The following is a 214,589-nucleotide window of genomic DNA, read 5'->3' as shown; positions in this document are numbered from 1 at the left end:
AAAGGCATTGCCGAACCCGGCGATCATGTCATCCTGACCCGAGGCGACCACATGAACGCCCATGGCGGTACCAACACCCTGAAGATCCTCGAGGTCGGGTAGGGGCCGTCGGTCGAGCCCGACAGGCTCCCAAGCAGGGCTATCGCAGATAGCAGCATTGCTCGGGGCTGATCCGCCGGCAGGCCGGCGAGGAGGCGCTGTAACCCCTTCCTTGGGCACCGATTCCCTGCGGCGCTCTCACATCCTGCTCCGCTTGCAGGGCCGGGATTGGCCGTCCATGGCCAACCCGTTCGGCGGGAAGAACATCCAGTGAATGTTCTTCTGATTCCGCCTCACCCCTGGAATCGGACCTCCTCTTCGGCCTGCCCCCGGCGCCCCTCGCTACAGTCAACTGCAATAGCCCTGGGCTCCCAAGGGGGCGCCGATAACGCCCGTCTGGCCTACGCTTAGGCTAACGGGACCCGCCCGGGGGTGTCGGGCTCCGGGCGGGATTCAGGATGTGCTGGCCGAGCTCGGCTCACCGCGAGGGCTTCGATCATGTCCGCCACCCCCATACACCTGCTGCTGATCGAGGACAATGCGCTGCATCGCCGCCTGATCCAGCAGCTGCTCAAGGCCGATGTCCAGTTACGGTGCGACGTCGAGGCGGTGGAACGTCTCGACACCGGCCTGAAACGCCTCGCCCAGGGCAACGTGGATCTCGTGCTGCTGGACCTGGTGCTGCCGGACAGCCAGGAGCTGGAGACCCTGTGGCGAGTCCGCCTGGTGGCACCCCAGGTGCCGGTGGTGATCCTCACCAGCCTCGACGACGTCAAGCTGGCGGCTCGGGCGGTGGAGTCGGGGGCCTACGACTACCTGGTCAAGTCGCATCTCAAGGGTGCCTCTCTGGGGCGTGCGGTTCGCTACACCCTGGCCCGAGCCCGGGCCAGGGGCGGCGAATGGGACTCGCCGATGTTCCGCCTGGCCCAGCAGCAATTCCTCAAGGCCGCCCAGTACATGAACCTGGACGACAACGTGCGCCAGCGGTTGCTGTTCCCGCAGCGTGCCCAGATGGTCTCCTTCCCCTTCCTGCGCGACGATCACAGCCAGGTGGAGACGGTGTTCGGCTACCGGGTCCAGCACGTCCTCACCATGGGGCCGACCAAGGGCGGCATCCGCTACCATCAGGACGTGACCCTGGGCGAGGTGGCGGCCCTGGCCACCTGGATGACCTGGAAGTGCGCCCTGATGCGGCTGCCCTTCGGTGGCGCCAAGGGCGGCGTGCGGGTCGATCCCACCGCGCTCAGCAGTTCGGAGCTGCAGCGCCTGACGCGACGCTATACCACCGAGATCATCGACATGATCGGCCCGGACAAGGATATTCCGGCGCCGGACCTGGGGACCGACGAGCAGGTGATGGCCTGGGTGATGGACACCTACAGCCAGCAGGTGGGGCATGCGGTGCCGACGGTGGTCACCGGTAAGCCGGTGGTGCTGGGTGGTTCGCTGGGGCGCAAGGAGGCCACCGGGCGTGGCCTGGTTTACCTGATCGAGGCCTCGGCGGCGCACCTGGGGCTCGAGCTCGCCGGGTCGACCGCGGTGGTCCAGGGCTTCGGCAATGTGGGCAGCCATGCGGCGCGCTTTCTCGCCGAGCTGGGCGTGAAGATCATTGCGGTGGGTGATGTCTCCTCCGCGCTCCATCGCCCCGATGGACTGTCGGTGGAGGCGCTGCAGGCCCATATCGACGAACACCGGGTGCTGGCCGGCTATGGGGATGCCGAGGCGCTCGACAATGACGAGCTGCTCGAGCTCGACTGCGACATCCTGGTGCTGGCGGCCATGCAGAACCAGGTCACGGTGGAGAACGCCGCCGACATCAACTGCCGGCTGCTGGCCGAGGGCGCCAACGGGCCGACCATGCTCGAGGCCGACGATATCCTCCACGAGCGCGGCATCTTCGTGCTGCCCGATATCCTCGGCAACGCCGGGGGGGTGACGGTGTCCTATTTCGAGTGGGTGCAGGGCATACAGAACCTGACCTGGACCCTCGACGAGATCAACGGTCGGCTCAAGGCGATCCTGCTGGATGCCTTCCAGCGTACGCTGCGTCGGGCCCGGCAGGACAAGCTCGACATGCGCACGGCGGCGCTGGTCGAGGGCGCCTCGCGGGTGACCGAAGCCAAGCTGCTGCGCGGCGTCTTTCCCTAGGAGCCTGTCGGGTTTGACCGATCGTCGCGAGAGACACGGGTTTCGAGACAAGTTTATCGATCTGATGAGGCGCATAGCGGGCTCTTTAACGAAGCAGCTCCTAGCCGCGCGGCGGTTGATCCGCCTGGAATGAGGGGGACGTCGCATGACCACCGAGCCCGAACGGCCACGAGAGATGGCACCCTGCTGCCTGCTGCGTCAGCAGCTGATCGAGGCGCTCGAGTCGATCTCCGAGGGCTTCACCCTCTACGACGCCGATGACATCCTGGTGATCTGCAACTCGCGGTTCCGGGATGAGTACTCGGGGGTGCCTGACCTGGTCAAGCCGGGCATGCATTTCGAGGAGCTGATCCGCACGGTGGTCTACCAGAAGATCATCTCCATCGGCGACCGGGAGCCGGAGGAGTGGATCGCCTGGCGCCTCGCCCAGCGCCGCAATCCGGGCCCACCCTTCACGGTCTGCACCGCCACCGGCCGACAGCTGCGCATCAGCGAGCGGCGGACCGGCGATGGCGGTGTGGTGGCCATCTATACCGATATCACCGAGCTGGAGACCCAGCGCGCCCATCTCGAGGCCCAGGTCATGCTGACCGAGGAGGCCCAGGCTCGTGCCGAGGCGGCGCGCGACCAGCTCACCGAAGCCCTCGAATCCATCGCCGAGGGCTTCGCCCTGTTCGATGCCGACGACCGGCTGGTGCTCTACAACTCCCGCTTCAAGGAGCACTTCGTCACGCCGGGCGATGTGGTCGAGCTGGGGGTGAACTTCGAAGACCTGCTGCGCGCCGTGGCCGAGCGTGGCCTCACTCCCCGGGGCTATGCGTCGAGCGAGGCGTGGATCGCCGAGCGACTCGAACAGCATCGCCATCCCAGCGGGCCCTATCATATGGTGCGCAGCGACGGCGCATGCATCCAGATCAGCGAACATCGTACCGGCGATGGCGGCTATGTCGCCGTCTATTCGGACATCACCGAGCTCGAGCAGCACCGTCACCGCCTGGAAGAGCGGGTCGACGAGCGCACCGCCGAGCTCCAGGCCACTGCCGTGGAGCTGCGCCGCTCTCAGGACGAGCTGCGCCGCGCCCGGGATGCGGCGGAGCAGGCCAGCCTGGCCAAGAGCGAATTCCTGGCCAACATGAGCCACGAGATCCGCACGCCCATGAACGGCGTGATCGGCGTGGCCGAACTGCTCGAGCGTACCGAGCTCACCGAGCAGCAGGCGGAGTACGTGGCGATCATCCAGAAATCGGCGGACACGCTGCTGGGGCTGATCAACGACATCCTCGACTTCTCCAAGATCGAGGCAGGGCGGCTGGAGCTCGAGACGGTGGCTTTCCACCTGCGCGACACCCTGGGCGATACCCTGCAGACCATGGCGCTGCGCGCCGACGAGAAGGGACTGGAGCTGGCGGTGCATATCCCGCCGGAGATTCCCGACTGGTTGCTCGGTGACCCGGTGCGCCTGCGCCAGGTGGTGGTCAACCTGGTGGGCAACGCCATCAAGTTCACCGACACCGGCGAGGTGGTGGTGGACCTGGGGCTCGAGACACTCGACGAGGACCGCGCGCGGATCGCCTTCGAGGTGCGCGATACCGGCGTCGGCATTCCCGAGGCGCAGCGCCAGCGGGTCTTCGAGGCCTTCGGCCAGGCGGATACCTCCACCACCCGGGTGAGCGGCGGCACTGGATTGGGACTGTCCATCGCCGCCCAGCTGATCGAGATGATGGGGGGGCGGATCCGGCTCGCCAGCGGCCCGGGCGGGCATGGCAGCAGCTTCTCGTTCAGCGTCGACTTCCGCCTGCCGGTGGAGCGCGACGAGGCCTTCCGGCAGCCGCTGGGGCTGCATGGCCAGCGCGTGCTGGTGGTGGATGACAATCGCACCAACCGCATGATTATCGAGGAGATCCTGGCCAGTTGGGGGATGCGGCCCACCGCGGTGGCCAATGGTGAAAAGGCCCTAGAGGTCGTCGAGCGTGCCGTGGAGTCTCCCTTCCCGCTCGCCCTGCTCGACGTGATGATGCCGGGCATGGACGGCTACGAGCTCGCCGACAGGCTGCGCCAACGCCCCGAACTGGCCGGGATGCGGATCCTGATGCTCTCCTCGGGCATGCGTGCCGGCGATGCGGCACTGCGCCGGCGGTTGCAGATCTCGCGTCTGCTGATGAAGCCGGTCAAGCAGTCGGAGCTGCTGAATGCCGTCGCCGAGGCGCTCGGCGTCGCCATCGCGAACGGCCAGGCGGTGCCCGTTTCCCACGAGCTCCCCGGCGACTGGATCGCCCGGCGGGTGCTGCTGGTGGAGGATGGCCTCACCAACCAGCGGGTGGCCATCGATCTGCTGACCCAGCGCGGCCACGAGGTCGAGTTGGCCTGCAACGGTGCCGAAGCCCTGGACGCCGTCGAGCGGCAAGCGTTCGATGTGGTATTGATGGACATCCATATGCCGGTGATGGATGGCCTCGCCGCCTCCCGGGCGATCCGCGAGCGAGAGCGCGAGAGCGGTGAGCATGTGCCGATCGTGGCCATGACCGCCAGTGCTACCAAGCAGGATCGGGAGCGCTGCCTGGCCGCGGGCATGGATGACTATGTCACCAAGCCGTTCCGGGCCGCCGAACTGTTCCGGGCCGTCGAGGAGCCGGCGGCCGGCGGGACATCGCACGAGCCTCCGGCGCCGACGGACGGTGCGCCGAGTGGTGATGGCGAGGCTGTCCCCTGCCTGGATCGAGAGGAAGCGCTGCGGCGTCTCGAGGGCAACCGCGAGCTGCTGGACGAGATGGTCGAGCTGTTCCTGGACGAGTGCCCCAGGCTGATGCAGGAGATCGAGGAGGCCATCGCCCGGGACGACGCCGCGACCCTGCGCCGGGCGGCGCATACCCTCAAGGGGTCGGCCCAGGTCGTTGGTGGCCAGGCGCTCGGGGCTGCGGCGCTGCAGCTCGAGGCCCTGGCGCGGTCGGGTGACCTCGTGGGTGCCGCCGAGGCCTTCGGTATCCTGGAGAGCCGCGCAAGCGAACTACGGACGGCCCTCGATGGCCTTTCAGGAGCGACATGATGAGCGAGATGCCGACAGCGCCGACGACCTGGCGCTGCGATAAGGGAACCGTCGAGACGGCCCCCGATCTGCTGAGTGGGGTCAGCCTGCCGGCGGCGGTGGTGTTCGAGGCGCCCCTGGCACACAACCTGGCGTGGATGCAGCGCTTCGCTACCGAGCACGGGGCGCGACTGGCGCCGCACGGCAAGACCACCATGACGCCGGCGCTGTTCCGGCGACAGCTCGAGGCCGGCGCCTGGGGCATCACCCTGGCCACGGCGGCCCAGTGCCGGGCGGCCTTCGTGCATGGTGTCGGGCGGCTGCTGATGGCCAACCAATTGGTCGGTGAAGCCAACATGGCGATCGTCGCCGACCTGATCGAGGCGGGGGCCGACTTCTACTGCGTCGTCGACGGTGCCGACAACGTACGCCAACTGGGGCGCTACTTCGCCGCCCAGGACCTGCGCCTGCAGGTGCTGATCGAACTGGGCGTGGGGGGAGGCCGTTGCGGCTGCCGTGATCACGACCAGGTGATGGCGCTGGGCGAGCTGATCGACGCCGAGCCGGCCCTGGTGCTGGCCGGGCTCGAGGGCTACGAAGGGGTAGTCTACGGTCGCGACCCGGAGCATGCCGTCCGCGACTACGCCTGGCAACTGGTGGAGGCGGCCCAGGCGCTGGACCACGATGGCTTGATCGAGCTGCATGAGCCGCTGATCACCGCCTCGGGGTCGGCCTGGTACGACCTGATCGCCCAGGTGTTCCGCGAGGCGCACCTGAGCTCCCACTTCGTGCCGGTGCTACGACCAGGCTGCTATGTGGTGCACGACCACGGCCTCTATCGCGAGGCCCAGCAAGAGGTGCTGGGCCGCCGCCCGGAGCTGGAGCGGGGCCTCGAGCCGGCCCTGGAGGTGTTCGCCCAGGTGCAGTCGCTGCCCGAGCCGGGGCTGGCCATCGTCGCCATGGGGCGTCGCGACGTCGGCGGCGATCGATTGCCCGAGCCGCTGCGGCGTTACCGCGAGGGCGGCTCCCCCCGCAGGCCGCTGTCGGTGGCCGGCATGGAGGTGGTCAAGCTGATGGACCAGCACGCCTTCCTGCGACTGCCCGGTGAGCCGGAGGAGGACGGTGAGCCGGTCGGCAACGGCGTGCGCGTGGGCGATATCATCGCCTTCGGTGTCTCGCACCCTTGCCTGACCTTCGACAAGTGGCGGCGCATCTGCCTGGCGGACGAACGCCTGGAGGTGATCGAGGAGATGATCACCTGCTTCTGAGCATCCCGGGCGGGCCCCGTCCCCCGGTCTGTGCGGTGACGAGGCCAGTATTGTTGTATACAATAAATCGACAAGATGTGGTCAGCAGAGGGGAAACATGCGAAGGTGTCGGCGAGGTGAGACGAGAGAGAGGGCATCATGAGCAACGCCTGGCAGGAAGACGTGCAGGCCGCCGTGGCGGCGGGGGTACGCATCAGCGACCAGCATATCGTCGACAAGGTCCGCAGGGCGGTGCTGACCCAGCGTCTGCCCCCCGGCACCCGCCTGCCCGAGGTGACCCTCGGCGAGGTCTTCGGCGTGAGCCGTTCGGTGGTCCGCAAGGCGTTGACCCGGCTCGCCGCCGACCACGTGGTCGACCAGCGCCCGAACCAGGTGGCCCGGGTGCGTGCCCCCAGCATCGAGGAGACCCGGGAAACCTTCGCCGCCCGGCGCCTGGTGGAGGGCGAAGTGGTGGCACTGCTCGCCGGCCAGCTCGACGACGGGGCACTGTCGGCACTGGAGCAGGAGGCGCATCGCGAGATCGAGGCTCACCAGTGCGGCGACGAACCGGCGCGCATCGAGCACTCCTTGGCCATCCACCACCAGGTGGCCGAGCTGTCGCCCAATCGCGTGCTCGGCGCCATGCTCACCGACCTGATCCTGCGCACCTCGATCGTCATCGCGCTCTACAAGCGGCCATCGCTTGCCTCCTGTTACCTGGACGGTGACCATCCCCGGTTGCTGGCACGGCTGCGCGCCGGCGAGCCGGAGAAGGCGCGTGGGGTGATCGACGAGCACCTGCGGGCGCTCGAGGACCTGCTCGATCTCGGTCCCCGGGAGACCGAGACCGACCTGATGGCGATCCTCGGCCGGCCGAGTCCGGCCGAGGCCTGAGCCGGGCTTGATCGGGGTCAGGGCCAGGCACCCTGTTGGCGGCTCCGCCTTGTCCGCGTCGCCTCCGTGGCCGACAATGCCGTCGTCGGCGGCCCGGGAGCCGCCTTGCGAGCGGATCACCGGGGGGCGCGATGAAAGCGGGATGTCAGGCACTGCTGTTCGGGCTGCTGTCGCTGCTGCCGCTATCGGCAAAGGCGGACGTGCCCACGGTGGCGGCGGCATCGGATCTGCAGTTCGCCCTCACCGAGGCGGCCGAGCGCTTTCGGCAAGAGACCGGGCGCGGTCTGCGCCTCAACTTCGGTTCCTCCGGCAACTTCCGCCGCCAGATCAGTCAGGGCGCTCCCTTCGAGCTCTACCTCTCCGCGGACGAGGCCTATGTGCTGGCATTGCACGAGGAGGGCCGCACCGAGGACGCGGGGGTGGTCTATGCCATCGGCCGCCTGGCCTGGCTGCAGCGGGCCGATCATGACGACCTGCCGGCCGCCGACGACCCACTCGGCGGCGTGCGCCAGGCCATCGCCGCCCACGCTGCCGGTGTGGGCAGGCCGCGGCTGGCCCTCGCCAATCCCGAGCATGCGCCCTATGGCGTGGCGGCGCGCCAGGTGCTGGAACACGCCGGGCTCTGGGCACAGAGCGCCGACCTGCGCGTGCTGGGCGAGAATGTGTCCCAGGCGGCCCAGTTCGCCCTCTCCGCCGATGCCCGTGGCGGCCTGGTGGCCTACTCCCTGGTGCTGGCGCCGACGCTGGCCGAGCGCGGCGAGCACGTGCTGATCCCCGAAAGCTGGCACGAGCCCCTGGTACAGCGCATGGTGCTGGTCGACGGCGCCGGCGAGACGGCCCGAGCCTTCTACGCCTGGCTGCAGGAGGCAGAGGCTCGTGAGCTCCTCGCACAGTACGGGTTCCTGTTGCCCGGCGAGGCCGACATGGATACGGAAACACGACCCTGATGGACTGGACGGCACTCTCGGTCTCGCTGCGCCTGGCGGTCGGCACCTGCCTGCTGTTGATCCCGTTCGGCCTCTGGCTGGGGCGTGCCCTGGCCACCACTCGAGCCCGCGGCAAACCCCTGTTCGAGGCCCTCGTCGCCCTGCCGCTGGTGATGCCGCCCACGGTGCTGGGCTTCTACCTGATGCAGTCGTTCGGCGCCGATGCCCCCTTCGGCGCCTTCTGGCAACGCCTGGCCGGTAGCGGGCTCAATTTCACCTTCGGCGGCATCCTGCTCGCCTCGCTGGTGGCCAACCTGCCGTTCGCCGTGCAGCCGATCCAACGCGCCTTCGAGACGGTCCCCCCCAACCTGCGCGAAGCGGCCTGGTGCAGTGGCCTCTCGCCCTGGCAGACCTTCGTGCGCATCGAGCTGCCGCTGGTCTGGCCGGGGATCGTCTCGGCGCTGGCGCTGACCTTCGCTCATACCCTGGGCGAGTTCGGCGTGGTCCTGATGGTCGGTGGCTCCATCGATGGCGAGACCCGCACCCTGGCCATCGCCATCTACGACCGCGTCCAGGCCTTCGACGAGGCCGGTGCCGGCATCATGTCGGCCATGCTGCTGCTGGTCTCCTTCCTGGCCATCGGCGTGGTCTACGGTCTCGCCGGGCGACGGAGGTGGCGCCGTGTCTGAGCCGTCGCTCGCCATGCCTGAGGCGAGGCTGGAAGTCAGCCTGCACCAGCCCGGGCCGATTCCCCTGGCCGCGGACTTCGACTGTCGGCCCGGCGAGCTGCTGGCCCTGGTGGGTCCCTCCGGCAGCGGCAAGACCACCCTGCTGCGGGCCATCGCCGGCCTCTACCGGCCGGCCGGCGGGCGGGTGCGCTGTGCCGGCGAGACCTGGTTCGACGCCGCCAGCGGTCGTTCGTTGCGTCCCCAGCAGCGCCGGGTGGGGCTGGTGTTCCAGGACTATGCGCTCTTCCCCCACCTGAGCGCCCTGGCCAATGTCATGGTGGCGCTTGACCACCTGCCGAACGCCGAGCGCCGCGACCAGGCCCAGGCCTGGCTCACCCGGGTGCGCCTGGAGGGGCTGGCCGAGCGTCATCCCGCCGAGCTTTCCGGCGGCCAGCGCCAGCGGGTCGCCCTGGCCCGGGCCCTGGCCAGAAGCCCACGGGTGCTGCTGCTCGACGAACCCTTCTCGGCGGTGGACCAGGTCACCCGGCGCCGCCTGCAGCGGGAGCTCGCGCTGCTGCGCGAGCAGATCCACATCCCCATCGTGCTGGTCACCCATGACCTGGATGAGGCCTCCGCCCTGGCCGACCGGCTCTGCGTGCTGCATGCCGGCCGCAGCCTGCAGCAGGATGTCCCGGAGGCACTGTTCCGGCGCCCGGCCAGCCCCGAGGTGGCCCGGCTGCTGGACCGTCACAACGTCTTCGAGGGCGAGGTGGTGGAGGCAGACGGGCACCGTCGCCTGCGGTGGGGGCCCTGGGCGCTGGAGGTTGCCCGGGGGCTGGAGGCGCTGGCGCCGGGCCAGCGGGTCGCCTGGTACCTGCCGCACTCCGACGTGGTGCTGCACCGCCGCGGGCGCCCCTCGCTGGGCGAGCGCGAGAACCCGGTATCCGGGCAGGTGGTCGAGATGGTGGTGCTGGGAGGCATCACCTCGGTATCGCTTGCCTTCGCGCACGGGTCGGAGACCCTGCGCTTCGAGATATCCACCCATGCCGCGCGCCGCAACGGCCTGGCGCGTGGCGAGACCGTTCAGGTGTCGCTTCTGGCCACAGGCATCCACCTGATGCCCCTCGGCGGCACCATCGATACCCATGCGAGGACTCCGACATGAACCCGACCCGACGCCGACTGCTGCTGGGCCTCGCCGCCCTGGTGCCGACCGCCGCCCTGCTCCCGCGGTCCCTGCTGGCCGAGGGCCCCGGCCCGCTGGACACCGTGACCCTGGTGCTGCACAGCGAGCAGGGCCCCCATCGCCTGCGGGTCGAGGTCGCCCGTACTCTGCCCCAGCGTGGCCAGGGACTGAGAGACCGGGATCACCTCGATGCCGAGGCCGGCATGCTGTTCCTCTATCGTGACGAGCAGTCGCCGCGCAACGGCTTCTGGATGTACCGCACGCGGATTCCCCTGGATATCGCCTTCATCGACGCAGACGGGCGAATCGTGGCGATCCGCCAGATGCAGCCCTGCGACTCGGAGCGTCCCGGCGAGTGTCCGGTCACCTATCCCGGGGTGCCCTACCGAGCGGCCCTCGAGGTCAACGCCGGCTACTTCGCGGAGCAGGGCGTCGCCGAGGGCGATTGCGTCAGTTGGCCGGGCAGCGGCAGCCAGTGCCTGGTCGACGTGACTGAGGACCCCGCCTAGGGATTCACGCCTCGATTCGCCTCGGCCGGAAGCGCAGCACGATCAGGGCGATGCCCGCTACCACCAGGCCGCCGCCGGCGAGCTTGTGGATGCCCAGGGTATCGCCCAGCAACAGTACCCCCAGCAGCACCGCCAGCACCGGCACCAGCAGGGTCATGGGCACGACGCGGTTGACCGGGTGGCGGCGCAGCAGGCCGTACCAGAGCCCGTAGGCGAGAATGGAAGACATCACCGCGGTGTAGACCACGGCCCCCCAGCCGGCCCAGCCCGCCCGACGCATGGCCTCGAGGTGGTCATGCTCGAAGAGCAGCGAGCCCAGCGCCACCTGGGGCACGGCGAACAGCGCCACCCAGCCGGCCAGTGCCATGGGGGCGATATTCGGCCCGCGCTTGATCAGCAACTGTGAGACTGCCCAGCCCAGGGCGCTGAGCAGCAACAAGGCCAGCGGGAGCGGCGAGGGCAGGGTGGGGCCGCCGGCCAGGACCACGATGCCCGCGAACGACAGTATCAAGCCGACCAGGCGCTTGGGTCCCAGGCGCTCCCTGAGGAAGATCACCGCCAGCAGCGTGGCGAAGGGCGTGCCCATCTGCACCAGCAGCGCGCCGGTTCCCGCTTCCGCCTGGCCCAGGCCAATGAACAGCATCGCGAAATGCAGGGTGCCGAAGGTTACCGAGAGCAGCAACAGGAAGGGCAACTGGTGGCGCGCCACCGGATGGAAGGGTACCAGTAGGGCGGCCACCAGCATGAAGCGCAGGGTGGTCATCAGCAGCGGCGGCATCTCCGCCACCCCCACCTTGATGACGATGATGTTCAGGGCCCAGATGGCGATGACGGAGAGGCCCAGCAGCAGATCCCGGAGTGGCACGTTTCGTCCTTGATGTCGGTTAGCACAGGCTCCAGCATATCAGCTCGGCAGCGGCGGCCGCTTCGGCTCGCGCGCCATGGCCATATCCGCATCGGCCTGCCCGATGCCCCGGAGAGGGCGTCGATCGCCTTCCAATGGCTCTGCGCCTGGCCCCGAGATCGCCCCTGGCCGCCAAGGGGGGTTCTACCCTCACCCTTTCTGCAAGGCCTCCAGGGTGCGCTGGTGCAGCTCGGCGCTGGCGGCGTCGAACAGCACGAAGCGTACCCGCTCGATGCCGGGGCACTCGGGCAGCGTCCGGATCACCGTGGAGAGGGCGATGCGTGCGGCCTCGGTCGCGGGGTAGCCGAAGGCGCCGGCGGAGATCGCCGGGAAGGCGACCGAGGCGATGCCTTCCCGCTCGGCCAGCAGCAGGGCATGGCGGTAGCAGGCGGCGAGCAACTCGTCGGAGGGTTCGTCGATGCCGTAGACCGGCCCCAGGCAGTGGATCACATGGCGATTGGGTAGCCCGTGGGCGCCGGTGATCACCGCCTGGCCGGGCTGGATGGGCGCCAGGGGGCGACACTCTTCCTCGAGCCCCGGGCCCGCGGCCCGATGCAGGGCCCCGGCCACGCCACCACCGATGCGCAACTCGGCGTTGGCGGCATTGACCACGGCGTCGATATCCGGCTGGTGGGCGATATCGCCCCGGATACACTCGATGGTCGCGCTCATTGTCTCCTTCCTCCTGGTAGGGACTGCGTCTTCAGTCTGGTGCCCACCGTAGCGGGGCATCAAGGCCGGGGCTCCTCCCGTGAGTGCCTGCCATGAATGGTTCGTTGCGTTTTGTGTTTTGTTTCGCGACATTCGTTGCAAATCGGCGCAGAAACTTGCAAGTCACCCGCCAGGTCTGTACCAATGGCCTCCCCCCGAACAACTCACGGTGCGCCGGTCCTCGACCGGCGCACCGGCTGTGATCAGTTGTCGCGCAGGGCGCTTCCCCGAGCCGTGCGAGACTACAGAGGAGGAGGTGGCATGAACCAACGCGTGAACATCGAGCTCGGCGATTCCCAGGCCGACGTCTTCGCGGCCCGTCAGTTCAAGGTCTATACCCATCGCCAGCTCGACAAGATCGAGGCGATCCAGAGCCTGCCTGACGACCTGCGTTTCGACATGCGGGTCGTCAGCCAGGTGCTGCCGTTTCGCGTCAACGAATACGTGATCGAGGAGCTGATCGACTGGAACAACATCCCCGAGGATCCGGTCTTCCAGCTCACCTTCCCCCAGCGAGGCATGCTCAGGCCCGAGCACTTCGACGAGGTCGCCGCGCTGATGCGCCGCGAGGCGACCACGGCCGAGATGAAGCCGGTGATCGAGCGCATCCGCAGCGAGCTCAACCCTCACCCGGCAGGGCAGATGGACCTCAACCTGCCGCTGCTCGATGGCGAGCCGCTGCCCGGCATGCAGCACAAGTACCGCGAGACGGTGCTGTTCTTCCCCAGCCAGGGCCAGGTCTGTCACAGCTACTGCACCTTCTGTTTCCGCTGGGCGCAGTTCGTCGGCGACAAGGACCTCAAGTTCGCCTCCAGCGAGGCGGATTCGCTGCATCGCTACCTGGCCGAGCACACCGAGGTCACGGACCTGCTGATGACCGGCGGCGACCCCATGGTGATGAAGGCCAAGCACCTGCGCCAGTACCTGGAGGGGCTGATGGCGCCCGAGCTGGACCACGTCCAGGACATCCGCATCGGCACCAAGAGCCTGACCTTCTGGCCCTACCGCTTCGTCACCGACACGGACGCCGAGGATGTCCTCGAGCTGTTCCGCGAGCTGACGGCGGCAGGCAAGCACGTCGCCTTCATGGCGCACTTCAACCACTGGAAGGAGATGGACACCCCCATCTGCCGCGAGGCGATCCGCCGCATCCGCGCCACCGGAGCCGAGATCCGCACCCAGGCGCCCTTGCTCCGCCACATCAACGACGACGCCGACCAGTGGGCGCGCATGTGGACCACCCAGGTGCGCCTGGGGATGATTCCCTACTACATGTTCGTCGAGCGCGACACCGGTGCCCGCCACTACTTCGAGGTGCCGCTGGTGCGCGCCTGGGAGATCTACCGCGAGGCCATGAAACAGGTGCCGGGCCTGGCGCGTACCGCCCGGGGGCCGTCGATGTCCGCCGATCCGGGCAAGGTGGAGATCCAGGGGGTGGCGGAGATCCACGGCGAGAAGGTCTTCGTGCTGCGCTTCATCCAGGGGCGCGACAGCGACTGGGTGCAGCGGCCCTTCTTCGCCAAGTACGACGAGGCCGCCACCTGGCTCAATCATCTCGAGCCCGCCCTGGGCGAGGAGCGCTTCTTCTACGAGGCCGAGTTCGCGGCCATGAAGGACGAGAAGCAGGCGCTGATCATGAAGGCGTCCTGAGGGACGCGGGGAGGCGGTGTCTCCCCGTGATTGCGACTCTCGGAAGCCGTGAAAATTAACGTTCCCTAAACGTTGGTGGAGACTAGACTGCGAACATGCCGTAAAAAGGTCGCATCAAGCAGGCGTTTTTTTCGCTAAAGTAGAAGAGTACGGTCTAACCGTCGGCGGTCATCGGTTACCAGGCCGCCAATCAGCAACGCTTGTCCACAACGTCAAGAGGTGTGTTCATGAAACGCCATGCTTTCTCCGCTGCTGCCTTTACCGGCGCACTGCTGGGTGCCGCGATGTTCTCCGCGCCGGCAGTGGCTCAGGAGCGCTTCATCACCATCGGTACCGGTGGCCAGACCGGCGTCTACTACGTGGTCGGTCAGTCGATCTGTCGCTTGATCAATCGTGGCAGCGATGAGCACAACATCCGCTGCAACGCGCCGTCCACCGGTGGCTCGGTGGCCAACATCAATGGTATCAAGTCCGGAGAGCTGGACATGGGGGTTGCCCAGTCTGACGTCCAGTACCAGGCCTACCACGGCACCGGCAACTTCGAGGGCGACGCCTACGAGGATCTGCGTGCGGTCTTCCGAGTCCATGGCGAGCCACTGACCCTGCTGGCCCGCGCCGACTCCGGCATCGAGAGCCTCGACGACCTGGAAGGCAAGCGCGTCAATATCGGCAACCCGGGGTCCGGTCAGCGCAATACCATGGAAGTGGTGATGGATGCCAAGGGCTGGACGGAGGACACCTTCTCGCTGGCATCACAGCTCGATGCCGCCGAACAGGCCGCTGCACTGGCCGACAACAATGTCGATGCCATGGTCTATGTGGTGGGTCACCCCAACGGTTCCATTCAGGAGGCCACCACTACCGTCGACTCACGCCTGATTCCGCTGGATGGCCCGGCCATCGAAGGCCTGGTCGAGGAGTATCCCTACTACTCCAAATCGGTGATTCCCGGCGGGCTCTACAGGGGCAACGACGAGGATGTCCCGACCTTCGGCGTGGCCGCCACCTTCGTGACCACCGCCCAGGCCGACGAGGAAATCGTCTACGAGGCCGTCAAGGCGGTGTTCGAAAACTTCGATCGCTTCAAGCGCCTGCATCCGGCCTTCGAGAACCTGGAGCCGGAAGAGATGATCTCTTCGGGGCTCTCCGCACCGCTGCACGAGGGTGCTGCACGCTACTATCGCGAACAGGGCTGGATCGAGTGATCCCGTCATGAGCAGGCTTCACCTTCGATGATCGGTGCGCGGACCCCTGCGGGGGTCCGCGCATCTCGTTGGTGGCGCCGAAAGCGGGGTCGGCGAGAGCGATACCCGAGATGGGAGACACGTCAATCGACTGTGGGCAGGGCTAGCTAGCTATGACTGACGACAAGAAAGCATCCGACACGGCGGATGTCGACCTGGAGGACATGGTCGCCTCGAGCGACACGGGAGCCCGCAGGCCGGCCGGTACACCGGGCAAGCTGCTGCTGGGCATTGCGGCGGCCTGGTCGCTGTTCCAGCTGTGGATCGCCTCCCCGTTGCCGTTCGTGTTGCGATTCGGTGTCTTCAGCGCCACCGAGGCTCGCTCGATTCACCTGGCCTTCGCCCTCTTCCTGGCCTACATGGCCTATCCGGCACTCAAGCGCTCGCCCCGTGATCGCATTCCCGTCCAGGACTGGGTCCTCGCGGCGGCTGCGGCCTTCTGCGGTGCCTACATGTTCATGTTCTACGAACAACTGTCCCAGCGTCCGGGCGCGCCGATCCTGCAGGACGTCATCATCGGCGTGGCAGGTATCCTGCTGCTGCTCGAGGCGACGCGACGGGCCCTGGGGCCGCCGCTGATGATCATCGCCTCGATCTTCATCATCTACTCCCTGGCCGGCCCCTATATGCCGGGAGTGCTGGCCCACCGGGGGGTCAGCCTCTTTGGCCTGATCAATCACCAGTGGCTGACTACCCAGGGCGTGTTCGGCATCGCCCTGGGGGTCTCGACCAGCTTCGTGTTCCTCTTCGTGCTGTTCGGCGCCCTCCTCGACAAGGCAGGGGCAGGCAACTATTTCATCCAGGTCGCCTTCTCGATGCTGGGGCACTACAAGGGCGGGCCGGCAAAGGCCGCCGTGGTGGCCTCGGGGATGACCGGCCTGATCTCGGGGTCGTCGATTGCCAACGTGGTGACTACGGGCACCTTCACCGTGCCGATGATGAAGCGGGTCGGGTTCTCCGCCGAGAAGGCCGGCGCGGTGGAGGTTGCGTCCTCCGTCAATGGCCAGATCATGCCGCCGGTGATGGGGGCGGCGGCCTTCCTGATGGTCGAGTACGTCGGGATCTCCTACGTCGAAGTGATCAAGCACGCCTTCCTGCCCGCCTTGATCTCCTACATCGCGCTGATCTACATCGTCCATCTCGAGGCCCTCAAGGCCGGGCTGCAGGGGTTGCAGAGCAGCAACCCGCCCAAGCCACTGATTCGCAAGGTGGTCGGCTTCCTCGGCGGCCTGTTGATGATGATGGTCGTGGCCCTGGTGGTCTACTACGGCCTGGGCTGGCTCAAGCCCCTGCTGGGGGACGCCACCCCCTGGGTGGTGGCGGTGGTGCTGACGGCCGTCTATGTCGGTCTGCTCAAGGTGGCCTCGGGCTATCCCGAACTGGAGCTCGATGACCCCAACGAGCCCATCTTCAAGCTGCCACAGACCAAGCCCACGGTGATGGTCGGCCTGCAGTACATCCTGCCGGTGATCTTGCTCATCTGGTGCCTGATGGTCGAGCGCCTCTCGCCGGGGTTGTCCGCCTTCTGGGCCACGATGTTCATGATCGCCATCATCGTCACCCAGCGTCCCGTCACGGCACTCTTCCGTGGTCGCAGCGACCTGGCGGCGGACATCCGCGAGGGCCTGATGGACCTGTGGAACGGCCTGGTGACCGGTGCGCGGAACATGATCGGCATCGGTATCGCCACGGCCACCGCCGGCATCATCGTCGGCGCGGTCTCCCAGACCGGGGTCGGCCTGGTGCTGGCCGACGTCGTGGAGATCCTCTCCATGGGCAACCTGATGCTGATCCTGCTGTTCACCGCGGTGCTCAGCCTGATCCTCGGCATGGGCCTGCCCACCACAGCCAACTACATCGTGGTGTCGGCGCTACTGGCACCGGTGATCGTCCAACTGGGCGAACAGAACGGCCTGCTGGTGCCGTTGATCGCCGTGCACCTCTTTGTCTTCTATTTCGGCATCATGGCCGATGTCACGCCACCGGTGGGCCTGGCGTCCTTCGCCGCGGCGGCCGTCTCCGGCGGTGACCCGATCCGCACCGGCTTCCAGGCCTTCTACTACAGCCTGCGCACCGCGGCGCTGCCATTCCTGTTCATCTTCAACACCGATCTGCTGCTCATCGAGGTCACCGTCCTGCAGGGCATCGTTGTCTTCGTCGTGGCGACCATCGCCATGCTGATCTTCGCCGCGGCCACCCAGGGCTTCATGATCACCCGCAGCCGCTGGTACGAGTCCATCCTGCTGCTGGTTGTGGCCTTTGCCCTGTTCCGGCCGGGATTCTGGATGGACATGATCCATGATCCCTACCAGTCCATACCGCCCGGGCAGATCGTCGAGGCGCTGGGCGATGTCGACGAGGAGAGCACGCTGCGCCTGCAGATCCGGGGCGAGGATGCCTTCGGCGATCCCGTGACCAGCTACATGCAGTTGCCGGTGCCGGCCGGCGAGTCGGGCGAGGAGCGTCTGGAGAATCTGGGGATGGAGCTGATCATCGAGGACGGGCGTGCGATGGTCGACATGGTCGCTTATGGCAGCCAGGCCGCCGATCTCGGCTTCGACTTCGACCAGGAGATCCTCGAGGTGCTGGCGCCGGTGGACCGCTGGACCAAGGAGTGGATATGGATACCGGCCTTCGTGCTGTTCGGGCTGGTGGTGTTGATGCAGCGCCGGCGGCGTGATCACAGCGCCGCCGAGGCGACAGTCTGAAGGAGACCGCGCCATGTACAGCAAGATCCTGTTGCCGGTGGACCTCAACGAGGAGAGCTCCTGGAAGAAGGCGCTGCCCACGGCACTGGCACTGTGTCGCAGTTTCGGCGCTTCGCTGCACGTAGTGACGGTGCTGCCGGACTACCGCATGCCGCTGGTGGGCTCCTACTTCCCGGAGGGCTTCGCCGAGAAAGCTCACGAGGCGTTGTCGGAGGCGCAACACAAGTTCATCGAGGAGCATGTGCCGGATGACATCAAGGTGCAGAGCGTGATCGTCGATGGCTCGCCCTGGGAGGCGATCATCAAGGCGGCGAAGAAGCTCGATGTCGACCTGATCGTCATGGCGTCCCACAGCAAGCGCAAGTTCGCCGATTACTTGCTCGGCCCCAATGCCGAGCATGTGGTGCATCACACCAGGATCTCGGTGATGATCGTCAGGTAGACGCTGATGCCTGACGGGGGCGCCTCGCTGCGTTGGCCAGCGAGACGGCAGGAATAACCGCGGTCAACTACATTGAAGCTGTACCAATGGAGACGGACGGTGGCATCAGGGCGCATGCCGGATGTCGCCATACCAGGCCCGGCCTCGACGGGCTGTACTCGGCGGAAGCTGTTTTGGCGGAATACTGTTCTGGCGGAATACAGGGGTGAACCATGAAGGCGGCACCAACAAAAGCGCACGACAAGGCTGCAGCGCCCAGGGTCAAGATCACCATCAACCCGGTGGGCATGGACAGGCCGCGGGCCTGGCTGGCGGCGGGATTCGAGGATTTCCGCCGGGCCACGGCCGTCAGCCTGGCCTACGGGATGTTCTGGGTGGGGCTGAGTATCGCCATCACCGCCGGTGCCATCACCCTCGACCTCTGGCACTGGCTACTACCGCTGGTGGCCGGCTTCATGTTCCTGGGGCCACTGGTGGCCGTGGGGTCCTACGGCATCAGCCGGGCCCTGGAGGCCAGTCGCGCCCCGCACCTGGGTGACGCCTTCGGTGCCTGGCGTCCCCACGCCAGTCAGCTGGCGATGATGGGCGTGATGATGATGATCTTCTTCCTCGCCTGGATCCGTCTGGCAACCCTGCTGTTCGCCCTCTTCTTCGGCTTCGAGGTGCCCAGTCCGGCAACCCTCTACGCTTCGCTGCTGACCACCCCGGAAGGGTTGGGCATGATCGCGGTGGGCACCGTGATCGGTGGCATCCTGGCCTTCGGGGCCTTCTCCATCAGCGTGGTGGCGATTCCGACCCTGATGGACCAGGACCTGACCTTCATGGAGGGGATCGAGGCCAGCGTGCGTTCGGTGGCACGCAACTTCCGCCCCATGCTGCTGTGGGCCGTCATTCTCACCGGTTGCGTGCTGGTCGGGGTGATGACCTTCTACATCGGCCTGGCCCTGATTCTGCCGGTGCTCGGGCACGCCAGCTGGCATGCCTATGAGGACCTGGTGCGTATCGATCCGGTGGAGGGCGCCGAGGAACTGTCCGGCTAACGGGCCACGAGCAACCTCGGGGGACGTTCGCGCTCCCTGTCGGGCAGGGCTATGCTGGGGGCGTTCATCGCCCCCTTCGTTCTGGGCCGTCGGATGCCACCATGCTACAGCCGCTTTCCAACCCGCTTTCCGTTCTCCGTTTCTCCGGCCTGCTGGCGCTCTGCCTGCTGGCCGTGCCGGCGCTTGCCGAGCGCGTCAAGGCGCCACCGGCACCGGCCAGTCATCCCATCGCGCATCGGATCGATGGCTGCATGGAGGAGGGCGACTGGCTGCCCGAGTCGATGCTGGCCTGCGCCGAAGCCGCCGAGCCGCAGTGGCAGGACGAGGTCGAGCGTCTCACGGCGCGCCTGGCCAGTGTGCTCGGCGGCGAGGCGCGGGAGGCGCTGGAAGCGAGTGATCTGGCCTGGCAGGCCAGCCGCGACGCCGATCTGGCGTTCATCGAGGCCTACCACGCCCAGCTCGAGGAGGCCGAGCTGGGCGACCCCGAGCTCATCCCGCTGGCGCGTCAGTTGCATCGCAATGCCGTGTTCGAGGTACGGGTCGATCGTCTGCAGCGTCTTCTGGACGGCCTGGAGGCGGTCCACGAGACGGCGCCCGGGGACGATGAGCCCTCGTCCTGAGCGCCTGCATATCGCGTACGGCCCCTGACCTTTGCCCGCGAATCGCGTAGTCTTGGCGGCATCCATTAGCTCTTACAGGATCGATTTCATGTGCCAGAGAGCCACGTCGCGTGTTCTGCTCGGTTTGATCGTTGCCGTCCTGCTGGCCTCCGTATCGGCCGCAGCTTCCGCGTTGCCGCCGCCCACCGGAGAGATCATCCTGACCGTCAGCGGCGACATCGACCACCCCAATGTGGGAGACGAGGCCCGCTTCGACCGCGACATGCTCATGACCCTCTCGCCGATGGTGATAGAGACGCACACGCCCTGGCACAGTGGGCCGGGACGCTACGAAGGGCCGCTGTTCAGGGCCGTGCTGGCGGCCGTCGGCGCCAATGGCGATCGCGTGCGGGTACGGGCGTTGAACGACTACGAAGCCGAGATTCCCGTCTCCGACCTGCATGACTATGACGTCATCCTGGCCATGACGCGCAACGGCGAGGAGATGGCGATCCGCGACTTCGGGCCGCTGTTCGTGCTCTACCCCTTCGATGATCATCCCGAACTGCTCACCGAGACGATCCGTTTCCGCTCGGTCTGGCAGGTGGAGCGCCTGCATGTGCCCTGAGCCCCGGGTGGGCTGATCCCCGGATGTTGTCATCGATGCTCTACCCCCTGCGCCTGAAGCTGGGTGCCATGGCGGCGCTGCTGTTCTTTGCCGCTGCCCTGGTAGTGGTCGGACTGGTCTCCTGGCGACAGGACAGCCTGGCCCAGAGCGTGGGCGGCGATACCACCTGGCATGCCTACAAGCTCGACCGCGACACGGTGCAGCTGCGCAACTACCTGGGGCAGAGGGACCGCAACCTCGAGGAGCTGAGGCTGCGCTTCGAGCTGCTCTACAGCCGTCTCACCCTGCTGCGGGGAGGCGATATCACCGAGCTGATCGATACCATCCCCGTGGCCATCGGGCTGATGGACGAGATCGAGGAGCGGATCGAGGCGCTGGATGCCGGTATCGAACGGCTGGAGAGCCTGGACAGCGACGTCCGGCTCGCCCTGGACCGGCAGCTCGAGGCCCTGGGGGTGAGCACCGAGCGGCTGATCATCGCCCTCAACGGCCACCTGGCCGACACGAGCACCCGTGAGCGTGAGCAGCTGCAGACGCTCTACGCGCTACTGCTGGTGTTGATCCTGGCCATGAGCGTGGCGGCGCTGCTGGTGGTGGTCTTCCTGTTCCGCGAGGCCCGCGACAATGCTGCCGCCCGGCGTACCCTCGAGGCGCTCAGTCGTGAACTCGAGGTCACGGCGCGCAGCGCCGAATCGGCCAGCCAGGCCAAGTCGGAGTTCCTCGCCACGGTCAGCCACGAGATCCGGACGCCGCTCAACGGGGTGATCGGGATGAGTGACCTGCTCCTCGACCAGCCGCTGGAGGGGCGCGCCCGCCATTACGCCGACACCATCCACGACAGTGCCGGCCTGCTGCTGGAACTGATCAATGACCTGCTCGATTTCTCGAAGATCGAGGCCGGTCGCCTGGAGCTGGAGTCGCGCCCGCTGGAGCTCGCCGAGCTGGCCGACGGAGCCATGGCGCTGTTCACCCACCGTGCCGAGGCCCGCGGCGTGCAACTGGTCAGCCGCCTGGATCCCGAGCTGCCGGCCCGGGTGGTCAGCGATCCCGGCCGCCTGCGCCAGGTACTGCTGAACCTGCTCTCCAATGCCATCAAGTTCACCACCGAGGGCGAGATCCGCCTCGAAGTGTCGGCCGGCGGGACGGACCGGATCCGCTTCGAGGTGATCGATTCCGGCTGTGGCATCGAGCCCGCCCAGCTGTCCCGGCTGTTCGAGCCCTTCCAGCAGGGCGAGGCCTCCACCGCGCGTCGCTTCGGCGGCACCGGCCTCGGCCTGGCGATCTGCCGCCGCCTGGTGGAGGCCATGGGCGGGCAGATCGGCGTGGAGAGCGAGCCCGGCCTGGGCAGCCGCTTCTGGTTCACGCTGCCGCTGGTGGCGGCTCCGCTCGAGCCCCTGCTGACGGCAGGCGAGGAGCCGGCGCCGCGCCCGGTGCATCTCGACGAAGCGAGCCTGCTGGTGGTCGAGGACAACCCTGTCAACCAGCAGGTGGCGGTGGCGATGCTGGAGCGCCTCGGCTGCAAGGTGAGCCTCGTGGAGCGCGGCGGCGATGCCCTGGAGCGGGTGACCCGGGAGCGTTTCGACCTGATCTTCATGGACGTTCAGATGCCCGACCTGGACGGCCTGGAAGTGACCCGTCGCCTGCGCCAGCGCGACGGCTGGTCGGCCGAAGTGCCGATCGTGGCGATGACCGCCGGAGGCCCCGGTGGCGAGCAGGCCCGCTGCCTGGCGGCCGGCATGAGCGGCTATCTGACCAAGCCGTTGTTCCAGGATGCGCTGGTGGCGACCCTGCATCGCCACCTGAAGCATGTCGGCACGCTGCCCGTCAGGCCGAAAGGGCCGGTCGCCGCCGATCAGCCGCTGGACCCGGCCGCGCTGGCGGCCCTCCAGGAGAGCCTCGGGGACGCGAGCCTGGCAGCGCTGATCGCGCTCTACCGCCGCCAGGCCACCGACCGCCTGGCGGAGCTGGAGCGGGCCGTGGCGGAGGAGGACGCGGAGCGCGTCAGGGGACTGGCTCACCAGCTCAAGGGAGAGTCCTCGAGCCTGGGAGCGGTGAAGGTGGCCGGTCTGGCCCTGCGTCTGGAACACATTGGCAGGGATGGGCGACTGGCGGAGGCCGCCGCCGTCCTGGGGGCCCTGCGCGGCTGCCTGACGACCACCTGTTCGGACCTGGAGGCCTGGTCACCGACTCGTTAAGGGGGCAGGCGCGCGAGGCGTGCGTTCCGGCAGTCGCCACCTCAGGGTACGGGCGATCACCTGCTGGCCCGGGCGGTACTCGCCCCGGGCTGCGGCCAGGGCACTGACCAGGGCCGCGGCGGCGATGCGCTCGTGATCCTGTACCGCCGAGTTGACCGGCAGCGGCAGGAAGTCGAGCAGGCGATTGTCGCCGAAGGTGGCCAGGCGCAGCGCCTGGGGCAGGCCTCCATCCTCCAGCAGCACATCGAAGACCCCGTCGAGCAGGGTGTAGGACGCGATGACCAGCGCATCGGGCAGGCCATGGCGGTCGAGCAGTTCGCGCATCAGGCGCGCGCCCTCGGTACGGTCGTAGCGCTCGGCCGCTGCGCTGATCACCTCGGCATGGCTGCCGGCCAGCGCCTGCTGGAAGCCGGCGCGACGCTCCTGGCTGATCGACAGGTGCGGCACGGCATCGAGCCAGGCAATGCGTTTCACGTCATCGTCGAGCACTGAGCGGGTCAGCCGTTCGGCGGCCTCCCGGTCGTTGCTGACCACGCTGGCGAAGTGCCGCGGATCGAAGCCGCGGTCCATCGCCACCACCGGCAGGCCATCGGCCATCAGCTCGCGATAGAAGGGATCCTCCATCGGCAGGCAGCTGGCGGTGATCAGCACCTCGCAACGCTGGGCACGCAGCGCCAGGGCCAGCTCCCGCTCCCTCTCGGGCTGATCGTCGGAGCCGACGATCAGCAGCTGATAGCCCCGCTCCCGGGCGCCGCGCTCCAGGCGCTTGGCCAGTCGCGCATAGCTGACGTTCTCCAGATCCGGAATGATCAGCCCCAGGATCCGGCTGGAGCCGCGGCGCAGCGCGGCGGCCTGGGCGTCGACCCGGTAGCGGTGCTCGCGCACCACCGCCATCACCCGGTCGACGGTCTCCTGGCTGATACGCCGTTCCTGGGCCTTGCCGTTGATCACATAACTGGCCGTGGTGCGCGAGACCCCGGCCAGGCGGGCTACTTCAGCGAGTGTCATGGGAACCTCTGTCGGGAATGGGGACATTCTATGCCAAGTCGGGACCTGGTGCCCCCTGCCAAAGTCGTAGAAAAAGGGGCTTGCCAAACAGATCGAATCGATCCAGCATTTACATCATTGTAGGTGACACGATTCAGCCGGCAAGATTCCCGGGGCTGAGCGACAGGCGATCACCGCCGCGTCACCCGAGCGTACAGGAGATCCCCATGTTGACCCTACGCCAGGAAGACATCCTGCTCGATTGCCGGGCCGATGACTGGCGGGCGGCACTGAACAGTGCCGCCGACGCCCTGCACCAGGCCGGCCTGGTCGCGCCCGGCTACCGTGATGGCCTGCTCGACCGCGAGGCCCAGTCCTCGACCTTCCTGGGCAACGCCATCGCCATTCCCCACGGCACGCCCGAGAGCCGCGAGCACGTGCGCCGCACCGGTGTTCGGGTGCTGCAGTTTCCGGCCGGTGTGGAGTGGCACGACGGCAACCGCGTCCATGTCCTGGTGACCATCGCCGCCCAGAGCGACGAGCACCTGGATATCCTGCGCCAGCTGACCCATGTGCTGGACCGCGAGGGGGTGGCCGAACGGTTGGCCGCCGCCGACTCCTGCGGCGAGATCGCCGGGCTGCTGTCGAAGGCGGTGGTCGAGGCGCGCCTCGATGCCGACACCCTCTGCCTGGGCTTTCCCGCCCGTGACCGCCAGGAACTGGCGCTGGCCGGCGCCGCCCGTCTGCGACAGGCCGGCTGCGTGGGCAGCGACTTCGTCGCCGCCGTGACCGAACGCGCGCCGCGGGACCTCGGCCAGGGGCTGTGGCTGGTCAGCAGCGATCGTGGTGTCGCGGCGCCGGCACTGTCGCTGGCCACGCCCGAGTCGCTCCTGAAGCAGGACGACGAGGCGGTGGCCGGGGTCTTCTGCCTGGCCACCCGGGAAGATACCCATCGTGGCCTGCTGGAGCGCATCCTCGCCCTGCTGGAGAATGGCGCGGCGAACGAGTTGCGCGAGGCCGATGCCGCCACCGTCCTGGCGCGGCTCGCCGGGGAGTCCGCCGTGGCCACCACCCGGCAGGCCAGGGTACTCAACGCCCACGGCCTGCACGCCCGCCCGGCCAAGCAGCTGATCCAGGTGGCGCGCGAGCAGGGCCTGCCGATCCGCGTGCGCCTGGCCGAGGGCGGCGGCGAAGCGGTCTCGGCGACCAGCTTGACCAAGGTGATCAATCTCGGCGCCCGGCGCGGGCAGCCGCTGGTGTTCTCCGCCGAGGGGGAGGGCGCCGACCGGGCGCTGGAGGCAGTCTGCAACGCCGTGGCCGAGGGCCTCGGCGAGCAGGTGCTGCCCTTCGACGAGAGTCGCGAGCGGATCGAGCCGCGCGAGGAGGATACCCCGCCGCCGGAGCCGCTGCCCGCCGATGAACCCCACGCCGCGGTGGCCGCCTCGCCGGGCCTGGCCATCGCCCCGGTCTTCGTGCTGCGCACGCCACGCTTCGACTATCCCGAGCGGGCCTCGGATCCCGGTGTCGAGCTGCGTCGCCTCGAACAGGCGATCCGCGAAGGGGCCGAGCAGCTCGAGGCCCTGGTCCAGCAGGCCCGCGGTGGCGAGGTGGCGCAGATCCTCTCCATGCACGAGGAGATGCTCAACGACCCCGAGCTCCTGCAGGCCGCCCGCGAGAGCATCGAAGAGGGGGGCTCCGCCGAGGCCGCCTGGTGGAACGCCATCGAGACCTCCGCCCACGCCCAGGAGATGCTCGCCGACCGTCTGCTGGCCGAGCGCGCCGCCGACCTGCGTGACGTCGGCCGGCGGGTGCTGGGCATCCTCTGTCGGGTCGAGCTGCCCGAGCCGCCCGATAACCCCTATATTCTGGTCATGGACGACATCGGTCCCTCCGATGTGGCGCGTCTCGACACCAGCCGGGTGCGCGGCCTGCTCACCGCCCGGGGGGGCGCCACCGCGCACAGCGCCATCCTCGCCCGGGCACTCGGCATTCCCGCCGTGGTCGGTGCCGGCAAGCGGGTGCTGACCCTGGAGAACGGCGTGGAGCTGATCCTCGACGGCGAGCGCGGGCGGGTCACCCCGGCACCCTCCGCCGAGCGCCGCCAGGCCGCCGAGCAGCGCCTGGCCGAGCGAGAGCGCCGCGAGGCCGAAGCCTGGGAAGCACGCCACCGGGAGGCATACACCCGCGATGGCCACCGGGTCGAGGTCGCCGCCAACCTGGGCAACACCACCCATGCCGCGGATGCCGTGGAACGCGGCGCCGAGGGCATCGGCCTGCTGCGCACCGAGTTCCTGTTCATGGCCCATGCCCAGGTGCCGGATCTCGACACCCAGATCGGCGAGTACCGCGAGGCCCTGGATGCCCTGGACGGCCGCCCGCTGGTGGCCCGTACCCTGGACGTGGGCGGCGACAAGCCGCTGCCCTACTGGCCGGTGCCCCACGAGGACAATCCCTTCCTCGGCCTGCGCGGCATCCGCCTGGCGCTGACCCGCCCCGAGGTGCTCGAGACCCAGCTGCGCGCCCTGCTGATGGCGGCAGTGGGCAGGCCGCTGCGCATCATGCTGCCGATGGTCAAGGACCTCGCCGAGTTCCGTCAGGCCAAGGCGATCCACGACCGTCTGCTGGCCGAGATCCCCGAGACCGAGCGCACCACCGATGTGCAGCTCGGGGTGATGATCGAGGTGCCTTCGGCGGCGCTGCTGGCGCCGAGCCTGGCCGCCGAGGTGGACTTCTTCTCGGTGGGCACCAACGACCTGACCCAGTACACCCTGGCGATCGACCGCGACCATCCCGAGCTCTCTGCCCAGGCCGACGGCCTGCATCCGGCGGTACTCAGGCTGATCGAGATGACCGTCGCGGCCGCCCATGCCCAGGGCAAGTGGGTGGGGGTGTGTGGCGAGCTGGCCAGTGACGCCATCGCCGTGCCGGTGCTGGTGGGGCTCGGCGTCGACGAGCTCTCGGTCAGCGCCCGCCAGGTGCCGCTGGTCAAGGCGCGGCTGCGCGAGTTCGACCTGGCCGACGCCCGGGCCCAGGCCGAGCTGGCCCTGGCCCAGGCCACCAGCGAGGCGGTACGCGACGCCCTGGAGGTGCGCTGATGGCCAGGATCCTGACCCTGACCCTCAACCCCGCCCTGGACCTGTCGGTGAGCCTGGAGCGGCTGGTGCCCGGAGAGGTCAATCGCACCCGCGAGAGCCACCTGACGGCAGCCGGCAAGGGGGTCAACGTGGCCCGGGTGCTGGTCGGCCTCGGCCACGAGGTCACCGTCTCGGGGTTCCTCGGGGCCGACAACGACGGCCCCTTCCTGCGCGCCTTCGAGGCCATGGGGGTGGAAGACGCCTTCATCCGGGTGCCCGGCGAGACCCGCATCAATGCCAAGGTCGCCGAGGCCGATGGCCGGGTCACCGACATCAACGGCCCCGGTGCGGCCATCGGTGCCGAGGCCTGGCAGCGGTTGCTCGACTGGCTCGACGGTTGCGCGGAAGATCCCGTGCGCCGGCCCCAGGCGGTGGTGATCGCCGGCAGCCTGCCGCCGGGGGGGGCCCCCGCGGGCCTCGCCGATCTGATCGGCCGCCTGCGCTCGGTCGACCTGCCGGTGTGGGTCGATACCAGCGGCGAGGCATTGATGGCCGCCATCGGGGCTCGACCCGCCGCGGTCAAGCCCAACGAGCACGAACTCGCCAGCTGGGCCGGTATGCCCCTGACGACGCCGGATGCCCGGCTCCGGGCGGCGCTCCGGCTCTATGCCGAGGGGGTCGAGGAGGCGCTGATCTCCGCCGGCCCCGAGGGCGTGCTCTGGGTCAGCCGGCGCGGCGCCTGGCAGGCGCTGCCGCCGCGGCTCGACGTGGCCAGCACCGTGGGTGCCGGCGATACCCTGGTCGCCGCCATGCTGCACGGGGTGCTCTCGGGGCACCCGCCCGACCAGGCCCTGCGGCTGGCCACGGCACTCTCCGCCGAAGCCGTTCGCCATGTGGGTGTGGGAGACCCTCGCGCCCCTGATTTTCCTCAACTCCAACAACAGACCCGCGTTCGCCGTCTCAACGATGTCGATGCAGGGGGAGCACTCGTATGAAGACCATCATCATCACCGCCTGCCCCAGCGGCATGGCCACCACCTTCCTCGCCGCCCGCCGCCTCGAACAGGCCGCCGAGCGACTCGGCTGGCAGACCCATGTGGAGATGCACGGTGAGCTCGAGCCGCTCACGCCGGTCACTGCCGAGGCCATCGCCGATGCCGACCTGGTGGTGGTGGCCGCCGACCATGTGCCTGCGCCCCAGCGCTTTGCCGGCAAGCGGCTCTATCGCGCGGCCATCGACCAGGCGTTGCCCGATCCGCGCGCCTTCCTCGAGCGGGCCAGCCGCGAGGCCTCCGAGTTCCAGCCGCCCGCCGAGGACGAGGCCGCCGCACCGCAGGCCGCTTCGGGCGGCCGACGGATCGTCGCCGTGACCGCCTGCCCGACGGGGGTGGCGCATACCTTTATGGCCGCGGAAGCCCTGAGTGAAGCCGGGAAATCACTCGGCCATGCGATCCGCGTGGAGACCCAGGGCTCGGTAGGTGCCCAGGACCAGTTGACCGAAGAAGAGATCGCGGAAGCCGACGTGGTGGTCCTGGCCTGCGACATCGAGGTGGATCCCACCCGCTTCGCCGGCAAGCGCATCTACCGCACCTCCACCGGCAACGCCCTGAAGAAGGCCAAGCCGACCATCGAGGCGGCCCTCGAGCAGGCCGAGGTGGAAAACACCGGCACCGCCTCCTCCGGCAAGGGCGAGGCCCAGAAGAGCGTCAAGGAAAAGGGGGTCTACAAGCACCTGCTCACCGGGGTCTCCTTCATGCTGCCCATGGTGGTGGCCGGGGGCCTGCTGATCGCGCTCTCCTTCGTGTTCGGCATCGAGGCCTTCAAGGAAGAGGGCACGCTGGCCGCGGCCCTGATGCAGATCGGCGGCGGTACCGCCTTCACCCTGATGATCCCGGTGCTGGCCGGTTACATCGCCTACTCCATCGCCGACCGCCCCGGCATCGCCCCGGGCATGATCGGCGGCATGCTGGCGGCCAATATCGGCGCCGGTTTCATCGGCGGTATCCTGGCCGGCTTCCTGGCCGGCTACGTGGCCAAGGCGGTGGCCCAGCGCGTCAAGCTGCCGTCCAGCGTCGAGTCGCTCAAGCCGATCCTGATCATTCCCCTGGTGGCGAGCCTGGTGACCGGCCTGGTGATGATCTACATCGTCGGCGAGCCGGTGGCGGGAATCCTCTCGGCGCTGACCGCCTTCCTCGAGAACATGGGCTCCGCCAACGCCGTGCTGCTGGGCATCCTGCTCGGCTCCATGATGTGCTTCGACCTGGGCGGGCCGGTCAACAAGGCCGCCTACACCTTCGGCGTGGGCCTGCTGGCCTCCGAGACCTACGCGCCCATGGCGGCGATCATGGCCGCCGGCATGGTCCCGGCCATCGGCATGGGCATCGCCAGCTTCGTCGCCAAGTCGAAGTTCTCCGAGCCCGAGCGTGAGGCGGGCAAGGCATCCTTCGTCCTCGGCCTGTGCTTCATCAGCGAGGGCGCCATTCCCTTCGCCGCCAAGGATCCGCTGCGGGTGATCCCGGCCTGCATCGCCGGCGGCGCGATCACCGGTGCCCTCTCCATGCTGGTCGGCGCCAAGCTGATGGCGCCCCACGGCGGCATCTTCGTGCTGCTGATCCCCAACGCCATCACCCCGGTGCTGCTCTACCTGGCGGCCATCGTGATCGGCTCCCTGGTCACCGGCCTGGGCTACGCGGCGATCAAGCGTGGTGAGCAGGCGGTGGCCATCCAGGCCAGCCAGGCCAACGCCTGACAGCCTGGCGGTGCAACGAGACGCCCCCGGGTCGCCAGGATCCGGGGGCGTTCTGCGTTCGATGCCCGTGAATCGCCATGATGCGGCGGCAGCGGCGACTGGACCATCATGGTGCTCGAGCAGCGGGTGCGTACGTCGTGATCAGGCCCAGGCGGAGGCAGCGTAGGCGGAGTCCTGGGCCTCTTCCAGCAGACGGCACTCGTTGCGCTTCTGTTCGACGAAGCGCTCGAGCAGGGCCTCGAGTTCCGGCGTGTGGCAGAACTTCACCAGCAGCTCGCTGAACTGGCGCGAGTGGTGGGCGGCGGCCAGGGCATAGCCCAGGGCCTGGCAGGCCATGGCGTCGTTGGCGATGAAGAGATGGAGACGGTGGGCTTCCGGCAACCGAAAGCGGCGGGGACGGGCGACCGGCAGGCAGTGGCGCAGTTGCAGGTGGTCGGCCAGGACCTCCAGCGCGGCGAGTCGCTGCTCGCATTCGACGCCGATGGCGGCCATCAGCCGGCTGACCCGGGGGCGCGTGGGCAGAAAGCTCAGCGCGAGGCCGCGATAGCGCTGCATCTCGCGGTGCTCGTGGTCGTGGGCGAGGCGAAGTTGTTCATCTGTCGGGCAGGCGTGGGTGGTGTCGTTTGAAGTGAGCGGTGGCACGGGTTTCTCTCCTTTTGTCACTCGGGCCTCTTCCGGGCTCCGTCAGCACAGGGTAGGCCCCCCGGGCCGTCCCTGCCCTTGATACCTGTCAACTTCACCGTCATGTCGCCCAAAGTACCAGAGGGGTTCATGCTCGCCGGAATGGCGACGCTCGCCCGGTGGGGCGAGTCGCCGGGGCGCGCGACCCTTGCCCGGGCACCAAGGGACGAGCCCGATTCCTTCCAAAGTACCGGGTCGCCGGGGCGGCGAGGATGCTTAACTGTACCTGGCAGTTGCCAACGACAAACCGCCCATCAGAGGAGCATTCCCATGTGGACCAAGCCTAGCTATACCGACCTGCGTCTCGGCTTCGAGGTCACCCTCTATATCGCCAACCGCTGAAGGCCACGACCCGGCCCGGCGCTGTGGAACAGCGCCGGGCCACCGGGGGCATCGAGCACGAGCCAACGAGGAGATCACGCATGCAGATTCTGGTACTGGGGTCCGGAGCGGGCGGCGGCTTGCCGCAGTGGAACTGCAACTGCCCGAACTGTCGGGGGGCACGGCAGGGCGAGCCGACCGTCACGCCGCGTACCCAGTCGTCGATCGCCATCAGCAGCGATGGCCAGCGCTGGTTGCTGTGCAACGCCTCGCCGGACATCCGTGCCCAGCTGGCCGCCACGCCCGAATTGCATCCGCGCCGCGGGCTGCGCGACAGCGGCATCGCCGAGGTGCTGCTGGTGGATGCCCAGATCGATCACGTCACCGGCCTGCTGTCGCTGCGCGAGGGTTGCCCGCTGGATGTATGGTGCACGCCCGGCGTGCATCACGACCTGAGCACCGGTTTCCCGCTGTTCCCGATGCTGGATCACTGGCAAGGGGGACTGCGCTGGCAGCCGATCCTGCTCGACGGCGAGCATCGCCAGGCGACGTTCACCGTGCCGAGCTGCCCCGGGCTGCGCTTCACCGCGGTGGCACTGGACAGCAATGCGCCGCCCTATTCGCCGCGTCGCGGCTCGCCCACTCCGGGCGATAACCTCGGACTGTTCATCGAGGACGACGCCGGCGGTGCCACGCTGTTCTACGCCCCGGGGCTGGGCCGGTTGACCGACGAGGTCCGCGGCTTCATGCGTCGGGCCGACTGTGTACTGATCGATGGCACCCTGTGGCACGACGACGAGATGCAGCGCCTGGGGGTCGGGCAGTCGACGGGGGCGGAGATGGGCCATCTGGCGCTGGCCGGCGAAGGGGGCATGATCGCCGAGCTCGATGCCCTGCCCGAGACCACCCGCCGCCTCCTCATCCATATCAACAATACCAATCCGATTCTCGACGCGACCTCTGCCGAGCGGGCCACGCTCGATGCCCACGGCATCGAGGTCGCCTACGACGGCATGCGACTGACGCTGTGAATCGGCATTGCCGGGAGCCTGCCATGACTGCAACCCCCGCCACCTCACCCGCCGCCACCGCGCCGCTGTCGCCCGAGGCCTTCCGCGCCGCGCTGCTGGCCAAGGGCGACTATTACCATATCCACCACCCCTATCAGGTCGACATGGCCGAGGGCCGCGCCACGCCCGAGCAGATCCGCGGCTGGGTGGCCAACCGCTTCTACTACCAGGTGATGATTCCGCAGAAGGACGCCGCGCTGCTGGCCAACTGCCCGGATGCCGCGACGCGCCGGCGCTGGATCCAGCGGCTGCTCGACCATGATGGTCACGGCGACGACGCCGGCGGCATCGAGGCCTGGCTGGCGCTCGGCGAGGCGGTGGGCCTGTCGCGCGAGGAGCTGTGGGCCCAGGAGCATGTGCTGCCCGGCGTGCGCTTCGCGGTGGATGCCTACGTCAACTTCGTGCGTCGCGCCAGTTGGCAGGAGGGGGCGATCTCCTCGCTGACCGAGCTGTTCGCTCCCCTGGCCCACCAGAGCCGGCTCGATACCTGGCCGGGGCACTATCCGTGGATCGACGCGGCCGGCTACGCCTACTTCCGCAAGCGGCTCAAGGAGGCGCGTCGCGACGTCGAGCACGGCCTGGAGGTGGCGCTGGCGGTGTGCACGACGGTCGAGACCCAGCAACGGGCGCTGGAGATCCTGCAGTTCAAGCTCGATGTGCTGTGGTCGATGCTCGACGCCATGACGCTGGCCTACCAGCTCGACCGGGCGCCCTATCACAGCGTCACCGACCGGCGCGTCCATCATCGGGGGCTGTCATGAACGTCGCGACCGTCTATCGCCTGAAACCCGGCTGGCGCCTGCAGTGGGAGGAGGCCCAGGGGCGCCATGTGCTGCTCTATCCCGAGGGCATGGTGCAGCTCAACGACAGTGCCGGCGCCGTGCTCGGCCTGCTCGACGGCGAGCGTGACCTGGCCGCGGTGCTCGCGGCGCTGCGCCAACGCTACCCCGAGGCCGACGAGGGGCTGGAGCGCGACGTTCACGACTTCGTCGCCGACGCCCTGCACCAGGGCTGGATCCGCGAGACGGAGGCGACATGAGCGACCCCCGCATGACGCCTCGCGATCACTCGGTCGGCGCCCCCTTGTGGCTGCTCGCCGAACTCACCTATCGCTGCCCGCTGCAGTGCCCCTACTGCTCGAACCCGCTGGACTTCGCCGCGCACCGCGACGAACTCTCCACCGACGAGTGGATCGAGACGATGCGCCAGGCGCGTGCCATGGGCGCCGTACAGCTGGGTTTCTCCGGTGGCGAGCCCCTGGTGCGTGACGACCTCGAGGCGCTGGTCGCCGAGGCACGCCAGCTGGGTTTCTACACCAACCTGATCACCTCGGGGCTGGGCCTCGACGAGGCACGCATCGTCGCGCTGCGTGAGGCCGGCCTCGACCATATCCAGATCAGCCTGCAGGCCGGCGATGCCGAGGTCGCCGCGGCGGTGGCCGGCTCGCCCAAGGCGCATGCCAAGAAGCTGGCCATGGCGCGGGCGGTCAAGTCCGCCGGCTACCCGATGGTGCTCAACGTGGTGCTGCACCGCCACAACATCGATGACCTCGATGCCATCATTGCGCTGTGCGACGACCTCGGCGCCGATGCCGTGGAACTGGCCAACTGCCAGATGTACGGTTGGGCGCAGCTCAACCGCGCCGGCCTGCTGCCCAGCCGCGCCCAGATCGAGGCCGCGGAGGCCACCACCGCACGCTGGCGCGAGACACTCGCGGCCCGCGGCCGGGACATGCGCCTGCTGTTCGTGGTGCCCGACTATCATGAGGATCGCCCCAAGGCCTGCATGGGCGGCTGGGGAGCGATCTTCATGACCGTGGCCCCCGACGGCACGGTATTGCCCTGCCATAGCGCCCGCGACCTGCCGATGCGTTTCCCCCGTGTGCCTGAGCACTCGCTGGCGGCGATCTGGTACGAGAGTGCCGCCTTCAACCGCTTCCGCGGCGATGCCTGGATGCCGGCTCCCTGTCGCGACTGCGACGAACGCCACCAGGACCATGGCGGCTGCCGCTGCCAGGCCTACCTGCTGACCGGCGACCTCTCCGCCACCGACCCGGTCTGCGACCGGTCGCCGGATCACCACCTGATCGAGGCTGCCCGCGCGGAGGCCGACGGCGAGGCCCGAAGCCTCGGCGAGCTGGTGTCACGCAATGCCCGGGAGTCGCGGGTCTTCTGTCGTGGCTGAGGCGCTGGGGCCTTCCCCCGCAGTCTGGTGGCACGACTACTACCTTGGTAGTGGCACCGGGGGGCCTGGGACGGCACCCAAGTGGCATATCCAGTGAGTCGGGGGCTTTCTATACTTCGAGTCAGCCCTTCTACGCCGAGAGCCGCCCATGGACATCGACCTTCCGACACCGCCAGCCGGTATCGCCGCTCGACAGGATGCCGTACTGATCGCCCAGTCGCGGTCCCGGGACCCGGACATGGCCGCCCAGGACCTGGCGAGCCGCCTGTTGCACCCCTGGCTGGGGGGCGTGCTGTTCTTCTGCTCGGCGGAATACGACCTCGCGGCCCTGGGGCAGGCGCTGGAGCAGCATTTCGGTGGCGTGAGGCTGTGTGGCTGCACCACCGCGGGCGAGATCACCAATGAGGGCTATGGCCGAGGCGGTATCACCGCCATCGGTTTCGACCAGCGCGCCTTCGCGCTGGACTACGCGGTGATCGATGACCTCGACGAGGTCTCGCTGCTGGCCGCCCAGCAGTTGACCGACCGCCTGCTCGACCACTGCCGGCAGGCGGGCATCGCGCCGATCAAGGAGCATACCTTCGCCCTGACGCTGCTCGACGGCCTGTCGGCCAGCGAGGAGCGGGTGCTGGCGACCCTCAATGCGGCGCTCGGCGGCATTCCCCATTTCGGCGGTAGCGCCGGCGACGACAACCGCCTGGCCGGTACCCATGTCTACGGCAACGGCGGTTTCCGTACCGGCGCCGCGGTGGTGGTGATGCTCAATACAGCGCTCGACTTCGAGGTCTTCACCACCCACCACCTGCGGCCGCTGGCCGACAAGCTGGTGGTCACCGCGGCCGACCGCGAGAACCGCCGGGTCATCGAACTCAATGCCGAGCCCGCCGCCGAGGAGTACGCCCGGCTGGTGGGACGGCGGGTCGAGGAGCTCGACGAGGAGACCTTCGCCCGCCATCCGCTGGCGGTACGTCTGCACGACCAGACCTATGTGCGCTCGATCCAGCGGGTCAACGAGGATCTCAGCCTGAGTTTCTACTGTGCGGTGGAGAACGGCATCGTGCTGACCGCCATGCGCGCCGCACCGATCCTCGATGACCTGCGGGAGGTCCTCGACGGCATCGTCGCGCGACTGGGGCCACCACGGCTGGTGATCGGCTGCGACTGTTTCCTGCGTCGCCTGGAGATCGAATCGGACGGCGAGAGTGAGGCTGCCTCGTCACTGCTGCGTGCCTATCGCGTGGTGGGCTTCAACACCTATGGAGAGCAGTGCAATGGCATGCACCTCAACCAGACCTTCACCGGAGTCGTCATTGGCCAGTCACGTCGCGGCGGCTGACGGCAGCGAGCGCGAGCGCGAGCGGCAACTCGAGCGCGAGATCGCCAAGCTCAAGCGCATCAACGCCGCCCTGATCGAGCGTGTCGAGGCCAGCAACCTGCCGCGCAGTGGGCCGTATGCCGCCTTCGAGCACTCGGTGCTGCTCGCCGAGCAGGTGCGCGAGCGCACCCAGGCGCTCAACCAGACCACCCATGAGCTGCGCGCCAGCAATCGCCTGCTGGCGGAGGCTCGCGAGCGGGCGGAGACCGCCGGCCAGCACCTCATCGATGCCATCGAGAGCATCACCGACGCCTTCGTGCTGTTCGATGCCAATCAGCGCATCCAGCGGTTCAACAGCCGCTTCGCCGAATTCTGGCGACCGGCGGGTATTCGTATCCGCCAGGGCATGCGCCTGGACGACCTGCGCCGGCTGGCGCTGAGCTCGGGGCTGGTGATCAGCGAGCAGCTGGGGCGCCGCGACGGGCGCACCGTCTACCGCCTGCACGACAATCGCTGGGTCCAGGTGCATCAGCGGCCCACCCGCGGCGGTGGCCGCGTGATCCTGTACGTCGACATCACCGAGCTCAAGCGTCACGAGCATGCCCAGCGCGAGCATGCCCTGGCGCAGAAGACGCGGTTGCTGCAGGCCACCGTGGACAGCCTTTCCCAGGGGGTGGCGGTGGTCACCGCCAGCGGCATGCTGGAGATGTGCAACCAGCGCTTTCGCGACCTGACCGGACTCGAGTCACTCGAGGTGCCACATCCGCTCGCCGCGCTGTGTCATTCCAGCCAACTGGTCGACGCCATGGATGCCGAGGGCGTGACCGCGGCCTGCGAGCGTCGGCTCGAGGATGGCCGGGTGGTGGAGGTGCGCGGGCACGCCATGCCCGGCGGTGGTCAGGTGTTGACCTATACCGATGTCACCGAGCGTATCCGTCACGCCGAGACCCTGCGTGAACGCGAACACTGGATCCGCACCATCACCGACGAACTGCCGGCGATGATCGCCTACCTCGACCACGACCTGCGCTATGTGTTTACCAACCGCGTCTATGAAGAGTGGTACGGCTGGCCGCGCGACCTGCTGCTGGGCGGCGAGATGGAGGCCCTGCACAGTCAGGAGCATTGTGCCCGGCTGCGCCCCTATCTGACCCGGGCCCTGGCCGGGGAGAGCGTCTCCTTCGAGTTCCCGGAGCAGAGCGCCAGTGGCGAACACCGGGTGCTGCTGCGCGCCTATGTGCCGCACTACGACAGTGAGGGCGGGGTGATCGGACTGTTCGTGCTGATCCGCGATATCACCGAGCGCCGGCGTACCGCCGAGGCCCTGCATCAGGCCTACCAGAACCTGGAACAACGGGTGCGCGAGCGCACCGCCGAGCTGACCCAGGTCAACGGCCAGTTGCGCGAGGAGATCGCCGAGCGTGCCGCCGCGGAACAGCGCCTGCGCGAGGCCAAGGCCGAGGCCGAGGCGGCCAACCTGTCGAAGAGCAAGTTCCTGGCCGCGGTCAGTCACGACCTGCTGCAGCCGCTCAATGCCGCGCGGCTGTTTACCGGCGCCCTGTGCGAGCAGGACGTGGCGCCGGGCGGCCGTGAGCTGATCGACCAGATCGGCCGCTCGCTGAAGGATGTCGAGACCCTGCTCGGGACCCTGGTCGACATCTCCAAGCTCGATGCCGGGGTGGTGACCCCGGATGTCGATGCCTTTCCGGTGGCCGAACTGCTCGATGGCCTGGCCCGCGAGTACCGGCAGGTCGCGGCCAGCGAGGGACTGGGATTCGACTATGTGCCCAGCAGTGCGGTGGTGCGCAGTGATGCCCAGCTGCTGACCCGCGTGGTGCGCAACTTTCTCACCAATGCCGTTCGCTATACCGGCGAGGGGCGTATCCTGCTGGGCTGCCGGCGGCGTGCCGACGGCCTGGAGATCATGGTCGGCGACACCGGTATGGGCATCGCCACCGAGGAGCTGGGGGTGATCTTCCAGGAGTTCCGCCGTTCGCAGGCGGCCGGCAAGCGCCAGGACCGTGGCCTGGGGCTGGGCCTGGCGATCGCCGACAAGATCTCGCGCATGCTCGAGCATCCGCTTGCGGTGTCCTCGATCGCCGGGCGTGGTTCGCTGTTCAGTGTGCGCCTGCCCTACGGTGAACTGGCGCCACGCAGCCAGCTTTCCCAGGCGCCGGCGGCGGCGATGGGCGAGACCGTGCTGGAGGGGCGACGGATCTGGGTGGTCGACAATGATGCCGATATCTGCGAGGCCATGCGCGTGCTGTTGACGCGTTGGGGCTGCGAGGTCTGGGTGGCCGATGGCGAGGCGGCGCTGGCGGAGCAGGTGGCCCTGGCCACGGCCCCCGCCGATGTGCTGATCGTCGACTACCATCTCGACGATGGCGATACCGGGCTGGCGGTCGCCGAGCGTATCAATGCCCGGCGCCAGGTGCCGCTGCCGGTGATGACGATCACCGCCAACCACAGCGTGGATCTCAAGCAGCGTATGCGCGAGCTGGGCTATGCGCTGCTGCACAAGCCGGTCAAGCCGCTCAAGCTGCGCATGGCGCTCAGTCGCCTGGTCGCGGGCCGCGCTTGAGGTAGGCGCTGAAGTCGATATCGCTGGCCGAGAGGATCGCCTGGACCCGGTTGTGCACGCCGAGCTTGCGCAGGATCGCCGAGACATGGGCCTTGACCGTAGTCTCGGCGATATCGAGGTGGTAGGCGATCATCTTGTTGGATTCGCCGCGGGTCATGTGCTCGAGCACCTGCAGCTGCTTGCGGGTCAGGGCCTCGAGTTGCTGGGTGGTGATGGCGTGTTCGTCACGTGGCGAATTGCGCCGGGCGGTGCCGCTGGCGCGGATGATGTCCGAAGGCAGGTAGATGTTGCCATCGAGAATCTGGGCGATAGCGTGGGTCATCTGCTCCCGGGGCGACGACTTGGTGATGAAACCCACTGCGCCGTAGGTCACCGCCTGCAGGATCACCTGTTTCTCCTCCTCGGCGGAAATGATCACCACCGGGATGGTCGGCGCCTCGTTGCGCAACTGGAGCAGCCCCGATAGCCCGTGCATACCCGGCATGTTGAGATCGAGCAGGATCAGGTCGAGGTCCTCGTGCTGCTGCGTCAGCGCCAGGGTCGACTCGAGATCCTGGGTCTCGAGGATCTCGCTATCCTCGAAGCCATCGCGGATGACGCGACCGATGGCCTCGCGAAAGAGGGGATGATCGTCGGCGATCAGTAGTTTGTACATGGCAGGGCCCTGATGGTCGTCGTTGTTATCGGGGTCGTTATTATCAGGAGTATGGGCCAGGTTATCCATCGCGGCCTCTCCCGGGGGCGATCAGCGCCGGCGTGGGGCGGCGATAGCGGTCGATACGATAGCCATCTTCGGAAAACAGTGGGTCGGCTTGAGTGCGGCGCTGGCCGGCATCGGCGGCGAGGGATGTGGCGGGCCCGGCGAAGCATGAAGCGGACAGCAAAATCAGGGGGGCTGAGGATGATCCTGGCCACCATGGATGCACCTCAAGTCGTTGTTATGGTGCCATCCATTGAACGATATGAGTTGCGCATTTGGGAATGCCACCATTGTCTCAACAAAAGAGGCACCAAAGTACTATTCTGGCGTATAAACACCCTCCGTATCGTGCAAGACATGAGCCGATATTTCTGCAAGTCATGGCGCGACCTGCGCCGTTTTCTGCGCTGCCGATTGCTGGCGGTCCTAGTGGTGAGCCTGGGCGTCATCAACCTGTGGAGCGCCCCGGTGCTGGGGGAGGAACTCCCGGTGCTGAAGCTGAGTGTCCTGCAGTTCGGTACCGCCCACTGGGAACTGGATCATATCCAGCGCCTGGGGCTGGACAGGCAGGCAGGCTATGATCTGGAGGTGCGTCTGGTGCCCCATTTACCGGCCTCTCGGATTGCCGTTTCCAGTGGGGATGTCCAGGGCGCCGTTGCCGACCTGCTGTGGGTTCAGGCCCGCTATGATCAGGGCGAACCCTACCTGTACCTGCCCTTTTCATCGCAGATTGGCGATATCCTGGTGGCCGAGGACGCGCGCTTCGAGTCGATTGACGACCTGCGGGGCAAGCGGATCGGCGTGGCCGGTGGCCCGGACAGCAAGGGCTGGATCCTGTTGCGCAGGGTCGCGGCCGAGCAGGGCCTGGACCTGGAGCGGGAGGCCGAGGTGAGCTATGCGGCCCCGCCGCTGCTCAATGAAGCCATGCGGCGGGGCAGGGTCGACGTGCTGGTCACCTACTGGCATTTCGCCGCCAAGCTCAAGGCGGCGGGGGGCGTCCGCACGGCATTGCAGATGGCGGACCTGCTCGATGCCCTGTCGCTGGATCGGGACCTGCCGGTGTTGGGCTATGTGTTTCGCGAGTCGTGGGCACGCGAGCATCGCGACCTGCTGGATCGCTTCGCCGGCTCGCTGGTCGAGGCCAAGCGGCAACTGGCTGAGCAGGCGTCACGCTGGGAGGCCATCCGGCCGCTGATGCGAGTGGAGGGCGATGCCGACTTCGAGGCGCTGCGCCAGGGCTTCGTTGCCGGCACCCCGGCAGCGCTGGACGATCAGCGCATCAGCGATCTGCAGCGGTTGCTCGTGTTGACCGGTGCCGAGGCGGATGAGGTGCTGCCCGATCGGTTGTTCTACCGGGCTGATGCGTCGCGGAGAGCACCATGAAAACCGCGCCCTGGGCGTGCTGGATCGCCCTGCCGGCGGCGCTGCTTATCTGGGGGCTGGTGGCCGCGCTGCTGGATTCCGCCCTGCTGCCCAGCCCCCTGGCCGTGCTCCAGACCCTGTGGGGAGAAGTAAGGGCGGGTGAACTGCAGCATCATCTGGGGGTGACGCTACGCCGGGTCATGCTCAGCTTCGCGCTGGCCATGGCGCTGGGCACGCTGCTTGGCGTGTGGATGGGGCGCGCGCCGCTGGTCAATGCCCTGCTGGACCCGTTGCTGGTGTTGTTCCTCAATCTGCCCGCCCTGGTCACCATCATCCTGCTCTATGTCTGGGTGGGCCTGGTGGAAGCCGCGGCGGTGCTGGCGGTAGTGATCAACAAGGTGCCCAATGTGGCCGTGACCGTGCGCGAGGGGGCCCGCAGCCTGGACAACCGGCTGGAGCAGATGGCCGAGGTGTATCATTTCACCCGCTGGCAGCGCCTGGCCCATGTGTGGACCCCGCAGCTGTTTCCTTACCTGATGGCGGCGACCCGGGGCGGGCTGGCGCTGATCTGGAAGATTGTCCTGGTGGTGGAGTTGCTGGGCCGTTCCGACGGCATCGGCTTTCAGCTGCATATGGCGTTTCAGGTATTCGATGTGGCCAGCATTCTGGCCTATAGCCTGGCGTTCATTGCCGTGGTGCAGGTGATCGAGCTGGCCGTGCTGCAACCCCTGGAGCGTCGGGCATCGCGCTGGCGGACGGCCGGGGTGCGTCATGCTTGAACTCTGCATCGAGGCGCGCATGTCCCGCCAACCCGTGCTGGGCGATATCGCCACGCGCATTGCCGAGGGGGATCGCATCTGCCTGCTGGGACCCTCGGGGATCGGCAAGACCACCCTGCTCAATGTCATCGCCGGCTTGGAACAGCAATTCCCCGCCGCGGCGGTGAGGAGGAGGGCAGGTCTGCGGATCGGCTACCTGTTCCAGGAGCACCGCCTGCTGCCGTGGCGAACGTTGCGCCAGAACCTGAGGCTGGTGGGGGTACCCGCGCACGAGGTAGAGCCGTTGCTGGCCCAGGTGGGCCTGGCCGGGTGCGCGGAGCACTTGCCGGATCAGCTGTCGCTGGGCATGGCGCGCCGCGCGGCGCTGGCGCGCTGCCTGGCGATCCAGCCGGATTTGCTATTGCTCGATGAGCCCTTCGCGTCGCTCGATCCTCCCCGGGCGCAGGCGTTGCAGAACCTCGTAGGCACGCTGCTGGACGCGCGCCCGCACATGGCGATGATCTGCGTCACCCACGATGCCCGGGACGCTGGGCGACTCGCCAACCGGATCTGGTACCTCAATGGTCAGCCGGCCCGGTTGCAGTGGGATGAGCGGTTGGCGAGCGGCGGTGACGTGGCAGGCATTACCCGGAAGTTGCGCAGCCTGGAGAGCAAGGTGGTCTGACTTCCAGCGCCTCGCCCTCTGCAGGATCTGCCATGCCGGCGATGGGGCCGCCACCACCGGTCTTCGGGTCGAGGGACCCGAGGCCGGTGTCGTCCTGTCGGGTGCCGTCGTCTGCGGCGGTGCCGTTGCCGAACATGCACCGTGCCAGCATGGCGGCCCGGGCCGGAGTGCTAGTGAGGGGGAATCGGGACATGACCAGGAACTCCTCTCGGTGGGTTCATCCCCGGCGGCCAGCAGCCGTAACGGAGGGAACGGAGACTGGCGGATGGGTGGATGGACGGACAGGCATTGCGGTTCTCCTCGGGTGATGTACCTGGCGTGATCGCACTGCCGTTGTCGGGAAGTCGCGTCACGCACGGAGCCATGGGAGAAGCCTAGCCGGTCCGGGCCTGGCGCCGATATATGCCGATGGTCGCGATTGACCGGTACTTAGGGCGCATGCCGCTGGTAGGATCTCTCTCGGGCACGGGCACGGGCACGGGCACGGGCTTGGCGCTACGAGCCTGCGCACACGCCATGGTCGGGCCGGTGGCGTGAGCCAGGCGGCGACGGCATTTCACGACACACCAACATTCACCGCCTGGATCCGGGCGCGACGCTGCCGTTTCTGCTGGATCAGGCTGTCCACGCACCGGGTGTCGTCCCGCAGGATCACCACACACTCCAGGCACTGGATGCACTCGTTGTAATCGATCCGGCCATCGGTGCGGATGGCGTTGATCTCACACTGGTTCTTGCAAGTCTGACAGGGCTGGCCGCAGAGCTTGACCCGTTCCAGCCAGCTGAACAGACGGAACTTGCCCAGCACCGCCAACCCTGCCCCCAGCGGGCATAGGTAACGGCAGAAGAACTTGTGCACGAACATGCCCGCCACCAGCAGCCCCACGGCGTAGACCACGAATGGCCAGTAGCGCCAGAAGTAGAGGGTCAGACTGGTCTTGAAGGGCTCCACTTCCGACAACTGTTCGGCCAGGGTAAGGGAGTGGAAGGAGGTGCCGACCAGGCCGACGAGGATCAGGTACTTGAGGTGGATCAGTCGCCGGTGCCAGGCTTCGGGCACCTTGCGCTGGCGGACCCGCAGTGTCTTGCCCAGCCAGGATGCCATCTCCTGCATTGCCCCGAACGGGCACAGCCAGCCGCAGAAGAGCCCGCGGCCCCAGATGAACAGGGTAATGAAGGTGAAGGTCCAGAGGATGAAGATCACCGGGTCCAACAGGAAGGTGCCAATCTCGAAGCCGTCGTAGAGGGACAGCAGCAAGGTGAAGATATTCACGACGGAGAGCTGGCCCTGGGCGTAGAAACCGATGAAGAACAAAGTGAAGAACAAGAATCCCCAGCGAAACCGGTGCAGCAGTTTCGGGTAGCGGCTGTAATGGTGCTGGCGGGCGAAGAACACCGTCAACACCACCAGACTGGCCACCAGGATGGTCACCTGCGGCCAGCGCTCCTGCCACAGGCTCACCCAGGCCGGCAGGGACGTCGGTCAGAGGCCCTGCCCGCGCTGCAGGTTGAAGGTCGTCACCGCGACCAGCCCGAACAGGCCGGTCAATCCCAGGCACCACAGCAGGGGGGCCATCGCCAGTTGCTCGTAGAGGGCAAAGCGCACCAGCTCGACCCCATGGGTGAAGGGGTTGTAGGCACTCAGCCGGTACAGCCAAGGCCCGGCTTCCTGCATCTTCCACAAGGGGTAGAGTGCCGAGGAGAGGAAGAACAGCGGGAAGATCACGAAGTTCATCACCCCGGCGAAGTTCTCCAACTGGCGGATGGCATTGGCCAGCACCAATCCCAGCGTGCTGAGCATCAGCGCCACCAGCAGCAGCGCCGGCATGGCCGTGGCCAGGCCCCAGGCCGGCGGCCGGATGCCGTACCACCAGGCGATGGCGAGAAAGGCGTAGACCTGTACCAGCGACACCAGCGAGATCGCCAGCACCTTGGAGAGCAGCAGGAAGGGGCGTGACAGCGGGCTCATCAGCAGCACCTTCATGCTGCCCATCTCGCGGTCGTAGACCATCGACAGCGACCCCTGCATGCCGTTGAACAGCAGGATCATGCAGCACAGCCCGGGAGTGATATAGACCTCGTAGGGGATGTAGGTGTCGTAGGGTGCCATGATCGAGATGCCCAGCACGGCGCGAAATCCGGCGGCGAACACCACCAGCCACAAGAGTGGGCGGACCAGGGCGCTGAAGAAGCGCGTGCGCTGCTGGACGAAGCGACGCCATTCGCGACCGCTCACGCCCAGGAAGCAGTGCAGGTAGGCGATGGCGCTCATGGTGGGTCCTCCGTCACGACAGGGCGGGTGGTGAGGCGGCTGAAGGCATCCTGCAGCGAATGGGTGCCGGTATGGGTACACAGGGCCTGGGCGCGGCTGTCGGCGATCACCCGGCCGCTGCACAGCACCACTACCGGGTCTTCCGGGGCGATCTCGTCGAGCAGGTGGGTCGTCCACAGGACCGTCATGCCGCGCTCCCGGCATAGAGCGCGGACATGGTCGTTGAGGGCCTGGCGACTGGCGGTGTCCAGGCCAACACTGGCCTCGTCGAGGATCAGCAGGGTAGGGTCGTGGAGCAGGGCACGGGCGATCTCCAGGCGCCGGCGATGGCCGCCATTGAGCCGGCGCACCTTGTCGTCGGCACGTGCCTCGAGGTGCTGGCGGGCGAGCTCGCGGTCGCTGCGTTCCTGCGCCACGCGCCGGCCCAGGCCGTGCAGCGCGGCATGGTAGAGCAGGTTCTGGCGCACGCTGAGATCCAGGTCCAGGGTCGGCTGCTGGAAAACCACGCCCAGCTGTCGGCGCGCTTCACACGCACGCCGCGACAGTGAACGACCGGCGACGCGGATCTCGCCACTCCGGCAGCGCAGCAGGCCGGTGATCAGGGCGATGAGGGTGCTCTTGCCGGCGCCGTTGGGGCCGAGCAGGGCGTGAAAGCCGCCCTGCTCCAGAGAGAAACCCACCCGATCGAGCGCTTGGTGAGCCCCATAGCGATGGCTGATGTCGTCAACCTCGAGCATGGGGTGAGCCCGCTTCGTGCGATCGGCGGCGGTGGTCATGGCGCAACGACCACGCCCCAGGGGTAGCGGCCAACCTCGATGGACTTGGTGACCTTGAGGCTGTCGACATCGATCACCGAGACATCCCCGCTGACGCCATTGGTAGTCAACAGCTGGCTCTCGTCCTCGGTCAGCTCCAGCTGCCATACGCGCCGGCCGACCAGCAGGTAATCGAGGACCTCGTAGCTCTGGGCGTCGACGACCGCCACATGGTTGGCCGGCCCGAGCGCCACGAAGGCATAGCGGCCGTCCGAGGTCAGCTCGATGCCCACCGGCTGTACCTTGTCCTGGTTGACGCCGCGGATCTTGAAGTCCAGCGTCTGGATCTCCTCCAGCTCGTCCACGTCGATGATGTGAACGGTGCCGCCGATTTCCGCAGAGGCCCAGGCAATCTTGCCGTCCTGGCTGAATTCGACGTGGCGGGGGCGCTGGCCGACCACCATGTTCTTCTTGATCTCGAAACTTTCGGTATCGATCCAGTGCAGCATGCTGGAGGTTTCACTGGTATTGACCGCCCACTTGCCGTCCGGGCTGACCGCCATGCCTTCCGGTTCGACGCCGACGTCGATCTGCGCCAATACTTCCTTGGTCGCGACATCCACCACGGTCACGATGGCGTCGTCCTCGTTGGCAATGAACAGCCAGCGATCGTTGGGATGCAGGGCGAACTGCTCGGGGTCTTCACCCGACGGAAGGGTATCGACGATCTGGCGGGTTTCCAGGTCCATGATCTGCACGGTGTCGTCGTCGCTGGCGCAGATATAGAGCTTGGTATGATCCTTGGACAGCAGGATGCCTCGGGGGCGCTGGCCGACCGGGATCGTCTCGACCACTTCCAGGGAGTCGATATCGATCACCGAGATGCTGTTGTCCTTCTCGTTGGAGACATAGGCCAGGCTGGCGAGGGCCGGAGCCGAGAGTCCGAACAGGGCGACCAGGGCAGTCGCACGGAGAATATTCTTCATGTGAGTTTTCCTTGGGTTGTTCATGCCGTAATGGGAGGTCACTGGCTGCCTATGAGTTGATGCGGCAGTCGCTCTCCGCTTCGTCGTAGCCGAGGGAGTCCAGGTCGGTGACCGGGTGCAGGAAGCCTTCGAACGGCGCGGTGGCAACCAGCCCCTGGGGGTGGACCAGCGGGATCGGCTGGCGGAGCTGGCCGTTCCACGGGCGATAACTGAGCTTGCGGCCCTTGAAGGCGGCCAGTTGGAAGTCGTCGGAGAACAGGAAGTCGCGGATCGGGCCGGCATCCGCGGCATCGAGCTGCGTCACGGCGGTCCCCACGGAGCGCACGCCGGCCCAGGCGGCATAGTCGTTACCGTTCATGTGACGGCCGGCCAGCTCGCGGAAGCGGTTCTGCAGCTGGGCGGCCCCCCAGCTCTCGATGACCCGGTGCCAGGCCACCGGCGACATGCCCTGCGTGCCCACCACCGGACGCGGCAGCCAGGTATTGAACGGCACGTACTCGCCGAAGTCGCCCCGCACATCAGCCACCACCACGGCATCGTAGTCGTCCGCCTGGGTGAACAGGGGCAGCTCCTGCGATGCCGTACGCCGCAGATCGGCGTCGAAGGTCCAGGGCTTGTCGGTCACGATCTCCACGCCGAAACGCCGCGTCGAGCGGCGGAAGGCCTCGGCCCAGGCCGTGTCGCTGTCGGTCGGGCCGGTGATCAGGAAGACCTGCTTCCAGCGCCGCAGGTTGAGCCATTGTGCCAGGCCATCCGTGAGCATCGCGTAGCTCGGCTGGGTGTGTACGACGTGCGGGTGGCACGTTGAAATGCGCAACGCATCGTCCTTGGCGCCGGCATTGAAGAGCAGCGCTTCACCCGCCGTCTTTTCCGCCATGCTGCCCAGCGTGTCGGCCGGAACGCGCAGCACGAACAGGGTGATTCCCTCATCCAGCATCTGCTCGAGGGCTTCCTGTGCCTGGTCCTCGGAATCCACCACCCGCGACGTCAGGGCGTAGTGATGCTCCAGGAATCGGCCGGTGGTGTTGTTGTCCTCGATGGCCAGCTCGGCACCCCGCAGACCCGCGTCTTCCGGTTCCGGGGTGACGTTGGACAGCACCGGGCCCTGGTCCGGCACCCACTGGATATAGCCGATGGGAATATCCAGTCCGAATGCTGCCAGCGGCGCCGACAGCCACAACGCGAGTAGCATGGCCAGGGGAACTTTCAGGGGAGTGCACATGGGGAGCCTCGCTATTTGTCGTTATGCTTCGAGCTTAGGGAAGGCGGGAGAAAGCGGAAATATTCAGAAAGTAGCAATACGCCTGTACTAAGGAACTATTTCCTGCGTTCGAGGACCGCCAGCAGGAATAGCGCTGCCATCAACGATGAGGTGAAGGGGGCTACTACCAAGGAACAGGGTTGAAGGCCCGAAAGTGGTATTCAGAGGGCGGGGAAGGGTTTCTAGACTGGGAACAGATCGCCGACCCCCACTATCGACAGCGGTGGATCGGCCCACAGCTATCCAACAGAGGTATTCGGTATGGCAGTTCCTTCTCCACTCAAAGCATGTGTTGCCGCTGGCCTGTTCGGGTGGGCGGCGCTGGTGATGGGCCATGGTAATGTGACCCCACAGGAGGTCGATACCGGCAGTCTCCCCGAGTTGAGTTCCGAGCCATTGATGGAAAACCCGTTCCGGGCCGGCAACGAGCATGGCGACTACAACGAGGAGGCGATCAAGATCGGTGAAAGCGGGTACTCCGGAAACTGCGCCGCTTGTCATGGTATTCAGGCCCAGTCGGGTGGGCTGACGCCGGACTTGCGCGAACTCGAAGAGTGGGATGACGAATACTTCATCGGTCGTGTGCTGAACGGCACCGACCGGGGAATGCCCTCCTTCAAGAGCAACCTGGACCAGAATGCCATCTGGGCGATCAAGACGTATGTCGAGTCCGTCAAGGAGTGAATTGGCAGTCACTGAAAACGAGGGGGGAGGTGTCATGTTGCTGACTCGGTGGTTCACTGTCTTGGCGCTGGTGCTGAGCGTATCGGCACAGGCCGGCGAGTCGGTCCTCGATCGGGCACCCGAGCGGCCCTATGACATCGTCATCGAGTCGGGGTACTTGAACGTCGGGGTCTATCGGGACTTCCCCCCCTACTCCTATGAAAAGGAGGGAGAAGCGGTCGGTGTCGACATCGACATCGGCAAGCGGATAGCGGAAGAGTTGGAGGTGGAGTTCCGGGTGCACTGGATCACCCCCGACGAAACCCTGGAAGACGACCTGCGCAACAATATCTGGAAAGGGCATTACCTGGCCAAGCGGCGTATCGCCGATGTCATGCTGCGCGTGCCGTATGACAAGCAATACGCCTATATGCGCGATTCCACCGGCGAGGTGATCAATGATCAGGTCGTGATGTTCGGCCCCTACCAGCAGGAGCGGTGGCAGATCGCCTATGATCCCGGCGATATCGACTCCGTGGGGACGCTGGCCGTATTCCAGTATCACCCCATCGGCGTCGAGATCGACACCCTGCCGGCCACCTACCTGACGTCAGCCTTCGGCGGCCGGTTGCGCGACAATACGCACCACTTCAGCAGCGTCCGCCAGGCCTTCCGGGCCATGGCCGACGGTGACGTGAGCGCGGTCATGGGCATGCGTGCCGAGATCGACCACGAGTTGGGAGCCCATGCCGGCCAGGGGTTTGCGGCGGCAGAGAATGGCTTCCCGGGGATGGGCAAGCAGGCCTGGGATGTCGGCATGGCGGTCAAGCACACGCACCGGCAGCTGGGGTATGCGATCGAAGCGATCGTGGATCGCATGGTGCGTGAGGGCGAGATGGCAGACATCTTCGAGCGTCATGGACTGCGCTACGGCATGCCCGCGTTCTACGAGGAGATCCTGGGTGTCGGCGATGAGGAACCATAGCGATGAGACCCTGAAAGCGGCGCTGCTCCTGATTCCCGAATAAGTGCCTGAATACAGGTTTTCAAATGTTGGGGGTTTATCAACCATTTGAAAAGAGTGAGTTTCTCACACATGGAATACGCGAAAACTTTTCATTAGGCACTTAGCGGCGGCAACTCCTCGATCTGCTGGCGATCAATAACCGCAGGTTACTCCTGCGGTTTTTTTATGCCCTTGAGGGTCTTACTACCAAGTGATGAGGGATGTTGTGCGAGAGTTCGATTGTTGCATGAGGGCTTGCCGCCAAGAATTACCCAAGAGGCGGGAAGAGTTCCCGGTTCGTTGCGGAAACGTGAAAACAAGAGAAGTGGGAGCGCAACAATGAGATCGAGTCCAATCAGTAAGCAGTTTGTCGTCAGCGCCCTGGCGCTGGCCGTTTCCTCCGGTGCCTATGCGGTCACCGATGAGGACATCCTGAACGATCACACCACGGCCGATGACGTGGTGAGCTACGGCATGGGGCTGCAGGGCCAGCGCTACAGTGCCATCGATACTCTGAACACCGACAACGTCAAGTCCCTGCAGCCGGTCTGGGCGTTCTCCTTCGGCGGCGAGAAGATGCGGGGCCAGGAATCCCAGCCCCTGGTCAAGGATGGGGTGATGTACATGACCGCCTCCTATTCGCGCGCCTATGCCATCGATGCCAGGACCGGCGAGGAGATCTGGCAATACGATGCCCGTCTGCCGGATGGCATCATGCCGTGCTGTGACGTGGTCAACCGTGGTGGCGCCTTGTATGGCGATCTGTTCTTCTTCGCCACCCTCGATGCCAAGCTGGTCGCCCTGAACAAGGATACGGGCAAGGTGGTATGGATCAAGAAAGTGGCGGATTACCAGGAAGGGTACTCCATCACCGCTGCCCCGATCATCGTCAAGGGCAAGCTGATCACCGGTGTCTCCGGTGGCGAGTTCGGCATCGTCGGCAAGATCGAGGCGTATGATCCGAACACCGGTGACAAGCTCTGGACCCGCCCCACCGTTGAAGGGCACATGGGCTATGTCTACCAGGATGGCGAAGCCGTCGAGAACGGCATCTCCGGCGGTGAGGCCGGCAAGACCTGGCCGGGCGATATGTGGAAGACCGGTGGTGCGGCAACCTGGCTGGGGGGCACCTACGACCCCGACACCGACACGCTCTTCTTCGGTACCGGTAACCCGGCGCCCTGGAACTCGCACCTGCGCCCGGGGGACAACCTGTTCTCGTCTTCGCGGCTGGCCATCGATCCGGACGACGGCAGCATCAAGTGGCACTTCCAGACCACGCCCAACGACGGCTGGGACTATGACGGCGTCAACGAGCTGATTTCCTTCGACTATGAAGAGAATGGCGGGATCGTCAAGGCGGCCGCCACCGCCGATCGCAACGGCTTCTTCTACGTCCTCGACCGCACCGACGGCAGTTACCTCCGTGGTTTCCCGTTCGTCGACGAGATCACCTGGGCCGAGGGACTCGATGAGAATGGGCGGCCGATCTATGCCGAGGGCGGCCGGCCTGGCAACCCGGCTGATACGGAAGGCGACAAGGGCGAGCCCGTGCTGGCCCAGCCGGCCTTCCTCGGTGGCAAGAACTGGATGCCCATGGCCTATAGCCAGGATACCGGCCTGTTCTATGTGCCCTCCAACGAGTGGGCCATGGATATCTGGAACGAGCCGGTCTCCTACAAGAAGGGCGCGGCCTATCTCGGCGCCGGTTTCACCATCAAGCCGGTCAACGATGACTACATCGGCGTCCTCCGCGCCATCGATCCCAGGACCGGCGAGGAAGTCTGGCGCTATGAAAACACGGCTCCGCTGTGGGGCGGTGTGATGACCACGGCGGGCAACCTGGTGTTTACCGGCACGCCCGAGGGCTACCTGAAGGCATTCGATGCGCAGACCGGTGAGGAGCTGTATCGCTTCAACACCGGCTCCGGCGTCGTCGGCACGCCTATCACCTGGACCATGGACGGGGAGCAGTACATCTCCGTGGCATCGGGCTGGGGTGGTGCGGTGCCGCTATGGGGTGGCGAGGTGGCCAGGGTCGTCAAGGACTTCAACCAGGGCGGCATGTTGTGGACCTTCAAGCTGCCCAGCGAGCAGTAAGGTAACCCAAGGGGGCCCGGTGACTCGGCAAGCCATCGGGCACTTCCTGAAGACTACGACCAAAGGCCCTGTCGTTACCCCCCATTGCAGCATGGGCCGCCAACCAGATTTCGCTAGGCTCTTACACAGGTTCGGTCAACGACTACGACGCATCGCCGACCGCCGAATCACCAGAGATCTCCCAACAGAGCAGGAGTGCACATCATGATCTACGCCAACCCCGGTAGTGCAGGATCGGTCGTTTCCTTCGAGAAACGCTACGGCAACTATATCGGCGGCGAGTTCGTCGCCCCGGTGAAGGGCCAGTATTTCGACAACATCAGTCCGGTCAACGGCGGGGTGATCTGCGAGATCCCGCGCTCCACCGCCGAGGATATCGAGCTGGCGCTGGACGCCGCACACGCCGCCGCTCCCGCCTGGGGCAAGACCTCCGCCACCGAGCGCTCCAACCTCCTGCTGAAGATCGCCGATCGCATCGAGGCCAACCTCGAGGCGCTCGCCGTGGCCGAGACCTGGGACAACGGCAAGGCGGTGCGCGAGACGCTCAACGCCGACATCCCGCTGGCGGTCGATCACTTCCGCTACTTCGCCGGCTGCATTCGCGCCCAGGAGGGCACGGCCGCCGATATCGACGCCAACACCGTGGCCTACCACTTCCACGAGCCGCTGGGGGTGGTGGGGCAGATCATTCCCTGGAACTTCCCGCTGCTGATGGCCGTCTGGAAGCTGGCCCCGGCGCTGGCCGCCGGCAACTGTGTGGTGCTCAAACCCGCCGAACAGACCCCGGCGTCGATCCTCAAGCTGATGGAACTGGTCGGCGACCTGCTGCCGCCCGGGGTGGTCAATGTCGTCAACGGCTATGGCGCCGAGGCGGGCCAGGCCCTGGCCACCAGCCAGCGTATCGCCAAGATCGCCTTCACCGGCTCCACCCCGGTGGGCGCGCACATCCTCAAGTGCGCCGCCGAGAACATCATCCCCTCCACCGTGGAACTGGGCGGCAAGTCGCCGAACATCTACTTCGCCGACATCATGAACGCCGAGCCGGAGTTCATCGACAAGGCGGTGGAAGGCCTGGTGCTGGCCTTCTTCAACCAGGGTGAGGTGTGCACCTGCCCGTCGCGGGCGCTGATCCAGGAGAGCATGTACGACGTCTTCATGGCCAAGGTCATGGAGCGCACCCTGGCGATCAAGCGCGGCAACCCGCTGGATACCGACGTCCAGGTCGGCGCCCAGGCCTCCCAGGAACAGTTCGACAAGATCATGTCCTACATGGACATCGCCCGCGAGGAGGGTGCGGAATTCCTGGCCGGCGGCGACAAGGAGAGCTTCGACCCGGCCTTCGAGAAGGGCTTCTACATCCAGCCGACCCTGCTCAAGGGCCACAACCAGATGCGCGTCTTCCAGGAGGAGATCTTCGGTCCGGTGGTCGCCGTGACCACCTTCAAGGACGAGGCCGAGGCGCTGGCCATCGCCAACGACACCGAGTTCGGCCTCGGCGCCGGGGTGTGGAGCCGCGACATGAACGTTGCCTTTCGCATGGGGCGTGGCATCCAGGCCGGCCGCGTCTGGACCAACTGCTACCACCAGTATCCGGCGCACGCCGCCTTCGGTGGCTACAAGAAGTCCGGTGTCGGCCGCGAGACCCACAAGGTGGCCCTCGAGCACTACCAGCAGACCAAGAACCTGCTGGTCAGCTACGACATCAATCCGCTGGGCTTCTTCTGAGGCCGTGGCCATGACGCCGTGAAGGCTCTCTCGTAAGGCAAGCGTGGGTTGTAAGCGGTGAGAAGCTTGGGCGCGACGCGAGTCGCGCCCCTTTTTTGATTTGAGCCTGCTAGCCCAGCCCCAGCACCCTGGCCTCCTGGCGTCGCCGCTGGCGCAGGTCCCACAGGGCGGCGGCGGCCAGCAGTACGAAGCCGGCCAGTTCGACCGAGGCGCGATAGTCGACGAACAGCGCGTAGAGGATGGTGGCGCTGCCCGCCGTCGCCAGCAGCGTCGGACCGAAGGCGTGATGGCGCCGGATGCCGGCGGCCAGCGTCGCCAGGGTCAGCAGCACGAAGGCGGCGATGGCGAGGGCCCAGGCTCCCTCGTCGAGGGCCAGGCCGATGCCCAGCAACGGCAGCAGGCCGACCAGCGCCAGGGTGCCATAGCAGCTCACCAGCGCCAGGCACAGGGCCGCGATGCCGAGCAGCCCGCGGCGGCGCAGCAGCAGCAACCAGCGCCTGGGGTCGAGCCGCCGCCACCACTGCCGCAGGCGCGAAGGTGCCGAGTCCCCGCGGCGCATGCCGACTTCGATGGCGTGCGCACCGAAGCTCGCCGCGACCTCCCGGGTCTGGGCGCTGGGGCTCAGGGCGAAGTAGTCGTGGCTGCCCACCACCTCGATCTCCTCGAAGCCGGCCTCCGCGAACAGCGCCAGCAGCTCCTCCCTGACGGTGGCCCCCACCACGCACTCGACCCACAGGCGTGGATCCTCGTGACAGTCCACCGAGACCGGACGATGGATCACCACGTCGGCGAGCTGCAGGCGCCCACCGGGCTTGAGCACCCGAAACATCTCGGCCACGGCGCGACGCTTGTCCGGCACCAGGTTGAGGGCGCCGTTGCTGGTGATGCTGTCGACGCTGGCATCGGCCAGCGGTAGCCATTCCGCCGAGCCCTGGACCACGTGAAGGTTGTCGGTATCCTCGGCCGTGCGCTTGAGCTTGCGGGTCATGGCCGCGGTGAGATCCAGGGCGATGATCCGGCCATCGCGCCCGGCGAGCCGGCCGGCGATCAGCGAATCGTTGCCGGCGCCGGCACCGAGGTCGAGCACCCGGTCGCCGGGGCGAATGGCTCCGGCCCGGAAGGGGTAGCCGACGCCGGCGAAGGAAGCCAGTAGTGGCGGCGGAAGACCGGCCAGCTGCTCCTCGGGGTAGCCCAGCGCCCGGCAGGCCGAGCCACCGACCGGGAAGTGGAAGGGAGAGTCCGGCGTGTCGGCCACTGCACTGTACATGCCCTGGACGGCATCGCTGATCTGCCGGGGTGAGTACCCGAGTATGGCTACCATGAGGGCTCTCCTCACGGGTCAGGGACATCCGCCTGGTCGTCGAACCGGTCGAGCAGATCGCGGATACGGTGGCGCAGGCGCGGCGGGGCCTTCACCGTGCCGGCGGCTTCCACCCTGGCCCGGAGTCGTTTCTCGAATTCGGCGCGTGTGAAGCAGTCGCGGCACCGACTCAGGTGTCGCTCGATATCGGCCGCCTGCAGGTGATCCAGCTCCCGGTCGAGATAGTCGAAGAGCCGCTCGATGACCTCCTCGCAGCTCGGCTCTCTGGTGCTCATGATCGCTGCCCTCCCTGTCCCGGGTGGCAGGAGGTCACGCCGGCTTCCCTGGCCTGCTCCCAGAGCGCCTTCTGCAGCAGGGAGCGTGCCCGGCTCAGCCGCGAACGGACCGTGCCCAGCGGAATCCCGAGCAGGCGCGACACCTCCTCATACGTATAGCCCTGCACCTCGACCAGCACAATCGCCACCCGGAAGGGGGCGGGGAGGGCATCCAGGGCGCGTTGCAGGTCTTCCTGCAGCAGGCTGTTGAAGAACTGCTCCTCCAGGCTGCCCCACCAGAGCAGGAAGGGCTGATGCAGTTGTTGGAAGAGGGTGAAGTCGCCGGCGTCGAGGTCGTCCGGGGACGGCGGCTCGGTGCCGCTCGGGGGCCGGGGGCGGCTCTGCCGCCGACGCCACTCGCTGATGAAGGTGTTGGTGAGGATATGGAATAGCCAGGCGTCGAAGCGCGACGGGTCGCGCAGCTCGTCGAGGCGCCGCCAGGCCTTGCCCACCGCATCGGCGACGATGTCCTCGGCGTCATCCGGGTCGCGGGTCAGGCGCAGGGCCGTGCCGTAGAGCCGGTCGAGGAGCGGCTCCAGGCGAGCTTCGAACCACTGCCGCGGATCGGCATGGCGATCGCTCATGGTCGGCCTCGTCTCCTCCGCGGCCTGGGTGGGGCACCATGGCAGCGAGGGCAGGGTGACTGGATGGGCGAGGGGCATAAGGGGCTCCTTCGAGCATGGGCCGCCCGGCTGGCGTAGGCAAGCGGTACGGCAGGGACGCGGCAAGCGGCGCGATGGTTCCCAGCGGATGCCACCGGTGGGGATGGGAACAATTGCAGTGGTGCCCGCGTCCTCGGCGAACACGGCACCCGTGCCGTGCCCCTCACATGCACACTCGAGAGGAGCATGATCATGCACAACACGCTCACTACCACTGCCATCACCCTGGGGCTCATCCTGGCCGCCGCCGGCGGCGCCCTGCAGGCCGACACCTACCAGGGCGACGGGCACCTGATCGGCACCCCCGACGCGCTCGAGTGGGGGCCGGTGGGTTCCATGGGCGAGGGCGCGGAAATTGCCATCATCGAGGGCAACCTGGCTGAGGAGGAGCCCTTCACCCTGCGTATCCGTCTCGATGACGGCTACGAGATCAAGCCCCACGTCCACCCGGCCTATGAGCGGGTCACGGTGCTCGAGGGCACCCTGCACTTCGCCCATGGCGAGAGCTTCGATCCCGACGCCACCCAGGCGCTGCCGGTGGGCGGCTACGCCATCATGTCGCCGGGGGATCCCATGTTCGGCTACGCCGAGGGCGAGACCGTCATCCAGCTCCACGGCACGGGGCCCTGGGGCATCGAGTACCTAGACCCGGCGGATGACCCACGCAACTGACCGACCCGTTGCCATGATCCCTCTTGTGCCGCACGTCGCGTCGACGTTGCGGCACTCTCTGCCAGACTTCCGGCCTGTTAGGATGGCGATACAGGCTGTCCGAACGGGAGGAGTCCGCCATGTGGATGCAGCAGGAACTGCGACTGACGCCGCGCTCGCGCGGCTTTCACCTGATCACCGACGAGGTCGTCGACGGTCTGCCCGGGTTGCGGGAGGTGTCGACGGGGCTGCTGCACCTGCAGCTGCTGCACACCTCGGCGTCGCTGACGCTCAACGAGAATGCCGACCCGGACGTGCGCCACGACCTGGATGCCTTCCTGCGCGAGCGGATTCCCGGCGACCTGCCGTATTTTCGCCATACCCTGGAGGGCCCCGACGACATGCCGGCCCATATCTGCGCCAGCCTGCTCGGTACCCAGTTGACCCTGGCGGTGCGCGGCGGCCGCCTGGCGCTGGGGACCTGGCAGGGCCTCTGGCTCGGCGAGCATCGCGACCGTGGCGGTGCGCGGCGGCTGATCGCCACCTTGCAAGGCAAATGATCGGCGAGGCCTGAACGACAAGAGGGGGCGACGCGCGCGTCGCCCCCTCTTGTCGCTGTGACGTCAGGTAGAGGGCAGGCCCCTCGTGTGACGAGGAATAATCCTTCCCCTGTGCTTGCGGCGGCTCAGCAGCGGGCAGTGTGCGGATCCGGGCCATGGGCTAAGGTAATCGATAGAGCGTGTAAGCGATTATCATCACCACCTTTTCATGTATAGGGCAGGCACGATGGACAAGCGAAAGATCCTCATTCCGATGGACGGTTCGGACGTCAGCCGCAAGATTCTTCTGCCGGTGTGTGAATTCTTCAGCCCCGATAGCTATGAGATTCTCCTGTTGCGGGCCGCCCCGGTGCCCTCCAGCCAGTTCGACTTGAGCAACGTCACCTCTCGGCCGATGATCCTGGGGCCCTATGGTGTCGTGACGACATTGGACCAGGAAGCGGATCCTCATCCCATCTTCCGGGACACGGAATGGAGCTCCTTCGAGGAGAAGCTTCGTCGTGAATTGGAGGATGACATCACTGACCTGAGATCGAAGGGGTACGACGTCTCGGTCGCCATCCACTTCGGCAAGCCGGCCGAGGAAATCGTGGAACTCGCCAAACTGCAGCATGTGGCGCTGGTGGCCATGGCGAGCCACGGACGTGCTGGCGTGAAGCGGTTGCTTGAAGGCAGCGTGACCGAGGATGTCCTGCACCACCTTTCGATCCCCATGATGATCATCAATGTCGCCGAGGCTTGAGATCAGCAAGGGTGGATGAGGGCCTGCTGCCTGTACACGGCGACGCCTGAGCGTCGCCGTGGGGCGTCATGCACCCAAGCGGTGCGGGGGCCGGAGAGGACGCCCGCTCACCGGCAATTGCCTTGTTCATGGCGATAGCCGGTGAGCCCCCGCTGCGCTTGTTGGAGATAGGGCGTCAGGCCACAGGGGCGAGCGCTCAGGGCCGCATCACCATCTTCGCCTCGGAGAGCCGCTTGACCACACTCTTGAAGCTGTTCTTGAGGATCACCATCTCGCCGCTGGTCAGGGTGACCACGGCCACCGGCTCGTGGCGCGGCTCGTTTTCCGCCTCGATCTCGGGACGAATCTGCGCGATCTGGTCGAGATGCAGCAGCAGGACGTACTCTTCCTCGGTGGTGGGATAGTCGGTGATGACCTCGATGAATCGGTTACTCATAGTCGTTTCGCTCCATGAGCGGTAGATGGCTCTCAGTCTAGTCGAGGCCTGGCAGTGTCTCGTGCGATGCTGCCAATCAGTCGCCGATGAAGATACCCTACTGTGTCCCAGCCAGATCACGCCCTGGGTGTGGTCGGAGAGGACGCCTGGTCACAGGCAGTTGCCGCGTCCCTGACGACAGACGGCGACGCCCGGGGGCGTCGCCGTTATCGCAGGAGGGAACGAGCCGCGGCTCAGGCCTGGGTGGCCTCGACGGGTGGTTCGCCCACGGCGCCGGGCATGGCCTGGACGTTGCCGCCCTCGTCGGTCAGCGCCAGGAAGTGCAGGTGGCGCTCGTACTCCGAGAGCACGTCACCGATCACCTGGCCGCGGGTATAACCGTTGAGGTCCTGGCCGGTGCCGCCCTCGGCCAGGTAGACGTCCAGCCGCACATAGTAGTCGTCATCCACCGGCAGGAAGCTCGGCGTACGCATGCGGTGCGGGCAGACCTGATAGACGAAGCTGGCGGCATTCTCCAGTTGCACCTGCAGGGTCAGGCTCGGCAGGGGCTCGCCCTCGAGCGGCTCCTCGGTCACCGTGGCCTCCTGGCCGCGGCTCTCCAGCTCCTGGGCGAACTGCGTCAGCGCCGGGTGGATGGCGTGCTCGATGGTGGCGGCGGCGCCGGCCCGGGTCGAGGTGTCCAGGGCGCGGTCGAGGCGCTCGCGCCAGTCGCCGCCCGGGGCGGTGCCGGAGACGCGACGACGGGCATCGGCCTTTCGACCCTCCAGCTTCAGTGCCTTGTACATGCCGACCATGATCGCGAAGATCACCAGCGAGAAGGGCAGGGCGGTGATCACCACGGCGCTCTGCAGGGCGGCCAGGCCGCCGGCCATCAGCAGGGCGACGGTGATCAGGCCGATCACCACCGACCAGAAGATGCGCAGGCGCACCGGGGCGTCGTGGTTCACGTCGGACAGGATCGAGGTGAAGTTGGCCAGCACCAGGGCGCCGGAGTCCGCCGAGGTGACGAAGAAGACGATGCCCAGCACCGTGACCACGGCGGCGGTGAGTCCGACCCAGGGGTAGTGCTCGAGCAGGGTGTACATGGTGGTCTGCGGCGTGTTCAGCGCCTGTTCGCCGAGCTCGACGATACCCTGATTGGCGACCAGGTCGATGCCGCTGTTACCGAACACCGACATCCACACCATCATGAAGGCCAGCGGAATGAACAGGGCACCGGCGACGAACTCGCGGATGGTACGCCCACGGGATATGCGCGCCAGGAACAGGCCGACGAAGGGCGTCCAGGCGATCCACCAGCCCCAGAAGAAGATCGTCCACCACATCTTCCACTCGTTGGCCGCGTCGCCGGCGAAGGCGTAGGTGTCGAAGCTCTTGGCCACGAAGCCCGAGAAGTAGTCGCCGGCATTGTTCACCACCATGTCGAGCAGCTTCAGGGTGTGGCCCTGGAAGAGCACGAACAGCAGCAGCGCCAGTGCCAGCAGCATGTTGAACTCGGAGAGGCGGCGGATGCCCTTCTCCACGCCGCTGACCACCGAGATCGTCGCCAGCACTACCACCAGGGCGATCAGGATGACCTGCACCGAGAGGCTTTCCGGCACGTCGAACATGTAGGCGAGGCCGTAGTTGAGCTGCATCACGCCGATGCCCAGGCTGGTGGCGATGCCGAATACCGTGGAGATCACCGCGGTGATGTCCACGGCATTGCCGATGGGGCCGTGGATGCGCTTGCCGAGCAGGGGATAGAGGGCGCTGCGGATGGCCAGCGGCAGGCGATGACGATAGCTGAAGTAGGCCAGGGCCATGCCCATCAGCACGTAGAGTCCCCAGCCGGAGAGCCCCCAGTGCATGAAGGTCTGGACCACGGCGGCGCGCATCGCCTCCTGGCTCTCCGGGGTCATGTCCGGCGGCGCCAGGTAGTGGGCCACCGGCTCGGCGACGCTGAAGAACAGCAGGTCGATGCCGATGCCGGCGGCGAACAGCATCGCCGACCAGGAGAGCAGCGAGAATTCCGGCCGCGAGTGGTCGGGGCCGAGGCGGATGCTGCCGAAGCGCGAGGCGCCGATGGCGATCACGAAGACCAGGTAGGCCACGACCGCCAGCATGTAGTACCAGCCGAAGGTCTCGCTGACCCAGGCCAGGCCGGCATCGAAGAAGGCACCGGCCTGCTCGGTGAAGAGCATGGTCAGTACGAGGAAGACCAGGATGCCGGCAACCGAACCGTGGAACACGGCCGGATTGAGACGATCCCGTCGTTCGGGGTGGGTAATGTCATGCGCCATGGGGCTGACTCCCTGAATGTTGTTGATGTCGAGTCTCACGCCGTCGGGCAACGGGTGGGCAGGGCTGTCGTGCGGGCGTTCGAAGGTGCTGGAACGTTATTTTGATTGAACGCACAATCAAAATAACGTCAATCGGTACGCCTTGGCTAGCCCCGGACCCTCGAATGTCGCCGCTGGACATGAGACGGGATGAATGGTCGGCATAATGATTTTTATTGATTGATCGTTCAAATAAAATACGCGCTTCTGCTGTCGGCTGCAACCCTGGGTTGGAGGCAGGGTGGCAGCCGGCCCGGGGAGTGCCAGGCTGCTGGTGGTCGTGGCGATCCTCTACAACACAATTTCCCCGGCATCGTCTTCTGGCTGCCGGGCGTGTCATACAACTGGCGGCGTCGGCACACGAAAAGGCCCGACACGGAGGTCGGGCCGGGGCGAACGCAGGAAGCGCCGGGCAGGTCAGTCGTTGCGGTCCTCATCCTTTTCAGCGTGCTTGTCGTCACCCCAGTGATGGTCGTGGTGGTAATGGCCGTGGCGCTTGCCATGGGCCTTTCCGCCGTGCGGCTTCAAGGCGGCCTTGAGCTCCTCGAGCTGCTCATCGCTGAGCAGTTCGGCCAGACTGGCCTGGTGCTGTTCACGCATTTCCCGCATGGCGGTGCGACGCTCTTCCCGGGAGTCGAAGTCCCGGCCACGTAGCGCCTCGAGGTCGGCGTAGATCGACTCGCGGGCCTCGCGCAGGGCCTCGCGCTCCTCGTCGCTGAGCTCCCAGCCGTCGACCAGCGCCTCGAGGCGCTCCTGCATGGCGGCGCGACGGCTCTCGCGCCACTCGCTGCGATGCTCCTCGTGCATCTCGCGGCGCGCCTCCGCGAGGGCCTCGCGCTGCTCCTCGTCGAGGATTCCATCGAGGCGCTCACGGTGCTCCCGGTGCAGCTCGCGCATGGCCTGACGGTGTTCGTTGTGGGCTTCTTCCAGGGCCTCGCGGGTGGCCTCGTCGAGGCCGGCGCGCTCGAACAGCGCCTGGCGCTTGGCCTCGCGCTGTTCCTGGTACTGCTCGTACCCGGCCGGGCGCCCTTCACCTTGGGGGCCGGCGGTGGCGGAAAGCGCCAGCGGGGCGATGGCGACGGCGAGCAGGGCGGGCAGCAGCAGCTTGCGGGAGAGGGAGATGTTCATGGTGGCACTCCTGGAAGGGCTTGAGTTGACAATGGCAGTCTCGCCCGCCGCCGTGCAAGGGGCATGCAGCGAAGGTGCAAAGGCCGTGCATCGGCCGCCCGGGGCCGGGCGGCCGGCTACTCCTCCGGCTGGTACTTGTAGCCCACGCCATAGACCGAGCGAATGATCTCCCGCTCCGGCCATACCTCGCCGATCTTCTTGCGCAGCTTCTTGATGTGGCTGTCCACGGTGCGCTCGGAGACGATGCGGTGGTCGCGGTACATGTGATCCATCAACTGGTCGCGGGAGAAGATCCGGCCGGGGGCGTGCATCATCACCCGCAGCAGCTGGAACTCCACCGCGGTCAGGCCCAGGTCCTGGCCGTCGGCCAGTGCCCGCCAGCCATCGTCGTCAAGCACCAGGTCACTGCCGGTCGTGGTGGCGGGGGCCAGGGCCGCCCGGCTGCGGCGCAGCACCGCCTTGACCCTGGCCACGACTTCCCGCGGGCTGAAGGGCTTGCAGATGTAGTCGTCGGCGCCGAGTTCGAGGCCCAGCAGGCGGTCCACCTCCTCGACCCGTGCGGTGAGCATGATCACCGGCAGCCGCGGCCAGCGCTGGCGGATCTCGCGGCACAGGGTCAGGCCGTCGGTGCCCGGCAGCATCAGGTCGAGCAACACCAGGTCGGGTGCTGCGTTGTCCTCCCTGGCGTGTTCGAGCCAGGGCAGCACCGCATCGCCATGGTCGAGGTGCCGGGTGGCGAAGCCGTTGCCCTCCAGGTAGTCGGCCACCAGCCGGGCGATCTTGGGCTCGTCCTCGACGATCAGGATGGTGTCCGGTGGGGTGTCGTGGTGGTTCATGCATGTTTCTCCCTGAATCCCGGGGCGTCGAGTGCCGGAAACTCCAGTATCCAGCATAACCCACCGAGCGACGATGGCGAGGCCATCATGCGTCCGCCATGGGCCTTGACCAGCGCGGTGGCGATGGAGAGCCCCAGACCGCTGCCGCCGCTGGCGCGGCTGCGCGAGCCTTCGACCCGGTAGAGTCGCTCGGTCAGCCGCGGCAGTTCCGGTGGCGGTACGCCCGGTGCGCTGTCCTCCCAGGTCACCCGGACCCTGTCCGTCAGTGGCTGCACGCTCACCCGGAGCCGGCCGGGGGCGTGCGTGTAGGCGCAGGTGTTGTCGAGCAGGTTGTTCCACAATTGGCGCAGGCGCTGGATGTCGCCGCGGATCCAGGCCTTGCCGGAGATCTCGGTCTCGAGGGTGATGCCGCTGTCGTCGAGCCAGCCGTGGGCTTCCTCCAGCCGGCTTGCGAGGCTCTCGGCCAGATCCAGGGGGGCGAGCTGGACCTCGAGGGCGCCGGCGTCGCTCTGGGAGAGCAGCCGCAGGTCGGCCACCAGGCGCTCGAGCTGGCCCACCTCCTGGGAGAGGGAGTGGAGGTTGTCCTGGTCCAGGGCTCGGATGCCGTCCTGCATCGCCTCGATCTCGCCACGCAGCACGGCGAGCGGGGTGCGCAGCTCGTGGGCGATGTCGGAGACCCAGCGGGAGCGCGCCGCTCGGCTGGCCTCCAGGGTGCCGGCCAGGACGTTGAAGTCGTGGGCCAGCCGCGAGAGCTCGTCGCGGCCCCGCTCGGGCAGGCGGATGCTGTAGTCGCCCTCGGTGAGGCGCCGGGTGGCCAGCGCCATGCTGCGGGTGCGCCGGCCGAGCCACCAGGAGAGACCACCGGCCAGCAGCAGCGAGGCGATGCCCAGGGAGCCGACAATGATCGTCAGGTTGCGCTGCTGACGCGCCAGGAAGATGCGGTCCATGCGCGCCATCAGCTGCTCGGGGGGACGATAGCCCAGGGTGCCGACCCGCTCGCCGTCGTATTCGATGGGCAGCCAGCGTAGTTCGGGGGGTGGGGCATGCTCGTCGGGCGGCGCCGGGGGCAGGCCGATCACCGGCAGGCCGCGGGCGTCGTGGAGCACGAAGTTACTGGCATCGCCCAGGCGGCGCTCGAAGCCCTGGGGCGGCGGCCCTTCGCCCGGCCATAGCTGCTGACGGACCAGCCGGTGCCAGGCGGAGGGAGATGCGCGCAACCACTGCCAGTCGCCGCGCCGGGCCCACTCCTCACCGAGGCCCTCGGCCAGGGTCTCGGCGCGGTTGGTCTGGGTGGTGTCGAGGTATTCGATGAAGCCGCGGTCGAGGCTGCGTGACACCGCCAGGAAGACCAGCACCGAGATGACCACGTTGACCACCAGGATGATCACGAACAGCTTGATGCCCAGGCGGGACACGGCGGGACGGGGGAGGCGGGGGCTCATGGGCGACTCGAGACGGAAGAACGGAGACCACAGCATCGCCGAAGGCGATGCAGCCATTGGTCAGGCACTGTGCAAGCAAGGTGCAAGCGCCGGCAAGCAGGGGCCGGCCAACCTCAGGGCGCGGTGTCGCCGACGATCAGCGTGGTGGGCAGCAGGGTCGACTCGGAGGGCGCCAGGCCGAGGATCATGCGCGCGGCGATGCGGCCCTTCTCGACGCTGTCCTGGCGCACCGTGGTCAACCGCGGGGCCCGGTACTGGCCCTCGGCAATGCCGTCGAAGCCGGTGAGGCGCAGGTCCTCGGGGATGCGCAGGCCGCGCTGCTCGGCCAGGGTGAGGGCGGTGAGGGCGATGCGATCCGACATGCACAGCAGCAGGTCGGGTCGCTCGTCGTCGGGCAGGTCGAGGATCTCCTCGAGCACCGGGGCGCATACCTCGAAGGTATTCTCCTCGATATTCCACATGGGCGCGTCCGAGGGTGTGAAACCCCGTTCCTCGAGGGCCCGATGGAAACCTGCCAATCGTGAACGGGTGATGCTGCTCTCGGGAGGGAGCAGGGTGTGCTCCTCGGTGATGCGGCCATTGCAGGGCTCGGCGGTGAGCCGGAGACTGACGAGCGCCGGCCGGCGCGCCGGGGTGCGCAGGGCATACCGGGCGATCATGTAGCTGGCCGGTTCGTTGTCGATATGCACGGTGGGGTAGCCTGCAGGGCTGAAGTCGATGGCCACCAGGGGGCGCTGGGCGGGCAGGTCGGCCGAGACCATCAGGCTTGGCGGCATCAGGCCGTAGGCGATGAAGCCGTCGGCGATGCTCGCCGAGCCGGGCACTTGGGAGACGTGCTGGCGACCCGAGAGCAGCAGCAGGGTATGGCCATGGGCATCCAGCACCTCGGCGATGCCGGACAGCAGTTCGCTGGCCACTGGATCGTTGATGCTGTAGGTGAGGCTCTCGGCGAGCACCACCGCGATGATCCGTGAGCGGCCGGTACGCAGGCTGCGCGCCTTGGCATCGGGACCCCGGTAGCCCAGCCGCTTTGCCTCGCCGAGGATGCGCTCGCGCAGGGCCGGCGAGAGCTGGTCGGGGCGATTGAAGGCGTTGGAGATGGTCGCCGTGGAGACACCGAGCTCGCGCGCCAGGTCCTTGAGGGTGGTACGGCGTGGGGGGGACACAGGACGACTCGGCTCCGGGTGGTTAGCTTTAACGATTTAGTTAGCAGCCTAGCATAGCGTATCGAGGGGCGAGGGGCCAGTCGGTCGGACGGCGCCGAGGCAGCCGCCGACCGCTGGTGGCTCAGGTGATGGCCAGCCAGGTCGCCTGGCCGGGTTCGAGGCCCAGCTCGCGGCCCTCCAGCTGCGGCGTGGCCATGCCCGGCAGCGCCAGGCTCGACCAGCCATTGGCGCCGGGCACCAGGTCGTCGAGTCGCACCCGTGCCGCACCCTCTTGGCCGAGATGGGCCAGGCACAGCAGGCGTTGTCCGCCCGACTGGCGTACCACCCCGAAGACGTCCTCGGGCAGCGCCTCGGGGGCGATCAATTGCTGCTCGCCCTGGCGCAGGGTATCGCTGTCGGCGCGCAGCTTCAGCAGCTGGCGTACCCGATTCAGCAGGCTGTCGGGCGCCTGGTCCTGGCGTTCCACGGCCAGGGGCCGGTGGCGCGCGAAGACCGGTAGCCAGGGGGGCACGCCCTCCGGGCAGAAGCCGCCGTTCGGTGCATCCTCCCAGACCATCGGCGTCCGGCAGCCATCGCGGCCCTTGACCTCGGGCCAGAGGTTGATGCCGAAGGGGTCCTGGAGGTCCTCATAGGCCAGTTCGGCCTCGGGCAGGCCGAGCTCCTCGCCCTGGTAGAGGCACAGGCTACCGCGCAGCGAGCAGAGCACGGTCAGTGCCAGCAGGGCGCGCTCCTCGCCCCAGCTGGTGGCGCTGCGCTCGACGTCGTGGTTGGAGAGTGCCCAGCACGGCCAGGTGTCCTCGCCGAGCTCCCGGAAGCGCGCCAGCACGTCGTGCAGCTCGGCGGCGTCGCCCGTGGAGCCCAGCAGGTCGAAGGTGTAGGCCATATGCAATCGCGACTCACCCTGAGTATAGGCGGCCATGGTCGGCAGCTGGTCGTTGCCGGCGATCTCGCCCACGGTGGTGGAGCCCGGGTACTCGTCGAGCAGGGCACGGATGCGCTCCAGGTAGGGCAGGTTCTCCGGCTGCTCGATGTTGTGCTGCTGGAACTGGTAGCTCTGGGGGTTGCCGGGCTGTACCCGTTCGCGGGGCATGGGCGGGTTGTCGGTCAGCGCGGGGTCGTGGAAGTAGTAGTTGACCACGTCGAAGCGGAAGCCGTCGACGCCGAGCTCCAGCCAGAAGCGCAGGTTGTCGAGCTGGGCCTGCTGCACCTCGGGGTTATGGAAGTTGAGGTCCGGCTGGCTGGGCAGGAAGTTGTGCAGGTAGTACTGGCGGCGCCGGGCGTCGAAGGTCCAGGCGCGGCCGCTGAAGGCGGCCATCCAGTTGTTGGGCGGGGTGCCGTCGGGCCTGGGGTCGGCCCAGACGTACCAGTCGGCCTTGGGGTTGGTGCGGTCCTGGCGGCTCTCCTGAAACCAGGGGTGCTGGTCGGAGCTGTGGGAGAGCACCTGGTCGATGATCACCCGCAGGCCCAGTTCATGGGCGCGCTCGACCAGCGCACGGAAGTCGTCCAGGGTGCCGAACATGGGGTCGACATCGCAATAGTCGGCCACGTCGTAGCCGAAGTCGTCCATCGGCGAGGTGAAGAAGGGCGACAGCCAGATGGCATCGACATTGAGGCTCGCCACATGGTCGAGCCGTGCGGTGATGCCCTTGAGATCGCCGATGCCGTCACCGTTGGCATCCAGGAAGCTGCGCGGGTAGATCTGGTAGATAGTGGCGCCGCGCCACCAGTCGGTTCGGTCGTTCGGGCGTTGCTGGGACAGGGTCATGAATACCTCCCGAAGTGGCGGAGGGCCTGGTGGCCCTCCCTGGGTCGTGGGTGAGCGGGAAGCCGGCTTACCAGCGGCGGCTGAGGCGGCGCAGCTCGCCCTCGAGCTGCTGCACGGCGGCTTCGCCGTCGAGGTCACCGGAGAGCACCGAGTGGACGCGGTTGAAGAAGGCGTTGGAGACCCGCGCGTAGGCGTCGCCGGTCACCGTGGCGGGACGCGACACGCCGCCCACCAGGGTCTCGTAGAGCTCACTCATGGAGGGGTTGCTGGCCAGTACCTCCTCGTCCTGATAGAGCGCCTCGATGGTCGGGTTCATGCCCATCTGGATGGCGTGTGCCTTCTGCTGCTCCTTCGAGGTGATGAAGGCGACCAGGTCGGCGGCCAGCTCGGGGTGTTCGGAGTAGCGCGACACGGCCCAGTTCCAGCCGCCCAGGGTGGCGACCGACTCGCCCTCCGGGCCATGGGGGAGCGGCGCCATGCCGACCTTGCCGGCCACCTCGCTGTCCTCGCCGTTGGCCAGCGACCAGACATAGGGCCAGTTGCGCAGGAACAGCGCGTTGCCGGACTGGAAGATCCCGCGGGTCTCCTCTTCGGTATGGTTGAGGGCGCCCTCGGGGGAGATGTCGCCGACCCAGCTGGCGGCCAGGTCCAGCGCGGCGGCGGCGCGTGGGTTGTTGATGGTGACGTTGCCTTCGTCGTCGACGATGGTGCCGCCGCCGTGGCTCGCCACCCACTCCAGGGCGTTGGTGGTCAGGCCCTCGTAGGCGCGGCCCTGGAAGCTGAAGCCCCAGAAATCGTCGTTGCCGGCCGCGCGCTCGGCGGCCTGGACCTCGCGGGCGATCTCGGTCAGCTGCTGCCAGGTCTCGGGGACCTCGTGCCCGTATTTTTCCAGCAGGTCCTTGCGGTAATAGAGCAGCCCGGCATCGGTGAACCAGGGCATGGCCACCAGGCGGCCGTCGACGGTGTTGTTGTCGACCAGCGCCGGGAAGAAGCCGTCGGTGGCGTCCTCGGGCAGGTACTCGGAGAGGTCCACCATGTGGTCATCGAGCATGCCGGGCCAGACGATATCGATCATCAGCACGTCGATATCGCTGGACTCGCTGCCCAGCAGCTGCTGGTAGAGCGACAGCTTCTCGGTGGCACTGTTGGGGGTGGAGACGACCTGAACGGTGTTGCCGGTCTTCTCGGCCCACTGCTCGGCGGCGATCGGGCAGTAGTCGGCGGCATCGCCGGTGCCGCAGGCGATGGAGATCTCCTCCGCCAGGACATGGGGAGCGGCCAGGAAGGTGCCCCCCAGCAGTGCCGCCCCGGTGGCCGTCTTGAGCAGGCGATGGCCGGCACGCTGGTGGGGGATCGAAACGTGAGTCATGGGAGGTTCTCCGTGATTGTCGTTGTGGAGGTCGATGTCAGTCAGGACTTAAACGTTTAAGTCTGCTGCAGACTAGTCGCCCATCTTCGACAGGGGCAACCTAGACCTTGGTTTGAGAAGTCGCCGCGAAGGCTGAAGCGATTCAGGGCATCCCGGTCGACGTCGCGCCTGTGGATCGATGGCAAAGCGCCATGGCGATGCCAGGGGCCGGCAACGACGGGTTCTCCGGCTGGGTCTTGTCGTTGCCGCCCGGCAGGTCGCCTGCTCGATGCTCGGGCCATTGACGAGGCAGGGGGCTTCCCGGTCGGGAAGCCCCTTGCCGGGTAACGCTGCGGCGTCGGCGGTAAAGGGGTCACCGGCGGACGCCGATATGGCCGTCAGGCCACGGCTCGCGTGGTCTTGACGGTCAATGCCTGGTCCTGGCCGTTGAAGAGGTGAACGTGCTCCAGGTCGGGCACCAGCGCCACGCGCTGACCGAGTGTCCAGCGGCTGGGTGCCTCGCTGCGATGGATCAGCAGGGTCTCGCCGACCTTGGGTTCGAGGTAGACATAGACCTCGTTGCCCAGGTACTCGATGTTGACGATCTCGAAGCTGTTGTCGCCGTGGGCCTCGTCGAGGCGCAGGTGTTCGGGGCGCACGCCCAGCGACAGGCTGGCGCCCTTGCTCTCGCCGCTGGCATCCTGGGGCAGGGCGAGTTCGCCCAGGCCCGGCGCCGTTACCCGGCAGCCCTCGTTGCTGCCGCTGACGGTCTTATGCATCAGCTCGGCCGGCATGAAGTTCATGGTCGGCGAGCCGATGAAGCCCGCCACGAACTTCGTTGCCGGCTGCTGGTAGAGGGTCTGGGGGCTGCCGACCTGCTCGATGCGGCCGTCGCGCAGCACCACGATCTTGTCGGCCAGGGTCATGGCTTCCACCTGGTCGTGGGTGACGTAGATCATGGTCGAACCCAGGCGGTAGTGCAGGCGGGCGATCTCGTTGCGCATCTGCACGCGCAGCGAGGCATCCAGGTTGGACAGCGGCTCGTCGAACAGCAGGATGCGCGGTTCGCGGGCCATGGCGCGGCCCATGGCCACCCGCTGGCGCTGGCCGCCGGAGAGCTCCTTGGGCTTGCGGTGCAGCAGCTCCTCGAGCTGCAGGATGCGGGCCGTGGCCATCACCCGGTCGTCCACCGTCTCGTTGGCCATCTTGGCCAGCTTGAGGCCGAAGGCCATGTTCTCGTAGACCGTCATGTGCGGATAGAGGGCGTAGGACTGGAAGACCATGCCCACGCCGCGCTCGCGCGGTGGCAGGTCGTTGACCACGCCGTCGGCGATCTTCAGCTCGCCGTCGGTGATCGATTCCAGGCCGGCGATCAGCCTCAGCAGGGTCGACTTGCCGCAGCCGGAGGGCCCGACGAAGACCACGAATTCGCCGTCGGCGACCTTGAGGTCGACGTCCTTGATGATATGGGTGTGGCCGAAGGTCTTGTTGAGCTTTTCCAGGGTCACGCTTGCCATCTTGCGACTCCTTGCCGGCCGCGAGGCCGGCATTCTTGTGTGGTGTGTCAGGTATCGAGCTGGAGATAGGCGGCCTGATAGGGCGCCAGCGTCAAGGTGTCGTTATCGAGGCGCGACGCGAAGCCATGGCCCTGGAGCGGGATGCCGGGCTGCGGTAGCGTCGTGCTCAGGCTCTCCGCGCCGAGGTTGAAGACGCACAGCAGCCGTTCGCCATGCCCCTCGCGGATAAAGCCGAGCAGGTCGTCGCCGACGTCGACCAGCTCGAGGGCGCCATCGACCAGCGCCGGGTGGGCGCGCCGGAAGGCCAGCATCTGCCGCGTCGCATTGAGGATCGACTCCTGGGCCTTTTCCTGGCACTCGACGGCCAGCGGCAGGTGCCGAGGCACCACCGGCAGCCAGGGTTCCACATCACCGGCGGTGAAGCCGCCCTGGGCACTGTCGGTCCAGGGCATGGGGGTGCGGCAGCCATCGCGACCCTTGAACTCCGGCCACAGCACCTTGCCGTAGGGGTCCTGGATGCGCTCGAAGGGCACCTCGGCCTCGGGCAGGCCGAGCTCCTCGCCCTGGTAGAGGCAGACGCTGCCGCGCAGCGAGAAGAGCAGGGCCAGCGCCACCTTGGGGTAGGCCACGGGATCTTCGCCCTGGCCCCAGCGGGTGGCACTGCGCACCACGTCGTGATTGGACAGCGCCCAGCACGGCCAGGCGTCGCCGGCCAGCCGCTGGAAGCGCTCCATCACCTCGCGGATATAGGCCGGCGAGTGCGGGTCGTTGAGCAGGTCGAAGGTATAGGCCATGTGCAGCTTGTCGCCGCCGGCCGTGTACTCGGCCATGCGCTGGAGCGGATTGTCGTCGCCGATCTCGCCCACCGTGGTGGTGCCGGGGAACTCATCCATCAGGGCACGCAGGTCCTTGAGGAAGTCGAGGTTCTCGGGGCGGCTCAGGTCATAGACGTGGCGCTGCCAGGTGTAGGGATTGCTGTCCGGTGCCCCCAGGGTCTTGGCCTTGCCGGCCGGCACCGGCGGGTTGTCGCGCAGCTCGGCGTCGTGGAAGTAGAAGTTGACCGTGTCCAGGCGGAAGCCGTCGACGCCCAGCTCCAGCCAGAAGCGCATGTTGTCCAGGTTCGCCTGGCGGACCTCGGGGTTGTGGAAGTTGAGGTCCGGTTGGCTGGTCAGGAAGTTGTGCAGGTAGTACTGACGCCGACGCGAATCGAAGGTCCAGGCCGGCCCGCCGAAGATCGACAGCCAGTTGTTGGGCGGCGTGCCGTCCGGCTTGGGGTCGGCCCACACGTACCAGTCGGCGCGGGCGTTGGTGCGGTTCTGGCGGCTCTCCTGGAACCAGGGATGCTGGTCGGACGAGTGGCTGATCACCTGGTCGATCATCACCTTGAGGCCCAGCTCATGGGCTCGGGCGAGCAGGGCCTTGAAATCCCCCAGGGTGCCGAACATCGGGTCGACGTCGCGATAATCGCTGACGTCATAACCGAAGTCGAGCATCGGCGAGGTGAAGAAGGGCGACAGCCAGATGCCGTCGACGCCCAGCGAGGCGACATAGTCGAGCTTGTCGGTGATGCCCTTGAGGTCGCCGATGCCGTCGCCGTTGGCATCCATGAAACTGCGCGGGTAGATCTGGTAGATGACGCCGCCGCGCCACCAGGTCAGGTTGTCTTGCATGTTGGAGGTCCTTGAAAGCATGGATCAGCCCTTGACGGCGCCGGCAGTGAGGCCGGAGACGATGCGCCGCTGGAAGATCATCACCAGGATGACCAGGGGGACAGTGACGGTCACCGACGCGGCCATGATCGCCCCCCACGGCAGCTCGTGCTGGCTGCCGCCGGAGATCAGGGCGATGGCCACCGGCACGGTGCGCTGGTCGTCGGTGAGGGTGAAGGTCAGGGCGAACAGGAACTCGTTCCAGGCGGCGATGAAGGCCAGCAGGCCGGTGGTCGCCATGGCCGGCCACATCAACGGCAGGAATACCTTGGTGATGATGACCCAGGGGGTGGCGCCGTCCATGATCGCCGCCTCTTCCAGCTCCATGGGCAGCTGTCGCATGAAGGTGGTCAGCACCCAGACGGTGAAGGGCAGGGTGAAGATGGTGTAGCTCAGTATCAGGCCACCGGGGTTGTTATAGAGGTTCAGGGTGCGGATGACCTCGAAGAGCCCGGAGAGCACGGCCACCTGGGGGAACATGGAGACACCGAGGATCGTCAGCATCACCGTGGTGCGGCCGCGGAAGCGCACCCGACCCAGGGCATAGGAGGCGGTGATGCCCAGCAGCAGGGCGATGAAGACCACCGAGAGCGAGACGATGATCGAGTTGAAGATGGCACGCACGAAGCTCTTCTGGGTGAAGATCTGCACATAGTTGCCGAAGTCCAGCGACGACAGCCAGAAGTCGACGCGAAACAGCTCGCTGGACGGCTTCAGCGAGGTGATCACGGCGTAGTAGAAGGGGAAGATGGCATAGACCATCACCACGGCAATCAGGGCGTAGAGCCCGACCCGCTTGGCGAGCTTGATCAGCTGATACTGGTTCATTGGTCGACTCCCAGTTGACGGCGACCCAGGTAGAGATAGATCACCACGGCCAGGGCGATGATCAGGAACAACATCGTCGAGGCGGCACTGCCGTAGCCCACGTCCTGGAACTCGACCAGCTGCTGGCGGGCGTAGATCGACATGGTCATGGTGCTGGTGGCGTTGGAGGTCAGCACGTAGATGACGTCGAACACCCGCAGGGCATCGAGCAGGCGGAAGATCACCGCGACCATCAGGGCCGGCGTGATCAGCGGCAGGGTGACCCTGAAGAAGACGCGCACGGGGTGGATGCCGTCGACCTCTGCCGCCTCGTAGCAGTCCTTGGGCAGCATCTGCAGGGCGGCCAGGACCAGTAGCGCGACGAAGGGGATGGTCTTCCAGACGTCGACCATGATCACCGCCCACATGGAGTAGGAGGCGCTGGCGGTCCAGGCGATGGGCGAATCGATGATGCCGATCGCCATCAGCATGTGGTTGATGATCCCGAACTGGTCGTTGAGCATCCAGGCCCACATCTTCGCCGAGACGATGGTGGGAATCGCCCAGGGAATCAGCACGGCGGCACGCACCAGCATGCGGCCCTTGAACTCGGCGTTGAGCAGCAGGGCGACGATGATGCCGAATACCACTTCCAGCGACACCGAGACGACGCTGAAGAACACCGTGTTCCATACCGATCGCCACCACACCGGGTCGGCGAGCAGGCCGTACCAGGTGCCATCGTCATAGACGAGATAGTTCTCGAAACCGATCAGCGCTGCGCCGGCGGTGTCGGACAACGAGGCATCGGTGAAACTGAAGTAGAAAGTGCGCAGCAGCGGCCAGCCGGCGACCAAGACCAGTGCCACCAGCATCGGCGCGAGAAAGGTCCAGGCGGCGCGGACCCGCTGGCGGCGGACCTTGGTACCACGATGATGGCCCGCCTGGGCGAGGCGCCCCTTCGCGGGGGTGCTGTCGGTTGCTTGAATCGTCATGATGACCTCCGGTTACCAGCGACGGCGCTTGATGCGCGAGAGTTCGCTATCCACCTGGGCGACGGCTTCGGCACCGCTGAGGTCTCCGGAGAGCACCTGATGCACGGCGTTGAAGAAGCTGTTGCTGACGCGGCCGTAGTTGTCGCCGGTGGGCGCCGAGGGGCGAGCCACGGCGTTGGTGAAGGTCTCGTAGAGGGTACCGAAGAAGGGCACGGCCTCGAGCACCTCCTCGTCCTGGTAGAGGGAGGCCAGGGTGGGGTTGTAGGCGCCCTCGATGGCGCGACGCTTCTGCTCGGCCTCGCCGGTCAGGAAGGCCACCAGGTCGGCGGCGAGCTCGGGATGCTCGCTGTACTTCGACACCGCCAGGTTCCAGCCGCCCAGGGTGGCCGCGCTTTCGCCCTCGGCACCGTGCGGCAGCTTGACCACCCCGACCTTGTCGCGCACGTTGCTGTCCTCGCTCTGGGCCAGTGACCAGGCGTAGGGCCAGTTGCGCATGAAGACGGCGTTGCCGCTCTGGAAGATGCCACGGGCTTCCTCCTCGGTATAGTTGAGGGCGCCGTCCGGGGAGATCTCGCCGATCCAGGTGGCGGCCAGGTCGAGGGCCTCGGCGGCGCGCTCGTTGTCGATGGTGATCTCGCCGTCGGTGTCGACGACGCTGCCGCCGCCATAGCTGGCGATCCACTCCAGGGCGTTGCAGGTCAGGCCCTCGTAGGCACGGCCCTGGAAGACATAGCCCCACATCCTGTCATTGCCCGCCTCGCGCTCGGCGGCCTGGATCTCGGTGGCGATCTCGGTCAGTTCCTGCCAGGTCTCGGGGGGCTCGAAGCCGTACTCCTCGAGCAGGTCCTTGCGATAGTAGAGCACCCCGGCATCGGTGAACCAGGGCATGGCCACCAGGCGGCCGTCGACGGTGTTGTTGGTGACGATGGTCTCGAAGTGACCCTCGGCGGCATCCGCACCGAGGGTCTCGTTCAGATCGAGCAGGTGGTTGGCCAGCAGGCCCGGCCACACCACGTCGATCTGCATCACGTCGATGTCGTCGGACTGGGCGGAGAGGATCTGCTGGTAGAGCGACAGGCGCTCGGTGGAGGAGTTGGGCGTGGAGACGATATCCACTTCGTGGCCGGTCTGCTCCTCCCAGGCCGCGACGCCCTCCTGGCAGAGGGTGAGCTCGGCCCCCACGGCGCCGCAGGAGATGGTCAGCTCCGCGGCCTGGGCCTGGCTGGTACCGGCAGTGGTAGCGCCAGCCAGGGCGATGGCGGTGATCAGTTGTTTCTTGAGCATGGTGGTTTCCTCGTCGGCTTGTTGTTTTGAGTATGGATAGGGCTGTCGGTGGTGCCAGTCATCGCGTGAACTTAAACGATTAAGTTCAGTGGCGCCCAGTTAGCCGTTTCGTGGCGCGAAGTTCAACCTAGACTTTGGGCTAACGAGCTACGAGCTACGAGCTACGAGCTACGGGCTACGGGCCACGGGCCACGGGCTACGGGCTACGGGCAGAGGGCGCCGGCGGTTGGAGGCCGCCCATCATAGGGAGAGCAGGAACAGAATCAGCGGCGGCGACAGCAGCGACAGCATGAAGCCGCTGACCACGGCGATGGGCACGCAGGCCACGCCGCCGTGCTGCTGGATCACCGGTAGGGTGAAGTCCATGGAGGTGGCGCCGCCGTAGCCGATGGCGAGTGCCGCGTGGCGGCGGATCACCAGCGGGATCAGCACGAAGGCGAGCAGCTCCCGGGTCAGGTCGTTGAAGAAGGCCACCCCACCGAGCAGGGGCCCGAGCCGGTCGCCGATCAGGATCCCCGAGAGCGAATACCAGCCGAAGCCGGCGGCCATGGCCAGTCCCTCGTTCCAGGCCAGGTCGAGCAGGGGGGCGGCCAGCAGGCCGCCGGCGAGCGAGGTCACGGCCAGCACCGTGGCGATGGCCAGGCCGAAGCGATTGAGCAGGATCTGCCGCAGGGGCATGCCGGAGTTGCGCAACTGGCAGCCGATCAGCGCGAGCAGGGCGTAGAGCACCCACTCGGCGAGGGTCTCGGCCCGGGCGAACAGCGCCGCGCCGGCCAGGCCGCCGCCGGCCAGGCCGCCGCCGGCCAGGCCCAGCAGCACGCCCAGCACCACCACGCCCACCAACGCGAGCGAGCCGGCAATGGCGGCCAGCTTGCTGGTGGGCGCGCCGGGCACCACCCGCGACGGAGCCGCACGCAGGCCGAGCCGCCGGGAGAGCCACCACAGGCCTGCCAGGTTCAGGATGCTGATCACCGCGAACAGCTGCAGGGCCTGACCGCCCAGGCGCGAGAGTTGGCTGGCGAGGTCCTCGAGTCCGGCGAGGCTCACCCCCATCAGCAGCAGGATCACGTAGACCGAGGCGTTCACCCCGTGATTGATCAGGGCCATGGCCCGGGCATGGCGAACCGGCACCAGATAGCCCAGCACCAACGGCAACAGCACGATCAGCAGACCGGACAGCATCGAGACTCCCTTCCCGGCAATAGGGCCGCCGTCGGCGGCCGTGAGGCCCGTTACTCTAGAGAAGCCCGCGGGAGAGGGGAACGGCTTTTCCCGAATGGGGGATCAGCGACATGAATGTCAGTCGGCCCGGGCCAGCTCGGTCAGCGACAGACGGCTCTGGCGCTTGCCGTCGCGGTGGTATTCCACCGCCAGCAGCAGTCCGGGGTACTCGGGGTGGAAACTGAACAGCAGCCGGCGCTGGGGCTTCTCGGGGTCGCTGGCCTCGACCCTGACGGCTTCGAACTCCCCGGCGGGCAGGGCGAGCGTCTCGCGGTCGAGCACCCGGTAGTCGAGCCGCTCCCCGCGGCCGCGGTGATCCTGGTAGTCGAGCCGACAGGCGGCGTCCTGGCAGTCGCCGGTGAGGGCGCGGCGCGACAGCTCGAACAGGGCGGTCTGGCGGTCCGGTCGCTCGGCCAGTTCGTCGCTGCCGAGCCGGTAGTCGCCACCGATGCCCAACAGCGAGTAGCCGCTGGCATAGTTCACCGAGCGCACCCCGTCCGGCGTGATGATGAAGCGGCTGCGTTCGCTGCCCCGGGCCACGGCGATGGCGGCACGCATGCGGCTCTGCCAGTGGCCACCTTCGCGGGTCAAGCGATGCTCGATGGTGGCGCTGGGCCAGCCACGCACCTCCAGCCGGTAGCTGGCGGTGAAGGGCCGGGGTTCCGCGCCGTGCTCGAGCGCCGCTGCCTGCTTGCCAGGAGCCGCCGCGTGTGCTCCGGAGGGGACCGCCGGCGTCAGGGTCAGCAGCAGGAGCAGCAAGGGGGACAGAAGACTCGAAGGGTGGGGCATGGCGGGTCTCCCCGTGGCAGTGGCACGGCAGTGGGTTGAGGCAACAGGGCTGTGAACCGCGGAGCACGGTTCCGGTTCCCCGCTGCACCCTTGTTGCACGCTCGGGCGGGGTGGTCGACGGGCTGCTACGCTTCTGCCTGCAGGTCGCGACAGTTCCGTCACGACCCTTCACACGGAGGACCTTCCCATGGCCAGACTCTTGCTGATTGCCGGTGACTTCGTCGAGGACTACGAGATCATGGTGCCCTTCCAGGCGTTGCAGGCCATGGGGCACGAGGTCGATGCCGTCTGCCCGGAGAAGCGCGAGGGGGACCGGATACGTACGGCCATCCACGACTTCGAGGGCGACCAGACCTACACCGAGAAGCCGGGGCACGACTTCACCCTGAACGCCACCTTCGCCGAGGTCGAGGTGGCCGACTACGATGGCCTGGTGGTCCCCGGTGGGCGTGCCCCGGAGTACCTGCGCCTCGACGAGCGGGTACTGGAGATGGTTCGTCACTTCTTCGAGCATGAAAAGCCGGTCGCCGCGATCTGCCACGGTGCCCAGCTGCTGGCGGCGGCGGTGTCGCTGGAGGGGCGCCGGGTCTCGGCCTACCCGGCCTGCGCGCCGGAAGTCCGCCTGGCCGGCGGCGACTATGCCGAGATCGAGGTCGACCAGGCCGTGTCGAGCGGCAAGCTGGTCACGGCGCCCGCCTGGCCGGCGCATCCGGCCTGGCTCAGCCAGTTCGACGCGCTGCTGTAGGCTGGGGCATCGTCGTGGTCGGGACGACCGAGTCCCCCACCTCGATGGTCGGAAGGGATCAGGTCGACGACTGGAGGCGCTTCAGCCCCGGGCTGAGTTCGACCGGGTAGCCACTCTTGCCGGATGCCAGGCTCCTCACTTCGCCGGGCAGGTGCTCGAGGGCGTCCCGCACCCGCTCCCGGGCCTGGTCCGCCCGGGCCAGTGCCGCCTCATCGATCCGGCCCCCCCGCACCAGCGGCGCCAGCAGCGGCTCGCCCTCCTCGATCGGTTCGTCACGCAGGGCGATGACGTCGCCCGCATAGTGTCCGTCGGCGTCCAGGCGACGATAGAGCTGCTTGCGCGCCGGCAGGTTGATCTTGCCGGGCGAGTGCTTGACCCGGGGAGTGCCGGCGAACTCCACCAGCTTGTAGGAGAGGTCGATCACCGGGGCGTCCGCCGAGACCCCCATCTCGGTGCCCACGCCGAAGGCGTCGATGGGGGCGTCGTCCTCGAGCAGGTCGTCGATCTTGTACTCGTCGAGCCCGCTGCTGGCGACGATCTTCACCTCGGGATGACCGGCCTCGTCGAGCAGGGCGCGGGCCCCCTTGGCCAGTTCGCCCAGGTCGCCGGAGTCGAGCCGGATGGCACTCACCCGCACCCCGGGATCGTCACGCATCAGCTCGATCACCTTGCGTACCCCTTCCAGGGTGTCGTGGGTGTCCACCAGCAGGGTAGTGCCGGGATAGTGGCGAGCGAAGGCGCGAAAGGCCGCGTGTTCGTCGTCGTGGGCGAGGATGTAGCTGTGGGCCATGGTGCCGTTGAGTGCCAGGTCGTGGCGCAGGCCGCCGAGCACATTGCTGGTGCCGGCCAGCCCGGCCGTGCGGTAGGCGCGCACGCCGCGTACGGCGGCGTCGACCCCGTGCATGCGGCGCAGGCCGAAGTCGACCACCGGGCGGTCGCGGGCCGCCATCACGATGCGCACCGCCTTGGAGGCCAGCACCGTCTCGAGCTGTACCAGGTTCATGATCAGGCTCTCGAGCAGTTGGGCCTCGGCGATGGGGGCGTCCACCTCCATGAAGGGTTCGTTCTGGAACACCGGGGTGCCCTCGGGCAGGGTCCAGATATCGCCGCTGAAGCGCCAGCCGGCGAGCCAGTCGAGGAAGGCATCGTCGAACTTCCCGGTGCCGGCCAGCCGCGTAAGCGCCGACGGCGTGAAGCGGATCCGGCTGGCCAGGGCGGCGGCATGCTGCTGGCCGCAGGCGAGCATGAAGCGCCGGGTCGGCGGCAGCTTGCGGAAGTAGAGGCTGAAGGTGGCCTGCTCGTGCATCTGCTCCTTCCAGTAGGCCTGGAGCATGGTGAGCTGGTAGAGGTCGGTGAGCAGGGCCAGGTCGCTGTCGTCGACCTGGACGGGAATCGGCTCGCTCATGGATGGACCTCGATGCCGGCGGTTTCGAACTCGCGTCGACAGGCCTCGCCGGCCTGCGCATCCACCGCCGCGCTCAGGTTCCCCAGCAGCAGGGTGGCGAAGCCGGCCTGGCGGGCCGCCAGGGCCGTCGCCCTGACGCAGACGTCCAGGGCCAGGCCGCAGACGACCACCCGTTCGACGCCCTTCTCCTTCAGGTAGTCGGCGAGTCCGGTGCCGTCGAAGGCGGAGTAGGCGTCGCGGTCGAAGGCCGTGGCCTTGCTGACCCGGATGGTGCCCTCGGGGAGGGCGAGGTCGGGGTGGAAGGCCGCGCCCTCGGTGTCCTGGACGCAGTGTATCGGCCAGGGGCCGCCGCGGTGCGCGAAGCTGACGTGGTCGACGGGGTGCCAGTCACGGGAGGCGACCACCAGGGCACCGCCACGCCGGGCCGCGTCGATCTCGGCGTTGATGCCCGGCACCAGGGCGGCACCACCGCTCACGGCCAGGGCGCCGCCCTCGCAGAAGTCGTTCTGCATGTCCACGACCAGCAGGGCGTCATGGGGGCCATAGTCCACTTGCCTAGTCATCGTGCACCTCCAGGGAGGTCGATGGGTATCACTTCCAGCCTATCGCCTGTGTCGCCTTTCTTGTAGGGATGAGGTCAAGGTTCCGGAGGTTCAATAGCCGGCGTCGGGATCCACGGTGTCGAGTGACTCACCGGCCTCGAAGGCGCGCAGCGCCTCGGCCACCTGGTCCAGTGCCGCCGAGAGCGGTGTCGGCCCGGCCATGTGGGGCGTGACCCAGACCCGGGGATGCGACCAGAGGGGGCTGTCGGCCGGCAGGGGCTCCTCGGGGAAGGCGTCGAGGATGGCGCCGCGCAGCCGGCCCTCCTGCTCGCCTTCCCCCAGGGCCGCGAGCAGGGCTCGCTCGTCGATCAGGGTGCCGCGGCCGGGATTGATCAGGCTGGCCCCCTCGGGCAGCGCGGCCAGGGCCTCGGCGTCGATGACATGACGGGTCTCCCGGGTGTCGGGCAGCAGCAGCACCAGGGTGTGGACCTGGCCGAGCAGCTCGACGAGACCGTCGTCGCCATGGTGGCAGGTGACGGCCTCGAGCGTCTTGGGCGAGCGGCTCCAGCCGTGCACCGGGAAACCGTCGGCGGCGATCATGCCGGCCACCTTGGCGCCGATGGCGCCGAGGCCCAGCACCCCCACCGGCCAGTCGCTCTTGTCGACCACGGCGTGTTCACGCCATTGGTGGCGCGCCTGCTGGCGGCGGTAGCGGTCGAAGTCGCGCTGGAAGTGCAGCACGCCATAGCGCACATAGTCGCCGATCAGATCACTCATGCCGGCGTCGCGCAGCTTGACGATCGGCACGCCCTCGGGCAGGCCGGGATTGTCCAGCAGGGCATCGACCCCGGCCCCCAGGTTGACGATGCCCTTGAGCCGGGTCTGTTCGCGCAGCAGCTCGGCTGGCGGCTTCCAGACCGCCAGGTAGTCCATGTCGCGGCGCTCCTCGGCGGGGGCGTCACTGGTGACGATCTCGGCATCCGGCAGGCGCTGGGCCAGCGCATCGCGCCAGGTCTCGGCGTCGTCGATATGGAGCAATACGCGCATGCCGGCTCCCTCTGCTGAGTCGCGGTGGGTTCAGTACACGATCTGCATCATGGGCGGTGGCGCCTCGTCGAGCAAGCCGGCCAGGCGAGCCAGGCCCTCGTCGAGCCGGGCGATGTCGGGTTCGGCGCCGAGACTGACGCGGATGCGCCGCGGCGGCGGGGTCTGCTCCACCATGAAGGGCACCGCCGTGGTGATGGCCAGCCCCTCCTGCTCGGCATGCTGCTGGAGCTCCTCGGCGCGCCAGGCGCCGGGCAGGGTGATCCACAGGTGCAGGCTGCTCGGGCGCGAGACGAAGGGGTGGCGGCCCAGCCGGCGGGCCGCGAGCCGCTGACGCTGGCCGAGCAGCTCGCGCTGCTCGGCCGCCAGGGCCTCGACGCTGCCGTCCGCCAGCCACAGGTGGGCGAGCTCGAAGACCAGCGGGGTGGCCATCCAGGTGGTGGCGCGCATCCGCGGCAGGGTGTGGTGCAACTGGCCGCGGGGCACCGTCAGGTAGCCCGCCCGCAGTCCGGGCACCGTGACCTTGGTCAGGCTGGTGACGTGGAAGCCGAGCTGGGGAAGCCGGGCGGTCAGCGGCGTCAGCCCCGGTGCTTCCAGCAGGGCATGGACATCGTCCTCGATCAGCCACACCCCGTGTCGCTCGAGTACCTCGGCCACCGCATCGCGGCGCGCCTCGCTCATGGTCGCGCCCGTGGGGTTGAGCTGGGTGGGGGTCAGGCAGACGGCGCGGGGCTTGAAGCGGCGACAGGCCACGTCGAGAGCTTCGGGGATCACCCCTTCGTCGTCGATGGACACACCGCGCAGCTGGAAGCCGAGGGTGCGCGACAGGGCGATCAGGCCGTGATCGGTGAGCGCCTCGGTAAGCACCAGGTCGCCGTGCTGGACCACCGTGGAGATCGCCAGCATCAGGCCGTGAGCGGCACCGTTGCAGAGGATCAGGTCGTCGACATCCCCGGGCACCCGGAGGCGAGTGGCGAGCCAGGTGCTGGCGCGTTCGCGCTGGTGCAGGAGCCCGGCGATCGGCCGGTTGGCCGTGATCACCTCGGGACTGGCGTGTTCGGCCAGCTCGGCCAGCGCCTGGCGAAAGCGCAGGTGGTGGCCCGGGGGGCAGACCGGGTGGGCGATGGAGAGGTCGATCAAGAGGGGCTCGTGGCGCGGTTCGTGGCCGCGCAGGTAGGCCGACTCCCGGGCATCGTCCAGGGCGTTGATCCAGGTGCCGCTGCCGACACGGGCCTGGACCAGCCCCATCTTCTCGGCCTGGGCGTAGGCCCGTGACACCGTCTGTACGCTGACGCCGAGTGTCTCGGCCAGCTGGCGATGGGGCGGCAGTCGGGTGCCCGGCGTGAGTTCGCCCTGGCGGATCGCTTCCGATAGCGCCCGGGCGATGGCCAGGTACTTGGGGCCTGCCTCGGTCAGGTAGGGGGTCAGATCAATTGTCATGATGCAATAAAGCCTTTGACCGCCAGCCAATGGGGGGTGCTAGTATCCGCCTAGCGGCATTGACTGGCAATTGTCATGGTCCACATCATAAAGCATCATGACAATTGTCGCGACGAGGGATCACTCCTTGCCAGTGACCGTTACCCCTGCGGCCCGGCCCTCTCCCAGGTGGAAGATGGCCGGTTCTTGGTGATGCGATGGCGAGTGGCCACATGATTCAGGTTTCCCTGCCCTTCACTCGTGAGGAATACGCCAGCCGGCTGTGGAAGGTGCGCGCCGAGATGGCCAGTCGGGGCATCGACGTGCTGATCGTCAGCGACCCGTCCAACATGGCCTGGCTCACCGGCTACGACGGCTGGTCGTTCTACGTCCACCAGTGCGTGCTGGTCGGCCTGGAGGGTGAGCCGGTGTGGTACGGCCGGCGCATGGACGCCAACGGGGCACTGCGGACCTGCTGGATCGATCCGGACAACATCACCTACTACCCGGATTACTATGTGCAGAATCCGGACATGCACCCCATGGACTACCTCGCCCAGACCATCCTGCCCGACCGTGGCTGGCACCAGGGGGTGGTGGGCATGGAGATGGACAACTACTACTTCTCGGCCAAGGCCTACCAGAGCCTGCTGCGCGAGCTGCCCCATGCGCGCTTCCTGGATGCCAATGGGCTGGTCAACTGGTGCCGCGCCATCAAGTCGCCCCAGGAGATCGAGTACATGCGCGTCGCCGCGAAGATCGTCGAGGGCATGCACTCGCGCATCCTCGAGGTGATCGAGCCGGGGCTGCCCAAGAGCAAGCTGGTCTCGGAGATCTACCGGGTCGGCATCGAGGGCTGGACGGATCCGGCGGGCCGGGTCTACGGCGGCGACTACCCGGCCATCGTGCCCATGCTGCCCACCGGCAAGGACGCCGCCGCGCCCCACCTCACCTGGGACGACACCCCCTTCCGCGAGGGGGAGGGCACCTTCTTCGAGATCGCCGGGGTCTACAAGCGCTACCATGCCCCCATGTCGCGCACGGTGTTCCTCGGCCGGCCGCCCCAGGAGTTCGTGCGCGCCGAGTCGGCGCTGCTGGAGGGCATCGAGAACGGCCTGGAGGTGGCCAGGCCCGGCAATCGCACCGCCGACATCGCCATGGCGCTGGGCGCGGCCATGGACAAGTACGGCTTCGACCGCGGCGGCGCCCGCTGCGGCTACTCCATCGGCATCAGCTATCCGCCGGACTGGGGCGAGCGCACCATGAGCCTGCGTCCCTCCGACGAGACCATCCTGAAGCCGGGGATGACCTTCCACTTCATGCCCGGGCTGTGGGAGGAGGAGTGGGGGCTCGAGATCACCGAGAGTATCCTGATCACCGAGACCGGCGCCGAGACCCTGGCCGACTTCCCGCGCCAGCTGTTCGTGCGCTGAGCCCGAAACGCAGCCAACGGAGGGGCGCCGGGGGCAAACCGAAGAGGAGGTCTTTTGCCAGGGGCGAGGCGGAAATTAGAAGAACATCCAGTGAATGTTCTTCCCGCCGAGCGGGTTGGCCACGGATGGCCAACCCCGGCCCTGCAAGCGGAGCAGGATGCGAGAGCGCCGCAGGGCAAAAGTAGCGTACAGGGAAGTATTCACAGCGCCTCCTCGCAGGTTTGCCGCCGGGTAAGCCCCGTGTCGTGTCTGCATTGGCCCCGAGAATTGGATCGCGGCAATCTGTGCAAGAATATGGAGACCACTCAATGACCAAGCGACCCACCCCCCTGCGCTCAAGCCCGATCAGCGCCACCGTCGACTTCGACGCCGACGGCGTGCAGCACGGCTTCCTCAAGCTGCCCATCTCCACCGACGAGTCGGCCTGGGGGGCGGTGATGATCCCGCTCACCGTGGTGAAGAGCGGCCAGGGCCCCACGGCCCTGCTCACCGGCGGTAACCACGGCGACGAATACGAGGGCATCACCGCCCTGATGAAACTCGCCTCGACCCTGCGCGCCGAGGACGTCACCGGCCGGGTGATCATCGTGCCCTGCATGAACCAGCCGGCGGTGATGGCCGGCAAGCGCACCTCCGGGCTCGACGGCGGCAACCTCAATCGCAGCTTCCCAGGCGACCCGGACGGCACGGTCACCGAGAAGATCGCCGACTACTTCACCCGGGTGATGGTGCCGATGAGCGACGTGGTGCTCGACCTGCACTCCGGTGGGCGCACCCTGGACATCATCCCCTTCGCCGCCTCCCACGTGCTGGAGGACGCCGAGCAGCAGCGCCAGGCCCTCGAGGGCGCCAAGGCCTTCGGGGCCCCCTATGCGGTGATGATGTTCGAGCTCGACGCCGCGGCGCTGTTCGACACCGCGGTGGAAAGCCAGGGCAAGGTGTTCGTCGCCACCGAACTCGGCGGCGGCGGCACCTCGACGCCGCAGAGCCTGGCCATCACCGAGCGCGGCGTGCGCAACTTCCTGATCCACTTCGGCCTGATGGCCGGCGAGGTGGAGATGCCCGACGCGCCCCAGGTCTATCTCGACATGCCCGATGCCAGCTGTTATGTGCAGAGCGAGCACAGTGGGCTGCTCGAGCTGACGCTGGCGCTGGGCGAGGCGGTGGAGGCGGGGCAGGTGATCGCCCGCGTCTTTGATCTGACCCGCAGCGGCACGCCGCCGGTGGAGTACCGCGCCAGCCGCAGTGGGGTGCTGGCGGCACGCCGCTTCCCGGCGCAGGTCAATATGGGCGACACCATCGCCGTGATCGCCGAAGTCGTCGATTCGCTGGGCTGAACAGGCCCGCCACATTCAGAAGCAGGAAACGCATGAAGCTCGATCGCTATGACCTGAAGATTCTCGAGATCCTGTCGCGGGACGGGCGCATCACCAAGTCGAAGCTGGCCGAGGCGATCAACCTCTCGGTCAGCCCCTGCTGGGAGCGGGTACGGCGGCTGGAGAAGGCCGGCATCATCGAGGGCTACAGCGCCCGGATCAATCCCGAGGCGCTGGTCAAGCGCACCCCGGTGTGGGTGCAGATCGAGCTGAAACAGCACAACGCCGAGAGCTTCGCCCGCTTCGAGGCGCTGGTGCACGCCACCCCCGAGGTCACCGAGTGCGTGGCGGTCGGCGGGGGCGTCGACTACCTGATCAAGGTGGAAGCCGACTCCATCGATGCCTACCAGCGACTGATCGACCGTTGGCTCACCGGTGACGCCGGCATCGAACGCTACTTCACCTACATCGTCACCAAGACGGTGAAGCGACCCGCTCCCGGTTTCGAGCCCCGCGACTTCGCCTGACACCGGCGATCCCGCGGGCCGCGTCGTGGCGGCGGCGCGAGCGAAAGTTCAGCGTTGATATCACGGAGGCCGATTCTGGCTTAAGCTTGACCGTGGAGGGTGAGCCAGTGCTCACCCATGCCGGGCGATCCCACCGGCACGCTTTCCGACGGTGCCGGTCCGAGTTCGATGGCGCCCTGGAAGTTTTCGAGATCGCCTGACGCAGAGAAACCACGATGTCCTACTTCACCATTGCCGGCGTGCAGATGTATGCCCTGCACCACGGCGACAATACCGAGGCCATGCGCCATCGGGTCGACGTGCTGATGAGTCGCTTCCCCCAGGTGCAGATGGTCGTCTTCAGCGAGCTGATGCCCATGGGCGCCTCGCCGCACCATGCCGAACCGATGCCCAGCAACGCCGAGGCGCTGTTCTGCCAGCTCGCCGAGCAGCACCGCATCTGGCTGATTCCCGGCTCGATGTTCGAGCGGGTGGATGACCGGATCTACAACACTCTCTCGGTGATCAACCCCCACGGCCAGGTGGTGGCCCGCTACCGCAAGATGTTCCCCTTCCGGCCCTACGAGGCCGGGGTGGAGAGCGGCAGCGAGTTCGTCACCTTCGACGTACCCCATGTCGGCCGCTTCGGGGTGTCGATCTGCTATGACATGTGGTTCCCCGAGACCACCCGTACCCTCGCCGCCCTGGGCGCCGAGGTGATCCTGCACCCCACCATGACCGACACCATCGACCGCGACATCGAGCTGGCCATCGCCCGCACCAACGCCGCGGTCAACCAGTGCTACTTCTTCGACATCAATGGCGCCGGCGCCATCGGCAATGGCCGCTCCATCGTGGTCGGCCCCTCCGGCGACGTCATCCACCAGGCCGGTACCGGCGAGGAGGTCATGCCCATCGAGGTCGACCTCACCCGGGTGCGCCGCGAGCGCGAGACCGGCCTGCGTGGCCTCGGCCAGCCGCTCAAGAGCTTCCGCGACCGTCGCGTCGACTTCTCGGTGTACCGCAGCGAGACCGGCTCGACCCCCTTCCTCGACACCCTGGGCCCGCTGGCCAAGCCGGTGCGTGCCGACATCGAGGAGCACTGACCCACCGCCTGCGGGCGGCGCAGCCAACAAGGAGATCACCATGCTGGAACGCTTGTTACGGGCCCTGCGCCGCCTGATCGGTTCACCCGCGACCGGAGCCCACCACGAGGAACCCATCCGCGCCGAGTCCGTTTCCGCCACCGATGGAGCGACCACGATGAGCAAGATAACAAGCATTGCCGATGTCCGCCGCCACTTCCGCAACAATCAGGAGCCCATCTACTTCATCTCGGCCACCAACTTCAATCTGCTGGGGATCGGCGATTGGGTGAACACCTTCCGCCATATCAACTACATCGACTGCTTCGATGGCCAGCAGCGCAACGTCTTCGTGCCCAGGGAGAAGTTCCCCCGCGACTTCGAGAGCATCGAGGACATCAACAACTACCTGCTCGAGCACAAGGAGGTCATCGACTTCATCCAGTCGAGGGCCTCCGGCGACAACGCCGGTGTGGCCACCTTCCTGATGTTCGATGAGCACACCGAGGAGGTGTGCAAGCAACTGGGGCTCAGGGTCGCCTTCCCGCCGGCGGCCTTGCGAAGCCGCATGGACAACAAGATCGAGACGGTGCGCATCGGCAACAAGGCCGGCGTGCCCAGCGTGCCCAATGTGCTGGCCCGGGTGGGCAGCTACCAGGAGCTGCGCGAGGTGAGCCGCGAGCTGGGCAGCGACCTGGTGGTGCAGACCGCCTTCGGCGACTCCGGCCACACCACCTTCTTCATCGCCAGCGAGGAGGACTACTACAAGCATGCCGAGGAGATCGAAGCCGAGCCCGAGGTCAAGATCATGAAGCGCATCAACTGCCGCGGCTCGGCCATCGAGGCCTGTGCCACCCGCTGCGGCACCGTGGTCGGCCCGCTGATGACCGAGCTGGTGGGCTTCAAGTCGCTGACCCCCTACAAGGGCGGCTGGTGCGGCAACGAGATGTTCGCCGGCGCCTTCAGCCAGGAGGTGCGCGACAAGGCCCGGGAGTACACCTTCAAGTTCGGCGAGGCGCTGCGCGAGGAGGGCTACCGCGGCTACTTCGAGCTCGACTTCCTGATCGACATGGACTCGGGCGACGTCTATCTCGGCGAACTCAACCCGCGGGTCACCGGGGCCAGCTCGCTGACCAACGTGGCGGCCTTCGCCCATTCCGACATCCCGCTGTTCCTCTTCCACCTGCTGGAGTTCTCGGAGCTGGACTTCGATCTCGACATCGAGGAGATCAACGAGCGCTGGGCGCACCCCGACAGCATCGACAGCTGGAGCCAGCTGGTGATCAAGCACACCGACGAGAGCGTCGACCTGGTGACCTCGGCGCCGCGTTCGGGAGTCTGGCGCATGAACGACGACGGCAGCATCGGCTATGACCACTACAGCTATCACCCCCACGCCGCCGAGAACGACAAGGAGGCCTTCTTCTTGCGCATCAGCGGTACCGGCGACTTCCGCTACGAGGGGGCCGACCTGGGCATCCTGATCACCCGCGGGCGACTGATGGACGACGACTTCCAGCTCACCGAACGGGCTCGCGCCTGGATCGAGGGTATTCGCGGTCAATACGCCGGCCAGTCGCTGCAGGACCCGGTGGTGGAGGAGGTCGCCGTCAGTCATGCCGTCGGCGGCGGTAACTTCAAGATTCTCTGAGCGGGGTGCGGCCCCGCCGCCCGGGGGCGGCGGGGCGGAGAATGCCATGGACAAGACGCTGGTTTTTCGCACCGTGCACGAGGAGGCGCCGGGGGCCAAGTGGCAGTCGTTGTTCGACTACCACTGGCCGGCCTACGAGCAGTGGTACCTCAGCGAGGGGGAGCGCGAGCGGCCGGGGTATCTCGCCTGCTACAACGCCCTGCGCCGCCACATGCCGGAGCTGCTGGACACCTACAAGGCGCTCTGCGAACTGGCTGGTGGAGGCGATCTGGCCGCGCGACTGCTGAGCCTCTACCGGCCGCCCCCCTACATCACCGGCTGCTCCCAGGCGGTGCTTGCCCGGCCGGGAGCGACGGTGCTGGCGCGCAACTACGACTACCCGCCGGAGCTGTGCGAGGGCAGCATCTTCTACAGCCGCTGGAACGAGCGCCGGGTGATCGCCATGTCCGACTGCCTGTGGGGCGTGCTCGACGGCATGAACGACCGGGGGCTCGCGGTATCGCTCGCCTTCGGCGGCCGCAAGGTAGTTGGCGACGGCTTCGGGGCGCCGATCATCCTGCGCTACATCCTGGAGTTCTGTGACAGCGTGCCCCAGGCCGCCGAGGTGCTGGCCCGGGTGCCGACCCACATGGCCTACAACATCACCGTGGCCGACAGCGCCGGGCGCTACGTCACGGCGATGATCGCCCCGGATCGCCGTGCCAGCATCCGGCGCGTGGCGGTGGCCACCAATCATCAGAAGAAGATCGAGTGGTATGCCCATGCCCTGGCCTCGGAGACCCTGATCCGCGAGCGCCAGCTGTCGATCCTGGTGGACGACGCGGCGACCACCGAGGAGCGGCTGGTCTCGGCCTTCTTCTCGCCGCCGCTGTTCCGCCATGACTACCAGCGCGGCCTGGGCACCGTCTACACCGCGGTCTATCGCCCCCGTACCGGTCGCGCCCAGTACCACTGGCCCGGCAAGTGGCTGGACCTTTCCTTCGACGACTTTCACGAGGAGCGCCTGGCGATCCGTTACGGTTCGCGCCACCTGATCACCGGCTGAGGGCGGAGACGTCCTGGCAGGGCGTCGACCCCGGCACCATCGATATCAACACGAGAGGCAGGTGTCGTCATGCAAGAGAAAAGCTATTCGGAAACTCCCTACACGGCGCTGGGCTTCTACCACAAGATCTCCCAGCTGCGCGCCGACACCTGGAATGCCCTGAAGCGCGACCTCGGCATCCTGGTGAAACTGAGCGACGAAGGCCGGGCGAAGAACCTGATCAAGGCCATCGACGTCAAGCTGACGCGGCTGGAGATCGTCGAGGACTACCACGCCTTCCCCTCCAAGGAGGACTTCCGCCATCTCTGGGCGTTGTTCGACCGCGAGGAGTACGTGCTGCTGGAGAAGGTGGTCAAGCGCCTGGTGCGGGCCCTGATCAGCGAGTCCTACCGCCGTCGCCACGTCGACCTCAGCGAGACCGACGCCGATGCCGAGGACCTGGAGACCCTCGATGCCCTGGCCCAGCTCCGGCGCGGCCACCCGGCCTCCAACAGCTCGGCCCAGCCCTACTTCGAGCTGCTGATCGTCGACAACCTCTCGGCCCAGGAGGAGGAGGTGGTCCGCGAGGCCTTCCGCAACATGCGCCGTCCCGAGGACAAGTTCGTCTACGACGTGGTCACGGTACGCAGCTTCGAGGACGCTCTGATCGCCGTGCTGGTCAACCCCAATATCCAGGCCTGCCTGATCCGCTACGAGTTTCCCTACAAGTCGAAGTACAACCTCAGCGCCCTGCGCAACTACCTCGAGGGCCTGTCGGAGAAGGCGCTGGAGACCCAGACCGAGGCCGAACGCAGCATCCTGCTGAGCAGCATGATTCACGAGCTGCGCCCCGAGATCGACCAGTTCCTGGTCACCAGCGGCGACGTCGAGGCCACGGCGAGTCGTGACATCCGCTACTTCAACCGCATCTTCTACCGCGAGACCGACTACATCGAGCAGCACCACACCATCCTGCGGGCCATCGACAGCCGCTATCGCACCCCCTTCTTCGATGCCCTGCGCGAGTACAGCAAGAAGCCCACCGGGGTCTTCCATGCCATGCCCATCTCGCGGGGCAAGTCGGTGACCCGCTCCCACTGGGCCGGGCAGATGATCGACTTCTACGGCATCAATATCTTCCTGGCCGAGACCTCGGCCACCTCCGGCGGGCTCGACTCCCTGCTGCAGCCCTACGGGCCGATCAAGAAGGCCCAGGAGTATGCCGCCCGGGCCTTCGGCGCGCGGCAGAGCTTCTTCGTCACCAACGGCACCTCGACGGCCAACAAGATCGTGGTGCAGGCGCTGGTCAAGCCCCGCGACATCGTGCTGGTCGACCGCGACTGCCACAAGTCGCACCACTACGGCATGGTGCTGGCCGGGGCCCACGTCAGCTATCTGGACTCCTACCCGCTCGACGACTTCTCGATGTACGGCGCCGTGCCGCTGCACGAGATCAAGAAGACCCTGCTGCGCTACAAGCGCTCCGGCCAGCTGCACAAGGTGAAGATGCTGCTGCTGACCAACTGCACCTTCGACGGTGTGGTCTACAACGTGCGCCGGGTGATGGAGGAGTGCCTGGCGATCAAGCCCGACCTGGTGTTCCTGTGGGATGAGGCCTGGTTCGCCTTCGCCACCTTCAACCCCACCTACCGGCCGCGCACCGCCATGCACACGGCGCGCAGCCTGCGCGACCGCTACCGCAGCGAGAGCTACCGCAAGGAGTATACGGCCTGGAAGGCCGAGTTCGACGCCCTCGACCTGGAGGATGACGCCACCTGGCTCGAGCGTCGCCTGCTGCCCGATCCCGACGAGGTGCGCATCCGCACCTATGCCACCCACTCCACCCACAAGACCCTGACCTCGCTGCGTCAGGGCTCGATGATCCACGTCTGGGACCAGGACTTCCGCCAGAAGGTCGAGGCGCCGTTCCACGAGGCCTACATGACCCATACGTCGACCTCACCCAACTACCAGATCGTGGCGTCGCTGGACGTGGGGCGGATGCAGGCGGAGATGGAGGGCTTCGAGCTGGTGCATGCCCAGGTCGAGACGGCGCTGTCGCTGCGCGAGCAACTCTATACCCAGCCGCTGCTGCAGAAGTACTTCCGGGTGCTCAAGAACAGCGACATGGTGCCCGAGGCCTACCGCGAGTCGGGGGTGGAGTCCTACTACGACCCGGTGACCGGCTGGAACCAGATGGAGGCGGCCTGGGCCCGGGACGAGTTCGTGGTCGACCCGACCCGGGTGACCATCGCCATCGGCGCGACCGGGGTCGACGGCGACACCTTCAAGAACGAGTACCTGATGAACAAGTACGGCATCCAGATCAACAAGACCTCGCGCAACACCGTGTTGTTCATGACCAACATCGGCACCTCCCGGGGGGCCATCGCCTACCTGCTCGACGTGCTGATGAAGCTGGCCAAGGAGTTCGACAGCCGCTGGGAGGACAGCAGCCGTCCCGAACGCCGGATCATCGAGAACCGGGTGCGTTCCCTGACCCAGGAACTGCCGCCGCTGCCCGACTTCAGCCGCTTCCACGACGCCTTCCGCCCCGATTCCGCCGGGGACACCCCGGAAGGGGACATCCGTCGGGCCTACTTCCTCAGCTATGACGAGGAGAACACCGAGTACCTGCGCTTCGACAACGGCGAGCTGCAGGCGCAGATGCGGGGCGGGCGTGACGCCGTCTCGGCGAGCTTCGTCATCCCCTATCCGCCGGGCTTCCCGGTGCTGGTGCCGGGGCAGGTGGTCAGCGAGGCGATCCTCGCCTTCCTGCAGGCACTCGATGTGACCGAGATCCACGGCTATCGCCCCGAGCTCGGCCTGCTGGTGTTCACCGAGGCGGCCCTGGCCGCCCCCGCGGAGGATAGACCCCGCTCCGCTGCCCTTGGCAGCGGCCCCGCAGAAAAAACCGCCACTTCCCGGTCGAGGACAAAAAAACCTGTCGACGCCGGCGGGGTTATCGGAAAGTCCTGAGCGACGACCTCCCTTACCATGACTTCATCGCGCGGCCTGCGGGCCGCCGGTCGTTTTCGTCATCACCGGCGTTCGATCTCGTCGCCGGTGTGCAAGGGGAGGTCCCGCATGAAACTGTCCAAGACCCTGTCCAACGCACTGGTCGATCCGCGTCTGTTCCGCCAGTATGCCTATGTCGACGGCAAGTGGACCCACGGTGACGGTGGCCGCGAGGCGGCCGTGTTCGATCCGGCCACCGGCGAGGCCATCGGGCACATCCCCTGGCTGGAGGCTCACCAGATCCGCGAGGCCGTGGACGCCGCCAATGCCGCCTTCGTGCACTGGCGGGCGCTGCGTGCCGACGAGCGCTGTGAGCGCCTGCTGGCCTGGTACGATTTGCTGCAGGCCCACCGCGAGGACCTGGCCACCATCATGACCCTGGAGCAGGGCAAGCCGCTGCCGGATGCCCGCGGCGAGGTGGAGTACGGTGCCAGCTTCGTGCGCTGGTTCGCCGAGGAGGGCAAGCGTACCTTCGGCGAGACCATCCCCAGCCATATCCCCAATGCCGCCCTCGGCACCCTCAAGGAGCCGGTGGGCATCGCCGCCCTGATCACGCCCTGGAACTTCCCGCTGGCGATGATCACCCGCAAGGCCGCCGCCGCCATGGCGGCCGGCTGCCCGGTGATCGTCAAGCCGGCCGGCGAGACGCCGTTCTCGGCCCTGGCGCTGGCCGAGCTGGCCGAACGCGCCGGTATCCCGGCCGGGGTGTTCAACGTGGTGCTGGGTGAGGCGGCCGAGGTGTCGAAGATCCTGTGTGCCGAGGAGCGCATCAAGGCACTCTCCTTCACCGGTTCCACCCGGGTCGGCCGGCTGCTGCTGGAGCAGTGTGCGGGCACCGTCAAGCGGGTGTCGCTGGAGCTGGGGGGCAATGCGCCCTTCATCGTCGGGCCGGACATGGATCCCCGGGAAGCCGCCTTTGCGGCGGTGGCGGCCAAGTTCCAGACCGCCGGTCAGGACTGCCTGGCGGCCAACCGGATCCTGGTCCACGAGTCGATCCACGACGCCTTCGTCGAGCACTTCGTCGAGCGCATGGCGGCCCTGACCGTGGGCAACGGCCTGGAGAGCGAGGTCGACCTGGGCCCGCTGATCCACCGCCAGGCGGTGGACAAGGCCGCGGCCATCGTCGACGACGCTCTCTCCCAGGGCGCCACCCTGGTGGCCGGCGACCAGGGCCAGGCCCCGGGCGAGAACTTCTTCATGCCGGTGCTGCTGACCGGTGTGACGCCGCAGATGATGGTGTGGCGCGAGGAGAACTTCGCGCCGGTGGCCGGGGTGACCGCCTACTCGGACGACGATCAGGTGATCGAGATGGCCAACGACACCGAGTATGGGCTGGCCGCCTATGTCTATACCCACGACATCCGCCGCATCTGGAAGCTGCTGCGGGCGCTGGAGTTCGGCATGGTCAGCGTCAACTCGGTGAAGATGACCGGCCCGCCCGTGCCCTTCGGCGGCGTCAAGCAGTCGGGGCTGGGGCGCGAGGGCGGCATCACCGGCATCGACGAGTATCTGGAAACCAAGTATTACTGCCTGGGCGGGCTTGGTTCTGTTTCCGGCAGCTAGCGTTATGGGCTGCCAGCGCAGCCTATCTCGCGATGCCCAAGGGCGAAACCCTGACGCTGCGCTGGCGGCTTACGCGTCGAGCCGGAACAAGGTCCCTCTTGCCGGCTCTCGATCGACATCCCTGTCGATCGCCGCGTGCCGCTACGCTCGCGCCAGCGCCCTTGGGTAGATATCGCTCGATGGACTGCCCCGGCATCTGCAGCAGAGAGCAGCACTAAAGAATTGAACACCTCCCCGGCGGAGCCGGGGAGCCTGACAGAAGAGAGAACGTGATGAGCCAGCAGCACAAGGAATTGATCGAGCGCGACCGCAAGGTGACCTTCCACGCTTCCACCCACCTGCGCGACTTCGCCCATGGCGATGCGCCGGGCCGCGTGATCACCGGCGGCCAGGGCATCACCATCGTCGACAAGGACGGCCGCGAGTTCATCGACGGCTTCGCCGGCCTCTACTGCGTCAACATCGGCTATGGCCGCACCGAGGTGGCCGAAGCCATCTACCGGCAGGCCCTGGAGCTTTCCTACTATCACACCTATGTGGGGCACTCCAACGAGCCGCAGATCGCGCTCTCCGAGAAGATTCTCGAGCTGGCAGGCCCCGGTATGTCCAAGGTCTACTACGGGATGTCCGGCAGCGATGCCAACGAGACCCAACTGAAGATCGTGCGCTACTACAACAACGTGCTCGGTCGTCCGCAGAAGAAGAAGGTCATCTCGCGCATGCGCGGCTACCACGGCTCCGGCATCGCCTCCGGCTCGCTGACCGGCCTCAAGGCGTTCCACGACCACTTCGACCTGCCCATCGAGACCATCCGTCATACCGAGGCGCCGTTCTACTACCAGCGGGCGGCGGAGCTCGAAGGCATGACCGAGCGCGAGTTCTCGAAGCACTGTGCGACGAAGCTCGAGGAGATGATCCTCACGGAGGGGCCCGACACCGTGGCCGCCTTCATCGGCGAGCCGGTGCTCGGCACCGGTGGCATCGTGCCGCCGCCGGAGGGCTACTGGGCGGAGATCCAGGCGGTGCTCGCCAAGTACGACGTGCTGCTGATCGCCGACGAGGTGGTGTGCGGCTTCGGGCGTATCGGCACCGACTTCGGCAGTCACTTCTACGGTATCAAGCCCGACCTGATCACCGTGGCCAAGGGGCTGACCAGCGCCTACCAGCCGCTCTCCGGGGTGATCGTCGGCGACCGCGTGTGGAAGGTGCTCGAGCAGGGCACCGGCGAGTTCGGCCCCATCGGCCACGGCTGGACCTACTCCGGTCACGCCCTGGGTTGTGCCGCCGGCCTGGCCAACCTGGCGATCATCGAGCGCGAGGGCCTGACCGCCAACGCCGCCGAGACCGGCGCCTACCTGCAGCAGGCCATGGCGAAGGCGTTCGGCGATAGCCCCATCGTCGGCCATGTGCGTGGCGTGGGCATGCTGGCCGCCCTGGAGTTCGCCGCCGACCCCGCCAGGCGTCAGGCCTTCGATCCGGCGCTCAAGGTCGGCCCGCGCATCGCCGCCGCGGCGCTGGAGGAAAACCTGATCGCCCGTGCCATGCCGCAGGGTGACATACTCGGCTTCGCGCCGCCGCTCACCACCAGCCGCGCCGAGGTCGACGAGATCGTCGCCCGCGCCAGTCGCGCCGTGGGCAGGGTGGCCGACGAGCTGCTCCGCTCGGGCGATATCAAGGCCGCCTGAACCGGCGTGGGGGCCTGTCGCCGCGGGGTGTCCCCCGCGGCGTTCTTGTATGGTGAAGAGTATCCGGATGGGGATCGGGAGACCTTTCAATGGCTGAGTCCAGACACGGCGTGACGCTGGCGGCGATCTACCAGGCCCGCCGGCGCATCGCCGGCGAGGTGGTGCGCACGCCGCTGGTCCGCTCGGCGGCGCTGTCGGCGCGCTTCGACGCCGAGGTGTTGCTCAAGCTGGAGACCTGCCAGCCGACCGGTGCCTTCAAGCTGCGTGGCGCCACCAATATGATCGCGGCGTTGATCGAACGGCATGGTCGGGAGTCGCTCTCGGCCGGGGTGACCACCGCTTCCACCGGCAACCACGGCCGGGCGGTGGCCCATGCCGCCGCGCGCCTCGGCGTGCCGGCGGTGATCTGCCTCTCGCGGCTGGTGCCGGAGAACAAGGTCCGGGCCATCGAGGCGCTGGGCGCCGAGGTGCGGCGTGTCGGCCAGAGCCAGGACGAGGCCTTCGGCGAGGTCGAGCGACTGGTGCGCGAGCAGGGCATGACGCTGATTCCGCCCTTCGACGATCCGCTGATTGCCGCGGGCCAGGGCACTATCGGCCTGGAGCTGATGGAGGATCGGCCCGAGCTGGACCGGGTCATCGTCGGGCTCTCCGGCGGCGGTCTGCTGGGTGGCATCGGTGCGGCGGTGAAGACGATCCGCCCGGCGACACGCATCACCGGGGTGAGCCTGTCGGCGGGAGCGGCCATGTGGGAGAGCCTCCGGGCCGGTCGTCCCATCGAGGTGGCGGAGGTCGAAAGCCTCGGTGATTCGCTGGGCGGCGGGATCGGGCTCGACAATCGTTGTACCTTCGCCCTGGTGCGCGAGGTGATGGACGACCACCTGCAGGTCTCGGAAGGCGCCATCGCCCAGGCCATGGTCGACATCCTCGAGCACGAGAAGCTGCTGGTGGAGGGTGCGGCGGCGGTGGGCTTCGCCGCCCTGGCCGAGCATGGCCTGGACGTGCACGGCCAGAAGGTGGCGCTGATCCTCTCCGGCAACGGCGTCTCGCTCGAGACCCTCGACCGGGCCCGCGCGCTGGCGGGACGATAAGCTACGGGCTACGGGCTACGGGCTACGGGCTACGGGCTACGGGCTACGGGCTTTGTTCTTCCCTCTTCCGTCTGGAGATTTTCATGCAACTCTATCACCACGATGCCATTGCCGCGGCCGTGCATATCGACCACGGCGCCCTGGCGGCCGTGGAGGCGGGGTTCGCCGCCCTGGGCCGCGGCGAGGTCGTCCAGCCGCCGATCCTCTCCATGGCCATCGAGGAGTCCAACGGCGAGGTCGACGTCAAGACCGCCCATATCCGCGGCGCCGAGCGCTTCGCCATCAAGGTCAGCCCGGGCTTCTTCGACAACCCGAAGCTGGGGTTGCCGAGCCTCAACGGCCTGATGATGGTGTTCTCGGCGAAGACCGGCCTGGTGGACGCCGTGCTCTTCGACGCGGGCTATCTCACCCTGGTGCGCACCGCGCTCGCCGGCGCCATCGCCGCCAGGCATCTTGCCCGGACGAACAGTCGCCGGGTGGCGGTGCTGGGGGCCGGCGAGCAGGCCGAGCGCCAGGTCGAGGCGCTGCGCCTGGTGCGCGACATCGACACCGTCGACGTCTGGGCCCGCCGTCGTGAGGCCGCCGAGGCCTATGCCGAGACGATGCGGGGCCGGGGGCTCGCGGTGAACATCCACGACAGCGTTCATGCGGCCTGCGAGCGGGCCGACATCATCGTCACCACCACGCCGTCGCGGGAGCCGCTCCTGTGGGCTCAGGACCTCCCCGAGGGTGTGCACGTCACCGCCATGGGCTCGGACAGTCCCGAGAAGCGCGAACTCGACGAGTCGGTGCTGACCCGCGCCGATGCCTTCGTCTGCGACACCCGTGCCCAGAGCGAGAGCAACGGCGAACTCAAGGCACTGGGGGGCAAGGAGGCCCCCTTCAAGGTGCACGAGCTGGGCCGTGTGATTGCCGAGGGCCAGCGGCTGCGCCTGTCGGACGCCACCATCACGGTGTGCGACCTGACCGGTACCGGGGTACAGGACACGGCGATTGCCGGCTTTGCCCTGTCGCGCCTGGTGGGCGACTAAGGAAGGTGCCAGGAACCTGAACGACGGCTCAGACTCATGCGGTGCTCGGAATCTGGCAGGTCATGGGGCTTCTTCAGGCACTCCTTGCGGAATGTTCGGCCGATTCACGCTGCCAGTGCCGCAGCGTAGAGGGGTGGACGCCAAACTCCTCGGGTAGGCCGATGCCAAGGCTTTCCGCCAACAGACCGATGATCGCCATGTGATGAATGGTGTGACTGGTCAGGAAGGCCAGTTCACGTCCCAGGCTGGAACCAAGATCCAGAGTGGATCCGCCGGCAGGGTATGCCAGCTGGAGGGCGTCATGGACAGACTCTCGCTTTAGCCCTTGCAGCCTGCTCTCGATCCAGGCCAGACGCTGGGCGGCACGAAGCGGCGATTGTTCGAGAGACGTATCGCGCTGGCGATGCTCGTAGTCGATCGTGGCGTCGGCGGGCAAGGTACCGTCACCCAGCAAGGCATCGTAATGATCGATGAGGTGACGAATGTGTTTGCCCAGGGTGTGCCGTCCATGGTCGCCGAACGCTTGCCGGTAGTGTACCGGCGATAGCTCAGCCACGAAGTCCTTGAGCTGCGACAGGGCCTGGAGGTTCTCCTCGATGAGTTCCTCCATTTCCTATGAGGGCATGTGGGTAATGGATGACATGGTGCCTTTCCCGTTGGTTCTCTGAGTCTGTCCGCTATGCAGTGCAGTCAGAGTGGTGGAAGGGGGAGGGAGGGAAGCCAGAGCCAGTCTTTCGCATGCCTCCAGGCTCCAGCTTCCCATTCAGACGTTGGACGAGGGATCAGCCTTCAGCCTCGGCTTCACCTTCTGCCTCACCCTCGGCCATCATCTGATAGCCGCTTTCGGTGGCAGTGTCGGCATAGATCGCGTGCAGAGCCGAGCCGCCCGTGGCCAGCACGATAACCGGTACCGTATAGGCGATGCCCTTTGACAGGCTTTCGAGAAGGGTTCGCCGCTTGTCATCCGACATATGTGCTCCTGGTCCAGTGCGCCAGGGTTGTAACTTGATGAAAGAGTCCCTGGCCTGGCCGCAGTGACCCAGCAGGGAAGCGGTTTGCTCAGGCATTGTTGCCCTTGGCCATCAGGTACGCCGCCACTAGCACGAGAGTGGCTTGAAACATCATGCCGCCCAGCGGATGCATCGCTGTGGCCATGAAATGCCACTGTCCCCAGTACACCATGAAAATGGCGCCCAGCAGGGGCGGGACCATGATCAGCGCCCCTTACCGGGTGGCCAGATCGCCCAACGGATTAGCCATCATCCCACCGAGCAGGATCAGGAGCCCGGCGGTAATCTCTCCGAGCGCCACGGCAGTTCCCAGCACCACAGGCAGCTCCATCAGGCGGGAAAATGCCCCGATGCCGCTGCCCATGAACTTGTCAATCCCCAGGTAAAGAAAGACGCTGGCCAGGGCGAAACGAAGTATCCAGTGCGCATGCCGCTCGACAGGCAACGGGTCCTTATGGGGCGTGGTGATATCACTTTGCATATTGTCATCTCCTTGGCATGTATCGCTGAATACGCAGCGGAATAAGCGGTTTCACGATGTTGCGGCGATCCCGGCTGGTGCATGCTGGGGCGCCAGGAACTCTTTCAATGACTCGGCCAGCACCTGAGCCGAATCGGCCTCGTCATCCACCTCGACCGCGCGCCGCTCGCAACGGGAAAGCCAGTCGGCCAGCGCTGTCACGGTGGCCGTATCCAGCGGCTTGCCGTCGGCGGTAAAACAGGACGGCAGCAGGGCACCCAAGGTGTCCAGGGTCGATACGTGTCCATGAGCGGCGTCAGGCGCAGTCATGCGATGAGCCGAGGCGGCCTCTCGGGCCAGGTAGGCGATCACCGCCGGACCAAGCTTGGCCAGCGTCAATCGCGAGGCCACCACTTTATTCTTGGGCTTGAGAATCCAGCGCTTGTCGGGGGCTGACAGGGCTGCCTGCTGAAAGGCATGGTAGTCCTTCGGCATGGAATAGACCCGAGGAAAGAAGTCCAGGCGCGCTACGGCCTCGTGCGTGGGCCCGAACGTCTCGATGACTCGAGCCCGCATGGCGGCCAAGCTGTCGTGCAGGCGGCTTTTCACCGTGAGGGCACTATTCCCGGGAAAGTGGTTGAGCTTGCGCTGTGGCGATACTCGCTTGAACTGGGCAGGGTCGGGCATGCCGGTGAACCACCCGGCATCCCAGTGATCGGCGTCACCCTGCTCCCAGCCCAGCGGATCGAGCGCTTCCCGAAAGAACCGATCCTGCTCGGCGGCGCGCTTACCGCCCAACCAGTAGCGGCGCGAAAGGATCTTCTGGTCTGACATTCCCGAAACCTCCTGACCAAGCGGCTATCGTGTTACCTGTGGAGGCCTTGGTCGCGATGCGGTGAGAGTCCTTACAGCCCATTAGCCGCTGTTGCTGGGGCTTCTGCCAGATCTGGTCGTGGGCCGCATCGGCGCTGTCAAGGATGCAGGTAACCGGTCAGTCAGACAGGGGGCGCGGCCTGACCGTTGTGCACCAAATTTGACAATATCCATCGCCTCACTACATTAGGGCATAAGGTCCCGAGAACACTGTTCGGACGCTGCAAAGGAGAAAACGACGCATCACTGTCAATGGGGGCATGCTTGCCGGCCTGTCGACCAGGCTCGCGGCTTTTCAAGATTGGTGGGAGTTCGTCGTTGATGCTGTTGTCGTCGGGACCGATCACTACACACGCCAGGGGAATAATGAAAGAGACAATAAAGCACGGTTTTTTCTGTAAGTCTGAGGGTGTTATGACGACTCGCCTCACCAGGCACGTTTCACTGACGTGTCTGGCGAGGCGCATGCCTCGATGAAAGGGAGCATGCATCGAGGAGAGATCGTGCGCCTTTAACAACCATAAGATAGGGAGAGGGAAAATCGTCATGGGAAATCACAAGGGGAAAATCGTCATGGGAACTCACCATAGGAAAAAAATCTTTCCACTGTGGGGCGGTGCGCTGGGCCTCAGTGGAGCGCTGTTGCTGGCGCCACCCGCCCTGGCGCAAGACCGGGACGCTACGTTGGAGGCCTTGAGAACACAGATGGAGGCCATGCAGCGCCAGATCGAACGCCTGGAAAGCGAGCAGCAACGAGCGACCGCCGAGGCGCGCGAACGCGAAAGGGTCCCCGACAATGTGGTCACCGGCGGCGACACACCGGGAAGTTTCATGATTCCTGGCACCAATACCTCTTTCCAGATCGGCGGATACGCGAAGTTCGATGCCATCTACGACCTGGACCAGGATCTCGGCGATAGCCTGTTTGCCGATGGTATCGATGCCACCGATGACGACAGCGACACCTCGTTCCGGGCCCATGCCCGCCAGTCGCGGCTCTATATCAAGAGCTCCACGCCGACGCTCCTGGGGGACGCCACCACCCATATCGAGGGTGACTTCTTCGGGGTTGGGGGCAACGAGGTCTTCACCAATGCCCGCAGCTTCCGGCTGCGCCATGCCTATGGCGAGGTGGCGGGCCTCCTGGCCGGCCAGACCTGGACGAATTTCATGCATTTCGCGGCCTATCCCACCACCGTCGATTTCGATGGCCCGGTGGGGGTGAGCTTCATTCGCCAGGCCCAGCTGCGCTATACCCTGCCGGCCGGCCCCGGCGACCTGTCTGTCGCTTTGGAAAACCCCGAGGGTACCGGGTTCGCAGGCTCGCGTGACACGGCACCGGACGCGGCCGCGCGTTACCACTGGGACGGCGAGGGGGCCGCGGTCGAAACCGCCGCGGTGGTGCGACGCCTGAAAACCGATGATGCCGCTGCGTCCGGCGATGATTCCACCATCGGCTATGGCGTGCTGCTGGCGGGCAACATCGACGTGACCGACAGCACCAGGCTGATGGCCGGGGCCATCTACGGCGACGGTATCGGCCGCTACCTCTACACCGCCAACGGAGTCGATGACGGCAGCGACTCCATCGGTGCGGCCTTTATCGATGGCGATGGCGAGCTGGAAACCATCGAGGCCTATGGCTTCAACGCCGCCGTGGCTCAGCAGTGGACACCGAAGTTCAGCTCGGGCCTGTCCTATGGTCAGGTGCGGGGGGATCGACCGCGCGATCTCTTCCCCGATTCCACCCGCAAGCTCGAAAGCATCCACTTCAGCCACTTCTACCAGTTGACCGACCCGGTAACGCTGATGTTCGAAGTGTCACACGCCCGGAAGGAGATTAAGAGCCGGGATGAGGAAGGTAACACCCGGCTGCAGTTCGCTGCCCAATACAATTTCTGAAGACCCATTTCTGAAAAACCAGTGTCAAAAAGGCGCCACTTGAACGAGTGGCGCCTTTTCTCTCCTGTACCAGTAGCGTATGCAGTGACCTCGGCCTTATCCGCTGCCATTACCCGCCATGGGGAAGGTCAATCGGTGCCGCTGCAACGCTTGTTCTTTATCGCTCATCCCGCGCAGCAGGACAGTTGCTTGACGTCCTTGGAGAAGGTCTGGGCGCAGAACTTGAGTACCTCGATCCCTTCGGCGCGGAAGGCGGTCTCGATGGCCTCGCCGATCGCCGCCAGGCGCTTGGGAATGGTGTCGCACTCCAGGCCGTGGTGGAGGTCCAGTAGGGTTTCTTAAGAAAGATTAGCCAATCTGCAGCTCCGACTGCATCGAGTCCCGGGAGGAAGCAAAGGCGGAGCCGACCAGATAGGCCACCGTCAGCGGACACACGCGCCCCACGAACATCATCACCATGATGATGACCTGGCCCCCACCGGAAAGCTCCGTCGTCAAGCCCTGCGTCAGGCCAACGGTGCCAAGGGCGGAGGTGGCTTCAAACGCAACCGTCAGCAGGTCGGCGTCTTCGGTCATGGACAGGGCCAGGGTGCCCATGAAGATGCCGAGTACGGCCATGACCGCTACGGCCAGCGCCTTGAGCAGGGTGGTCGTGTCAATGGCTTGTGAAAACAGCGTGGGTTGGCTTCGGCGCCGGAGGTAGGCCCAGGTGGCGGCGAGCAGGACGAACAGGGTGGCCACCTTGATGCCGCTGCCGGTGCCGTTGGCGCCTGCACCCACGAACATCAGCAGCATCAGCACGAGGCTGGTGGGCTGGGTGAGGGCGCTGATGTCGAGGCTGTTGAAACCCGCGGTTCGCGGTGTCGTGGCCTGCAGCCAGGAGGCCCATAGCTGATCGGAGAGACCGGGTAGCGCGGCCAGGGTGGCCGGATTGTCCGACTCCAGCATGTAGATCATGGCGGCTCCCATGACACTCAGCACCAGGGTACCGAAGAGCACGACCTTGACGTTGATGTCCAGTTGTCGGCTGCGGGGATAGTCGAGAATCCCGATGACCACGATGAAGCCCAGTCCTCCGATCAGGTAGAGGGCGGGAATCACCATATTGATGACCGGGTTCCCGGCGTAGGCCATGAGGCTGTCGGGTGAAAGGGTGAAGCCGGCATTGTTGAAGGCAGAAACCGTGTGGAACAGGGACCACCAGAGTCCCTGAAGCCAGCCATGCTCGGGCACCCAGACCAGCGCCAGGGGCACCAGGGCGATGCCTTCTATCACAAGCGCCAGTTTGACCACCGCCTTGGCGGTGCGTATGACGTCCCGAGGGTGGGTCTCGTTGTAGGGGGTGCTCGCGACCAGGTAACGCCTGCCCCTGACACGCCCACCGAGTGACAGCAATGCCAGCACGGCGAATGTCATGAGCCCCAGACCACCGGCTTGCATCAATACGAGGATGACGGCCTCGCCCCAGATACTGAAGCTGGGGCCGGTGTCGGTCACGACCAGGCCGGTAACGGTCACCGCCGAGGTGGCGGTGAACAGGGCCTCGCCCCATGAAAGGGGGGCGTGCACGGCGAGCGGTAGCTTGAGCAGTGCCGTTCCCACCAAGATTAACACCATGAACCCAGCGGTCAGCAAGAAGGGAGGGCTGATTCGCCAGGCACGCTGCAGGCGTTGGTGATGTCGTTCTCGCCGAAGGTCCATTGGCGTGGTTCCCGTGATAATCGCCAGAGCTGATGCACTTCACCGCCGCTCCCGAAAGTCGTGATTCATCGACGGCTTGCGGGGCTGCATGCTCTGTTTATTTCCCCTTCTGTTCATTTCACCCTATCGTCGACCGGTCGCCATTTCTCGATGCGATTGTTCTGGAAGTCGGCGACGAATACCGTGCCGTCCGGTGCGACATCCAGGGCGATGGCGTGATGGAACTGTCCCGGACCGTCGCCTGTTTCGCCGAAGGTGTTGAGGAACTTTCCCTCGGCGGTGAAGACCTGGACCCGGTCATTGTAGAAGTCAGCGGATAACACCCGCCCCTCCGGCCCTATGGCGATGCCCGTCACGGTGGTGAGCCAGCCGTTGAACGGGCCATAGAGGCCGATGGCGAAGGGGCCACCCCACTTGCGCAGGAATTCACCATCGGCGTCGAACACCTGCACGCGGTTACCGTAGCCGTCCGCCACGTAGAGCGTTTCGTCGGTGGCGAGCGCGACATCGGTAGGGTAGGTGAACTCGCCGGCTCCTCGCCCGGTCTCGCCGGTCGTGCCCCATTGGCGAATGAACTCACCATTCGCGCCTAGCTGCTGTACGCGCTGATTGTAGAAGTCGGCCACGAACAGGTCGCCGCTCGCGGCAACGGCGACACCGCCCGGGGCATCGAATTCGCCGGGTCCCTCCCCGGGGCCACCAATGATATCCAGGGGCTCACCAGCCAGGTTGAAGACCTGAAGGCGGTCATTCATGTACTCGGGCACATAGAGCTTTTCCTCATGGATCGTCAGGTTCATCGGTCGCCCGAGTTCGCCGGGGGCATCGCCGGGGGTGCCGAATTCACGTTTGAATTGCCCTTCGTGATCAAAGACCTGGATTCGCCCATTGCGCGCATCGGCGACAAACACTTCATCCGCGGTGACGGCAACGCCGGTCGGATCGTCGAATTGCCCCGGCTCGCTGCCCTGGCTCCCCCAGGCGCCGACGAACTCATGGCCCGGTCCTTTCACTCGGGGCACGAAGGCAGCATAGGAGGCAATGGCAGCAACCGCCACCAGGCCTGTGACGATCGCCCCGACCTTGAACAATCGCTTTGCTTGCATGAAAACCCCTAAAAGTTAATACGAAAACCCATCCGGGTGGTGAAATCATCCTCCAGCGCCGTGCCATTCAGGTCCTGGGCGGCGGGGAGCTGGACAATGCCCTCGATGATCCAGCGGCGGGTCACATATTGCAGGCCCGGTGAAAGGAACAGCTGGGTTCCCCCTGAGTTCGCATCCCGCACCCCGTTCATCTCATTCTTTTCATGGTGGATCAGGTTCGCTTCCAGCACCCCGTACAAGAAACCGGGCACACCGCTACCCAATTTCCGCGGCCAGAGGCGGTACTGGAAGGAGCCGTCGAGACGCGCCTCATCACCGAACTCGAAACCGTTGGCCTCGGTGTTGGCCTGATAGGCGAACTGGGCATCGAGCTGATAGGCCAACGTCTGGTAGGTCAGGGCCACGCCACCCAGCGGGTCCCAGGAGCCGGAACCGGACTGCAGCGGCTGCGGCAGCCGGCCGAACCGGTCCCGCTCATCGTCGTCTCCGGTCGGCGTTTCCACGCCGAGAAACGGCGCCACGCGGAAGGTGCGGCCCGGCGCGTCGTCCTTAAACGCCGTGTAGCGCGCAAACAGGCGCGCATCGCCGAGCCCACGGCTGCTTCGCTCGAGGCGCTGCCCGCCGGGGCCATCGAGATCGAGCTCCTTGTCGAGATAGGGAAGGGCGCCGAACAGGGCGAGATCACGGGTCAGGCCGTAACCGAGCACCGTGATGGCACCGATGACCCTCAGGTCCCGGCGGGCAGGGCTGGGGTCATCATCGGCCTTGCGGTACAAGAACTGCTCGCGGAATACGAGGTTGCCTTCCGCGACGGGTAGCGCCGTGTTGAAGGTCTGGGGAGCCGCCTGAGCCAGGCCGGGCGCCATTATCGCCACCACGGCCAATAGTCGAGGACCGGCGGCTGTCTTGCGCCGACAGTGCGTCATGAATCATGCCCCCTCGTCATTGATCATTGGTCGTTGCTGGGGCGTCGAGTGCTTCGAAGCTGCCCAGCGTGAACCCGGCCCGATCGACGGCCTGTTCGGCGCGCGACTCGTCGAGCGTGTGCCCGTCGTCCATGGTGACGATCATCCTGCCGGCCTGGATGTCCGTTTCGATCGTCTGTACCCCTTCGATCTTGCCAAGCTGCTTCTCGATGCCATAGGCGCAGAAAGGACAGGCGAGTCCGTCGACCTCGATCTGGTAACTGGGTCCGGCAGCAAGGACCACCGTCGAGATGACAGCGGCAACCAGTGCCAGCAATAAGGCGTGAATCCTGGATGTCATGATGGCTTACCTCGTTGAGCGGTGCGTTGTTCTGCCCAACCCCCACGAGGGGTTCCTGGGCGGATGTCTGGGGCCATGGCTTCACGACGCCTTCGAGCGCACGCTGGCCACGGCGTCGAACAGCAGCGATGGCCGCTGCCATAGCGAATTGATGAAGATGGTGGTCACGCTGGCGGCCATGGCCACCATGGCCCACACCGGGTAGATCAGGCCGGTGGACGCCAGCGGGATGCCGATGCCGTTGAACAGGAAGGCCAGCGAGACGTTCTGCCGCATCTTGCGATACCCCCAGCGACTGATCCGCCAGGCGGTCACCACGCTGCCCACCCGGGCGTTGAGGATGATGATGTCGGCGGCGTCGATGGCGATGTCGGTGCCGCTGCCCATGGCGATGCCCACGTCCGCCTGCATCAGCGCCGGGGCGTCATTGATGCCGTCGCCGACCATGGCGACCCGTGCCCGCCGCTGGAGTTCCCGCAGCAGGTCGGCCTTCTGCTCCGGCAGTACGCCGGCGTGGACGGTTTCGATGCCCACCAGTTCGGCAATATGGCGGGCGGTGCGCGCGTTGTCGCCGGTCACCAGCGCGGTGTCAATGCCCAGTGAATGGAGCCGTTGCACGGTCTCCGCGGCGTCGGCCCGCAGGCCGTCGCCCAGGGCGATGGCCCCCAGCAGTCGTTCGCCACGAGCGACGACGATGACCGTCTGGCCCTGGCGCTCGGCAATCTCGATGCCATCGTTCACCGGTGCCAGGTCAATGCCCTGTTCGACGAGAAAGGTCGGGCTGCCGACCCATACCGGTTCGTCGTCCACCCGGGCGGTGACGCCGCGGCCGGAGTGCGCCTGGAACTCGGCTACGTCGGGTATCGCCAGGTCCCGTGACAGGGCCGCTTCGACCACGGCACGCCCCAGGGGATGTTCCGAGGCGGACTCGACCGCGGCAGCCAGCGACAGCAGCGTGCCTTCGTCGCCATCGACACTGGTGACATCGCGTACCGCGGGGCGTCCCTCGGTGAGGGTGCCGGTCTTGTCGAACACCACGGTGGTGACGCGCCGCAGGGCCTGAAAGGACTCGCCGGTGCGCATCAGCACCCCCTGGTCGGCCGCTTCGCCGGCGCCCCGCACGATGGAGAGCGGGGCGGAGATGCCCACGGCGCAGGGATAGCCCATTACCAGCACGGTCAGGGCGGCGAACACGGCCCGTTCCAGGTCGGACGCGGCTCCCCAGAGCAGCGGCGCACTCATCCAGAACACGAAGGCCAGTGCAGAGACGATCAGCACCGTGGGGGTATAGACCCGCAGCACCCGGTCCACCAGGTGCAGCAGGCCAGGCTTGAGCGCCCGTGCATCTTCCAGGCTGCGTACCACCTGCTGCAGGAAGCTCGCCTCGTCGGTAGCCGTCACCCGCACCACCAGCGTGCCGGTGCCATTGATGGCGCCGCCGACCACCGAGTCGCCCACTCCTTTCTCGATCGGCAGGGGTTCGCCGGTGACCAGGGACTGATCCACGGCCGAGACACCAGCGATGACCTCGCCGTCCACCGGGATACGCTCACCGGGGCGGATACGCACCCGCAAGCCGGTTTCCACCCGTTCCACGGGCAGATCCCGTTCGCCGCCTTCTTCAATGACATGGGCGGTCTCCGGCTGCAGGTCCAGCAGGCGGCGCACCGACTGGGAGCTGCGGGTCTTGACGATCAGCGAGAGCCACTCGGAGAAGAGATGATAGGTCAGCACCATGACCGAGACGGCGAAGAAGGCGGCGGTGGGGTAGCCGTCGGGCCGCACTGCCAGGCCGATGCCGCCGCCGACCAGTCCTGCAAAGGCCCCGATCTCCACCAGCACATGCTGGTTGAGAATGCCCCGCCGCAGGGCCTGATAGGCCATGACCAGCATCTGCCGGGCGATACCGAACACCATTGACACAGCCAGGACCGCCACCAGGATCGCCTCCTGGCCCGCCAGCATGCTCCCGGCGCGCAGCCCGAACAGGGCCAGGCCACCCAGGGCCAACAGGGCGCTACCGCCCAGGGCGGCTCCGGTGCCCTGGCCGCGAAGGACGGCATAGCCGAAGATCACCAGGCTGACGTAGACCAGGGTGGAGAGCCCCAGGGTCCAGGGCGATGTGGGATCGACGATCAGGCCCACCGCCGCCAGGCTGGCGGCCAGCGCCACCAGGAAGCGGTTGCGCTCGCGAGCCAAGTCGCGCTCCTGGCGCTCGTAGGGCTCGACCTTGCGGGGATCGCTGAGACGATAGCCAATGCCCTGCAGGGTGCCCATGAGCGCCTCGGCACTGGTCTCGCGGGCGTTGTATTCCACCAGGGCCTGTTCGTGGGTGAGGCTGACCGCCACTCGGCGTACCCCCGGCTTCTGCCCCAGGGCGCGCTCGATGGTGCCGGTGCACAGCGAGCAATGCAGCCCGCCGATGTGCGCCCGTACCCGTCGGATATCCGGCTCATCGGTCGGCTCCAGGTGCCATGGCTGGAGGCAGTCTTCCGGTGTCGCTGAGGTTGCCGTATGCATGGTTGTCCCCTCATCTGATGAGGTCATGCTCCAAGGGTAGGGCCCGTACTTGACTACGGAGTCAAGCGCCGGTGGGCATCGATGCGGGAAGACACTGGAGAGGAGGCGCCGGTCGGCCCATCAAGTCCAGGAGAACGCCAGCCAGAGGGTCCAGCCACCCAGCGTCACCAGTACGGCACCCGTCCAGCGTGGCATGCGTCCGGCGAGGCCAGCGGCAAGGCAGTCGCAAACTCCAAGGCGCTAGTCTGCCTCTGTCGCGATGCTTGCCGAGTACCCCGCACCGCGCACCGCCTCCACGAGCTGCTCGCCGGAGACCCGTGAGGCGTCGACCGCCACCCTGGCCTCACCATTCTCATGGGAGACCGAGCACCCCTTGACCCCCGGCTGCTGTTCGAGAATCTGGCGGACGATCTCCGCACAGCCGTTGCAGTGCATGCCGCCGATGGTGAGTCTCACTGTCTGCATGCCTTTCTCCTTTCTCCTGGTCGGCTCGCCGGTCAGTACCTCGTCGTGTTCCAGGGCGTCGAGGATGGAACAGCATTGAAGCGGCCCTTCTCCCGGACAACTGTCGAGAAGCGTCGTCAGCCCTTGGCGGATACGCTGGAGCCGCTCGATCTTCTGGTCCACATCCTGAAGCTTGGCGGTGGCACGCCGCCGCACGTCGCTGGCATCGGCGCTGTGGGTGGTACGCAGCATGAGCAGCTCGGCGATCTCGCGCAGGGAGAAACCGAGTTCCTGGGCACGTCGAATGAAATGCACCCGCCGCACCGTCTCGCCCGGATAGACGCGATATCCTCCCCCCTCCGGCCGAGTGGGCTGTTCGATGAGTCCGCGTCGTTCGTAGAAGCGAATCGTCTCGACCCCGACACCCACCGCTTTAGCCACTTTGCCAATGGTCATGTCACTCATGGCGGCACCCGTACACGTCTATGAGGATAGATTAATGGCCGTACCATGGTACGGGGGCAAGGGGCGCACACCCGTTACCGGCCATGATGTCGCTCATGCCGCTCAGCACGACAGCTGCAGTACATCCTGGGTCAAGGTCCAGCCAGGCGACGCGCCCAGCCCCGGCCCCCAGGGAATGGCAGGGCTGGCGCCGGCGCCGATCAAAGCGGTGGCCTTCTCGCCGCCCTCTTGAGTCCGCGCCCGTCAGGCGCCATGCTGCTGGCATTGCAACACGTCAATCCAAGGAGCTGAGCGGATGGCAACGGTACTGGCCTTCGATGTCTACGGGACCCTGATCGACACCCATGGCGTGGTCACCGAGCTGGAGGAGCGGCTCGCCGCCTCCGACAAGGCGGCGCTGGCCGCCGAGTTCTCGCGGCGCTGGCGCGACAAGCAGCTCGAATACAGCTTCCGACGGGGCTTGATGGGGGCCTATGTGGCCTTCTCGCAATGTACCCGGGAGGCGCTGGAGTTCACTGACCGCGCCCTGCAGACCCACCTGGCGGACGTCGACAAGGACCACCTGATGGCCACCTACGCCCGGCTACCGGCCTTTCCCGAGGCGGCCACGGCACTGGCACGGTTCTCCGCGGCCGGGGTGCGTTGCGTGGCCTTCTCCAACGGCACCGGTGAGGCGGTCGCCGGGCTACTCGAGCAGGCCGGGTTGCTCGAGCACTTCGAGACGGTGATCAGCGTCGACGAGGTGAAGCGCTTCAAGCCCGACCCGGCGGTCTATGCGCACCTGCGCAACCGGCTCGAGGTCACCCCCGGCGATACCTGGCTGATCTCCAGCAACCCCTTCGATGTCATCGGCGCCCGGCATGCCGGCCTGCATGCCGCCTGGGTGCGCCGCAGCCTGGATGCCCCCTTCGACCCCTGGGGCATCGAGCCCGACATGACGGTGGCGGATCTCGACGGCCTGGCCGAAAGGCTCGGTTGAACCGCCATGTCTCGCGGTCAGGATGATCGAGCGGGAGCATGGTGATGCATCGCCATGCTCCCGAGGGATCAGTTCACCAGCCGATCCAGGTCCTGTTTCACCAGCTCCACCGGCCGCGATACCTCCCGGCACAACGCTCCGGCCGTGAATGCCGGGGGCAGGGGCGGTCAGCCCTTCCAGGCGTGGCCGGCGAAGGCCTCGTCGAGTTCCGGATGATTGACGTGGTTGGAGTAGTTGGAGAGCGTCTTCACGGCCAGCGCCAGCACAATCTGCAGCACCTGCGCCTCCTCGAAGCCGGCGTCCAGGAAGGCCTTGACGTCGTCCCGGGTGGGCATGCCGCGGGTCTCGAACATCACCTTGGTGAACGTGCTCAGGGCCGCCAAGCGCTCATCGGGGATGGGTTGGTCATTACGGATGGCCTCCAGCACATCGGCGGGTACCTGCGACATCTTTTCCGCCAGCATGCTGTGGGCCGCCATGCAGTAGTCGCAGCCGTTGAGCCGACTGATGGTCAGGAGCACCACTTCCTGCTCGGGCGGTGCAAAGCCGGATTCCTCGCGGAACAGCGTATAGCCATGCAGGTAGGTGTCCAGGACCCCGGGTGCCTTGGCCATGCCCTCGTACATCTTGGGCACGAAACCCAGCTTGGCGTTGGCCTGCTCGAGCAGCGGCCGGGCCTTGGCGTCGGCGTTGTCGAGGGTCTGGGGCGCGAGTCGCATCTGATAGTCGGCTGCCATGGGGTACCTCCTGTCGCATGGTGGGACACCGCGATGGGTGTCGGGTCATATATGGATCACTTGGTCCATATGTTGCGTAAAACCTTACGGCTTCAATCAGGCGCCGTCAGCGAAGCGTGTCGAGGAGCAACTGTGCGGCAGCCTCGACCTGTGCGCGATCGGCACCGGACTTGAGCAGGGTGCGCAGGCCGGCCATGCCCAGCGTCAAGTAGGTCGCGAGTGCCAGGGAATCGCGGTCCGCGGCGATATCGCCTTCGGCCTGGGCCCGCATGACGGCCTCCTGGAATAGCCCGGTGATGGCCTCCACGCTGCGCCTGGCCTCGCTGGCCGCGAGGTCGCCCCGCTGGCCGAGCTCACTGGCCGAATTGAAGATCAGACAGCCCAGGCCGGCACGCTCGCTGCCGGCCTCCCGGGCCGTCTCCCCGAACAGGCCCTCCAGGAAGGCCATGGCCGAGGGTGAGGCCTCGAGCCGGCGGTTCAGCTGGCCGATCAGGTTGCCGCGGTAGCGGCGCAGTGTCTCGAGGAACAGTTGCTCCTTGTTGCCGAAGGCCTGGTAGAGGCTACTGCGCGAGATGTTCATGGCCTCCAGCAGGTCGCGGGTCGAGGCACTCTCGTAACCACGGGCCCAGAAGACCTGCATGGCGGCGTTCGTGGCCGCGTCGGGGCTGAATGCGATGGGGCGTCCTCGTGTCATGCCCTGGAATTTAGTACCGATCAGTCCATAAATCAACCCCGCGACAGATCGCGTTTCGGTTGTTATCGCTGTAAGGACGGGGGGCGAGCGACGACGTAACCATTACGGTGCACCACACGACAACAGCGACGGCCGAGCAGGAGAGCGTGGGAATGACGGAGCAGCACTCGCCGACACGGCGTTTCTGGCTGGGTGGCAAGCGGGCCGCCGAGCAGGATCGGTTTTTTTGTGAGGCCCTGGAGCAACTGGGCTGGGAGGCAGGAGACGAGACCCACTGGGACGCCGGCTGGGTCACGGGCATGCCCGATGCCGAGCAGTTCCACCGGGTCTCGCCGCAGCGCAGGCTCAACCACTTTCCGGGCAATGCGGCGCTCACCGTCAAGAGCCGGCTCCACGACAGCCTGGCGGTGCTGCGTGAGCGCATTCGCGAGAGCCACGGTGCCGACAGTGAACTGGCAGCGCGGCTGGCGTTTTTCCCCCGGGCCTACGTAATGCCCCATGACTATCATGCCCTTCAGGAGGCGGCCCTGGCGAACCCGGGGCAGCGCTGGATCCTCAAGCCCACCAATGCCTCCAAGGGCAAGGGTATCAGGGTGCTGCGCGATGTGGCCGAGGCCCCCCTGGCACCAGACTGGATGGTCCAGGAGTACCTCGCCAATCCCCATACGATCCGGGGCCACAAGTATGTCCTGCGGCTCTATGTACTGATTTCGGCTATCGAGCCGCTGCGCGTCTATCTCTATCGCCAGGGGTTCGCCAAGCTGGCCTCGGAACCCTGGGACCCCGAGGATGCCGACAACCCCTACAGCCAGCTGACCAACCCGGACATCAACGCCCTCAACGCTCGGGCGGAGGTGCCGGTGGAGTTCATCGACCTCGACCGCTATCGCCAGTGGCTCCGCGATCAGGGCCATGACGACGACCAGCTCTTTGCCCGGATCCACGATCTGGTTGCCCTGACCGTGATTTCCGCGGTGGATGCCATCCGACAGCGCACCGCCCGGGCTGGCGCCGACCCTCGGGGATGCTATGAGCTGCTGGGGCTCGACTGCCTGGTGGACGACACGCTCAAGCCCTGGATTCTCGAGTGCAACCTCAGTCCGTCGCTGGGCATCTGTGCCGGGCCGGAGAGTGGCGGGCGCATCGAGGAGGCCGTCAAGGGTGGCCTGGTCCGGGACATGATCTCGCTGCTGGACATCGATGGCGCCGCGCCGCCGGCAGACGAGTCGTCCGGTGCCGACGTCAGCGCCCGCCTGGTCGCCGAGGCCGAGGCGGAGCTGGCGCGTGCCGGAGACTTCCAGCGCCTGTTCCCGGCGGCGGAACCGTCGCGCTATCTGCCGTACTTCTCACTGCCGGCGCTGGCCGACATCCAGTTGGCCGATGGCCTGGCGGGCCGCGCCGTCGCCCGCCCGGTGCTGCAGCGCCGCCATGTGGCGGAGTTGCTGGATGACGACCAGCTCGCCCTCTATGCCACCCATACCGGTCGCTACTACCGGCCCAACGACTCGGCGGCGCTGATCTGGCTGCTGGCGACGGAGGGGCTGGATCCCGACGCCATTGCCCTCGAGCTGGCCCGTGCAGCGGTTACCGAAGGCGATCCCCCTCCGGACCATCAGGCGCTGCGCCGTGACGTGTGGGCCACGTTGGCCCGCTGGTGCCGTGCCGGCCTGCTGTGCCAGCAGGGGAGCATGGCCGTGCCGGCGTCGCCGACGACCGGCGCAGGGGAGTCGCGCCCGACGCCGACGACGGTGGCCTCGTCGGGCCGGGCCATGCAACTGGCTTTCGATGGCAGGCGTTGGGCCCTGCATGTCGACAGCGCCCCCGCCAGCGCCCGGCTATCGGACCTGCTCGAGGGGCGGCTCGTGCCGCTGAGCGACGAGGCGGCGAGTCGATTGCCGCGGCTGGAGGTCCTGCGCGATCCGGCAGGCTACACCCTGGCGACCGACGGCGAGGTGCTGGCGTCGCGACTGACGCTGGCGCAACTCGGCTCGGCGCTGCTGGCCCACCTGGTGCGCCAGGCCGCCACGGCGGATCGCCTGGTGATCGATGCCGGGCTGTTGGTCACACCACAGGGCTCGGGGGTGCTCTGCCTGTTCCCCGCCGGGGAGCAGAGCGGCGATGCCTTGCGGCAGCTGGTGTCGGCGTCGGGTGGCGTCCTGGCACGGGGGCTGCGGCTGACCATGGCGGGGGCGCCAAGGGTCGAGCCGCTGGGGCTGCCCATGCCGGAAGTGGCCGTCGGCAGCCCGGCAGGGGTGCCCGAGAGCGTCGAGATCCGCAGTGTGCTGTGTATGCACCCCGACGGGAGTCCGGGCGCTGCACTGGATCCGGCCTCCTCGCTGGACGTCCTGGGTGCGCTGCTGCCGTGCTGCGTCTCCGTCACCGGCGCGCCACTGGACGCGCACACGGTAACGGCGCTCGGCGAGTGGCTCTCCGGGCTTGACCGTCGCTCGCTGTCGCCTGGCGAGGAGGAGCCATCCCCGACGGCGGTTGCCGCCTGGCTGGCCACGCTTGGCGAGCCGGGAACCAGTGCCAGCCGGTCCGACACGGCCACGGCCAATGGCTGAGAACTGTTGGCACCGGCAGGTGCACGAGCATAGCGCGGCGCCGCGTGAAGCGGTGACGCCGAGGAGAAGCCAGCCACGAGGGCTGCCTTCATTGCACGATGACATGCTGTCGCATGTCGCCCTTTTGTCATCATGGAGGTCATTATCATGACACTGCAAGACGAGAAGCGTCGTAGCCTGTTGAGTCGGCTCAGCCGCCAGTTGGGCTACTCGGCCCCGGCACTGGTGCTGGTGGCCAGTGGCGCGGCCTTCCAGGCCGTGGCCAGCGAGACGTCGGCCGATCCGGCCTTCACCAGTGGCCAGGAAGCGCCCCTGATGCTGGCGGAAGCCCAGGCCGAAGGAGACGCAGAGGCCGAGGGTGAAGCCGAAGCCGAAGCCGAAGCCGAAGGTGAAGGAGAAGGTGAAGCCGAAGGTGAAGGAGAAGGCGAAGGAGAAGGAGAAGGTGAAGCCGAGGGTTGAGCCGAAGCCGAGGGGTAACTGTTCTTCAGGCCCCTGAACGGGTGGCCGGGCCGGACGCCACAGGCGCCGGCCACGGCTTCCTTACTTGTGATCAACAGGTGAACCGCCATGTCGCCCACAGCACACAGGTCTTTCCCGCCGCAGGAGGGGCTCATCGAGGAGAACCTCCTGGCGTTGTCACAGTTGAGGCATTTCGTCGGCGATCTGGAGCCGGAGCACTACCGCCAGGCCTTCGGTCACCACGGTCGCCATACGCTCGGCAAGCACGTTCGCCATATCATCGACCATTACGATGCCTTGCTGAGCGGTCTGGAGGCCGATGGCGATGTCATCGACTACGAGCGGCGCCGTCGCGACGAGCTCCTCGAGCAGTGGCCGCACCAGGCGGCTCGCCGCCTGGCCGAGATCGAGGCCGTGCTGGCGGCCTTGGTCGACCGGCGTCCATCGGTTCGGTTGGGCCAGACCTATCCCGTCGGCGACGGCGCGCTGGTGCTGGAGACCAGCCTGGCGCGCGAACTCGCCTTCCTGACCAGCCACACCATTCATCACATGGCGATCCTCGGACTGCTGGCCGAGCAGATCGGCATCGCACTGCCCGAGGCGTTCGGGGTCCACCCTTCCACGCTGCGGCATTGGCAGCGTGAAGCCTCTGTCCCGGTGTCGGCGAGGAGTGCCTGATGGCTCGGGCGCTACTGGCGACATGGCTCCTGGCGCTCCTGCTGGCCGCGCCCGTGACGGCGGATACTCGCTGGCCCGAGCAGGGGTGGGAGGTGGTCCCCACCTCACTCGCCTATGCCGAGCTGCTGGAGGCCCTGCGCGACGCCGTCGAGGCCGAAGGGATGTTCATCGTGACGGAAGCCGGGCCCACCGAGGCCGCGGCCAGGCGTGGCGAGTCTATTCCCGGTAATCGGGTGGTCGGCGTCTTTCGTAACGATTTCGCCGTGCGCACCCTGCGTCTCAGTGTCCCTGCCATGATCGAGGCGCCCATCCGCTTCTACGTTACCGAGAACGACGACGGAAGCGCCACCCTGTCCTGGAAGACCCCGAGTCATGTCCTTGCCCCCTATGTCGAGGAGGGCGGCGAGGCGCTGGAGGAGATCGGCCGCGAGCTCGATGCCGTATTCGCGGCCATCGCGAGTCGAGCAGAGGAGGGGACAGAGTAGCTCGCTGCCGCTGCGGATGGTGGCCGACTTGCCGGTAATCGCCTCCGCCCGCCTGTAAGGAACCCGCGACCAGACCGACCAAGTCCGCGCCTGCCTGCCGCCCGATGTGGCGTAACAGGCCGTAGAAATGCTCCGGAATATCGAGGAGGCGAAATGACGAAGATCGCGAGTCTATTGTTGCTGAGGGTATCGCTGGGGGGGCTACTGCTGGTCTGGGGCGTGAACAAGATCCTCAATGTCGATCACAGCCGGGCCATTGCCGAGAACTTCTACTCCGGGGTCCTGGCAAGCGGGACCCTGCTGCCGCTGGCCGGCGCCGGCCAGATACTGATCGGCCTGCTGGTGATCATCGGACTGGCCAGGCGCTGGGTCTATCCGCTGCAACTTCTGCTCAACGGGGCGTCGCTGCTGGCGGTCAGTGCCTCGGTGATCGATCCCTGGGGATGGTTCCTTGAAGGCACCAACGTCTTGTTCTATCCCTCCCTGATCATCTTCGCCGGCAGTCTCGTGGTGATGGCATTCCGGGAAGAGGATCGGTTTGCCTTGGATGCCAGGCATCGGACTCGGCCTGCCTCCTGGGTGGCGCGCCGTAACTGCGGCTCTTGAACGCCGGCACCTGGCCGACTGTCGGCCAGGTGCCGGGCTTCATGTCTCATGGACACTCGGGCGGATCGTCACTGGCCGAGAATCCCAAATGCGTGTACCAGGCGGTGGCATCGACACCGGCATTGTCACCATCGCTCATCACTGCCACCCCATCGACACGGCTGGCGCGCTCCCCGAAGAGTGTCTCGAAGTCCTCTCGCACGTCCCTGACTTCCGCTACCCATTGACCCACGCGCGATTTCCCGCCCTGAAGGGCCAGTAACCGGGCGCGTGACGTGAAGGCATTGGGCCAGTCCGAGCCCGCTGGCTGACTCGAAGCCCAGACATAGTTCACCGACTGGACCTGCCAGGGCAGGATCCCCGTCTTCCGCACCACATAGATCCGCGCCGGATAGTCGTCCCCGGCCTTGGTGGTTTCATCGAGCCCCTGATGGATCCCCGATACCTGCCAGCACCAGTGGAGGTAGGGCGTGCGGTCCAGATCCACCTCCTTTTCCAGATACTTCGCCGAGGCCTGTTGTCTGGCTCTGGCCTGGAGCACTCGAGTGCCATCTCGCTCGACGAGCCGGTACTCCGTCTCGCCTTCGAAGGAGCGTGTCGGCCAGGCCATCATCGCCTCGGCGGAAAAGGAGAGCTCGTCGGCCGCCAGGGAGAGGCAGCTTGCCAGTAGCAGCACGCCAACCGGGATCAGGGGCTTGATCATCGAGGCTACGTCTCGCTGTGTCATGAGGATGCAGGCAATCCGTCTTGGTCGCATAATCGACGACTTCCTTACCGGATAATAAGAGATCATTTCAGCCGTTCGGCGGTGAAATCAAGGCTGATCTCGACCCGGAGCGCCAGCCATAGGGAAAGTTTGGCCGCCAACGACCTGATCCCGCATCTTATCCAGTTGGCCTGCAATATTCTGTGACTGCTGGGGTCGCTCGGCACGACCGGCGGGCTCAGGCCGGTGCGTCAACCAGCCGAACCTTTTACGCCCCCGCTACGACCCATCTCGCTGGCGAATTCTGTGGCTATTTGTTAATCGTCTTCCATGATTTGTGGCGCAGCCTGGCCAGCATGTCAGCCATGTGGCAAGGTGGACATGAGTGTCTGCTTGAACGGTTTTCTCCATGTTATTTTCAATACAAAGTCCGATTAAATGGCGAGTCGATGCATTGGATATGGGATGGGTTCCTTGCGTGTGGACCCGCCTTGTCTCCTCTTTATTGTACAAGGTGGGTGGTAGGGGGAAGGGTTTATGGTGAATCCTGCCTTGTGGCATGGTAAAATCATAAGGCGATTCCGATGTCCGCCGGCTCACGATAAGTCGTCGTGAGCTTGAAAGCCTCACTAATAAGAAGGTGTCCTAATGCCCCATCAAGGCCCTTTTCCACCACTGGTATGGGATTCTAGGCGTGTGCAGATTCAGGGGTTCACGACAGGCTTGCATCAGGTCGAGTGGTTGCTGGTTTCGCTGGTTGCCCTGTACTTGGTGATCATTGGCACTCCGGATGAGGGCGGCTGGGGGCTCGTGGTGGCAACCTCTGCCTATTTCGGTTTCAGCCTGGTGGCCAGTCGCTTGAGCTTCTTCGGTGAAAGACAGCGTTGGCTACTGGCGATGCATACCTGGGTCATGATCGGTTTCATCACCTGGTTTCTCTATCGCACCGAAGGCGTGACCGGGCCGATGATGAGCCTGTATCTGCTGGCAGTGGTGACTAGTGCCTTGACGTTGGGGGTCTTGGCGACATTGCTTGAGGTGGTTGCGATTGCCGCTTGCACCCTGCTGCTTTTTCATCTTGCCGGAGGGAGTGTCATGACGCCTGCTAATCTGACACTGTTCGGCACCAACATCATCGCGTTCTTGATAGTCGGTTACCTTACGTCGGCGTTGGTCAATGCCATTCATGTATCCAATCGGATGCTATTGGATATGGCCAGTCTGGATTCCTTGACGGGTCTCTTTAATCGCCGAGCCTTTGATGACCTGGTCAAGCCTATTCATGCGCTGGCCCAGCGTTCTCGCCGCCCCTACAGCGTGGTAGTCATCGATATTGACGAACTGAAAGTCATCAATGATAGCCTCGGCCATGGAGCAGGCGATCAGGCTATTCTGGCCTTGGCTCGACAACTTCAGGACTGCAAGCGAAGCAGTGACCTCTTGGCGCGCTATGGTGGGGATGAGTTCGTGATGCTGCTTCCTGACACCGATGCGGATGGGGCAAGAATCATGATGCAGCGTCTGGTCGCTACCGACAAGGGTGACGAACCACGTATCAGCATCGGCGTGGCGTCCTATCCTGAACATGGCGATCGGTTTGAACGTCTGCTCGAGTATGCCGATAGTGCCATGTACCATAGCAAGTCGTCGGGTGGAAATCGCGTCTCCGTCCGAGGCCATGCTAAAGCAGATGGCTAATGCCGAGATTCGCTTCATCGCCAATGTCCTATGGAGCACCTTAGCAATCATAGTGCCAAGGAGCGGGTCCAGTCCTGTCATTTGTTTCCTGGAGTGGTGTGCCTGTCCACTGAGCAATCGAATACTTCGAAATGCTTTCCGGCCTGGTGCAATAGCCGGAACTGCTGATTGCAGCGTGTGCAGGCATCGCACATGGCAAGATGCAGCTTGAGTGAAAGTTTTTCCTGGAATGTCAGAGGGGCATCAAGTTGTCTGGACATCAGGCGAGTCGCCTCTTTGCACATCATCATCTTGAACATCATATTTCTCCGTGAGCCAGTCTTCCTCGATGCCTAGGCTTGATCTCATTTGGTGAAGAATCGAAGTTGCTTTCCTTGAGCCCTGCCTGGTGGCAGAGGTCATCGGTCGCCAGCCGCTGCATATGGACCCGAATGCCCTCTGCCGTGATCGGATTCATGTTGTCTTTCCTGCCCGGGCTGGCGTCAGGAGAGCGAACCAGCGTGATGGGGGCATGGAACCATGAGGGTTCAGTCGTCAGTCCTTGCTCCTCCTTACACCGCTCCTTCGTCGGCGGCTTGTGAAGTGCGGGGCAGGGCTACGGCCATGCGGGAAGCGCCGCGTGTAATGAAGGAGGCGATCTTTCCACCAAGTAGAGAGGGCCGCGGGGCAGTGACGGTCGGGGGACCGGCGCCGTTGCCTGGTGCTGCAGGGATGATGAGGCGATATAGAGGGGGCACAGAGATGATCGATGTACTGGTGATGTACCCGAACCGGGATGGCATGCGCTTCGACGATGGCTATTACCTTGGCGAGCATGCCGCGCTGGTGGCGCGTTTACTGGATGGGCACGGGATGAGATTCATGCGTGTAGCCAAGGGAAGCGATACCGGGTCTCCCTACTATATCGTGACGCATCTTGGTTTCGATTCTCTTGAAGGCTTCCAGACCGCGATCGATGCCGTGGGCAGCACCATCTTCGAGGACATTCCCCGCTTCACCGATGTGGAACCACTGATTCAAGTCGGTCACGTGTTGGTGAACCATCCCTTGAGTTGAGACGTGTCACCGGTTCCGGAGCAGGCGCGTGGCCGGCATGGGACCGGCAGAGGAGGATGCCATGATACCGCGTATGCTGCGCTATTCAGCGCTGGGCATCGCCCTGAGCCTTGTGCCGTTGTCATCCATGGCAGCGGCCCCCCCCATCCAGGAGACACCCACGGTGCCTGTGGTGCACTCCTTGGCGTCTTTTCGGGAGGCCGTCCGTGCCGGAGGGCCCGGCAAGGACGGTATCCCGTCCATCGATCGCCCGCGCTTTCAGTCAGCGGGAGAGGCGACGCTGAAGGATGGGGACAAGGTCATCGGTGTCTACCATCGCGGCCAGGCCCGGGCTTATCCCCAGCGCATCCTGGTCTGGCACGAGATCGTCAATGACGAACTGGGCGGTGAGGCGCTGAGCATCACCTACTGCCCCCTGACGGGCACCGCGCTGGGCTTCAAGCGTGGCGAGACCGAGCTCGGCGTCTCCGGCAAGCTGGTCAACAGCAACTTGATCATGTATGACCGCGCCACGGACAGCGAGTGGCCCCAGATCCTGGGAGTGGCCATCGACGGGCCCCTGGCCGGCCAGGGGCTCGAGGAGCTCCGAGTATTCTGGACCACCTGGGGGGCCTGGAAGGCACGCCATCCCGAGACCGAGGTGCTGACCGATCAGACCGGTTTCGTGCGCAACTATCGACGCGACCCCTACGGAAGCTACAACCCCACCAGCGGCTATTATGCGCCCGACAGCCGCCGGTTGTTCCCGGTGATGCAACGCGATGATCGTTTTCCGCCCAAGACCGAAGTGTTCGGTGTGCGTGGTCCCGAGGGCGCACTGGCCATCACCCGTGAGGCGCTACGCGAGGAGGGAGTGGTCGATGTCACACTGGGCGAGCGTCGCTACACCGTCATTCATGACCCGGGGCTGGACACTGGCTGGGCCTTCCACAATCCCGAGGGTCTGGAGATTCGACCGACCGAGCTCGACTTCACAGCCGAAGGCGTCACCGGGCCGGGCATCGACTCGCTCGAGGCGGTGAATGGCTTCGAGGCCATGTGGTTCGCCTGGGCCGCCTTCTACCCCGATACCTATCTGTATGAGGGGCAGGAGGCACCATGAAACCGCTTGCCCGAGTCATCCTGAGGATGCTTTCGCGCCCCACCTCGGCCGGCGCGGCAGGCGCCGTCATGGCGGCCTATGCGCTGCTCTACCTGTGGCTGACCGGCGACATCGCCGGTGGCGGCGCGGGTGGTTGGCAGGCCACCTTTCCCGCCTGGGAACGGGTCTTCCAGGCGCGGGGCCTGTTTCAGTTCGAGCCGGTGGGGCTGCTCACCCTGGGAGCGCTGGTGTGGACCTTCAGCCCGCTGAATACCCTGCTCGCTGTTTCCATGGGGTTGCTGGTCGGATTGAATATCGTGGCCGGCTGGTGGCTCTGGCGAACCCCGCGGCAGTGCGGTCTGAGCGGGTCGAGTACCGGACTGCTGGCGGCGATTCCGGCGCTGCTGGCCGGTGGGGCCTGCTGCGCTCCCATAGTGCTCATCTGGCTGGGGCTGCCGATTGCCGGGGTCCTGGCCAGTCTGACGCCGTTCCTGATTCCCATTGCGCTGTTGCTGCTGGTGGCCGGGCTGTGGCTCAGCCTGCGACGGCTGGTCGGGGAGGGAAGCCCCCGCTGACGTGCCGGCGCCACGATCTCGAAGATTGTGACCTGCCTCTGGAGCGGGTGGCCGAGGTCCTGTCGGGCATTGCCGCCCGGGCCGCGGGCGACTGATTCCGACAGGCTCCTAGTCCCGCCGCTCGGGCGGCGTCCTGTCATCCAGAGCGGCCTCGAAGCGCTGCCCGATCCCATGCAGTAGCGTGAACTGCTCGTCGCAGCGACGGCAGGCGTCGCACATCATCAGGTGCAGGCGTAGCGAGAGTCGTTCCTGGAACGTCAAGCGGCGATCCAGCTTGAGTGACATCAGGCGGGTCGCCTCCTTGCACATCATCATATGGTCTCCTCCTTCAGCCAGCGCTTTTCCAGGCAGGCACGCAAGCGTAGCCGGGCGCGGTGCAGGATCACCCAGCAGTTGTTCTCCTTGATGCCGATCTCCTGGCAGATCTCTTCTGTAGAGAGCCCCATCAGCTCGCGAAGCGAGAAGACCCGGGCGATATTGTCCGGCAGGGCAGTCATGCAGGCGTCGAACACCTGCCAGAAATGCTCGTTCTCGAAGGTGACGTCAGGCTCTCCCCAGTTGCCGGGGCGGGCATCGTCCTGCCAGCGGCCATTCTGCTGGAACTGGCGATCAATGGCGTCGTCGTCACTTTCATCATCCAGGGGCTGCCAGCGCCCCTGTCGTTTCTGGACGCGCAGCGTGTCGAGTATCTTGTACTTGAGAATGCCGAAGACCCAGGTCTCGTAGCCGGAACGTCCGGCGAAACTCGCATCCTTCTCGATGGCTGCCATCAGCGCCTCCTGCACGGCATCCTCTGCCAGGGCGTTGTCACGCAGGTGCAGGCGGGCGAAGGAGAGCAGTCGAGGCCGCACGGCCGTCAGGCGTGCCATGCGTCTAGCCGATTCGGTCATGCCGTCGTCCCCCTGGCGGATCGTCTCGTCCGTCATGTGGTGTTCGCTCCCGAGTTATGCTGTCAGGGGTCATGCTAGTCCGTCCATTATGGCAAGACAGCTTGTCTTTGTCGTTTCATCCTCGATGCACGCAGCGACCTGGCGCTCAGGGAACGCCAGGCGGCATGCCTGGCGTTAAAAGCCAGCTCAAAGTATTCATTTACACCCCGTAAATCCCGTCTTTGCACCCGCGACATCCTTGCCGCTCGCCCTTCGAGCAGCGGTGCTGCCCAAATCATCTATTCGACTTTCAGGCAGCGCCCAAGGCGGGGAAAGCCGAGGGCGAGGCGCTGCAGGTCCTGCGGCCGGTCCACATCCCAGACCCTGGCCGGACAGGACAGTCGCCAGCCGAGGGCCTCGATACGCTGACGCGTGGTGGCCATTACCTCTGCGGTGCCCCAGGCGATGTCCTGGAAGAGCCGGGCGTCAGGGTGTCTGACGCCCACCAGGCCGTAGCCGCCATCCTCGGCGGGGAGAAGAACGACCTCGGCCTCCTCCAGGGCGTCATGACACTCCGCGAGCAGCGTCGGCGTGAGCGCCGGGCAGTCGCTGCCGATCAGCAGTCCCGAGCCCTTCATCGTCGACAGTGCCCGGTGCATCCGGTCGCCGAGATCGCCTTCCGGCTGGGCGCGCAGCTCGATGTCGTAGCGGTCGGCCAGCTCGAGGAACAGCGGGTGGCTGTGATCCAGCGCCGTCCACAGGGTGATCTGGTGGGCAGCGGTGGCGTTGATGGCGACCTCCAGGGTGTGACACAGCAGGGCGGCATGCAGCCGGGCGGCGCCTTCGGCGCCGAGCACCGGGATCAGCCGGGTCTTCGTCTCGCCGGGGATCGGTGCCTTGGCGAGAATCGCCAGGGGGAAGTCAGCGGACATGGCGATACTCCCGGGCCAGGCTGTCGGCCGACACGCCACGCCAGTAGCGAAAGCGCAGCCGCCACATCAGCCGGATCGTCGCCCAGACGCCATGGGTCTCCCAGCGCCGGCCACTGCTCACGACCTTGTGGTGAAGGCAGGCCGGGGCAGAGAGGCGCTTGAGCCGGCGTGACATCTCGATGTCCTCCATCAGTGGCTGGTCGGGAAAGCCACCCACGGCATCGAAGGCCTCGCGGGTCATGAACAGGGCCTGGTCGCCGGTGGCGATCCCGCTGAGGCGTGAACGCAGGTTCATGGCTACGGCGATCACCGGCAGCATGGGGTGCCGGCCGGTGAGCCGTATGTCGAAGCGTCCCCAGCATCGGTTTCCCGCCAGGGCCTCGTCGACAAGGCGATCGGCGCGGCGTGGCAGGTGCGTATCGGCGTGCAGGAACAGCAACTGCTGTCCTCGGGCCACGCGGGCGCCCACGTTCATCTGAGCGGCGCGTCCGGGGGGGCTGTGCAGCACACGCGTTGCCAGCGGTGTGGCCAGGGCAACGGTATCATCGCGACTGCCGCCATCGACGACCAGCAGCTCCGCGCCACACACCCATAATCCCAGCAACTGCGTCAACAGGCTCTCGATGGTGGTTGCCTCGTCGAGGACGGGGATGATGATGCTCAGTCGCGGCGTTGCTGGCATGGCGGGCGGTCTGTCCGGAGTCGTGGCGGTCGACTTGTCGGTGTTGTGTCGTGCCGGCGCCTCGAACCTTACCGCACCATCAGGGTGTTGGTCGCGGTACGGGTGAGTAAGGAGGGGGATGCTTTCTGCCACTAAATGATATGGATTGGCATCACGTGATCCCGACGATCTCGCTCAAGGGAGAAATGTCATGACAAGTTTGAATGGTATTACCTCATTCCTCAGTGACTGGAGTGTCTCCGCGCCCGAGTGAGGCGGAGGGTATGCCTGTCCGGTGGACCCGGGGACATGACGCTCAGGTGATGGGGAGAAGGGAGGGAGGATCAGCCATGACACTCTTGAATCGCGTCGGCTACATGCTGAGCTGCTGGCTCTCCTGCCCGCGGCCCTGGCACCGTGCCTCGATCCCCATCGAGGAGGGCATCCCGGACTGCCTCGAACCCGGTGACGTCCTGCTGATCGAGGGATCATCACGGTTGAGTACGGTGATCAAGTACCTTACCCAGTCCACCTGGTCCCATGCGGCACTCTATGTGGGAGAAGCGGCGTGTCGGGATCTGTTCGGTGCGACGCGAGGAGAGTGCCTCGTCGAGGCGGATCTCGCCGAGGGCGTGCGGCTGGCTGGTCTCGAACAGTTCGACGGCTACCCATTGCGCATCTGCCGTCCGTTGGGGTTGAGTGAGGAGGATATCGAGCGGCTGGTCACCTACGCCTGCAGACGAGTGGGGCATCGTTATGATCTGCACAACATCTTCGACCTGGCCCGCTACCTGCTGCCGTTGCCCCCTGTGCCGGTCCCCTGGCGCCGACGCATGCTGTCCCTGGGCAGCGGTGATCCCACCCGGGCGATCTGCTCGACCCTGATCGCCCAGGCCTTCCAGTCGGTGAGGTATCCGATCCTGCCCTTCGAGGAGTGGCAGGACGACCCACGGCGCTGTGTCGGGTGCCAGCGCCGGGTGTTGCAGCGTCGACACTACAGCCTGTTCACGCCCCGTGACTTCGACCTCTCGCCTTACTTCGAGATCGTCAAGCCGGCGCTCGCCGGTGGCTTCGACCCTCGGCGCCTGGCCTGGCGCGAGACCGAGGATGCGTTGCCAGAGGTGTGACGGACGCCTTCAGGCCGATAGCTCGATGAGCGTGCCGCCGGCATCCTCGGCGTCCTCCCGGTCATGGGTGACCAGCAGACTCGGCAGGCCCGCCTCGCGCAGGCGGGTGAACACCAGCTGGCGCATCTCGTGGCGCAGGTGGGTATCGAGACCGGCGAAGGGCTCGTCGAGCAGCACGGCGCAGGGCTCGGACAGCAGCAGGCGCATCAGTGCCACCCTGGCCTTCTGGCCGCCGGAGAGTGTCGCGGGGTCGCGGTCGCCGAACCCGGCAAGGCCGATCTCCCCCAGGGCGGCCTCGACTCTGCCAGCCCTGTTGCGGGTGGCTCGTGGCATACCGAAACGCAGGTTGCCGGCCACCGAGAGATGCGGGAACAGCAGCGGATCCTGGAACAGCAGGCCGATGCCGCGCCGCTCGGCCGGCAGCCGGGTGATGTCGTGGCCGTCGAGCCGCACCTGCCCCGTGGCCTGGAACGCCGGGGCCATGAAGCCCGCCACGAAGGCCAGCAGGGTCGACTTGCCCGAGCCTGACGGGCCCATCACGGTGAGCACCTCGCCGGGGCCGATCCGGGTGTCGAGCTCCACCAGGGGCGCGTCGTTCAGCGTGATCCGGATATTCTCGAGTTCGAGTCGATGGCTGTCGTTCATGGCACTCCCCGCATTCCCCGTCGTTGCGACCAGATCAACCGTGGCAGGCCGATGGCGATGGTGAAGCCCACCAGCGGCAGGCAGGCCTGGACCAGCGCCCAGACCCCGATCACCCGCCGGTTGCCGCCGGCGGCCAGGGCCACCGCCTCGGTGGTCACGGTGGACACGCGACCGGCGCCGAGCAACTGGGTGGGCAGATACTGGCCGATGCTCACCGCCAGCCCCACCGCCATGGCGGTGAGCAGCGGGGCCGTCAGCATCGGCAGGCGCACCCGCCAGAAGGTGGCGTTGCGGGAGGCGCCGAGCGTGAGTGCCAGCCGCGACCAACGCGGGTCGAAGCGCCGATAGGCCTCGGAGAGTGACAGGAACACATAGGGCAGCACGAACAGCAGGTGGCCGAAGATCACCAGACCATGCTGCGGTCGGGTACCGAGCGACTCCATGACCACCACCAGGCCGAACAGGAAGGCGATCTGCGGCACGATCAGTGGCAGGTAGAGCAGTCCCAGCGCGGAAAGGAGCCGCCCCTGGGCAGGGGGGTGCCCGGTGCGCTGCTCGTTCTCGAGTGCCGCCAGGGTCAGGACCACGGCGATCAGCGTCGAGGCGGCGGCGATGATCGCCGTCGACGTCACAGGCCTGGATAGCGCAGGCACCGCGCGGAGCCAGTGAGCCGCCGTGAAACCCTGGGGCAGGGCGTCGGGAAAACGCCAGAAGCCGGCGACGGAGTTGAGCGCCAGGCTGCCGATGCCCACGAAAGCCGTGAGCGCAGCGAACAGGATCAGCCCCTTGCCGACCAGTCGCAGCGGCTGCTCGCCGGACTGGCGACCACCACGGTTGATCCAGCCACGCCCCAGTCGGGCGACAAGCCGCTCCAGGCACCACCAGGTCGCGAGTGCCGAGGCCGTGACGCCGAGTTGCAGCACCGCACCGGCCGAGGCCATGAAGCGCCGGCTCAGGTCGGGGTCGTTGAACCAGGTGAGGATCGACACGCTGAGCGTCGGTGGCAGGGTGGGGCCGAGGATCAGCGCGACGTCCACCACCGAGGTGGCGTAGGCGATCACGGCGTAGACCGGTAGGCGAATCAGCGGGTAGAGCACCGGGGCGACAACCTTCAGCCAGGCGATGGTCGGCCGGTAGCCCAGCGAGCGGGCGATGGCCACTCGCCGTTGGGGATCGAGCTGGGGGAGGGCCGCCAGGCTCATCAGCAGCAGGAAGGGGATCTCCTTGATGATCAGCCCCGCCATCAGCGACAGGCCCCAGGGATCCTGGACGATCAGCAGATCCGGCGGTCGCTCCCAGCCGGTCAGCCCCGGCGAGACCAGCCGAGCCATCAGGCCCGAGGGGGCGATCAGGAACGCCAGGCCGAAGGCGGCGGCGGCATGGGGAATGGATAGCAGCGGCGAGACCAGCCGGCGAATCCAGTGATCCAGACGACTTCCCGTGGCGGCGGCCTGGAACAGCAGGACCACGACGAGTGACACGGCGGTGGTGACCAGGCCGCTGGCCAGGCTGATGGCCACCGAACGCCACAGGCCGGGCTGGGCGAACAGTTGCCGCCAGGGCGCCAGGCTGAAGGCGTTGCCGCCGAGTGCCGGCAGGTAGCCGAAGGCCGGCAGAATGGCCATGGCCAGGCCGGCGAGGATGGGGCCGACCAGCAGGGTGACGATCAAGGCGGGAGCGAGGCGCAGGATCATCCCGGTCGCGCCTCGTCACCGGCCGTGGCGCAGGGGACCACCGTCATCAGTTACGCACATAGCGCTCGCGCCAGGCCTCCTGCAGGGCAGTCATCCAGCTCGGGTGCGGCTCGGGAAGCGTCTGCGCCAGGGCGTCGGCAGGCAGCATGGCCGGATTCTCCTCGTCCAGGGCGAAGAGCGCCTGGGCCTGCTCATCGAGGCGCGCCACGTCCAGCACGGTGCGGTCGCCCCACATCGCCAGGTCCTGCTTGCGGGCCTGGGCCTCCGGGGAGAGCAGGAAGTCGGCGACCACCATGGCACCGGCCTTGTGAGGCGAGTTGAAGGGAATGGCGACGAAGTGCACGTTGCCCAGGGTCCCGCCATCCAGCACATAGCTGCGGGTGGTGGCCGGGAGCTCGAAGTCGGCCACCGCGGCCGCCGGTTCCGAGGGGTTGAAGGTGAAGGCCAGCGCCAGTTCGCCGTCACTCATCAGGTTGCGCATCTCCGGGCCGCTGGCGGGGAACTGCCGGCCACCGCGCCACAGGTGGGGATGCAGGCTGTCCAGGTAGTCCCACAGCGGGGCGGTGACGGCGGCGAAGTCGCTCTCCTCCACCGGGGCGTAGAGGGCCTCGTCGGCGTCGCTCAGGGCGATCAGTGCCTGCTTGAGGAAGGTGCTGCCGGTGAAGTCGGGAATGCGGGGGTAGGTGAAGCGGCCGGGGTTGGCTTCGGCCCAGGCGAGCAGTGCCTCGATGTCACGGGGCGGGGATTCGATCTCTGCACTGTCATGGTAGAAGGTGATCTGGGCCTTGCCCCAGGGCGCCTCGAAGCCTTCGGTGGGCAGCGTGAAGTCGGTGACCACCTCGGGGTTGTGCTCGGGGTAGGTGAGCGCGAAATTCGGTAACCGCTCGGCGAAGGGGCCGAACAGCAGGTCGGCCGCCTTCATGGCGGCGAAGTTCTCGCCGTTGATCCAGATCAGGTCGATGCTGCCGTCCTCGCGGTTCCCGGCGGACTTCTCGGCCAGGACCCGCGACACGGCGGCGCTGGTGTCGTCGAGCTTCACATGCACCACCGTCACATCGTGCTCGTCCTGCATGCGCTGGTTGACCCATTCGATATAGCGATTGGTGCGGGTGTCGCCTGCCCAGGCATTCCAGTAGACGGTCTGGCCGCGGGCCTCGTCGAGCACGGCGTCCCAGTCGGCGGGATCCGGGGCGGCGTGCAGCGGCATCGACAGCAGCAGGGCGAGCGGGGCGGTGGCGAGGGTACGACTCGGCATCGAAGGAATCCTTCTTCAATTCATGGCGGTATTCAGCGCGCCCTCGAGGGTGCGGAATTCATCCTGCACATGCGTGATGGCTGGCAGGGAAAGATAGTGGTCGACCCGGTCGCGCACATGGGCGATCAGCGCCTCGTCGCTGAGCTCGGCGGACCAGTCCTCGCCGCGGGCATGGGCATCCTGGGAATGTCGATGGCTGGCTCTCCACTTGGCGCACCAGGTCAGCGACCAGAGCCACATGGCGCGGCGACAAGCCAGCAGGACCGAGGGGTCGCCGTCGAAGCCCGTCGCCGTGATCCAGTGACGGTAGAAATCGGCCACCTGCGCCGGTGACAGCTCGGCACGGCTGACGAGGTCCCAGGTGGTCGAGGTATAGAGGCTGGCATGGGCCAGGTCAAAGCCGGGCAGGCCGTAGCGGCACTTCTCCAGGTCCACCAGCACGGCGCGGCCGGAGTCGGTGACCAGGAAGTTGCCCGGGTGGGCATCGAAGCTGATCAGCCGGGGCTCGGCATCGGGCAGTCGCTGCGGCAGGGCGGTGAGCTCGGCCTCGATGCGACGTCGCACCTCCGGCGCCAGGTTCGCCCGGTCCAGGAAATCGGCCTGCTTTTCGACCTCATCGCACATGGCGGCCCAGGGATCCCGGGGTGCCTGCAGCGGCGGGTGCTGCCCGGGCGGCGGCACCTCGAGGGTGTGCAGGCCGGCCAATGCCTCGGCGATGGCCGGCAGATCGTCCGGCAGGCGTGCCGGACGGCCGCGAATGGCACTGACCAGCAGGCCGCCGCGGGGCAGTTCGGCGCAAGGGGCGAGCACACCGTGCAGCGCCGGGGTGTGCCCGCTCTCGCTCGCCCGGGCGAAGCAGGCCGCCTGGTAATCGAGGTTGGCCCGTGCCTCCAGCCCCAGTTGACTCTGCTTGGGCAGGCGTGCGACCCAGTCGATGGCATCGCGCACCAGCCAGACATGGTGGTGGGCCAGACCGGTGTCGGCCATCAGCTGCATCGAATGGATCTCCGCGTGGCGACCGGCCCGTGTCAGCGCCACGGCCAGGCGATCACACAGGTCGTGTCGGGTTTCCGGGGAGATGGGAGAGGAAACGTAATCCGGCATGGCCTTCCTCGAGGTCGGGATGGTCGGTCAGTGGATGGTCGAGCGAGTGCTGGTTTCCTTACATCCCTGGCGGCAATACACCGGTGATGGCACGACGGGACCAGCAGCCTGCGGTGAGGTGAATCCGTGCGTTGTAAGTAATGGTGTCCATTGCCTACCAAACCAGACCGCTGGCAAGCCGCGGTGCGACATGACCCTGGGGGTCTCCAAGCGAATAGCCCTGATAAACAATAGATTGACCTGAAATTTCATCACGGAGGTGGAAATCATGTCACAGCATGACGACAAACGCCGCAGACTGCTAGGCCGCCTGAGCCGACAGTTCGCCTACACGGCCCCGGTACTGGCGCTGGTGGCCGGCGGAGCGGCATTGCAGGCCACGGCGGGCAATACCTCGACCGAGGCAGGCTTTGCCCCCGTTTCCGAAGCGGCACTTCTGCTCGCCAGCAGTAATGCCGTAGCCGAGGGAGAAGCGGAAGCCGAGGGGGAGGCCGAGGGAGAAGCGGAAGGGGAGGCCGAAGCCGGCTCGAGTGCCGAGGTACGGCGTCCCGACGGCTACACACCCGACTACAGCGAGACGGACGAGAACCCGCAGGAGCTGCTGGCGCGCGGCGAGGAACTCTATTACGACACCTCATTGAGCACCAATGGCCTGTCCTGCGCTTCCTGTCACGGTAGCGATGGCGATGACGTGGGCTACAAGGCCACCTTCGAGCAGCCCTTCCCCCATCAGGTGGCGATGGCCAGCAGCCAGTTCGGTATGCCCGAGGTTCACGCCGACGAGATGGTGCAGGTCTGCATGGTGGCGCCCATGGCGGCCGAGCCGCTGGAGTGGGGTGGCGAGAAGCTGACGTCCCTGGCGGCCTATATGGTGGAGGTGCAGAAGCGCTTCGCGGGCGAGCCGCATGACCTCTGAGCGTGACCTCTGAATAGCGTCATACGATCGATGACGAAAGGGGCCGGTCGGAGCAGGCCGGCGTGAGTTGAGGGGGCAAGCCGTCGCGTTGTCCTGGCGTCATGTCGTCCTTCTGTTGCGGTGGTGACTCTCTTCTGCCTACGCTGATATCGGCAACGGCTGAACCAGGGTACGCCATCGCGACTCTCAAGGGCAGAAGACGCAGGGCAGGGCACATTATGACGAGTGGACTCCGCGGGGCCATGGCCAGGAGCACGCTGCTGCTCAGCCTACTGTGCCTGATGCTCGGTGGTCTGTTGACCTGGCAGGCCGCGGCCCAGCAGGAGGAGCGGATCGCCCTGGTGATGACCGTCGAGGGGGCCATCGGGCCGGCCATCAGCGACTACTTCCAGCGCGGGCTGCGCAAGGCGGAGGAGGACAATGCCGAGCTGGTGGTGGTGCAGATGGACACCCCCGGCGGGCTCGATGCCTCCATGCGCAGCATGATCCGCAGCATGCTCAACTCACCCGTCCCCGTCGCCATCTATGTCTCGCCGAGTGGTGCCCGTGCGGCCAGTGCCGGCACCTATCTGCTCTACGGCAGCCATGTGGCGGCGATGGCCCCGGCCACCCACCTGGGCTCGGCGACGCCGGTGCAGATCGGCGGCGGAGGCCTGCCGGGGCTGGGCGACGACGAGGAGGAGGATGACGGCAATGGCGGCGATATCCGCGCAGAGGGAGAGCGCGCCACCGGCGATGACGGTGCGGCCGCCAACGGTGACGATGCCGCTGCCAGCGATGACGAGGAAGCCGTGTCCGATGATGACGAGGCCAGCGAGGAGGCCGCGGAGGGCCCGCGCCGCGGCGAGTCGGCCATGGAGCGCAAGGTGCTCGAGGATGCCGTCTCCTACATCCGCAGCCTCGCCGACCGCCATGGTCGCAACGCCGACTGGGCCGAGGAGGCGGTGCGCGAGGCGGTCAACCTCACCTCTCGCGAAGCGCTGGAAAGGAATGTCATCGACGTGGTGGCCGGCGACATCGACGACCTGCTGGCACAGATCGATGGCCGAACGGTGGTGATGGAGCATGGCGAACGGACGCTGGAGACGGCCGACCTGGTCATCGTGCGCTTCGATCCGGACTGGCGTACCGAACTGCTCTCGGTGATCACCAATCCCAATGTCGCCTATTTCCTGATGATCATCGGCTTCTACGGGCTGATCTTCGAGCTCTCCAACCCGGGGAGCCTGGTGCCGGGCACCATCGGCATCATTTCGCTGCTGTTGGCGCTGTTCGCCTTCCAGGTGCTGCCGATCAACTACGCGGGGCTGGCGCTGATCCTGGTGGGCCTGGGGCTGATCGTGGGCGAAGCCTTGATGCCCAGTTTCGGCATATTGGGAATGGGCGGCATCGTCGCCTTCGTGATCGGATCGGTGATGCTGATGGATGCGGAAAACCTGAGTGTCTCGCTGCCGATGATCGGCGGCATCGCCCTGCTGGCCGCCGTGCTGATGCTGTGGGTCATGACGCGCTTCGTGGGGCTCCGGCGTCGGCCGGTGAGAACCGGCGAGGAGGAGCTCGTCGACAGCGAGGCCACGGTGCTGGAGGATTTCGAGGGGCAGGGGCATGTCCGGCTGCGCGGGGAGCGCTGGAATGCCCGCAGCTCCCGGCCGTTGCGCAAGGGGCAGGTCGTGCGGGTGCAGGCCATCGACGGGCTGACCGTCGATGTGTCGCCGCTCGAGGAGAGTGACCGAGGCGGGAACGACTGAAGCGTTCGCGTCGTATCGTTCAAGGCGTACTGTTCAAGCCGTACAGGGAGAACCCGTCATGCTGATTTCCTATCTCGTTCCGGTCGTCCTGCTGCTCATGCTGATTGCGGCCTCGATCCGTATCCTGCCGGAGTACAAGCGCGGCGTGGTGTTCTTCCTCGGCCGTTTCCAGGCGGTGAAGGGGCCGGGCCTGATCATCGTCATCCCCGGCATCCAGAAGATGGATGTGGTCGACCTGCGCGTGATCACCATGGACGTGCCGGAACAGGACGTGATCTCCCAGGACAACGTCACCGTCAAGGTCAATGCCGTGCTCTACTTCCGGGTGGTGGACCCGGAGAAGGCCATCATCCAGGTCGAGCATTTCGTCAATGCCACCAGCCAGCTGGCCCAGACCACCCTGCGTTCGGTGCTCGGCAAGCACGACCTGGACGAGATGCTCTCGGAACGTGACAAGCTCAACGACGACATCCAGGAGATCATCGACAGCTCCGCCGAGGGCTGGGGCATCAAGGTGGCCAACGTCGAGATCAAGCACGTCGACCTCGACGAGAGCATGATCCGTGCCATTGCCCGCCAGGCCGAGGCCGAACGCGAACGGCGCGCCAAGGTGATCCATGCCGAGGGCGAGTTGCAGGCCTCGAAGAAACTGGTCGAGGCGGCCAACGTGATGTCAGAGAACTCGGCCGCCCTGCAGCTGCGCTACCTGCAGACCATGAGTGACATGAGCAACAAGAATGCCTCGACCATCGTGGTGCCGCTGCCCATGGACATCATGGAGGCCTTCCGGCAGATGAAGGCCTCCCCCGCGGCCCAGGCGCGCACCGGCAAGACGACACCGGACAGCGGCGACGACGCCTGACCCGGCCAGAGCCCCCGGGTGCACTGCAGCATGATCTCTGGTAGACTCTTGCGCTCTTGTCGGGAGCGAACGTTAGACTTTCGTCTAACGACGCCTCGTCGATAAAGTGCAAGGGACCGACAACACGTGATGACCCCCCTGACAGGGCTGGCCACGCCGCCCTAGCGCAACCTCCTTCCTTTCCGGCGATGATGCCTTCATCGGCTCGTCATCGCCCGACATCACGCTGATGTCCCGGGGCCCCTGCGCCCTCCCTGTGAATGATCCCTCGCGACATGCCCGCCACGGCCGCGCCTGACCCGGCGAGGCCGAAGGCGTGGCATGCGACGACAGACCCTGGCGCCTCACGGCATTCCAATCACCCCTGACTGGACCGCAGCATGTACGAAAAAATGAAACTGAGTTGGTTCTCCAACCTCAAGGGCGACACGCTCGCCGGTATCGTGGTGGCACTGGCGCTGATCCCCGAGGCCATCGCCTTCTCGATCATCGCCGGCGTCGACCCCAAGGTCGGCCTCTACGCCTCCTTCGCCATCTGCGTGATCATCGCCTTCACGGGCGGCCGTTCCGGCATGATTTCGGCGGCCACCGGCGCCATGGCGCTGCTGATGATCACCCTGGTCAAGGAGCATGGCCTCGAGTACCTGCTGGCCGCCACCCTGCTCACCGGGGTGCTGCAGATCATCGCCGGTTACCTGAAGCTCGCCGACCTGATGCGCTTCGTCTCGCGCTCGGTGGTCACCGGCTTCGTCAATGCCCTGGCGATCCTGATCTTCATGGCCCAGCTGCCGGAGCTGACGGGGGTGACCTGGCACGTCTATGCCATGACCATCGCCGGCCTGGCGATCATCTACGGCTTCCCCTACGTGCCGGTGGTCGGCAAGTCGATTCCCTCACCGCTGGTTTGCATCGTGGTGTTGACCGCCGTCTACATGATCACCGGCATGGAGATCCGCAGCGTGGGTGACATGGGCGAGCTGCCGGACAGCCTGCCGGTCTTCCTGTGGCCCGAGGTGCCGCTGAACCTCGAGACGCTGATGATCATCCTGCCCTACTCGCTGATGCTCACCGTGGTCGGCCTGCTCGAATCGATGATGACCGCCACCATCATCGACGACCTGACCGACACCCGGAGCGACAAGAACCGCGAGTGCAAGGGCCAGGGCATCGCCAACATCGGTGCCGGCCTGATCGGCGGCATGGCCGGCTGCGCGATGATCGGCCAGTCGGTGATCAACATCAAGTCGGGCGGTCGCCGCCGCATGTCGACGCTGATCGCCGGTGTCGCCCTGCTGCTGATGGTGGTCTTCCTCGCCGACTGGGTGTCGCAGATCCCCATGGCGGCCCTGGTAGCAGTAATGATCATGGTGGCCATCGGTACCTTCAGCTGGAGCTCCATCCGCGACCTCAAGAAGCATCCCATGAGCACCAACATGGTGATGGTGGTCACCGTGGCGGTCACCGTGGGGACCCATAACCTGGCCATTGGCGTCTTCGTCGGGGTGCTGATCGCCGCCATGAACTTCGCCAACAAGGTGGGCAACATCTTCTATATCGGCAGCGAGGAGACCGACGAAGGCCGCCATCGCATCTACAAGGTGGTGGGCCAGGTGTTCTTCGCCTCCTCGGAGCGCTTCGGCAATGCCTTCGACTTCAAGGAGACCGTGGAGAAGGTCACCATCGACCTGTCGCGGGCCCACTTCTGGGACATCACCGCCGTCCAGGCCCTGGATCGCGTGGTGATCAAGTTCCGCCGCGAGGGCACCGAGGTGGAGCTGATCGGCCTCAACGAGGCCAGCGCCACCATCGTCGATCGCTATGCGGTGCACGACGACCCGGAGGCCGTCGAGAAGCTGATGGGCGGTCATTGACCCGCGGCAAGCCTCGGGGCCATCGGTTGGGCGCGCCCCTGTGATGCACCGGCCCGATGGTGTAGAACTTGTATAATGGCGGGTTGCCTCGAGCGGACCCGCGCCAACCCACGCCAGCTTGGGAAACGACAAGATGACAGATCAGGTGATGGCCGCCATCGACGGCTCGCAATTCTCCGAAGGGGTGTGCGACTACGCCGCCTGGGCCAGTCTGGCGCTGGAGGCGCCGCTGACCTTCCTGCACGTGGTGGACAACCATCCCCAGACCGCCGAGGCGGACCTCTCCGGCAACATCGGGCTGGGCTCTCGCGAGCATCTGCTCGAGGAACTGGCCACCCTGGACGAGCAGCGCGCCAAGGTGGCCCAGGAGCAGGGCCGGCTGATGCTCAAGGCGGCCCGGGAGCGGGCCATCGAGGATGGTGTGGCGGAGCCCGCCACCCGCCAGCGCAACGGCACTCTCGTGGAGACGCTCGAGGAGCTGGAAAGCGAGATTCGCCTGCTGGTCATGGGCAAGCGCGGCGAGACCGCCCACCAGGCCAGCGAGCACCTGGGCTCCAACCTCGAGCGGGTGGTACGCACCCTGCACCGGCCGATCCTGATGGTGCCCGAGACCTTCAAGACGCCCGAGCAGGTGATGATCGCCTTCGACGGCAGCAAGACCACCCGCAAGGGCGTGGAGATGCTGGCGAAGAGCCCGCTGTTCAACGGCATTCCCTGCCATGTGGTGATCGTCGGCGCCGAGACCGGCGACAACCGCTCCCAGCTCGACTGGGCGCTGAAGACGCTGCGCGATGCCGGCCATGAGGCCGAGGGTGCGATCCGCGCCGGTGAGGTGGAGGAGGCCCTGCGCACCTACCAGGCCGAGCACGATATCGACCTGCTGGTGATGGGCGCCTATGGCCACTCGCGCATCCGCCACCTGCTGGTGGGCAGTACCACCACGGCCATGCTGCGCAAGGCGGGCGTACCGGTGCTGCTGCTCCGGTGATTCCCGGCAGCGACTGAAGTGCACGATACCGCCGGCCCCGGGGCCGGCGGTATCGCGTCAGGCGTCGGTGGCCTGCGCTGCCGGGCTGGCCAGCACCCCTTGGGCCAGCGTCCAGCCGATGGCCAGAAACGCCAGCATGCCGCCCAGCACCAGAGAGAAGTCGGCGCCCAGGTCCAGCGCCACGCCCAGTACCGCCGGGGCGACGCCGGTGGAGAAGACCATGCAGGCGCTCAGGGTGGCACGTACCGTGCCGAGATGCTCGGCACCCCAGAGCCGCACCAGCAGGCTGGTGGCGATGGATTCCTGGGCGCCCATGGCCAGCCCGCCACCCACCATCAGCGCCCAGACCCCGAGATGGCCGCCGATGACGATGGCCACCACCAGCGCCAGGGCGAAGGGCAGCAGGTAGAGACGGGCCAGGCGCACCGGCCCCAGCTTGTCGACCCAGCGCCCCCCGATCAGGGCGCCGGGCAGCTTGGCCAGCCCCATGCCGGTCAGTGCCAGGGCGTAGACGCCCAGGGTGCTGCCGAGGTCCTCGGTCATGCGTGCCTGGTAGATGAAGAGCCCGGTCATGGTCACCGGCAGGATCATCAGCAGCGGTAGCAGGCACCAGAAACGCCGTTCCCGGAAGGGGCGCGGGCCATCACGGCGTTGGCCGCGTTTCGGGCGTTGGCGCGGTGCCCTGGGCCAGGGGCCGCGTGCGAGCAGCGGTACCCACAGCCCGGCCAGCACCAGCACGAAGAGCCACCAGAGTTCCCGCCAACCGAGCCATACCAGCAGCGCTGCCATCAGCGGCGGCAGTACTGTCTCGCCGAGCATGATGCCCATGCTTACCAGGCCCAGGGCGCGGCCGCGCATGGCCACGAATTCGCGCCCCGCCAGGGTGTTGCCCAGATGCGTCATCATCCCCTGGCCGCACAGGCGCACCAGGCCCAGGCCGAGCAGCCCCAGCCCCCACCAGGGCGACAGTGTCAGCAGCAGCACCCCGGTCAGCAACGAGCCGAGCACTATCAGGGCGAAGCGCCGCGGCGGTACCCAGTCGATGCTGGGCCCCAGGCGCAGCATGGCGAAACCGGCGACCAGGGTCACCAGGGCGTAGGCGCTGCCGAACTGGCCGGCACTGAAGCCCAGCCGGGCACTGATCGGTGCCTGGAACAGGCCGATGAAGAAGCTCTGGCCCAGGCTCGAAGTGAACATCGCCAGGAAGGCGATGCCGAGCAGGCCGCGATGTTCCCGCAACAGGGTGCGGTAGCCCATGATACCTCCGTAGGCAGTGACCGGGTGGGAGTGGCAAGATGTCGTCAGGCCGGCCGGATCACGGCCCGTCGTATGATGGAAAGTCACGCATGATAGCAGCTTGCCGGGACGCGTCGGAGCGCCTGGTGGCGAGGAGGTGACCTTGAATCATCCTGAACTGGCCATGGAGGCCGTTCGCGAACGACTCCTGGCCATGCGTGCCGAGTTGCTCGAGGAGAGTGAGTCGAGCCGTGAGGCGCGCGATACCGTGACACTCGACCAGACCTCGGTGGGGCGGTTGTCACGCATGGATGCCCTGCAGGGGCAGGCCATGGCCAAGGCCGAGGAGGAGCGGCGGCAACTGGCGCTGAGGCGCATCACGACGTCCCTGGCCCGCATCGACCGGGGCGAGTACGGCGAATGCATTGGGTGCGGCGAATGGATCGCCACGAAACGGCTCGAGTGGGACCCGCTGGTACTCAAATGCATCGACTGTGCCGAGTGATGGGGTAGAATAGACTGCTTGTTACGCATCGAAGCAGGTGGATTCGCTGCGTATGTTTCGTCTTCCAGGAGAAAAACATGACGATCGTTCGGCATGACACCAAGGCGCGCATGAGCCGCGCCGTGATCCACAACGGTATCGCCTACCTGTGCGGCCAGGTGGCCGGCCCCGAGGCGCGCCATGGCGACATCACCGAGCAGACCGAGAGCATGCTGGCGCGTGTCGATGCGCTGCTGGCCGAGATCGGATCCGACCGCGAGCATCTGCTGACGGCGACGATCTACCTCAAGGATGGCCACGACTTCGCCGCCATGAACGCGGTGTGGGACGACTGGGTGCCCACCGGCCACGCCCCGGCACGTACCTGTGTCTGTGCCCCCATGCCCGCCGACGAGCTGAAGGTCGAGATCACCGTCACGGCCCTGGTCTTCGGCGAATACAGCTACTGATCCAAGCCTGGAGGCATCCTCGAGTCCCGATCCGGGAATGCCCGAGGGAGCGGGCTGCGGTTGCAATTGGGCGTGCTGGAGCACTTCTCGTCGTCGCTGGTGGCCCAGTCAGCACCTGCGTTACCGCCGACATGAGCTCAGCCTGTCGAGACAGGGCTGCATTGCCGCGACGGGGAGGCCTGGATGGCGCTGCCCCATGTCGGGCGCAGTGGCCTGGATCGGCTACCGATCTCGGCAAAGAGCATGGAGCTTGCCGTTTTCGTGTTGCCGCGGGCGATGTTCCGTAACCGCCTATAATTTTCAAGTTATTGATTTCTTCAATGGATTAGTTTGTATAAGCATATAGCAAATCGGTCTGCACGCCTTGAGTGTAAGGACTCAGGCATCTCTACTACAAAGATGCAAGGATAACGATATGTGTGACTTGAGTGCAGGCTTCAGCCGTATCGACAGGTGACTCGCTTCCGCTTGAGCCAGGCAATACGCATTTACGCCAGGTGAGAGGAGGACGACATACTGCCAGTTCTTCAGGGCGGCTCGCCGATTCGGTTGGCAGTGGGGGCTGGAATCCTTCTGGTCCGCACTACACAGCAAGTCTGCATGCCGTGCTGAGTGATGCTAACCTATGTAAGGGATTTATTGAATCACTCATCCTGAACGTCGGGCCAAAGGCATGGCGATCAGGTTAATGGCAAGGAGAACGACGATGACTATTGCAGGAAAAGGTGCCGTACTCGTCACAGCGCTGCTGCTGGGTGGAATGGGCGGCCTTGTGGCCACTGCTGTCGCGCAAGATGATGAGGCTGTCACCCTCGAGCCTATCAGCGTTATCGCCGAGGCCGAAGACATGAGAATAATCCCACTCCGGATCGAAGAAGGTCGGTCGGATCACGAGCGTGTCTTGGGTGTCGTTCGCTATGTCTTCGAGATCGAGGAGCCGACGCGGATGCAGGTGCGTACGCATCTCTGGACGGCAACGAGTCCCAATAAAGTAAAGCTGCGTGGAACTCTGTACGATGAAAACAATGAGCTCGTCACCGTAGGGGAACCTGTCGGCGGACGCTTTACGTTCGATGAAAGGCTGCAGCCCGGCCACTATGCGCTGGAGGTGGAAGGGGAATTTCTCGATGGATCGCAAGGAGGAGGCCAGCGCTACTATCTGACGACTCCGACGACTCCTGTGAATTGACGCCAGGATATGGCGGTATGGGAAATCTCGCTAGACAATGAGTGATTTAGCCAGGCATAGCCTGGCATTTTTTTGGTACGTCTGACTGGCGCTGTTAAGCTTTGTCTGGCCATCGCTCGCCGATTCTTCAGACAAGCGTAAGGTGCTCGGCTCCCCCGGCCGATCGACCAGCACCCGCTCGGCGGGGCCCCGTCCCGACCCTGCCAGATCACTGGCAGGCCCGCCTCCACGCCGAATGCCACTGCTCCCATCAGGGCGAGAGAGTGCAACCGGCTGACAGCCTGCTATTCCAGCAGAAGCGGCGAGTTGCCCCTCACGACACTACGCCATTGGACGAGCCATGGCTACACTTCCGGGCGCCTGCGGCGCCATGGTCAAGGCGGCGAACCGCTGACACAACCGTGGCCCTTCACATGGGGGCGGCAAAGTGTGGATATGGAGAATCGGACTACAGGCCTTGATATGCCGTGTAAGTAATCGGGCGTCTCTTCTACAAAGATGCAAGAAGCAACGATACATCACTCATCCTGATCGCCGGGTCAAAGGCATGACGATCGGGTTAATGGAAGGAGAACGACGATGACTATTTCAGGAAGAGGTGCCGCCCTGGTCACAGTACTGCTGCTGGGTGGAATGGGAGACGTAGTGGCCAATGAGAATGCCAATGGGGCTGTCACCCTCGATCCCATCAGCGTCGTGGCCGAGCGCGAGGGGGTGCTCCCACTCCCAGAGGGCCCATCGGAGCATCAGCGTATCATGGATATCGATCGCTATGTCTTCGATATCGAGGAGCCGACGCGGATGGAGGTGCGCACGCATCTCTGGGCGGCAACGAGTCCCAATAACGTGGTTCTGCGCGGAACCCTGTACGATGAAAATGATAATGTCGTCGCCGAAGGGCGTTCTATGGGCGGACGTTTTGCGTTCGATAGAACGCTGGAGCCCGGCTATTATGCGTTGGACGTGAAAGGGCAGTTTCTCAGTGGAACACAAGGAGGATCCCAGCGCTACTATCTGACGACCCGCATGGATGCTATCTGACAGTTCGCATGGAGTGACGCCAGGATATAGGGAGATGAGGCGAGGAAGCCTTGGTAGACATTGAGTGATTTAGCCAGGCATAGCCTGGCTTTTTCTTGGTGCGCCAGGCAGGGCGCGCAGCGCCGGACTGGCGCTGTTCCCGAGGGTGGTGCCTCGGAATGGCACACCATGACGTAAATCCAACAGGCATACGGGAAGGTTGCGCGTCTTACCCGGGGAGGCCTGGTGGTCTGCCACGGGGCTGCCGGCGTCGAAAGGCGACGAGATGGGCTGATCGTGCCCAGCACTGACGGAGCCCCTCGTTGGCAAACACCATGCAGGCGCCGAGGGTGGCACGCAGCCTGCCTGGTGCTCGGCGCCCCGGCCGATCGATCCAGCAACTGCTCGGCAGGGCGCCGTGGACGAGCCATGACAACGCTTCCGGGCACCTGCGACGCCATGGTCTGAAGGCGAACCGCTGACGCAGCCGTGGCCCTTCGCATGGGGGCGGAAAAAGTATGGATATGGATATAGTGAATCGGTCTATAGGCCTTGATGTGCCGTGTAAGTAATCGGGCATCTCTTCTACAAAAATGCAAGAAACAACGATATATCACTCAGCCTGATTGCCGGGTCAACGGTATGACGATCAGGCTAATGGAAGGAGAGCGACGATGACTATTTCAGGAAAAGGTGTCGCGCTGGTCACAGCACTGCTGCTGGGCGGAATGGGAAACGTTGTGGCCAATGAGAATGCTAATGGGGCTGTCACCCTCGATCCCATCAGCGTCGTGGCCGAGCGCGACGGGGTGCTTCCACTCCCAGAGGGCCCATCGCAGCATCAGCGTATCATGGGTATCGATCGCTATGTCTTCGATATCGAGGAGCCGACGCGGATGCAGGTGCGCACGCATCTCTGGTCGGCAACGAGTCCCAATAAAGTCATTCTGCGTGGAACCCTGTACGATGAAAACGACAACATCATCGCCAGGGGCAGCCGTCTAGGCGGGCGTTTCACGCTCGATCAAGCGCTGAATCCCGGCTTCTATATGCTGGAGGTGAGTGGGAAATTTCTCAGTGGAACGCAAAGAGGGTCCCAGCGCTACTATTTGACGACGCGCATGGATGCTATCTGACGGCACGCATGGAGTGTCGCCAGGATATAGGGAGATGAGGCAAGGATATCGTGGTAGACATTGAGTGATCTAGCCAGGCATAGCCTGGTTTTTTTTGTGCCATTGTTTGTTCATAGCAGAGTAGTGCGATGGTGGTGCTACCCAATCCATGGCAATGCATTTCGGATGTCTGAGGCGCTAATGTCAAGGCATCGAACTGCTGGTACCACCGGGCTCCTTCCATTCCATGACCCGTCAATGATCAAGTGCAGCACCTGAGCTATCAGGTATCGACTCGGGTGTCTGGCGGCGCCAATCGTCGCGGTGTCGAACCACCGGCAGGGTCGGCTGGCAAAGACACCTTATTGGTTCAGCCCCCCCCTGTGGCCAGTCGCCTGGTAGCCTCCGGCAGATCCAGGGGTGGCAGAGTGACATCATGGCCTGCCCGTCGGCGAGGGTATGTATGCAATATTCCGAAATATACTGCCAAATGTTCGACTAAAGTCGCATTCAGGAATCGAGTCATCTATCTAAAATGACGCACGCTCTTAATATCTGACATTTCCTGCGGCCCGTGGCTCGGGCCGTGACATCCACGCCGATCACCGGAGCGAGATCTCCATGCATGCTCTCACCCTGCTGTCCTTCCTGTTCTTCACGGGACTGGTCGCCTTCATCACCTGGCGCCTGACCCGCCGCGACGACCACGAGAGTACCCGCGGCTATTTCCTCGCCGGCCGGACCCTGACCTTCCCGCTGATCGCCGGCTCGCTGCTGATGACCAACCTCTCCACCGAGCAGATGGTGGGGCTCAACGGGGCCGCCTTCAGCGACGGCCTGAGCGTGATGGCCTGGGAGGTGGTGGCGGTCATCGCTCTGGTGGCCCTGGCACTCTTCTTCCTGCCCCGCTTCCTGAAGAGCGGCATCGCGACCCTCCCGCAGCTGCTGGCGATCCGTTTCGATGCCGGTACCCAGTTGATCACCAACGTGATCTTCCTGATCGCCTATGCGGTGATCCTGCTGCCGATCATCCTCTATTCCGGCGCCATGGGGCTGCAGGGCATGCTCGACCTCCAGGGGCTCACCGGCATCCAATCGCCCACCGTGTTGCTGTGGCTGACGGTGTGGCTCGTCGGCATCATCGGCGCCATCTACGCGCTCTTCGGCGGTCTGCGCACCGTTGCGGTCTCCGATACCCTGAACGGCGTCGGCCTGCTGATTGGCGGCTTCGTGATCGTCTACTTCGGCCTGCAGGCGGTGAGTAGCGACGGCGGCGTGTTGGAGGGGTGGAACATCCTCAAGGCGAGCGACCCGGACAAGCTCAACTCCATCGGCGGGGCCGACCAGCAGGTGCCCTTCTTCACCCTCTTCACCGGCGTCTTCCTGATCAACCTCTTCTACTGGACCACGAACCAACAGATCATCCAGCGCACCTTCGCTGCCAGGACCCTGGCCGAGGGGCAGAAGGGCGTGCTGCTGACCGGCTTCTTCAAGCTGCTGGGGCCGCTCTACCTGGTGTTGCCGGGGATCATCGCCTACCACCTCTACGCCGACCAGGGCGTGCGGGCCGATGAGGCCTATGGCCACCTGGTGTTCGATGTGCTGCCGCCCTATCTCACCGGCTTCTTCGCCGCGGTGATGGTCGGTGCCATCCTGTCGTCGTTCAACTCGGCGCTCAACAGCACCACCACCATCTTCAGCCTCGGCATCTATAAGGGGGTGTTGAAGAAGGACGCCACCGACGAGCAGGTGGTGAAGTCGGGCAAGGTGTTCGGCTGGATCATGGCCGTCGTCACCATGACCATCGCGCCGCTGCTGGCCGGCCAGGAGAGTCTCTTCGGCTACCTGCAGAAGATGAACGCCATCTACTTCATCCCCATCCTGGCGGTGGTGATCGTCGGCCTGCTGACCCGCCGCGTGCCGCCCATGGCGGCCAAGGTCGCGCTGGTGGGCGGCTGCCTGCTGATCGCCGCCGGATATTTCGTACCGCCGTTCGACAAGCTGCCGCTGGTCATGCATGAATTTCACTTCGTGGCGGCGGTCTTCGTGCTGCTGGTGGCGCTGATGCTGCTCATCGGCCGGCTGCGTCCGCTCGCCACGCCCTGGGTTCACGAGGACAGTGGAGAGGTCGACCTGGCGCCCTGGAAGGGGGCGCTGCCCGCCGGTGTCGTCCTGGTGGTGCTGGTGGCCATTATCTACGCTGCCTTCGCCGGCTGACGCCTTCGCCGCCACTGCCGCCCCCTCCCGTGCAGGGGGGCGGCCGGGGTCAGTGCCGGTCGTGGGCCGGGTAGCGCGTCTCCTGCAGGCTGTCCTTGATCTTCTTCAGGTGGGAGAGGAAGTCCTCGCCGCGGCGCAGGGTGACGCCGGTGGCCAGGACGTCGACCAGTGCCAGCTGGATCATGCGTGAGGTCATCGGCATATAATAGTCGGTATCCTCGGGGGTGGTGACCTCCAGGGTCTCGGTGCACTCCCGCGCCAGCGGCGAGCCCGGCGCGGTGATGCCGAGCACCACGGCGCCACTCTCGCGGGCCAGGCGAGCGATGTCGACCAGCTCCCGGGTGCGGCCCGTCCAGGAGATCACCACCACCACGTCGCCGGTATGGCAGGCGGCGGCCACCATGCGCTGCATCAGGACATCCACGTAGGAGGTGACCGGCAGGTTGAAGCGGAAGAACTTGTGCTGGGCGTCCTGGGCCACCGCCCCCGAAGCACCGAGCCCGAAGAAGTGGATCTGCTTGGCCTGGATCAGGTAGTCGACCACCCGTTCGATGCGGACCGGGTCGGCCTGGCGGCGGGCCTCGTCCAGCGCGGCGATGGTCGCCCCGAAGATCTTCTGGGTGTAGTCGGCGGCACCGTCGCCGGGTTCCACCGCCCGGCTCACGTAGGGCGTGCCGCCGGCCAGGCTCTGGGCTAACTTGATCTTGAAGTCCGGGTAGCCCTTGGCATCGAAGCTGCGACAGAAACGGTTGACCGTGGGCTCGCTTACCGAGGCGGCCTGTGCCAGGGTGGCGATACTCATGCTGGTGGCGGAGCCGGGGTCGGCGAGGATGACGTCGGCGACCTTGCGCTCGGAGCGGTTGAGTTCCTCGAGCCGTAGGCGAATGCGATCAAGCAGGTCGTGACTGGCCATGATGGGGGAGGGTCTCCATGACGCGGGGCGCCGCTGGCGCGACAGGATTGAAGCCGGAGTGGGTGATGTAGTCATTTAACTACATTATGCTGACTATCCTAGCGTGGTGCGCCCCGTTGGGCCAACGGGGCGCACGTCGAAGCGATTTGTTTTGTAAGTTTACAGAAAAAAGTTGCCTTTTTGCCCTGTGATGCGCTATTTTTTTGTTAAGTTAACCAGATGGGGGCTGACATGAGTCATCACACCCGGTCCGGCCAGGCGGCCAGGACGGACATCGACCTGGCGCTGTTCGGCGCGCTCGGCGACCTGTCGCAGCGCAAGCTGTTTCCGGCGCTCTACCAGCTCGACCGCGAAGGGCTGCTCGACGAGCGCACCCGCCTGCTCGGCCTGGCGCGCCAGGAGCTCGATGTCGATGGCTTCAAGGCCCGGGTGGAGGAGTCATTGAGGACTCGCGTCAAGGCCGAGGAGCTCGATCGCGCGTCGCTGAAACGCTTCCTGGCGAGGCTCGACTTCATCCAGCTCGACTTCACCCAGCCCGAGGGCTATGCCGCCATCCGCGAGTGGCGCCAGGACGCCGGCCGCCCCATGGTGGTCTACCTCTCGGTGGCGGCGAAGATCTACGGCGACATCTGCCGCCATCTCGAGGCCAGTGGCAGCCTCGACGAGGCGAGTCGGGTGGTGGTGGAGAAGCCCATCGGCCACGACCTCGAGTCGTCGGCCGAGATCAACGACGCCATCGGCGCCGTCTTCCCCGAGTCGCGCATCTACCGCATCGATCACTACCTGGGCAAGGAGACGGTCCAGAACCTGATCGCCCTGCGCTTCGCCAACCCGCTGTTCGGCACCCAGTGGAACCAGAACCACATCTCCCACGTGGAGATCACCGTAGCCGAGCAGGTGGGCATCGAGGGGCGCTGGGGCTACTTCGACGACGCCGGCCAGCTGCGCGACATGGTGCAGAACCACCTGCTGCAGCTGGTCTGCCTGATCGCCATGGACCCGCCGGCCAACCTCGATGCCGACGCCATCCGCGATGAGAAGGTCAAGGTGCTCAAGGCGCTCAAGCCGTTCACCGACGACATGCTCGGTCGCGACGTGGTGCGCGGCCAGTACGTGGCCGGCACCATCGACGGCCAGGCCGTGCCCGGCTACCTCGAAGAGGAGGGCGCCAACACCGAGAGCCACACCGAGTCCTTCGTGGCCATGAAGACCGGCGTGGCCAACTGGCGCTGGGCCGGCGTGCCCTTCTACCTGCGCACCGGCAAGCGCATGCCCGAGAAGCTGTCGCAGATCGTTATCCACTTCCGCCAGCAGCCCCACTACATCTTCGACCCCGACCAGCGCGGCCTGGCGGCCAACAAGCTGGTGATCCGCCTGCAGCCGGAGGAGGGTATCGCGCTCGAGGTGCTGACCAAGGACAGCGGCCTGGATAAGGGCATGCGCCTGCGCCGCGGCCCCCTGCACCTGGACTTCAACAGCGCCTTCCCCAAGACGCGGATCCCCGATGCCTACGAGCGCCTGCTGCTCGAGGTCATGAAGGGGCAGCAGTACCTCTTCGTGCGTCGTGACGAGGTCGAGCACGCCTGGCGCTGGTGCGATAGCCTGATTGCCGCCTGGGAGGACCGTAACGAGCTGCCGCGCCGCTACCCGGCCGGCTCCTGGGGGCCGGTGGCCTCCATCGCCATGATCACCCAGGATGGCCGCAGCTGGTATGAAGACTACTAAGGAACAGCGACCGGCCCCGGGGACCGGTGGCGACTCTCTCAAGACCGCCATGATCACCCAGGATGGCTGCAGCTGGTACGAGGATTACTGAGATGAGTGACGCTTCCCGCGAACGACTCGCCGCCCAACTCGCCGAGGCGGTGGCCGAGGCCCTGCGGCAGGACCTGGCGACACAGGAGCGAGCCCTGCTGGTGGTCTCCGGCGGTTCCACGCCGGTACCCTTCTTCGAGGCCCTGGCGGCCCGCGAACTGCCCTGGGAGCGCGTCCAGGTGACACTCGCCGACGAGCGCTGGGTGGCCGAGGACGCGGCTGACAGCAACGCCCGCCTGGTGCGCGAGCACCTGCTGAAGGGCCCGGCGGCGGCGGCCACCTTCGTGCCGCTGACCACCGCCGACCCCACCCCCGAGCAGGGCGCCGCCACGGTGGCCGAGCGGGTCGAAGGCTTGGCCTGGCCGGCCAGCGTGGTGATCCTGGGCATGGGCGGCGATGGCCATACCGCCTCGCTGTTTCCCGACAGCCAGGAGCTCGCCCTGGCGCTGGCCACCGACGCCGCGGCGGTGGCGGTGCGCACGCCCAGCCAGCCACAGCCGCGCATCACCCTGAGTGCCGACCGCCTGCACCAGGCGCGGCGCCACGTGCTGCACATCAGCGGCGGCGACAAGCGCGCCGTGCTGGCCCGGGCCCTGGCCGGCGACGACAGCCGCGAGCTGCCGATTCGCGCCTTTCTTTCCTGCCCGCTGGCGACCTACTGGGCCCCCTGAATTCCGGAGTGACATCATGAGCATCGACAAGCAGCTGCCCTCGACCCGCACCACCGAACTGGACAGCATCTGCCTCAAGGCCGAGGTGATCCCGGTCATCGCCATCCAGCGCGTCGAGGACGCCGTGCCCCTGGCCCGTGCCCTCTACGACGGCGGCCTGACCGTGCTGGAGATCACCCTGCGCACCGACTGTGCCCTGGAGGCGATCAAGCGCATCAACGAGGCGCTGCCCCAGGCCAGCATCGGCGTGGGCACCGTGCTCACCCCGGCCCAGTACCGCCAGGCCGAGGAGGTGGGCGCCGACTTCATCGTCACCCCCGGCACCACCGAGGCGCTCTACCGCTACGGGGTCACCAGCCCGGTGCCGATGCTGCCCGGCGTGGCCACCGTCTCAGAGTTGATGACCGGCTGGCAGTACGGCTACCGCCGTTTCAAGTTCTTCCCCGCCGAGGCCAGCGGCGGCGTCAAGGCGCTCAAGGCCTTCGCCGGCCCGCTGCCCGATGCGCGCTTCTGTCCCACCGGTGGCATCAACCTGGACAACGCCGAGGACTACCTGGCGCTCAAGAGCGTGATGTGCGTGGGGGGGTCCTGGTTGACCCCGAAGTCGCTGGTCGAGGCCGAAGACTGGAGCGGTATCCGCCAACTCGCCCGCGAGGCGGCCACCCGCTTCCACCACTGAGGCGCCTGGTCCATCCCGAGGTTTCATGTGCTCTCTCGACAGCCGGTCGCTGTCCTTTCCCCCCCGGTCCTCTGGCCGGGTTTTTTTTGCCTGCGGACAGGGCCGACAGGGTCCGCTTCCAGTGTTGCAAGGGCTGCACCATGGGGATTCGGCTTGTCTGAAAAGTCGACGAGCGATTACCAGCGCGAGATCGACGGCGAGCGCCCGGCAGAGCTGATCGGCGAGTTCAACCGGGTATACACCGAGAATCTTTACCAGCACGGCCTGACCGCTTCGCCGGGGGTCATGATCGTCAACGATTGACTCCCGAGCTCACGGCGGGCAAGCAAAACCCCCGCGACCCAGGGGGAGCGGGGGAGGATCGAATCAGTAAGCCACCGCCCTTCCCTGGGCGATGTCATGGCGCTCAGAAGGCGTAGAAGAAGCGAACGCGGCCGCCGTGCAGCTCGTCATTACCGCCGGCGCTATTGGTGTATGAGGAGGTGGCCGCGAACGTCACGTTGGCATTCTCCAGGGCGAAGAACGGCACCGTATAGGCAGCATAGAGGCTGTTGACATGCGGGTCGGAGTCGCTGGAGTCGTCCTCGCGGGAGTGGATATAACCGACGCCGAAGGGGCCATAGATGACGTTGGCGCCCAGGGTGAGGACATCGTCGACATCGTTGTCCAGGTTGTCGTCCTTGTAGGCAGCGTTGAGGTTGACCCGGGCATCGACCACGTCGAGGGCGAGGTTCAGGCCAGCGCCGTTATGGTCGACAGCTTCCGTAGTAACCCCGTTCGTTTCTTCGTCGAACTTGACGTGCTCGAGGCCGGCGGTGACGGAGAAGCCGGAGCCGGCATAGAACACGGCCGGACGCACACCGGTGAAGGCCTTGGTTTTGTCGCCTTCCGCGTAGATGGTGCCCAGCTCGAAGGAGAGTGCGTCAGTGGGGTGGAAATGCGCGGCGAACTGGCCGCCATCATCGGCGCGGCCGCGGGCGCCGTTGGCCTCGAAGACCTCGACATCTCCCGCATGCTCGAGGATGGTGTCCTTGCCCTTGGGGAAGAGGTCGAAGCCCTCGAAGCGGCCGATCTGCACATCCCACCGCTCACTGCCCACCATGCCCCACATGTCGTCGGTGGCGGTATCACCATCCTTCAGCAGCAGGGCGGTGCCACGGCCCCGCACGAAGTGGTCGCCCACGCGATGCTCGCCGAAGAGGTTAAACTCCAGGCGGCCGCCCATGTCGTAATTGGTTGTGCGCTGCTTGCCGCCCAGCACATCGGTATCGATCTCGACATTGGCGTCGAAGGACAGGGAGGTGTCATTGGTTTGGGCCAGCGCCGGACCGGCCAGGGCGAGGGCGGCCGCCACGGGAACCAGCGTGAGGGTGTGTCGGGTTGCGTTGCTCTTGAAAGTAAAAGTCATCTTCGTTCTTCTCTCTTGATCCAGGTGGTTTTTGTTGGGGCCAAGACCCCGTTGCCACGAGGAGGAACCTCACTGTTGCCTGCCCCGTTCTTGGGGAGACGCCGTTCCCTGTGCTTCGCACTGCCGGGGCAAGACGAAGCGGCGACTCCGGAAAGTTGTGAGTCTGCTATCTAGTAAACTTTACAAACAATCATGCATGGCAGGCTGCCAGGGCAGGCTGCGAAGGAAGTGAAGTGGAAGCTCGGTGATGCTTAGCAGGTTCATGATTTTACGCTAACTTTGTAAAAAAGTTGTTCTGGTTTTTCAGTTCGATGCCGTCGCCAAAAGTAATCGTTTACGACGGGTCTTGCAAATCCTCCGACGTAAATTTACGGAATATGCCTAACCCCTCAGTGGCATCGATCCCAGGGCCGAGCTCGCCTCTCGACCGTGCATGGGCTGAAGCGAGACGCCTTGAATAGCCTAACGGCGGGCACTGACCTGCACCTCCATCTTTGTATCTGATATTTCTGCTCATCTCAAACGGGGTCTTTGTCTACGACTAATGTCTAGTGTAATGAGTGAAGAGCTCGGGAGAACCGGGCGGCTCGCAGAGGCACTGGCCCTATGAAGGAACGCCCGCCTGCCTCGGAGTGAGCGTTTTCGGTGCCTAGAGAGAAGGTTACGCGAGTCGCAGAGGCGGCTCGGCGAGGCCGCGGACGCCCACCTCGGCCACGAACAGTCCGCCGGCCAGGGGCTGCCCGGCCAGCTCGATGGCGGTGAGGTGCTCCCGAGCGGTGCTGATATAGAGCCGGTCGAGTTGGGGGCCGGCGAAGGCGGGGCACGAGGGCTGGGAGACCGGTAGGCACACCTCGCCGACCACGCGGCCGTCGTGGTCCAGGCGGACGATCCTGCCGGCGCCCCACAGGGCGAGCCACAGGTGGCCCTCGCTATCCACCACGGCGCCGTCGGGATTGCCGGCGTGGGCCGAGAAGTCGGCCCAGGGCGCCGGGTCGCCCACCGGCCAGCCCTGGTAATCGAGGGCCCAGCGCATCACTACCCCGGTCGGGGTGTCGGTGAACCAGGCGAACTCACCGCCGGGGGAGAAGCAGAGGGCGTTGGGGATGGTCAGGCCCGAGCGCAGCTTGACCAGCTCACCGCGATGCAGGCGGTAGAGGCTGCCGGCGCCGGGCTCGGCGGCCTTGCCCATGCTGGAGAGCCACAGGCTGCCGTGGCGGTCGACGCGGGCGTCGTTGCTGCGGGTGACGGCGTTATCGGCCTCGAAGTTGCAGCAGCGCTCGATATGCTCGGTCGTCGGGTCGAGACGACTCAATCGGTCCTCGCCCACCAGCAGCAGGCCGCCGTCCTCGAGCGGGGCGGCCAGCGAGACCCTATGGTCGAGCTCATGGTGCCCGGTGGCGCCGGAGGCCACCTCCAGCCAGTGCAGCCGGGCATTGAGGATATCGCACCAGTAGAGGCGGCCCATGGCGGCGTGCCACTGGGGCCCTTCGCCCAGTTCGCAGCGGCTGTCCACGGCCAGGCTGGCCGTCCAGGTCGGCAGGCTCATGCCTCGCCTCCCGCGGCCCGCCAGGCCGCAACGAGTTCCCGGGCCTGTTCGCCCACCCGCTCGGGGGACTGGCCGGGCTGGTAGAGGGCGCCGCCCAGGCCGGCACCGTCGACACCGGCGGCGCGCCAGGCGGCGAAGTTGTCCACGCCGATGCCGCCCACGGCATAGAGCAGGGTGCCGGCAGGCAGCACGGCGCGCACCGCCTTCATTCCCTCGAGCCCCACCTGCACCGCGGGAAACAGCTTGAGGCCGGTGGCGCCGGCGTCCAGGGCGTCGAAGGCCTCCGACGGCGTGACCACCCCGGGCCAGCTGGCCATCGCCAGGCGGCGGGTCTCCTCGATCACCGCCGGCCGGCAGTTGGGCGAGACGATCAGTTGACCGCCGGCGGCCTGGACGTCGCGCACCTGGGCCGGGGTCAGCACGGTGCCGGCCCCCACCAGGGCGCGGTCGCCCAGGGCCTTGGTCAGGCGGCGAATGCTCTCCAGGGGGGCAGGGGAGTTGAGTGGCACCTCGAGGGTGGTGATGCCGGCGGCGAGTACCGCTTCGCCAACCGCCACCGCCTCCTCGGGGGTGACGCCGCGCAGGATACCGATCAGGGGCAGGGTCATGCAGGAATCTCCTTGGTAAGCATCAGCCGGACAGGGCGGCATGGGCCAGCCCCAGGCCGGCCAGTACCGCGGTCTCGCCGTCCAGGTGCCGGCTTGCGTATCCCAGGGCCTCCAGGGCCAGAGCGTAGCGGGCGCACAGCGCCGCGTTGCCGATCAGGGTCACGACGCTGTCGCGCGGCAATTCGCGACAGGCTTCGGACAGTTCCAGGCCGATCACCAGCCCCGAGAGGCGCGCGGCCAGCCGAGCGCGCCGCGCTTCCCCCGCTGGCAACCGAGCATCGAGCAGGTCCTGGGCGCGGATACCGAACAGCCGGGCGCTGAAGGCCTGGGGGGCGGCCACGGCGTCGCGCACGGCGTCGACGAAGGCCTCGCGGCTTGCGGGATGGGTCGGGTCGTCATCGCCAAGCGAGTGCGCCAGTACCGAGTGACTGGCCAGCAGTCGATAGAGCTCGCCGGTGAGAAAGGTCTCGAAGCGGCACAGTTCGCCGCCTTCCAGACGCGCCCACTTGGCGTGGGTGCCGGGCAGACAGACCGTCCCGGAGAAGCCGGGCTCGCGGGCCGCCAGGCCGGCCAGCTGGGTTTCCTCGCCGCGCATCACATCGAAGGTCCGTCCGGAGTCGTCGGGGTGCTGGCAGAGCCCCGGCAGCAGCGAGATCTCCAGGCGAGGATCACTGACGGGAGGCGTGACCGCACCACGGGCCAGGCCGTCCAGCCGGGTCGGCACCGGCAGGTAGGCGGCCTCCCGCCAGCCCTGGCGGGCGCCGGCCATGCCGCACACCCGCACCGGCACGCGCCCCGTGGCGGGCAGCCAATTGCCGATCACCCGCAGTAGCTCGGCCTCGTACTCGGCAGGGGCCAGGGAGAGCATGCCGCGCTCGCTGCCGGCGTGGGCCAGCACCTGCCCATCGTCCGCCATGGCCCAGGCGCGCAGGTTGCTGGAGCCCCAGTCCACGCCGACCCAGGCCAGGCGCGCGGCGATGGTTGCGTTCATGTCTGCCTCCCTTACCATTCGGCGATGGAACCGTCTTCATGCGTCCATACCGGATTTCGCCAGCGATGGCCCACCTTGGCCCGCTCCTCGACGAAGGCCTCGTCGATCTCCACGCCCAGTCCCGGCCCCTGGGGGATGGCGCAGAAGCCGTCCTCGATGGTCAGCGCCGACTTGTCCACCAGGTAGTCGAGCACGTCGTTGTCGCGGTTGTAGTGGATGCCCATGCTCTGCTCCTGGATGAAGGCGTTGTGGGAGACCGCATCCAGGTGCAATGAGGTGGCCAGCGTCAGCGGGCCGAGCGGGCAGTGGGGGGCCAGCGCCACGTCATGGGCCGAGGCCAGGGCGGCGATCTTCAGCCCCTCGCTGATGCCGCCGCAGTGGGAGAGGTCGGGCTGGACGATGTCGATCATGCCGTCGGCCAGCAGGTCGCGGAATTCGAAGCGGGTGTGCAGCCGCTCGCCGGTGGCCAGCGGATAGCCGAGCCCGCCGGCGATCTGCTTGAGGCAGGGCAAATGCTCGGGGGCCACCGGCTCCTCGACGAACATCGGGTGGAAGGGCTCCAGCTCGCGCAGCAGCGCCTTGGCCATGGGGCGGTGCACCCGGCCGTGGAAGTCGATGCCGATGCCCACGTCGGGGCCCACGGCGTCGCGGGCCTCGGCCACCCGGGCCACCGCCTCGTCGATCTTGCGGTGCGAGTCGACGATCGCAAGCTCGGCGGTGCCGTTCATCTTGAAGGCGGTGAAGCCCTGCTCGACCAGGGCCCTGGCGCCGGCGCCCACCTCGCTGGGGCGGTCGCCGCCGGTCCAGGCGTACATGCGCATCCTGTCGCGCACCGTACCGCCCAGCAGCTGGTGCACCGGCACCCCCAGGTCGCGGCCCTTGAGGTCCCACAGCGCCTGGTCGATGCCGGCGATGGCGCTCATCAGGATGGGGCCGCCGCGGTAGAAGCCGGCGCGGTACATCGTGTTCCACAGGTGCTCGATGCGGTGCGGGTCCTGGCCGACCAGGTAGTCGGCCAGTTCATGGACGGCGGCCTCCACGGTGGCGGCGCGGCCCTCGATGACCGGCTCGCCCCAGCCGTAGCAGCCCTCATCGGTCTCGATCTTGAGGAACAGCCAGCGCGGCGGCACCTGCCAGGTCTTGAGTCGGGTGATCTTCATGGGGATTCCTCGGGGTCAGTGTGTGGATTCGGCCGGCGCGTCGACGATGCCCAGGTCGATGGCGGTGCGCCGCAGCACCTCGCGGGCGGCGTGCTCGGCGGCGGCCGGGTCGCGACGGCGGATCGCCTCCAGCACCCGGCCGTGGCGCGCCAGGCTGTCGTCCAGGCTCTCGTGCTCCTGGTGGACGTGCGCCTGGGAGCTCTGGATCAGGGCGATGATCGAGGGGCGCAGCAGGTGGCCCATCTGGCGCCATACCAGGTTGTGGCTGGCCAGGTAGATGGCGTCGTGGAAGGCCACGTCGTACTCGGCGTGCAGGCCGCGCGCCTCGGGCTCGCCAGCGGTACGGGTCATGCCCTGGAAGGCGGCCTCCAGGCGCTCGAGGTCCGCGGCCTCGGCGGCCTCGGTGGCGAGCCTGGCCACCACCGGCTCCGCCGAGTAGCGGAAGGCGAAGATCTCGCGTACCAGCTGGGGGTCGGGGTCGGCGAGTCCCACCATCCATTCGCTCATCAGTGGATCGAGCAGATGCCAGTCGACGACGGCCCGGACCACCGTGCCGCGGCCGGCGGTGCGCTCGATCAGGCCGGTGGCGGTGAGGCTGGCCAGCGCATTGCGCACCTGGTTGCGGCTCACCGCGAAATGGGCGCAGAGATCCAGCTCGCGAGGGAAGGCGTCGCCGGGCTGCCAGCGGCCGGCGAGCAGGGCCCGGGCCAGCAGCCGGGCCAGCTCCTCGGCGCCGCCGCCGTGGTGGGGCAGGCCATCCAGGGTCATGGGGACGCGCTCCTTACTAGTGACGATGAGGATAGCCTATTAAATGTCAGACATTTTGGCAAGTTCGGGGCGATATCGAGCCAGGGCAATCTCAGTCGGGTGATCGAGAGGTGCCGGGACGCGGCGCTTAGCCGCCGTCCCCATGGCGGCGGATATCGAGGTACATGCCGCTGGAGCGGAACTCCCGGGGCGAGAGACCGAAGGCGCGGCGGAACGCCTTGGCGAAGTAGTTGGGGTCGTAGAATCCCAGCGACAGGGCTACTGCCTTCACCGAGGCGTCACGGCGGGCGAGCAGCTCGGCGGCCCGACGCATGCGCTCCTGCATCAGGTATTCCCCCGGCGCCATGCCTACCGCCCGGCTGAAGCGGCGACTGAAGTGGGCACGACTGAGGTCGGCGATCCGGGCCAGGGCCGGCACGTCCAGCTCGGCCAGGCGCTCGGCATCGGGGGGCTCGGCGTGGAGCGCCGCCTGAATATGCTCTAGTGCCTTGGCTACCCCGGCCGGCGGGCCGGCAGCGTGCTCCAGCGCCCCGGCCCGGGCGCCGTCCACCAGGGTCGCCAGCAGCCGGTAGGTCAGGGCCGAGGCCTCACCGGCGGCAGGCAAAGGAGGAGCGAGCAGGCGTGCCACGCCCGCGGCCAGGGCGTCCAGCGACAGCGGGCCGGGGCGTCGAACTGGAGTGGCTGGTGGACGACGGCTCGCTGGAGCTGCTGCTCGACGGCGGCCGGCTCGCCATCACCCAGCTGAGCTTCGCCCAGCCGGCGGGGCACCCGCAGGCCCTGGCGGTCGCGGCCGGCGAGTGCCGGGTCAGGACGCTGGAATATCGCCCTCTGAAAGCCGTCCCTAGACCAAAGTCGTAATGACAAGGTTGTCATCCATCCTCTAGAGTTGCGACAACGTTGTCGTTTGGCGCACCATCAGAGCGCCGAGAGGGTATCGATGTGGTCTCGATCAAGGACGTGGCTCGCCTGGCGGGAACCTCCTTCAAGACGGTATCGCGGGTGATCAATGACGACCCCGCCGTTCGTGAGGAGACCCGCGGCAAGGTGCTGAAGGCCATCGGGGAGCTGGGCTATCGCCCCAACAGTGCGGCGCGCACCATGCGCAGCCAGCGCTCGGGGGTGATCGGCTTCATCTCCGACCGGGTCACCACCCAGCCGCACGCCGGTGACATCCTGCGCGGTGCCCAGCAGGTGGCCGATGCCCACGACAAGGTCCTGATGGTCGTCAACATCGATCGTGATGCCGGCTTCTGCCATCGCCAGCGGGCCCTGGACATGCTGCTGGAGCGCCGGGTGGAAGGGCTGCTCTACGCCTGCGACTACCACCGGGAAGTCGAACTGCCCAGGGAAATGGGCATGGTGCCCTCGGTGCTGGCTAACGGTTTCGCGCCGGGGGGCAAGGTGCCTACTTTCCTCCCCGACGAGCAGCGGGCGGCGCGCGAAGCGACCCGCCTGCTGCTGGACCAGGGGCATCGACGCATCGCCTACCTGGGGCTCAACCCCAGGCTGGCGGCGGCTGCTCTGCGTCTCGCCGGATACCGGCAGGTCCTGGAGGAGGCCGGTATCGGGGTGGACGAGGCGCTCATTCAACCCGCTCTGGTGGGAGCCCCGGACGGTGATGAACGCTCCACGGTGGAGGGGGCGATCGATGCTCTGCTGGCGAGTTCGCCGCGGCCCACGGCGATCCTGTGTGGCCAGGACAGCACGGCGATGCAGCTCTACCTGGCCCTGGCCTGCAGGGGACTGTGCGTGGGTCGCGACCTGGCCGTGGCCAGCTTCGATGACCAGCGGCCGATCTCCACCTTCCTGACGCCGGGATTGACCACCATGCGGTTGCCCCACCTGGAGATGGGCCAGCAGGCCATGCACTGCCTGCTGGCCGGGCCACAGGAGCCGGGCATCGTGCGGTTGCCTTTCGTACGGGTCGAACGGCAGTCGCACCGGGTCGCCGGGATGCCGAGCCATCCCTCGCTCTCCGAGTCGGCCGTCACCGACGGCCTCTGACAACAACAAGCAATCTCAACCAGGAGTCACTACCATGAAAGTTACGAAGCACGCCCAGCAGTTCAGCATCAGAATGACAACGTTGTCTTCCGCCATGGCCCTGGCCGCGCCCATGGCCATGGCGGCCCCCCAGACCCTTGAGCTCTGGCGCCACGAGACCGGCAACATCGCCGAGATCGAGGTCAGCAAGGCGGCGGTCGAGCGTTTCAACCGGTCCCAGGAGCGCTGGCGGGTGGAGATGAGCATGATTCCCGAAGGCTCCTATACCGAGACGGTGACCTCCGCCGCCGTGGCGGGAGACCTGCCTTGCCTGCTCTATATCGACCAGCCGGTGGCGCCTAACTTCGCCTGGGCGGGGTTCCTGCAGCCCCTGGACGGCCTGGTGGACCAGGCGGCCCTGGATGGCCTGATCGATACCGCCAAGGGAACCTACGACGGTCGGATCTATTCGGCCGGCCAGTACGAGGTGGCGCTCTCGCTGCTGTCGCGGCGCTCGGTCCTCGAGGAACACGACATCCGTATCGCCACCCTCGACGAGCCCTGGAGCAAGGCGGAGTTCCTCGATGCGCTGGAGACCCTCAAGGCGAGCGGTGACTTCCTCTACCCGCTGGATCTGCAGGCGGGATGGAGCGGCGAGTGGTACTCCTACGCCTTCGGTCCCTGGCTGTCGAGCTTCGGCGGCGATCAGATCGACCGCAGCAATTACCTCTATGCCGAGGGCGTGCTCAATGGCGAGGAGGCCGTGGCCTGGGGCGACTTCTTCCAGTCCCTGTTCGAAGAGGGCTATGTGGACCGCAACCCCAGCGATGACCGAGGCTTCGTCCAGGGGCGGGTGGCGGTCAACTATGGCTTCCTGGAGCCGTCGGCCTATCCGGACGAGTGGGGGGATGATCTGGTGGTGATGCCGGTGCCGGACTTCGGTCATGGCTCGGTGATCGGCGGCGGTTCCTGGCATACCGGGATCACCACCGCCTGCCAGTCACCCGAAGGGGCGGCCGAGTTCATCGAATTCCAGCTGCAGCCCGAGGAGATCGCCGCCATGTCCGAAGGGGCCGGCATGATCCCGGCCTCCGAGGCGGGGGCGGCGCTGACCGAGCACTATCGCGAAGGCGGACAGTGGCGCTTCTTCTATGACTACTCCGAGGCCCGTGCCCAATTGCGTCCCGAGACGCCGGCCTATCCGATCATCTCCAGCGTCTTCGAACGCGCGGCCCGGGACATCCGCGACGGCGGCGATGTCCAGGCCGCCCTGGACGAGGCGGTGGACGCCATCGAGCGCAATATCGCCGACAACCACGGCTACGGCATGGACGAGTAGTTCTTGCGGTCACCGACCGCGCCTGGCGGCCGGTGACGCCGTCCCCATGGATGTCCTCACTACGATAACCACCTTCTCTGAATAACAAAGGTGAACCTCATGAAGAATCCCGCCCCCGTTTGGCTCGCCGGCACGCCGATGACAACGTTGTCTGTTGGATTATCTGTTGCCGCCGCGACGGTCGTGACGTGCAGGAGTCGCTGGATGAGACGGTAGACACCATCGAGCGCGATATTGCCGACAATCGGGACTATGGCTTCCACGAATGAAGAGGGGGTCCTCGGGGACGCTGCGTCTCCGGGGCCCGCATCGAGAGGAGGATGCGCGATGCACTCGAGCATCAATGAGACGAAATCCGTCGGGCTGTCGGCAGACGCCGCCGGGGCGGGCAGGGCGACCGACTTCCGGCAGGCCAGGCGCCGGGAACGACGCTACGGCTATCTGCTGAGCTTTCCGGCGCTGCTGGGGTTGTTCATGTTCCTGGTGCTGCCCTTCCTGATGGCGGTGGGCATGTCGTTCACCGACCAGCGGCTGCTCTCGCCCAATGCGGCCGAATGGGTGGGCCTGCGGAACTACGAGCGCCTGCTGAGCGTCGACTGGCTGGTCCAGGAGGCCGAGCGCAGCGACCTGGGCGAGGTGGTGCGCGATGCCGGGGGCGAACCGGAGTTCCCGTCGCTGCGCACGGTGCTGCGCGGCGACCCGGCCTACCGCGAGTATCGGGAGTTCACGAGCTGGCAGTGGGGGGAGAAGCGCTATGTGCTGCTGGCCAAGGACCCGCGCTTCATCCAGTCGTTCCTCAACACCCTGCTGTTCGTGATGCTGGTGGTGCCCTTGCAGTGCGGCCTGGCCCTGGGGCTGGCGCTGCTGATCAACCGGCAACTGCGCGGCATCAGTGTCTTCCGGGCGATCTTCTTCTCGCCGGTGGTGACCTCCATCGTGGTGGTGTCCATCGTCTGGACCTTCCTTTACCACCGCGACGTCGGCGTGCTCAACCACTACCTGCAGGCGCTGACCTTCGGCCTGGTGGGGCCCATCGACTGGCTGGGCGATTCCGATTGGGCGATGCCGTCGATCGTCATCATGTCGGCCTGGCAGGCCTGCGGGGTGCAGATGCTGATCTTCCTGGCGGGGCTGCAGGGCATCTCCCAGGACCTCTACGAGGCGGCGGAACTCGACGGGGCCGGGCGCTGGAGCCAGTTCTGGCACATCACCCTGCCGGGGCTGCGCAACACCATGGTATTCGTGATCCTCAGCACCACGGTGCAGGCCTTCGGGCTGTTCACCCAGGTGGACGTGATGACCGGTGGCGGTCCCCAGGGTTCCACCTCCACGGTGATGTTCCACGCCGTCGCCAAGGGCTTCCGCGAGCAGGACATCGCCTATGGCTCGGCCATCAGCGTGGTGTTCTTCCTGGTGATCCTGCTGATCGCCCTGCTGCAGAAGAAATTCTTCGACGCCCGGGAGGCGAAGTGACATGACCGCCAACAAGCGACTCAAGACCCTGGGATGGTACCTGGTGCTGGCGGGGCTGGGTTACCTCTTCCTGTTCCCGCTGCTGTTCATGATCGTCTCTTCCTTCAAGCCGGAGTCGGCGATCTTCACCGACCTCTACTCGCTGCGAGCGATCCTGCCGGTGGGCGAGCTGACCCTGGACAACTACCAGGGCGTCTTCGACAAGAGCCGGATCGGCCACTACTTCCTCAACTCCCTGCTGATCACCGGCGGCACTGTCGTCATGGGACTCTTCGTCAACAGCCTGCTGGCCTTCTCGCTGTCGCGGCTGGAATGGCGGGGCCAGAAGCTGATCCTCTCGGCGGTGATCGCCCTGATGATCATCCCGCTGGAGGCGGTGGTGGTACCGATGCTGCTGCTGGTCTCCCAGCTGCCCTCGCTGGGCTGGGAAGAGGGGAGGCTGGTGCTCGAGGGGTCCTGGATGAACACCCGGCACGTGCAGATGCTGCCCTTCGTGGCCAACGCCTTCTTCATCTTCCTCTTCTACCAGTTCTTCCGTGACATCCCCAAGGACTTCGACGAGGCCGCCAAGCTGGATGGGGCCAGCCCCTTCCAGATCTACCGCCACATCATCGTGCCCATGTCGGGGCCGGTCTTCGCCACCGTGGCGATCCTCCACTTCATGGTGATGTGGAACCAGTACCTGTGGCCGATCATGGCGGTCCAGAGCGAGGCGGCGCGTCCCGTGATGCCGGGCATCCAGATCTTCTTCGGCCGCGAGACCAAGTGGGGCGAGATCTTCGCCTACGCCTCCTTCATCACCCTGCCGGTGCTGGTGGTGTTCATGATCTTCCAGAAGCGTTTCGTGCGCAGCCTGGCAGGCGCCGGGATCAAGGGCTGAGCCGGCCAACATTCATACGAACATCAGCTGTCGTGAGGCGAGACGGCCCACGACACGAGGAGAAACGAGATGGCAGATCTACAACTCGAAGGCGTCGTCAAGCGCTTCGGCGAGGTGCAGACCATCCACGGCATCGACCTGGATGTCACTCATGGCGAGTTCGTGGTCTTCGTCGGCCCCTCGGGGTGCGGCAAGTCTACCCTGCTGCGGCTGATCGCCGGGCTGGAAGAACTCAGCGAGGGCGACATCCGCATCGGCGGCGAGAGCGTCGCTCACCTGCCCGCGGCCCAGCGCGGCGTGGCCATGGTCTTCCAGTCCTATGCGCTCTACCCGCACATGACGGTGCGCGAGAACATGGGCTTCGGGCTGCGCATGGCCAAGTTCGACAAGGCCGAGATCGACCGGCGCGTCGAGGAGGCCGCCGCCATCCTCAAGCTGGAACCGTTGCTGGAGCGTCGGCCCAAGGCGCTCTCCGGCGGCCAGCGCCAGCGGGTGGCGATCGGCCGTACCATCGTGCGCAATCCCAAGGTCTTCCTGTTCGACGAGCCGCTCTCCAACCTGGATGCGGAACTGCGCGTGCAGATGCGCGTGGAGATCGCCAAGCTGCACGCCGCCCTGGGCAACACCATGGTCTATGTCACCCACGACCAGGTCGAGGCGATGACCATGGCCGACAAGATCGTGGTGCTGCGCGATGGTCGTATCGAGCAGGTGGGCAGCCCCCTGGAACTCTATCTCAACCCGGTCAACGAGTTCGTGGCGGGCTTCATCGGCTCGCCGCGCATGAACTTCTTCGAGTGCCGGGTGCTTGACGTGGCCGATGACCGGTTGAGGCTCGAACTGCCGGGCGATGAACGCATCGACATGCCTGCCGATGCCACGGGGCTGCGCAGCGGCGATCGCGTGACCCTGGGCATCCGTCCCGAACATATCCTCGAACATGACAGGGCCGATATCCGCCTGGCCATCGATGTTGAGGTGGTCGAGCATCTCGGTGGCAGTACCTTCGTCTATGCCCGCCATATCGGAGGGGACGCCATCACCCTGCAGGTCGGTGGCTTGAGCGATATCCAGCCGAAGGACCACCGTCGGGTCAGCTTTTCCCGGCAGATATGCCAGCTGTTCGATGGTGACGGGCGCAACATCAGCCCGCACAAGGTGCCCGGGGAACTCAAGGACGAGGAACCGGGCCAGGCGGCCACCGCCTGAGAGGCGGCCACCGCCTGAGCGGCCGCTTCAATAGCCCTTATTGCTCTCGCCAGGAAAGACAACGTTGTCTTTCCTGGCGGGCGGAGACACGACCCATACCGCATCGCGCGTGCGATGCCCCATCGACAAGGACCGATCATGACGACCGTAGTCGACACCCCGCCGAGCGTGCGGCGGCCAGCCTTGCACTTCACCCCGCCCCAGGGCTGGATGAACGACCCCAATGGCCTCGTCCACTTCGACGGCGAGTACCACCTCTTCTACCAGTACCATCCCCATGACCGCGTCTGGGGCCCCATGCACTGGGGGCATGCGGTGAGCCGCGACCTGGTGAGTTGGGAGCACTTGCCGCCGGCGCTGGTGCCGGACGAGCAGGGCATGTGCTTCTCGGGCAGCGCCATCGTCGACCGGCACGACACCAGCGGCCTGTTCGACGGCGAGCCGGGGCTGCTGGCCTTCTATACCGTGCATCGGGTGGCGTCCGAGGATCCCGACGACTATGTCCAGGAGCAGTGCCTGGCCTACAGCCGCGACCGTGGGCGCAGCTGGCAGAAGCATGCGGGCAATCCGATCATCGCCGGCCCCGGCTTCAAGGACTTCCGCGACCCCAAGGTGGTCTGGCACGCGCCCAGCCGGCGCTGGGTGATGGCGTTGGCCTGCGGCCAGGTCATCCGCTTCTATCTCTCCGACAACCTCCTCGACTGGCGCCTGGCCAGCGAGTTCGGCGACGGGCAGGGGCGCCATACCGACGGTCCCTGGGAGTGTCCGGATCTCTTCGAGCTGCCCGTGGAGGGCGCGGCGGAAGGTGAGCCGGCGACGCGCTGGGTGCTGGTGGTGGGCGTGGGGGCCGGTGAGCAGGACGCCTTCGGCTCCTTCACCCAGTACTTCGTCGGCCACTTCGACGGCGAGTGCTTCCACAACGACCATCCGGCCGAGACCGTGCTGCTGATGGACGAGGGGCGCGACTTCTACGCCGTGCAGAGCTGGTCGGACGTGCCCGCCGAGGACGGCCGGCGCCTGGCCATCGCCTGGATGAACAACTGGCTCTACGCCAATCGCATCCCCGAGGCGGGGTGGCGGGGCGCCATGAGCTTCCCCCGGGAAGTGTCGCTCGCAGCGACCCCCGAGGGCGTGCGGCTGCGCCAGGCCTTCGCCGGCGAGTGGCGGGCGCGGGCCGCAGAAGCGGCTAAGGTCGCCACGCCGGAACGGCCGCTGGCTGTCGGTCGCCATGTGCTGCTCGAAGGCGGGGCCCGGAGCGCCCATGGGTGGATGGTGCTGGAGCTCACCGCCGGGGCGAGCGTATCGCTGGATCTTCAGCAGGGTGGGCACCAGGCGCTGGAGCTGGTCGCCGACGAGGCCGGGGTCGCGGTGCATCATCGGCGCCGGGGCCAGAACGGGGATGACGAATTCGACACCCACTTCCCCCACGACCAGGCGGTCGGTCGCCTGGCCGGCCGGCGCGTCGAACTGGAGTGGCTGGTGGACGACGGTTCCCTGGAGCTGCTGCTCGACGGCGGCCGGCTCGCCATCACCCAGCTGAGCTTCGCCCAGCCGGCGGGGCACCCGCAGGCCCTGGCGGTCGCGGCCGGCGAGTGCCGGGTCGCGGAGATGGCGTACCATTCCCTGGTTTGAGCCGGCACCGGAGAGTGTTCAAGGCAGGGGATGCGCCACCCCGGTGGCGCCGGCGACGTGGCCGCCGGGGCGCGTGAGCCTGCTCTTCCTGCCCCATCTCAATGGCGAGCGGACTCCCCATGACGCCCCCCATGCGCGGGGCGTGCTGTTCGGCCTGAACCCAGCCAGCCGACCCGGTGAGGCGATGCTCAGCGCCGAGAGGAGGGCGCCCAGAGATTGACGCCGGCGTCAGTGACGGAATGCCGGTCGATCTCGGCGAGCTCCTCGTCGCTGAAGTCCAGGTTATCCAGGGCGGCGACGTTATCCTCGAGCTGGGCGAGGCGGCTGGCACCGATCAGCACCGAGGTGACTCGCGGGTCGCGCAGCAGCCAGGCCAGGGCCATCTGCGCCAGCCGCTGGCCGCGGCGCTCGGCGATGACGTTCAGTGCCCGCACCCGGGCCAGGTTCTCCTCGCTCAGGTGTTCGGGACGCAGCGAATCACCGCCGGGCTGGTTGATGCGTGCCGACTCGGGAATGCCGGCGAGGTACTTGTCGGTGAGCAGTCCCTGGGCGAGCGGGGTGAAGGCGATGCAGCCCATGCCCTCGGCCGCGAGGGTGTCGAGAAGCTCCTCCTCCACCCAGCGGTTGAAGAGGTTGTAGGCCGGCTGGTGAATCAGGCAGGGCACTCCCTGTTGCCGCAGCAGGCCGGCGATCTCCCGGGTACGCTCGGCCGAGTAGGAGGAAATCCCCACGTAGAGCGCCTTGCCCTGGGCCACGGCGCTGGCCAGGGCGCCCGCGGTCTCCGCCGGCGGCGTCTCGGGATCGACGCAGTGGGAGTAGAAGATATCCACGTAGTCGAGCCCCATGCGGGCGAGGCTCTGGTCGAGGCTGGCCAGCAGCGACTTGCGCGACCCGCCCTGGCCATGAGGGCCGGGCCACATGGGGTAGCCCGCCTTGGTCGAGATGATCAGTTCGTCACGATAGGGACCGAAATCTTCCTTCATCAGGCGACCGAAGTTGCGCTCGGCGCTGCCCGGCGGTGGCCCGTAGTTGTTGGCCAGGTCGAAGTGGATGATGCCCAGGTCGAAGGCGCGGCGCAGCAACCGGCGCTGGTTGTCGAGGGCATCGACGTCGCCGAAGTTGTGCCACAGCCCCAGCGACAGGGCCGGGAGCTTCAGGCCGCTGCGGCCGCAGCGGCGATAGTGCATGGTCTCGTAGCGCGAGGCATCGGCCAGATAGGGCATGGGCGTTTCTCCGGTCGGTTACGCTTAGGGCTCAGCGTCTCAGGCGTTCCAGGTCCTGGCGGTCGGGCAGCGCGGCATAGGCACCCGGCCGGGTCACGGCATGGGCGCCGCAGCGGCAGGCGATCTCCACCGCCCGATGCAGGAAGGCCATGTCCTGGTACCAGTCCCCATCGATACCGTGTTCGGCAAGCTCGGCCAGCAGCCCGCCGATGAAGGCGTCGCCACCGGCCGTGGTGTCCACCGCCTGGACCCTGGGCGGGCTTACCCGGTCCTCCAGGCCGATGCCCTTCAGCGTCACCTCGCCGGGGCCGTCGGTGATCACCGCGAACTTCACCCCGGCGGCGAGCCGCTCGGCCAGCCAGCCGTCCCGGGTATGGTCGGCGCGCAGGTAGTCGAGCTCTTCGCTGGAGAGCTTGAGCAGGTCGGCGGCGTCGAGCAGGCGGGTGACCAGGCCGATGTCGGCCATGCCGCCGTCCCAGAGGTTGTGGCGAAGGTTGGCGTCGACGCTGACCAGGCAGCCGGCGCGGCGGGCCATCTCGGCCATGGCCAGGGTGGTCTCGGCGATCTCCGGCTCGGTCAGGCTGTTGGTGCAGAAGTGCACGATGGCGGGCTCGGCGAAGACCCCGGCCGGCAGGTGCTCCAGGCGGTAGAGCAGGTCCGCCGCCGGTGGGCGGTAGAAGTCGAAGGTGCGCTCGCCCTGGGCGTCGCGGGAGACGAAGGCCAGCGCCGTGCGCGCCTCCCGGGTGCGTACCACGCCGCTGGTGTCGACGCCGTGGGTGGCGAGCTCACTGGCCAGGAAGTCGCCGAAGTGGTCCTCGCCGAGCATGCCGAGGAAGCGGCTGGGCACGCCCAGGCGCGCGCAGGCCACGGCCACGTTGGCCGGTGCCCCGCCGGCATAGGGGGTGAAGGTTTCGGGGCCCTCGGCGGCGTCGCCGAGGCGGCTGGAGAGCATGTCGACGAGGGCCTCGCCGAAGGCGATCACTGGGGTCATGGGGGTGTCCTCGATAGTGGTTCGTGGCGTCGCTGTTTGGTGGTGTCGTTGTTGGGATGCGTCGTGGTTCGGGTGGCGCGGCCGGTTCAGGCGACCTCATGGCCGCGGGCGGCCTCGAGCAGGGCATACCAGCTTGGGCGTTCCAGCGCGAGGCCGGCGTCCGTGACCAGGGCCTCGAGGCGCTCGGCCTTGAGGCTGCCGACCACCGGCACCGGACGGCCGGGCAGGGCGCGCAGCCAGGCCAGGGCCAGGCCGGCGGGGGTCACGCCGTGCTCGTCGGCCAGCCGCAGCAGCAGCGGGCGCGCCGGGCCCTGGAGCACTCGTCCACCGCCCAGGGGGGACCAGATCATCGGTGCCAGGCCGTCGGCCAGCAGGGCATCGAAGCTGCCGTCGAACAGCGGGGCGGGGTGGTCCAGCGAGAGCTGCAGCTGGTGGGCCACCAGGTGCTGGTGCATGGCACCTTGCAGGCGGCGCCACTGCTCGGGCAGGTAGTTGGAGACGCCGGCGGCGCCGATCTTGCCCGCGGCGATGGCGTCGTCCAGCACCCGGCCGGTGGCCTCGGCGTCCATCAGCGGGTCGGGGCGATGGAGCAGGAAGTGGTCGAGCCGCTCCACGCCGAGCCGCGCCAAGGACGCATCGATGGCCTGCTCGAGATAGCCCGGCGAGCTGTCGTAGTGCTTGACGCGGAGGGGGGAGGCGTCGCGTTCCGGCGTGATGATGCTGGCCTTGGTGACGACCTTCACCCGGCCGGCGAGGCTGGGGCGGGCACCCAGGGCGGCGCCGAACAGTGCCTCGCCCTGGCGGTCGCCATAGATGTCGGCGTGGTCGAACCAGTCGAGCCCCTGGTCGAGGCGGGCCTCGATCCAGTCGGCCAGCCGTGCGGGGTCATGCAGCGCCGGTTCCTCGTGCAGCCGCATCATGCCCAGCAGGAAGGGCACCGGGAAGGCGTCGGGCCCGCTCATGCGCCCTCTCCGGCGTCCAGGGAGAGGGTGGTGCCCAGCAGGTGCTGGGCACCGGGCACCAGCCACACCGGATCGAGGCGGGTGTTGGCCGACTCCACGCAGAGAAAGCGGCGGGCCGCCTCCACCGTGGTGTCCCCGGGCGGGGTGTCGCCCGGGTGCCAGACCACCGCCGAGTCGCTGCCCTGGCGGGCGATACGCAGCCGGCGGCTGCCGTCGTCGAGCACGAGCTCGGCGTTGCTGTGATAGAGGCGGTCGAGCGCCCCACGGACCCCCAGCTCCCCCTGTTGCTCGCGCTCGGCGAAGCCGGCCAGCTTGTCCAGGTAGCGGGCGCCGGCCAGCCCCTCGACGCGGCAGGCATGGGCGTCGGCCACGGCCAGGTAGCTGTGCAGGGCGCCGCTCATCTTCACCGGCGTCTCGCCGACGTGCTCGGTGATCAGCTCCACGTGCAGGCGCTGGCCGTTGGCCTGGATCACCGCACGGGGAGCCAACTGGGTATGCAGGCGCTCCAGCGGCGAAAGATGCAGCTCCACGCCGCCCTCGTGCTCGTCCACGGCGTCGAGCCGCCAGTCGGCCTTGCGCGCCGGACCGTGCATCGGGCCGCTGCGATCCGGGGACTCGTCGGCGGTGTGCTCGTCGGCGAACCAGGGCCAGCACAGCGGGATGCCACCGCGGATCGCCCCGGGCAACGCCTGGGGGGTGGGCGTCACCCACAGCCAGCCGTCGCCGCGCTCATCGGCGGGTCGAGAGCCTTCGGCTGGCGCGGCATCGGGCGCCGGAAAAGAGCCTTCAGCTCGCGCGGGGGTGGGCGCTGGTAAATAGTGCAGGGCTTGGGCGCCCTGCAGCGATACCGCCAGCTCGCCCCAGGGCTCATTGGCCAGCCACAGCTCGCGGCCTTGCCATTCGGCGCGGCGCTGGCCGCGAGTCTCGTCGAGCAGCGCTCGCAGGCTTGCGGGAATCATTCGACCTCCTCGGTCAGGCAACCCCTCGGGTCACTCGACTTCTTCGTTGTGCAGGGCCTCGGCGGCGCCCAGCAGGCCGGTCCAGGGGGCGGTCACCACCCGGACTGGCACGGCCGCCGTATAGGCGCTCATGCGTCCCTTGGCGGTGAAGGCCTCGCAGAAGCGGCTCTGCGGCAGCCAGTCGAGCAGCCGTGGCAGGATGCCACCGCACAGGTAGACCCCGCCGCGGGCGCCGAGCGTCAGGACGGCATCGCCGCAGACGTCGCCGAGGATCTTCAGGAACCGCAGCAGGGTATCACGGGCCACGGGGTCGCCGCCGGAGGCCCCTTCGGTGACCTCGGCCGGGGTCGCGTAGCGCGGTGGTGCACCCTTGAGCGAGCAGTGGGCCAGGTAGAGGTCGAGCAGCCCCTGGCCGCAGAGGATGCGCTCGACGCTGACCCGGCCGTAGCGGTTGCGGAAGTGCCTGAGCAGGTTCTGTTCGCGCTCGTCGGTGGGGGCGAAGGTGACGTGCCCCCCCTCGGCGGGCAGCGGGATCCAGGCGTGGCGGCCGGGGAAGAGGCCGGCCACGCCGAGGCCGGTGCCGGGGCCGATCACCAGCCGGGCGGCATGGGGCACCGCCGTGCCCGGCTGCACCTCCACCAGCTCGGCGTCGGCCACATGGGGCACGCCCAGTGCCTGGGCGGTGAAGTCGTTGATCACCTTGAACAGCTCGAGGTCGAGGGCCTGCTGCGCCTCGTGCCGGGAGAAGGTCCAGTGGTTATTGGTCATCTTCACCCGGTCGCCGCGGACCGGGCAGGCGAAGGCCAGGCAGGCCTCACGGGGGGCGCTCTCCCCCGTGGCGCCGACCCGGCCCAGGTAGTCGCGGACCGCCTCGACCAGCCCCGGGTAGTCGGCGCAGGGCAGGCTCAGGATGTCATGGGGCTCGAAGGCGCCCGGGGTCACCAGGGCAAGGCGTGCATTGGTACCCCCGATATCGCCGATCAGGGCGGGTCGGGTCATCGTGGATGTGTCTTTTCCGCCGATAAGCGCGGGTCGAGTCATCGGGCGGTTCCTCAGGCGTCGTCTTCGTGGATCTGGCCCTCCTGGCGTGCCAGGTCGTCGGCCTCGAAGCCGCCGAACACGCCGGCCCCTTCCTCGCCGCGCATGGCCAGGTGGCGGAAGCCGCCGAACAGCTCGCGACCGAGGCCCACGTGGTAGTGGTCCAGCTCGCCGATGCGCAGCTCGCGCTCGGTCCACTCATGGGCGTCGACCTTGACCTCGAGGCTGCCCCTGTCGGCATCGAGGCGCACGATGTCGCCATCCTTGAGCTTGGCCAGCGGCCCGCCATCCAGCGCTTCGGGGCTGATGTGGATGGCCGCCGGCACCTTGCCCGAGGCGCCGGACATGCGGCCGTCGGTAACCAGGGCGACCTTGTAGCCGCGGTCCTGCAGCACGCCCAGGTAGGGGGTGAGCTTGTGCAGTTCCGGCATGCCGTTGGCCTTGGGACCCTGGAAGCGCACCACGGCGATGACGTCACGGTCCAGGTCGCCGGCCTCGAAGGCCGCCTTGAGGTCGTTCTGGTCCTCGAAGATCTTGATCGGCGCCTCGACCAGGCGGTGCTCGGGCTTGACCGCGGAGACCTTGATCACCCCGCGGCCGAGGTTGCCGTTCAAGACGGTGAGCCCGCCGGTGGGGGCGAAGGGCTCGGCCACCGGGCGCAGTACCTCCGGGTCGAGGCTCTCGGTGGGCCCCTCGCGCCAGACCAGCTTGCCGTCCTCGAGGAAGGGCTCCTGGGAGTAGGCGGTCATGTCGGTACCGAACACCGTGGGGATGTCGGTATGGATCAGGCCGGCCCCGATCAGCTCGCGGATCAGCAGGCTCATGCCGCCGGCGGCCTGGAAGTGATTGATGTCGGCCTGGCCGTTGGGGTAGACCTGCATCAGGCTCGGGGTCACCGCGGAGAGGTCGGTGAAGTCCTCCCAGGTGATGGTCAGGCCGGCGGCGGCGGCCATGGCCACCAGGTGCAGGGTGTGGTTGGTGGAGCCCCCGGAAGCGAGCAGGCCGACGATGGCGTTGACGATGGCGCGCTCGTCGATCTGCCGGTAGAAGGGGCGGTAGTCGCCGCCGGGCTCGGTGTTGCGGATCGCCTGCTCGGTGGCGAAACGGGTCAGCGCCTCGCGCATCTCGGTGCCGGGGTTGACGAAGGAGGTGCCGGGCAGGTGCAGGCCCATCATCTCCATCATCAGCTGGTTGGAGTTGGCGGTGCCGTAGAAGGTGCAGGTGCCGGGGCTGTGGTAGGAGGCGGACTCGGCCTCCAGCAGGTCCTCGCGGCTCGCCTTGCCCTCGGCGAACAGCTGGCGGATGCGGGCCTTCTCCTTGTTGGGCAGGCCGCTGGGCATGGGCCCGGCGGGCACGAACATCGCCGGCAGGTGGCCGAAGCGCGCCGCGGCGATGAACAGCCCCGGGACGATCTTGTCGCACACGCCGAGATAGAGGGCGGCGTCGAACATGTTATGGGACAGGCCCACGGCGGTGGCCATGGCGATCACGTCGCGGGAGAACAGCGACAGCTCCATGCCCGGCTGGCCCTGCGTCACGCCGTCGCACATGGCCGGCACCCCGCCGGCGAACTGGGCGGTGGAGCCCATGGCGCGGGCGGCGGCCTTGATGGTCTCGGGGAAGGTCTCCAGCGGCTGGTGGGCCGAGAGCATGTCGTTGTAGGAGGAGATGATGCCCAGGTTGGCGCTGTTCATCATCTTCAGCGAATTCTTGTCCTCGGTGCCGCAGGCGGCGAAGCCGTGGGCGAGGTTGCCGCAGGAAAGCTCGCCGCGGTGCACGCCGCGACCGTGCTGGTCCGCCATGCGGCTCTCGTAGAGGGCGCGGCGTTCACTGGAGCGCTCGCGAATGCGGCGGGTGACGTCGGCGACGGTGTCGTTGAGGGCGGGGGTCGTGCTGGCCATGGGGCACCTCGGAATCGAGTGTTGGCTATTTAGTAAACTTACCAAAAATTGATCCGGCTTTTTGTCAATGTTACGCGGTTGGCGGTCATGTTTGTAGTTTTATTACTGCGATATTCGTCGTACTCCCTGGTTCAGAGGCCCAGCAGCCGCAGCAGCCAGCGCCGGTAGGGCGGGTCGAGCAGCCCCGCCGCGCTGCGCCGGCTCTGCAGGAAGACGCCACGCTCATGGCTGAGGCGCCGGAAGCCGGCCTCGCCGTGGTAGGCCCCCATGCCGCTCTCACCCACGCCACCGAAGGGTAGCGCGGGCACGGCGTTGTGCCACAGGGTGTCGTTGAACACCACGCCGCCGGAGTGGGTCTCGCGCAGCAGGCGCTGGCGCCGTGCCGGATCATCGGTGAAGGCATACAGCGCCAGCGGATGCGGCCGCTGCTGGATGAAGGCCAGGGCGGCGTCCAGGTCGCGCACGCCCAGGATCGGCAGCCAGGGCCCGAAGATCTCCTCATGCATCAGCATAAGCCCTTCGTGGGGATCGATCACCAGGGTCGGGGGCAGCTTGCTCCCCTCGCGCAGCTCGACCGGCTCGCCCAGCGGGATCACCCGGCAGCCGTGATCCCGTGCCTCTTCCAGCATGGCATCCAGGCGCTCGCGGTGCTGCTCGCCGAGGATGGCGGTGTAGTCGTCGCCGGCGGCGCCGCGGGGGTGGAACCGCTTCACCGATCGGCCCAGGGCCTCCACGAAGGCGCCGAGGCGTGGCTCGTCGATCAACACATAGTCCGGGGCGATGCAGGTCTGGCCGGCGTTGAGCCACTTGCCGAAGGCGATGCGCCGGGCAGCGTGCTCCAGGTCGGCGTCGTCGGCGACGATGGCCGGGGTCTTGCCGCCGAGTTCCAGGGTCACCGGGGTGAGGTTGGTGGCGGCGGCCCGGGCTACCTCGCGGCCGATGCGGGCACTGCCGGTGAACAGCAGGTGGTCGAAGGGCAGGGCGGCGAAGGCGCGGCCGATCTCGACCTCGCCGGTCACCACGCAGAGCTCGTCGGCGGCGAAATAACGCGCCGCGAGCCTCGCCATCAGTCCGCTGGTGGTGGGGGTCTGCTCGCTGGGCTTGATCATCACCCGGTTGCCGGCGGCCAGGGCATCCACCGCCGGCAGCAGGGCCAGGTTCCAGGGGTAGTTGGCGGGGGCGATGATGCCCACCACCCCCAGCGGCTGGCGATGGACGCGGGCGCGGGCCGGCCACAGCCGCAACGGCATCGCGGCACGCCTGGGGCGCATCCAGCGCCTGAGGTGGCGGCGGGCATGGCGCACGGCCTGCAGCACGGTGGCGACCTCCGCCAGGCGGGTCTCGGCCTCGGCGCGGTGGCCGAAGTCCTGGCGGATCGCCCGGGCGATCTCGTCGCGGTGGTGGCGGGTCATGGTCGCCAGGCGGGCGAGGCGGTCGCGCCGGGTCGCCAGCGACGGAAAGCGCTCGGCGGCGAAGGCGTGGCGCTGTGCGTCCAGGCGTGCCTGCAGGTCACGGGCGTTGGCCATGCGCATCTCCCTTGGCATGTGGAAAAACCGGCAGTGGAACGGGCGGCAAGGTCTGCGCACAATGTAGGCCTTCGGCCGGCCGCTTGTCAGCCGCTTCCTCCATGGCTTCGCCGCGGGAGACCCCATGTCCGAGCTGATCCTCAAGGAGTTGCCTGCCATCGAGGCGGTGTCGCCCTCGCGGTGGAACGCCCTGGTGGACGACGACCACCCCTTCCTGCGCCACGAGTTCCTGCATGCGCTGGAGGCCAGCGGCGCGGTGGGGCCGGCCACCGGCTGGGTGCCGCGCCACCTGACGCTCTGGCAGGGCGAGGCGCTGGTCGGCGTCATGCCCCACTACCACAAGCATCACTCCTTCGGTGAATACGTCTTCGACTGGGCCTGGGCCGAGGCCTGGGAGCGGGCCGGCGGACGCTACTATCCCAAGGGGCTCAGCGCCATCCCCTTCACCCCGGCGCCGGGGCCGCGGCTGGCGCTGGCGCCGGGGATCGACCCGGGCGAGGCCAGGGCGCTGCTGGCACCGGCCTGGGAAGCGAGTGCGCTCTCCAGCTGGCACCTGCTGTTCGCCGAGGAGGCCGAGGTGGACGCCTGGCGGTCGGCCCGCCCCGGGCTGCTGGTGCGCCATGGCGTGCAGTTCCAGTGGCGGGATCGCGGCTATGGCGACTTCGACGGCTTTCTCGCCGCGCTGACCTCGAAGCGGCGCAAGGCGATCCGTCGCGAACGTCGCCTGGTGGCCGAGCAGGGCCTGACCCTGCAGCGGCTGGAGGGCGGCGAGATCGACGCGGGCACCATGGCCCACTTCTTCCGCTGCTACGAGATCACCTACCTGGAGCGGGGCCGGCACGGCTACCTCAATCTCGACTTCTTCGAGCGCCTGCGCCGTACCCTGCCCGAGGCCCTGGTGCTGATCCAGGCACGCCTCGACGGCCGGCCGGTGGCCGCGGCGCTCTGCCTGCAGGGGGCTCGCACCCTCTATGGCCGCTACTGGGGCAGCGAGGTGGTGGCCGACTGCCTGCACTTCGAGGCCTGCTACTACCAGGGCATCGAGCACTGCCTGGCCAAGGGGTTGACCACCTTCGATCCCGGCACCCAGGGCGAGCACAAGCTGGCCCGGGGCTTCGCGCCGCGGCGGCTGCGCTCCCTGCATCATATCGCCGATCCCGGGCTGCGCGCGGCCATCGCGCGCTTCTGCGCCGAGGAGCGCGTTCACGTCGACGCCTATCGCCGGGCGGCGGAGCAGGCACTGCCGTTTCGGGCGTGAGGGCGGCGGACTAAGGTGGCATAATGCCTGCCATTGTCGTGTCGAGACGGAATTCCCGGATGCTCAAGTGGCTGGCCATCGTGCTGATCGTCCTGCTCGCCCTGTTGCAGTATCGCCTGTGGCTGGGGGAGGGGGGCATCCGCGACCTCGCCCTGGTGCGCGAGCGCGTCGCCGCCCTGGAGGCGGAGAACAAGCCGCTGCGTGACCGCAATGCCCGGCTCGCCGCCGAGGTGGTCGACCTCAAGACCGGCCTCGACGCCATCGAGGAGCGCGGGCGCAGCGACATCGGCATGGTGCGCACCGACGAGCAGTTCTTCTGGGTGCCGGGCGTCGCCGTGGAGGCGACCCGGCTCGAGGCCAGTGCCAGTCGAGTCGCGGGCGCGTCGCCGGCCACGGAGGCGAGCCGATGAGCGAGGCGCCCTGGCTGGTGGTACCCGCCGCGGGGCGGGGCCGGCGCATGGGCGCCGACCGGCCCAAGCAGTACCTGAGCCTGCATGGCCGGCCCGTGCTGGCGCATACCCTGGCACGGCTGCACCAGGCCTTCCCCGCGGCCCGTCTCTGCCTCTGCCTGGAGGCCGATGACCGCCACTTCGATCCGGCCTGGGTGCCCTTCGCCGACTGGCGCCGGGTGCCCGGCGGGGCCGAGCGGGTCGACTCGGTGATCAATGCCCTGGACGCCATCGCCGGCGACGCCGGCGAGCACGACCTGGTACTGGTCCACGACGTGGCCCGTCCCTGTGTCACCGTCGACGACCTGGCGCGCCTCCACGCCGTGCTCGCCGATGATCCGGTGGGCGGCCTGCTCGCCACGCCGGTGGCCGACACCATGAAGCGTGACGATGGCGCCGGGCGGGTCAGTGCCACCGAGTCCCGGGCGGGGCTCTGGCACGCCCTGACGCCCCAGGGGTTCCGCTATGGCCTGTTGCGCCGGGCCCTGGGGGAGGCGCTGGCACGAGGCCTCGCGGTGACCGACGAGGCCTCGGCGGTGGAGGCCCTGGGGCAGGCGCCGCGGCTGGTGGCCGGGCGTCGTGACAATCTCAAGATCACGCATCCCGAGGACCTGGCCCTGGCCGCGCTGGTGCTGGCCGCCCAGGCGGCCTCGCCGTCCATCACCGAGGAGTCGACCTGAGTGGGTGAGAACAGCATGCTGCGAATCGGCCACGGCGTCGATGTCCATCGCTTCGGCGAGGGCGACCACCTGATGATCGGCGGCGTCCGGCTGCCCTTCGACCACGGCTTCGTCGCCCACTCCGATGGCGACGTCCTGCTGCACGCCGTCTGCGATGCCGTGCTCGGCGCCTGTGGGCTGGGCGACATCGGCCGCCATTTCCCCGACACCGACCCGGCCTGGGCCGGCGCCGACAGCCGGGCGCTGCTGCGCCGGGTGGTGGCGCTGGTCCAGGAGGCCGGCTACCGGGTGGGCAACCTGGACGCCACCGTGATCGCCCAGGCGCCGAAGCTGGCCCCGCATATCGCCGCCATGGTGGCCGCTATCGCCGAGGACCTCGGTGTCGAGGCCTCCGCCGTCAACGTCAAGGCCACCACCAGCGAGGGGCTCGGCTTCACCGGCCGCGGCGAGGGGATCGCCGCCGAGGCGGTGGTCCTGCTGCTGCGACGGGGGGCAGGGGGTGACTGAGCCAGTGGGCGACCCCATCGACTGGCCGCCGGCCTGGCCCCGGGTGCTGGATGGCGAGTTCGGCCCGCCGGCCGCCGGCGACTACCGGGCCTGTCCCGAGGACTTCGCGGTCGAGGAGTGCCTCGACTTCGCCCCGGAGGGCGAGGGCGAGCACCTCTGGCTGTGGATCGAGAAGCGTGACCTGACCACGGCGATGGTGGCCCGCGAACTGGCGCGGCTCTGCGAGGTCGCGCCCCGCGAGGTCGGCTATTCCGGGATGAAGGATCGCGTCGCCGTGACCCGCCAGTGGTTCTCGGTCCAGCTGCCCGGCCGCGAGGCCCCTGAGGCGCTGGTCGAGCGCCTCGCCGCCCTCGGCATCCGGGTGCTCGACCGGGGGCGCCATCCACGCAAGCTCAAGCGCGGCGTGCACCGTGCCAACCGCTTCCGCCTGCGGCTCACCGGGGCGGCGGTCGAGGACCCGGGGTTGCCGGCGCGCTGGGACTGGCTCTGTCGCCACGGCGTGGCGAACTATTTCGGCCCCCAGCGCTTTGGCCCCGGCGGGCGCAACCTGCTGCGGGCCCGCGCCCTGCTGGCCCGTGGCTGGCGCAAGCGCGACGACCGCGACGGCATGCTGCTCTCGGCGGCGCGCAGTTTCCTGTTCAACGAGTTGCTGGCGGCACGCATTCGCGCGGGCAACTGGGCGATGACGCTGCCCGGCGAGGTGGTGATGCTCGACGGCACCGCCAGCCAGTTCTCGGTGGCGACCCCCGACGCCGAGCTGTCGGCCCGGGCCGAGCGCCTCGACCTGCACCCCAGCGGCGTGCTCTGGGGGACCGGGGACTCGGTGGCCGGCGACGCGGCGAGGGCCCTCGAGGCGGCGCTGCCCGAGCGCTATCCGGCGCTGTGCCGCGGACTCGAGCGGGCCGGGGTACGCCTGGCCCGCCGGGCGCTGCGCCTGCGCCTGGCCGACCCGGCCCTCGAACGGGGCGACGGCGAGCTGTGGCTGTCGTTTGCGCTGCCGCGGGGCGCCTTCGCCACCGCGGTGCTGCGGGAATTGATCATGCACCCCGGCCTGTGACCGGGGGCGAGGCAAGCGAGGAATGACGATGCGACGACTGTTGCTCTCCAACGATGACGGGGTGCATGCGCCGGGGTTGCGCGCCCTGCATGACGCCCTCGCCCGCCACGCCAGGCTGCGCGTGGTGGCACCGGATCGCGACAAGAGCGGGGCGAGCAACTCCCTGACCCTGAGCCGGCCGCTGGCGCTCACCGCCCTGGACAACGGCTTCTACAGCGTCGACGGCACGCCGGCGGACTGCGTCTACCTGGGGGTCAACGGGGTCTGGGACGAGAAGCCCGACCTGGTGATCTCCGGCATCAATCACGGTGGCAATCTGGGCGACGACGTGCTCTATTCGGGGACCGTGGCCGCGGCCATGGAGGGGCGCAACCTGGGCATGGCGGCGATCGCCATGTCGCTGGTCGGCTCGCGTCACTTCGATACCGCCGGTCGGGTGGCGGCCAGCCTGGTGGGGGCGGCCGACCAGCTCTCGCTGCCGCCGCGCAGCCTGCTCAACGTCAACGTGCCCGACCTCCCCTGGGACGAGATCCGGGGCTTCCGGGTCACCCGCATGGGCTATCGCGGGCCGGCGGCGCGCCCGCTGGAGGTACGCGATCCGCGTGGCCGCGTGCGCTACTGGATCGCCGCCGTCGGCGAGAACGCCGACGACGGACCGGACACCGACTTCGCCGCCGTGGAGGCTGGCTTCGTTTCCATCACCCCGCTGCAGACCGATCTCACCCGGCATGCGGCACTCGACGACGTGCAGGGCTGGCTGGATGCACTCACCTGATCTACGCCCCGATCTGCTGCAAGGGATCGGCATGACATCGCAGCGAACCCGTGACCGCATGGTGTCTCGACTGGCCGCCCAGGGCATCCGCGACCCCAGGGTGCTGGAGGTGATGGCCCGGGAGCCACGCCACCTGTTCCTCGACGAGGCGCTGGCCCACCGCGCCTACGAGGACACCTCGTTGCCCATCGGCCACGGCCAGACGCTCTCCCAGCCGTGGATGGTGGCGCGGATGACCGAGCTGGTGATCCAGGAGAGCCCCGTCCGGGTACTGGAGATCGGCACCGGCTCCGGTTACCAGACCCTGGTGCTGTCGCGGCTGGTAGCGGAACTCTGGTCGGTGGAACGGATCAATGCCCTGCACCGTCGCGCGGGACAGCGGCTGCGGCGATTGGGCGCCCACCAGGCGCGGCTGCGTCTGGCCGACGGCGGCCATGGCTGGTCGGAGGCGGCCCCCTTCGACGTCATCCTGCTGACCGCCTGCGCCTCCGAACTGCCCGAGCCGCTGCTGGCCCAGCTCGGCGAGGAGGGGGTGCTGATCACGCCCCTGGCCGATGCCCGGGGGCGCCAGTGGCTGACCCGGGTGCAGCGCCAGGGCAACCAGTTCGAGCAACAGCGGCTGGAGTCGGTACGCTTCGTGCCGCTGCTGGAAGGAGTCATTCGTTGAAGCGACATCTGGGTATCTTTCTCAGGGGCGCCGGCATGGGGGCCGCCGACGCCGTACCCGGCGTCTCCGGCGGGACCATCGCCTTCGTCACCGGGATCTACGAGGAGCTGATCCACTCGATCAAGCAGTTCGGCCCCAGCGCCTTCGTCGCCTGGCGCCGGGGGGGGCTGCCGCAGTTGGCGGTGCACCTCAACCTCGCCTTCGTGCTGCCACTGCTGGCCGGGATCGCCGCCAGCCTGGTCAGCGTGGCGCACCTGGTGGTGTGGCTGATGGACGGCCATCCCCTGCTGCTCAACGGCTTCTTCTTCGGCCTGGTGGCGGCGTCGGCGGTGGTGGTCAGTTGCCATCCCGCCGACTGGAAGTGGTGGCACCTCCTGCCGCTGGTGGCCGGGTTGCTGCTGGCCCACTGGCTGCCGTCGCTGATGCCGCTGATCACCCTGCTCGGCAGCGCCAACCTGATGCTGGTGGTGGGGGGCGCCATCGCCATCAGTGCGCTCCTGCTGCCGGGGGTCTCGGGGAGCTTCCTGCTGCTGACCATGGGGCTCTACGGCACCGTGATGCAGGGCATCCGCAGTTTCGACCTGGGCCTGATCGCGATCTTCGGGCTGGGCTGCCTGATCGGCCTGTTCTTCTTCTCGCGCCTGCTCTCCTGGCTGCTGCGCCACCATCACACCGCCACCCTGCAGTTGCTGGTCGGCTTCATCGTCGGCTCGCTACCGGTACTCTGGCCCTGGCGGGAACTGGTACGCTATCGGCTCGGCCCGGATGGGCAGATGATTCCGTTGGACTACCGCTACCTGACCCCGGGCGACTATGCCCAGTTGACCGGCGATGCCGCGCAGCTCACGGCGGTCGTGGCGTTGGCGCTGGTCGGGGCGGCCCTGGTGCTGCTGCTCGGCCGTACCGGACGACCTGCCCCACCGGCAGGGCCGGTATCCCCTGACTCCCGTGAGGCCGGCGCTTTCCATGGGCCAGGCGCTTCTCATCGGTCAGACAACAAGGAGGAAGGCTCCGATGCGTAAGGTATTGCTGATTTCCGGCCTGGCCCTGGCCATGGCAGGGTGTGCCGCCCAGCAGGGCGAGGCCCCGCCGGTGCAGGTCCAGGACCTCTCCGCCAGCCGCGAGAACACGGCGGCCGGCGGCTACACCGTGGAGGCCGGCGACACCCTCTATGGCATCGCCTGGCGGCACAACATGGATTACCGCGACCTGGCGCGGCTCAACCGGATCAGTCCTCCCTACCAGATCCAGCCCGGCCAGCAGCTGGCGCTGACCCCCGAGGGGGAAGCCCCTGCCCGGGCGTCTGCCGGCGAGGCCTCTGGCGACCGCGGCGTGGTGGCCACCGGGATCGGCGGCCAGCAGGTTCCCGCCGAGCCAGGGAGCGACATGGACTGGCTGCTGCCCGACGAGGAGGCCATCGAGCGCAATCGCCGCCTGACCGCCCAGCGCCTCGAGCAGGAGCGGGAGGGCGAGGGCCCCAGCGAGGTGGCCATGGAGAGCGCCGCCGGGGTCACGGGGTCGGGCCAGGGACCAGGTCCGGTCTACGACTACGACAGCCCCGGCGCCGATGGCGCGCTGAGCGAGCGGGACCTGGCCGAGCGACGCGCCGCACAAGAGCAGGCCGCGCGTCAGGCGGAGCCCCAGGAAGCCGCCGAGCCGGCGGTGGAGCCGAGCCGCGAGGTGGCCGAAGCCGACCCCGAGCCGGCGCCGGTAGCGGAGCAACGGCAGGAGGAGGCAGCACCGCAGCCCGATGCGGGGACAGCGGTGGCCGGGGCCAGCGAGCCGAGCCAGGATCGCGATGGACGCCGTTACACGCCCGTCGACGAAGTGGCCTGGCGGTGGCCGGTGGACGGCGAGATCGTCGGGCGCTTCGGTGAGGGTTCGACCATCACCGCCGGCATTGATATCGCCGGGCAAAAGGGGCAACCTGTCAGGGCAGCCGGGCCCGGGATCGTGGTCTATGCCGGCAACGGGGTGAGGGGCTACGGCAACCTGGTCCTGCTCAAGCACAACGACCAGTTCCTGAGCGCCTATGCCCATAACGACAGCCTGCGGGTACGCGAGAACGATGTGGTCGAGGCCGGAGAGGTGATCGCCACCATGGGCGACAGCGACGCCGAGGACGTCCGGCTGCACTTCGAGGTGCGCAAGGACGGCCAGCCTCAGGATCCCCTGGAATTCCTGCCGTCGCGCTGAGCGCGGCGGCTCGTCGGGCAAAATGCTGCATTCATTGCCACCGGGACGTAACACAATAATAACCGCAAGCGCCGATCCTCCTGTGCGGGAGCCATACGGCGACAAGTCGCAACCATGGGGTAGCAACCGATGAGCATGCTTGAACGGGACCTTCAGGATGTGAATCTCGAGTCGGACGAGGGCTCGGACGACGAGGGCATCGAGGAAGTGGGGGAGGTGGTGGCCAACACCGAGGATGACACCATCAGCGACGACGAGGCCTTCGAGAAGGCGCTGAGCCGCGAGGACCGCAACTACCACCACAGCCTCGATGCCACCCAGATCTATCTCAACGAAATCGGTTTCTCGCCGTTGCTGACGCCCGAGGAGGAGGTCCACTACGGCCGCCTGGCCCGCAAGGGCGATCCCATGGGACGCTCGCGGATGATCGAGTCGAACCTGCGCCTGGTGGTCAAGATCGCGCGTCGCTATCTCAATCGCGGCCTGTCGCTCCTCGACCTGATCGAGGAGGGCAACCTCGGCCTGATCCGCGCGGTGGAGAAGTTCGACCCCGAACGCGGCTTCCGCTTTTCCACCTACGCCACCTGGTGGATCCGCCAGACCATCGAGCGGGCGCTGATGAACCAGACCCGCACCATCCGTCTGCCGATCCATGTGGTCAAGGAACTCAACATCTACCTGCGCGCGGCCCGCGAGCTGACCCAGAAGCTCGACCACGAGGCCACCGCCGAGGAGATCGCCGATTACCTCGACAAGCCGGTGGAGACCGTCAAGAAGATGATGGGACTCAACGAGCGGGTCTCCTCGGTGGACTATCCCATGGGCGGCGAGAGCGACAAGCCGCTGATCGAGACCCTGGCCGACGACAACGACCACGGGCCCGAGTCCTCGCTGGTCGATGGCGACGTCAAGCAGCACGTCGACGACTGGCTGGCCGAACTGACCGACAAGCAGATGGAGGTGGTGGTGCGCCGCTTCGGCCTGCGCGGCCATGAGGCGGCGACACTGGAGCAGGTGGGCGAGGAGATCGGCCTGACCCGGGAGCGGGTGCGCCAGATCCAGGTGGAAGCGCTCAAGAAGCTGCGCCGCCTGCTCGACAAGCAGGGGCTCTCGCTGGATGCCATCTTCGAGTGACGTCGCGTGCCGGAGGGGCCTCCGGCACCGGCATTCCACTGTCCCATGCCGCGCAGGTAATTCACCTGTCTAGGTGCGCCTATATATGCCGTTCGTACTGCCCTAGATGGTCAAGTCAGCAGCATTTGCCATGAAATGGCTTGGTCTTTGGTGGATAATCGTGGCATTCCCCGTGGACGCTCCAGGACCCCGACCATGACCCGGCCGCTTATCGCCGACATCGATCTCGACGCCCTTCGCCACAACTACCGTCTCGCCCGCGACCTGGCCCCCCACAGCCGGGCCCTGGCGGTGCTCAAGGCGGATGCCTACGGCCATGGTGCCGTGGCCTGCGCCCGTGCCCTGGAGGGCCTGGCCCCGGCCTTCGCCGTGGCCTGCCTCGAGGAGGCGGTGACCCTGCGCGAGGCGGGGATCACCACGCCGATCATGCTGCTCGAGGGGGTCTTCGAGGCCAGCGAACTCGAGCGGGTCGAGGCGCTGGGGCTATGGATGGCGGTACACAGCGACTGGCAGCTGGACGCCCTGCTGGCCCGGCGGCCGGCCCGGCCGATCCCGGTCTGGCTCAAGGTGGATTCGGGCATGCATCGACTCGGCTTTCCCCCCGAGCGGGTCGAGGCGGCCTGGGGGCGTCTGGCAGATGCGCCGGAGCACGCCTGCGACCTGCACCTGATGAGCCACTTCGCCACCGCCGATTCCCTGGATCCGCGCTACTTCCAGCGTCAGATGACGCTGCTGGAGACACTGGCCGGGCGGCTGGGCGCTCCCACCTGCCTGGCCAACTCGCCGGCGACCCTGGCCTGGCCCGAGGCCCATGGCGCCTGGAACCGCCCCGGCGTGATGCTCTACGGCGGCGACCCTTTGGAGGCCTCCAGCGAGGCGAGCCGGCGGCTGAAGCCGGTGATGACGCTGCGCTCGCGGCTCATCGCCGTCCGTGAGCTCGCCGCCGGCGAGCCGGTGGGCTATGCCGGGCGCTGGAAGGCGCCGCGGCCTTCGCGGATCGGCGTGGTGGCGGCAGGATACGGCGACGGCTATGACCGCCATGCCGTCGACGGCACCCCGGTCCTGGTCGAGGGGCGCCGCACGGCGCTCGCCGGCAAGGTCTCCATGGACATGCTGACGGTCGATATCACCGACATTCCCGAGGCCGAGATCGGCAGCGAGGTGGTGCTCTGGGGGCGCGCCGCCAATGGCGAGGTGCTGCCGGCGGACGAAGTGGCGCGGCACTGCGACACCATCAGCTATACCCTGCTCACCGGGGTGCTACCGCGGGTGCCGAGGCGGTATCATGGCGGTTTTGATTGACGGACCGCCGCATGTCACGGAAAGACTACCCCAGCTCCTTCGCCCACCCCCGCTTCTGGCCCACCTGGCTGGCCATCGGGGCCATGTATGTCGCCGCCTGGCTGCCCTGGCGGCTCAAGCTATGGACCGGCAAGGGGCTCGGGCTGCTGGTCTGGCGACTGGTGCCGCGCCGCCGGCATATCGTCGAGACCAATCTGCGCTTGTGCTTCCCGGAACTGGATGACGAGCAGCATCGCCGACTGGTGCGCGAGACCTTTATCGCCAACGGCATCGGCGTCCTGGAGACGGCCACCGGCTGGTGTCGCGACCCCGAGCACCTACGCCACCGGGTCACCTTCAAGGGGCAGGAGCACATGGCCCGGGTGCGGGCCGAGGGCAGGGGGGCGCTGATCATCGGCGTGCACTTCTCGACCCTCGACCTGGGCGGCGCCCTGCACTCGCTGTTCTTCCCGGCGGATGCGGTCTACCGGCCCCACAACAACCCGCTCTTCGAGCGCTTCATGACCCGGGCGCGCAACCGCATCTTCGGTACCGCCATCGATCGGCGTGATCTGCGCGGGGTGGTGCGGCGGATCAAGGCGGGCCATGCCGTCTGGTATTCACCGGACCAGGACTTCGGCCGCGACGCCAGCGTCTTCGCCCCTTTCTTCGGCATCGATGCGGCGACCATCAAGCTCACCGCCAAGATCGCCCGCATGACCGGGGCGCCGGTGATGCCGCTGATGTTCCATCGCAACCCCGACGACCGCACCTATACCCTGGAGTACCTGCCGCCGCTGGAGGACTTTCCCAGTGGCGACGAGGTGGCGGATGCAGCCAGGGTAAACGCCTTCATCGAGGGGGCGATCCGCAAGCATCCGGAGCAGTACCTGTGGCTGCACCGACGCTTCAAGACGCGCCCGGCAGGCGAGCCGGGGTTCTACTGAAGCTTCGCTTCAAGCTGGAAGAGCGGCGCTGCGCGCCTGGAAGAGGGAAGAGGGAAGCCCACACACTTACGGCGGTGGGGCTGTTGTCTGCGTGAGCGGCGCCGGGGGCAGGCCGTAGAGAAGGTCATTCGCCATGGATGGCGAATGTAGCGTCCAAGGAGGGATTCACAGCGCCTTCTCGAAGGCCTGCCGCCGGGAAAGCCGCGGCAGCAGGCTGGTTCGCAGGGCCTCAAGCATCTATTCGCTTGTACTTCATCCGGTGCGGGGTGTCGTTGCCGACGCGCCTGCGGTGGTCCTCCTCGTACTCCTGGTAGTTGCCCTCGAAGAACACCACCCGGGAATCGCCCTCGAAGGCGAGGATATGGGTGGCGACGCGGTCGAGGAACCAGCGGTCGTGGGAGATGATCATGGCGCAACCGGGGAAGGCCAGCAGGGCCTCCTCAAGGGCACGCAGGGTCTCGATGTCAAGGTCGTTGGACGGTTCGTCGAGCAGCAGCACGTTGGCGCCCTGCTTGAGGGTCTGGGCCAGCTGCAGCCGGCCGCGCTCGCCGCCCGAGAGGTCCTTGAGGAACTTCTGCTGGTCGTTGCCCTTGAAGTTGAAGCGCCCCACATAGGCCCGTGACGACACCTCGTAGCCGTTGATGTTGAGGATGTCCTGGCCGTCGGAGACCGCTTCCCACACCGTCTGCCTATCGTCGAGGGCGTCGCGCAGCTGCTCGACGTAGGCGATGTCGACGGTCTCGCCGATCACCACCTCGCCGGCGTCCGGCCGCTCGACGCCCTTGATCAGCTTGAACAGGGTCGACTTGCCGGCGCCGTTGCCGCCGACGATGCCGACGATGGCCCCCTTGGGCACGGTGAAGGAGAGGTCCTCGTAGAGCAGCTTGTCATCGAAGGCCTTGGCAACACCGTGGAACTCGATGACCTTGTCGCCCAGGCGCGGGCCGGGCGGAATGTAGATCTCGTTGGTCTCGTTGCGCTTCTGGAAGTCGCCGGACTGCATCTCCTCGAAGCGGTTGAGGCGCGCCTTGCTCTTGGCCTGGCGGCCCTTGGCGTTGCTGCGCACCCACTCCAGCTCCTGCTTGATCGCCTTGTTCTTCGAGGCCTCCTGCTTGGCCTCCTGCTCGAGACGTTTCTCCTTGGCCTCCAGCCAGCCGGAGTAGTTGCCCTCGAAGGGAATGCCCTGGCCGCGGTCGAGCTCGAGGATCCAGCCGGCCACGTTATCGAGGAAGTAGCGGTCGTGGGTGATCGCCACCACGGTGCCGGAGTAGTCGTGCAGGAAGCGCTCCAGCCAGGCCACGGACTCGGCATCCAGGTGGTTGGTGGGCTCGTCGAGCAGCAGCATGTCGGGGCTGGAGAGCAGCAGCCGGCACAGCGCCACGCGACGGCGCTCGCCGCCTGAGAGGTGGCCGACCCGGGCCTCCCAGGGCGGCAGGCGCAGGGCCTCGGCGGCCACCTCGAGCTTGCGCTCGATGTTGTGGGCGTCGGCGGCCTCGATGATGTTCTCGAGCCTGGCCTGCTCGCTGGCCAGGGCGTCGAAGTCGGCATCCGGCTCGGCGTAGGCGGCATAGACGGCGTCGAGCTTCTCCTGGGCCTCCTTGATGGCACCCAGCGCCTCTTCCACGGTCTCGCGGACGTTCTTGTCGTCGTCGAGCTGCGGCTCCTGGGGCAGGTAGCCGACGTTGATGCCCGGCATCGGGCGAGCCTCGCCGTTGTACTCGGTGTCGATCCCGGCCATGATCCGCAGCAGGCTGGACTTGCCGGCACCGTTGAGACCCAGCACGCCGATCTTCGCGCCCGGGAAGAAGGAGAGCGAGATGTCCTTGAGGATCTCGCGCTTGGGGGGCACGACCTTGCCCACCCGGTTCATGGTGTAGACGTATTGCGCCATGGAATGCCACTTGGTTGGGGGATTTCAGTGGCCACGATGATAGTGGCCGGGCAGGGGAAAGGCCAGCCGCGCATCGGGGGCACCGGTTCCCGGGCACGTCCTGCCGGGGGAGACCCCGGCCGGCGGGCCGTGCGGCACGACCCGGCCGACCCAGGCGGAGAGGACGTTACTCCTCTTCCTCCTCCTCGTCGTCGAGGAGCATCCAGTCATCCTCGATGGCGCGTCGCAGGCGCCGTTCTTCCAGCAGCGACTCGACGCGGCGGCGGGCGCGCAGGGTGTCGGCGCGACTGGTCGGGCGCGAGCGACCGTAGTCGTCGTCGTTGACCGCCTCTTGATAGTCCTGCTCGTCGTCGAGCGAATCGTTGACCTGGGGTTCATGGCTCATGCAATGCCCTCCCATGACCGAGTGCCATTCGGTATCGCTTCTCGTCCGAATGCGCGGACCCTGAAGCGTCAGCCGGCAACGGCGGTTGCCTGCTGGCTATATATCGCCCCCGGCGACCCAGGGCAAGCCCCCCAGCGACTTTTTTTCCGGCACGCGTCGGCGCCCTGGGCCACTTCCGGCAGCCGCTCGGCACTGCCGGCCGCGGCCAGGGCGGTGGCCGTCAGCACCGCCAGCAGCCAGGTGGTGCCGAGCCACTGGGCCAGGCCGCCGCTAACGCCGAGCCGCCAGGACACTCTCGCGCCGCCATGATGGCTCCCGGGCTGGTATCATCGACGGCATCCATTGTTGCGACGGGAAGATGACATGGCACGTATTCGCATCCACTACTGTACCCAGTGTCAGTGGCTGCTGCGCAGCGCCTGGTACGCCCAGGAGCTGCTCTCGACCTTCGGTGAGGACCTCGAGGAGGTGGCCCTGGTGCCCTCCCACGGCGGTGACTTCGAGATACTGCTCGACGGTGTCTCGCTGTGGGAGCGCAAGCGCGACGGTGGCTTCCCCGATATCAAGGCACTGAAGCAGGCGGTGCGCGATCACCTCGATCCGCAGCGCGACCTGGGGCATATCGATCGCTAGGGTACAATGGCTGCGGGCTGCGGGCTGCGGGCTGCGGGCTGCGGGCTGCGGGCTGCGGGCTGCGGGCTGCGGGCTGCGGGCTGCGGGCTGCGGGCTGCGGGCTGCCAGATAATGGGGAAGCACCATGACACAGGAACGTCAGGCCATGCTGTTCGGGCTGGGCGCGGTGGCGCTCTGGTCGACCGTCGCCACCGCCTTCAAGGTGGCGCTCTCCTACATGTCGCCGCTGGAGCTGATGTGGATCGCCTCGCTGGTCTCCTGGGCGCTGATCGGCGTGCTGGTGGCCCGCCAGGGGTTGCTGGGCGAGGCGCTCGGCCGGGGCTGGCGCACCGCGGCCTGGGCCGGGCTGATGAACCCGGTGGCCTACTACCTGGTGCTGTTCGCCGCCTATGATCGCCTGCCCGGCCAGGAGGCCATGGCGCTCAACTACACCTGGGCGCTGGCCATGGCCTTCCTCGCCGTGCCGATCCTCGGCCAGCGGCTGACCCGCATCGACGTGCTCGCCGGGCTGGTGGCCTACTCGGGCGTGTGGGTGATCGCCACCCGCGGGGCGGTGTTCGATGTCGCCTTCGCCGATCCGCTGGGCGTCGGCCTGGCGCTGGCCTCGACGCTGCTCTGGGCGCTCTACTGGCTGCTCAACGCCCGCGATCATCGTTCGCCGCTGGTGGCCCAGTGGCAGAACTTCAGCGTCGGGGTGCCGGTACTCACGGTGCTGCTGCTGGCCGGGCCTGGCCTGCAGTGGCACGGCTGGGCGGGCCTGGGGGCCGGGGTCTACGTGGGGCTGTTCGAGATGGGCATCGCCTTCGTGCTGTGGCAGCTGGCGGTGCATCGGGTGTCGCGCACGGCGAGGGTCGCCAACCTGATCTTCCTCTCGCCGCCGGTCTCGCTGGTGCTGCTCTTCTTCATCGTCGGCGAGCCGATCCTGCCGTCGACTCTCGTCGGCCTGGTGCTGATCCTGGGCGGCCTGGGGCTGCAGCAGTGGCAGAAGAGCCCGGCACCGGCATCGGCTCAGTAGAGCAACTGATACTCGAACAGCAGCTGCTTGAAGTCCTGGCGCTGGTGAGCAAACAGGTAGACGGAGACCTGCTCCTGCTCGGGCCAGAGACGATAGATGACACGGTAGCTATCGATCAGCAGTTCGCGGTAGTGGCTGATACCGAGTTCAAGGGCGAGCCGACAGACTGGATAGGTGTGGGGCTGAGTGGAGAGCCGTTCAACCGTTGTGGTGATGAGGTGCAGGGAGATGGCTTCTACCCTGTCCAACGGGAACTCCACCCTGTCAAGCAAGAAGTTTTCACAGGTTTCGAGTGAGGCGTCCGCTGTCTCTTCAATGATGACATCCATGTCAGGGACCGTCACATCGCCTCACCTCGTCTGACGGCGTGACGGGCCCTGACTTTCTCCAGGAACTCATCTGCCGACATGGACCGGCCCTCTTCACGGCTCTTTTCGCCCAGGCTCAGCAGCTTGAGCAGGGCGATGGCCTGTTCGCGACGCTCGTGGGCGGCATAGGACTCGACGACGTAGGTGGGCTTGCCCTTCTGGGTGATGACCAGGGGCTCTTCGACATCCAGCGTCGCGGCATTCTGTTTCAAGTAGCTGATGGTTTCGGTACGCATGGCTCGCGCCTCCTGATGGGTGGCGATTGGTCCGATTTTAGTCCATGAATGGACCGTGCGCTATTCGACTCTCTGCTCGGCGAGGCCTGTGTTGTGGTTTTCCAGCAGCGGCTCGAGCTCGGGCCAGACGGTGTCGAGGAGGATCGACTGGGCCGAGGCGGTGGGATGGATGCCGTCGGGCTGCATCAGGTCGTCCTCCAGCGCCACGCCCTCGAGCAGGAAGGGCACCAGCGGTAGCTCGTACTCCTCGGCGAGCCGGAAGAAGACCCCGGTGAAGGCGTCGCGGTAGGCCTGGCCGTAGTTGGGCGGGATGTCGATGCCGAGCAGCAGCACCTCGGCGCCGGCCGCCTGGCTCTGCTCGATCATGCCCGCCAGGTTGGCCTCGAACTGGCCCGGTGGCAGGCCGCGCAGGCCGTCGTTGCCGCCCAGCTCGAGCAGAACGATGTCCGGCTCGTGCTGTCCGAGGAGCTCGGGAAGCCGGTTGGCGCCGCCGCTGCTGGTCTCCCCGCTGATGCTGGCGTTGACCACATGTGCCTTCCCGTCCAGGCGCTCTTCCAGCAGACTGACCCAACCCTCGTGCCGCTCGATGCCGTAGGCCGCACTCAGGCTGTCGCCCATGACCAGCAGTACCGGGCGCCCCTCGGCCAGCGTCGGGCCGCCCGCCAGGGTGAGCAGCAGTGCCAGCCAGGCGAGTGCCTGCCGCCGGGCCGGCCAACCGAGGCGCCACGCATGACCACGCAACAGATCGGCGCAGACCCGACCCGCCTGTACCGGAACAGCGTGAATCTGGCCAGCGCCGACCCAACGCTCAGGGAACCCCTTTACCATGTCCATCACCTCGCGAGCGGATGCCTCCCCGATTCTACACGCCGACCACCTGTCCAAGCAGGTCCAGAGCGGCGAGAGGCGGCTCACCATTCTGAGTGAGCTGCGGCTCACGGTGTTCCCCGGAGAGAGCGTGGCAATCCTCGGCCAGAGCGGTGCCGGCAAGTCGACCCTGCTGGGGCTGCTGGCCGGGCTCGATGCCCCCACCGGTGGCGAGCTCGAGCTGTTCGGCCAGCCGCTCTCGGCGCTGGACGAGGATGGTCGGGCACGGCTGCGTGCCGGCCGGGTGGGGTTCGTGTTCCAGAATTTCCAGCTGCTGCCCACCCTCACCGCACTCGAGAACGTGCTGTTGCCGCTGGAGCTCACCCCCCAGCCCGACGCCGAGGCCCGTGCCTGCGACTGGCTGACCCGGGTGGGCCTGGGGGAACGGCTCGACCATCTGCCCAAGCAGCTCTCCGGCGGCGAGCAGCAGCGGGTCGCCCTGGCGCGGGCCTTCGTCACCGGCGCCGAGCTGGTGTTCGCCGACGAGCCCACCGGCAACCTGGACCCGGCCACCGGCGAACGCATCATCGAGCAGCTGTTCGCCCTCAACCACGAGGCCGGCACCACCCTGGTGCTGGTGACCCATGATCATGCGCTCGCCCGGCGTTGCGATCGCTGCCTGCGCCTGGAGGAGGGCCGGCTGGTGGAGCTGGCCCGCGACGAGGTGAGCGCATGAGCGGCAGCTCCCTCCTGGCCGGCGCGCTGCGGATGCTGCGGCTCTCGGCCCGCGGCCTGATCCGCGACCTGCGGGCGGCCGACGTGCGCGCCCTGTTCGTGGCCCTGGCCCTGGCGGTGGCCGCCTCCACCATGATCGGCTTCTTCCTCGACCGCCTCGACAAGGGGTTGACCCGCCAGGCGGGACAGCTGCTCGGCGGCGACCTGGTACTGGAGCAGGGCCGTCCCTTCGCGAGCGAGATCCGCCAGTCCCTGGAAGAGGCCGGCCTGATCCTGAGCGACCAGGTGGACATGGTCTCCATGGTCAGCCACGACGATGCCTTCCAGCCCGCCAGCCTCAAGGTCGTCGACTCGGTCTACCCGCATTACGGCCATAACCACGTGGACCTCGGCCAGGGCGTCGAACGGCTCGCCCAGGGCCCGGCCCCGGGCGAGGCCTGGCTGGCGCCGCGTCTGGCGCTGTTGCTGGAGGTCGAGATCGGCGACCGCGTGCGGCTGGGGGAAAGCGAACTCCGGGTGGGGGGGCTGATCGAGCGCGAGGCGGACCAGTCCGCCGGCTTCGGCAACTTCAACCCGCGCCTGATGATGCATGCCGCCGACCTGGCGGAGACCCACCTGGTGCAGGATGGCTCGCGGGTCGAGTTCGAGCTGCTGGCTGCCGGCTCGGCGGAGGCGGTGGATAGCCTCGCCCCGCTGCTCGAACGGCTGCGCCGCGACGGGGTGGAGGTGCGCGACGTGCGCCGTGACCGGCCCCAGCTCGGCAATGCCCTGGAACGGGCCGAGCGATACCTGAGCCTGGCGGGGCTCGCCGCCGTGCTGCTCGCCGGCGTGGCGGTGGCCATGGCCACGCGGCGCTATGTCGACCGCCACCTGGATACCGCGGCCCTGCTGCGCTGCTTCGGTGCCACCCAGGCCGAGCTGACCCGTCTGTTCGCGCTGCAGCTGCTGTGGTTGGCGCTGGTGGCCTCGCTGCTCGGCGCGGCCCTGGGGCTGGCCGGCCAGGCGGCGCTGCTGCAGCTGTTGACCACCTTCCTACCGCTCACGCTGCCGCCGCCGGGGGGCCTGCCGCTGTGGCTGGGGATCCTCACCGCCCTGGCGGTGCTGGTGGGCTTCGCCGGCCCGACCCTGCTGCGGCTCAAGCGGGTCAGCGCCCTGAAGGTGCTGCGTCGCGAGCTTGACCCGCTGCCGGTCTCGGCCTGGCTGGTGGTGGCCGTGGCGGCCCTGGTGTTCGGTGGCCTGCTGTGGCTCTACTCCGGCGACCTCGGCCTCTCCGCCGGGCTGCTGCTCGGTGGCCTGGTGATGCTGGTCGTGCTCTGGGGCCTCGGTGCGCTGCTACTGTCGGCGGTGCTGCGACTCGCGGCACGGCTGCCGCGGCGGGGCGGCCAGGAGGGCGGGCTGGCCCAGGCCCTGCGCCTGGGCGGCCAGCAGCTCGCCCGCCGGCGCCGTGCCAGCCTCGGCCAGCTGCTCGCCTTCTCGGTGACCTTCTTCGCCATGGCGATGATCGCCCTGGTGCGCGGCGACCTGTTGACCACCTGGCAGGACCAGCTGCCCGAGGACACCCCCAACTACTTCGCCATCAACATCCAGCCCGCCGAGCGTGAGGCCTTCGAGGATGCCCTGGGTGACGCCGCCGACGCGCGCAGTGCCCTCTATCCGATGGTGCGCGGGCGCATCACCGCGATCAACGACCGGCCGCCGCGGGAGGCGGTGCCGGCGGAGGCTCGCGGCGACAACGCCCTGCGCCGCGAGCTCAACCTGACCTGGCGCGAGACCCTTCCCGAGGGCAACCGGCTGGTCGCGGGACAGTGGTTCGATACCCTGGAGGAGCCGGCCGGCTGGTTCGCTGCAGTGGAGGCCGAGTCCCGGGCCGGTACCCGGGCCGAACGGGTGCCGATCTCCATGGAGGACGGCCTGGCCGAGCGCTTCGGACTCGCCCTCGGCGACACCCTCACCTTCACCATCGGCGGGGCCGAGATCGTCGGCGAACTGACCAGCCTGCGCGACCTGGACTGGGACAGCTTCCGGCCCAACTTCTACGTGATCTTTCCCCCGGGGGTACTGGAGCGCTTCGGTCACAGCTATATCACCGCCTTCCACCTGGACGGCGACGATGGCGACACCCAGCGCCGCCTGGTGCGGGAGTTCCCGGGGGTCTCGCTGCTCAACATCGATGCTATCCTCGGCCAGGTACGCGAGGTGCTGACCCAGGTGACCCGGGCGGTGGAGCTGGTGCTCGGCTTCGTGCTGCTGGCCGGCGTCAGCGTGCTCTATGCGGCCCTGACCGCCAGCCGGCCGGTGCGTGCCCACGAGAGTGGCCTGCTGCGGGTGTTCGGCGCCGGCAACCGGCTGCTCTCCCGGGCCCAGGGGGCCGAATTCGCCATCCTGGGGCTGGCCAGCGGGCTGATGGGGGCGCTGCTGGCCGAGCTCGCCACCGCTGCCATCTACCTGGCCTGGTTCGACCTGACGCCGCGGCTGCACGGCTGGTTGTGGCTGGTGCTGCCGCTGGGTGGGGCGCTCGCGATCGGCACCATCGGTCACCTGCTCTCCCGCGGCCTGCGCCGTCAGGCGCCGGCCGCGAGCCTCGGGTTGCTCGGCGAAACCTGAGCCACCGGCCCCTGCACGGGGCGGGGCTCGGGCTCTCGGGGTAGACTCAACCAGATCGACCGCTCACATCGGAGGTGTTCCGTGCTTGACTCCCGCTGGCCCCTGATCGCCGGGGCATCCCTGCTGCTGGCCGCTGCCCCGGCGCTGGCCGACGACCCAGAGCGCCTGGAGGCCGACCTGCGTGCCATGTTCGGCGACCACGGCAGTGTCGAGCTCGGCGAGGTATCCGGGGCGCTGTTGCGCCGCCGTGCCACCGCCGAGGACCTGGTCTTCGAGACCGACGAGGGGGAGCGCCTGCGCCTCGCGCGCTATATCGTCAAGGGCGATTACGACAGCCCGGACGAGGTGATCCTCGAGGGGCTGCGGCTCGAGGACGGCCTGACCGAGTTGCCGCTGATGACCGCCGAACGCATCGTGCTGGGCGAGCCGTCCCGGGCAGTCTTCCCGCTCGATGGCGACCTGGCACCGGAGGAGGTGCGCATCGGCAGCCTGGCCATCGACGACATCGTCATCGACCTGGCCTCGGAGCTCGCCGAGGAGCTCTTCCAGGGGGCGGCCTTCCGCGAGGGCGGGGGTCGCCTGACCATCGCCAGGGTGCGCGGCGAGTCGCTGTCCCATGATGCCATCGGCATGCTGGAGATCACCGAGGTGGCCGGCACCGGGCAGGACCTCGGCGACCTGGGGGCCGGCTCCTTCACCCTCGGTTCCCTGCGCCTCGAGGGCCTGGCCGGGCTGGAGGGGGCGGGGGAGGAGACCCTGGAGCTACTGGCCATCCGTGACATCGACATCGCGTCCGACCGCCTGGTGGCGACGCTGGCGGAACTCGACCTCGATGGTGACTTCAGCGACGGCGTCGGGGGCCTGAGCCTCGACGGCATCCGGCTCGATCTGGCCCGCATGATCGAGCTCGCCCCGGAACAGGAGCGGGCCCAGCTGCGTATGGCCAGCAAGGTGCTCACCGACGGCAGCGGCGAGCTGCGCCTGGATGCGGCCTTCCTCGGCGACTGGGAGGAGGAGGGCGGTCGCAGCATCCTGAGAAGCAACAGCCGTGTGACCGTCCATGAGGCCCTGCGCCTGCTCATCGATATCGAGCTGCCCGTGGTGCTGCCCGACGGCGTGTCGCCGGAAGCGGTTTTCTCCGATGCCGACCGGCTGGAGGCGGCCACGCTGCTGGGCGGCGAGATCCACCTGACGCTGGCCGACCAGGGGCTGTTCGGCCGCCTGGCCACCCTGGGCGCGGCCATGGAGGGCGTCACCGAGGCCCAGTACCTCGAGCAGGTCCGTACCCAGGCCCAGGGCTTCGGCATGCTGTTCGGCCCCCAGGTGCAGGCGATCCTGACGGGGCTGGTCGATCTGATGGCCGGTGCCGCCGAGGAACTGGACGTCGGCATCACCCTGCCGGCGGAGAGCAATCTGGAGACCTGGGCCGGCGATCCCATGGCGCTGCCCGACAAGCTCTCGCTGAGCGTCGAGACCCGCTGACGCTGCAGTCTGGCTAAAGCCTGCATGAGAAAAGATGGTGATGCCCATGACGGCCTTTCAAGTGAAAGCCGTCATGGGCTGGGGTATCATGCGCAGCTCAGCTTTCCCCGTGATGCGAGGTTTCCCGCCGATGTTCAGCCGTGACATGCAGATTGCCGGTTTCGATGACGTCCTGTTCGATGCGATGCAGAAGGAAGTCGCTCGTCAGGAAGCACACGTCGAACTGATTGCTTCCGAGAATTACGCCAGCCCCCGGGTGCTGGAGGCCCAGGGCAGCCAGCTCACCAACAAGTATGCGGAAGGCTATCCCGGCAAGCGCTACTACGGCGGCTGCGAGTACGTCGATATCGTCGAGCAACTGGCCATCGACTATGCCAAGCAGCTGTTCGACGCCAGCTATGCCAACGTCCAGCCGCACTCGGGCTCCCAGGCCAACAGCGCCGTCTTCCAGGCGCTGGTCAAGCCGGGCGACACCGTGCTGGGCATGAGCCTCGACGCCGGCGGCCACCTGACCCACGGGGCCAGGCCCAACTTCTCCGGCAAGCACTACAACGCCGTGCAGTACGGCATCGATGCCACCGGCCGCATCGACTACGAGGAAGTGGCCCGCCTGGCCCGCGAGCACCGGCCGAAGATGATCATCGCCGGCTTCTCCGCCTACTCCCAGGTCATCGACTGGGCCAGGTTCCGCGAGATCGCCGACGAGGTGGGGGCGTTCCTGCTGGTCGACATGGCCCACATCGCCGGCCTGGTGGCCGCCGGGGTCTACCCGAGCCCGCTGCCTCACGCCCATGTGGTCACCACCACCACCCACAAGACCCTGCGCGGCCCGCGCGGCGGCCTGATCCTCTCCGCCGAGAATGATGCCGACATCGAGAAGAAGCTGCAGTCCGCGGTCTTCCCGGGTGGCCAGGGTGGCCCGCTGGAGCACGTCATCGCCGCCAAGGCGGTCTGCTTCAAGGAGGCCATGGAGCCCGGCTTCAAGGCCTACCAGCAGCAGGTGGTGACCAACGCCCAGGTCATGGCCGGCGTGTTCATCGAGCGCGGCTTCGACATCGTCTCCGGCGGCACCGAGGACCACCTCTTCCTGCTCTCGCTGATCAAGCAGGGCCTGACCGGCAAGGACGCCGACGCCGCCCTGGGCCGTGCCCACATCACCGTCAACAAGAACGCCGTGCCGGGCGACCCGCAGAGCCCCTTCGTCACCTCGGGCCTGCGCATCGGCACCCCGGCGGTGACCACCCGCGGCTTCGGCGAGGCCGAGTGCCGTGAGCTGGCCGGCTGGATCTGCGACATCCTCGACGTCATGGCCGAAGGCGCCGACACCGCCGCCATCGAGTCCGAGGTGAAGGGCAAGGTCGAGGCCGTCTGCACCCGCTTCCCCGTCTATCGCTGATGGGCCGGGCGCGAGAGCGCCCCGCACTCGACGCCCCCTCATGGTGCACCATGAGGGGGCGTTTTCATGTGCTTCTCCGGTGTGCGCCGTCATCCGGCAGCGGCGCCGCTGCCGGTCGGTCGGTGGTGAGACGCCGTTCCGTGCCGGTTATCGCTAGGCTGGCACGCTCCCTGCATCAGGCATGACGACTTCACCACCATGGAGCCGGACACGCCATGCCCCAGCACGCTTCCCGTGACTCGGTCACCCAGGACCCCGCGCTTCGTCCGCGCCTGCTCTTCACCGACCTGGACGGTTCGCTGCTCGATCACCACAGCTACGACTGGTCGACTGCGCGGCCCTGGCTCGCCCGGCTGACAACGCTCGGGGTGCCGGTGATCCCGGTGACCAGCAAGACCCGCAGCGAGATCGTGCCGCTGCGCCAGGCCATGGGCCTCATGGATACGCCCTTCATCGCCGAGAACGGCGCCGTGGCCGGGCTGCCGCCGGCCTGGTGCCACGCCCGGCTGGACCGCGGCCCCGGCCCCGACGGCCTGGTGATCAAGACCCTGGGAGTGGACATCGGCTTCATCCGCAAGCGGCTCGCGGTGTGGCGTGATCGGCTGGGTGTGCGCTTCACCACCATGAGCGAGATGTCGCTGGAGGAGCTGGCCGGCTTCACCGGCCTGGCGGAACCTGAGGCGCGGCTGGCGCGGATGCGCGAGGGCAGCGAACCGCTGGTCTGGGCCGATGACGACGACGGGCTCGTGGCCTTTCGGGAAGGACTCGAGGGCGATGGCCTGCGCCTGGTCCGTGGCGGGCGCTTCTGGCATGTCACCGGCGAGTCCCACAAGGGCAGCGCCGTGAGCTGGTTGATCGAGCGCTTCCAGGCGCTGCGCGGCAGCCGCCCCCTGACCCTGGGGCTCGGCGACGGCCCCAACGATATCGCCATGCTCGAGCGCGTCGACCAGGCGGTGGTGATCCGCGGTTGTCACGGGCTCGAGGTGTCGCCGCAGCAGCCGGCGCTCTATCGCAGCGAGGCGACCGGACCCGCCGGCTGGGCCGAGGGGGTGGCCTACTGGTGGGGGCGAGCCGACCGCCGGGTGATTCCGGCGGAGGTCCGGGAAGCGCGTGAGGTGTCCAGGCGTGAAGCCTCGGGGGAGGCGACATGAGCGACTTCCACCAGAACGGCATCGTCACCGACTTCCACAACCTGACCCGCCGTCCGCTGGCCGAGCTCGAGGACGACCTGGTGCGCTTCTCGGCACGCCGGCCCATGAGCCTGATCCTGCCGTCGCTGTTCTCGGAGCTGGAGGGGCCGGCGCTGGCGCACATCGTCGACGAGATCGCCCGGGTGCCCTACCTCGCCGAGGTGGTGATCGGCCTCGATCGCGCCGACCGCGCGCAGTTTCTCCACGCCCGGGAGTTCTTCTCGACGTTGCCCCAGCACCACCGCATCCTGTGGAACGACGGCCCCCGGCTGCGGGCGCTGGATGCCGAGCTGGAGGCGCAGGGGCTGGCCCCCCAGCAGCCCGGCAAGGGCCGCAACGTCTGGTACTGTGCCGGCTATGTCCAGGCCTCGCAGCGTGGCGCCGTGGTTGCCCTGCACGACTGCGACATCCTCACCTACGATCGGGGGATGCTGGCGCGGCTGTTCTATCCGGTGGCCCACCCCCACTTCAACTACGAGTTCTGCAAGGGCTACTACCCGCGCATCGCCGAGGGGCGGCTCAACGGCCGGGTGTCGCGGCTGATGGTCACGCCGCTGCTGCGGGCGCTCAAGAAGATGCACGGGCCGCTGCCCTACCTGGAGTACCTCGACAGCTACCGCTATGCGCTCTCCGGCGAGTTCTCGATGCGTGCCGAGGTGCTCGACGGCATCCGCATCCCCGCCGACTGGGGCCTGGAGATCGGCGTGCTCTCCGAGGTGCACCGCAACTATTCGACCAAGCGGCTCTGCCAGGTCGACCTGGCCGACGCCTACGATCACAAGCACCAGCCGGTCTCGGAAGAGGACGCCTCGAGCGGGCTCAACCGCATGAGTCTGGACATCGCCAAGGCACTCTACCGCAAGCTGGCCACCCAGGGTGTGACCTTCAGCGCCGAGGGCTTCCGCACCCTCAAGGCCACCTACTACCGCCTGGCGCTGGACCTGATCGAGGCCTACGACCACGATGCGGTGATGAACGGCCTGAGCCTGGATCGCCACGGCGAGGAGCGCGCGGTGGAACTGTTCGCCGCCAACCTGCTCGAGGCGGGCAGTGCCTTCCTCGACAACCCCGGCGAGCGGCCCTTCATCCCCAGCTGGAACCGGGTCAAGGCGGCAATTCCCGATCTGCCGGATCGCCTGGCCGAGGCCGTGGAGCGCGACAGCGCCGGCCAGGTGTGATCCAGCGCAAGTCCGCGCCACCGAGCCCGCGGCGGGCTGCGCGCGAGCCGGCCTGATCCAGTATGCTGAAGGCATGGGTTCGCAGGGAAAGGATCGAAACGCCATGTCGACACTGACTTTCCAGGGGGCGGTCGGCGAGGTCACCGGCTCGCGATACCTCATCGAGGTGGATGGCGACGGCGGCTCCCACCGGCTGTTGCTGGAGTGCGGGCTGCACCAGGGTGGGGCCGATGCCAACGAGGCCAACGCCAGGCCCTTCGGCGCCCTGGCCGGGAAACTCGAGGCGGTGGTGCTCTCCCATGGCCACCTGGATCACGCCGGGCTGCTGCCCAAGCTGGTGCGCGAGGGCTACCGCGGGCCGATCCATTGCACCCGCGGAACGCGGGACCTGCTCGACATCATGCTGCGCGATGCCGCCTTCGTCATGGCCAAGGATCTCGAGTGGGAGAACAAGTGGCGCAAGCGCAACGGCAAGCCATCGGTCGAGCCGCTCTATGAGCTCGAGGACGTTGAGCGCACCCTGGCGCTCTGCGAGTCCCACCCCTACGGTCAGCCGGTCAGGCTGCCCGGCGGCGCGACCCTGGTGTTCCGCGACGCCGGCCATATCCTCGGCTCGGCCATCGTCGAGCTGACCATCCCCTCCGGCGGCCAGGCCAAGCGCCTGGTCTTCTCCGGGGACCTGGGCAACCCCGGTTCGGTGCTGATGAAGGATCCCGAGAAGGTCTTTGATGCCGACCTGGTGCTGATGGAGAGCACCTACGGCGATCGTGACCACCGCCCCCTGGACGAGACCCTCGAGGAGTTCGCCCGGGTGCTGGAGGAGGCCCATGCCGATGGTGGCAACGTGCTGATCCCTGCCTTCGCCGTGGGGCGCACCCAGGAGATCCTCTACCACCTCAGCGTGCTCTACCATGAGGGGCGACTGCGCCAGCAGATGGTGTTCCTCGACAGCCCCCTGGCGATCCGCGTCACCGAACTCTACCAGCGAGCGCGCAAGTCGCTCGACCCCGAGGATCTCAAGGTGCTCAACGTGGCCGCCAGCGGCGACACCAGCCGGTACCTGCCGATCCTGCGGCTGACCCGCACGGTGGAGGAGTCCATGGCCATCAACCGCATCCATGGGGGGGCGATCATCATTGCCGGGGCGGGGATGTGCAACGGCGGGCGCATCACCCATCACTTCCGCTACAACCTGGAGAAGCCCAACACCCGGCTGGTGATCGTCGGCTTCCAGGCCGCCGACACGCTCGGCCGACAGCTCGTCGACGGGGCCGAGCGGGTACGAGTGTTCGGCCAGGACCTGGCGGTGAAGGCCAGGGTGCACACCCTCGGTGGCTTCTCGGCCCACGCCGGCCAGAGCCAGTTGATCGGCTGGGCCGGGGCCTTCCGCAACGCGCCGCGCTTCTACCTGGTGCACGGCGAGCCGGGGGCCCAGCAGGTGCTCAAGCGGACCCTGGCCGAGAGCGGCATCGAGGCCGAGATTCCTGCCTACGGCGACCGCATCGAGATATGACCGTGCCCTACCCTTGGAGACCTACCGGCGCCGACGGTGGTCGAGTTCGATAACGACGGCGACGGTCGGCTCGCTTCTATATAATTAAATAATCTAATCTTAGAACCTGTTTTCGGGTATGCTGTCGCCATCTCGTGAGGCAGCGACATTCAGGAGGTTCCTTCCATGTCCAAGCCAACCGCGGCCCGACCCATTGTCACCCACTTCTTCGACCATCCGAGCAACACCTTCAGCTATGTGGTGCAGGATCCCTCGAGCCACGCCTGCGCCATCCTCGACTCGGTGCTGGATTTCGACTACGCCTCCGGGCGTACCGACGTGCGCTCCGCCAACGCGATCATCGCCTTCATCGAGCGCGAGGGCCTGGCCGTGGAGTGGCTCCTCGAGACCCATGTCCACGCCGATCACCTCTCGGCCGCCCCCTACCTGAACGAGGCGCTGGGCGGGCTGACCGGCATCGGTGCGAAGATCACCGTGGTCCAGGAGGTCTTCGGCAAGGCCTTCAATGCCGGCACCGAGTTCGCCCGCGACGGCAGCCAGTTCGACCGCCTGTTCGAGGAGGGCGACACCTTCACCATCGGCCACCTGGAAGGGCGGGTGCTGCATACCCCGGGCCACACCCCGGCCTGCCTGACCTACGTGATCGGCGATGTCGCCTTCATCGGCGACACCCTGTTCATGCCCGACTACGGCACCGCGCGCTGCGACTTCCCCGGCGGCGATGCGCGCACGCTCTACCGCTCCATCCAGAAGGTGCTGGCGCTGCCGGGCGAGACCCGCCTCTTCCTGTGCCACGACTACAAGGCGCCGGGTCGCGAGGAGTACCAGCACGAGACCAGCGTGGCGGAGCAGCGTGCCCTCAACGTGCACGTCCACGAGGGCATCGGCGAGGAGGAGTTCGTCAGGATGCGCACCGAGCGCGACGCGACCCTCGGCATGCCGAAGCTGATCATTCCCTCGGTGCAGGTCAACATGCGCGCCGGGGAAATGCCGCCCCCCGAGGACAATGGCCAGGTCTACCTCAAGGTGCCGATCAACCGGTTCTGAGGGCCGGCCGGCGACCCGCTGGCAGCCCACCCATGACATTGCACAATCGAAGGAGACGCATCGTGGATGTGACAGCGAGCCTGCAGGGGCTGGTCGGCGGTGTGCTGATCGGCCTCTCGGCCACCTGGTTGATGGCGACCCTGGGTCGTATCGCCGGCATCAGCGGGATCATCGGCAATCTCATCACCGTCAGGCCGAAGGGCGACAGCGCCTGGCGCCTGACCTTCCTGCTTGGCCTGATCAGTGGCCCTATCGTGCTGATGCTGCTTGGTGGCGGGCTGGGCAATGTGGCCGGTAGCCCGGATGGGGTGGTTGGCGAGCCGGCCGGCGGCGTGGCGGCGATGCTCGTCGCCGGTGTGCTGGTGGGGGCGGGCACCGGGCTCGGCAGTGGCTGCACCAGTGGCCACGGCGTCTGCGGCCTGTCGCGGCTGTCGGTGCGCTCGATGGTGGCCACGGTGACCTTCCTGGTGACGGCCATCGTCACCGTCTTCGTGGTGCGGCACCTGATCGGAGGTGGGGCATGAGAACCTTGATGGGCTATATCGCCGGCCTGTTGTTCGGCCTCGGCCTGGGCATCTCCGGGATGACCGACCCGGCCCGGGTGCTGGGCTTCCTGGATATCTTCGGTGCCTGGGACCCGACGCTGATGTTCGTGCTGGGTGGCGCCGTGGTGACCACCTTCATCGGCTACCGGCTGGTCTTCCGTCGTCCCGGCCCGCTCTTCGCCGAGGCCTTCCAGCTGCCGACCCGGCAGGACCTGGACGGACGACTGATCGGCGGCGCCGCGTTGTTCGGCATCGGCTGGGGACTCTCGGGCTACTGCCCGGGGCCGGCCTTCGCCTCCATTGGGGGGCTCACGGCGCCACTGCTCGCCATGCTGGTGGCGATGATCGCCGGCTGGTTCCTGGCCCGGGCGATTCCCGCCCGGGCCTGAGGTTCCGCCTGTCGGGGATGGCGCACGGTGCTCAAGGTGCCGCGCCACCCATCAGCTCGAGCAGATGCTCGTCGTCGGGCATGCCCTGGGTGCGTATCAGGCGGTCTCCGTCGCGTGCCATGGTCGTAGGGGTGGCGATCAGACCGAGCTCCTCGAAGAGCTGGTTGTTGTCGTAGACCTGCTCCTCGATCTCCCGGGGTTGGGCGGAGGGGGCGATCGACTCGCCGCTCTCGTGCTCGTGCAACGCCGAGGCGGGGTCGTCGGCCCCCAGCAGCGCGGCCGCCTTGGCCGGGCTGTCCTGGCCCAGCACGCCGACCATGATATGGCGCAGCTGTACCTCGCCGGCCTCGACCCACGGCCGCACCTCCTTCCAGAGCTGCCGGCAGAAGGGGCAGTTGGGGTCGGTGAAGGTGTAGACCACCCGTTGCGCATCGGGGTCGCCGTCGAGGATCCAGTGGCTGTTCTCCAACCTCTTCCAGAGTTCGGCAGTCTGGGCCGCGCGTACGTGCTCGTCGAGCGGGGCGCTGGAGAGGTCGTTGCCCTCGGCGTCCACCAGGGTGCCGACCACCGCATGCTCACCGTCGGCGGTGACATAAACGGCGAGCTCGCGTCCCTGGGCACTGGCGGCGTAGCCGGTCAGGCCCCCGGGGGCCGAGAACTCGGCATGGATGGTCAGGCCCTGGTCGGCGAGGGCCTGGACCGGGGCCGGCCAGTGATCGTCGGCCAGCACCGGGGCCGCCGCGGCGAACACCAGCAGGCCGGCGCGGAAAGCGAGAGGGAGGGAGCGCATGTCGTGGTTCTTGTCCATTCGTGGGCATGCTGTCCCGCTGACATTAGCATGCCGTCATCCCCTTGCCTTCCTTCCGGCATCCTCTCTTCGGTCACCCCAGGGCGTTCACCCGTCCTCGACGATGTCATCGCCGGGCAATACCAGCCAGAGGCTGCGGTAGGGGGCGAGGCTCTCGCCCCGCTGCCAGGGCGCGTTCTCCAGCAGGTCGAACCAGCGGTGCCGGCCGAGAACGGCGAGGCCCAGCGGCTGGCGCCGGTCGCTGACATTGTGGATCGCCAGCAGGCGGCGGCCATCCGCCAGCGGGCCCCGTTCCAGTACCAGCAGTTCCGCGGCCGAGGGCACGACGCGCTGCGGAGCATCGGGATGGAAGCAGGGCTCCTCGCGACGTACCGCCAGGCGTCGCTTGAGGGCCAGGAAGACCTCTCGGGTCGGGGTGTTGCGGCTGTCGAGCAGTTCGTCCAATTCGTCGCGCTGCCAGTGGCGGCGGTTGATCGAGCGCAACCGCCCGCTGCGCTCGACACCCTCGTGGTCGTTGAGGGTGCCGGTCAGCGAGTGCAGGTAGAGCGCCGGGATGCCCTGCAGCGCCAGCATCAGGTGCTGGCTGCACAGGAAACGCTCCACCTGCCAGGGGTCCGGGCCGCGGTGCGTGCCCTGCATCGCCTCGAACCAGGTGATGTTGATCTCGTAGGGGCTGTCGCTCCCGTCGGCGTCGGCGCGCATGCTGACGAAGCCGCCGAAGCGGTGCATCAGCTCCAGCAGTGCCTCGATCTCGTGGGGTGGCAGCCAGCCCTCGAGCGGCCGTACCCCGATGCCGTCGTGGCTGGCGGTGAAGTTGAGGTAGCTGCAGCCCGGGGGCAGGGCGGGTAGGCTCTCGAGCCAACTGGCCAGGGTGCCGGCCTCGCCGCTGGTCAGGGTGTGAAGCAGCAGCGGCGGCAGGGGGAACTGGTAGACCAGATGGGCCTCGTCGGGGGGAGAGGGAAGACGATCGAGGCCCCCGTCCGAAAGACGATCGAGACCAAAGTAGCTGAGGTTCTCGCGATGGGGCACGTTGGTCTCGGTGAGCAGCAGGGTGCCCGGCGCCATGTGGTCGATGATGGCGCGCAGCAGTCGCACCACCTCGTGGGTCTGGGGCAGGTGGATGCAGGGGGTGCCGACCTCCTTCCAGAGGTAGGCGATGGCGTCCAGGCGGATGACCCGGGCGCCCTGCTCCAGATAGAAGAGCAGGATGCCGACGAACTCCAGCAGCACGTCGGGGTTGGCGAAGTTCAGGTCGATCTGGTCCTCGGAGAAGGTCGCCCAGAGGTGACGGGTGCCGCGGCGGGTCGATACCGGCACCAGCAGCGGGCTGCTGCGCGGGCGCACCACCGCCGAGAGGTCGGTGGCCGGGTCCATCTCGATGAAGAAGTCGCGCCCCGGCAGGCTGCCGCTCAGGTAGTCGACGAACCACAGCGATTCCCGCGACACATGATTCAGCACCAGGTCGACCATCAGGTCCCGGCGTTCGCCGAGCCGTCGGATATGCGACCAGTCGCCCAGCGCCGGGTCGACCTCGCGATAGTGGATTACCGAGAAGCCGTCGTCGCTGCTCCAGGGGAAGAACGGCAGCAGGTGGATACCGCTGAAGGTCTCCGGCAGGCGCGCCTCGAGGAAGGTCTCCAACGCCTCCAATGGCGGTCGGTCGCCGTCGAGCAGGCTGTCACCGTAGGTGATCAGCCACTGGTCGCGCTCGCTCCACAGCGGCATCGGCTTGCTGTGCCGGCGAGCCGGCATTGCACCACGCCGGTGCGAAAGCAGGGTCAGCAGGCGCCGCAGCACCTCCTCGGCGCGGGGGCCATAGAGGAAGGCCAGGCGGGCGCGGGCCCGGTCGATGAAGGCGGTCTCGTCCAGGGGGCGGGAGAGCGAGCGGGAGAGCGTCATGGGAAATCCGTCGATTGGCCGGGATGTCGTACGCCGCAGGCGTCGTGTCTTCCCTTGCAGGTCATGTGCCAACCGGGTGCATGCTGGGCGCTGACCCCGCAAGCCGTTACAATGCGAGATCGCTCACTTCACGTCGACCCCGGAATCCATCGATGCACTGTCCCTTCTGCGGAACCCATGACACCAAGGTGACCGACTCCCGGCTGGTGGCCGAGGGTGACCAGGTGCGTCGCCGCCGCCAGTGCGTGGCCTGTGGCGAGCGCTTCACCACCTACGAGACCGCCGAGCTGGTCATGCCGCGGGTGGTCAAGGGCGACGGTTCCCGGGAAACCTTCGACGAGAGCAAGCTGCGTGCCGGCATGCTGCGCGCCCTGGAGAAGCGCCCGGTCAGCGCCGAATCGATCGAGGCCGCGGTGGAGCGCATCCGCCAGACCCTGCGGGCCCGCGGCGAACGGGAGATCCATGCCCGCGACATCGGCGAGGAGGTGATGCACGCCCTCAAGCGCCTCGACCAGGTCGCCTATATCCGTTTCGCCTCGGTCTATCGCCGCTTCCAGGACATCGACGAGTTCCGCGCCGAGATCGACCGTCTGGCCCAGGAGCCGAGCTTCCGCCCGGACGACCCCCAGGACTGACGCCTTCCCACTCCAGCAAGGATTCCCATGGCCAAGCAGACCCCCGAAGCCTGGATGGCCCGGGCCCTGGAGCTGGCTCGCCGGGGCCTCTACACCACCGATCCCAACCCCCGCGTCGGCTGCGTGCTGGTCAAGCATCGCCGCCTGGTCGGTGAGGGGTTCCACCGGTGTGCCGGCGAGCCCCACGCCGAGGTGCATGCCCTGCGCGCCGCCGGCGCGGCCGCCCGGGGCGCCACCGCCTACGTGACCCTCGAACCCTGCTCCCACCAGGGGCGAACCGGCCCCTGTGCCGTGGCGCTGATCGAGGCCGGGGTGAAGAAGGTGGTGGTGGCCATGGCCGACCCCAACCCCGCCGTGGCCGGCCGCGGCATCGCCATGCTGCGCGAGGCCGGCGTCGACGTCGACGTGGGCATTCTGGAGGATCAAGCGAGGGAGCTGAATCCGGGCTTTATCATGCGCATGGACCATGGCCGTCCCTTCGTGCGGCTGAAGATGGCCATGAGCCTCGACGGGCGTACCGCGATGCGCTCCGGCGAGTCCCAGTGGATCACCGGCCCCCAGGCGCGGCGCGAGGTGCAGCGACTGCGGGCCCGTTCCAGCGCCGTACTCACCGGCGTGGAGTCGATCATCTTCGACAACTCGCGGCTCACCGTGCGGCCGGCCCAGCTCGAGCTCGACGAGGCGGAACTCATCGCCGGGCGCCAGCCGTTGCGGGTGGTGGTCGACAGCCACCTGCGCCTGCCCCAGGCGGCGGCCTGCCTGCGGGAGCCCGGCCGTACCCTGGTGGCGACCCGTGCCGACCCGGATCCCGAACGGCGCGAGCGACTCGAGACGGCCGGCGCCGAGGTGGTGGTGATGCCCTCGGCGGCCGACGGCCGGGTCGACCTCCATGCCCTGCTGCGTCACCTGGCCGAGGTGGAGCAGGTCAACGAGGTGCTGCTCGAGACCGGGGCGACGCTCGCCGGCGCCATGCTCGACGCCGGCCTGGTGGACGAGATGCAGTTGTTCGTGGCCCCGACCCTGCTCGGCGGCGAGGCGCGTCCGCTGTTCGCCCTGCCGGGGCTCGAGCGCATGGCCCAGCAGCGCCCGCTCGACATCCTCGATATCCGGGCCGTGGGCCGCGACTGGCGCATCACCGCCCGGCCTCGCTAGGCGAGCCACGAGCTGCGAGCGGTTGGTAACCACCCCGATAAGACGGAGATAGTTTGGAGCCCGAAGCCCGAAGCCAGAACTGGCGCCCGACGCCGCGCCACGGTACCCTGACGCCGTTTCGAGGCGGGGCGTTGCGCGCCGGCGACCCGACCGTCGCCGCGTCACGACATCCGCCACGCTGAATTTCTGGAGATTCCATGGTGCACTCCTCCTCCTCCGGGGGCCTGGCCCCCATCGAAGACCTGATCGAGGACATTCGTCAGGGCAAGATGGTGATCCTCATGGACGACGAGGATCGCGAGAACGAAGGCGACATCATCATGGCCGCCGAGAAGGTCGAGGCCGCGCACATCAATTTCATGGCGCGTCACGCCCGCGGCCTGATCTGCCTGCCGATGACCCGCGAGCGCTGCGAGCGGCTGCGGCTGCCACTGATGGTGCGCGACAACGGCACCGGCTTCGGCACCAAGTTCACCCTCTCCATCGAGGCCGCCGAGGGCGTGACCACCGGCATCTCCGCCGCCGACCGCGCGCGCACCGTGCAGGCCGCGGTGGCCCGTGACGCCAGGGCAGAGGACATCGTCCAGCCCGGCCACATCTTCCCGCTGATGGCCGAGCCCGGCGGCGTGCTGCGCCGTGCCGGCCATACCGAGGCGGCCTGTGACCTGGCGGCGCTGGCCGGCCTCGACCCCAGTGGCGTGATCTGCGAGATCATGAACGACGACGGCAGCATGGCGCGCCGCCCGGAGCTCGAGCGCTTCGCCGCCGAGCACGGCCTGAAGATGGGTACCATCGCCGACCTGATCCACTACCGCATCCACAACGAGCAGACCGTGGAGCCGGTGGAGGCCACGCCGGTGAACACCGCCTTCGGCGAGTTGACCCTGCACGTCTTCCGCGACCGCATCCAGGGCGCCCACCACCTGGCGCTGGTCAAGGGGCACCCGACCCCCGAGGCGCTGACCACGGTGCGCGTGCACCTGGCCGACGTCATGCGCGACCTGCTCGGCCTGCAGCAGGGCGAGGGCGGCCACTGGACGACCCATAGCGCCCTCGCGGAGGTCGCCCGCGCCGATCACGGCGTCTTCGTGCTGCTCGACGACGGCCGTCCGCGCCAGGACTTCCTCGACTACCTCGAGGTGTTCCTGGAGCGCCGCCGTCCCCCGCGTACCAGCGATTCCGACGGCGCCGGCAACTACCTGACCATCGGCACCGGCTCGCAGATCCTGCGTCACCTGGGCGTTGGCCGCATGCGCCTGCTCAGCTCGCCGTGGAAGTTCTCGGCACTCTCCGGCTTCGACCTGGAAGTGGTCGAGCGGCTCGGGCCCGAGGACCGGGCTCCCGAGGACGACGTCCCCGGCGCCTGAGACCGACGAACGACGATCATCAACGGCACGGCACCGGCCGTGCCCCTGCGGATTCAGCAGGACGGGATTCACGAGGAACCTGGAACCATGCAACCGATTTCCCAAGTCGAAGGCAGCTTCGTCGACGTCGATGGCCGCTACGTGATCGTGGTGGGTCGCTTCAACCACCATGTGGTCGACAGCCTGGTCGAGGGCGCCGTGGACAGCCTGGTGCGCCATGGCGTCGATGGCGAGCACATCGATATCGTCCATGTCCCCGGGGCCTGGGAACTGCCGCTGGCGGTCAAGCGGGTGCTCAAGGTCGTGCGCCCCGAGGCGGTGATCGCGCTGGGCGCGGTGATCCGCGGCGGCACCCCGCACTTCGAGTACGTGGCCGGTGGCTGCAATGCGGCCCTCGGCAACCTGCAGCTCGAGTTCGATACCCCCATCGCCAACGGCGTGCTCACCGTCAACTCCATCGAGCAGGCCATCGAGCGCTCCGGCACCAAGGCCGGCAACAAGGGTGCCGAGGCGGCCATGGCGGCCATGGAGATGGTCTCGCTGCTGCGCTGCTTCAGCGACGATGACGGGGGTGAGGCATGAGCGACGAGCGCACCTCCCGCACACCCTCCAGGGCCCAGCTGTCGCGGCGCGCCGCTCGTGAGCTGGCGGTGCAGGGGCTCTACCAGTGGCAGATGACCGGCAAGTCGATCACCGCGGTGGAGGCGGAGTTCCGCAGCCAGGTGGCCGACGACGACCTCGAGGACCACGAGAACTGGCGCAAGGTCATGGAGATCGCCGACCTGGCGCTGTTCCATGAGCTGCTGCACAACGTGGTGCGCTTCAAGGCGGAACTCGACGCCACCATCTCCCCCTTGCTCGACCGTCGCCTCGAGGACCTCGATCCCATCGAGCTGGCCATCCTGCGGCTGGGGACCTACGAGCTCTCCCGGCGTCTCGAGGTGCCCTATCGGGCGGTGATCAACGAGGGTGTCGAGCTGGCCAAGTCCTTCGGTGCCACCGACGGGCACAAGTACGTCAACGGCATCCTCGACAAGCTCGCCGGGCGGCTGCGTGCCGCCGAGGTCGCCGCCCGTCGCCGCTGAAGGTTGCCGCCGGATGCACAACGAATTCGAACTGATCGCCCGCTACTTCACGCCGGCGCCCCCCGCCCCCGAGGCCGGGGTGGCCCTGGGCGTGGGCGACGACTGCACCCTGCTCGCCCCCACCCCGGGACAACGCCTGGCGGTCAGCGTCGACACCTCGGTGGCCGGCGTGCACTTCCCCGATGCGGCGCCGGCCGAGGCGATCGGCCACCGGGCCTTGGCGGTGAGCCTCAGCGACCTGGCGGCGATGGGCGCCCGTGCCCGCTGGTGCCTGATGGCGCTGACCCTCGCCCGGGCCGATGATGCCTGGCTGGAGGGCTTCTCCCGGGGCTTCCGGGCGCTGTGCGCCGCCACCGGCACCGCCCTGGTGGGGGGCGACGTGACCCGGGGCGCGACCACCATCGGCGTGACCGTGATGGGCGAGGTCGCCCCCCGGGCCGCCCTGACCCGCGGCGGGGCCCGTGCCGGCGACCTGCTGGCGGTGACCGGCGCCCTGGGCGGCGGGGCCGGCGGGTTGGCACTGTGGCAGCGGGGCGAGCGCGACCCCGCCCATCCGCTGCTGGTGCGCTACCTGTGGCCCCAGCCGCGGCTGGCGGCCGGCGAGGCCCTGCTGGGGCTGGCCACGGCGGCCATCGACATCTCCGACGGCCTGCTGGCCGACCTCGGGCATGTCCTCGAGGCCTCCGGCGCGGGCGCCGAGCTCGAACTCGAGGCCCTGCCGCTGGCCGAGGGGCTGGTGGCGGCCCTGGGTGACGAGCAGGCCCGACGGGCCGCCCTGGGCGGCGGCGATGACTACGAGCTGCTGCTGACGCTGCCCGCCGAGCGGCTGGACGAGGCCCGCCGGCGTCTGGCCGCCCTCGGCCTGCCGCTCACCGTGATCGGCCGGATCACCGACACGCCGGGCGTGGTCGGGGCGGAAGACGGCGTCCCCGGCGGCTGGCAGCACTTCCAGGGCCAGCCTGACCAGGGAGAGAGGCCATGAACCGCGCGCCGGCCAGCGTCTGGCACCGTCCGACCCATTTCCTCGCCTTCGGGCTCGGCAGCGGCGCCGTGCCCTGGGCCCCCGGCACCTTCGGGACCCTGGCGGCCATTCCCTTCTACTGGCTGATCTCCGAACTGCCCCTGAACTGGTACCTGGCGCTGGTGACGGTGTCCTTCATCGCCGGCATCTGGCTGTGCGACAAGACCTCCCGCGACCTGGGGGTGCACGACCACTCCGGCATCGTCTGGGACGAGTTCGTCGGCTACTGGATCACCATGGCGGCGGTGCCCTTTTCCTGGGAGGCCGCGCTGTGGGGGTTCGTCGTCTTCCGCATCTTCGATGTCTTCAAGCCCTGGCCGATCCGCTGGGCAGACCGCCGCGTGGCCGGTGGCTTCGGGGTCATGATCGACGATGTGCTCGCCGGCATCTACGCCTGGAGCACGATGCACCTGTGGTTATGGTTACACTGACGAGACGAATCGGTAACATGTCGATACACGGCGCCATGTGCGTGCGTGTGGCCTGCGACATGCCTCGGTGTCTTGCGATGGCCTGAGTCTCGGTAGCGGGTTGCCGGTGCCGGCATCCAGGGGAGGGGAGGCCGCGATGCGCAAGGAACGACTGATCGTCCCGGTGGTGGTGGGGCTGGCGGTGGTCTGGGCGGTGGCCCAGCTCGTCGCCGGGCTGCTGTTCGAGCGGGAGCTCGCCCGGGCCATCGACGACCTCGAGGCGCGGGGCGAGCTGGTGGTGGAACGCACCGATATCGAGCGGGGCTGGCTGACCTCCAGCGGGACCATTCGGCTGGCCCCCCTGCTGGGCGATGCCTGGCAGCTCGAGCTCAGCTACGAGGCGCGCCATGGCGTGCTCAGCACCCGCGTCGACGGCCAGGTGATGCCGCGCCTCGGGCCGCATCAGGTGCGGCTGTTCGGCGATGCATTGCCCTCCACACCGCCGCGCTGGCGCGCCAGCTACCGCACCCTCGGTGGCACTCTGGACGGCAACATCCAGTTGGCGCCCTTCATCGCCCGGCAGGGCGAGCGTCAGCTGGACTTCGCCGGTGGCGAGATCCGCTTCGATGGCGAGTATGGCGACTGGCACCTGCTGGCCCGCATCGAGGCGCTGAAGCTGAGCGACGGCCGGGCCACCCTCGAGGCGGGCCCGGTCGTCCTCGAGAGCCGCTATGCCTACACCGCCGGCGCCCACCACTTCACCCAGCGCGACCTGCTGCGCACCGAGCGCCTGGCCTGGCGCCAGCCCGACCTGGAGCTGGAGGCGCGGGACCTGGTCTACCGGAGCCTGATGCATCTCGATGAGCGCGAGCTGAGCATCGACGGCGAGTTGACCATCGGCGAGGTGCAGGCCGCCGACCAGCTGCTGCTCACCGGCCGGGTGGGAATGGCGCTCTCGCGGATCAACGCCGATGCCCTGCGTGGCGTGCTGGCCGAGCTGCGCGACGAGGCGGCCCGGGGTGATGCCGCCCGGGAAGGGCGCGAACTCCTGGCCAGGCTGGAGCCGGGACTGATCGCCATGCTGCAGGATTCGCCGCGTCTCGATGTCACCGCGGTGGACCTGGACAGCCCCATGCTCGGCCTGGCGGTCCACGGCGACGGCGCGCTGTTCTTCGATGCCCGTCACCTCGACGAACTCAGCCTGCTCGGGCTGGATGACGAGCGGCAGCGGGTGCGCTGGCTGTCACGGCTGGACGGTGACTTCACCTGGCACGATGTGCCCACGGTGGTGGCCCTGTGGCTCGGCCTGCCGCTGGATACCCGCACCCTGGAGATCGACGTGGTGCGCGGCCAGGTGCGGGTCAACGGGCGTCCCCTGCCGCCGCTGTGGCGTTGAGCCGCGACGTTGTCGTGGGCCTCGCGACTTGAAGTCGGTACCTGTCGCCCGCATTCCTCTAACCAGTTTGCTTGCGTACACAACTCGGATCAGGACGACACGCCATGAGCGACGATCAGGAGCGCCCCGGGGACCCGGAGGTCCCGGGCTGGGCTCGGGAGCCATACGATGACGGGGACGAGCTTCCCTTCGACGAGGAGGAGCAAGGCCGCGGCCACGCCGTGGTGCCAGCCAGGGAGACCCTGCCCGAGCGCATCTACCTGCTGCCGATCCATAACCGGCCGTTCTTTCCCGCCCAGGTGCAGCCGCTGGTGATCAACCGCGAGCGCTGGGAGGAGACCATGCGCCGGGTCGGCAAGACGCCGCACCATGTCGTGGGGCTCGCCTTCGTCGGCGAGACCGCCGTCGAGGAGCTCGGGCACGAGCACTTTCCCGAGGTCGGTACCGCGGTCAAGGTCCACAAGCTGCAGGGCGAGGAGCAGCAGATCCAGTTCATCGCCCAGGGGCTGCAGCGCTTCAGGATCCGGCGCTGGCTGTCGAAGACGCCGCCCTACCTGGTGGAGGTGAGCTATCCCCGCGAGCCGGTGGACGCCGAGGACGACGAGGCCCGCGCCTACGCCATGGCGCTGATCAACGGCATCAAGGAACTGCTGCCGATCAACCCTCTCTATGGCGAGGAGCTCAAGCACTACCTCAACCGCTTCAGCCCCCACGAACCGGGGCCGCTGACCGACTTCGCCGCGGCCATCACCTCGGCCAAGGGACACCTGCTGCAGGATGTGCTGGCGACCCTGCCGGTGGTGACGCGGATGCAGAAGGTGCTGCCGCTGCTGCACAAGGAGATCGACGTCGCCCAGCTGCAGAGCGAGATCAGCGAACAGGTCAACGCCCAGATGCAGGAGCGCCAGCGCGAGTTCTTCCTGCGCGAGCAGCTCAAGGTGATCCAGCGCGAGCTCGGCATCTCCAAGGACGACCGAGAGAACGATGTCGACACCTTCCGCGAGCGACTCGAGGGCCTGACGGTGCCGCCCAGGGTGCTGACGCGGATCGAGGAGGAGCTCGACAAGCTCTCGGTGCTGGAGACCGGCTCGCCGGAGTACGGCACCACCCGCAACTATCTGGACTGGCTGACCTCGATGCCCTGGGGCGTGCACAGCGCCGACAACCTGGACCTCCCCCACGCCCGGGCCATTCTCGACCGGGACCATGACGGCCTCAAGGACGTCAAGGAGCGGGTCATCGAGTTCCTCGCCGAGGGCACCTTCAAGGGCGACGTGGGGGGCTCGATCCTGCTGCTGGTGGGGCCCCCCGGGGTGGGCAAGACCTCCGTCGGACGCTCCATCGCCGAGGCGCTGGGGCGTCAGTTCTACCGCTTCTCGGTGGGCGGCATGCGCGACGAGGCCGAGATCAAGGGGCATCGGCGCACCTACATCGGCGCCATGCCGGGCAAGCTGGTGCAGGCGCTCAAGGAGGTCGAGGTCGAGAACCCGGTGATCATGCTCGACGAGATCGACAAGCTGGGGCAGTCCTTCCAGGGCGACCCGGCCTCGGCGCTGCTCGAGGTGCTCGACCCCGAGCAGAACGTCGACTTCCTCGACCACTATCTCGACGTGCGCCTCGACCTCTCCAGGGTGCTGTTCGTCTGCACCGCCAACACCCTGGACAGCATCCCGCCGGCGCTGCTCGACCGCATGGAACAGATCCGCCTCGCCGGCTATATCGCCGAGGAGAAGCTGGCGATCGCCCGGCACCACCTCTGGCCCAAGCTGCTCAAGCGCGACCGCATCCCGAAGAAGCGTATCAACCTCACCGAGGCCGCGCTCAAGCAGGTGATCGAGGGCTATGCCCGGGAGGCCGGGGTGCGCCAGCTCGAGAAGCAGCTGCATCGCATCGTGCGCAAGGCGGCGGTCAAGCTGCTGGAGAATGGCCAGCAATCGGTGCGGGTCTCGGTGAACAACCTCGAGGCGTTTCTCGGCGCGCCGCTGTTCCGCAAGGAGCGGGTGCTCCAGGGCGAGGGGGTGGTCACGGGGCTCGCCTGGACCGCCATGGGCGGGGCGACCCTGCCCATCGAGGCCGGCAAGGTGCATGCGCTCGACCGCGGCTTCAAGCTCACCGGCAAGCTCGGCGAGGTGATGCAGGAGTCGGCCAACATCGCCTACAGCTACGTGCTGGGGCACCTGAACGAGTTCGGTGCCGATGCCGACTTCTTCGATTCCGCCTTCGTGCACCTGCACGTGCCGGAAGGCGCCACGCCCAAGGACGGCCCCTCGGCCGGGGTGACCATGACCACGGCGCTGCTCTCGCTGGCCAAGCATCGCGCCATCGGCCGGTCGCTGGCGATGACCGGTGAGCTGACGCTGACCGGCCAGGTGCTGCCGGTGGGCGGCATCCGCGAGAAGATCATCGCTGCTCGCCGAAGCGACATCTTCGAGGTGATCCTGCCCGAGGCCAATCGCCGCGACTTCGACGAGCTGCCCGACTTCCTCAAGGAGGGCATGACGGTGCACTTCGCCGGCCGCTACCCTGACGTGGCGCGGGTAGTGTTCGGCTGAAGGCGCCAAGCTGCTTGGAATGAGCAGCGAATGAGGGCCGTCGGGCGCTGCAGCGAAGCGATATCTACCCGGGAACGCTGGCTACGAGCGCAGCGGCGCGCGGAAATCGGCAGGGATGCCGATTTAGGGCCGGCAAGAGGGACCTCGATCCGGCCCGACGCGTTGGCCGCAAGCGAAGTGCCAGGGTTTCGTTCCCGGGATCGTGAGCGCAGCGGCCGGCTGGCCTCTTAGGCTTGGGAACGCGGCTTTCCCGGCGACAGGCCTTCGCGGAGGCGCTGTGAACCCTTCCTTGGGCGCTACTTTTTCCATCCCTGGAAAAAGACCTCCGCATCGACCTGTCCCCGGCGCCGCTCACGTCAGCAGGTACTTGCTAGCATCCTCCCGTCGCTTCCCACTTGTGGCAAGGCCGCGCCGCTCGTGCCAGAATCAACGGCCAACCTGGACACCGAGACCGTCGGGCCGCCCCTCCTGAGCGTGGGGCGGTCCAAGACGGCGTAAGCGCACAGAGGACACCATGCCCGAGTATCGTTCCCGCACCACCACCGCCGGCCGCAACATGGCCGGCGCCCGCGCCCTGTGGCGTGCCACCGGCATGAAGGACGACGACTTCCACAAGCCGATCATCGCCGTGGCCAACTCCTTCACCCAGTTCGTGCCCGGTCACGTGCACCTGAAGGACATGGGCCAGCTGGTGGCCCGCGAGATCGAGAAGGCCGGCGGGGTGGCCAAGGAGTTCAACACCATCGCCGTGGACGACGGCATCGCCATGGGCCACGACGGCATGCTCTACTCGCTGCCGAGCCGCGACATCATCGCCGACAGCGTCGAGTACATGGTCAACGCCCACTGCGCCGACGCCCTGGTGTGCATCTCCAACTGCGACAAGATCACGCCCGGCATGCTGAATGCCGCCATGCGCCTGAACATCCCGGTGATCTTCGTCTCCGGCGGGCCCATGGAGGCGGGCAAGACCAAGTTGCTCGACCACGGCATCGACCTGATCGACGCCATGATCTCCGCCGCCGACGACCGCTACAGCGACGCGGAGATCGAGGAGATCGAGCGCAGCGCCTGCCCGACCTGCGGCAGCTGCTCGGGCATGTTCACCGCCAACTCCATGAACTGCCTGATGGAGGCGCTGGGCCTGGCGTTGCCGGGCAACGGCACCGTGCTGGCCACCCACGCCGACCGTCGTCGCCTGTTCGAGGAGGCCGGCCAGCGCATCGTCGATCTCGCCAAGCGCTACTACGAGGGCGGGGAGAGCCACCTGCTGCCGCAGGCCATCGGCTCCCGGGCGGCGTTCGCCAACGCCATGACCCTGGACATCGCCATGGGGGGCTCCACCAATACCATCCTGCACCTGCTGGCCGCTGCCCAGGAGGGCGAGGTCGACTTCACCATGGCCGACATCGACCGGCTGTCGCGGGAAGTGCCGCAGCTGTGCAAGCTGGCGCCCAATACCCAGCAGTACCATATCGAGGACTGCCACCGCGCCGGCGGCATCATGGCGATCCTCGGCGAACTCGACCGCGCCGGGGTGCTCGATACCCGGGTGCCCACCGTCTACGGCGACACCCTCAAGGCGGCCCTGGACGACTGGGACATCATGCGCTCGCCGAGCCCCGAGGTGGTCGAATTCTACAAGGCCGGCCCCGGCGGCATCCCCACCCAGGAGGCCTTCTCCCAGGCCGCCCGCTGGCCGAGCCTCGACGGCGATCGCGCCGCCGGCTGCATCCGCGACCTGGAACATGCCTTCTCGCGGGAGGGCGGCCTGGCGGTGCTGTTCGGCAACATCGCCCAGGACGGCTGCGTGGTGAAGACCGCTGGCGTCGACGACTCCATCCTGGTCTTCGAGGGGCCGGCCCATGTGGTCGAGTCCCAGGACCAGGCCGTCGAACACATCCTCGAGGGCAGGGTGACCGAGGGCGAGGTGGTGGTGATCCGCTACGAGGGTCCCAGGGGGGGGCCCGGCATGCAGGAGATGCTCTATCCGACCTCCTATCTCAAGTCCAAGGGCCTGGGCAAGGCCTGTGCGCTGATGACCGACGGGCGCTTCTCCGGCGGTACCTCGGGACTCTCCATCGGCCATGTCTCGCCGGAGGCCGCGGCGGGTGGCGCCATCGGCCTGGTCGAGAGCGGCGACATCATCCAGATCGACATCCCCAACCGCGCCATCAACGTCAAGCTGACCGATGCCGAGCTCGCCGCGCGCCGCGAGGCGGAAGAAGCCAAGGGCAAAGATGCCTGGAAGCCGAGCATCCAGCGTGACCGCAAGGTCTCGGCGGCGCTCAGGGCCTATGCGCTGCTGGCCACCTCGGCGGACAAGGGCGCGGTGCGCGACCTGACCAGGCTCGATTGAACGGCCCCGACCCCGAACCCGACCCCGGCCCAGCGCCGGGGTTTCCTTCTGTTCCCTTCCGCAAGGAACCCCGACCATGAAAACCCATACTCTGAGTGTCGGCCTGGTCGGCTACGGCATGGCCGGCCGGACCTTCCACGCCCCCTTGATCCAGTCGGCCCCCGGGCTCGAGCTGACCGCCGTGGTCAGCCGCGATGCCGAGCGGGTGCATGCCGACCTGCCCGAGGTGGCGGTGGTCGACAAGGCCGCCAGGCTGTTCGCCCGGGCCGACATCGACCTGGTGGTGATCGCCACGCCCAACGACACCCACTTCCCGCTGGCCAAGGCGGCGCTCAACGCCGGCAAGCATGTGGTGGTCGACAAGCCGTTCACCATCACGCTGTCCGAGGCACGCCTGCTCAAGGCCCAGGCCGAGGAAGCCGAGCGGATGATCAGCGTGTTCCACAACCGGCGCTGGGACAGCGACTTCCTGACCCTCAAGGGGCTGGTGAAGGACGATACCCTCGGTCGGGTGGTGGCCCTGGAGTCCCGCTTCGATCGCTTCCGGCCGAACGTTCCCGACCGCTGGCGCGAGCAGCACGGGCCCGGCGCCGGCATCTGGTACGACCTCGGCCCGCACCTGCTCGACCAGGCCCGCGAGCTGTTCGGCATGCCCAGAGCGATCCTGCTGGATCTCGCCACGGTACGCGACGCTGCCGAGGTGGATGACGACTTCCTGGCGCTGCTGGAGTACGACGGGCTACGGGTCAGCCTTCAGGCCAGTACGCTGGCCGCCGAGCCGACGCCGCGCTTCCGGGTCCATGGTACCCGGGGCAGCTTCGTGAAATATGGCCTCGACCCCCAGGAGGACCGTCTCAAGGCCGGTGAGGCACCTTCGCCGCAGTGGGGGGAGGACCCGGTGTTGGCCAGCCTCACCCTGGCCGAGGGCGACGACGCCAGCCCGGTGGCTCGCGAGCTGCGCTGCCAGCCCGGCGACTACCTGGCTTACTACTCCGGCATCGCCGACCACCTGCTGCATGCCACCCCGGTACCGGTGGACATCGACGAGGCCATCGAGGTGATGACGCTGCTGGAGACCGGCCTCGACAGCTATCGCCAGGGGCGCTGGCTGAAGCTGAAGGAGGGTAATGGCCTCAGGAAGCGACTCCACACCCACTGAGCCCCGGCACGAGGGCGTCCCGGCGCTCCGCTCGCCTACCAGAGCGTCGGGGGTTCTGCCTCGTTGCGCAGTCGTTCCCGGGCGATGAACAGGGCGGCGATGGCCCGGGCCTCGTGGAAGTCCTCCCTGGCCAGCAGCGCCGGGAGCTCGTCGAGGGCGTGGGTCTCGACGATCAGCGGCTCCGGTTCGTCGCCGGGCAGCCGTCTCGGATACAGGTCGGTGGCCAGCAGCACCTGCATGCGGTGGCGCATGTAGTTGGGCGCCAGCGACAGTTCCACCAGCGGCTCGATGCGATGGGCCCCGAAACCGCACTCCTCCATCAGCTCGCGGTTGGCGGCGCTGACGATGTCCTCGCCGGGGTCGACCAGCCCCTTGGGCAGGGTCAGTACGTAGTCCTCGAAGCCGGCGGCATACTCGCGGATCAGCAGCACGTGCTCGGGGTCGGGCATGGCGACGATCATCACCGCTCCCTGGTCGCTGCCGGTGAGGCGCTCGAAGGTGCGCTCCTCGCCGTTGGAGAAGCGCAGCTCCAGCGCCTCGACATGGAACAGGCGGCTCCTCGCCACCGAGTGGCGCGCCAGCACGCTGGGCTTCTCGGGCCAGGACTTGTCGGCACGGGGGCTGTACGGGCCGGGGGAATCTGACATGGGCTCTCCCATTGAGCGGTCGTCGAG

The 214,589-nt window shown here is 67.2% G+C and carries 198 protein-coding genes; 117 read left to right on the top strand and 81 right to left on the bottom strand.

All coding sequences use genetic code 11. From position 1 onward, the window contains the following. Nucleotides 1-537 precede the first annotated feature (537 nt). The 8 genes from CR157_RS04700 to CR157_RS04665 all read left to right on the top strand — a co-directional run bounded on the left by CR157_RS04700 (nt 538) and on the right by CR157_RS04665 (nt 10,639). Nucleotides 538-2,187: a Glu/Leu/Phe/Val dehydrogenase dimerization domain-containing protein gene (locus tag CR157_RS04700; RefSeq protein WP_110282345.1), complete on the top strand. Its 1,650-nt coding sequence runs from the start codon at nt 538-540 to the stop codon at nt 2,185-2,187. 145 nt (nt 2,188-2,332) lie between these two features. Further along, entirely contained in the window at nt 2,333-5,230 is a 2,898-nt protein-coding gene (locus tag CR157_RS04695) for a hybrid sensor histidine kinase/response regulator (RefSeq protein WP_110282344.1), read from the top strand. Between the two features lie 8 nt (nt 5,231-5,238). Then, nucleotides 5,239-6,477, top strand: coding sequence for an amino acid deaminase (locus tag CR157_RS04690; RefSeq protein ID WP_110282831.1), 1,239 nt, complete (start codon nt 5,239-5,241; stop codon nt 6,475-6,477). Between the two features lie 138 nt (nt 6,478-6,615). Next, nucleotides 6,616-7,350 carry a GntR family transcriptional regulator gene (locus tag CR157_RS04685; RefSeq protein WP_110282343.1) on the top strand — a complete coding sequence of 245 codons (735 nt, stop codon included), beginning with the start codon at nt 6,616-6,618 and terminating at the stop codon, nt 7,348-7,350. 131 nt (nt 7,351-7,481) lie between these two features. Beyond that, nucleotides 7,482-8,297: a molybdate ABC transporter substrate-binding protein gene (gene modA / locus CR157_RS04680; RefSeq protein WP_110282342.1), complete on the top strand. Its 816-nt coding sequence runs from the start codon at nt 7,482-7,484 to the stop codon at nt 8,295-8,297. After that, nucleotides 8,297-8,965, top strand: a complete 669-nt coding sequence (gene modB, locus CR157_RS04675) for a molybdate ABC transporter permease subunit (RefSeq protein WP_110282341.1) — start codon at nt 8,297-8,299, stop codon at nt 8,963-8,965. The genes modA and modB overlap by 1 nt, the downstream gene beginning before the upstream one ends. Beyond that, complete coding sequence (locus CR157_RS04670) at nt 8,958-10,109, top strand: ABC transporter ATP-binding protein (protein WP_258364064.1); 1,152 nt, start codon at nt 8,958-8,960, stop codon at nt 10,107-10,109. The genes modB and CR157_RS04670 overlap by 8 nt, the downstream gene beginning before the upstream one ends. After that, nucleotides 10,106-10,639 (top strand): DUF192 domain-containing protein, encoded by a 534-nt coding sequence (locus CR157_RS04665; RefSeq protein WP_110282339.1) that lies wholly within the window; start codon nt 10,106-10,108, stop codon nt 10,637-10,639. Before CR157_RS04670 ends, CR157_RS04665 begins: the two co-directional genes overlap by 4 nt. Before the next feature lie 4 nt (nt 10,640-10,643). Here CR157_RS04665 and CR157_RS04660 read toward each other — a convergent pair whose 3' ends face one another. Then, the gene (locus CR157_RS04660) at nt 10,644-11,504 is read right to left on the bottom strand and encodes a DMT family transporter (RefSeq protein ID WP_110282338.1); all 861 of its coding nucleotides are present in this window, start codon (nt 11,502-11,504) and stop codon (nt 10,644-10,646) included. Nucleotides 11,505-11,693: 189 nt separating this feature from the next. Then, nucleotides 11,694-12,215, bottom strand: a complete 522-nt coding sequence (locus tag CR157_RS04655) for a macro domain-containing protein (protein ID WP_110282337.1) — start codon at nt 12,213-12,215, stop codon at nt 11,694-11,696. A gap of 300 nt (nt 12,216-12,515) precedes the next feature. Here CR157_RS04655 and CR157_RS04650 point away from each other — a divergent pair, with 300 nt between their 5' ends. The 8 genes from CR157_RS04650 (at nt 12,516) to CR157_RS04615 (ending at nt 22,760) form a co-directional block, all read left to right on the top strand. Then, the gene (locus tag CR157_RS04650) at nt 12,516-13,904 is read left to right on the top strand and encodes a KamA family radical SAM protein (RefSeq protein ID WP_110282336.1); all 1,389 of its coding nucleotides are present in this window, start codon (nt 12,516-12,518) and stop codon (nt 13,902-13,904) included. Nucleotides 13,905-14,131: 227 nt separating this feature from the next. Then, nucleotides 14,132-15,109, top strand: a complete 978-nt coding sequence (locus CR157_RS04645) for a TAXI family TRAP transporter solute-binding subunit (protein ID WP_110282335.1) — start codon at nt 14,132-14,134, stop codon at nt 15,107-15,109. A gap of 152 nt (nt 15,110-15,261) precedes the next feature. Then, entirely contained in the window at nt 15,262-17,856 is a 2,595-nt protein-coding gene (locus CR157_RS04640; protein WP_110282334.1) for a TRAP transporter permease, read from the top strand. Nucleotides 17,857-17,869: 13 nt separating this feature from the next. Further along, a complete protein-coding gene (locus CR157_RS04635) occupies nt 17,870-18,298 on the top strand; it encodes a universal stress protein (RefSeq protein WP_110282333.1) in 429 nt (142 codons plus the stop codon). A gap of 212 nt (nt 18,299-18,510) precedes the next feature. Continuing rightward, entirely contained in the window at nt 18,511-19,338 is an 828-nt protein-coding gene (locus CR157_RS04630; RefSeq protein WP_110282332.1) for a DUF2189 domain-containing protein, read from the top strand. A 101-nt stretch (nt 19,339-19,439) separates the two neighbouring features. Next, nucleotides 19,440-19,958 (top strand): lysozyme inhibitor LprI family protein, encoded by a 519-nt coding sequence (locus tag CR157_RS04625; RefSeq protein WP_110282331.1) that lies wholly within the window; start codon nt 19,440-19,442, stop codon nt 19,956-19,958. Nucleotides 19,959-20,046: 88 nt separating this feature from the next. Further along, nucleotides 20,047-20,565 (top strand): molybdopterin-dependent oxidoreductase, encoded by a 519-nt coding sequence (locus CR157_RS04620; protein WP_110282330.1) that lies wholly within the window; start codon nt 20,047-20,049, stop codon nt 20,563-20,565. A gap of 35 nt (nt 20,566-20,600) precedes the next feature. Further along, nucleotides 20,601-22,760, top strand: coding sequence for an ATP-binding protein (locus tag CR157_RS04615; protein WP_110282329.1), 2,160 nt, complete (start codon nt 20,601-20,603; stop codon nt 22,758-22,760). Here the strand turns inward: CR157_RS04615 and cra are convergent. Further along, entirely contained in the window at nt 22,746-23,768 is a 1,023-nt protein-coding gene (gene cra / locus CR157_RS04610; RefSeq protein WP_110282328.1) for a catabolite repressor/activator, read from the bottom strand. The genes CR157_RS04615 and cra overlap by 15 nt on opposite strands. 206 nt (nt 23,769-23,974) lie before the next feature. Here cra and ptsP point away from each other — a divergent pair, with 206 nt between their 5' ends. Genes ptsP through CR157_RS04595 form a run of 3 tightly spaced genes read left to right on the top strand, consistent with a single transcriptional unit; the run spans nt 23,975 to nt 29,570 of the window. Further along, nucleotides 23,975-26,842 carry a phosphoenolpyruvate--protein phosphotransferase gene (ptsP, locus tag CR157_RS04605; protein ID WP_110282327.1) on the top strand — a complete coding sequence of 956 codons (2,868 nt, stop codon included), beginning with the start codon at nt 23,975-23,977 and terminating at the stop codon, nt 26,840-26,842. Further along, nucleotides 26,842-27,816 (top strand): 1-phosphofructokinase, encoded by a 975-nt coding sequence (pfkB, locus tag CR157_RS04600; protein WP_110282326.1) that lies wholly within the window; start codon nt 26,842-26,844, stop codon nt 27,814-27,816. The genes ptsP and pfkB overlap by 1 nt, the downstream gene beginning before the upstream one ends. After that, on the top strand, nt 27,813-29,570 hold the full coding sequence (locus CR157_RS04595; RefSeq protein ID WP_110282325.1) for a PTS fructose-like transporter subunit IIB: 1,758 nt from the start codon (nt 27,813-27,815) through the stop codon (nt 29,568-29,570). Before pfkB ends, CR157_RS04595 begins: the two co-directional genes overlap by 4 nt. 141 nt (nt 29,571-29,711) lie before the next feature. Here CR157_RS04595 and CR157_RS04590 read toward each other — a convergent pair whose 3' ends face one another. Beyond that, complete coding sequence (locus CR157_RS04590) at nt 29,712-30,212, bottom strand: hypothetical protein (protein ID WP_146218651.1); 501 nt, start codon at nt 30,210-30,212, stop codon at nt 29,712-29,714. Between the two features lie 309 nt (nt 30,213-30,521). Between CR157_RS04590 and pqqA the strand changes: the two genes are divergently transcribed. The 7 genes from pqqA to CR157_RS04555 all read left to right on the top strand — a co-directional run bounded on the left by pqqA (nt 30,522) and on the right by CR157_RS04555 (nt 37,722). Continuing rightward, on the top strand, nt 30,522-30,593 hold the full coding sequence (gene pqqA, locus CR157_RS04585; protein WP_102629406.1) for a pyrroloquinoline quinone precursor peptide PqqA: 72 nt from the start codon (nt 30,522-30,524) through the stop codon (nt 30,591-30,593). Between the two features lie 80 nt (nt 30,594-30,673). Further along, nucleotides 30,674-31,603, top strand: coding sequence for a pyrroloquinoline quinone biosynthesis protein PqqB (gene pqqB / locus CR157_RS04580; protein ID WP_110282323.1), 930 nt, complete (start codon nt 30,674-30,676; stop codon nt 31,601-31,603). 23 nt (nt 31,604-31,626) lie between these two features. Continuing rightward, nucleotides 31,627-32,403: a pyrroloquinoline-quinone synthase PqqC gene (gene pqqC / locus CR157_RS04575; protein ID WP_110282322.1), complete on the top strand. Its 777-nt coding sequence runs from the start codon at nt 31,627-31,629 to the stop codon at nt 32,401-32,403. After that, nucleotides 32,400-32,681, top strand: coding sequence for a pyrroloquinoline quinone biosynthesis peptide chaperone PqqD (gene pqqD / locus CR157_RS04570; RefSeq protein ID WP_110282321.1), 282 nt, complete (start codon nt 32,400-32,402; stop codon nt 32,679-32,681). The genes pqqC and pqqD overlap by 4 nt, the downstream gene beginning before the upstream one ends. Beyond that, nucleotides 32,678-33,826 carry a pyrroloquinoline quinone biosynthesis protein PqqE gene (gene pqqE / locus CR157_RS04565; RefSeq protein WP_258364063.1) on the top strand — a complete coding sequence of 383 codons (1,149 nt, stop codon included), beginning with the start codon at nt 32,678-32,680 and terminating at the stop codon, nt 33,824-33,826. The genes pqqD and pqqE overlap by 4 nt, the downstream gene beginning before the upstream one ends. Nucleotides 33,827-33,974: 148 nt before the next feature. Then, on the top strand, nt 33,975-35,162 hold the full coding sequence (nosP, locus tag CR157_RS04560) for a nitric oxide-sensing protein NosP (protein ID WP_110282320.1): 1,188 nt from the start codon (nt 33,975-33,977) through the stop codon (nt 35,160-35,162). Next, a complete protein-coding gene (locus CR157_RS04555; protein ID WP_258364062.1) occupies nt 35,137-37,722 on the top strand; it encodes a PAS domain-containing hybrid sensor histidine kinase/response regulator in 2,586 nt (861 codons plus the stop codon). The genes nosP and CR157_RS04555 overlap by 26 nt, the downstream gene beginning before the upstream one ends. Here the strand turns inward: CR157_RS04555 and CR157_RS04550 are convergent. Beyond that, complete coding sequence (locus CR157_RS04550) at nt 37,694-38,377, bottom strand: response regulator (RefSeq protein ID WP_110282829.1); 684 nt, start codon at nt 38,375-38,377, stop codon at nt 37,694-37,696. The two genes, CR157_RS04555 and CR157_RS04550, sit on opposite strands and share 29 nt — an antisense overlap. A 402-nt stretch (nt 38,378-38,779) precedes the next feature. Here CR157_RS04550 and CR157_RS04545 point away from each other — a divergent pair, with 402 nt between their 5' ends. Genes CR157_RS04545 through CR157_RS04535 form a run of 3 tightly spaced genes read left to right on the top strand, consistent with a single transcriptional unit; the run spans nt 38,780 to nt 41,227 of the window. Further along, nucleotides 38,780-39,805, top strand: a complete 1,026-nt coding sequence (locus tag CR157_RS04545) for an ABC transporter substrate-binding protein (protein WP_110282318.1) — start codon at nt 38,780-38,782, stop codon at nt 39,803-39,805. Next, nucleotides 39,802-40,563, top strand: a complete 762-nt coding sequence (locus tag CR157_RS04540; RefSeq protein ID WP_110282317.1) for an ABC transporter permease — start codon at nt 39,802-39,804, stop codon at nt 40,561-40,563. The genes CR157_RS04545 and CR157_RS04540 overlap by 4 nt, the downstream gene beginning before the upstream one ends. A 19-nt stretch (nt 40,564-40,582) precedes the next feature. Continuing rightward, on the top strand, nt 40,583-41,227 hold the full coding sequence (locus CR157_RS04535) for an ABC transporter ATP-binding protein (RefSeq protein WP_219999873.1): 645 nt from the start codon (nt 40,583-40,585) through the stop codon (nt 41,225-41,227). Nucleotides 41,228-41,783: 556 nt separating this feature from the next. Here CR157_RS04535 and CR157_RS04530 read toward each other — a convergent pair. The 5 genes from CR157_RS04530 to CR157_RS04510 are packed head-to-tail and all read right to left on the bottom strand — an operon-like array spanning nt 41,784 to nt 46,462. Then, nucleotides 41,784-42,659, bottom strand: coding sequence for a 4Fe-4S binding protein (locus tag CR157_RS04530; RefSeq protein ID WP_219999872.1), 876 nt, complete (start codon nt 42,657-42,659; stop codon nt 41,784-41,786). Between the two features lie 51 nt (nt 42,660-42,710). Beyond that, entirely contained in the window at nt 42,711-43,499 is a 789-nt protein-coding gene (locus CR157_RS04525) for an ABC transporter permease (RefSeq protein ID WP_110282314.1), read from the bottom strand. Further along, nucleotides 43,496-44,236: an ABC transporter ATP-binding protein gene (locus CR157_RS04520; RefSeq protein ID WP_110282313.1), complete on the bottom strand. Its 741-nt coding sequence runs from the start codon at nt 44,234-44,236 to the stop codon at nt 43,496-43,498. The genes CR157_RS04525 and CR157_RS04520 overlap by 4 nt, the downstream gene beginning before the upstream one ends. A 35-nt stretch (nt 44,237-44,271) precedes the next feature. Then, the gene (locus CR157_RS04515; RefSeq protein ID WP_110282312.1) at nt 44,272-45,240 is read right to left on the bottom strand and encodes a YVTN family beta-propeller repeat protein; all 969 of its coding nucleotides are present in this window, start codon (nt 45,238-45,240) and stop codon (nt 44,272-44,274) included. 49 nt (nt 45,241-45,289) lie between these two features. Further along, on the bottom strand, nt 45,290-46,462 hold the full coding sequence (locus CR157_RS04510) for an ABC transporter substrate-binding protein (RefSeq protein ID WP_110282311.1): 1,173 nt from the start codon (nt 46,460-46,462) through the stop codon (nt 45,290-45,292). A 300-nt stretch (nt 46,463-46,762) separates the two neighbouring features. Between CR157_RS04510 and pedF the strand changes: the two genes are divergently transcribed. From pedF to exaC, 4 genes are all read left to right on the top strand, one after another. Continuing rightward, nucleotides 46,763-47,185, top strand: a complete 423-nt coding sequence (pedF, locus tag CR157_RS04505; RefSeq protein WP_110282310.1) for a cytochrome c-550 PedF — start codon at nt 46,763-46,765, stop codon at nt 47,183-47,185. Nucleotides 47,186-47,219: 34 nt separating this feature from the next. Beyond that, nucleotides 47,220-48,149 (top strand): substrate-binding periplasmic protein, encoded by a 930-nt coding sequence (locus CR157_RS04500; protein ID WP_110282309.1) that lies wholly within the window; start codon nt 47,220-47,222, stop codon nt 48,147-48,149. A gap of 360 nt (nt 48,150-48,509) precedes the next feature. After that, nucleotides 48,510-50,270: a PQQ-dependent methanol/ethanol family dehydrogenase gene (locus CR157_RS04495; protein ID WP_110282308.1), complete on the top strand. Its 1,761-nt coding sequence runs from the start codon at nt 48,510-48,512 to the stop codon at nt 50,268-50,270. Nucleotides 50,271-50,474: 204 nt separating this feature from the next. Further along, the gene (exaC, locus tag CR157_RS04490; protein WP_110282307.1) at nt 50,475-51,995 is read left to right on the top strand and encodes an acetaldehyde dehydrogenase ExaC; all 1,521 of its coding nucleotides are present in this window, start codon (nt 50,475-50,477) and stop codon (nt 51,993-51,995) included. A gap of 109 nt (nt 51,996-52,104) precedes the next feature. Here the strand turns inward: exaC and CR157_RS04485 are convergent, their stop codons facing one another. The 3 genes from CR157_RS04485 to CR157_RS04475 are packed head-to-tail and all read right to left on the bottom strand — an operon-like array spanning nt 52,105 to nt 54,214. After that, nucleotides 52,105-53,316, bottom strand: a complete 1,212-nt coding sequence (locus tag CR157_RS04485) for a MerC family mercury resistance protein (protein WP_110282306.1) — start codon at nt 53,314-53,316, stop codon at nt 52,105-52,107. 11 nt (nt 53,317-53,327) lie between these two features. Continuing rightward, nucleotides 53,328-53,591: an anti-sigma factor family protein gene (locus CR157_RS04480; RefSeq protein WP_110282305.1), complete on the bottom strand. Its 264-nt coding sequence runs from the start codon at nt 53,589-53,591 to the stop codon at nt 53,328-53,330. Continuing rightward, nucleotides 53,588-54,214 (bottom strand): sigma-70 family RNA polymerase sigma factor, encoded by a 627-nt coding sequence (locus CR157_RS04475; protein WP_110282828.1) that lies wholly within the window; start codon nt 54,212-54,214, stop codon nt 53,588-53,590. Before CR157_RS04475 ends, CR157_RS04480 begins: the two co-directional genes overlap by 4 nt. Before the next feature lie 270 nt (nt 54,215-54,484). Between CR157_RS04475 and CR157_RS04470 the strand changes: the two genes are divergently transcribed. The 3 genes from CR157_RS04470 (at nt 54,485) to CR157_RS04460 (ending at nt 56,245) form a co-directional block, all read left to right on the top strand. Then, the gene (locus tag CR157_RS04470) at nt 54,485-54,964 is read left to right on the top strand and encodes a cupin domain-containing protein (protein ID WP_110282827.1); all 480 of its coding nucleotides are present in this window, start codon (nt 54,485-54,487) and stop codon (nt 54,962-54,964) included. Between the two features lie 119 nt (nt 54,965-55,083). Further along, on the top strand, nt 55,084-55,503 hold the full coding sequence (locus tag CR157_RS04465; protein WP_110282304.1) for a secondary thiamine-phosphate synthase enzyme YjbQ: 420 nt from the start codon (nt 55,084-55,086) through the stop codon (nt 55,501-55,503). A gap of 226 nt (nt 55,504-55,729) precedes the next feature. Continuing rightward, nucleotides 55,730-56,245, top strand: coding sequence for a universal stress protein (locus CR157_RS04460; protein ID WP_181421960.1), 516 nt, complete (start codon nt 55,730-55,732; stop codon nt 56,243-56,245). A gap of 196 nt (nt 56,246-56,441) precedes the next feature. Here CR157_RS04460 and CR157_RS04455 read toward each other — a convergent pair whose 3' ends face one another. From CR157_RS04455 to CR157_RS04385, 15 genes are all read right to left on the bottom strand, one after another. Then, the gene (locus CR157_RS04455) at nt 56,442-56,681 is read right to left on the bottom strand and encodes a hypothetical protein (RefSeq protein ID WP_110282302.1); all 240 of its coding nucleotides are present in this window, start codon (nt 56,679-56,681) and stop codon (nt 56,442-56,444) included. A gap of 233 nt (nt 56,682-56,914) precedes the next feature. Further along, on the bottom strand, nt 56,915-58,963 hold the full coding sequence (betT, locus tag CR157_RS04450; RefSeq protein ID WP_110282301.1) for a choline BCCT transporter BetT: 2,049 nt from the start codon (nt 58,961-58,963) through the stop codon (nt 56,915-56,917). A 456-nt stretch (nt 58,964-59,419) separates the two neighbouring features. Then, a complete protein-coding gene (locus tag CR157_RS22505) occupies nt 59,420-60,130 on the bottom strand; it encodes a hypothetical protein (RefSeq protein WP_181421959.1) in 711 nt (236 codons plus the stop codon). 116 nt (nt 60,131-60,246) lie between these two features. Further along, nucleotides 60,247-60,966, bottom strand: a complete 720-nt coding sequence (locus CR157_RS04440; protein ID WP_110282300.1) for a response regulator — start codon at nt 60,964-60,966, stop codon at nt 60,247-60,249. Next, a complete protein-coding gene (locus CR157_RS04435; protein WP_110282299.1) occupies nt 60,963-62,408 on the bottom strand; it encodes an ATP-binding protein in 1,446 nt (481 codons plus the stop codon). Before CR157_RS04435 ends, CR157_RS04440 begins: the two co-directional genes overlap by 4 nt. Before the next feature lie 113 nt (nt 62,409-62,521). Further along, nucleotides 62,522-63,574 (bottom strand): LacI family DNA-binding transcriptional regulator, encoded by a 1,053-nt coding sequence (locus CR157_RS04430; RefSeq protein ID WP_110282298.1) that lies wholly within the window; start codon nt 63,572-63,574, stop codon nt 62,522-62,524. 121 nt (nt 63,575-63,695) lie between these two features. Continuing rightward, nucleotides 63,696-65,339 (bottom strand): alpha-amylase family glycosyl hydrolase, encoded by a 1,644-nt coding sequence (locus CR157_RS04425; protein WP_110282297.1) that lies wholly within the window; start codon nt 65,337-65,339, stop codon nt 63,696-63,698. Nucleotides 65,340-65,406: 67 nt separating this feature from the next. Continuing rightward, nucleotides 65,407-66,666: an ABC transporter substrate-binding protein gene (locus tag CR157_RS04420; protein ID WP_373681009.1), complete on the bottom strand. Its 1,260-nt coding sequence runs from the start codon at nt 66,664-66,666 to the stop codon at nt 65,407-65,409. A gap of 419 nt (nt 66,667-67,085) precedes the next feature. Then, nucleotides 67,086-68,204 (bottom strand): ABC transporter ATP-binding protein, encoded by a 1,119-nt coding sequence (locus tag CR157_RS04415; protein ID WP_110282295.1) that lies wholly within the window; start codon nt 68,202-68,204, stop codon nt 67,086-67,088. Between the two features lie 47 nt (nt 68,205-68,251). Beyond that, nucleotides 68,252-69,874 (bottom strand): alpha-glucosidase, encoded by a 1,623-nt coding sequence (locus CR157_RS04410; RefSeq protein WP_110282294.1) that lies wholly within the window; start codon nt 69,872-69,874, stop codon nt 68,252-68,254. Nucleotides 69,875-69,898: 24 nt separating this feature from the next. Beyond that, complete coding sequence (locus CR157_RS04405) at nt 69,899-70,741, bottom strand: carbohydrate ABC transporter permease (protein WP_110282293.1); 843 nt, start codon at nt 70,739-70,741, stop codon at nt 69,899-69,901. Continuing rightward, complete coding sequence (locus CR157_RS04400; RefSeq protein ID WP_110282292.1) at nt 70,738-71,715, bottom strand: carbohydrate ABC transporter permease; 978 nt, start codon at nt 71,713-71,715, stop codon at nt 70,738-70,740. Before CR157_RS04400 ends, CR157_RS04405 begins: the two co-directional genes overlap by 4 nt. A 12-nt stretch (nt 71,716-71,727) precedes the next feature. Continuing rightward, entirely contained in the window at nt 71,728-72,999 is a 1,272-nt protein-coding gene (locus CR157_RS04395) for an ABC transporter substrate-binding protein (RefSeq protein ID WP_110282291.1), read from the bottom strand. 240 nt (nt 73,000-73,239) lie between these two features. Continuing rightward, on the bottom strand, nt 73,240-74,181 hold the full coding sequence (locus tag CR157_RS04390) for a lysine exporter LysO family protein (protein ID WP_110282290.1): 942 nt from the start codon (nt 74,179-74,181) through the stop codon (nt 73,240-73,242). 117 nt (nt 74,182-74,298) lie between these two features. After that, nucleotides 74,299-75,009: a hypothetical protein gene (locus CR157_RS04385; protein ID WP_110282289.1), complete on the bottom strand. Its 711-nt coding sequence runs from the start codon at nt 75,007-75,009 to the stop codon at nt 74,299-74,301. A 187-nt stretch (nt 75,010-75,196) separates the two neighbouring features. Here CR157_RS04385 and CR157_RS04380 point away from each other — a divergent pair, with 187 nt between their 5' ends. Further along, a complete protein-coding gene (locus tag CR157_RS04380; RefSeq protein WP_110282288.1) occupies nt 75,197-75,754 on the top strand; it encodes a DJ-1/PfpI family protein in 558 nt (185 codons plus the stop codon). 58 nt (nt 75,755-75,812) lie between these two features. Here CR157_RS04380 and CR157_RS04375 read toward each other — a convergent pair whose 3' ends face one another. The 4 genes from CR157_RS04375 to ehuR all read right to left on the bottom strand — a co-directional run bounded on the left by CR157_RS04375 (nt 75,813) and on the right by ehuR (nt 80,185). Next, a complete protein-coding gene (locus CR157_RS04375) occupies nt 75,813-77,159 on the bottom strand; it encodes a nicotinate phosphoribosyltransferase (RefSeq protein WP_110282287.1) in 1,347 nt (448 codons plus the stop codon). Beyond that, on the bottom strand, nt 77,156-77,722 hold the full coding sequence (locus tag CR157_RS04370) for a nicotinamidase (RefSeq protein ID WP_110282286.1): 567 nt from the start codon (nt 77,720-77,722) through the stop codon (nt 77,156-77,158). The genes CR157_RS04375 and CR157_RS04370 overlap by 4 nt, the downstream gene beginning before the upstream one ends. A gap of 90 nt (nt 77,723-77,812) precedes the next feature. Next, the gene (locus tag CR157_RS04365; protein ID WP_110282285.1) at nt 77,813-78,748 is read right to left on the bottom strand and encodes a 2-hydroxyacid dehydrogenase; all 936 of its coding nucleotides are present in this window, start codon (nt 78,746-78,748) and stop codon (nt 77,813-77,815) included. Nucleotides 78,749-78,778: 30 nt separating this feature from the next. Continuing rightward, complete coding sequence (gene ehuR, locus CR157_RS04360; protein ID WP_110282284.1) at nt 78,779-80,185, bottom strand: MocR-like ectoine utilization transcription factor EhuR; 1,407 nt, start codon at nt 80,183-80,185, stop codon at nt 78,779-78,781. Between the two features lie 212 nt (nt 80,186-80,397). Between ehuR and doeA the strand changes: the two genes are divergently transcribed. From doeA to CR157_RS04305, 11 genes are all read left to right on the top strand, one after another. After that, a complete protein-coding gene (doeA, locus tag CR157_RS04355; protein WP_110282283.1) occupies nt 80,398-81,597 on the top strand; it encodes an ectoine hydrolase DoeA in 1,200 nt (399 codons plus the stop codon). Between the two features lie 308 nt (nt 81,598-81,905). Then, nucleotides 81,906-82,934, top strand: coding sequence for a N(2)-acetyl-L-2,4-diaminobutanoate deacetylase DoeB (gene doeB / locus CR157_RS04350; protein ID WP_110282282.1), 1,029 nt, complete (start codon nt 81,906-81,908; stop codon nt 82,932-82,934). Between the two features lie 32 nt (nt 82,935-82,966). After that, complete coding sequence (locus CR157_RS04345) at nt 82,967-83,440, top strand: Lrp/AsnC family transcriptional regulator (RefSeq protein ID WP_110282281.1); 474 nt, start codon at nt 82,967-82,969, stop codon at nt 83,438-83,440. 215 nt (nt 83,441-83,655) lie between these two features. Beyond that, nucleotides 83,656-84,525: a carbon-nitrogen hydrolase family protein gene (locus CR157_RS04340; RefSeq protein ID WP_110282280.1), complete on the top strand. Its 870-nt coding sequence runs from the start codon at nt 83,656-83,658 to the stop codon at nt 84,523-84,525. A gap of 40 nt (nt 84,526-84,565) precedes the next feature. After that, entirely contained in the window at nt 84,566-86,155 is a 1,590-nt protein-coding gene (locus CR157_RS04335) for a biotin carboxylase (protein ID WP_258364061.1), read from the top strand. 46 nt (nt 86,156-86,201) lie between these two features. Next, entirely contained in the window at nt 86,202-87,200 is a 999-nt protein-coding gene (locus CR157_RS04330; protein WP_110282279.1) for a C45 family autoproteolytic acyltransferase/hydolase, read from the top strand. A 69-nt stretch (nt 87,201-87,269) separates the two neighbouring features. Then, a complete protein-coding gene (locus CR157_RS04325; protein WP_258364060.1) occupies nt 87,270-90,158 on the top strand; it encodes an aminotransferase class I/II-fold pyridoxal phosphate-dependent enzyme in 2,889 nt (962 codons plus the stop codon). A gap of 108 nt (nt 90,159-90,266) precedes the next feature. Continuing rightward, complete coding sequence (locus tag CR157_RS04320; RefSeq protein ID WP_110282278.1) at nt 90,267-91,760, top strand: NAD-dependent succinate-semialdehyde dehydrogenase; 1,494 nt, start codon at nt 90,267-90,269, stop codon at nt 91,758-91,760. 272 nt (nt 91,761-92,032) lie between these two features. Then, the gene (locus tag CR157_RS04315) at nt 92,033-93,445 is read left to right on the top strand and encodes an aminotransferase (protein WP_110282277.1); all 1,413 of its coding nucleotides are present in this window, start codon (nt 92,033-92,035) and stop codon (nt 93,443-93,445) included. An 89-nt stretch (nt 93,446-93,534) separates the two neighbouring features. Continuing rightward, entirely contained in the window at nt 93,535-94,533 is a 999-nt protein-coding gene (gene eutB, locus CR157_RS04310) for a hydroxyectoine utilization dehydratase EutB (RefSeq protein WP_110282276.1), read from the top strand. Between the two features lie 83 nt (nt 94,534-94,616). Further along, a complete protein-coding gene (locus CR157_RS04305) occupies nt 94,617-95,564 on the top strand; it encodes a cyclodeaminase (RefSeq protein WP_110282275.1) in 948 nt (315 codons plus the stop codon). Nucleotides 95,565-95,637: 73 nt separating this feature from the next. Here CR157_RS04305 and CR157_RS04300 read toward each other — a convergent pair whose 3' ends face one another. The 5 genes from CR157_RS04300 to CR157_RS04285 all read right to left on the bottom strand — a co-directional run bounded on the left by CR157_RS04300 (nt 95,638) and on the right by CR157_RS04285 (nt 97,868). After that, a complete protein-coding gene (locus CR157_RS04300; RefSeq protein ID WP_110282274.1) occupies nt 95,638-96,174 on the bottom strand; it encodes a DinB family protein in 537 nt (178 codons plus the stop codon). Between the two features lie 172 nt (nt 96,175-96,346). Next, entirely contained in the window at nt 96,347-96,535 is a 189-nt protein-coding gene (locus tag CR157_RS04295; RefSeq protein WP_110282273.1) for a hypothetical protein, read from the bottom strand. Nucleotides 96,536-96,623: 88 nt separating this feature from the next. Further along, nucleotides 96,624-96,776 carry a hypothetical protein gene (locus CR157_RS22500; protein WP_181421958.1) on the bottom strand — a complete coding sequence of 51 codons (153 nt, stop codon included), beginning with the start codon at nt 96,774-96,776 and terminating at the stop codon, nt 96,624-96,626. 12 nt (nt 96,777-96,788) lie between these two features. Beyond that, nucleotides 96,789-97,055 carry a DoxX family protein gene (locus CR157_RS04290; RefSeq protein WP_110282272.1) on the bottom strand — a complete coding sequence of 89 codons (267 nt, stop codon included), beginning with the start codon at nt 97,053-97,055 and terminating at the stop codon, nt 96,789-96,791. Nucleotides 97,056-97,106: 51 nt separating this feature from the next. Beyond that, nucleotides 97,107-97,868: a hypothetical protein gene (locus CR157_RS04285; RefSeq protein ID WP_110282271.1), complete on the bottom strand. Its 762-nt coding sequence runs from the start codon at nt 97,866-97,868 to the stop codon at nt 97,107-97,109. Nucleotides 97,869-98,480: 612 nt separating this feature from the next. Between CR157_RS04285 and CR157_RS04280 the strand changes: the two genes are divergently transcribed. Next, entirely contained in the window at nt 98,481-99,809 is a 1,329-nt protein-coding gene (locus CR157_RS04280) for a DcaP family trimeric outer membrane transporter (RefSeq protein WP_219999871.1), read from the top strand. A gap of 348 nt (nt 99,810-100,157) precedes the next feature. Here the strand turns inward: CR157_RS04280 and CR157_RS04275 are convergent, their stop codons facing one another. The 6 genes from CR157_RS04275 to CR157_RS04250 all read right to left on the bottom strand — a co-directional run bounded on the left by CR157_RS04275 (nt 100,158) and on the right by CR157_RS04250 (nt 107,311). Beyond that, a complete protein-coding gene (locus CR157_RS04275; RefSeq protein WP_258364093.1) occupies nt 100,158-101,411 on the bottom strand; it encodes a TrkH family potassium uptake protein in 1,254 nt (417 codons plus the stop codon). Between the two features lie 212 nt (nt 101,412-101,623). Then, nucleotides 101,624-102,616 carry an NHL repeat-containing protein gene (locus tag CR157_RS04270; RefSeq protein WP_110282269.1) on the bottom strand — a complete coding sequence of 331 codons (993 nt, stop codon included), beginning with the start codon at nt 102,614-102,616 and terminating at the stop codon, nt 101,624-101,626. 8 nt (nt 102,617-102,624) lie between these two features. Beyond that, the gene (locus CR157_RS04265; protein ID WP_219999870.1) at nt 102,625-103,482 is read right to left on the bottom strand and encodes a transporter; all 858 of its coding nucleotides are present in this window, start codon (nt 103,480-103,482) and stop codon (nt 102,625-102,627) included. A gap of 76 nt (nt 103,483-103,558) precedes the next feature. Continuing rightward, nucleotides 103,559-103,882 carry a heavy-metal-associated domain-containing protein gene (locus CR157_RS04260; RefSeq protein ID WP_110282267.1) on the bottom strand — a complete coding sequence of 108 codons (324 nt, stop codon included), beginning with the start codon at nt 103,880-103,882 and terminating at the stop codon, nt 103,559-103,561. 81 nt (nt 103,883-103,963) lie between these two features. Further along, nucleotides 103,964-106,402, bottom strand: coding sequence for a heavy metal translocating P-type ATPase (locus CR157_RS04255; protein WP_110282266.1), 2,439 nt, complete (start codon nt 106,400-106,402; stop codon nt 103,964-103,966). A 240-nt stretch (nt 106,403-106,642) separates the two neighbouring features. Then, on the bottom strand, nt 106,643-107,311 hold the full coding sequence (locus tag CR157_RS04250) for a MerR family DNA-binding protein (protein ID WP_110282265.1): 669 nt from the start codon (nt 107,309-107,311) through the stop codon (nt 106,643-106,645). Nucleotides 107,312-107,606: 295 nt separating this feature from the next. Between CR157_RS04250 and CR157_RS04245 the strand changes: the two genes are divergently transcribed. Continuing rightward, nucleotides 107,607-108,290, top strand: coding sequence for a haloacid dehalogenase type II (locus CR157_RS04245; protein ID WP_110282264.1), 684 nt, complete (start codon nt 107,607-107,609; stop codon nt 108,288-108,290). A gap of 167 nt (nt 108,291-108,457) precedes the next feature. On the opposite strand, the gene CR157_RS04240 is transcribed toward CR157_RS04245, so the two are convergent. Together CR157_RS04240 and CR157_RS04235 are read right to left on the bottom strand one after the other, a co-directional pair. Beyond that, nucleotides 108,458-109,027, bottom strand: coding sequence for a carboxymuconolactone decarboxylase family protein (locus CR157_RS04240; protein WP_110282263.1), 570 nt, complete (start codon nt 109,025-109,027; stop codon nt 108,458-108,460). Between the two features lie 106 nt (nt 109,028-109,133). After that, entirely contained in the window at nt 109,134-109,667 is a 534-nt protein-coding gene (locus CR157_RS04235) for a TetR/AcrR family transcriptional regulator (RefSeq protein WP_181421956.1), read from the bottom strand. A gap of 206 nt (nt 109,668-109,873) precedes the next feature. On the opposite strand from CR157_RS04235, the gene CR157_RS23200 reads away from it, so the two are divergent. The 5 genes from CR157_RS23200 to CR157_RS04210 all read left to right on the top strand — a co-directional run bounded on the left by CR157_RS23200 (nt 109,874) and on the right by CR157_RS04210 (nt 114,513). Further along, the gene (locus CR157_RS23200) at nt 109,874-112,285 is read left to right on the top strand and encodes a PqqD family peptide modification chaperone (protein WP_110282261.1); all 2,412 of its coding nucleotides are present in this window, start codon (nt 109,874-109,876) and stop codon (nt 112,283-112,285) included. 147 nt (nt 112,286-112,432) lie between these two features. Beyond that, a complete protein-coding gene (locus CR157_RS22495) occupies nt 112,433-112,744 on the top strand; it encodes a hypothetical protein (protein WP_181421955.1) in 312 nt (103 codons plus the stop codon). 108 nt (nt 112,745-112,852) lie between these two features. Continuing rightward, entirely contained in the window at nt 112,853-113,422 is a 570-nt protein-coding gene (locus tag CR157_RS04220) for a DinB family protein (protein WP_110282260.1), read from the top strand. Continuing rightward, nucleotides 113,422-113,907 (top strand): DUF302 domain-containing protein, encoded by a 486-nt coding sequence (locus CR157_RS04215; RefSeq protein WP_110282259.1) that lies wholly within the window; start codon nt 113,422-113,424, stop codon nt 113,905-113,907. The genes CR157_RS04220 and CR157_RS04215 overlap by 1 nt, the downstream gene beginning before the upstream one ends. A 153-nt stretch (nt 113,908-114,060) precedes the next feature. Further along, complete coding sequence (locus CR157_RS04210) at nt 114,061-114,513, top strand: DoxX family protein (RefSeq protein WP_110282258.1); 453 nt, start codon at nt 114,061-114,063, stop codon at nt 114,511-114,513. Nucleotides 114,514-114,559: 46 nt separating this feature from the next. Here CR157_RS04210 and CR157_RS04205 read toward each other — a convergent pair whose 3' ends face one another. Further along, on the bottom strand, nt 114,560-115,216 hold the full coding sequence (locus CR157_RS04205) for a DUF3047 domain-containing protein (protein WP_110282824.1): 657 nt from the start codon (nt 115,214-115,216) through the stop codon (nt 114,560-114,562). A gap of 699 nt (nt 115,217-115,915) precedes the next feature. On the opposite strand from CR157_RS04205, the gene CR157_RS04200 reads away from it, so the two are divergent. Then, nucleotides 115,916-116,917: a GGDEF domain-containing protein gene (locus CR157_RS04200; protein WP_181421954.1), complete on the top strand. Its 1,002-nt coding sequence runs from the start codon at nt 115,916-115,918 to the stop codon at nt 116,915-116,917. A gap of 77 nt (nt 116,918-116,994) precedes the next feature. Here the strand turns inward: CR157_RS04200 and CR157_RS04195 are convergent, their stop codons facing one another. Both CR157_RS04195 and CR157_RS22490 read right to left on the bottom strand, forming a co-directional pair. Continuing rightward, complete coding sequence (locus CR157_RS04195) at nt 116,995-117,216, bottom strand: zf-HC2 domain-containing protein (protein ID WP_258364059.1); 222 nt, start codon at nt 117,214-117,216, stop codon at nt 116,995-116,997. Beyond that, nucleotides 117,216-117,374, bottom strand: a complete 159-nt coding sequence (locus tag CR157_RS22490) for a hypothetical protein (RefSeq protein WP_181421953.1) — start codon at nt 117,372-117,374, stop codon at nt 117,216-117,218. The genes CR157_RS04195 and CR157_RS22490 overlap by 1 nt, the downstream gene beginning before the upstream one ends. A gap of 284 nt (nt 117,375-117,658) precedes the next feature. Between CR157_RS22490 and CR157_RS22485 the strand changes: the two genes are divergently transcribed. The 3 genes from CR157_RS22485 to CR157_RS04180 all read left to right on the top strand — a co-directional run bounded on the left by CR157_RS22485 (nt 117,659) and on the right by CR157_RS04180 (nt 119,629). Beyond that, entirely contained in the window at nt 117,659-117,973 is a 315-nt protein-coding gene (locus CR157_RS22485) for an EthD family reductase (RefSeq protein WP_181421952.1), read from the top strand. 61 nt (nt 117,974-118,034) lie between these two features. Continuing rightward, nucleotides 118,035-119,075, top strand: a complete 1,041-nt coding sequence (locus CR157_RS04185; RefSeq protein WP_110282255.1) for a DUF3179 domain-containing protein — start codon at nt 118,035-118,037, stop codon at nt 119,073-119,075. Then, nucleotides 119,072-119,629 (top strand): hypothetical protein, encoded by a 558-nt coding sequence (locus tag CR157_RS04180; RefSeq protein ID WP_110282254.1) that lies wholly within the window; start codon nt 119,072-119,074, stop codon nt 119,627-119,629. Before CR157_RS04185 ends, CR157_RS04180 begins: the two co-directional genes overlap by 4 nt. Before the next feature lie 108 nt (nt 119,630-119,737). On the opposite strand, the gene CR157_RS04175 is transcribed toward CR157_RS04180, so the two are convergent. The 4 genes from CR157_RS04175 to CR157_RS04160 all read right to left on the bottom strand — a co-directional run bounded on the left by CR157_RS04175 (nt 119,738) and on the right by CR157_RS04160 (nt 122,112). Then, nucleotides 119,738-119,944, bottom strand: coding sequence for a zf-HC2 domain-containing protein (locus tag CR157_RS04175; RefSeq protein ID WP_110282253.1), 207 nt, complete (start codon nt 119,942-119,944; stop codon nt 119,738-119,740). After that, nucleotides 119,941-120,555 carry a sigma-70 family RNA polymerase sigma factor gene (locus CR157_RS04170; protein WP_258364058.1) on the bottom strand — a complete coding sequence of 205 codons (615 nt, stop codon included), beginning with the start codon at nt 120,553-120,555 and terminating at the stop codon, nt 119,941-119,943. Before CR157_RS04170 ends, CR157_RS04175 begins: the two co-directional genes overlap by 4 nt. A gap of 242 nt (nt 120,556-120,797) precedes the next feature. Next, a complete protein-coding gene (locus CR157_RS04165; RefSeq protein WP_110282252.1) occupies nt 120,798-121,430 on the bottom strand; it encodes a TIGR04282 family arsenosugar biosynthesis glycosyltransferase in 633 nt (210 codons plus the stop codon). Beyond that, nucleotides 121,420-122,112, bottom strand: a complete 693-nt coding sequence (locus CR157_RS04160) for a TIGR04283 family arsenosugar biosynthesis glycosyltransferase (protein ID WP_110282251.1) — start codon at nt 122,110-122,112, stop codon at nt 121,420-121,422. The genes CR157_RS04165 and CR157_RS04160 overlap by 11 nt, the downstream gene beginning before the upstream one ends. Before the next feature lie 329 nt (nt 122,113-122,441). On the opposite strand from CR157_RS04160, the gene CR157_RS04155 reads away from it, so the two are divergent. Further along, nucleotides 122,442-123,218, top strand: coding sequence for a YiiX/YebB-like N1pC/P60 family cysteine hydrolase (locus CR157_RS04155; RefSeq protein ID WP_110282250.1), 777 nt, complete (start codon nt 122,442-122,444; stop codon nt 123,216-123,218). Between the two features lie 9 nt (nt 123,219-123,227). On the opposite strand, the gene CR157_RS04150 is transcribed toward CR157_RS04155, so the two are convergent. Genes CR157_RS04150 through CR157_RS04135 form a run of 4 tightly spaced genes read right to left on the bottom strand, consistent with a single transcriptional unit; the run spans nt 123,228 to nt 127,916 of the window. Next, a complete protein-coding gene (locus tag CR157_RS04150) occupies nt 123,228-123,863 on the bottom strand; it encodes an ATP-binding cassette domain-containing protein (protein ID WP_181421951.1) in 636 nt (211 codons plus the stop codon). Beyond that, nucleotides 123,860-125,557, bottom strand: a complete 1,698-nt coding sequence (locus tag CR157_RS04145; protein WP_181421950.1) for an ABC transporter permease — start codon at nt 125,555-125,557, stop codon at nt 123,860-123,862. Before CR157_RS04145 ends, CR157_RS04150 begins: the two co-directional genes overlap by 4 nt. 46 nt (nt 125,558-125,603) lie before the next feature. Then, nucleotides 125,604-126,812 (bottom strand): ABC transporter substrate-binding protein, encoded by a 1,209-nt coding sequence (locus CR157_RS04140; protein ID WP_110282249.1) that lies wholly within the window; start codon nt 126,810-126,812, stop codon nt 125,604-125,606. Between the two features lie 15 nt (nt 126,813-126,827). Beyond that, the gene (locus tag CR157_RS04135; RefSeq protein ID WP_258364057.1) at nt 126,828-127,916 is read right to left on the bottom strand and encodes a phosphotransferase family protein; all 1,089 of its coding nucleotides are present in this window, start codon (nt 127,914-127,916) and stop codon (nt 126,828-126,830) included. Between the two features lie 268 nt (nt 127,917-128,184). Between CR157_RS04135 and CR157_RS22480 the strand changes: the two genes are divergently transcribed. From CR157_RS22480 to CR157_RS04110, 5 genes are all read left to right on the top strand, one after another. Continuing rightward, nucleotides 128,185-128,832: a hypothetical protein gene (locus CR157_RS22480; protein ID WP_181421949.1), complete on the top strand. Its 648-nt coding sequence runs from the start codon at nt 128,185-128,187 to the stop codon at nt 128,830-128,832. A gap of 218 nt (nt 128,833-129,050) precedes the next feature. After that, complete coding sequence (locus tag CR157_RS04125) at nt 129,051-130,580, top strand: NfeD family protein (RefSeq protein ID WP_110282248.1); 1,530 nt, start codon at nt 129,051-129,053, stop codon at nt 130,578-130,580. A gap of 58 nt (nt 130,581-130,638) precedes the next feature. Further along, nucleotides 130,639-131,442: a slipin family protein gene (locus CR157_RS04120; RefSeq protein WP_110282247.1), complete on the top strand. Its 804-nt coding sequence runs from the start codon at nt 130,639-130,641 to the stop codon at nt 131,440-131,442. Nucleotides 131,443-131,822: 380 nt separating this feature from the next. Then, a complete protein-coding gene (locus CR157_RS04115; RefSeq protein ID WP_110282246.1) occupies nt 131,823-133,313 on the top strand; it encodes a SulP family inorganic anion transporter in 1,491 nt (496 codons plus the stop codon). A gap of 133 nt (nt 133,314-133,446) precedes the next feature. Beyond that, nucleotides 133,447-134,301, top strand: coding sequence for a universal stress protein (locus tag CR157_RS04110; protein WP_110282245.1), 855 nt, complete (start codon nt 133,447-133,449; stop codon nt 134,299-134,301). A 57-nt stretch (nt 134,302-134,358) separates the two neighbouring features. On the opposite strand, the gene CR157_RS04105 is transcribed toward CR157_RS04110, so the two are convergent. Further along, complete coding sequence (locus CR157_RS04105) at nt 134,359-135,558, bottom strand: MFS transporter (RefSeq protein WP_110282244.1); 1,200 nt, start codon at nt 135,556-135,558, stop codon at nt 134,359-134,361. 142 nt (nt 135,559-135,700) lie between these two features. On the opposite strand from CR157_RS04105, the gene CR157_RS04100 reads away from it, so the two are divergent. From CR157_RS04100 to CR157_RS04075, 6 genes are all read left to right on the top strand, one after another. Next, the gene (locus CR157_RS04100) at nt 135,701-136,042 is read left to right on the top strand and encodes a TraR/DksA family transcriptional regulator (protein WP_110282243.1); all 342 of its coding nucleotides are present in this window, start codon (nt 135,701-135,703) and stop codon (nt 136,040-136,042) included. Between the two features lie 77 nt (nt 136,043-136,119). Further along, a complete protein-coding gene (locus CR157_RS04095; protein WP_110282242.1) occupies nt 136,120-136,491 on the top strand; it encodes a RidA family protein in 372 nt (123 codons plus the stop codon). Nucleotides 136,492-137,197: 706 nt separating this feature from the next. Further along, a complete protein-coding gene (locus CR157_RS04090; protein ID WP_110282241.1) occupies nt 137,198-137,680 on the top strand; it encodes a hypothetical protein in 483 nt (160 codons plus the stop codon). A gap of 579 nt (nt 137,681-138,259) precedes the next feature. Then, nucleotides 138,260-138,721: a hypothetical protein gene (locus CR157_RS04085; protein WP_110282240.1), complete on the top strand. Its 462-nt coding sequence runs from the start codon at nt 138,260-138,262 to the stop codon at nt 138,719-138,721. A gap of 653 nt (nt 138,722-139,374) precedes the next feature. Further along, complete coding sequence (locus CR157_RS04080) at nt 139,375-139,836, top strand: hypothetical protein (protein WP_110282239.1); 462 nt, start codon at nt 139,375-139,377, stop codon at nt 139,834-139,836. A 600-nt stretch (nt 139,837-140,436) separates the two neighbouring features. Next, on the top strand, nt 140,437-142,032 hold the full coding sequence (locus CR157_RS04075) for a solute:sodium symporter family transporter (RefSeq protein WP_110282238.1): 1,596 nt from the start codon (nt 140,437-140,439) through the stop codon (nt 142,030-142,032). Between the two features lie 49 nt (nt 142,033-142,081). Here the strand turns inward: CR157_RS04075 and CR157_RS04070 are convergent, their stop codons facing one another. Then, nucleotides 142,082-142,945: a MurR/RpiR family transcriptional regulator gene (locus CR157_RS04070; RefSeq protein WP_110282237.1), complete on the bottom strand. Its 864-nt coding sequence runs from the start codon at nt 142,943-142,945 to the stop codon at nt 142,082-142,084. 231 nt (nt 142,946-143,176) lie between these two features. Here CR157_RS04070 and zwf point away from each other — a divergent pair, with 231 nt between their 5' ends. The 4 genes from zwf to CR157_RS22475 all read left to right on the top strand — a co-directional run bounded on the left by zwf (nt 143,177) and on the right by CR157_RS22475 (nt 146,413). Continuing rightward, nucleotides 143,177-144,670, top strand: a complete 1,494-nt coding sequence (zwf, locus tag CR157_RS04065) for a glucose-6-phosphate dehydrogenase (RefSeq protein WP_110282236.1) — start codon at nt 143,177-143,179, stop codon at nt 144,668-144,670. A gap of 92 nt (nt 144,671-144,762) precedes the next feature. Beyond that, nucleotides 144,763-145,431: a 6-phosphogluconolactonase gene (gene pgl / locus CR157_RS04060; protein ID WP_110282235.1), complete on the top strand. Its 669-nt coding sequence runs from the start codon at nt 144,763-144,765 to the stop codon at nt 145,429-145,431. Between the two features lie 16 nt (nt 145,432-145,447). After that, nucleotides 145,448-146,110 carry a bifunctional 4-hydroxy-2-oxoglutarate aldolase/2-dehydro-3-deoxy-phosphogluconate aldolase gene (locus CR157_RS04055; RefSeq protein WP_110282234.1) on the top strand — a complete coding sequence of 221 codons (663 nt, stop codon included), beginning with the start codon at nt 145,448-145,450 and terminating at the stop codon, nt 146,108-146,110. A gap of 153 nt (nt 146,111-146,263) precedes the next feature. Then, nucleotides 146,264-146,413, top strand: a complete 150-nt coding sequence (locus CR157_RS22475; RefSeq protein WP_181421948.1) for a hypothetical protein — start codon at nt 146,264-146,266, stop codon at nt 146,411-146,413. Between the two features lie 103 nt (nt 146,414-146,516). Here CR157_RS22475 and CR157_RS04050 read toward each other — a convergent pair whose 3' ends face one another. From CR157_RS04050 to CR157_RS04020, 7 genes are all read right to left on the bottom strand, one after another. After that, nucleotides 146,517-147,518 (bottom strand): carbohydrate porin, encoded by a 1,002-nt coding sequence (locus tag CR157_RS04050; RefSeq protein WP_110282233.1) that lies wholly within the window; start codon nt 147,516-147,518, stop codon nt 146,517-146,519. Between the two features lie 661 nt (nt 147,519-148,179). Continuing rightward, nucleotides 148,180-149,064, bottom strand: a complete 885-nt coding sequence (locus tag CR157_RS04045) for an SMP-30/gluconolactonase/LRE family protein (RefSeq protein WP_110282232.1) — start codon at nt 149,062-149,064, stop codon at nt 148,180-148,182. Next, nucleotides 149,061-149,672: a 2-dehydro-3-deoxy-6-phosphogalactonate aldolase gene (locus tag CR157_RS04040; RefSeq protein WP_110282231.1), complete on the bottom strand. Its 612-nt coding sequence runs from the start codon at nt 149,670-149,672 to the stop codon at nt 149,061-149,063. Before CR157_RS04040 ends, CR157_RS04045 begins: the two co-directional genes overlap by 4 nt. A 22-nt stretch (nt 149,673-149,694) precedes the next feature. Next, nucleotides 149,695-150,663 carry a 2-dehydro-3-deoxygalactonokinase gene (locus tag CR157_RS04035; RefSeq protein WP_110282230.1) on the bottom strand — a complete coding sequence of 323 codons (969 nt, stop codon included), beginning with the start codon at nt 150,661-150,663 and terminating at the stop codon, nt 149,695-149,697. Between the two features lie 11 nt (nt 150,664-150,674). After that, nucleotides 150,675-151,823, bottom strand: a complete 1,149-nt coding sequence (dgoD, locus tag CR157_RS04030; protein WP_110282229.1) for a galactonate dehydratase — start codon at nt 151,821-151,823, stop codon at nt 150,675-150,677. A 15-nt stretch (nt 151,824-151,838) separates the two neighbouring features. Beyond that, on the bottom strand, nt 151,839-152,591 hold the full coding sequence (locus tag CR157_RS04025; RefSeq protein ID WP_110282228.1) for a FadR/GntR family transcriptional regulator: 753 nt from the start codon (nt 152,589-152,591) through the stop codon (nt 151,839-151,841). A 127-nt stretch (nt 152,592-152,718) separates the two neighbouring features. Further along, complete coding sequence (locus CR157_RS04020) at nt 152,719-153,219, bottom strand: helix-turn-helix transcriptional regulator (RefSeq protein WP_110282227.1); 501 nt, start codon at nt 153,217-153,219, stop codon at nt 152,719-152,721. Between CR157_RS04020 and CR157_RS22175 the strand changes: the two genes are divergently transcribed. From CR157_RS22175 to CR157_RS03985, 7 genes are all read left to right on the top strand, one after another. Beyond that, a complete protein-coding gene (locus CR157_RS22175) occupies nt 153,213-153,449 on the top strand; it encodes a hypothetical protein (RefSeq protein WP_146218650.1) in 237 nt (78 codons plus the stop codon). The two genes, CR157_RS04020 and CR157_RS22175, sit on opposite strands and share 7 nt — an antisense overlap. A gap of 81 nt (nt 153,450-153,530) precedes the next feature. Further along, entirely contained in the window at nt 153,531-154,595 is a 1,065-nt protein-coding gene (locus tag CR157_RS04015) for a LacI family DNA-binding transcriptional regulator (RefSeq protein ID WP_181421947.1), read from the top strand. A gap of 34 nt (nt 154,596-154,629) precedes the next feature. Further along, nucleotides 154,630-155,913, top strand: a complete 1,284-nt coding sequence (locus CR157_RS04010; protein ID WP_110282225.1) for an extracellular solute-binding protein — start codon at nt 154,630-154,632, stop codon at nt 155,911-155,913. A gap of 327 nt (nt 155,914-156,240) precedes the next feature. Next, entirely contained in the window at nt 156,241-157,386 is a 1,146-nt protein-coding gene (locus tag CR157_RS04000; protein WP_110282223.1) for a carbohydrate ABC transporter permease, read from the top strand. 1 nt (nt 157,387) lies between these two features. Beyond that, the gene (locus CR157_RS03995; RefSeq protein WP_110282222.1) at nt 157,388-158,266 is read left to right on the top strand and encodes a carbohydrate ABC transporter permease; all 879 of its coding nucleotides are present in this window, start codon (nt 157,388-157,390) and stop codon (nt 158,264-158,266) included. A 69-nt stretch (nt 158,267-158,335) separates the two neighbouring features. Continuing rightward, entirely contained in the window at nt 158,336-159,475 is a 1,140-nt protein-coding gene (locus tag CR157_RS03990) for an ABC transporter ATP-binding protein (RefSeq protein WP_110282221.1), read from the top strand. Between the two features lie 138 nt (nt 159,476-159,613). Next, a complete protein-coding gene (locus tag CR157_RS03985; RefSeq protein ID WP_110282220.1) occupies nt 159,614-161,107 on the top strand; it encodes a glycoside hydrolase family 32 protein in 1,494 nt (497 codons plus the stop codon). A gap of 188 nt (nt 161,108-161,295) precedes the next feature. Here the strand turns inward: CR157_RS03985 and mgrA are convergent, their stop codons facing one another. The 7 genes from mgrA to CR157_RS03950 form a co-directional block, all read right to left on the bottom strand. After that, nucleotides 161,296-162,330 (bottom strand): L-glyceraldehyde 3-phosphate reductase, encoded by a 1,035-nt coding sequence (gene mgrA, locus CR157_RS03980; RefSeq protein WP_110282219.1) that lies wholly within the window; start codon nt 162,328-162,330, stop codon nt 161,296-161,298. Nucleotides 162,331-162,361: 31 nt separating this feature from the next. After that, complete coding sequence (locus CR157_RS03975) at nt 162,362-163,321, bottom strand: carbohydrate kinase family protein (RefSeq protein WP_110282218.1); 960 nt, start codon at nt 163,319-163,321, stop codon at nt 162,362-162,364. Nucleotides 163,322-163,407: 86 nt separating this feature from the next. Continuing rightward, nucleotides 163,408-164,283, bottom strand: coding sequence for an aldo/keto reductase (locus CR157_RS03970; RefSeq protein WP_110282217.1), 876 nt, complete (start codon nt 164,281-164,283; stop codon nt 163,408-163,410). Continuing rightward, entirely contained in the window at nt 164,280-165,242 is a 963-nt protein-coding gene (locus CR157_RS03965) for an aldose epimerase family protein (protein WP_110282216.1), read from the bottom strand. The genes CR157_RS03970 and CR157_RS03965 overlap by 4 nt, the downstream gene beginning before the upstream one ends. A 30-nt stretch (nt 165,243-165,272) precedes the next feature. Next, on the bottom strand, nt 165,273-166,241 hold the full coding sequence (glk, locus tag CR157_RS03960; protein WP_110282215.1) for a glucokinase: 969 nt from the start codon (nt 166,239-166,241) through the stop codon (nt 165,273-165,275). Nucleotides 166,242-166,294: 53 nt separating this feature from the next. Next, a complete protein-coding gene (edd, locus tag CR157_RS03955) occupies nt 166,295-168,181 on the bottom strand; it encodes a phosphogluconate dehydratase (protein ID WP_110282214.1) in 1,887 nt (628 codons plus the stop codon). Nucleotides 168,182-168,312: 131 nt separating this feature from the next. Beyond that, complete coding sequence (locus CR157_RS03950; RefSeq protein WP_181421946.1) at nt 168,313-169,707, bottom strand: coniferyl aldehyde dehydrogenase; 1,395 nt, start codon at nt 169,705-169,707, stop codon at nt 168,313-168,315. Between the two features lie 124 nt (nt 169,708-169,831). Here CR157_RS03950 and CR157_RS03945 point away from each other — a divergent pair, with 124 nt between their 5' ends. The 12 genes from CR157_RS03945 to lpxL all read left to right on the top strand — a co-directional run bounded on the left by CR157_RS03945 (nt 169,832) and on the right by lpxL (nt 180,658). Further along, a complete protein-coding gene (locus tag CR157_RS03945; RefSeq protein ID WP_110282212.1) occupies nt 169,832-170,965 on the top strand; it encodes a GNAT family N-acetyltransferase in 1,134 nt (377 codons plus the stop codon). A gap of 59 nt (nt 170,966-171,024) precedes the next feature. After that, complete coding sequence (gene ftsB / locus CR157_RS03940; protein ID WP_110282211.1) at nt 171,025-171,375, top strand: cell division protein FtsB; 351 nt, start codon at nt 171,025-171,027, stop codon at nt 171,373-171,375. Further along, nucleotides 171,372-172,094 (top strand): 2-C-methyl-D-erythritol 4-phosphate cytidylyltransferase, encoded by a 723-nt coding sequence (gene ispD, locus CR157_RS03935; protein WP_110282210.1) that lies wholly within the window; start codon nt 171,372-171,374, stop codon nt 172,092-172,094. The genes ftsB and ispD overlap by 4 nt, the downstream gene beginning before the upstream one ends. Before the next feature lie 15 nt (nt 172,095-172,109). After that, nucleotides 172,110-172,601 (top strand): 2-C-methyl-D-erythritol 2,4-cyclodiphosphate synthase, encoded by a 492-nt coding sequence (ispF, locus tag CR157_RS03930; RefSeq protein WP_181421995.1) that lies wholly within the window; start codon nt 172,110-172,112, stop codon nt 172,599-172,601. Beyond that, a complete protein-coding gene (gene truD, locus CR157_RS03925; RefSeq protein ID WP_258364056.1) occupies nt 172,594-173,658 on the top strand; it encodes a tRNA pseudouridine(13) synthase TruD in 1,065 nt (354 codons plus the stop codon). Before ispF ends, truD begins: the two co-directional genes overlap by 8 nt. 28 nt (nt 173,659-173,686) lie before the next feature. Beyond that, nucleotides 173,687-174,433 (top strand): 5'/3'-nucleotidase SurE, encoded by a 747-nt coding sequence (gene surE, locus CR157_RS03920; RefSeq protein ID WP_110282209.1) that lies wholly within the window; start codon nt 173,687-173,689, stop codon nt 174,431-174,433. Further along, on the top strand, nt 174,420-175,100 hold the full coding sequence (locus tag CR157_RS03915) for a protein-L-isoaspartate(D-aspartate) O-methyltransferase (RefSeq protein ID WP_110282208.1): 681 nt from the start codon (nt 174,420-174,422) through the stop codon (nt 175,098-175,100). Before surE ends, CR157_RS03915 begins: the two co-directional genes overlap by 14 nt. Continuing rightward, nucleotides 175,097-176,122 carry a DUF368 domain-containing protein gene (locus tag CR157_RS03910; RefSeq protein ID WP_110282207.1) on the top strand — a complete coding sequence of 342 codons (1,026 nt, stop codon included), beginning with the start codon at nt 175,097-175,099 and terminating at the stop codon, nt 176,120-176,122. The genes CR157_RS03915 and CR157_RS03910 overlap by 4 nt, the downstream gene beginning before the upstream one ends. Further along, nucleotides 176,115-177,296, top strand: coding sequence for a peptidoglycan DD-metalloendopeptidase family protein (locus tag CR157_RS03905; protein ID WP_110282206.1), 1,182 nt, complete (start codon nt 176,115-176,117; stop codon nt 177,294-177,296). Before CR157_RS03910 ends, CR157_RS03905 begins: the two co-directional genes overlap by 8 nt. Before the next feature lie 135 nt (nt 177,297-177,431). Then, a complete protein-coding gene (gene rpoS / locus CR157_RS03900; protein ID WP_373681008.1) occupies nt 177,432-178,430 on the top strand; it encodes an RNA polymerase sigma factor RpoS in 999 nt (332 codons plus the stop codon). Between the two features lie 195 nt (nt 178,431-178,625). After that, nucleotides 178,626-179,732 (top strand): alanine racemase, encoded by a 1,107-nt coding sequence (gene alr / locus CR157_RS03895; RefSeq protein ID WP_110282204.1) that lies wholly within the window; start codon nt 178,626-178,628, stop codon nt 179,730-179,732. 11 nt (nt 179,733-179,743) lie between these two features. Beyond that, nucleotides 179,744-180,658, top strand: coding sequence for an LpxL/LpxP family Kdo(2)-lipid IV(A) lauroyl/palmitoleoyl acyltransferase (gene lpxL, locus CR157_RS03890; RefSeq protein WP_110282203.1), 915 nt, complete (start codon nt 179,744-179,746; stop codon nt 180,656-180,658). A 229-nt stretch (nt 180,659-180,887) separates the two neighbouring features. Here lpxL and ettA read toward each other — a convergent pair whose 3' ends face one another. The 3 genes from ettA to CR157_RS03875 all read right to left on the bottom strand — a co-directional run bounded on the left by ettA (nt 180,888) and on the right by CR157_RS03875 (nt 183,227). Further along, nucleotides 180,888-182,549: an energy-dependent translational throttle protein EttA gene (ettA, locus tag CR157_RS03885; protein WP_110282202.1), complete on the bottom strand. Its 1,662-nt coding sequence runs from the start codon at nt 182,547-182,549 to the stop codon at nt 180,888-180,890. Between the two features lie 166 nt (nt 182,550-182,715). Continuing rightward, a complete protein-coding gene (locus CR157_RS03880; RefSeq protein ID WP_110282201.1) occupies nt 182,716-182,934 on the bottom strand; it encodes a PA3496 family putative envelope integrity protein in 219 nt (72 codons plus the stop codon). 68 nt (nt 182,935-183,002) lie between these two features. Then, nucleotides 183,003-183,227, bottom strand: a complete 225-nt coding sequence (locus tag CR157_RS03875; protein ID WP_110282200.1) for a hypothetical protein — start codon at nt 183,225-183,227, stop codon at nt 183,003-183,005. A gap of 70 nt (nt 183,228-183,297) precedes the next feature. On the opposite strand from CR157_RS03875, the gene CR157_RS03870 reads away from it, so the two are divergent. Both CR157_RS03870 and CR157_RS03865 read left to right on the top strand, forming a co-directional pair. Then, entirely contained in the window at nt 183,298-183,567 is a 270-nt protein-coding gene (locus tag CR157_RS03870; protein ID WP_110282199.1) for a SelT/SelW/SelH family protein, read from the top strand. 124 nt (nt 183,568-183,691) lie between these two features. Continuing rightward, nucleotides 183,692-184,582, top strand: coding sequence for a DMT family transporter (locus CR157_RS03865; RefSeq protein WP_110282198.1), 891 nt, complete (start codon nt 183,692-183,694; stop codon nt 184,580-184,582). Here CR157_RS03865 and CR157_RS03860 read toward each other — a convergent pair. From CR157_RS03860 to CR157_RS03850, 3 genes are all read right to left on the bottom strand, one after another. Next, a complete protein-coding gene (locus tag CR157_RS03860) occupies nt 184,576-184,830 on the bottom strand; it encodes a type II toxin-antitoxin system RelE/ParE family toxin (RefSeq protein ID WP_373681001.1) in 255 nt (84 codons plus the stop codon). The genes CR157_RS03865 and CR157_RS03860 overlap by 7 nt on opposite strands. A gap of 92 nt (nt 184,831-184,922) precedes the next feature. Continuing rightward, entirely contained in the window at nt 184,923-185,186 is a 264-nt protein-coding gene (locus CR157_RS03855; protein WP_110282196.1) for a type II toxin-antitoxin system Phd/YefM family antitoxin, read from the bottom strand. A gap of 60 nt (nt 185,187-185,246) precedes the next feature. Beyond that, nucleotides 185,247-186,014, bottom strand: a complete 768-nt coding sequence (locus tag CR157_RS03850) for an arylesterase (protein WP_110282816.1) — start codon at nt 186,012-186,014, stop codon at nt 185,247-185,249. Between CR157_RS03850 and CR157_RS03845 the strand changes: the two genes are divergently transcribed. From CR157_RS03845 to CR157_RS03800, 10 genes are all read left to right on the top strand, one after another. Beyond that, nucleotides 186,013-186,729: an ABC transporter ATP-binding protein gene (locus tag CR157_RS03845; protein WP_110282195.1), complete on the top strand. Its 717-nt coding sequence runs from the start codon at nt 186,013-186,015 to the stop codon at nt 186,727-186,729. The two genes, CR157_RS03850 and CR157_RS03845, sit on opposite strands and share 2 nt — an antisense overlap. Then, a complete protein-coding gene (locus CR157_RS03840) occupies nt 186,726-189,332 on the top strand; it encodes an ABC transporter permease (RefSeq protein WP_258364055.1) in 2,607 nt (868 codons plus the stop codon). Before CR157_RS03845 ends, CR157_RS03840 begins: the two co-directional genes overlap by 4 nt. 81 nt (nt 189,333-189,413) lie before the next feature. Next, a complete protein-coding gene (locus CR157_RS03835) occupies nt 189,414-190,814 on the top strand; it encodes a hypothetical protein (RefSeq protein WP_110282194.1) in 1,401 nt (466 codons plus the stop codon). A gap of 130 nt (nt 190,815-190,944) precedes the next feature. Then, the gene (gene glyA / locus CR157_RS03830; RefSeq protein WP_110282814.1) at nt 190,945-192,210 is read left to right on the top strand and encodes a serine hydroxymethyltransferase; all 1,266 of its coding nucleotides are present in this window, start codon (nt 190,945-190,947) and stop codon (nt 192,208-192,210) included. Between the two features lie 215 nt (nt 192,211-192,425). Then, on the top strand, nt 192,426-193,361 hold the full coding sequence (locus CR157_RS03825; protein WP_110282193.1) for an HAD-IIB family hydrolase: 936 nt from the start codon (nt 192,426-192,428) through the stop codon (nt 193,359-193,361). Continuing rightward, entirely contained in the window at nt 193,358-194,578 is a 1,221-nt protein-coding gene (locus tag CR157_RS03820; protein ID WP_110282192.1) for a glycosyl transferase, read from the top strand. The genes CR157_RS03825 and CR157_RS03820 overlap by 4 nt, the downstream gene beginning before the upstream one ends. 103 nt (nt 194,579-194,681) lie before the next feature. Then, nucleotides 194,682-196,091, top strand: coding sequence for an MBL fold metallo-hydrolase RNA specificity domain-containing protein (locus CR157_RS03815; RefSeq protein ID WP_110282191.1), 1,410 nt, complete (start codon nt 194,682-194,684; stop codon nt 196,089-196,091). 165 nt (nt 196,092-196,256) lie between these two features. Continuing rightward, a complete protein-coding gene (locus CR157_RS03810) occupies nt 196,257-197,138 on the top strand; it encodes an MBL fold metallo-hydrolase (RefSeq protein WP_110282190.1) in 882 nt (293 codons plus the stop codon). Nucleotides 197,139-197,200: 62 nt separating this feature from the next. After that, on the top strand, nt 197,201-197,662 hold the full coding sequence (locus tag CR157_RS03805; RefSeq protein ID WP_110282189.1) for a YeeE/YedE family protein: 462 nt from the start codon (nt 197,201-197,203) through the stop codon (nt 197,660-197,662). Further along, nucleotides 197,659-198,072 (top strand): DUF6691 family protein, encoded by a 414-nt coding sequence (locus CR157_RS03800; RefSeq protein WP_110282188.1) that lies wholly within the window; start codon nt 197,659-197,661, stop codon nt 198,070-198,072. Before CR157_RS03805 ends, CR157_RS03800 begins: the two co-directional genes overlap by 4 nt. Before the next feature lie 31 nt (nt 198,073-198,103). Here the strand turns inward: CR157_RS03800 and dsbG are convergent, their stop codons facing one another. Together dsbG and CR157_RS03790 are read right to left on the bottom strand one after the other, a co-directional pair. Then, nucleotides 198,104-198,862, bottom strand: coding sequence for a thiol:disulfide interchange protein DsbG (gene dsbG / locus CR157_RS03795; protein ID WP_110282813.1), 759 nt, complete (start codon nt 198,860-198,862; stop codon nt 198,104-198,106). Nucleotides 198,863-198,967: 105 nt separating this feature from the next. Further along, nucleotides 198,968-200,779 (bottom strand): sugar phosphorylase, encoded by a 1,812-nt coding sequence (locus CR157_RS03790; protein WP_110282187.1) that lies wholly within the window; start codon nt 200,777-200,779, stop codon nt 198,968-198,970. Between the two features lie 152 nt (nt 200,780-200,931). On the opposite strand from CR157_RS03790, the gene nrdR reads away from it, so the two are divergent. From nrdR to CR157_RS03735, 11 genes are all read left to right on the top strand, one after another. Next, the gene (nrdR, locus tag CR157_RS03785) at nt 200,932-201,414 is read left to right on the top strand and encodes a transcriptional regulator NrdR (protein WP_110282186.1); all 483 of its coding nucleotides are present in this window, start codon (nt 200,932-200,934) and stop codon (nt 201,412-201,414) included. A gap of 27 nt (nt 201,415-201,441) precedes the next feature. After that, nucleotides 201,442-202,566 (top strand): bifunctional diaminohydroxyphosphoribosylaminopyrimidine deaminase/5-amino-6-(5-phosphoribosylamino)uracil reductase RibD, encoded by a 1,125-nt coding sequence (ribD, locus tag CR157_RS03780; protein WP_110282185.1) that lies wholly within the window; start codon nt 201,442-201,444, stop codon nt 202,564-202,566. A gap of 197 nt (nt 202,567-202,763) precedes the next feature. Then, nucleotides 202,764-203,933 carry a bifunctional 3,4-dihydroxy-2-butanone-4-phosphate synthase/GTP cyclohydrolase II gene (gene ribBA, locus CR157_RS03775; protein ID WP_110282184.1) on the top strand — a complete coding sequence of 390 codons (1,170 nt, stop codon included), beginning with the start codon at nt 202,764-202,766 and terminating at the stop codon, nt 203,931-203,933. A gap of 87 nt (nt 203,934-204,020) precedes the next feature. Further along, nucleotides 204,021-204,515 (top strand): 6,7-dimethyl-8-ribityllumazine synthase, encoded by a 495-nt coding sequence (gene ribH, locus CR157_RS03770; RefSeq protein WP_110282183.1) that lies wholly within the window; start codon nt 204,021-204,023, stop codon nt 204,513-204,515. Continuing rightward, on the top strand, nt 204,512-205,018 hold the full coding sequence (gene nusB, locus CR157_RS03765; protein WP_110282182.1) for a transcription antitermination factor NusB: 507 nt from the start codon (nt 204,512-204,514) through the stop codon (nt 205,016-205,018). Before ribH ends, nusB begins: the two co-directional genes overlap by 4 nt. A gap of 13 nt (nt 205,019-205,031) precedes the next feature. Further along, nucleotides 205,032-206,000: a thiamine-phosphate kinase gene (thiL, locus tag CR157_RS03760; protein ID WP_110282181.1), complete on the top strand. Its 969-nt coding sequence runs from the start codon at nt 205,032-205,034 to the stop codon at nt 205,998-206,000. Next, complete coding sequence (locus tag CR157_RS03755) at nt 205,997-206,470, top strand: phosphatidylglycerophosphatase A family protein (RefSeq protein WP_110282180.1); 474 nt, start codon at nt 205,997-205,999, stop codon at nt 206,468-206,470. Before thiL ends, CR157_RS03755 begins: the two co-directional genes overlap by 4 nt. A gap of 136 nt (nt 206,471-206,606) precedes the next feature. Continuing rightward, on the top strand, nt 206,607-207,845 hold the full coding sequence (locus tag CR157_RS03750) for a DUF945 family protein (RefSeq protein WP_110282179.1): 1,239 nt from the start codon (nt 206,607-206,609) through the stop codon (nt 207,843-207,845). A gap of 104 nt (nt 207,846-207,949) precedes the next feature. Further along, nucleotides 207,950-210,397 carry an endopeptidase La gene (gene lon, locus CR157_RS03745; protein WP_110282178.1) on the top strand — a complete coding sequence of 816 codons (2,448 nt, stop codon included), beginning with the start codon at nt 207,950-207,952 and terminating at the stop codon, nt 210,395-210,397. Nucleotides 210,398-210,911: 514 nt separating this feature from the next. Then, nucleotides 210,912-212,756 (top strand): dihydroxy-acid dehydratase, encoded by a 1,845-nt coding sequence (gene ilvD, locus CR157_RS03740; RefSeq protein WP_110282177.1) that lies wholly within the window; start codon nt 210,912-210,914, stop codon nt 212,754-212,756. Nucleotides 212,757-212,832: 76 nt separating this feature from the next. After that, on the top strand, nt 212,833-213,915 hold the full coding sequence (locus CR157_RS03735; protein WP_110282176.1) for an oxidoreductase: 1,083 nt from the start codon (nt 212,833-212,835) through the stop codon (nt 213,913-213,915). Nucleotides 213,916-213,950: 35 nt separating this feature from the next. On the opposite strand, the gene nudE is transcribed toward CR157_RS03735, so the two are convergent. After that, nucleotides 213,951-214,562: an ADP compounds hydrolase NudE gene (gene nudE, locus CR157_RS03730; RefSeq protein WP_110282175.1), complete on the bottom strand. Its 612-nt coding sequence runs from the start codon at nt 214,560-214,562 to the stop codon at nt 213,951-213,953. Nucleotides 214,563-214,589 lie beyond the last annotated feature (27 nt).

The organism is Halomonas sp. LBP4, assembly GCF_003202205.1.
GTDB lineage: Bacteria > Pseudomonadota > Gammaproteobacteria > Pseudomonadales > Halomonadaceae > Halomonas > Halomonas flagellata.
Note: the sequence above shows the minus strand (reverse complement) of the source record. Positions and strands in the feature narration are given on the sequence as shown.

Coding starts and splice junctions, on each gene's coding strand:
- CR157_RS04700 (WP_110282345.1), top strand. CDS start 538: ATGTCCGCCACCCCCATACACCTGCTGCTGATCGAGGACAATGCGCTG.
- CR157_RS04695 (WP_110282344.1), top strand. CDS start 2,333: ATGACCACCGAGCCCGAACGGCCACGAGAGATGGCACCCTGCTGCCTG.
- CR157_RS04690 (WP_110282831.1), top strand. CDS start 5,239: ATGCCGACAGCGCCGACGACCTGGCGCTGCGATAAGGGAACCGTCGAG.
- CR157_RS04685 (WP_110282343.1), top strand. CDS start 6,616: ATGAGCAACGCCTGGCAGGAAGACGTGCAGGCCGCCGTGGCGGCGGGG.
- modA (WP_110282342.1), top strand. CDS start 7,482: ATGAAAGCGGGATGTCAGGCACTGCTGTTCGGGCTGCTGTCGCTGCTG.
- modB (WP_110282341.1), top strand. CDS start 8,297: ATGGACTGGACGGCACTCTCGGTCTCGCTGCGCCTGGCGGTCGGCACC.
- CR157_RS04665 (WP_110282339.1), top strand. CDS start 10,106: ATGAACCCGACCCGACGCCGACTGCTGCTGGGCCTCGCCGCCCTGGTG.
- CR157_RS04655 (WP_110282337.1), bottom strand. CDS start 12,215: ATGAGCGCGACCATCGAGTGTATCCGGGGCGATATCGCCCACCAGCCG.
- CR157_RS04650 (WP_110282336.1), top strand. CDS start 12,516: ATGAACCAACGCGTGAACATCGAGCTCGGCGATTCCCAGGCCGACGTC.
- CR157_RS04645 (WP_110282335.1), top strand. CDS start 14,132: ATGAAACGCCATGCTTTCTCCGCTGCTGCCTTTACCGGCGCACTGCTG.
- CR157_RS04640 (WP_110282334.1), top strand. CDS start 15,262: ATGACTGACGACAAGAAAGCATCCGACACGGCGGATGTCGACCTGGAG.
- CR157_RS04635 (WP_110282333.1), top strand. CDS start 17,870: ATGTACAGCAAGATCCTGTTGCCGGTGGACCTCAACGAGGAGAGCTCC.
- CR157_RS04630 (WP_110282332.1), top strand. CDS start 18,511: ATGAAGGCGGCACCAACAAAAGCGCACGACAAGGCTGCAGCGCCCAGG.
- CR157_RS04625 (WP_110282331.1), top strand. CDS start 19,440: ATGCTACAGCCGCTTTCCAACCCGCTTTCCGTTCTCCGTTTCTCCGGC.
- CR157_RS04620 (WP_110282330.1), top strand. CDS start 20,047: ATGTGCCAGAGAGCCACGTCGCGTGTTCTGCTCGGTTTGATCGTTGCC.
- CR157_RS04615 (WP_110282329.1), top strand. CDS start 20,601: ATGCTCTACCCCCTGCGCCTGAAGCTGGGTGCCATGGCGGCGCTGCTG.
- cra (WP_110282328.1), bottom strand. CDS start 23,768: ATGACACTCGCTGAAGTAGCCCGCCTGGCCGGGGTCTCGCGCACCACG.
- ptsP (WP_110282327.1), top strand. CDS start 23,975: ATGTTGACCCTACGCCAGGAAGACATCCTGCTCGATTGCCGGGCCGAT.
- pfkB (WP_110282326.1), top strand. CDS start 26,842: ATGGCCAGGATCCTGACCCTGACCCTCAACCCCGCCCTGGACCTGTCG.
- CR157_RS04595 (WP_110282325.1), top strand. CDS start 27,813: ATGAAGACCATCATCATCACCGCCTGCCCCAGCGGCATGGCCACCACC.
- pqqB (WP_110282323.1), top strand. CDS start 30,674: ATGCAGATTCTGGTACTGGGGTCCGGAGCGGGCGGCGGCTTGCCGCAG.
- pqqC (WP_110282322.1), top strand. CDS start 31,627: ATGACTGCAACCCCCGCCACCTCACCCGCCGCCACCGCGCCGCTGTCG.
- pqqD (WP_110282321.1), top strand. CDS start 32,400: ATGAACGTCGCGACCGTCTATCGCCTGAAACCCGGCTGGCGCCTGCAG.
- pqqE (WP_258364063.1), top strand. CDS start 32,678: ATGAGCGACCCCCGCATGACGCCTCGCGATCACTCGGTCGGCGCCCCC.
- nosP (WP_110282320.1), top strand. CDS start 33,975: ATGGACATCGACCTTCCGACACCGCCAGCCGGTATCGCCGCTCGACAG.
- CR157_RS04550 (WP_110282829.1), bottom strand. CDS start 38,377: ATGTACAAACTACTGATCGCCGACGATCATCCCCTCTTTCGCGAGGCC.
- CR157_RS04545 (WP_110282318.1), top strand. CDS start 38,780: ATGAGCCGATATTTCTGCAAGTCATGGCGCGACCTGCGCCGTTTTCTG.
- CR157_RS04540 (WP_110282317.1), top strand. CDS start 39,802: ATGAAAACCGCGCCCTGGGCGTGCTGGATCGCCCTGCCGGCGGCGCTG.
- CR157_RS04535 (WP_219999873.1), top strand. CDS start 40,583: ATGTCCCGCCAACCCGTGCTGGGCGATATCGCCACGCGCATTGCCGAG.
- CR157_RS04525 (WP_110282314.1), bottom strand. CDS start 43,499: ATGAGCGCCATCGCCTACCTGCACTGCTTCCTGGGCGTGAGCGGTCGC.
- CR157_RS04520 (WP_110282313.1), bottom strand. CDS start 44,236: ATGCTCGAGGTTGACGACATCAGCCATCGCTATGGGGCTCACCAAGCG.
- CR157_RS04515 (WP_110282312.1), bottom strand. CDS start 45,240: ATGAAGAATATTCTCCGTGCGACTGCCCTGGTCGCCCTGTTCGGACTC.
- CR157_RS04510 (WP_110282311.1), bottom strand. CDS start 46,462: ATGTGCACTCCCCTGAAAGTTCCCCTGGCCATGCTACTCGCGTTGTGG.
- pedF (WP_110282310.1), top strand. CDS start 46,763: ATGGCAGTTCCTTCTCCACTCAAAGCATGTGTTGCCGCTGGCCTGTTC.
- CR157_RS04500 (WP_110282309.1), top strand. CDS start 47,220: ATGTTGCTGACTCGGTGGTTCACTGTCTTGGCGCTGGTGCTGAGCGTA.
- CR157_RS04495 (WP_110282308.1), top strand. CDS start 48,510: ATGAGATCGAGTCCAATCAGTAAGCAGTTTGTCGTCAGCGCCCTGGCG.
- exaC (WP_110282307.1), top strand. CDS start 50,475: ATGATCTACGCCAACCCCGGTAGTGCAGGATCGGTCGTTTCCTTCGAG.
- CR157_RS04485 (WP_110282306.1), bottom strand. CDS start 53,316: ATGGTAGCCATACTCGGGTACTCACCCCGGCAGATCAGCGATGCCGTC.
- CR157_RS04480 (WP_110282305.1), bottom strand. CDS start 53,591: ATGAGCACCAGAGAGCCGAGCTGCGAGGAGGTCATCGAGCGGCTCTTC.
- CR157_RS04475 (WP_110282828.1), bottom strand. CDS start 54,214: ATGAGCGATCGCCATGCCGATCCGCGGCAGTGGTTCGAAGCTCGCCTG.
- CR157_RS04470 (WP_110282827.1), top strand. CDS start 54,485: ATGCACAACACGCTCACTACCACTGCCATCACCCTGGGGCTCATCCTG.
- CR157_RS04465 (WP_110282304.1), top strand. CDS start 55,084: ATGTGGATGCAGCAGGAACTGCGACTGACGCCGCGCTCGCGCGGCTTT.
- CR157_RS04460 (WP_181421960.1), top strand. CDS start 55,730: ATGGACAAGCGAAAGATCCTCATTCCGATGGACGGTTCGGACGTCAGC.
- CR157_RS04455 (WP_110282302.1), bottom strand. CDS start 56,681: ATGAGTAACCGATTCATCGAGGTCATCACCGACTATCCCACCACCGAG.
- betT (WP_110282301.1), bottom strand. CDS start 58,963: ATGGCGCATGACATTACCCACCCCGAACGACGGGATCGTCTCAATCCG.
- CR157_RS22505 (WP_181421959.1), bottom strand. CDS start 60,130: ATGAACATCTCCCTCTCCCGCAAGCTGCTGCTGCCCGCCCTGCTCGCC.
- CR157_RS04440 (WP_110282300.1), bottom strand. CDS start 60,966: ATGAACCACCACGACACCCCACCGGACACCATCCTGATCGTCGAGGAC.
- CR157_RS04435 (WP_110282299.1), bottom strand. CDS start 62,408: ATGAGCCCCCGCCTCCCCCGTCCCGCCGTGTCCCGCCTGGGCATCAAG.
- CR157_RS04425 (WP_110282297.1), bottom strand. CDS start 65,339: ATGACCCTGTCCCAGCAACGCCCGAACGACCGAACCGACTGGTGGCGC.
- CR157_RS04415 (WP_110282295.1), bottom strand. CDS start 68,204: ATGGCAAGCGTGACCCTGGAAAAGCTCAACAAGACCTTCGGCCACACC.
- CR157_RS04410 (WP_110282294.1), bottom strand. CDS start 69,874: ATGCAAGACAACCTGACCTGGTGGCGCGGCGGCGTCATCTACCAGATC.
- CR157_RS04405 (WP_110282293.1), bottom strand. CDS start 70,741: ATGAACCAGTATCAGCTGATCAAGCTCGCCAAGCGGGTCGGGCTCTAC.
- CR157_RS04400 (WP_110282292.1), bottom strand. CDS start 71,715: ATGACGATTCAAGCAACCGACAGCACCCCCGCGAAGGGGCGCCTCGCC.
- CR157_RS04395 (WP_110282291.1), bottom strand. CDS start 72,999: ATGCTCAAGAAACAACTGATCACCGCCATCGCCCTGGCTGGCGCTACC.
- CR157_RS04390 (WP_110282290.1), bottom strand. CDS start 74,181: ATGCTGTCCGGTCTGCTGATCGTGCTGTTGCCGTTGGTGCTGGGCTAT.
- CR157_RS04385 (WP_110282289.1), bottom strand. CDS start 75,009: ATGCCCCACCCTTCGAGTCTTCTGTCCCCCTTGCTGCTCCTGCTGCTG.
- CR157_RS04380 (WP_110282288.1), top strand. CDS start 75,197: ATGGCCAGACTCTTGCTGATTGCCGGTGACTTCGTCGAGGACTACGAG.
- CR157_RS04375 (WP_110282287.1), bottom strand. CDS start 77,159: ATGAGCGAGCCGATTCCCGTCCAGGTCGACGACAGCGACCTGGCCCTG.
- CR157_RS04370 (WP_110282286.1), bottom strand. CDS start 77,722: ATGACTAGGCAAGTGGACTATGGCCCCCATGACGCCCTGCTGGTCGTG.
- CR157_RS04365 (WP_110282285.1), bottom strand. CDS start 78,748: ATGCGCGTATTGCTCCATATCGACGACGCCGAGACCTGGCGCGATGCG.
- ehuR (WP_110282284.1), bottom strand. CDS start 80,185: ATGACAATTGATCTGACCCCCTACCTGACCGAGGCAGGCCCCAAGTAC.
- doeA (WP_110282283.1), top strand. CDS start 80,398: ATGATTCAGGTTTCCCTGCCCTTCACTCGTGAGGAATACGCCAGCCGG.
- doeB (WP_110282282.1), top strand. CDS start 81,906: ATGACCAAGCGACCCACCCCCCTGCGCTCAAGCCCGATCAGCGCCACC.
- CR157_RS04345 (WP_110282281.1), top strand. CDS start 82,967: ATGAAGCTCGATCGCTATGACCTGAAGATTCTCGAGATCCTGTCGCGG.
- CR157_RS04340 (WP_110282280.1), top strand. CDS start 83,656: ATGTCCTACTTCACCATTGCCGGCGTGCAGATGTATGCCCTGCACCAC.
- CR157_RS04335 (WP_258364061.1), top strand. CDS start 84,566: ATGCTGGAACGCTTGTTACGGGCCCTGCGCCGCCTGATCGGTTCACCC.
- CR157_RS04330 (WP_110282279.1), top strand. CDS start 86,202: ATGGACAAGACGCTGGTTTTTCGCACCGTGCACGAGGAGGCGCCGGGG.
- CR157_RS04325 (WP_258364060.1), top strand. CDS start 87,270: ATGCAAGAGAAAAGCTATTCGGAAACTCCCTACACGGCGCTGGGCTTC.
- CR157_RS04320 (WP_110282278.1), top strand. CDS start 90,267: ATGAAACTGTCCAAGACCCTGTCCAACGCACTGGTCGATCCGCGTCTG.
- CR157_RS04315 (WP_110282277.1), top strand. CDS start 92,033: ATGAGCCAGCAGCACAAGGAATTGATCGAGCGCGACCGCAAGGTGACC.
- eutB (WP_110282276.1), top strand. CDS start 93,535: ATGGCTGAGTCCAGACACGGCGTGACGCTGGCGGCGATCTACCAGGCC.
- CR157_RS04305 (WP_110282275.1), top strand. CDS start 94,617: ATGCAACTCTATCACCACGATGCCATTGCCGCGGCCGTGCATATCGAC.
- CR157_RS04300 (WP_110282274.1), bottom strand. CDS start 96,174: ATGGAGGAACTCATCGAGGAGAACCTCCAGGCCCTGTCGCAGCTCAAG.
- CR157_RS04295 (WP_110282273.1), bottom strand. CDS start 96,535: ATGTCGGATGACAAGCGGCGAACCCTTCTCGAAAGCCTGTCAAAGGGC.
- CR157_RS22500 (WP_181421958.1), bottom strand. CDS start 96,776: ATGGTCCCGCCCCTGCTGGGCGCCATTTTCATGGTGTACTGGGGACAG.
- CR157_RS04290 (WP_110282272.1), bottom strand. CDS start 97,055: ATGCAAAGTGATATCACCACGCCCCATAAGGACCCGTTGCCTGTCGAG.
- CR157_RS04285 (WP_110282271.1), bottom strand. CDS start 97,868: ATGTCAGACCAGAAGATCCTTTCGCGCCGCTACTGGTTGGGCGGTAAG.
- CR157_RS04280 (WP_219999871.1), top strand. CDS start 98,481: ATGGGAACTCACCATAGGAAAAAAATCTTTCCACTGTGGGGCGGTGCG.
- CR157_RS04270 (WP_110282269.1), bottom strand. CDS start 102,616: ATGCAAGCAAAGCGATTGTTCAAGGTCGGGGCGATCGTCACAGGCCTG.
- CR157_RS04265 (WP_219999870.1), bottom strand. CDS start 103,482: ATGGCGCCCGGCCTGGCTCAGGCGGCTCCCCAGACCTTCAACACGGCG.
- CR157_RS04260 (WP_110282267.1), bottom strand. CDS start 103,882: ATGACATCCAGGATTCACGCCTTATTGCTGGCACTGGTTGCCGCTGTC.
- CR157_RS04255 (WP_110282266.1), bottom strand. CDS start 106,402: ATGCATACGGCAACCTCAGCGACACCGGAAGACTGCCTCCAGCCATGG.
- CR157_RS04250 (WP_110282265.1), bottom strand. CDS start 107,311: ATGAGTGACATGACCATTGGCAAAGTGGCTAAAGCGGTGGGTGTCGGG.
- CR157_RS04245 (WP_110282264.1), top strand. CDS start 107,607: ATGGCAACGGTACTGGCCTTCGATGTCTACGGGACCCTGATCGACACC.
- CR157_RS04240 (WP_110282263.1), bottom strand. CDS start 109,027: ATGGCAGCCGACTATCAGATGCGACTCGCGCCCCAGACCCTCGACAAC.
- CR157_RS04235 (WP_181421956.1), bottom strand. CDS start 109,667: ATGCAGGTCTTCTGGGCCCGTGGTTACGAGAGTGCCTCGACCCGCGAC.
- CR157_RS23200 (WP_110282261.1), top strand. CDS start 109,874: ATGACGGAGCAGCACTCGCCGACACGGCGTTTCTGGCTGGGTGGCAAG.
- CR157_RS22495 (WP_181421955.1), top strand. CDS start 112,433: ATGACACTGCAAGACGAGAAGCGTCGTAGCCTGTTGAGTCGGCTCAGC.
- CR157_RS04220 (WP_110282260.1), top strand. CDS start 112,853: ATGTCGCCCACAGCACACAGGTCTTTCCCGCCGCAGGAGGGGCTCATC.
- CR157_RS04215 (WP_110282259.1), top strand. CDS start 113,422: ATGGCTCGGGCGCTACTGGCGACATGGCTCCTGGCGCTCCTGCTGGCC.
- CR157_RS04210 (WP_110282258.1), top strand. CDS start 114,061: ATGACGAAGATCGCGAGTCTATTGTTGCTGAGGGTATCGCTGGGGGGG.
- CR157_RS04205 (WP_110282824.1), bottom strand. CDS start 115,216: ATGATCAAGCCCCTGATCCCGGTTGGCGTGCTGCTACTGGCAAGCTGC.
- CR157_RS04195 (WP_258364059.1), bottom strand. CDS start 117,216: ATGTTCAAGATGATGATGTGCAAAGAGGCGACTCGCCTGATGTCCAGA.
- CR157_RS22490 (WP_181421953.1), bottom strand. CDS start 117,374: ATGAATCCGATCACGGCAGAGGGCATTCGGGTCCATATGCAGCGGCTG.
- CR157_RS22485 (WP_181421952.1), top strand. CDS start 117,659: ATGATCGATGTACTGGTGATGTACCCGAACCGGGATGGCATGCGCTTC.
- CR157_RS04185 (WP_110282255.1), top strand. CDS start 118,035: ATGATACCGCGTATGCTGCGCTATTCAGCGCTGGGCATCGCCCTGAGC.
- CR157_RS04180 (WP_110282254.1), top strand. CDS start 119,072: ATGAAACCGCTTGCCCGAGTCATCCTGAGGATGCTTTCGCGCCCCACC.
- CR157_RS04175 (WP_110282253.1), bottom strand. CDS start 119,944: ATGATGATGTGCAAGGAGGCGACCCGCCTGATGTCACTCAAGCTGGAT.
- CR157_RS04170 (WP_258364058.1), bottom strand. CDS start 120,555: ATGACGGACGAGACGATCCGCCAGGGGGACGACGGCATGACCGAATCG.
- CR157_RS04165 (WP_110282252.1), bottom strand. CDS start 121,430: ATGTCCGCTGACTTCCCCCTGGCGATTCTCGCCAAGGCACCGATCCCC.
- CR157_RS04160 (WP_110282251.1), bottom strand. CDS start 122,112: ATGCCAGCAACGCCGCGACTGAGCATCATCATCCCCGTCCTCGACGAG.
- CR157_RS04155 (WP_110282250.1), top strand. CDS start 122,442: ATGACACTCTTGAATCGCGTCGGCTACATGCTGAGCTGCTGGCTCTCC.
- CR157_RS04150 (WP_181421951.1), bottom strand. CDS start 123,863: ATGAACGACAGCCATCGACTCGAACTCGAGAATATCCGGATCACGCTG.
- CR157_RS04145 (WP_181421950.1), bottom strand. CDS start 125,557: ATGATCCTGCGCCTCGCTCCCGCCTTGATCGTCACCCTGCTGGTCGGC.
- CR157_RS04140 (WP_110282249.1), bottom strand. CDS start 126,812: ATGCCGAGTCGTACCCTCGCCACCGCCCCGCTCGCCCTGCTGCTGTCG.
- CR157_RS04135 (WP_258364057.1), bottom strand. CDS start 127,916: ATGCCGGATTACGTTTCCTCTCCCATCTCCCCGGAAACCCGACACGAC.
- CR157_RS22480 (WP_181421949.1), top strand. CDS start 128,185: ATGTCACAGCATGACGACAAACGCCGCAGACTGCTAGGCCGCCTGAGC.
- CR157_RS04125 (WP_110282248.1), top strand. CDS start 129,051: ATGACGAGTGGACTCCGCGGGGCCATGGCCAGGAGCACGCTGCTGCTC.
- CR157_RS04120 (WP_110282247.1), top strand. CDS start 130,639: ATGCTGATTTCCTATCTCGTTCCGGTCGTCCTGCTGCTCATGCTGATT.
- CR157_RS04115 (WP_110282246.1), top strand. CDS start 131,823: ATGTACGAAAAAATGAAACTGAGTTGGTTCTCCAACCTCAAGGGCGAC.
- CR157_RS04110 (WP_110282245.1), top strand. CDS start 133,447: ATGACAGATCAGGTGATGGCCGCCATCGACGGCTCGCAATTCTCCGAA.
- CR157_RS04105 (WP_110282244.1), bottom strand. CDS start 135,558: ATGGGCTACCGCACCCTGTTGCGGGAACATCGCGGCCTGCTCGGCATC.
- CR157_RS04095 (WP_110282242.1), top strand. CDS start 136,120: ATGACGATCGTTCGGCATGACACCAAGGCGCGCATGAGCCGCGCCGTG.
- CR157_RS04090 (WP_110282241.1), top strand. CDS start 137,198: ATGACTATTGCAGGAAAAGGTGCCGTACTCGTCACAGCGCTGCTGCTG.
- CR157_RS04085 (WP_110282240.1), top strand. CDS start 138,260: ATGACTATTTCAGGAAGAGGTGCCGCCCTGGTCACAGTACTGCTGCTG.
- CR157_RS04080 (WP_110282239.1), top strand. CDS start 139,375: ATGACTATTTCAGGAAAAGGTGTCGCGCTGGTCACAGCACTGCTGCTG.
- CR157_RS04075 (WP_110282238.1), top strand. CDS start 140,437: ATGCATGCTCTCACCCTGCTGTCCTTCCTGTTCTTCACGGGACTGGTC.
- CR157_RS04070 (WP_110282237.1), bottom strand. CDS start 142,945: ATGGCCAGTCACGACCTGCTTGATCGCATTCGCCTACGGCTCGAGGAA.
- zwf (WP_110282236.1), top strand. CDS start 143,177: ATGAGTCATCACACCCGGTCCGGCCAGGCGGCCAGGACGGACATCGAC.
- pgl (WP_110282235.1), top strand. CDS start 144,763: ATGAGTGACGCTTCCCGCGAACGACTCGCCGCCCAACTCGCCGAGGCG.
- CR157_RS04055 (WP_110282234.1), top strand. CDS start 145,448: ATGAGCATCGACAAGCAGCTGCCCTCGACCCGCACCACCGAACTGGAC.
- CR157_RS04050 (WP_110282233.1), bottom strand. CDS start 147,518: ATGACTTTTACTTTCAAGAGCAACGCAACCCGACACACCCTCACGCTG.
- CR157_RS04045 (WP_110282232.1), bottom strand. CDS start 149,064: ATGAGCCTGCCGACCTGGACGGCCAGCCTGGCCGTGGACAGCCGCTGC.
- CR157_RS04040 (WP_110282231.1), bottom strand. CDS start 149,672: ATGACCCTGCCCCTGATCGGTATCCTGCGCGGCGTCACCCCCGAGGAG.
- CR157_RS04035 (WP_110282230.1), bottom strand. CDS start 150,663: ATGAACGCAACCATCGCCGCGCGCCTGGCCTGGGTCGGCGTGGACTGG.
- dgoD (WP_110282229.1), bottom strand. CDS start 151,823: ATGAAGATCACCCGACTCAAGACCTGGCAGGTGCCGCCGCGCTGGCTG.
- CR157_RS04025 (WP_110282228.1), bottom strand. CDS start 152,591: ATGACCCTGGATGGCCTGCCCCACCACGGCGGCGGCGCCGAGGAGCTG.
- CR157_RS04010 (WP_110282225.1), top strand. CDS start 154,630: ATGAAAGTTACGAAGCACGCCCAGCAGTTCAGCATCAGAATGACAACG.
- CR157_RS04000 (WP_110282223.1), top strand. CDS start 156,241: ATGCACTCGAGCATCAATGAGACGAAATCCGTCGGGCTGTCGGCAGAC.
- CR157_RS03995 (WP_110282222.1), top strand. CDS start 157,388: ATGACCGCCAACAAGCGACTCAAGACCCTGGGATGGTACCTGGTGCTG.
- CR157_RS03990 (WP_110282221.1), top strand. CDS start 158,336: ATGGCAGATCTACAACTCGAAGGCGTCGTCAAGCGCTTCGGCGAGGTG.
- CR157_RS03985 (WP_110282220.1), top strand. CDS start 159,614: ATGACGACCGTAGTCGACACCCCGCCGAGCGTGCGGCGGCCAGCCTTG.
- mgrA (WP_110282219.1), bottom strand. CDS start 162,330: ATGCCCTATCTGGCCGATGCCTCGCGCTACGAGACCATGCACTATCGC.
- CR157_RS03975 (WP_110282218.1), bottom strand. CDS start 163,321: ATGACCCCAGTGATCGCCTTCGGCGAGGCCCTCGTCGACATGCTCTCC.
- CR157_RS03970 (WP_110282217.1), bottom strand. CDS start 164,283: ATGAGCGGGCCCGACGCCTTCCCGGTGCCCTTCCTGCTGGGCATGATG.
- CR157_RS03965 (WP_110282216.1), bottom strand. CDS start 165,242: ATGATTCCCGCAAGCCTGCGAGCGCTGCTCGACGAGACTCGCGGCCAG.
- glk (WP_110282215.1), bottom strand. CDS start 166,241: ATGACCCGACCCGCCCTGATCGGCGATATCGGGGGTACCAATGCACGC.
- edd (WP_110282214.1), bottom strand. CDS start 168,181: ATGGCCAGCACGACCCCCGCCCTCAACGACACCGTCGCCGACGTCACC.
- CR157_RS03950 (WP_181421946.1), bottom strand. CDS start 169,707: ATGGCCAACGCCCGTGACCTGCAGGCACGCCTGGACGCACAGCGCCAC.
- CR157_RS03945 (WP_110282212.1), top strand. CDS start 169,832: ATGTCCGAGCTGATCCTCAAGGAGTTGCCTGCCATCGAGGCGGTGTCG.
- ftsB (WP_110282211.1), top strand. CDS start 171,025: ATGCTCAAGTGGCTGGCCATCGTGCTGATCGTCCTGCTCGCCCTGTTG.
- ispD (WP_110282210.1), top strand. CDS start 171,372: ATGAGCGAGGCGCCCTGGCTGGTGGTACCCGCCGCGGGGCGGGGCCGG.
- ispF (WP_181421995.1), top strand. CDS start 172,110: ATGCTGCGAATCGGCCACGGCGTCGATGTCCATCGCTTCGGCGAGGGC.
- surE (WP_110282209.1), top strand. CDS start 173,687: ATGCGACGACTGTTGCTCTCCAACGATGACGGGGTGCATGCGCCGGGG.
- CR157_RS03915 (WP_110282208.1), top strand. CDS start 174,420: ATGCACTCACCTGATCTACGCCCCGATCTGCTGCAAGGGATCGGCATG.
- CR157_RS03905 (WP_110282206.1), top strand. CDS start 176,115: ATGCGTAAGGTATTGCTGATTTCCGGCCTGGCCCTGGCCATGGCAGGG.
- rpoS (WP_373681008.1), top strand. CDS start 177,432: ATGCTTGAACGGGACCTTCAGGATGTGAATCTCGAGTCGGACGAGGGC.
- alr (WP_110282204.1), top strand. CDS start 178,626: ATGACCCGGCCGCTTATCGCCGACATCGATCTCGACGCCCTTCGCCAC.
- lpxL (WP_110282203.1), top strand. CDS start 179,744: ATGTCACGGAAAGACTACCCCAGCTCCTTCGCCCACCCCCGCTTCTGG.
- ettA (WP_110282202.1), bottom strand. CDS start 182,549: ATGGCGCAATACGTCTACACCATGAACCGGGTGGGCAAGGTCGTGCCC.
- CR157_RS03880 (WP_110282201.1), bottom strand. CDS start 182,934: ATGAGCCATGAACCCCAGGTCAACGATTCGCTCGACGACGAGCAGGAC.
- CR157_RS03870 (WP_110282199.1), top strand. CDS start 183,298: ATGGCACGTATTCGCATCCACTACTGTACCCAGTGTCAGTGGCTGCTG.
- CR157_RS03865 (WP_110282198.1), top strand. CDS start 183,692: ATGACACAGGAACGTCAGGCCATGCTGTTCGGGCTGGGCGCGGTGGCG.
- CR157_RS03855 (WP_110282196.1), bottom strand. CDS start 185,186: ATGCGTACCGAAACCATCAGCTACTTGAAACAGAATGCCGCGACGCTG.
- CR157_RS03845 (WP_110282195.1), top strand. CDS start 186,013: ATGTCCATCACCTCGCGAGCGGATGCCTCCCCGATTCTACACGCCGAC.
- CR157_RS03850 (WP_110282816.1), bottom strand. CDS start 186,014: ATGGTAAAGGGGTTCCCTGAGCGTTGGGTCGGCGCTGGCCAGATTCAC.
- CR157_RS03840 (WP_258364055.1), top strand. CDS start 186,726: ATGAGCGGCAGCTCCCTCCTGGCCGGCGCGCTGCGGATGCTGCGGCTC.
- glyA (WP_110282814.1), top strand. CDS start 190,945: ATGTTCAGCCGTGACATGCAGATTGCCGGTTTCGATGACGTCCTGTTC.
- CR157_RS03825 (WP_110282193.1), top strand. CDS start 192,426: ATGCCCCAGCACGCTTCCCGTGACTCGGTCACCCAGGACCCCGCGCTT.
- CR157_RS03820 (WP_110282192.1), top strand. CDS start 193,358: ATGAGCGACTTCCACCAGAACGGCATCGTCACCGACTTCCACAACCTG.
- CR157_RS03815 (WP_110282191.1), top strand. CDS start 194,682: ATGTCGACACTGACTTTCCAGGGGGCGGTCGGCGAGGTCACCGGCTCG.
- CR157_RS03810 (WP_110282190.1), top strand. CDS start 196,257: ATGTCCAAGCCAACCGCGGCCCGACCCATTGTCACCCACTTCTTCGAC.
- CR157_RS03800 (WP_110282188.1), top strand. CDS start 197,659: ATGAGAACCTTGATGGGCTATATCGCCGGCCTGTTGTTCGGCCTCGGC.
- dsbG (WP_110282813.1), bottom strand. CDS start 198,862: ATGCGCTCCCTCCCTCTCGCTTTCCGCGCCGGCCTGCTGGTGTTCGCC.
- CR157_RS03790 (WP_110282187.1), bottom strand. CDS start 200,779: ATGACGCTCTCCCGCTCGCTCTCCCGCCCCCTGGACGAGACCGCCTTC.
- nrdR (WP_110282186.1), top strand. CDS start 200,932: ATGCACTGTCCCTTCTGCGGAACCCATGACACCAAGGTGACCGACTCC.
- ribD (WP_110282185.1), top strand. CDS start 201,442: ATGGCCAAGCAGACCCCCGAAGCCTGGATGGCCCGGGCCCTGGAGCTG.
- ribBA (WP_110282184.1), top strand. CDS start 202,764: ATGGTGCACTCCTCCTCCTCCGGGGGCCTGGCCCCCATCGAAGACCTG.
- ribH (WP_110282183.1), top strand. CDS start 204,021: ATGCAACCGATTTCCCAAGTCGAAGGCAGCTTCGTCGACGTCGATGGC.
- nusB (WP_110282182.1), top strand. CDS start 204,512: ATGAGCGACGAGCGCACCTCCCGCACACCCTCCAGGGCCCAGCTGTCG.
- thiL (WP_110282181.1), top strand. CDS start 205,032: ATGCACAACGAATTCGAACTGATCGCCCGCTACTTCACGCCGGCGCCC.
- CR157_RS03755 (WP_110282180.1), top strand. CDS start 205,997: ATGAACCGCGCGCCGGCCAGCGTCTGGCACCGTCCGACCCATTTCCTC.
- CR157_RS03750 (WP_110282179.1), top strand. CDS start 206,607: ATGCGCAAGGAACGACTGATCGTCCCGGTGGTGGTGGGGCTGGCGGTG.
- lon (WP_110282178.1), top strand. CDS start 207,950: ATGAGCGACGATCAGGAGCGCCCCGGGGACCCGGAGGTCCCGGGCTGG.
- ilvD (WP_110282177.1), top strand. CDS start 210,912: ATGCCCGAGTATCGTTCCCGCACCACCACCGCCGGCCGCAACATGGCC.
- CR157_RS03735 (WP_110282176.1), top strand. CDS start 212,833: ATGAAAACCCATACTCTGAGTGTCGGCCTGGTCGGCTACGGCATGGCC.
- nudE (WP_110282175.1), bottom strand. CDS start 214,562: ATGTCAGATTCCCCCGGCCCGTACAGCCCCCGTGCCGACAAGTCCTGG.